The 227,631-nt window shown below is 75.4% G+C and carries 213 protein-coding genes, 4 tRNA genes and 1 riboswitch (2 of these 218 running past the window's edge); of the genes, 99 read left to right on the top strand and 118 right to left on the bottom strand.

The genetic code is table 11. From position 1 onward, the window contains the following. Positions 1-969: the 3' portion of an LLM class F420-dependent oxidoreductase gene (locus CELF_RS07120; protein WP_013770576.1), read on the top strand. The gene continues 96 nt to the left of window position 1, outside the view; the window shows 969 of its 1,065 coding nt (coding positions 97-1,065); the start codon falls outside the window, past its left edge; it ends in the stop codon at positions 967-969. A 2-nt stretch (positions 970-971) separates the two neighbouring features. Further along, positions 972-1,301, top strand: coding sequence for an MGMT family protein (locus CELF_RS07115; RefSeq protein ID WP_013770575.1), 330 nt, complete (start codon positions 972-974; stop codon positions 1,299-1,301). A 43-nt stretch (positions 1,302-1,344) separates the two neighbouring features. On the opposite strand, the gene CELF_RS07110 is transcribed toward CELF_RS07115, so the two are convergent. Beyond that, positions 1,345-2,433 (bottom strand): PP2C family protein-serine/threonine phosphatase, encoded by a 1,089-nt coding sequence (locus CELF_RS07110; protein ID WP_013770574.1) that lies wholly within the window; start codon positions 2,431-2,433, stop codon positions 1,345-1,347. A 108-nt stretch (positions 2,434-2,541) separates the two neighbouring features. Between CELF_RS07110 and CELF_RS07105 the strand changes: the two genes are divergently transcribed. After that, on the top strand, positions 2,542-3,810 hold the full coding sequence (locus CELF_RS07105) for a GNAT family N-acetyltransferase (RefSeq protein ID WP_013770573.1): 1,269 nt from the start codon (positions 2,542-2,544) through the stop codon (positions 3,808-3,810). Positions 3,811-3,816: 6 nt separating this feature from the next. Here the strand turns inward: CELF_RS07105 and CELF_RS07100 are convergent, their stop codons facing one another. The 5 genes from CELF_RS07100 to CELF_RS07080 are packed head-to-tail and all read right to left on the bottom strand — an operon-like array spanning position 3,817 to position 6,481. After that, a complete protein-coding gene (locus tag CELF_RS07100; RefSeq protein WP_013770572.1) occupies positions 3,817-4,566 on the bottom strand; it encodes a copper homeostasis protein CutC in 750 nt (249 codons plus the stop codon). Beyond that, a complete protein-coding gene (locus tag CELF_RS07095; protein WP_013770571.1) occupies positions 4,563-5,021 on the bottom strand; it encodes a PTS sugar transporter subunit IIA in 459 nt (152 codons plus the stop codon). Before CELF_RS07095 ends, CELF_RS07100 begins: the two co-directional genes overlap by 4 nt. After that, positions 5,021-5,251 carry a PTS sugar transporter subunit IIB gene (locus CELF_RS07090; RefSeq protein WP_013770570.1) on the bottom strand — a complete coding sequence of 77 codons (231 nt, stop codon included), beginning with the start codon at positions 5,249-5,251 and terminating at the stop codon, positions 5,021-5,023. Before CELF_RS07090 ends, CELF_RS07095 begins: the two co-directional genes overlap by 1 nt. A gap of 31 nt (positions 5,252-5,282) precedes the next feature. Beyond that, positions 5,283-5,528 carry a glucose PTS transporter subunit EIIB gene (locus tag CELF_RS07085; protein ID WP_013770569.1) on the bottom strand — a complete coding sequence of 82 codons (246 nt, stop codon included), beginning with the start codon at positions 5,526-5,528 and terminating at the stop codon, positions 5,283-5,285. Next, positions 5,525-6,481, bottom strand: a complete 957-nt coding sequence (locus tag CELF_RS07080) for a GntR family transcriptional regulator (RefSeq protein WP_013770568.1) — start codon at positions 6,479-6,481, stop codon at positions 5,525-5,527. The genes CELF_RS07085 and CELF_RS07080 overlap by 4 nt, the downstream gene beginning before the upstream one ends. 199 nt (positions 6,482-6,680) lie before the next feature. On the opposite strand from CELF_RS07080, the gene CELF_RS07075 reads away from it, so the two are divergent. Next, a complete protein-coding gene (locus CELF_RS07075; RefSeq protein ID WP_013770567.1) occupies positions 6,681-8,033 on the top strand; it encodes a PTS transporter subunit EIIC in 1,353 nt (450 codons plus the stop codon). Then, entirely contained in the window at positions 8,030-9,709 is a 1,680-nt protein-coding gene (gene ptsP / locus CELF_RS07070) for a phosphoenolpyruvate--protein phosphotransferase (RefSeq protein ID WP_013770566.1), read from the top strand. The genes CELF_RS07075 and ptsP (CELF_RS07070) overlap by 4 nt, the downstream gene beginning before the upstream one ends. Before the next feature lie 253 nt (positions 9,710-9,962). Here ptsP (CELF_RS07070) and CELF_RS07065 read toward each other — a convergent pair whose 3' ends face one another. Both CELF_RS07065 and CELF_RS07060 read right to left on the bottom strand, forming a co-directional pair. After that, positions 9,963-10,232, bottom strand: a complete 270-nt coding sequence (locus tag CELF_RS07065) for an HPr family phosphocarrier protein (protein ID WP_013770565.1) — start codon at positions 10,230-10,232, stop codon at positions 9,963-9,965. A 76-nt stretch (positions 10,233-10,308) separates the two neighbouring features. After that, positions 10,309-10,761, bottom strand: coding sequence for a ribose-5-phosphate isomerase (locus tag CELF_RS07060; protein ID WP_013770564.1), 453 nt, complete (start codon positions 10,759-10,761; stop codon positions 10,309-10,311). 57 nt (positions 10,762-10,818) lie between these two features. On the opposite strand from CELF_RS07060, the gene CELF_RS07055 reads away from it, so the two are divergent. Next, the gene (locus CELF_RS07055) at positions 10,819-12,804 is read left to right on the top strand and encodes a M13 family metallopeptidase (protein ID WP_013770563.1); all 1,986 of its coding nucleotides are present in this window, start codon (positions 10,819-10,821) and stop codon (positions 12,802-12,804) included. Positions 12,805-12,873: 69 nt separating this feature from the next. Here the strand turns inward: CELF_RS07055 and CELF_RS07050 are convergent, their stop codons facing one another. Beyond that, entirely contained in the window at positions 12,874-13,383 is a 510-nt protein-coding gene (locus CELF_RS07050) for a hypothetical protein (protein ID WP_013770562.1), read from the bottom strand. A 75-nt stretch (positions 13,384-13,458) separates the two neighbouring features. Continuing rightward, complete coding sequence (locus tag CELF_RS07045; protein ID WP_013770561.1) at positions 13,459-14,073, bottom strand: mycothiol-dependent nitroreductase Rv2466c family protein; 615 nt, start codon at positions 14,071-14,073, stop codon at positions 13,459-13,461. Between the two features lie 278 nt (positions 14,074-14,351). On the opposite strand from CELF_RS07045, the gene pepN reads away from it, so the two are divergent. Beyond that, entirely contained in the window at positions 14,352-16,952 is a 2,601-nt protein-coding gene (gene pepN / locus CELF_RS07040; RefSeq protein WP_013770560.1) for an aminopeptidase N, read from the top strand. Between the two features lie 108 nt (positions 16,953-17,060). On the opposite strand, the gene CELF_RS07035 is transcribed toward pepN, so the two are convergent. Together CELF_RS07035 and malQ are read right to left on the bottom strand one after the other, a co-directional pair. Continuing rightward, positions 17,061-17,630, bottom strand: coding sequence for a P-loop NTPase family protein (locus CELF_RS07035; protein ID WP_013770559.1), 570 nt, complete (start codon positions 17,628-17,630; stop codon positions 17,061-17,063). 98 nt (positions 17,631-17,728) lie between these two features. Continuing rightward, on the bottom strand, positions 17,729-19,867 hold the full coding sequence (malQ, locus tag CELF_RS07030; protein ID WP_013770558.1) for a 4-alpha-glucanotransferase: 2,139 nt from the start codon (positions 19,865-19,867) through the stop codon (positions 17,729-17,731). A 184-nt stretch (positions 19,868-20,051) separates the two neighbouring features. Between malQ and CELF_RS07025 the strand changes: the two genes are divergently transcribed. After that, positions 20,052-22,238 (top strand): prolyl oligopeptidase family serine peptidase, encoded by a 2,187-nt coding sequence (locus CELF_RS07025; RefSeq protein ID WP_013770557.1) that lies wholly within the window; start codon positions 20,052-20,054, stop codon positions 22,236-22,238. Further along, entirely contained in the window at positions 22,235-23,437 is a 1,203-nt protein-coding gene (locus CELF_RS07020) for a mechanosensitive ion channel family protein (RefSeq protein ID WP_013770556.1), read from the top strand. The genes CELF_RS07025 and CELF_RS07020 overlap by 4 nt, the downstream gene beginning before the upstream one ends. 58 nt (positions 23,438-23,495) lie before the next feature. Here CELF_RS07020 and CELF_RS07015 read toward each other — a convergent pair whose 3' ends face one another. Beyond that, positions 23,496-23,726, bottom strand: coding sequence for a PTS sugar transporter subunit IIB (locus CELF_RS07015; protein ID WP_041553366.1), 231 nt, complete (start codon positions 23,724-23,726; stop codon positions 23,496-23,498). Between the two features lie 150 nt (positions 23,727-23,876). Between CELF_RS07015 and ptsP (CELF_RS07010) the strand changes: the two genes are divergently transcribed. The 6 genes from ptsP (CELF_RS07010) (at position 23,877) to CELF_RS06985 (ending at position 30,696) form a co-directional block, all read left to right on the top strand. Next, positions 23,877-25,574, top strand: coding sequence for a phosphoenolpyruvate--protein phosphotransferase (gene ptsP, locus CELF_RS07010; protein ID WP_013770554.1), 1,698 nt, complete (start codon positions 23,877-23,879; stop codon positions 25,572-25,574). A gap of 96 nt (positions 25,575-25,670) precedes the next feature. Then, complete coding sequence (locus CELF_RS07005) at positions 25,671-26,054, top strand: globin (RefSeq protein WP_013770553.1); 384 nt, start codon at positions 25,671-25,673, stop codon at positions 26,052-26,054. Between the two features lie 57 nt (positions 26,055-26,111). Beyond that, entirely contained in the window at positions 26,112-26,981 is an 870-nt protein-coding gene (locus CELF_RS07000) for an acyl-CoA thioesterase (RefSeq protein ID WP_013770552.1), read from the top strand. An 89-nt stretch (positions 26,982-27,070) separates the two neighbouring features. Continuing rightward, positions 27,071-28,072: a DNA topoisomerase IB gene (locus CELF_RS06995; RefSeq protein WP_013770551.1), complete on the top strand. Its 1,002-nt coding sequence runs from the start codon at positions 27,071-27,073 to the stop codon at positions 28,070-28,072. Positions 28,073-28,156: 84 nt separating this feature from the next. Then, positions 28,157-29,815, top strand: a complete 1,659-nt coding sequence (locus CELF_RS06990; RefSeq protein WP_013770550.1) for an SDR family oxidoreductase — start codon at positions 28,157-28,159, stop codon at positions 29,813-29,815. Further along, complete coding sequence (locus CELF_RS06985) at positions 29,812-30,696, top strand: glycosyltransferase family 2 protein (protein ID WP_013770549.1); 885 nt, start codon at positions 29,812-29,814, stop codon at positions 30,694-30,696. Before CELF_RS06990 ends, CELF_RS06985 begins: the two co-directional genes overlap by 4 nt. On the opposite strand, the gene CELF_RS06980 is transcribed toward CELF_RS06985, so the two are convergent. From CELF_RS06980 to CELF_RS06950, 7 genes are all read right to left on the bottom strand, one after another. Continuing rightward, the gene (locus CELF_RS06980; RefSeq protein WP_013770548.1) at positions 30,668-31,168 is read right to left on the bottom strand and encodes an acyl-CoA thioesterase; all 501 of its coding nucleotides are present in this window, start codon (positions 31,166-31,168) and stop codon (positions 30,668-30,670) included. The two genes, CELF_RS06985 and CELF_RS06980, sit on opposite strands and share 29 nt — an antisense overlap. A gap of 51 nt (positions 31,169-31,219) precedes the next feature. Beyond that, positions 31,220-33,004 carry a GTPase gene (locus CELF_RS06975; protein WP_013770547.1) on the bottom strand — a complete coding sequence of 595 codons (1,785 nt, stop codon included), beginning with the start codon at positions 33,002-33,004 and terminating at the stop codon, positions 31,220-31,222. After that, the gene (locus CELF_RS20915; protein WP_013770546.1) at positions 33,001-35,148 is read right to left on the bottom strand and encodes a dynamin family protein; all 2,148 of its coding nucleotides are present in this window, start codon (positions 35,146-35,148) and stop codon (positions 33,001-33,003) included. Before CELF_RS20915 ends, CELF_RS06975 begins: the two co-directional genes overlap by 4 nt. 236 nt (positions 35,149-35,384) lie before the next feature. After that, the gene (gene ettA / locus CELF_RS06965; protein WP_013770545.1) at positions 35,385-37,067 is read right to left on the bottom strand and encodes an energy-dependent translational throttle protein EttA; all 1,683 of its coding nucleotides are present in this window, start codon (positions 37,065-37,067) and stop codon (positions 35,385-35,387) included. 115 nt (positions 37,068-37,182) lie between these two features. Continuing rightward, on the bottom strand, positions 37,183-37,722 hold the full coding sequence (locus tag CELF_RS06960; protein ID WP_013770544.1) for a single-stranded DNA-binding protein: 540 nt from the start codon (positions 37,720-37,722) through the stop codon (positions 37,183-37,185). A 176-nt stretch (positions 37,723-37,898) separates the two neighbouring features. Then, positions 37,899-39,389, bottom strand: coding sequence for a GTPase (locus CELF_RS06955; protein ID WP_244851214.1), 1,491 nt, complete (start codon positions 39,387-39,389; stop codon positions 37,899-37,901). Between the two features lie 20 nt (positions 39,390-39,409). Then, the gene (locus CELF_RS06950; protein ID WP_013770542.1) at positions 39,410-41,179 is read right to left on the bottom strand and encodes a GTPase domain-containing protein; all 1,770 of its coding nucleotides are present in this window, start codon (positions 41,177-41,179) and stop codon (positions 39,410-39,412) included. Positions 41,180-41,328: 149 nt separating this feature from the next. Here CELF_RS06950 and CELF_RS06945 point away from each other — a divergent pair. Beyond that, positions 41,329-41,401: transfer RNA gene (locus CELF_RS06945), tRNA-Arg, on the top strand. Here the strand turns inward: CELF_RS06945 and CELF_RS19930 are convergent. Next, positions 41,363-42,649: an APC family permease gene (locus CELF_RS19930; protein WP_232014344.1), complete on the bottom strand. Its 1,287-nt coding sequence runs from the start codon at positions 42,647-42,649 to the stop codon at positions 41,363-41,365. The genes CELF_RS06945 and CELF_RS19930 overlap by 39 nt on opposite strands. 355 nt (positions 42,650-43,004) lie before the next feature. Here CELF_RS19930 and CELF_RS06930 point away from each other — a divergent pair, with 355 nt between their 5' ends. From CELF_RS06930 to orn, 3 genes are all read left to right on the top strand, one after another. Beyond that, complete coding sequence (locus CELF_RS06930) at positions 43,005-43,217, top strand: hypothetical protein (RefSeq protein ID WP_013770540.1); 213 nt, start codon at positions 43,005-43,007, stop codon at positions 43,215-43,217. Positions 43,218-43,349: 132 nt separating this feature from the next. Beyond that, entirely contained in the window at positions 43,350-43,598 is a 249-nt protein-coding gene (locus tag CELF_RS06925) for a hypothetical protein (protein ID WP_013770539.1), read from the top strand. Between the two features lie 9 nt (positions 43,599-43,607). Then, positions 43,608-44,279, top strand: a complete 672-nt coding sequence (gene orn, locus CELF_RS06920; RefSeq protein WP_013770538.1) for an oligoribonuclease — start codon at positions 43,608-43,610, stop codon at positions 44,277-44,279. A 78-nt stretch (positions 44,280-44,357) separates the two neighbouring features. Here the strand turns inward: orn and CELF_RS06915 are convergent. From CELF_RS06915 to CELF_RS06905, 3 genes are all read right to left on the bottom strand, one after another. Beyond that, positions 44,358-44,433 (bottom strand) — tRNA-His (locus CELF_RS06915). A gap of 91 nt (positions 44,434-44,524) precedes the next feature. Beyond that, positions 44,525-45,454, bottom strand: a complete 930-nt coding sequence (locus tag CELF_RS06910) for an ATP-grasp domain-containing protein (RefSeq protein WP_013770537.1) — start codon at positions 45,452-45,454, stop codon at positions 44,525-44,527. Continuing rightward, entirely contained in the window at positions 45,451-46,503 is a 1,053-nt protein-coding gene (locus CELF_RS06905; RefSeq protein WP_013770536.1) for an ABC transporter ATP-binding protein, read from the bottom strand. The genes CELF_RS06910 and CELF_RS06905 overlap by 4 nt, the downstream gene beginning before the upstream one ends. A gap of 98 nt (positions 46,504-46,601) precedes the next feature. Here CELF_RS06905 and CELF_RS06900 point away from each other — a divergent pair, with 98 nt between their 5' ends. From CELF_RS06900 to CELF_RS06890, 3 genes are all read left to right on the top strand, one after another. Further along, positions 46,602-47,276 carry an ABC transporter permease gene (locus CELF_RS06900; RefSeq protein WP_013770535.1) on the top strand — a complete coding sequence of 225 codons (675 nt, stop codon included), beginning with the start codon at positions 46,602-46,604 and terminating at the stop codon, positions 47,274-47,276. Between the two features lie 10 nt (positions 47,277-47,286). Then, a complete protein-coding gene (locus CELF_RS06895) occupies positions 47,287-48,057 on the top strand; it encodes an ABC transporter permease (protein WP_013770534.1) in 771 nt (256 codons plus the stop codon). A gap of 68 nt (positions 48,058-48,125) precedes the next feature. After that, positions 48,126-49,130, top strand: coding sequence for a glycine betaine ABC transporter substrate-binding protein (locus CELF_RS06890; protein ID WP_013770533.1), 1,005 nt, complete (start codon positions 48,126-48,128; stop codon positions 49,128-49,130). 279 nt (positions 49,131-49,409) lie between these two features. Here the strand turns inward: CELF_RS06890 and CELF_RS06885 are convergent, their stop codons facing one another. From CELF_RS06885 to CELF_RS06870, 4 genes are all read right to left on the bottom strand, one after another. Continuing rightward, positions 49,410-50,888, bottom strand: coding sequence for a dihydrolipoyl dehydrogenase family protein (locus CELF_RS06885; protein ID WP_013770532.1), 1,479 nt, complete (start codon positions 50,886-50,888; stop codon positions 49,410-49,412). A gap of 94 nt (positions 50,889-50,982) precedes the next feature. Then, a tRNA-Lys gene (locus tag CELF_RS06880) sits at positions 50,983-51,058 on the bottom strand. A 77-nt stretch (positions 51,059-51,135) separates the two neighbouring features. Then, positions 51,136-51,348: a hypothetical protein gene (locus CELF_RS06875; protein ID WP_013770531.1), complete on the bottom strand. Its 213-nt coding sequence runs from the start codon at positions 51,346-51,348 to the stop codon at positions 51,136-51,138. 90 nt (positions 51,349-51,438) lie between these two features. Next, positions 51,439-51,735, bottom strand: a complete 297-nt coding sequence (locus CELF_RS06870) for a co-chaperone GroES (RefSeq protein WP_049791541.1) — start codon at positions 51,733-51,735, stop codon at positions 51,439-51,441. Between the two features lie 168 nt (positions 51,736-51,903). Between CELF_RS06870 and bcp the strand changes: the two genes are divergently transcribed. Together bcp and CELF_RS06860 are read left to right on the top strand one after the other, a co-directional pair. Beyond that, the gene (gene bcp, locus CELF_RS06865) at positions 51,904-52,371 is read left to right on the top strand and encodes a thioredoxin-dependent thiol peroxidase (protein WP_013770529.1); all 468 of its coding nucleotides are present in this window, start codon (positions 51,904-51,906) and stop codon (positions 52,369-52,371) included. Positions 52,372-52,439: 68 nt separating this feature from the next. Beyond that, a tRNA-Leu gene (locus tag CELF_RS06860) sits at positions 52,440-52,522 on the top strand. Positions 52,523-52,600: 78 nt separating this feature from the next. Here the strand turns inward: CELF_RS06860 and trxA are convergent. Continuing rightward, positions 52,601-52,981 (bottom strand): thioredoxin, encoded by a 381-nt coding sequence (gene trxA, locus CELF_RS06855; protein ID WP_013770528.1) that lies wholly within the window; start codon positions 52,979-52,981, stop codon positions 52,601-52,603. Between the two features lie 156 nt (positions 52,982-53,137). Here trxA and CELF_RS06850 point away from each other — a divergent pair, with 156 nt between their 5' ends. Further along, a complete protein-coding gene (locus CELF_RS06850; protein WP_013770527.1) occupies positions 53,138-53,692 on the top strand; it encodes an NUDIX hydrolase family protein in 555 nt (184 codons plus the stop codon). A 130-nt stretch (positions 53,693-53,822) separates the two neighbouring features. Here the strand turns inward: CELF_RS06850 and CELF_RS06845 are convergent, their stop codons facing one another. Genes CELF_RS06845 through clpS form a run of 8 tightly spaced genes read right to left on the bottom strand, consistent with a single transcriptional unit; the run spans position 53,823 to position 60,096 of the window. Then, positions 53,823-55,517 (bottom strand): ABC-F family ATP-binding cassette domain-containing protein, encoded by a 1,695-nt coding sequence (locus CELF_RS06845; protein ID WP_013770526.1) that lies wholly within the window; start codon positions 55,515-55,517, stop codon positions 53,823-53,825. Further along, positions 55,514-56,140 (bottom strand): RdgB/HAM1 family non-canonical purine NTP pyrophosphatase, encoded by a 627-nt coding sequence (rdgB, locus tag CELF_RS06840; RefSeq protein ID WP_013770525.1) that lies wholly within the window; start codon positions 56,138-56,140, stop codon positions 55,514-55,516. The genes CELF_RS06845 and rdgB overlap by 4 nt, the downstream gene beginning before the upstream one ends. Further along, positions 56,137-56,925, bottom strand: coding sequence for a ribonuclease PH (rph, locus tag CELF_RS06835; RefSeq protein ID WP_013770524.1), 789 nt, complete (start codon positions 56,923-56,925; stop codon positions 56,137-56,139). Before rph ends, rdgB begins: the two co-directional genes overlap by 4 nt. A 10-nt stretch (positions 56,926-56,935) precedes the next feature. Beyond that, the gene (locus CELF_RS06830) at positions 56,936-57,511 is read right to left on the bottom strand and encodes a hypothetical protein (RefSeq protein ID WP_013770523.1); all 576 of its coding nucleotides are present in this window, start codon (positions 57,509-57,511) and stop codon (positions 56,936-56,938) included. A gap of 51 nt (positions 57,512-57,562) precedes the next feature. Further along, complete coding sequence (locus tag CELF_RS06825) at positions 57,563-58,351, bottom strand: MBL fold metallo-hydrolase (protein ID WP_013770522.1); 789 nt, start codon at positions 58,349-58,351, stop codon at positions 57,563-57,565. Next, positions 58,348-59,163 carry a glutamate racemase gene (gene murI / locus CELF_RS06820; RefSeq protein ID WP_013770521.1) on the bottom strand — a complete coding sequence of 272 codons (816 nt, stop codon included), beginning with the start codon at positions 59,161-59,163 and terminating at the stop codon, positions 58,348-58,350. The genes CELF_RS06825 and murI overlap by 4 nt, the downstream gene beginning before the upstream one ends. A gap of 10 nt (positions 59,164-59,173) precedes the next feature. Continuing rightward, positions 59,174-59,803 (bottom strand): DUF2017 domain-containing protein, encoded by a 630-nt coding sequence (locus CELF_RS06815; protein ID WP_013770520.1) that lies wholly within the window; start codon positions 59,801-59,803, stop codon positions 59,174-59,176. Then, entirely contained in the window at positions 59,803-60,096 is a 294-nt protein-coding gene (gene clpS, locus CELF_RS06810; RefSeq protein WP_041553363.1) for an ATP-dependent Clp protease adapter ClpS, read from the bottom strand. The genes CELF_RS06815 and clpS overlap by 1 nt, the downstream gene beginning before the upstream one ends. A 95-nt stretch (positions 60,097-60,191) precedes the next feature. Here clpS and CELF_RS06805 point away from each other — a divergent pair, with 95 nt between their 5' ends. After that, on the top strand, positions 60,192-61,565 hold the full coding sequence (locus CELF_RS06805; protein WP_049791540.1) for a nicotinate phosphoribosyltransferase: 1,374 nt from the start codon (positions 60,192-60,194) through the stop codon (positions 61,563-61,565). Positions 61,566-61,659: 94 nt separating this feature from the next. Here the strand turns inward: CELF_RS06805 and CELF_RS20625 are convergent, their stop codons facing one another. The 3 genes from CELF_RS20625 to CELF_RS06795 form a co-directional block, all read right to left on the bottom strand. Next, positions 61,660-61,815: a hypothetical protein gene (locus CELF_RS20625; protein ID WP_013770517.1), complete on the bottom strand. Its 156-nt coding sequence runs from the start codon at positions 61,813-61,815 to the stop codon at positions 61,660-61,662. Positions 61,816-62,074: 259 nt separating this feature from the next. Continuing rightward, positions 62,075-63,892, bottom strand: coding sequence for a DEAD/DEAH box helicase (locus CELF_RS06800; RefSeq protein WP_013770516.1), 1,818 nt, complete (start codon positions 63,890-63,892; stop codon positions 62,075-62,077). After that, entirely contained in the window at positions 63,889-64,260 is a 372-nt protein-coding gene (locus CELF_RS06795; RefSeq protein ID WP_041553362.1) for a DUF3039 domain-containing protein, read from the bottom strand. The genes CELF_RS06800 and CELF_RS06795 overlap by 4 nt, the downstream gene beginning before the upstream one ends. 97 nt (positions 64,261-64,357) lie before the next feature. Here CELF_RS06795 and CELF_RS06790 point away from each other — a divergent pair, with 97 nt between their 5' ends. Both CELF_RS06790 and CELF_RS06785 read left to right on the top strand, forming a co-directional pair. Continuing rightward, entirely contained in the window at positions 64,358-64,723 is a 366-nt protein-coding gene (locus CELF_RS06790; protein WP_013770514.1) for a PadR family transcriptional regulator, read from the top strand. After that, the gene (locus tag CELF_RS06785) at positions 64,720-65,436 is read left to right on the top strand and encodes a hypothetical protein (RefSeq protein WP_013770513.1); all 717 of its coding nucleotides are present in this window, start codon (positions 64,720-64,722) and stop codon (positions 65,434-65,436) included. The genes CELF_RS06790 and CELF_RS06785 overlap by 4 nt, the downstream gene beginning before the upstream one ends. A 27-nt stretch (positions 65,437-65,463) precedes the next feature. On the opposite strand, the gene nagB is transcribed toward CELF_RS06785, so the two are convergent. From nagB to CELF_RS06755, 6 genes are all read right to left on the bottom strand, one after another. Then, positions 65,464-66,246, bottom strand: coding sequence for a glucosamine-6-phosphate deaminase (gene nagB, locus CELF_RS06780; RefSeq protein ID WP_013770512.1), 783 nt, complete (start codon positions 66,244-66,246; stop codon positions 65,464-65,466). Then, positions 66,246-67,250 carry an ROK family protein gene (locus CELF_RS06775; RefSeq protein WP_013770511.1) on the bottom strand — a complete coding sequence of 335 codons (1,005 nt, stop codon included), beginning with the start codon at positions 67,248-67,250 and terminating at the stop codon, positions 66,246-66,248. The genes nagB and CELF_RS06775 overlap by 1 nt, the downstream gene beginning before the upstream one ends. A 1-nt stretch (position 67,251) precedes the next feature. Then, on the bottom strand, positions 67,252-68,190 hold the full coding sequence (locus tag CELF_RS06770; protein ID WP_013770510.1) for a carbohydrate ABC transporter permease: 939 nt from the start codon (positions 68,188-68,190) through the stop codon (positions 67,252-67,254). Further along, positions 68,187-69,128: a carbohydrate ABC transporter permease gene (locus CELF_RS06765; RefSeq protein ID WP_013770509.1), complete on the bottom strand. Its 942-nt coding sequence runs from the start codon at positions 69,126-69,128 to the stop codon at positions 68,187-68,189. Before CELF_RS06765 ends, CELF_RS06770 begins: the two co-directional genes overlap by 4 nt. Positions 69,129-69,238: 110 nt before the next feature. Next, on the bottom strand, positions 69,239-70,561 hold the full coding sequence (locus CELF_RS06760; RefSeq protein WP_041553948.1) for an extracellular solute-binding protein: 1,323 nt from the start codon (positions 70,559-70,561) through the stop codon (positions 69,239-69,241). A gap of 92 nt (positions 70,562-70,653) precedes the next feature. After that, positions 70,654-71,832, bottom strand: coding sequence for an ROK family transcriptional regulator (locus tag CELF_RS06755; RefSeq protein WP_013770507.1), 1,179 nt, complete (start codon positions 71,830-71,832; stop codon positions 70,654-70,656). A gap of 231 nt (positions 71,833-72,063) precedes the next feature. On the opposite strand from CELF_RS06755, the gene CELF_RS06750 reads away from it, so the two are divergent. After that, complete coding sequence (locus tag CELF_RS06750; RefSeq protein ID WP_013770506.1) at positions 72,064-73,119, top strand: LLM class flavin-dependent oxidoreductase; 1,056 nt, start codon at positions 72,064-72,066, stop codon at positions 73,117-73,119. Positions 73,120-73,154: 35 nt separating this feature from the next. Here the strand turns inward: CELF_RS06750 and CELF_RS06745 are convergent, their stop codons facing one another. The 3 genes from CELF_RS06745 to CELF_RS20370 form a co-directional block, all read right to left on the bottom strand. Then, a complete protein-coding gene (locus CELF_RS06745) occupies positions 73,155-73,478 on the bottom strand; it encodes a hypothetical protein (protein ID WP_013770505.1) in 324 nt (107 codons plus the stop codon). A gap of 76 nt (positions 73,479-73,554) precedes the next feature. Then, on the bottom strand, positions 73,555-74,106 hold the full coding sequence (locus tag CELF_RS20375) for an OmpA family protein (protein WP_013770504.1): 552 nt from the start codon (positions 74,104-74,106) through the stop codon (positions 73,555-73,557). Next, positions 74,103-74,663 carry a hypothetical protein gene (locus CELF_RS20370; RefSeq protein ID WP_013770503.1) on the bottom strand — a complete coding sequence of 187 codons (561 nt, stop codon included), beginning with the start codon at positions 74,661-74,663 and terminating at the stop codon, positions 74,103-74,105. The genes CELF_RS20375 and CELF_RS20370 overlap by 4 nt, the downstream gene beginning before the upstream one ends. A gap of 193 nt (positions 74,664-74,856) precedes the next feature. Here CELF_RS20370 and pgi point away from each other — a divergent pair, with 193 nt between their 5' ends. Next, positions 74,857-76,527 (top strand): glucose-6-phosphate isomerase, encoded by a 1,671-nt coding sequence (gene pgi / locus CELF_RS06730; protein WP_013770502.1) that lies wholly within the window; start codon positions 74,857-74,859, stop codon positions 76,525-76,527. Between the two features lie 211 nt (positions 76,528-76,738). Continuing rightward, positions 76,739-78,058: a pectate lyase gene (locus CELF_RS06725; protein WP_013770501.1), complete on the top strand. Its 1,320-nt coding sequence runs from the start codon at positions 76,739-76,741 to the stop codon at positions 78,056-78,058. Between the two features lie 109 nt (positions 78,059-78,167). Here CELF_RS06725 and CELF_RS06720 read toward each other — a convergent pair whose 3' ends face one another. From CELF_RS06720 to CELF_RS06710, 3 genes are all read right to left on the bottom strand, one after another. After that, positions 78,168-79,424 carry an amidohydrolase gene (locus tag CELF_RS06720; RefSeq protein ID WP_013770500.1) on the bottom strand — a complete coding sequence of 419 codons (1,257 nt, stop codon included), beginning with the start codon at positions 79,422-79,424 and terminating at the stop codon, positions 78,168-78,170. A gap of 82 nt (positions 79,425-79,506) precedes the next feature. Beyond that, positions 79,507-82,173: a multicopper oxidase domain-containing protein gene (locus CELF_RS06715; RefSeq protein ID WP_013770499.1), complete on the bottom strand. Its 2,667-nt coding sequence runs from the start codon at positions 82,171-82,173 to the stop codon at positions 79,507-79,509. Continuing rightward, positions 82,170-83,312 (bottom strand): hypothetical protein, encoded by a 1,143-nt coding sequence (locus tag CELF_RS06710; protein WP_013770498.1) that lies wholly within the window; start codon positions 83,310-83,312, stop codon positions 82,170-82,172. Before CELF_RS06710 ends, CELF_RS06715 begins: the two co-directional genes overlap by 4 nt. Positions 83,313-83,434: 122 nt before the next feature. Here CELF_RS06710 and CELF_RS06705 point away from each other — a divergent pair, with 122 nt between their 5' ends. The 7 genes from CELF_RS06705 to CELF_RS06675 all read left to right on the top strand — a co-directional run bounded on the left by CELF_RS06705 (position 83,435) and on the right by CELF_RS06675 (position 92,969). After that, entirely contained in the window at positions 83,435-84,169 is a 735-nt protein-coding gene (locus CELF_RS06705) for a helix-turn-helix transcriptional regulator (RefSeq protein WP_013770497.1), read from the top strand. Between the two features lie 135 nt (positions 84,170-84,304). Further along, a complete protein-coding gene (locus tag CELF_RS06700) occupies positions 84,305-85,615 on the top strand; it encodes an MFS transporter (protein WP_013770496.1) in 1,311 nt (436 codons plus the stop codon). A gap of 52 nt (positions 85,616-85,667) precedes the next feature. Next, complete coding sequence (locus CELF_RS06695) at positions 85,668-89,429, top strand: nitrate reductase subunit alpha (RefSeq protein WP_013770495.1); 3,762 nt, start codon at positions 85,668-85,670, stop codon at positions 89,427-89,429. Between the two features lie 37 nt (positions 89,430-89,466). After that, positions 89,467-91,143, top strand: a complete 1,677-nt coding sequence (narH, locus tag CELF_RS06690) for a nitrate reductase subunit beta (RefSeq protein ID WP_013770494.1) — start codon at positions 89,467-89,469, stop codon at positions 91,141-91,143. Then, entirely contained in the window at positions 91,140-91,811 is a 672-nt protein-coding gene (narJ, locus tag CELF_RS06685) for a nitrate reductase molybdenum cofactor assembly chaperone (protein WP_013770493.1), read from the top strand. The genes narH and narJ overlap by 4 nt, the downstream gene beginning before the upstream one ends. Further along, positions 91,808-92,566, top strand: coding sequence for a respiratory nitrate reductase subunit gamma (narI, locus tag CELF_RS06680; RefSeq protein ID WP_013770492.1), 759 nt, complete (start codon positions 91,808-91,810; stop codon positions 92,564-92,566). Before narJ ends, narI begins: the two co-directional genes overlap by 4 nt. 91 nt (positions 92,567-92,657) lie before the next feature. Continuing rightward, positions 92,658-92,969, top strand: coding sequence for a DUF2249 domain-containing protein (locus tag CELF_RS06675; RefSeq protein WP_013770491.1), 312 nt, complete (start codon positions 92,658-92,660; stop codon positions 92,967-92,969). Positions 92,970-93,069: 100 nt separating this feature from the next. On the opposite strand, the gene CELF_RS06670 is transcribed toward CELF_RS06675, so the two are convergent. After that, positions 93,070-94,179, bottom strand: a complete 1,110-nt coding sequence (locus CELF_RS06670) for a GDSL-type esterase/lipase family protein (protein WP_013770490.1) — start codon at positions 94,177-94,179, stop codon at positions 93,070-93,072. Positions 94,180-94,327: 148 nt separating this feature from the next. Between CELF_RS06670 and CELF_RS06665 the strand changes: the two genes are divergently transcribed. Further along, positions 94,328-94,699 (top strand): RNA-binding S4 domain-containing protein, encoded by a 372-nt coding sequence (locus CELF_RS06665; RefSeq protein WP_013770489.1) that lies wholly within the window; start codon positions 94,328-94,330, stop codon positions 94,697-94,699. A 25-nt stretch (positions 94,700-94,724) separates the two neighbouring features. On the opposite strand, the gene CELF_RS06660 is transcribed toward CELF_RS06665, so the two are convergent. Beyond that, on the bottom strand, positions 94,725-95,045 hold the full coding sequence (locus CELF_RS06660) for an STAS domain-containing protein (RefSeq protein WP_013770488.1): 321 nt from the start codon (positions 95,043-95,045) through the stop codon (positions 94,725-94,727). Continuing rightward, complete coding sequence (locus CELF_RS06655; RefSeq protein ID WP_013770487.1) at positions 95,042-95,926, bottom strand: DUF72 domain-containing protein; 885 nt, start codon at positions 95,924-95,926, stop codon at positions 95,042-95,044. The genes CELF_RS06660 and CELF_RS06655 overlap by 4 nt, the downstream gene beginning before the upstream one ends. A 51-nt stretch (positions 95,927-95,977) precedes the next feature. On the opposite strand from CELF_RS06655, the gene CELF_RS06650 reads away from it, so the two are divergent. Both CELF_RS06650 and CELF_RS06645 read left to right on the top strand, forming a co-directional pair. Continuing rightward, on the top strand, positions 95,978-96,928 hold the full coding sequence (locus CELF_RS06650; protein WP_049791439.1) for a DNA-3-methyladenine glycosylase family protein: 951 nt from the start codon (positions 95,978-95,980) through the stop codon (positions 96,926-96,928). A 93-nt stretch (positions 96,929-97,021) separates the two neighbouring features. Further along, positions 97,022-97,249: a hypothetical protein gene (locus CELF_RS06645; protein ID WP_013770485.1), complete on the top strand. Its 228-nt coding sequence runs from the start codon at positions 97,022-97,024 to the stop codon at positions 97,247-97,249. Between the two features lie 71 nt (positions 97,250-97,320). Here CELF_RS06645 and CELF_RS06640 read toward each other — a convergent pair whose 3' ends face one another. The 3 genes from CELF_RS06640 to CELF_RS06630 form a co-directional block, all read right to left on the bottom strand. Then, positions 97,321-97,989 carry a response regulator gene (locus CELF_RS06640; protein ID WP_013770484.1) on the bottom strand — a complete coding sequence of 223 codons (669 nt, stop codon included), beginning with the start codon at positions 97,987-97,989 and terminating at the stop codon, positions 97,321-97,323. Further along, positions 97,986-99,242, bottom strand: a complete 1,257-nt coding sequence (locus CELF_RS06635) for a sensor histidine kinase (RefSeq protein ID WP_013770483.1) — start codon at positions 99,240-99,242, stop codon at positions 97,986-97,988. The genes CELF_RS06640 and CELF_RS06635 overlap by 4 nt, the downstream gene beginning before the upstream one ends. A gap of 132 nt (positions 99,243-99,374) precedes the next feature. Next, positions 99,375-99,800, bottom strand: coding sequence for a ChaB family protein (locus tag CELF_RS06630; RefSeq protein ID WP_013770482.1), 426 nt, complete (start codon positions 99,798-99,800; stop codon positions 99,375-99,377). Between the two features lie 182 nt (positions 99,801-99,982). On the opposite strand from CELF_RS06630, the gene CELF_RS06625 reads away from it, so the two are divergent. Beyond that, positions 99,983-100,816 carry a pentapeptide repeat-containing protein gene (locus CELF_RS06625; RefSeq protein WP_013770481.1) on the top strand — a complete coding sequence of 278 codons (834 nt, stop codon included), beginning with the start codon at positions 99,983-99,985 and terminating at the stop codon, positions 100,814-100,816. Between the two features lie 272 nt (positions 100,817-101,088). After that, on the top strand, positions 101,089-103,578 hold the full coding sequence (locus CELF_RS06620) for a sodium-translocating pyrophosphatase (protein ID WP_232014317.1): 2,490 nt from the start codon (positions 101,089-101,091) through the stop codon (positions 103,576-103,578). Positions 103,579-103,695: 117 nt separating this feature from the next. On the opposite strand, the gene CELF_RS06615 is transcribed toward CELF_RS06620, so the two are convergent. Continuing rightward, a complete protein-coding gene (locus CELF_RS06615; protein ID WP_232014316.1) occupies positions 103,696-105,033 on the bottom strand; it encodes a sensor histidine kinase in 1,338 nt (445 codons plus the stop codon). Then, positions 105,030-105,683 (bottom strand): response regulator transcription factor, encoded by a 654-nt coding sequence (locus tag CELF_RS06610; RefSeq protein ID WP_041553361.1) that lies wholly within the window; start codon positions 105,681-105,683, stop codon positions 105,030-105,032. Before CELF_RS06610 ends, CELF_RS06615 begins: the two co-directional genes overlap by 4 nt. Before the next feature lie 83 nt (positions 105,684-105,766). Here CELF_RS06610 and CELF_RS20620 point away from each other — a divergent pair, with 83 nt between their 5' ends. The 5 genes from CELF_RS20620 to CELF_RS06585 all read left to right on the top strand — a co-directional run bounded on the left by CELF_RS20620 (position 105,767) and on the right by CELF_RS06585 (position 110,233). Further along, on the top strand, positions 105,767-107,026 hold the full coding sequence (locus CELF_RS20620; protein ID WP_013770477.1) for a LolA family protein: 1,260 nt from the start codon (positions 105,767-105,769) through the stop codon (positions 107,024-107,026). After that, positions 107,023-108,018, top strand: a complete 996-nt coding sequence (locus CELF_RS06600; protein ID WP_013770476.1) for an ABC transporter ATP-binding protein — start codon at positions 107,023-107,025, stop codon at positions 108,016-108,018. Before CELF_RS20620 ends, CELF_RS06600 begins: the two co-directional genes overlap by 4 nt. Continuing rightward, positions 108,005-108,928, top strand: coding sequence for an ABC transporter permease (locus CELF_RS06595; RefSeq protein ID WP_013770475.1), 924 nt, complete (start codon positions 108,005-108,007; stop codon positions 108,926-108,928). The genes CELF_RS06600 and CELF_RS06595 overlap by 14 nt, the downstream gene beginning before the upstream one ends. Positions 108,929-109,061: 133 nt before the next feature. Beyond that, positions 109,062-109,514: an S-ribosylhomocysteine lyase gene (locus CELF_RS06590; RefSeq protein ID WP_041553360.1), complete on the top strand. Its 453-nt coding sequence runs from the start codon at positions 109,062-109,064 to the stop codon at positions 109,512-109,514. Further along, positions 109,511-110,233, top strand: a complete 723-nt coding sequence (locus tag CELF_RS06585; RefSeq protein ID WP_013770473.1) for a 5'-methylthioadenosine/adenosylhomocysteine nucleosidase — start codon at positions 109,511-109,513, stop codon at positions 110,231-110,233. The genes CELF_RS06590 and CELF_RS06585 overlap by 4 nt, the downstream gene beginning before the upstream one ends. An 82-nt stretch (positions 110,234-110,315) precedes the next feature. Here CELF_RS06585 and CELF_RS06580 read toward each other — a convergent pair whose 3' ends face one another. Continuing rightward, positions 110,316-111,188: an LLM class F420-dependent oxidoreductase gene (locus CELF_RS06580; protein WP_013770472.1), complete on the bottom strand. Its 873-nt coding sequence runs from the start codon at positions 111,186-111,188 to the stop codon at positions 110,316-110,318. A gap of 104 nt (positions 111,189-111,292) precedes the next feature. Then, on the bottom strand, positions 111,293-111,577 hold the full coding sequence (locus CELF_RS06575; protein WP_013770471.1) for an acylphosphatase: 285 nt from the start codon (positions 111,575-111,577) through the stop codon (positions 111,293-111,295). A gap of 216 nt (positions 111,578-111,793) precedes the next feature. Here CELF_RS06575 and CELF_RS06570 point away from each other — a divergent pair, with 216 nt between their 5' ends. The 3 genes from CELF_RS06570 (at position 111,794) to CELF_RS19455 (ending at position 118,104) form a co-directional block, all read left to right on the top strand. After that, complete coding sequence (locus CELF_RS06570; RefSeq protein ID WP_013770470.1) at positions 111,794-112,300, top strand: hypothetical protein; 507 nt, start codon at positions 111,794-111,796, stop codon at positions 112,298-112,300. A 126-nt stretch (positions 112,301-112,426) separates the two neighbouring features. Further along, complete coding sequence (locus CELF_RS06565) at positions 112,427-114,505, top strand: CHAT domain-containing protein (RefSeq protein ID WP_013770469.1); 2,079 nt, start codon at positions 112,427-112,429, stop codon at positions 114,503-114,505. Then, a complete protein-coding gene (locus CELF_RS19455) occupies positions 114,490-118,104 on the top strand; it encodes an nSTAND1 domain-containing NTPase (RefSeq protein ID WP_013770468.1) in 3,615 nt (1,204 codons plus the stop codon). The genes CELF_RS06565 and CELF_RS19455 overlap by 16 nt, the downstream gene beginning before the upstream one ends. A gap of 54 nt (positions 118,105-118,158) precedes the next feature. Here the strand turns inward: CELF_RS19455 and CELF_RS06555 are convergent, their stop codons facing one another. The 3 genes from CELF_RS06555 to CELF_RS06545 all read right to left on the bottom strand — a co-directional run bounded on the left by CELF_RS06555 (position 118,159) and on the right by CELF_RS06545 (position 120,629). Then, entirely contained in the window at positions 118,159-119,604 is a 1,446-nt protein-coding gene (locus tag CELF_RS06555; RefSeq protein WP_013770467.1) for a hypothetical protein, read from the bottom strand. Between the two features lie 30 nt (positions 119,605-119,634). Next, complete coding sequence (locus CELF_RS06550; RefSeq protein WP_013770466.1) at positions 119,635-119,964, bottom strand: hypothetical protein; 330 nt, start codon at positions 119,962-119,964, stop codon at positions 119,635-119,637. A gap of 152 nt (positions 119,965-120,116) precedes the next feature. Continuing rightward, entirely contained in the window at positions 120,117-120,629 is a 513-nt protein-coding gene (locus CELF_RS06545) for a mycothiol transferase (RefSeq protein ID WP_013770465.1), read from the bottom strand. A gap of 192 nt (positions 120,630-120,821) precedes the next feature. Here CELF_RS06545 and CELF_RS06540 point away from each other — a divergent pair, with 192 nt between their 5' ends. Together CELF_RS06540 and CELF_RS06535 are read left to right on the top strand one after the other, a co-directional pair. Next, positions 120,822-123,029: an esterase-like activity of phytase family protein gene (locus CELF_RS06540; protein ID WP_013770464.1), complete on the top strand. Its 2,208-nt coding sequence runs from the start codon at positions 120,822-120,824 to the stop codon at positions 123,027-123,029. A 104-nt stretch (positions 123,030-123,133) separates the two neighbouring features. Then, the gene (locus CELF_RS06535; protein ID WP_013770463.1) at positions 123,134-123,604 is read left to right on the top strand and encodes an Hcp family type VI secretion system effector; all 471 of its coding nucleotides are present in this window, start codon (positions 123,134-123,136) and stop codon (positions 123,602-123,604) included. A 9-nt stretch (positions 123,605-123,613) separates the two neighbouring features. On the opposite strand, the gene CELF_RS06530 is transcribed toward CELF_RS06535, so the two are convergent. Further along, the gene (locus CELF_RS06530) at positions 123,614-123,940 is read right to left on the bottom strand and encodes a DUF1905 domain-containing protein (RefSeq protein ID WP_013770462.1); all 327 of its coding nucleotides are present in this window, start codon (positions 123,938-123,940) and stop codon (positions 123,614-123,616) included. A 47-nt stretch (positions 123,941-123,987) separates the two neighbouring features. After that, on the bottom strand, positions 123,988-125,115 hold the full coding sequence (gene rlmC, locus CELF_RS06525; RefSeq protein WP_013770461.1) for a 23S rRNA (uracil(747)-C(5))-methyltransferase RlmC: 1,128 nt from the start codon (positions 125,113-125,115) through the stop codon (positions 123,988-123,990). A gap of 98 nt (positions 125,116-125,213) precedes the next feature. Here rlmC and CELF_RS06520 point away from each other — a divergent pair, with 98 nt between their 5' ends. From CELF_RS06520 to CELF_RS06490, 7 genes are read left to right on the top strand one after another with little or no spacing between them, the layout of a single operon-like run. Beyond that, entirely contained in the window at positions 125,214-127,658 is a 2,445-nt protein-coding gene (locus CELF_RS06520) for a GMC oxidoreductase (protein ID WP_013770460.1), read from the top strand. Then, a complete protein-coding gene (locus CELF_RS06515; protein WP_013770459.1) occupies positions 127,655-129,490 on the top strand; it encodes a hypothetical protein in 1,836 nt (611 codons plus the stop codon). Before CELF_RS06520 ends, CELF_RS06515 begins: the two co-directional genes overlap by 4 nt. Then, positions 129,487-130,551 carry an alpha/beta hydrolase gene (locus CELF_RS06510; protein ID WP_013770458.1) on the top strand — a complete coding sequence of 355 codons (1,065 nt, stop codon included), beginning with the start codon at positions 129,487-129,489 and terminating at the stop codon, positions 130,549-130,551. The genes CELF_RS06515 and CELF_RS06510 overlap by 4 nt, the downstream gene beginning before the upstream one ends. Further along, positions 130,548-131,534, top strand: a complete 987-nt coding sequence (locus CELF_RS06505) for an acetoacetate decarboxylase family protein (protein WP_013770457.1) — start codon at positions 130,548-130,550, stop codon at positions 131,532-131,534. Before CELF_RS06510 ends, CELF_RS06505 begins: the two co-directional genes overlap by 4 nt. Next, entirely contained in the window at positions 131,534-132,010 is a 477-nt protein-coding gene (locus tag CELF_RS06500; protein WP_013770456.1) for an anthrone oxygenase family protein, read from the top strand. Before CELF_RS06505 ends, CELF_RS06500 begins: the two co-directional genes overlap by 1 nt. Beyond that, positions 132,007-132,426: a hypothetical protein gene (locus tag CELF_RS06495; protein WP_013770455.1), complete on the top strand. Its 420-nt coding sequence runs from the start codon at positions 132,007-132,009 to the stop codon at positions 132,424-132,426. Before CELF_RS06500 ends, CELF_RS06495 begins: the two co-directional genes overlap by 4 nt. Beyond that, positions 132,423-133,784, top strand: coding sequence for a patatin-like phospholipase family protein (locus tag CELF_RS06490; RefSeq protein ID WP_013770454.1), 1,362 nt, complete (start codon positions 132,423-132,425; stop codon positions 133,782-133,784). The genes CELF_RS06495 and CELF_RS06490 overlap by 4 nt, the downstream gene beginning before the upstream one ends. Positions 133,785-133,902: 118 nt before the next feature. On the opposite strand, the gene CELF_RS06485 is transcribed toward CELF_RS06490, so the two are convergent. Then, positions 133,903-135,384 (bottom strand): sensor histidine kinase, encoded by a 1,482-nt coding sequence (locus CELF_RS06485; RefSeq protein ID WP_049791535.1) that lies wholly within the window; start codon positions 135,382-135,384, stop codon positions 133,903-133,905. A gap of 172 nt (positions 135,385-135,556) precedes the next feature. Between CELF_RS06485 and CELF_RS06480 the strand changes: the two genes are divergently transcribed. The 5 genes from CELF_RS06480 to CELF_RS06460 all read left to right on the top strand — a co-directional run bounded on the left by CELF_RS06480 (position 135,557) and on the right by CELF_RS06460 (position 140,860). Continuing rightward, positions 135,557-136,075, top strand: coding sequence for a DUF2505 domain-containing protein (locus CELF_RS06480; RefSeq protein WP_013770452.1), 519 nt, complete (start codon positions 135,557-135,559; stop codon positions 136,073-136,075). Between the two features lie 285 nt (positions 136,076-136,360). Continuing rightward, positions 136,361-137,665 carry an ABC transporter substrate-binding protein gene (locus tag CELF_RS06475; protein ID WP_013770451.1) on the top strand — a complete coding sequence of 435 codons (1,305 nt, stop codon included), beginning with the start codon at positions 136,361-136,363 and terminating at the stop codon, positions 137,663-137,665. A gap of 84 nt (positions 137,666-137,749) precedes the next feature. Beyond that, positions 137,750-138,757, top strand: a complete 1,008-nt coding sequence (locus CELF_RS06470) for a carbohydrate ABC transporter permease (protein WP_013770450.1) — start codon at positions 137,750-137,752, stop codon at positions 138,755-138,757. Further along, the gene (locus tag CELF_RS06465) at positions 138,754-139,668 is read left to right on the top strand and encodes a carbohydrate ABC transporter permease (protein WP_013770449.1); all 915 of its coding nucleotides are present in this window, start codon (positions 138,754-138,756) and stop codon (positions 139,666-139,668) included. The genes CELF_RS06470 and CELF_RS06465 overlap by 4 nt, the downstream gene beginning before the upstream one ends. A 148-nt stretch (positions 139,669-139,816) precedes the next feature. Continuing rightward, positions 139,817-140,860: a LacI family DNA-binding transcriptional regulator gene (locus CELF_RS06460; protein ID WP_013770448.1), complete on the top strand. Its 1,044-nt coding sequence runs from the start codon at positions 139,817-139,819 to the stop codon at positions 140,858-140,860. 381 nt (positions 140,861-141,241) lie between these two features. On the opposite strand, the gene CELF_RS06455 is transcribed toward CELF_RS06460, so the two are convergent. Continuing rightward, positions 141,242-144,700: a proline dehydrogenase family protein gene (locus CELF_RS06455; RefSeq protein WP_013770447.1), complete on the bottom strand. Its 3,459-nt coding sequence runs from the start codon at positions 144,698-144,700 to the stop codon at positions 141,242-141,244. Positions 144,701-144,926: 226 nt separating this feature from the next. Here CELF_RS06455 and CELF_RS06450 point away from each other — a divergent pair, with 226 nt between their 5' ends. From CELF_RS06450 to CELF_RS06440, 3 genes are all read left to right on the top strand, one after another. Continuing rightward, complete coding sequence (locus tag CELF_RS06450; protein ID WP_013770446.1) at positions 144,927-145,352, top strand: hypothetical protein; 426 nt, start codon at positions 144,927-144,929, stop codon at positions 145,350-145,352. Between the two features lie 86 nt (positions 145,353-145,438). Next, on the top strand, positions 145,439-146,710 hold the full coding sequence (locus CELF_RS06445) for a Glu/Leu/Phe/Val family dehydrogenase (protein ID WP_013770445.1): 1,272 nt from the start codon (positions 145,439-145,441) through the stop codon (positions 146,708-146,710). Positions 146,711-146,747: 37 nt separating this feature from the next. Then, on the top strand, positions 146,748-147,785 hold the full coding sequence (locus CELF_RS06440) for an LLM class flavin-dependent oxidoreductase (RefSeq protein ID WP_232014315.1): 1,038 nt from the start codon (positions 146,748-146,750) through the stop codon (positions 147,783-147,785). Between the two features lie 35 nt (positions 147,786-147,820). Here CELF_RS06440 and CELF_RS19450 read toward each other — a convergent pair whose 3' ends face one another. The 8 genes from CELF_RS19450 to CELF_RS06400 all read right to left on the bottom strand — a co-directional run bounded on the left by CELF_RS19450 (position 147,821) and on the right by CELF_RS06400 (position 156,715). Then, positions 147,821-148,180 carry an META domain-containing protein gene (locus tag CELF_RS19450; protein ID WP_013770443.1) on the bottom strand — a complete coding sequence of 120 codons (360 nt, stop codon included), beginning with the start codon at positions 148,178-148,180 and terminating at the stop codon, positions 147,821-147,823. A 63-nt stretch (positions 148,181-148,243) separates the two neighbouring features. Then, the gene (hemQ, locus tag CELF_RS06430; protein ID WP_013770442.1) at positions 148,244-148,945 is read right to left on the bottom strand and encodes a hydrogen peroxide-dependent heme synthase; all 702 of its coding nucleotides are present in this window, start codon (positions 148,943-148,945) and stop codon (positions 148,244-148,246) included. Positions 148,946-148,997: 52 nt separating this feature from the next. Beyond that, positions 148,998-150,224 (bottom strand): ferrochelatase, encoded by a 1,227-nt coding sequence (locus tag CELF_RS06425; RefSeq protein WP_376698490.1) that lies wholly within the window; start codon positions 150,222-150,224, stop codon positions 148,998-149,000. Positions 150,225-150,328: 104 nt separating this feature from the next. Beyond that, positions 150,329-151,312, bottom strand: a complete 984-nt coding sequence (locus CELF_RS06420; protein ID WP_013770440.1) for a carbohydrate ABC transporter permease — start codon at positions 151,310-151,312, stop codon at positions 150,329-150,331. Continuing rightward, the gene (locus CELF_RS06415; protein ID WP_013770439.1) at positions 151,309-152,262 is read right to left on the bottom strand and encodes a carbohydrate ABC transporter permease; all 954 of its coding nucleotides are present in this window, start codon (positions 152,260-152,262) and stop codon (positions 151,309-151,311) included. The genes CELF_RS06420 and CELF_RS06415 overlap by 4 nt, the downstream gene beginning before the upstream one ends. Positions 152,263-152,349: 87 nt before the next feature. After that, positions 152,350-153,726, bottom strand: coding sequence for an ABC transporter substrate-binding protein (locus CELF_RS06410; protein WP_013770438.1), 1,377 nt, complete (start codon positions 153,724-153,726; stop codon positions 152,350-152,352). A gap of 106 nt (positions 153,727-153,832) precedes the next feature. Next, a complete protein-coding gene (locus CELF_RS06405; protein ID WP_013770437.1) occupies positions 153,833-155,482 on the bottom strand; it encodes a glycoside hydrolase family 13 protein in 1,650 nt (549 codons plus the stop codon). Positions 155,483-155,692: 210 nt separating this feature from the next. Next, positions 155,693-156,715, bottom strand: coding sequence for a LacI family DNA-binding transcriptional regulator (locus CELF_RS06400; protein ID WP_013770436.1), 1,023 nt, complete (start codon positions 156,713-156,715; stop codon positions 155,693-155,695). 196 nt (positions 156,716-156,911) lie between these two features. On the opposite strand from CELF_RS06400, the gene CELF_RS06395 reads away from it, so the two are divergent. Beyond that, entirely contained in the window at positions 156,912-157,790 is an 879-nt protein-coding gene (locus CELF_RS06395; protein WP_013770435.1) for a serine/threonine-protein kinase, read from the top strand. A gap of 57 nt (positions 157,791-157,847) precedes the next feature. On the opposite strand, the gene CELF_RS06390 is transcribed toward CELF_RS06395, so the two are convergent. Together CELF_RS06390 and CELF_RS06385 are read right to left on the bottom strand one after the other, a co-directional pair. Then, positions 157,848-158,345 carry a flavodoxin domain-containing protein gene (locus tag CELF_RS06390; RefSeq protein WP_013770434.1) on the bottom strand — a complete coding sequence of 166 codons (498 nt, stop codon included), beginning with the start codon at positions 158,343-158,345 and terminating at the stop codon, positions 157,848-157,850. Between the two features lie 95 nt (positions 158,346-158,440). Beyond that, a complete protein-coding gene (locus CELF_RS06385) occupies positions 158,441-158,932 on the bottom strand; it encodes a MarR family winged helix-turn-helix transcriptional regulator (RefSeq protein ID WP_013770433.1) in 492 nt (163 codons plus the stop codon). Between the two features lie 141 nt (positions 158,933-159,073). Between CELF_RS06385 and CELF_RS06380 the strand changes: the two genes are divergently transcribed. After that, positions 159,074-160,531: a glycoside hydrolase family 10 protein gene (locus CELF_RS06380; protein ID WP_041553359.1), complete on the top strand. Its 1,458-nt coding sequence runs from the start codon at positions 159,074-159,076 to the stop codon at positions 160,529-160,531. A 105-nt stretch (positions 160,532-160,636) separates the two neighbouring features. Next, positions 160,637-161,212 (top strand): NYN domain-containing protein, encoded by a 576-nt coding sequence (locus CELF_RS06375; RefSeq protein ID WP_013770431.1) that lies wholly within the window; start codon positions 160,637-160,639, stop codon positions 161,210-161,212. A gap of 220 nt (positions 161,213-161,432) precedes the next feature. Here the strand turns inward: CELF_RS06375 and CELF_RS06370 are convergent, their stop codons facing one another. The 6 genes from CELF_RS06370 to nirB all read right to left on the bottom strand — a co-directional run bounded on the left by CELF_RS06370 (position 161,433) and on the right by nirB (position 168,475). Then, positions 161,433-162,179 carry an alpha/beta hydrolase gene (locus CELF_RS06370; protein WP_013770430.1) on the bottom strand — a complete coding sequence of 249 codons (747 nt, stop codon included), beginning with the start codon at positions 162,177-162,179 and terminating at the stop codon, positions 161,433-161,435. A 96-nt stretch (positions 162,180-162,275) separates the two neighbouring features. Next, the gene (locus tag CELF_RS06365) at positions 162,276-163,034 is read right to left on the bottom strand and encodes a sirohydrochlorin chelatase (RefSeq protein WP_013770429.1); all 759 of its coding nucleotides are present in this window, start codon (positions 163,032-163,034) and stop codon (positions 162,276-162,278) included. Beyond that, entirely contained in the window at positions 163,031-164,149 is a 1,119-nt protein-coding gene (locus tag CELF_RS06360; RefSeq protein WP_013770428.1) for a uroporphyrinogen-III synthase, read from the bottom strand. The genes CELF_RS06365 and CELF_RS06360 overlap by 4 nt, the downstream gene beginning before the upstream one ends. Next, positions 164,146-165,459, bottom strand: a complete 1,314-nt coding sequence (gene cobA / locus CELF_RS06355) for a uroporphyrinogen-III C-methyltransferase (RefSeq protein ID WP_013770427.1) — start codon at positions 165,457-165,459, stop codon at positions 164,146-164,148. The genes CELF_RS06360 and cobA overlap by 4 nt, the downstream gene beginning before the upstream one ends. A 5-nt stretch (positions 165,460-165,464) precedes the next feature. Continuing rightward, complete coding sequence (gene nirD, locus CELF_RS06350) at positions 165,465-165,884, bottom strand: nitrite reductase small subunit NirD (protein WP_013770426.1); 420 nt, start codon at positions 165,882-165,884, stop codon at positions 165,465-165,467. Beyond that, positions 165,881-168,475 carry a nitrite reductase large subunit NirB gene (gene nirB, locus CELF_RS06345; protein ID WP_013770425.1) on the bottom strand — a complete coding sequence of 865 codons (2,595 nt, stop codon included), beginning with the start codon at positions 168,473-168,475 and terminating at the stop codon, positions 165,881-165,883. The genes nirD and nirB overlap by 4 nt, the downstream gene beginning before the upstream one ends. A gap of 164 nt (positions 168,476-168,639) precedes the next feature. Here nirB and CELF_RS06340 point away from each other — a divergent pair, with 164 nt between their 5' ends. Genes CELF_RS06340 through CELF_RS06320 form a run of 5 tightly spaced genes read left to right on the top strand, consistent with a single transcriptional unit; the run spans position 168,640 to position 173,455 of the window. Further along, on the top strand, positions 168,640-169,191 hold the full coding sequence (locus tag CELF_RS06340; RefSeq protein ID WP_041553357.1) for a DUF1697 domain-containing protein: 552 nt from the start codon (positions 168,640-168,642) through the stop codon (positions 169,189-169,191). A 27-nt stretch (positions 169,192-169,218) separates the two neighbouring features. Then, positions 169,219-170,154, top strand: coding sequence for an ABC transporter ATP-binding protein (locus CELF_RS06335; RefSeq protein WP_013770423.1), 936 nt, complete (start codon positions 169,219-169,221; stop codon positions 170,152-170,154). After that, a complete protein-coding gene (locus CELF_RS06330; protein ID WP_013770422.1) occupies positions 170,151-171,371 on the top strand; it encodes an ABC transporter permease in 1,221 nt (406 codons plus the stop codon). Before CELF_RS06335 ends, CELF_RS06330 begins: the two co-directional genes overlap by 4 nt. Before the next feature lie 9 nt (positions 171,372-171,380). Then, a complete protein-coding gene (locus CELF_RS06325; RefSeq protein ID WP_013770421.1) occupies positions 171,381-171,827 on the top strand; it encodes an HIT family protein in 447 nt (148 codons plus the stop codon). 11 nt (positions 171,828-171,838) lie between these two features. Then, positions 171,839-173,455 (top strand): molybdopterin-dependent oxidoreductase, encoded by a 1,617-nt coding sequence (locus CELF_RS06320; RefSeq protein ID WP_013770420.1) that lies wholly within the window; start codon positions 171,839-171,841, stop codon positions 173,453-173,455. A 70-nt stretch (positions 173,456-173,525) separates the two neighbouring features. On the opposite strand, the gene CELF_RS06315 is transcribed toward CELF_RS06320, so the two are convergent. The 6 genes from CELF_RS06315 to CELF_RS20775 all read right to left on the bottom strand — a co-directional run bounded on the left by CELF_RS06315 (position 173,526) and on the right by CELF_RS20775 (position 182,858). Further along, on the bottom strand, positions 173,526-177,956 hold the full coding sequence (locus tag CELF_RS06315) for a bifunctional nitrate reductase/sulfite reductase flavoprotein subunit alpha (protein ID WP_013770419.1): 4,431 nt from the start codon (positions 177,954-177,956) through the stop codon (positions 173,526-173,528). A 29-nt stretch (positions 177,957-177,985) separates the two neighbouring features. After that, positions 177,986-179,374, bottom strand: a complete 1,389-nt coding sequence (locus tag CELF_RS06310) for an MFS transporter (protein WP_013770418.1) — start codon at positions 179,372-179,374, stop codon at positions 177,986-177,988. Positions 179,375-179,630: 256 nt separating this feature from the next. Beyond that, positions 179,631-180,746, bottom strand: a complete 1,116-nt coding sequence (locus tag CELF_RS06305) for an ABC transporter ATP-binding protein (protein ID WP_013770417.1) — start codon at positions 180,744-180,746, stop codon at positions 179,631-179,633. Beyond that, positions 180,743-181,609 (bottom strand): ABC transporter permease, encoded by an 867-nt coding sequence (locus CELF_RS06300; protein ID WP_013770416.1) that lies wholly within the window; start codon positions 181,607-181,609, stop codon positions 180,743-180,745. The genes CELF_RS06305 and CELF_RS06300 overlap by 4 nt, the downstream gene beginning before the upstream one ends. Next, complete coding sequence (modA, locus tag CELF_RS20780; protein WP_013770415.1) at positions 181,606-182,451, bottom strand: molybdate ABC transporter substrate-binding protein; 846 nt, start codon at positions 182,449-182,451, stop codon at positions 181,606-181,608. The genes CELF_RS06300 and modA overlap by 4 nt, the downstream gene beginning before the upstream one ends. A 2-nt stretch (positions 182,452-182,453) precedes the next feature. Further along, positions 182,454-182,858, bottom strand: a complete 405-nt coding sequence (locus tag CELF_RS20775; protein WP_013770414.1) for a TOBE domain-containing protein — start codon at positions 182,856-182,858, stop codon at positions 182,454-182,456. 110 nt (positions 182,859-182,968) lie between these two features. Here CELF_RS20775 and ppk2 point away from each other — a divergent pair, with 110 nt between their 5' ends. Both ppk2 and nhaA read left to right on the top strand, forming a co-directional pair. Further along, on the top strand, positions 182,969-183,829 hold the full coding sequence (gene ppk2 / locus CELF_RS06285) for a polyphosphate kinase 2 (protein WP_013770413.1): 861 nt from the start codon (positions 182,969-182,971) through the stop codon (positions 183,827-183,829). A 73-nt stretch (positions 183,830-183,902) separates the two neighbouring features. Beyond that, a complete protein-coding gene (nhaA, locus tag CELF_RS06280; RefSeq protein WP_013770412.1) occupies positions 183,903-185,282 on the top strand; it encodes a Na+/H+ antiporter NhaA in 1,380 nt (459 codons plus the stop codon). 24 nt (positions 185,283-185,306) lie between these two features. Here the strand turns inward: nhaA and CELF_RS06275 are convergent, their stop codons facing one another. The 13 genes from CELF_RS06275 to CELF_RS06215 all read right to left on the bottom strand — a co-directional run bounded on the left by CELF_RS06275 (position 185,307) and on the right by CELF_RS06215 (position 194,455). Then, positions 185,307-185,747 (bottom strand): SRPBCC domain-containing protein, encoded by a 441-nt coding sequence (locus CELF_RS06275; protein ID WP_013770411.1) that lies wholly within the window; start codon positions 185,745-185,747, stop codon positions 185,307-185,309. Between the two features lie 39 nt (positions 185,748-185,786). Continuing rightward, positions 185,787-186,620 carry an SDR family NAD(P)-dependent oxidoreductase gene (locus tag CELF_RS06270; RefSeq protein WP_013770410.1) on the bottom strand — a complete coding sequence of 278 codons (834 nt, stop codon included), beginning with the start codon at positions 186,618-186,620 and terminating at the stop codon, positions 185,787-185,789. Between the two features lie 38 nt (positions 186,621-186,658). After that, a complete protein-coding gene (locus CELF_RS06265; RefSeq protein WP_013770409.1) occupies positions 186,659-187,183 on the bottom strand; it encodes a DsbA family protein in 525 nt (174 codons plus the stop codon). Positions 187,184-187,216: 33 nt separating this feature from the next. Further along, positions 187,217-188,272 (bottom strand): NAD-dependent epimerase/dehydratase family protein, encoded by a 1,056-nt coding sequence (locus CELF_RS06260; RefSeq protein ID WP_013770408.1) that lies wholly within the window; start codon positions 188,270-188,272, stop codon positions 187,217-187,219. A gap of 25 nt (positions 188,273-188,297) precedes the next feature. Continuing rightward, positions 188,298-189,491: a zinc-dependent alcohol dehydrogenase gene (locus CELF_RS06255; RefSeq protein WP_013770407.1), complete on the bottom strand. Its 1,194-nt coding sequence runs from the start codon at positions 189,489-189,491 to the stop codon at positions 188,298-188,300. A gap of 2 nt (positions 189,492-189,493) precedes the next feature. Then, complete coding sequence (locus CELF_RS06250; RefSeq protein WP_013770406.1) at positions 189,494-189,718, bottom strand: hypothetical protein; 225 nt, start codon at positions 189,716-189,718, stop codon at positions 189,494-189,496. 267 nt (positions 189,719-189,985) lie between these two features. Continuing rightward, the gene (locus tag CELF_RS06245) at positions 189,986-190,276 is read right to left on the bottom strand and encodes a hypothetical protein (RefSeq protein ID WP_013770405.1); all 291 of its coding nucleotides are present in this window, start codon (positions 190,274-190,276) and stop codon (positions 189,986-189,988) included. Between the two features lie 133 nt (positions 190,277-190,409). After that, positions 190,410-190,784 (bottom strand): type II toxin-antitoxin system death-on-curing family toxin, encoded by a 375-nt coding sequence (locus tag CELF_RS06240; protein ID WP_013770404.1) that lies wholly within the window; start codon positions 190,782-190,784, stop codon positions 190,410-190,412. After that, on the bottom strand, positions 190,781-190,984 hold the full coding sequence (locus tag CELF_RS06235) for a ribbon-helix-helix protein, CopG family (RefSeq protein ID WP_170272028.1): 204 nt from the start codon (positions 190,982-190,984) through the stop codon (positions 190,781-190,783). The genes CELF_RS06240 and CELF_RS06235 overlap by 4 nt, the downstream gene beginning before the upstream one ends. Before the next feature lie 362 nt (positions 190,985-191,346). Then, a complete protein-coding gene (locus CELF_RS06230; RefSeq protein ID WP_013770402.1) occupies positions 191,347-191,817 on the bottom strand; it encodes a DUF5680 domain-containing protein in 471 nt (156 codons plus the stop codon). A 110-nt stretch (positions 191,818-191,927) separates the two neighbouring features. After that, on the bottom strand, positions 191,928-192,479 hold the full coding sequence (locus tag CELF_RS06225; protein ID WP_013770401.1) for a methylated-DNA--[protein]-cysteine S-methyltransferase: 552 nt from the start codon (positions 192,477-192,479) through the stop codon (positions 191,928-191,930). A 111-nt stretch (positions 192,480-192,590) separates the two neighbouring features. Continuing rightward, positions 192,591-193,418, bottom strand: coding sequence for an ABC transporter permease (locus tag CELF_RS06220; protein WP_013770400.1), 828 nt, complete (start codon positions 193,416-193,418; stop codon positions 192,591-192,593). Beyond that, on the bottom strand, positions 193,415-194,455 hold the full coding sequence (locus tag CELF_RS06215; protein ID WP_013770399.1) for an ABC transporter ATP-binding protein: 1,041 nt from the start codon (positions 194,453-194,455) through the stop codon (positions 193,415-193,417). The genes CELF_RS06220 and CELF_RS06215 overlap by 4 nt, the downstream gene beginning before the upstream one ends. A 95-nt stretch (positions 194,456-194,550) precedes the next feature. Here CELF_RS06215 and CELF_RS06210 point away from each other — a divergent pair, with 95 nt between their 5' ends. Then, positions 194,551-195,522, top strand: coding sequence for a helix-turn-helix transcriptional regulator (locus CELF_RS06210; protein WP_013770398.1), 972 nt, complete (start codon positions 194,551-194,553; stop codon positions 195,520-195,522). A gap of 24 nt (positions 195,523-195,546) precedes the next feature. Here CELF_RS06210 and CELF_RS06205 read toward each other — a convergent pair whose 3' ends face one another. Together CELF_RS06205 and CELF_RS21510 are read right to left on the bottom strand one after the other, a co-directional pair. Continuing rightward, positions 195,547-196,191, bottom strand: coding sequence for a nucleoside/nucleotide kinase family protein (locus CELF_RS06205; RefSeq protein WP_013770397.1), 645 nt, complete (start codon positions 196,189-196,191; stop codon positions 195,547-195,549). Beyond that, positions 196,188-197,837 (bottom strand): mechanosensitive ion channel family protein, encoded by a 1,650-nt coding sequence (locus CELF_RS21510; RefSeq protein ID WP_013770396.1) that lies wholly within the window; start codon positions 197,835-197,837, stop codon positions 196,188-196,190. The genes CELF_RS06205 and CELF_RS21510 overlap by 4 nt, the downstream gene beginning before the upstream one ends. A 372-nt stretch (positions 197,838-198,209) precedes the next feature. On the opposite strand from CELF_RS21510, the gene CELF_RS06195 reads away from it, so the two are divergent. Together CELF_RS06195 and CELF_RS06190 are read left to right on the top strand one after the other, a co-directional pair. Then, entirely contained in the window at positions 198,210-199,205 is a 996-nt protein-coding gene (locus tag CELF_RS06195; RefSeq protein WP_244851211.1) for a DNA-3-methyladenine glycosylase family protein, read from the top strand. Positions 199,206-199,371: 166 nt separating this feature from the next. After that, positions 199,372-200,364: a DUF4349 domain-containing protein gene (locus CELF_RS06190; protein WP_013770394.1), complete on the top strand. Its 993-nt coding sequence runs from the start codon at positions 199,372-199,374 to the stop codon at positions 200,362-200,364. Here the strand turns inward: CELF_RS06190 and CELF_RS06185 are convergent. Both CELF_RS06185 and CELF_RS06180 read right to left on the bottom strand, forming a co-directional pair. After that, positions 200,337-200,708, bottom strand: a complete 372-nt coding sequence (locus CELF_RS06185; protein ID WP_013770393.1) for a fluoride efflux transporter FluC — start codon at positions 200,706-200,708, stop codon at positions 200,337-200,339. The genes CELF_RS06190 and CELF_RS06185 overlap by 28 nt on opposite strands. Continuing rightward, positions 200,705-201,109: a fluoride efflux transporter FluC gene (locus CELF_RS06180; RefSeq protein ID WP_013770392.1), complete on the bottom strand. Its 405-nt coding sequence runs from the start codon at positions 201,107-201,109 to the stop codon at positions 200,705-200,707. Before CELF_RS06180 ends, CELF_RS06185 begins: the two co-directional genes overlap by 4 nt. Before the next feature lie 161 nt (positions 201,110-201,270). On the opposite strand from CELF_RS06180, the gene CELF_RS06175 reads away from it, so the two are divergent. From CELF_RS06175 to CELF_RS06165, 3 genes are all read left to right on the top strand, one after another. Continuing rightward, the gene (locus tag CELF_RS06175) at positions 201,271-202,572 is read left to right on the top strand and encodes a glycoside hydrolase family 6 protein (RefSeq protein WP_013770391.1); all 1,302 of its coding nucleotides are present in this window, start codon (positions 201,271-201,273) and stop codon (positions 202,570-202,572) included. Positions 202,573-202,687: 115 nt separating this feature from the next. Then, positions 202,688-203,257 (top strand): DUF6529 family protein, encoded by a 570-nt coding sequence (locus CELF_RS06170; protein WP_013770390.1) that lies wholly within the window; start codon positions 202,688-202,690, stop codon positions 203,255-203,257. 24 nt (positions 203,258-203,281) lie between these two features. Next, positions 203,282-203,851 carry a Rieske (2Fe-2S) protein gene (locus CELF_RS06165; RefSeq protein ID WP_013770389.1) on the top strand — a complete coding sequence of 190 codons (570 nt, stop codon included), beginning with the start codon at positions 203,282-203,284 and terminating at the stop codon, positions 203,849-203,851. A 168-nt stretch (positions 203,852-204,019) separates the two neighbouring features. Here the strand turns inward: CELF_RS06165 and CELF_RS06160 are convergent, their stop codons facing one another. Then, positions 204,020-204,460, bottom strand: a complete 441-nt coding sequence (locus tag CELF_RS06160; RefSeq protein WP_013770387.1) for an Hsp20/alpha crystallin family protein — start codon at positions 204,458-204,460, stop codon at positions 204,020-204,022. A 240-nt stretch (positions 204,461-204,700) separates the two neighbouring features. Here CELF_RS06160 and CELF_RS06155 point away from each other — a divergent pair, with 240 nt between their 5' ends. From CELF_RS06155 to CELF_RS06135, 5 genes are all read left to right on the top strand, one after another. Continuing rightward, entirely contained in the window at positions 204,701-205,120 is a 420-nt protein-coding gene (locus CELF_RS06155; RefSeq protein WP_013770386.1) for a hypothetical protein, read from the top strand. A gap of 118 nt (positions 205,121-205,238) precedes the next feature. Further along, entirely contained in the window at positions 205,239-205,682 is a 444-nt protein-coding gene (locus tag CELF_RS06150; RefSeq protein ID WP_013770385.1) for a DUF4383 domain-containing protein, read from the top strand. Next, positions 205,679-206,401, top strand: coding sequence for a hypothetical protein (locus tag CELF_RS06145; protein WP_013770384.1), 723 nt, complete (start codon positions 205,679-205,681; stop codon positions 206,399-206,401). Before CELF_RS06150 ends, CELF_RS06145 begins: the two co-directional genes overlap by 4 nt. A 37-nt stretch (positions 206,402-206,438) precedes the next feature. Further along, a complete protein-coding gene (locus CELF_RS06140; RefSeq protein ID WP_013770383.1) occupies positions 206,439-207,179 on the top strand; it encodes an MBL fold metallo-hydrolase in 741 nt (246 codons plus the stop codon). 45 nt (positions 207,180-207,224) lie between these two features. Beyond that, entirely contained in the window at positions 207,225-207,809 is a 585-nt protein-coding gene (locus CELF_RS06135; RefSeq protein ID WP_013770382.1) for a DinB family protein, read from the top strand. A gap of 3 nt (positions 207,810-207,812) precedes the next feature. Here the strand turns inward: CELF_RS06135 and CELF_RS06130 are convergent, their stop codons facing one another. Together CELF_RS06130 and CELF_RS06125 are read right to left on the bottom strand one after the other, a co-directional pair. Further along, entirely contained in the window at positions 207,813-208,478 is a 666-nt protein-coding gene (locus CELF_RS06130; RefSeq protein ID WP_013770381.1) for an 8-oxoguanine DNA glycosylase OGG fold protein, read from the bottom strand. 116 nt (positions 208,479-208,594) lie between these two features. Next, entirely contained in the window at positions 208,595-210,853 is a 2,259-nt protein-coding gene (locus CELF_RS06125; RefSeq protein WP_013770380.1) for a beta-L-arabinofuranosidase domain-containing protein, read from the bottom strand. A gap of 121 nt (positions 210,854-210,974) precedes the next feature. On the opposite strand from CELF_RS06125, the gene CELF_RS06120 reads away from it, so the two are divergent. Continuing rightward, positions 210,975-211,823: a LacI family DNA-binding transcriptional regulator gene (locus CELF_RS06120; RefSeq protein ID WP_013770379.1), complete on the top strand. Its 849-nt coding sequence runs from the start codon at positions 210,975-210,977 to the stop codon at positions 211,821-211,823. Between the two features lie 19 nt (positions 211,824-211,842). Here the strand turns inward: CELF_RS06120 and CELF_RS06115 are convergent, their stop codons facing one another. After that, a complete protein-coding gene (locus CELF_RS06115; RefSeq protein WP_013770378.1) occupies positions 211,843-212,793 on the bottom strand; it encodes an AraC family transcriptional regulator in 951 nt (316 codons plus the stop codon). Positions 212,794-212,924: 131 nt separating this feature from the next. Here CELF_RS06115 and CELF_RS06110 point away from each other — a divergent pair, with 131 nt between their 5' ends. From CELF_RS06110 to CELF_RS06095, 4 genes are all read left to right on the top strand, one after another. After that, complete coding sequence (locus CELF_RS06110) at positions 212,925-213,629, top strand: NAD(P)-dependent oxidoreductase (RefSeq protein ID WP_013770377.1); 705 nt, start codon at positions 212,925-212,927, stop codon at positions 213,627-213,629. 143 nt (positions 213,630-213,772) lie between these two features. Further along, positions 213,773-214,396 carry a DUF4956 domain-containing protein gene (locus tag CELF_RS06105; protein ID WP_013770376.1) on the top strand — a complete coding sequence of 208 codons (624 nt, stop codon included), beginning with the start codon at positions 213,773-213,775 and terminating at the stop codon, positions 214,394-214,396. Continuing rightward, entirely contained in the window at positions 214,393-215,163 is a 771-nt protein-coding gene (locus tag CELF_RS06100) for a polyphosphate polymerase domain-containing protein (RefSeq protein WP_013770375.1), read from the top strand. The genes CELF_RS06105 and CELF_RS06100 overlap by 4 nt, the downstream gene beginning before the upstream one ends. Before the next feature lie 18 nt (positions 215,164-215,181). Further along, on the top strand, positions 215,182-217,113 hold the full coding sequence (locus CELF_RS06095; protein ID WP_013770374.1) for a carbohydrate-binding domain-containing protein: 1,932 nt from the start codon (positions 215,182-215,184) through the stop codon (positions 217,111-217,113). 145 nt (positions 217,114-217,258) lie between these two features. Here CELF_RS06095 and CELF_RS06090 read toward each other — a convergent pair whose 3' ends face one another. The 4 genes from CELF_RS06090 to CELF_RS06075 all read right to left on the bottom strand — a co-directional run bounded on the left by CELF_RS06090 (position 217,259) and on the right by CELF_RS06075 (position 221,537). Continuing rightward, entirely contained in the window at positions 217,259-218,002 is a 744-nt protein-coding gene (locus CELF_RS06090) for a methionine ABC transporter permease (RefSeq protein ID WP_013770373.1), read from the bottom strand. After that, positions 217,999-219,018, bottom strand: coding sequence for a methionine ABC transporter ATP-binding protein (locus CELF_RS06085; protein ID WP_013770372.1), 1,020 nt, complete (start codon positions 219,016-219,018; stop codon positions 217,999-218,001). The genes CELF_RS06090 and CELF_RS06085 overlap by 4 nt, the downstream gene beginning before the upstream one ends. A gap of 128 nt (positions 219,019-219,146) precedes the next feature. Then, positions 219,147-220,100 (bottom strand): MetQ/NlpA family ABC transporter substrate-binding protein, encoded by a 954-nt coding sequence (locus tag CELF_RS06080; protein ID WP_013770371.1) that lies wholly within the window; start codon positions 220,098-220,100, stop codon positions 219,147-219,149. Between the two features lie 477 nt (positions 220,101-220,577). Further along, positions 220,578-220,692: riboswitch (SAM riboswitch) on the bottom strand. Positions 220,693-220,817: 125 nt separating this feature from the next. After that, positions 220,818-221,537: a PadR family transcriptional regulator gene (locus CELF_RS06075; RefSeq protein WP_013770369.1), complete on the bottom strand. Its 720-nt coding sequence runs from the start codon at positions 221,535-221,537 to the stop codon at positions 220,818-220,820. A gap of 238 nt (positions 221,538-221,775) precedes the next feature. Between CELF_RS06075 and CELF_RS06070 the strand changes: the two genes are divergently transcribed. The 5 genes from CELF_RS06070 (at position 221,776) to CELF_RS06050 (ending at position 226,650) form a co-directional block, all read left to right on the top strand. Then, positions 221,776-222,738: an ADP-ribosylglycohydrolase family protein gene (locus tag CELF_RS06070; RefSeq protein WP_041553890.1), complete on the top strand. Its 963-nt coding sequence runs from the start codon at positions 221,776-221,778 to the stop codon at positions 222,736-222,738. A 276-nt stretch (positions 222,739-223,014) separates the two neighbouring features. Further along, positions 223,015-224,022 (top strand): hypothetical protein, encoded by a 1,008-nt coding sequence (locus CELF_RS19440; protein ID WP_013770367.1) that lies wholly within the window; start codon positions 223,015-223,017, stop codon positions 224,020-224,022. Continuing rightward, positions 224,019-224,435, top strand: a complete 417-nt coding sequence (locus tag CELF_RS06060) for a phage holin family protein (RefSeq protein WP_013770366.1) — start codon at positions 224,019-224,021, stop codon at positions 224,433-224,435. Before CELF_RS19440 ends, CELF_RS06060 begins: the two co-directional genes overlap by 4 nt. Next, positions 224,432-225,058 carry a DUF3618 domain-containing protein gene (locus tag CELF_RS06055; protein ID WP_013770365.1) on the top strand — a complete coding sequence of 209 codons (627 nt, stop codon included), beginning with the start codon at positions 224,432-224,434 and terminating at the stop codon, positions 225,056-225,058. Before CELF_RS06060 ends, CELF_RS06055 begins: the two co-directional genes overlap by 4 nt. A 92-nt stretch (positions 225,059-225,150) precedes the next feature. Beyond that, positions 225,151-226,650, top strand: a complete 1,500-nt coding sequence (locus CELF_RS06050; protein WP_126297677.1) for an ATP-binding SpoIIE family protein phosphatase — start codon at positions 225,151-225,153, stop codon at positions 226,648-226,650. A 47-nt stretch (positions 226,651-226,697) separates the two neighbouring features. On the opposite strand, the gene CELF_RS06045 is transcribed toward CELF_RS06050, so the two are convergent. Together CELF_RS06045 and CELF_RS19435 are read right to left on the bottom strand one after the other, a co-directional pair. Then, positions 226,698-226,955 (bottom strand): hypothetical protein, encoded by a 258-nt coding sequence (locus CELF_RS06045; RefSeq protein ID WP_013770363.1) that lies wholly within the window; start codon positions 226,953-226,955, stop codon positions 226,698-226,700. Positions 226,956-227,076: 121 nt separating this feature from the next. Further along, a protein-coding gene (locus tag CELF_RS19435; RefSeq protein ID WP_013770362.1) for a GAF and ANTAR domain-containing protein crosses the window boundary here: on the bottom strand, positions 227,077-227,631 show its 3' portion. It continues 414 nt past the right edge of the window; 555 of the gene's 969 nt are visible here — the last part of the coding sequence; its start codon lies beyond the right edge, outside the window; its stop codon occupies positions 227,077-227,079.

Genomic DNA, 227,631 nt, shown 5'->3' with positions numbered 1-227,631 from the left:
GTGTGGACCGCCGAGGCGTACGGCTCCGACGCGCTCACACCGCTCGCATGGTGGGGCGCGCGCACGTCGACCATCCGCCTCGGCACGGCCATCGCCCAGCTGTCCGCACGCACCCCCACGGCCGCCGCGATGGCGGCGCTGACCCTGGACCACCTCTCGGGCGGCCGGTTCGTGCTCGGCCTCGGGGCGAGCGGGCCGCAGGTCGTCGAGGGCTGGTACGGCCAGCCGTACCCACGGCCGCTGGCCCGCACGCGGGAGTACGTCGACATCGTCCGCCAGGTCCTCGCGCGGGAGGCACCCGTCACGTTCGACGGCGCGTTCTACCGCCTGCCGCTGCCCGCCGACCAGGGCGCCGGGCTCGGCAAGGCGCTGCGGTCGACGGTCCACCCGCTGCGGGCCGACCTGCCGATCCACCTCGCGGCCGAAGGCCCGCGCAACACCGCCCTCACGGCGGAGATCGCCGACGGGTGGCTGCCGATGTTCTACTCACCCCGCATGGACGCCGAGCACCGCGCGCTGCTCGCGGAGGGCTTCGCGCAGCGCTCGGCCGCGCGAAGCCCGGCCGAGGAGTTCGAGGTGACGGCCGCCGTGCCCGTGGTCCTCGGCGACGACGTCGAGTCGGCCGCGGACGCGATCCGTCCGCACGTCGCGCTCTACGCGGGCGGCATGGGGGCGAAGGGCGCCAACTTCCACCGCAACGTGCTGGACCGGCTCGGGTACGCCGACGCGTGCGACGAGATCCAGGCGCACTACCTCGCCGGCGACAAGGCGCGCGCCGTCGCGGCCGTCCCGACCGAGCTCGTGCGCGACGTGGCCCTCGTCGGCACCGCTGACGACATCCGTGCCCAGCTCCCCGCGTGGCGCAGCACCGCGATCACCACGATGCTCGTCCAGGCCGACCCCCGGTCGCTGCCGGCGATCGCGCAGGTCCTGCACGACCTCGTCGAGCCCGCCGCGGCGCCCGCCTGACGGTGGACGACGACTACGTCGAGTCCGTGCTCGACCTCGTGGCCGCGATCCCCTCGGGACGCGTCATGACGTACGGCGCCGTCGCGGAGGTGCTGGCCGACCGCGCGCTCGCCGCAGGCGGAGTGCCCCGCGGCGGCCCCCGGCAGGTCGGCCAGGTCATGAGCCGGGCCGGCTCGGGGGTGCCGTGGTGGCGCGTCGTCAACGCGGCGGGGGCACCGCCCGAGCGGCATCGTGTGCGCGCGATGGCCGAGCTCGTCGCCGAGGGCACGCCGCGCACCGCCGACGGGACGCGCGTCGCCGTCCGTCGTGCGATCTGGTTCCCGGACGACTGACGCCGTCCACGGGTGCGCGGCGGCCGGGCACCCGTGGCCGGGCTCAGTCGCGCCGGACGAGGACCAGCGCGCGGTCGTCGGAGTCGTCGGCCCGCACGCCCGCGAGCACCGCGGCCGCCCCGCCCGTCCCAGACGACAGCACACGGTCGGCGACCCCCATGAGGCGGTCGATGCCACGGTCGAGCGTCCGCGCGGGTGAGTCCACGAGCCCGTCGGTGTACAGCAGCAGGACGTCCCCCGGTTCCAGGCGGCCGTCTCGCGGGCGGTACGGCAGGTCCTCGACGACGCCGAGCGCGGGGCTGCCGACGGTGTCGACCACGTCCAGACGCCCGGAGCCGGCGTGGCGCTGCAGCGGAGGCGGGTGCCCGGCCGACGCGACCGTGTAGTCGCCCGTCGCGAGGTCGACCGCGACGTGCACCGCGGTCGCGAACCCCTCGTCCCAGTCCTGGTCCAGCACGTACGCGTTCGCGGCTTGCAGGAACGACTCGCTCGGCAGCGCCCCGAGCAGCCCGCCGAACGCGCCGGACAGCTGCAGCGAGCGCACGCCCGCGTCGATCCCCTTGCCGGAGACGTCGACGAGCACGAGCTCCAGGGCGCTGCCCCGGCGCAGGCGCGCGACCATGAAGTCGCCCGAGAACGCGTCGGCGTGCGCGGGCCGCACCTCGACGTCGACGGACCAGCCGTCGGGCAGCGCCGGGACGCGCCCGTGCGCGGCGAGCCGGTCGCGCAGGTCGACGAGCATGTGGCCGCCCGGCGCGCCCCGCAGGCCCAGCCGGTCGCGCTCGCTCGCGAACACGAGCGCGACGACCCCCCCGAGCCCGACGAGCACCACCACGCCGGGCAGCACGGTCGGCAGCCCCGCCAGCAGGAGCGCCACGATCTGCACCAGGATGAGCACCGCGAGCACCGCGAAGGAGCGGAACCGCAGCAGGAACACCCCGACGAGCAGCAGCACGAGGAACGTCGACGCCGGGATCCACTCCGACCGCGCGAGGATCGCGGCGCTGACCCCGGCCGAGCACAGCACGAGCAGGACCGTCAGGCCCGTCTGCGAGCGCAGCACCCGGCGTCGCAGCGCGAGCGTCAGCCGCGTCAGCGGCCCGACGTCCGGCGCCGGCCGGGAGGTCACCATCGGTCGAGCGTATCCGCAGGTCCGGACCGCGAGAAGGTGCACCGGGGCGGCCGGCGGCGCGCCGTAAACCGTTCGCGCCGGGCAGCACCGCGCGGTCACGATGACGCCATGACCCACCTTCCCGCCGGTTACCGCGTCGTCGAGGTGCCCGAGGCGCGCCAGGACGAGTTCCTCCTCGTCGACCGCCTCGCGTTCGCCTTCGACTCGACCCCCGAGACCGACGCGATCGTCCCCCTCACGCTGTCGTGGGACCGGACGGTCGGCGTCGAGGGCCCCGACGGTGCGCTCGCCGCCGTCCACGGCTCCTTCCCGTTCACCCTGCCCGTCCCGGGCACGTCGGTGCCCTGCGCCGGGCTCACCTGGGTCGGAGCGCGCCCCGACCAGCGACGACGCGGCCTGCTGAGCGCCATGATCGACACCCACTTCCGCCGCTCGCTGGACCGCGGCGAGCCCGTCTCGGCGCTGTTCGCCGCCGAGCACGCGATCTACGGCCGGTTCGGCTACGGGTCCGCCGCCGACGACCTGCGCGTGACGATCCCGCGCCGTGCCGCGCTGCGCGACGTCCCCGGGTCGGCCGACCTGACGGTGCGGTTCGCGACGCTCGACGCGCACGGGCACCGGGACCTCGTCGACGACCTGCACCGCGCCGCCGGCGCCGGCAGGCCCGGCTGGATCACGCGCGACACCGAGGTGCTGCGCCGTCGCCAGCTCGTCGACCCGCCTGCGTGGCGCGACGGTGGCGAGCCGCTGCGCATCGCGACGGTCCACGCGGCGGACGGCACCCCCCGCGGGTACGCCGTGCTGCGCCGCAAGGAGGCGTGGACCGAGGGCGGCCCGAAGCACACCGTCCAGGTCCGCGAGGCGGTCGCGCTCGACGCCGCCGCGACCCACCGGCTCTGGTCGTTCCTGCTCGATCTCGACCTCACCGCCAGCGTCGAGGCGGGGATGCTGCCCGTCGACCACGAGCTGCTGCACCTGCTCGTCGACCCGCGCGGGATCGTGCCGAAGATGGTCGACAACCTGTGGGTGCGCGTCCTCGACGTGCCGACCGCGCTCGCCGGGCGCCGCTACGCCGCGCCCGTGGACGTCGTGCTCGAGGTGCGGGACGCGCGGCTGCCCGCCAACGCCGGCCGCTGGCGCCTCACGACGTCGAGCACGCCGACGGACGGCGCCTGGGACGCCCGTGTCGAGCGCACGCAGGACGCCGCGGACCTCGAGCTCGACGTGCGCGAGCTCGGCGCCGTCTACCTGGGGGGTCGCTCGCTCGCCGCCCAGGCACGGGCCGGGCTCGTCGTGGAGCGGCACGCCGGGGCGGTGCAGGGGGCCGCCTCGGCGTTCGGGTGGCCCGTCGCACCGGTGTGCAGCTGGGTGTTCTGAGGACGGTCAGGCCCGTGCGGCGCCCGACGTGACCACCGCGTCGAGCGCCGCACGGGCGGCCGCGACGAGGGTCGGGTCCGTCGTGGTCCACCCGTCGCCGCCGCCCCCGCCGGGACCACCGTCGCCCGCCACGTGCCGGCTCGCGGACAGGTGGACGGCGTCCACGCCCAGCGCCACGAGAGGTGCGGCGTCGTCCGGTCGCACTCCCCCGCCCGCCATGACCTCGATGCGGCCGGCGGCGTGCGCGACGGTCACGGCGAGCCGGGTCGTGCCGTCCGCGGCCCGGGCGGCGCCGCCCGACGTCAGGACCCGCCGGACCCCGAGCCCGGCCAGCACGTCGAGCACCGGCCGGGGGTCCGGGACCGTGTCGAGCGCGCGGTGGAACGTCACCTCGCGCCCGTCGGCGGCGTCGACGAGGCGGGCCAGGGCCCGCGTGTCCACGCCGCCGTCCGCGTCCAGGGCGCCGACGACGACACCCCTCGCACCGGCCGCGACCGCCGCGCGCACGTCGCGCACCTGCACCTCGACCTCGTCGTCGGCGTAGACGAAGCCGCCGGGGCGGGGACGCACGAGCACGTGGACCCCCACGGGGACGGCCGCGACGACCGCCGCGAGCAGCCCCGCGCTGGGCGTCAGCCCGCCTGTCGCCGCGAGCGCGGCGCACAGCTCCAGCCGGTCCGCGCCGGCGGCGACGGCGGCGACGGCCCCCGAGACGTCCTGGACGGCGATCTCGAGGACGGGCGCGGCCGGGGTCACGCCCACTCGACGAACGCGTCGCCGGCGTCGACCGTGTCGCCGGGCTGCGCGACCCGCACGAGCGTGCCGGGCGCCGCGTCGAGCGCCACGACGGGGCACACGGCGGAACGGCCGCCCGCCTCCACGGCTGCGGGGTCCCACGTGACGAGGACCTGGCACGCGCTCACCGTGTCGCCCTCGGCGACGTGCAGCGTGAAGCCCTCGCCGCCGAGCTGGACGGTGTTGATGCCGAGGTGCACGAGCACCCCGCGCCCGTCGGGCGTCTGCACGACGAAGGCGTGCGCGTGCAGCTTGGCGACGACGCCCGCGACGGGAGCGATCACCCGGGCCGGCGCGTCGTGCGCCGGGTCGACGGCGAGCCCCGGGCCGACGAGCTCGGCCGAGAAGACCGGGTCGTCGACGTCGGCGAGCGCACGGACGCGGCCCGCGACCGGGGCGAGGATCGCGAGCGGCATCAGCGCAGGTCCTCGATGTCCGAGGCCAGCGTGTCGGCCTCGGGGCCGACGACGACCTGCACGGCGGCACCCGAACGCACGACCGCGATGGCGCCGGCCGCCTTGAGCGCCGCCTCGTCGACCTGCGCGGGGTCCTCGACCTCGACGCGCAGCCGCGTGATGCACGGCTCCAGGTCGAGGACGTTGGCGTCACCGCCGAGGGCCGCCAGGATCTTCTCCGCCTTGCTCATTCGCTGCTCCTTCGTGGTGGGCGGCCGGTGGTCACATCAGCTCGTCGAGGTCGCTCGCGATCGTGTCGACGCGGGGGCCGACGACGACCTGGACGACACGACCCGAGATCATCACGCCGAACGCGCCCGCGGCGCGCAGGGCTGCGGCGTCGACGAGCGCGGTGTCGCGCACGAGCGAGCGCAGCCTGGTCGTGCAGGGCTCGATCTCGTCGATGTTGTCGACACCGCCGAGCGCGGCGAGGATCGCCGCCGCCTGCTCCATGCCCTCGGGCCTCATGTCCGGTCTCCTCGTGCGCCGGCCGCGGCGGGGGCGCGTCCGGGGGTGGGGGTGCTGCGGGGGGCCGTGCCGTCGGTCGCCCGTGCGTCGTCGCGGGCGGGCGGGGCGTCGGCCGGACCCGGGCGCGGGTCGGTCGGCGGTGCCGCGTCGGCGGCAGCGGTGCGGCGGCGGGGGACGAGCGAGGGCCGCGGCGCGCGCAGCGGCACCCACACGCTGTACCGGTCGGCGCGGTAGCACGACCGGGAGTACATGACGGCGCCCTGCTCGGCGTAGGTCCGCCGGGCCGCGCGCAGCACGGCACGCGCCTCCCCGAGCCCGAGCAGCGACGCCTCGGTGTCGGTGGCCTCGTCGGCGGACAGCGTGTCCTCGCCCCACTCGGGCTCGAGGTCACGGACGCGCAGCGCGTCGTACATGCTCGGCGGCGCGCCGTCGTCGAGGAGGTCGGGGGCCAGCGCGACGGGCACCCACACCTGCTCGATCGACATCGGAGCCCCGTCGGCGCTGCGCACGCGGTAGACGTAGTGCACGCGGTCGCGCGGCTCGATCTCGAGCGCGGCCGCCACGTCGGGCGTGGCGGAGACGACCTGCGCGGCGAGGACCGCGGTGGTGGGCTCCATGCCCCGCCGGCGCATCTCCTCGCCGAACGTCGTCAGGCGCATCTCGAAGTCCATGCGCTGCGGCGCGACGAACGTGCCCCGACCGTGCTCGCGGACGAGCACCCCCTCGGTCACGAGCGCGTCCACGGCCTGCCGGACCGTCATGCGGGACAGCCCGAACTGCTGGCACAGCGCCCGCTCGGAGGGGATGGCGTCGCCGACCCGCAGCTGCTGGGCGACGAGCGCGACGAGGTGGTCGCGGACGACGAGGTACTTGTGCCCGGCACCGCCCTCGGTCGCGTCGCCTGCGGCGGCGTCCGGCGGCACGGCCGTCGGCCCGTCGTGCGGCTGGTCCACGGGGCGGTCCACTCCTTCGGTTCCGGGCGGCGTCGCGGCGTCGCGAGGCTGTGACCCTTGACACATGATGAGGTCTAGACCACTCTGCTCGCAACTGGTCCAGACCAGAGCAGCTCGACGCTTCCCCGGACGCACGGGGCCTGCCATGGTCCCCCGCTCACCCGCCCCCGCACGTCATCGACACGCAACGAGGAGTGCCATGACCACCGCAGTCGCCGACCCCGTCGACGCGCCCCGCAAGGGCTTCCCCGGTCTCGCCCAGCTCCAGCGCATCGGGCGCTCGCTCATGCTGCCCATCGCGTCCCTCCCCGCCGCCGCGCTGCTGCTGCGGCTCGGCCAGGACGACATGCTCGGCGCCGACGGCGTCGGTGCGAGCGCCGCCTGGATGCTCCCCGTCGCCGACGTCCTCGGCGCCGCCGGCAACGCGCTGTTCGCCCACCTGCCGCTGCTGTTCGCGCTCGGCGTCGCCGTCGGGTACGCGCGCAAGGCCGACGGCTCCACGGGCCTGGCCGCGCTCATCGGCTACCTCGTGTTCACGGGCGTCACCGACGCGCTGTCCCCCTACGTCCTCGGCGAGCCGCCGAAGGGCGAGGAGCAGGAGCTCATCAACTACGGCGTGCTCGGCGGCATCGTCATCGGCCTCGTCGCCGCGCTGCTGTACCAGAAGTACTACCGGATCAAGCTCCCCGCCTACCTGGCCTTCTTCGGCGGGCGACGCTTCGTGCCCATCGTGACCGCAGGCGCGTCGGTCCTCATCGCCGTGGTCGCAGCCCTCGTGTACCCCGCGTTCGACGCGGGCTTCACCGCCGTCGGCGACTGGGTGACCGGCTCGACGATCATCGGCGCCTTCGTCTACGGCACGCTCAACCGCCTGCTCGTGCCGATCGGCCTGCACCACCTGCTCAACTCGCTGCCGTGGTTCCAGTTCGGGGAGTTCACCGACGCCGACGGCGAGGTGTGGAACGGCGACATCGCCCGCTTCCTGCACGGCGACCCGACCGCCGGCACGTTCATGACCGGCTTCTTCCCCATCATGATGTTCGCCCTGCCGGCCGCGGCCCTCGCGATCGTGCACACGGCCAAGCCCGAGCACCGCAAGGTCATCGCCGGGATCATGGGGTCCGCGGCGCTCGTCTCCTTCGTCACGGGCGTCACCGAGCCGCTCGAGTTCTCGTTCGTGTACGTCGCGTACCCGCTGTACGCGATCCACGCGGTCCTCACCGGGACGTCCATGGCGCTCGTCAACGCGCTCGGCATCCGTGACGGGTTCGGGTTCTCCGCGGGAGCCATCGACTACCTGCTCAACTTCCGCATCGCCGAGATGCCGCTGCTGCTCGTCGTCATCGGGCTCGGGTACGCGGTCGTCTACTACTTCCTGTTCCGGTTCGTCATCACGCGCTGGAACCTGCGCACGCCGGGCCGCGAGGACGACGACTCGCTCGTCGGCGCCGACCCGACCGCCGACCGGCCGGAGCGCGACCGTCTCACCAAGGACGCCGCCCGCACGGCCCCGCCCAGCGCGACGGCCGGCGGAACGGCCACCGACCGGTGACGACCACCGTGGTCCTGCGCGGCGTCGGGGTCAGCCCCGGGCGCCGCGCAGGCGTCGTCGCCCGCATGCCCGACCCGCTGCCCGCGCCGTCGACCGAGCCGCTGCCGCCGGGCACCGACCTGCCGGCCGCCGCCGACCGGGTCGACGCCGCCGCGACGCTCGTGCACGACACGCTCGTCGCCGCGGCCGCGACCGCACGCGGCGAGGCCGCCGACGTGCTCGCCGTGACCGCGGAGATGGCGGCCGACCCGACCCTCGTCGACGAGGCACGACGCCGCGTGCTGGAGACGTCGGCCACCCCGCAGCGCGCGGTCTGGGACGCCGCCGCCGTGGTGGTGGACGGGCTCCTCGCCCTCGGCGGGATGTTCGCGGAACGCGCCGGCGACGTGCGCGACGTCCGCGACCGCGTCGTCGCGACGCTCACCGGCGCCCCTCTTCCCGGCGTCCCCGACCCGGGCACGCCGTTCGTGCTCGTCGCCCGCGACCTCGCCCCCGCCGACACCGCCCGGCTCGACCCCGACGCCGTGCTCGCGCTCGTCACGGAGGGCGGCGGACCCACGTCGCACACCGCGATCCTCGCGCGCGCGCTCGGCATCCCGGCCGTCGTGGCGGTCCCGGGCGTCGACGCGCTGCGCGACGGCGACGCCGTGCTGGTCGACGGCTCCGTCGGGGAGGTCGTCCGGGACCCCGACGCCGACGCCGTGGCCCGCGCGGGCCGCCGCCCGGCCCGGCCGACGCGCCTCACCGCGCCCGGGGCCACCGCCGACGGCCTGCCCGTCGCGCTGCTGGCGAACGTCGCCGACCCCGCCGGGGCGCACGTCGCGGCGGCCGCCGGCGCCGAGGGCGTGGGGCTGCTGCGCACCGAGTTCCGGTTCCTCGGCCGCACGGTCGCGCCCGGCGTCGAGGAGCAGGTCGACGCCTACCGGCAGGTCCTCGCGGCGTTCCCCGGGCGCAAGGTCGTCGTGCGCACGCTCGACGCGGGCGCCGACAAGCCGCTGCCGTTCGTCACGGCGCGCGACGAGCCGAACCCGGCGCTCGGCGTGCGCGGGCTGCGCACGTCCTGGGAGCACCCGCAGGTCCTCGACGACCAGCTCGTCGCGATCGCGCGGGCGGCCGCGTCGAGCGACGCCGACGTGCACGTCATGGCGCCGATGGTCGCGACCGTCGACGAGGCGCGCGACTTCGTGGACCGGTGCGCCGTGCACGGGCTGCCCGTCGCGGGCGTCATGGTCGAGGTGCCGTCCGCGGCGCTGCGGGCCGGACGGCTGCTCGCCCACGCGCACTTCGCGAGCATCGGCACCAACGACCTCACGCAGTACGCGATGGCCGCGGACCGAGAGCTCGCGGGTCTCGCGCGCCTGTCCACCTCCTGGCAGCCGGCCGTGCTCGACCTCGTCGCCGCGACGTGCGCCGGTGGCCGCGAGCGCGGGCGGCCCGTGGGCGTCTGCGGGGAGGCCGCCGCCGACCCGGCGCTCGCGCCCGTGCTCGTCGGGCTGGGTGTGACGTCGCTGTCGATGACGCCGCGCGCGCTGCCCGACGTCGCCGCGGTGCTGTCGACCGTGACGGCGCAGCGGTGCCGCGAGCTGGCCGACGTGGCGCTGGACGCGGACGGGGCCGACGAGGCACGGGCCGCGGTCCGCGCGGCGCTGCCGGTGCTTGCCGACCTCGGGCTCTGACCGGCACCGGCCCCGGCGGGGACGCCGAGGGCCGTCGCCGTCCGCTCCAGCAGGGCGGACGGCGACGGCCCTCCCGGTCGGGCGGCGGGCGTGCGTGGACCGTGCGCGACAGCGGGGCGTGACGGCGGTGCGTGACGGCCGTGCGTGACGGCTGGGCGTGACGGCGGTGCGTGACGGCGCGGCGTGCCGGCGGTGCGCGACGGCGGTGCGCGACGGCCGTGCGTGACCGCGGTCCGTGTCGCGGTGCGCGACGTCAGGCGACGTCGGGGCGGCGCAGGAACTCCTCGAGGGCGTCGAGCGAGGCCACCGCGTCGTCGTCGTCCGCCGGCGTCTCGAGGACGACCTCGTCGCCGCTGCCGACGCCCAGCGTCATGACGGCCAGGATCGAGCGCGCGGGCGCGGGCGTCGAGCCGTTCTTCGCGATCGTCACGGGCGCCGGCTGTCGCGCCGCGGCCGCGACGAACAGCGCGGCCGGGCGGGCGTGCAGGCCCTCGGCGAGGGCGACGACGACGGAACGCTGCATGGTCTGCCTCCACGGGTGTCGACGACGACTGTCGCCACCCTAGTGGTCTAGACCACGATCGCGCGAGACGCGCCGGTCAGCCGTGCGAACGCTCGTACTCGGCGAGCAGGTCGATCCGGCGCTGGTGACGCGGGTCGCCGCTGAACGGCTCGCCGACGAACGCGTCGACGAGCTCGAGCGCCTCGTCGACCGAGTGCTGCCGCGCCCCGACGGCGACGACGTTCGCGTCGTTGTGCTGCCGGCCCAGGCGCGCCGTCTCGAGGTTCCACGCGAGCGCGGCCCGCACCCCGGGGACCTTGTTCGCGGCGATCTGCTCGCCGTTGCCCGAGCCGCCGATCACGACGCCGAGGCTCCCCGGCTCCGCGACGACGGCCTCGCCCGCGGCGAAGCAGAACGGCGGGTAGTCGTCGAGCGCGTCGTACTCGTGCGCGCCGTGGTCCACGACGTCGTGGCCCGCGGAACGCAGGTGGTCGACGAGCGCGGCCTTGAGCTCGTACCCGGCATGGTCGGAGGCGACGTGGATCCGCATGGGCTCATCCTGCCGCACCCCCGGCCCGCCGTTGCCACCCGTCCGTAGGCTGTGCCCATGACCCGCAGCGGCATCGACCTCAGCGCCCTCGACCCCGCCACCCGTCCGCAGGACGACCTGTTCTCCCACGTCAACGGGAAGTGGGTCGCCGCCCACCAGATCCCGGCCGACCGGGCCATGGACGGCGCCTTCCGTGCCCTGCACGACCGCGCGGAGGAGCAGGTCCGCGACATCATCGTCGACGCCGGCGCGAGCGCCGCGGCCGGGGACGCCGACGGCGTCGAGGCCAAGGTCGGCGCGGTGTACGCCTCGTTCATGGACACCGCCACGATCGCGGCCCGCGGGCTCGCCCCGCTGCGCGAGGACCTCGACCTCGTCGAGCAGGCCGCCACGCGCGACGAGCTCACCGCCGCGCTCGGCGCGCTGCAGCGGACCGGCGCCGCGTCGGCCGTCGGGTTCTGGGTCGACAACGACGCCAAGGACCCCGAGCGCTACGTCGTCTACCTCATGCAGTCCGGGCTCGGCCTGCCCGACGAGTCCTACTACCGCGACGAGCAGTACGCGTCCGTCCTGGCCGCCTACCGCCCCCACGTCGCGCGCATGCTGCGCCTCGCGGGCGTCGCCGCCGACGACGCCGCGGCGGATGCGCTCGCGGGCGCGGTCGTGGACCTCGAGACCAGGCTCGCCGCGCACCACTGGGACGTCGTGCAGGACCGCGACGCCGACCTCACCTACAACCCCATGACGCTGGCCGCGCTCGCCGAGCGCGCCCCCGGGTTCGACTGGGTCGCCTGGGCGCGGGCCCTCGGCGCGCCGCACGGTGCGCTCGACCACGTCGTCGTGCGTGAGCCGTCCTTCGCCGAGGGTTTCGCGACGCTGTGGGACAAGGAGCCGTTGGAGTCGTGGAAGGCGTGGCTCGCGTACCACGTGGTCAGCGACCGCGCGCCGTACCTCACCGACGACCTCGTCGAGGCGAACTTCGACTTCTACGGCCGCACGCTCACCGGCGCGCAGGAGCTGCGCGAGCGCTGGAAGCGCGGCGTCGGGCTCGTGCAGGGCGCGCTGGGCGAGGCGGTCGGCAAGGTGTACGTCGAGCGGCACTTCCCGCCGAGCCACAAGGAGCGCATGGACCAGCTCGTCGCGCACCTCGTCGAGGCGTACCGGCAGTCGATCGCGCGGCTCGACTGGATGGGCGAGGAGACCCGCGCCAAGGCCCTGGCCAAGCTCGAGGCGTTCACCCCCAAGATCGGCTACCCCGTGCGCTGGCGCGACTACTCGGCCCTCGAGGTCGCGGCCGACGACCTGCTCGGCAACGTCCGCCGCGCCAACGCCTTCGAGCAGGACCGCGAGCTCGCGAAGATCGGCAAGCCGCTCGACCGCGACGAGTGGTTCATGACGCCGCAGACCGTCAACGCCTACTACAACCCCGGCATGAACGAGATCGTGTTCCCCGCCGCGATCCTGCAGCCGCCGTTCTTCGACGCCGACGCCGACGACGCCGTGAACTACGGCGGCATCGGCGCCGTGATCGGGCACGAGATCGGGCACGGCTTCGACGACCAGGGCTCCAAGTACGACGGCACCGGCCGGCTCGAGGACTGGTGGACCGCCGAGGACCGCGCCGAGTTCGACGCGCGCACCCGCGCGCTCGTCGCGCAGTACGACGCGTTCTCCCCCGCGCAGCTCGGCGGCTCGCACCACGTCAACGGCGCGCTCACGATCGGCGAGAACATCGGCGACCTCGGCGGGCTGTCGATCGCGCTGGCCGCCTACGAGATCGCGCTGGGCCGGCCCCTCGCGGAGGCCCCCGTGGTCGACGGGCTGACCGGTGCGCAGCGGGTGTTCCTCGGCTGGGCGCAGGTGTGGCAGTCGAAGGGGCGGGACGAGGAGGTCGTCCGGCGCCTGGCGACGGACCCGCACTCCCCCAACGAGTTCCGCTGCAACGGCGTGGTGCGCAACGTCGACGCGTACTACGACGCGTTCGACGTGCAGCCCGGCGACGCGCTGTACCTCGACCCCGCGGAGCGGGTCCGCATCTGGTGAGCACGTGAGCACCGACGGGCGGGTCGCGTGCCGCGCGACCCGCCCGTCGTCATCGCGGCGCGCGACCGGTCAGGGCACCTCGTCCCACGACGCGCGCGCGAGCCGGAACCCCGTGCCGTCCTGCCCCGTGCACGTCACGCCGTCGGTCGCGCTGCGGCACGTCCAGCCGTCGACGCGTGACTGCGAGCCGTACTCGAGCGTGCGCACGTCGTCGCCCGCGGCGGTCGGCGCCGGACCGTCCTCGCACGGGAACGCGACACCGTCGGGACCGAGCGTGATCACGTGCCCGGTCGTGCCGGTGCAGCCCGGCACCGCGGGCGGCGCGTACGTGAAGTCGGCGATCGTGCAGGTCACACCCTCGCTGGCGACCGTGCAGGCGATGTTGCCGCTCGGCAGCCGGAACGCGTCGGGCGGCGAGGCCTGCGCCGTCGGCGTCGCCGAGGCGGAGGGAGACGCCGCGGCCTGCGTCCCGCCGGGCGACCGGCCCGACGTGAGCCAGGCCGCAGCCAGCACGACGAGCACGGTCACCAGGACGGCGTCGACGACGACGAGCGTCCGGATCGTGCGCGGCGACGTCATGGAGCTCCTGGGACCGGCGGGACTCGGGCGACGAACAGGATCACACGGGACGAACCCGGCAGGCCAACCGGACGCTCAGACCGCCGGTCCGACCGTCCGGGTGCGCTTGAGCTCGTAGAAGCCCGGCACCTGCGTGACGAGCGCGAGCCCGTCGAACAGCCGGCCCGCGTCCTGCCCCGTGGGTGCCGGCGTGATGACGGGGCCGAAGAAGCCCACCCCGTCGATCGCGACGACGGGCGTGCCCACCTCGTCGCCGACGAGCGCGAGGGCCTCGCCGTGCGACGCTCGCAGCAGGTCGTCGACCTCCGCGGTCCCGCCGACCTCCGCGAGCCCGGCTGGCAGCCCGACCTCGGCGAGCGCCTCGGCGACGATCGCGGCCGTGTCGGTGCGCCGGCCGGTGTGGCGGCGCGAGCCCAGGGCGTCGTACAGCGGCTTGAGGACCTCGTCGCCGTGGTCGCGCGCCGCGGCGACGAGCACCCGCACGGGCGCCCAGGAGTCGTCCATGAGCGCGCGGTAGCTCGCCGGCAGGTCCCGGCCCTCGTTGAGGACCGACAGGCTCATGACGTGCCAGCGCACCTCGACGTCGCGCACCGCGGCGACCTCGTCCATCCACCGCGACGTCAGCCAGGCCCACGGGCAGGCGGGGTCGAACCAGAAGTCGACGACGGGGCGCGTGGCGGTGACGGTCATGGTGCTCCTCGTGCTCGGCGGGGTCTCGGGCGGATCTCGGGCGGGTCTCGGGCGGCGTCGCGGGCGCGTCGCGGTGCCCGTGGCGGGGCCGTGGCCGGCTCGGCGCCGTCCGAGTGTCACCCGCCCGGGCCGGCGCGCGCACATCGGTCCGTCCACAGCCCCGCCGTGCCGCGTCACGGTCCACAGCCGGCGCCCGGGCGGCCGCCGGACGCACGGCTCCGCGTGCGATGATCGGGCGCGGCCACGAGCCGTGACCCCTCGCCGAAGGAGCAGCCAGCGTGCCCGCTGAGAACCTCACCCGTGCCGAGGCGCGTCAGCGCGCCGAGGTCGTCAGCCCCCAGTCCTACGACGTCACGCTCGACCTGACCACGGGACCCGCCACGTTCGCGTCGCGGACCGTCGTCCGGTTCACCGCGACGCCGGGCGCGGGCACGTTCATCGACCTGATCGCCCCCACGGTGCACGAGGTGACGCTCAACGGCCGCCCGCTCGACGTCGCCGACGTGGTCGCGGACTCCCGCATCCGCCTCGACGACCTCGCCGCCGACAACGAGCTCGTGGTCGTCGCGGACGCGGCGTACATGAACACGGGCGAGGGCCTGCACCGCTTCGTGGACCCGGTCGACGACGAGGTCTACCTGTACTCGCAGTTCGAGGTCGCCGACTCCCGCCGGGTCTTCGCCGTGTTCGAGCAGCCCGACCTCAAGGCGACCTTCACGTTCACCGTGACCGCGCCCGCGCACTGGACGGTCGTGTCGAACTACCCGCAGGTGGGCGAGCCCGAGCCGGTCGACGGTGGCGTCAACCGCAACGGCGGACCCGACAAGGGCACCGCGACGTGGCGCTTCGAGACCACCCCGCGCATCTCCTCCTACATCACCGCGATCGTCGCCGGGCCGTACCACGGCGAGCACCGCGAGCTGACCAGCAGCGACGGCCGCACCATCCCGCTCGGGGTGTACGTGCGCGGCTCGCTGGCCGAGCACCTGGACACCGACAACATCGTCGACATCACGCGCGCGGGCTTCGCGTTCTTCGAGGAGAAGTTCGGCGTCCCCTACCCGTTCGCCAAGTACGACCAGCTCTTCGTGCCGGAGTTCAACGCCGGCGCGATGGAGAACGCCGGCGCGGTGACGTTCCTCGAGTCCTACGTGTTCCGTTCCAAGGTGCCGGACGCGACGGTCGAGCGGCGTGCCGTGACGATCCTGCACGAGCTGGCCCACATGTGGTTCGGCGACCTCGTGACCATGCGCTGGTGGGACGACCTGTGGCTGAACGAGTCGTTCGCCGAGTACGTCTCGACGCTCGCGACCGCCCAGGCGACCGCGTGGACGAGCGCCTGGACGACGTTCTCCTCGCTGGAGAAGAACTGGGCGTACCGCCAGGACCAGCTCCCGTCGACGCACCCGATCGTCGCCGACATGCGCGACCTGGAGGACGTCGAGGTCAACTTCGACGGCATCACGTACGCCAAGGGCGCGAGCGTCCTCAAGCAGCTCGTCGCCTGGGTCGGGCAGGACCAGTTCTTCGCCGGGGTGCGCGCCTACTTCGCGAAGCACGCGTGGGGCAACACCGAGCTGCGCGACCTGCTCGCGGAGCTCGAGACGACGAGCGGCCGCGACCTGTCGGCGTGGTCCGCCCTGTGGCTCGAGCAGGCCGGGGTGACGCTGCTGCGCCCCGACGTGCAGACCTCCGAGGACGGCACGATCACGTCGTTCGCGGTGCTGCAGGAGGTGCCCGACACCTACCCCGTGCAGCGGCCCCACCGCCTCGCCATCGGCGGCTACGACGTCGACGCGACGACGGGCCGGCTTGCCCGCACCCTGCACCTCGAGCTCGACGTGGACGGGCCGCGCACCGAGGTCCCCGAGCTCGTCGGGACGCGGCGGCCCGCGCTGCTGCTCGTGAACGACGACGACCTCGCCTACGCCAAGATCCGCCTCGACGAGGCCTCGCTCGCCGCGGCGATCGAGCACCTCGGCGCGTTCGACGACTCGCTGCCGCGCACCCTCGTGTGGACGGCCGCGTGGGACGCGACGCGCGACGGCGAGACCCCGGCACGCGACTTCGTGGACCTCGTGCTCGGCAACATCCTCCACGAGACCGACTCGTCGGTCGTCCTCGTGCTGCTCCGGCAGCTCACGACCGCGCTCGACCTCTACGTCGCGCCCGAGCACCGGCAGACCACCGCCGTGGCGGCCGCCGACCGCCTGCTCGCCCTGGCGCGCACCGCCCCGGCCGGGTCGGACACCCAGCTGCAGCTCGTCAAGGCCTTCGCGGCCCGGGCGCAGACCGCCGAGCAGCTCGACGCCGTCGCGGCGCTCCTCGACGGTCGCGAGACGCTCGACGGTCTGACCATCGACACCGACCTGCGCTGGGAGCTGCTCACGTCGCTCGTCACGGGCGGCCGGGCGGCCGAGACCGACATCGCCGTGCAGCTCGCCGCCGACCCGACCGCGACGGGCCAGCGCGCCGCCGCGGCCGCCCGTGCAGCGATCCCGACGCCCGAGGCGAAGGCCGCCGCGTGGTCGGCCGTCGTCGACGGCGACGAGCTGCCGAACGCGATCCAGGCCGCGACGATCGCCGGGTTCGGCCGCGTGCACGACCGCGGCCTGCTCGTCCCGTACGTCGAGCCGTACTTCACGGCCCTCACGAGCGTCTGGGCCGACAAGACGAACGAGATGGCGCAGAACATCGTCCTCGGCCTCTACCCGACCGACCTCGCGGACGACGACCGCGTGGACGTGCTGGGCGCGACGGACGCGTGGCAGTCGGCGAACGCCGACGCGGTGCCCGCGCTGCGCCGCCTCGTCGCCGAGAACCGGGACGGTGTGCGACGCGCGCTCGCCGCCCAGGAGGCGGACCGCCGCCGGGCCTGACCAGCACGGGTGGTCCGGCCGTCTACCGGCCGGACCACCCGCGGCAAACCACCCGGGGGCCGGTTCCCTCCCCACGGGTGGCCCGCACGTCGCCCGTCGCTCCCGACGTCAGCCGCGTCCGGGAGTGCCGGGCTCCAGGCTCTCCAGCCAGGCCCGGGCCTCGCGCGGGTGGCGCAACCGGATCACCGGCACGTCGCCGCTGCTGGCCAGCGCGGCGTAGCGCTCCCGGTAGCTCTCGTGCTGCGTCCAGGACCACAGCACGATGTTCTCGTCCGGCTCGCGGCGCAGCAGGTTGCGCAACCGCTCACGGTTTCCGTGCCACAGCTCCTCGCGCAGCGCCCCGCGGCGCAGGGTGCGGCGCAGTACCCGCGCCATGACGACACGGCGCGGGTAGTCGAGCCACACCACGGCGTCGGCGTCCTCGAGGAGCTCCCCGCGGCGCGAGTTCCAGTTCCCGTCGGTGACCCACCCGTCGCGCGCCCCCGGCGACGCGAGGAAGTCGCGCAGGAGCGCGTGCGCCTCGGCCACGTCGCGCATCGTCCAGTGCTCGGCCCAGAAGACGGCGTCGAGCTCGAGGTGGCCGACGCCGAGACGACGGGCGGCCTCGCGGGCGAGCGTCGTCTTGCCCGCGCCGGAGTTGCCGACGACGCGCAGGCGGCGGGGCGGGTCGGCAGGCACCCGGTGATCCTGTCACGGCCCCCAGCAGCACACGGACCCCCGCGGGGCGGGCGGCGACGGCCACGTCGGCGGAGGGCCGCTGGAGAGTCGCCGGAGGGTCAGCGCCACTCGTTCATGACCGCGGCCAGCGAGTACAGGCGGGCGTTCGTGAACAGGTCGTCCACGAGCACGACCTGTCCGGCGCTGTCCGCGAGCGGCACCTTCCAGTTCGGGTACTCCTGGTCCGTGCCCGGCTGGTTCTGCGCGCGCCGCTCCCCGACCGCGTCCGCGAGCGAGACACCGACGAGCACGGACGGCGTGGCCAGCACGTACCGGTGCAGCGCCTCGACGATCTCCCGCTCGGAGGGGTCGGGACCGAGCAGGTCGCGGGCGCGCAGCGCGTCGAGCATGCGGTCCCGCTCGGCTGCCGCGGCGGCGCGCACGGTGGCGACCGGCTCGGTGAGCAGCCCCAGCCGCTCGCGGATCGCGACGTGCTCCCCCGCGAGGTAGCCGGCGGTCGGCGGCAGGTCGTGCGTCGTCACGGTCGCGAGGACGAGCTCGCGGTAGTGCTGCGGCTCCAGGGGCGCGCCGTGCATGTCGCGCTCGAACCACAGCACCGACGTGCCGAGGATGCCGCGCTCCGACAGGTAGTCGCGGACCCAAGGCTCGACGACGCCCAGGTCCTCGCCGATGACGACCGCGCCCGCGCGGTGCGCCTCGAGCGCGAGGATCCCGACGAGCGCCTCGTGGTCGTAGCGCACGTACGCCCCCTCGGACGGGGACGCACCCTGCGGCACCCACCACAGACGGAACAGCCCGAGCACGTGGTCGATGCGGATCGCGCCCGCGTGCCGCAGGACCGTGCGCAGCATGTCGCGGTAGGGCCGGTACGCGGCGCGCGCGAGCGCGTCGGGCTGCCACGGCGGCTGCGACCAGTCCTGGCCCTGCTGGTTGTACATGTCGGGCGGCGCGCCGACGCTCGCGCCCCGGGCGAGCACGTCGCCGAGCGACCACACGTCCGCGCCCTGCGGGTGCACGCCGACGGCGAGGTCGTGCATGACCCCCAGGAGCATGCCGTTGTCGAGCGCGGTGCGGTGCGCGGCCGCGAGCTGCTCGTCGGCGACCCACTGGAGCCACCGGTGGAACGCGACGCGGTCGGCCAGCTCGGTGCGCGCCTCGGCGACGAACGCGGACCCGGGCTCGAGCGCGTCAGCGGGCCAGGTGCGCGTGTCGGCGCCGTACCGCTCGGCCAGGGCGCACCACAGCGCGAAGGTCTCCAGGCCCGGGCCCTGCTCCTCGACGAACGAGTCGAGGTCGGCCTGGCGGGCGGCGGACAGCGGCACGGCGAACACGACCTCGAGCGCCGAGCGCTTCGCGGTCCACGCGGCGTCGCGGTCGATCGGCCCGGGGTCGGTGTCCAGCGCGAGGGCCTGCTCGCCGGCCCACTCGACGAGCGTGCGGTCGGCGGCCGTGAGGTAGGCGGCCTCGGGGATCTCCTCGACGCGGACGTAGAGCGGGTTGACGAACCGGCGCGTCGTCGGGAGGTACGGCGACGGGGTCATCGGGACCTGCGGCTCGGCCGCGTGCAGGGGGTTGATGAGCAGGAAGTCCGCACCGAGCCGCGCGGTGAGGGCGCCGATGTCCGCGAGGTCCGCGAGGTCCCCGACGCCCCACGACCGCCGCGAGCGGACCGAGTAGAGCTGGGCCATGACGCCCCACGCGCGCCGGCCCTCGAGCACCTCGGGCAGCTCGAGGCGGTCGGGCGTGACCACGACGGGTGTGCGGCCGTGCGCGCTCGGCCCGTCCGCGTGGAGCTCGTGCCAGCCGAGCGGCAGGTCGGCGGGCAGCGTGAAGGTCGCGCGCCCCACGAGACGGCCGTCGACGGTGCGCGGCGCGACGGGCACGTCGGCCTGCGTGAGCTCGCGCCTGCCGCCGCCGACCTCCGGGTCCAGCTCGAGCCAGACCTCGACCGGGTCACCGTGCGTGACGTGGACGGGCACGTGGGCGTGCCGGCCCTCGCGCACGACGACGACGGGGGGCAGCGTGCGCCGCCACGGCATGTCCTCGCGGTGCGCGAGCGCGAGCTCGATGCGCTCGGGCGAGGAGGCGTCGACGCCGAGCGCCGCGAGCACGCCCTGCAGCGTCGCCGCGGACGCGACGTTGTGCTGCCCGTCGAAGCCCCACCAGTCGGGCGTGATGTCGTAGGCCGCCGCGAGGCGCAGCAGCGCGTCGGACGCGGTCTGCGTGTCGTCGGCCACGGACCGATCCTGCCAGAGCCTGCCGCCGGACCGCAGGACGGGCGCGCGGTGCGACCAGCGCAGACGCCGGCGGGCACCGGCCGGACGCGTCGGACGCCCCCGAGCGGAGACGCTCCGACCGGCCCCGACGCGAGGCGCGGCGGTCTGCCGGGACGCCCCGCTCGGCGTCGTAGCCTTGCGCACCATGACGGTCCCCTCGCAGCACCCCACCCCGTCCTCGTACCCGCCCGCCCGCGCGCTCGACCTGGTGGAGGACCTGCACGGTCACCGTGTCGCCGACCCGTACCGCTGGCTCGAGGACGCCGACGACGACGCGACCCGCACGTGGTCCGACGCGCAGGACACGCTGTACGGGGAGTACCGCCACGGGCTCGCGACGCGCCTCGGCGACGGGCCGTGGTCGACGGAGCGGCTGACCGCCCGCCTGCGCGAGCTGCTCGGGGCGGGTGTCGTCGGCGCGCCCGCCTGGCGCGGGGAGCGGTACTTCTTCGTGCGCCGCACGGGCGAGCAGGAGCACGGCGTCCTGCTCGTGTCGGAGCCCGCGCAGGACGGCGGACGCCGCGAGCGCGTGCTCGTCGACCCGGTCGCGCTCGACCCCGCCGGCACCACGACGCTCGACAGTTGGCAGCCCTCGAAGGAAGGCCACCTGCTCGCCTACCAGGTCTCGCACGGCGGCACCGAGGAGAGCGTCCTGCACGTGCTCGACGTGACGACGGGCGAGCTCGTCGACGGGCCGGTCGACCGGGCGCGCTACTCCCCCGTCGCGTGGCTGCCGGGCGGCGAGGCGTTCTTCTACGTGCGTCGGCTCGCGCCCGAGCTCGTGCCGGCCGACGAGCAGCAGTACCACCGGCGCGTGTGGCTGCACCGGGTCGGGACGTCGCCCGACGACGACGTGCTCGTGTTCGGCGAGGGGCTGGACCGGACGAGCTACTACGGCGTCTCGGTGTCGCGCGACGGACGGTGGCTGGTCGTGTCCGCGTCCGCGGGCACCGCGCCGCGCAACGACGTGTGGATCGCGGACCTGTCCGCCGGGCCGCTGACGGCGCCGGTGTTCGAGGAGGTCGCCGTCGGCCTCGACGCGCAGACGGGGGCGTGGGTCGGCCGCGACGGGCGCCTGTACGTGCACACGGACCTCGACGCACCGCGTGGCCGCGTCGCGGTGACCGAGCCGACGTCGCCGGGTGTCGCGCACTGGCGGACGCTCCTCGCGCAGGACCCGACGGCGGTGCTCGAGGACGTCGCGTTCACGGACGGCGGCGGGGACGACCGCACGCCGACCCGCCTGCTCGCGTCGTGGCGCCGGCACACCGTCTCGGAGGTCACGGTGCACGACCCGGCGACGGGCGAGCGCCTCCCCGGCGCCGCGGGTGACGTCGCGCTGCCCGGTCTCGGGTCGGTGTCCGGGCTGGTCACGCGCCCGGACGGCGGCGCGGAGGTCTGGTTCTCGTACACCGACCACACGACGGTCCCGAGCGTGCACCGCTACGACGCCACGACGGGCGAGGTGTCGCTGTGGGCGTCGCCCCCCGGCGCGGTCGCGGACGTACCGCCCGTGACGGCCCGCCAGGTCGAGGTCACGAGCGTCGACGGGACGGTCGTGCGCGCGTTCGTCCTGGCCCGCACCGACGCGCTCGACGCGGACGGGCGGCCCCGCACGCCCGCGCCGACGATCCTGTACGGCTACGGCGGGTTCCAGATCTCGCTCGACCCCGCGTACTCCGCCGCGACGCTCGCCTGGGTCGAGGCCGGAGGCGTGTACGTCGTCGCGAACCTGCGCGGCGGCGGCGAGGAGGGCGAGGACTGGCACCGGGCCGGGATGCGCGCGCACAAGCAGAACGTGTTCGACGACTTCCACGCGGTCGCGGAGCACCTCGTCACGGAGGGCTGGACGACGCCCGACCGGCTGGCGTGCTCGGGCGGGTCCAACGGCGGGCTGCTCGTCGGGGCGGCGCTCACGCAGCGTCCGGACCTGTTCGCCGCGGTCGTGTGCTCGGCACCGCTGCTCGACATGGTCCGCTACCAGCGCTTCGGGCTGGGCGTCACGTGGACGGAGGAGTACGGCGACGCCGACGACCCGGTCGAGCTCGGCTGGCTGCTGGGCTACTCCCCGTACCACCGGGTCCGTCCCGGCACCGCGTACCCCGCGACGCTCTTCACGGTGTTCGAGGGCGACACGCGCGTCGACCCGCTGCACGCACGCAAGCTCGCCGCGGCGCTGCAGGCGGCGACGACGGCCGACCCCGCGCAGGCGCCCGTCCTGGTGCGCCGCGAGACCGGCGTCGGCCACGGCGCCCGCGCGCTGTCGCGGTCCGTCGCCCTGACGGTCGAGCAGCTCCAGTTCGTCGCCGACCGCACCGGGGCCGCCCGATGAGCCGTGCGACGCACCTGCTCGCCGCCGCGACCCCCGCACCCGAGCCGTCGCAGAGCGCGGACCTGCTGCCGGACGACAAGACGTCCCCGAACGCGTGGCTCGAGTGGTTTCTTGGGCTGCCGCTGCGGATCGTCATCATCGTCGCCGTCGGCACCGTCGTCCTGATCCTGCTGCGCCGCGCGATCCGCGGGGTCACCGACCACGTCGCCGACGGCACGCCGTGGTTCCAGCGGGGCGTCATGCGGCCCCTCGGGGAGTCGGACGTCGCACGCACCCTGCTGCGCGCGACGGACCCGCTCGCGACCGCGCGCCGCTCCCAGCGCGCACGCACGCTCGGGTCCGTGCTGCGGTCCACCGCGACGGTGGTCGTCGGCACGATCATGGTGCTGCTCGTGCTCGCCGAGCTCGGCGTCAACATCGCGCCCTTCATCGCCTCGGCCGGCATCGTCGGCGTGGCCCTCGGCTTCGGCGCGCAGAGCCTCGTCAAGGACTTCCTCACGGGCCTGTTCATGCTGCTCGAGGACCAGTACGGCGTCGGCGACGTCGTCGACGTCGGCCCGGCGACGGGCACGGTCGAGGCGGTCACGCTGCGCGTCACCAAGATCCGCGACTCCGACGGGACCCTCTGGTACGTGCCGAACGGCTCGATGCTGCGCGTCGGCAACAAGACGCAGGGCTGGGCCACCGCGGTCGTCGAGATCGACGTCGACTACTTCGCGGACCTCGACCAGGTGCGCGCGCTGCTGCGCGAGGCGGCGGCGCGCGTCGAGGCCGACCCGGTGCTGGGGGCGCACCTGCAGGGCGCGCCCACGATCACAGGCATCGAGCGGCTCAGCGCCGACGCCATCACGCTGCGCCTGAAGGTGCGGACGTCACCGGCGATGCAGTGGGACGTCGCGCGCGCCCTGCGGACCGCCACGCGTGACGTGCTGGAGCGGGCCGACGTGCCGCTCGCGGGTCAGCGCGACCTGCTCCGGGCGCACCGGGACGGGACCGCGCCCGCCGACGAGCCGTCGGGAGACGCCGACGAGACGCCGGACGACGCGCACGAGACCGGCGAGCAGGAGCGCGCGACGACGGCGGAGGACCGCGAGACGCGGGACGGCGCACCTCCCCGGGACCCGCACGACACGCCCGTGCACGACGTCGCCGCCCAGCGCGACGCCCGCCGGGCGGCACCGCCCGGGGACTCCGTCTGACGCGGACCGGGCCGACGGGCCGGCACCCCGGGCGTCCTCGTCCCGGGGGGCCGCCGTCTCAGCGCAGCGACTCGAGCTCGGCCGCGAGGTTGTCCGCCTCGGGGCCGACGATGACCTGGACGATGTGACCCGACCGCACCACGCCGAACGCCCCGCTCGCCTTGAGCGCGGCCTCGTCGACGAGATGGGCGTCGCTGACCTCCACGCGCAGCCGCGTGATGCACGGCTCCAGGTCGACGACGTTCCCGTCGCCTCCCAGCGCGGCGAGGATCTGCTCTGCCTTGCTCAATGGAACTCCCCACGTCACCGGCGCCGGCCGGTCGGCGCGCGTCGTCCAGCCTAGACCCGTCCGCTCGCACCGCACGGCGCGTGTCCGCTGGCGGGCGCGGTCGCCGACGGACCACACTGCCGTGCATCGTCGACGAGGAGGCCGTGCCCCGTGAACGCCCCGGTGAGCCCACCCGTAGTGCTGCGCGGACTCGGCGTGAGCCCCGGACGGGCCGTCGGTCCGGCGGCGTTCCTGCCCGAGCCGGTCGCCGAGCCCCCCGCGGGCCGGCGTCTTCCGCCGGGCACCGACTACGCCGCGCAGGCGTCCCGCGTGGGCGCGGCGTCCGGCCGCGTGCAGGCCGCCCTGGAGGCCGCCGCGCAGCGCGCCGAGGGCGAGAGCGCCGACCTCCTGCACGCGACGGCCGCGATCGCCGCGGACCCCACGCTGGTCGCGGACGCGGAGCAGCGCGTCCTGACCGACCGGCTCGTGCCCGAGCGCGCCGTCTGGGAGGCCGCCGAGGCCGTCGCCGAGCAGTTCGCGGCCCTCGGCGGGCTGTTCGCGGAGCGCGTGCGGGACATCGAGGACGTGCGCGACCGGCTCGTCGCCGACCTCACGGACCGGCCCGCGCCCGGGCTCCCCGACCGTGACGCCCCGTACGTGCTCGTCGCGACGGACATCGCCCCGGCCCTCGTCGCGACGCTCGACCCCGCGCACGTGCTCGGCATCGTCACGGGCGCCGGCGGCCCCACGTCGCACACCGCGATCCTCGCGCGGGCCCGGGGCATCACGGCGGTCGTCGCGGCACGCGGCGTCGAGGACGTCGTGGCGGAGGGCGACGTCGTGCTGGTCGACGGCGGGGCGGGCGCGGTCACCGTGCACCCCGCCGCGCAGGACGTCGCCGCCGCGCGGGCGCTCGCGTCGCAGGTGCGCACGTTCGACGGGGTCGGACGGACCGCCGACGGGCACCGCGTCGAGCTGCTCGCGAACGTGGGCAGCCCGCGCGACGCCGCCGACGCGGCCGCGCAGCACGCGGAGGGCGTCGGGCTGTTCCGCACCGAGTTCGCGTTCCTCGACCACGACGAGGCGCCCGGGATCGACGAGCAGGTCGCCGCCTACCGGCAGGTCCTCGCGGCGTTCGCGGGGCGCAAGGTCGTGGTCCGGACGCTCGACGCGGGTGCCGACAAGCCGCTGCCCTTCCTCGCCGGCGAGCCCGAGGCCAATCCCGCGCTCGGCGTGCGCGGGCTGCGCACCGCGCAGGCGCACCCGAAGGTGCTCGACGACCAGCTCGTCGCGATCGCGCGCGCCGCCGCGGCCGAGAGCGCGACGGTGTGGGTCATGGCGCCCATGGTCGCGACCGTCGACGAGGCGCAGGAGTTCGTCGCGGCGTGCGCGCGCCACGGGCTGGACACGGCGGGGGTCATGGTCGAGGTCCCGAGCGCGGCCCTGCTCGCGGGCCCGATCCTCGCGCACGCCGCGTTCGCGAGCATCGGCACCAACGACCTCACGCAGTACACGATGGCGGCGGACCGGGTGCTCGGCTCCGTCGCGCACCTGTCCTACGCGTGGCAGCCCGCGGTCCTGCACCTCGTCGCGGCGACGTGCCGCGGCGGCGCGCAGCAGGGGCGCCCGGTCGGCGTCTGCGGCGAGGCGGCCGCCGTGCCGGCCCTGGCCGTGGTGCTCGTCGGCCTGGGCGTGACGTCGCTGTCGATGACGCCCCGCGCCCTGCCGGACGTCGCCGCCGTCCTGGCGGCGACCACGCTCGACGAGTGCCGCCGCCTCGCCCAGCTCGCGCTCGCGGCGAGCAGCGCCGCCGACGCCGAGGCCGTGGTCCGCGCGGCGCTCCCGGTGCTCACCACGCTCGGTCTGTGACGCGCCGCGCCCGGGCGTGCGCCGCGCCTGTGACGCGCGTCGCGTGACCCCGTCCCGGGCGCCGAGGCGCAGGCCGCGCGTGTGAGGATGGGCCGCGTGAGACCCGACTCGTTCTACGACGCCGTCGGCGGGCACGACACGTTCGTGCGGCTGGTCGACGAGTTCTACCGCGGCGTGGCCGACGACCCGGTGCTGCGCGCCATGTACCCGGAGGAGGACCTCGGGCCCGCCGCGCAGCGGCTCACGATGTTCCTCGAGCAGTACTGGGGCGGCCCCACCACGTACGGCGAGCAGCGCGGCCACCCCCGGCTGCGGATGCGGCACGCCCCGTACAAGGTCAACCCCGACGCGCGGGACCGCTGGCTGCGGCACATGCGCGCCGCCGTCGACACGCTCGACCTCGCGCCGCTGCACAGGGCCGAGCTGTGGGACTACCTGGAGCGCGCCGCGCACTCCCTGCTCAACACGTTCGAGGACTGACCCCCGCGCGGGCCGCGCACCGGGACCCGCGCCGCAGACGACACGACGGAGCCGCACATGACCGAAGGCGTGATCGACCCGACCGCGACCCTGCTCGAGGCGCTCGACCTCGCGGCCACGGGCGTCGACGAGTTCGAGGGCCGCAGCCTGCCGCAGCCGAACGGGCGCGTGTTCGGCGGGCAGGTCCTCGCGCAGGCGCTGCTCGCCGCCGGCCGGACCGTCGAGGACGGGCGGCTGCCGCACTCGCTGCACGGGTACTTCCTGCGCGCAGGTGTCGTGCCCGAGCCCATCGCGTTCGCCGTCGAGCGCCTGCGCGACGGCCGGTCCTTCACGGCGCGCCGGACGCACGCGCTGCAGGGCGGCGAACCGATCCTGTCGATGATCGCGTCGTTCCAGGTCGAGCAGGCGGGTGTCGACTACGCCGACGAGATGCCGACCGACGTCCCGGGCCCCGACGAGGTGCCGTCCGCGCTCGACCTGCTCGGCACGATCGACCACCCGGCGGCGAAGTTCTGGGCGCACGAGTCGGCGTTCGACGTGCGGCACGTCGGCGGGTCCATCTACCTCGGTCGGGCCGCCGAGGCCACGGGGCGCCAGGAGGTGTGGTTCCGCTCGCGCGGCGCGCTGCCGACGGACCAGCTGCTGCACCGTGCGCTGCTCGCGTACGCGTGCGACCAGGTCATGCTCGAGCCCGTCCTGCGCCGCTCCGGCCGGTCCTGGGTGACGCCGGGCATGTCGATCGCGAGCCTCGACCACGCCATGTGGTGGCACCGGGACGTCCGCGTCGACGACTGGCTGCTGTACGTGCAGACGTCGCCGAGCGCGCAGGGCGGCCGCGGCCTGGGCGCCGCACGCGTCTTCGCGCAGGACGGCACGCTCGTGGCGTCCATCGCGCAGGAGGGCATGGTCCGCTTCCCCGAGGCGTGACGGCGGCCGCCTGCGCGCTGCCGTGACGGGCCCCGCCCGTCCGGGTGCTCGCCGCGCGGCGCGCGGCGCGCCGGGTGACACTTCCGGGCATGGTGCGACTCCGCCGCGTCCGCATCGACGCCCCCGGCTGGACCCGCCGCCGCGCGGGCAAGGGCTTCGTGTACCTGGACGTCGAGCGCGTGCGGATCACCGACGAGGAGCACCTCGAGCGGATCGTCGGGCTCGCGATCCCGCCCGCCTGGCGCGACGTGTGGATCAGCCCCTGGCCCAACGGGCACATCCAGGCGGCGGGACTCGACGACGCGGCGCGCCGCCAGTACCTGTACCACCAGCAGTGGCGGCGGCGCCGCGACCGGCTCAAGCACGACCACGTGCTCGACGTCGCGCGCCGCCTGCCCGCCGCCCGTCGGCACGTCGAGCGGGACCTGGCGCTGCCCGGGATGCCCCGGCAGAAGGTGCTGGCCCTCGCGTTCCGGCTGCTCGACCTCGCGTACCTGCGCGTCGGCGGCGAGGGCTACGCCCAGCGGCACGGGTCGTACGGGCTTGCGACGCTGCGCAAGGACCACGTCCGCGTCCTGCCGCCGGAGTCGCCCGACGACGCCGGCCGCGTGCACCTGCACTTCCCCGCCAAGTCGGGCCAGGTGCGCGACACCGTCGTCGAGGACGACACGGTCGCGGAGCTCGTCCGCGTCCTCGTGCGACGCAGGGACGACATGGACGACCTGCTCGCGTGGCGCGACGACGACGGCGAGTGGCACGACGTCACGAGCGTCGACGTCGGGCAGTACGTCAAGCAGCGGCTCGGTGGGGACGCCTCCGCGAAGGACTTCCGGACGTGGCACGCGACCGTGCTCGCGGCGCGGGCTCTCGCGACGGCCGGTCCGCCGCCCCGCAGCGACCGTGCACGGCGCCGTGTCGTGACGCAGGCGGTCAAGGCGGTCGCGGAGGAGCTCGGCAACACCCCCGCGGTGTGCCGGGCGTCGTACATCGACCCGCGCGTCGTCGACCTCTGGGAGCACGGCACGACGATCCGTCCGACCCGCTCGCAGCGCGTCGCGGAGCGCGAGACGCTCCGCCTGCTGGGCGGCTGACACCGCCCGGGCACGCGCGCGCGGGACCGGGACCCGGCCGGCGCTCGACGTGCGGAGCGGCGTGCCGGAACGGACACTGCACCGATGAGCGACGACCCCGTGCACTCCCCCGCGGCACCCGGCGCCGCCGAGGCCGACCTCGCCCCGGAACCCGTCGCGCACACGCTGCCGGGCCTGGTCCCCGGTGTCGGACCCGACGGTCGACCCCGCGCCGACGCGCCGCTCGCGGCCGTCACGGGCGTCACGGGGTACGTCGGAGGCCGGCTCGTGCCCGAGCTGCTCGCGGCCGGCTACCGGGTGCGCGCCCTCGCGCGCTCGCCGAAGCGGCTGCGCGGGCGCCCCTGGACGCGGGACGTCGAGGCCGTCGAGGCGGACGCGTCGGACCTGGAGCAGATCCGGGCCGCGCTGCAGGGTGTCGACGTCGCGTACTACCTCATCCACTCGCTCGGTTCGGGTCGCACGTTCGAGGCACGTGACCGGCGCACGGCCCTGACGTTCGCGCAGGCCGCGCGCGAGGCCGGCGTGCGGCGGGTCGTCTACCTGGGCGGGCTGTACCCGCAGGGCGAGGAGCTGTCGCCGCACCTCGCGTCGCGCACCGAGGTCGGGGAGATCCTGCTCGCGTCCGGCGTGCCGACGACCGTCCTGCGGGCGGCCGTGATCCTCGGGTCCGGCTCGGCGTCGTTCGAGATGATGCGCTACCTCACCGAGCGGCTGCCCGCGATGACGGTCCCGCGGTGGGTCGACAACCGCATCCAGCCGATCGCGATCCGCGACGTCCTGCGCTACCTCGTCGGCGCCGCGGCCATGCCGCCCGACGTGAGCCGCGGCTTCGACATCGGCGGGCCCGACGTGCTGACGTACCGCGACATGATGCAGCGGTACGCCGCGGCCGCGGGACTGCGCCGCCGCGTCGTCGTGGGCGTCGGGGTCCTCACCCCGCGCCTGTCGAGCCTGTGGGTCTCGCTCGTGACACCCGTGCCCGGCGGCCTCGCGCGCCCGCTCGTCGAGTCGCTCGTGCACGAGGTCGTGTGCGACGAGCACGACATCGCGCGCTGGGTGCCGGACCCGCCCGAGGGGCTCGTGGGCTTCGACCGCGCGGTGCTCCTCGCGCTGCGCCGCGTGCACGACGCCGCCGTCACCACGCGGTGGTCGTCCGCGGCCGCCCCCGGTGCCCCGAGCGACCCCCTGCCGTCCGACCCCGACTGGGCGGGCGGGTCCCTGTACGTCGACGAGCGCCGGATGCCGGTCGACGCGTCGCCCGCGTCGCTGTGGCGCGTCGTGGAGGCCGTGGGCGGCGAGCACGGGTGGTACTCCTGGCCGCTCGCGTGGCGTCTGCGGGGCCTGGGCGACCGGCTCGTCGGCGGGCCGGGGCTGCGGCGCGGCAGGCGTGACCCGCAGCGGCTGCTCGTGGACGACGCCGTCGACTTCTGGCGGGTGGAGGAGGTCGACCCGGGACGTCTGCTGCGCCTGCGCGCGGAGATGCGCGTCCCCGGGCTCGCGTGGCTCGAGCTGCGCGTGGAGACCGATGACGGGCCCGACGAGGCCGCGGACACCTCGCGCCGCCTGCACCCCCCGGCAGTGTTCGCGCAGCGCGCGCTGTTCCACCCGCGCGGCCTGCTCGGGCACGTCTACTGGTGGTCCGTCGCGCCCTTCCACGGCGTCGTCTTCGGCGGCATGCAGCGCAACCTCGCGCGTGCCGCGGAGAGCGCCGAGCGCGCCCGCACCGACCGGAGGGACGCGTGACGGGGCCGGCGCTCACCCGTGGCCTCGGAGGCAGCGACCGCACGCGCCCGCAGACCCGGCGGCCGCGGCCGGGCGCGCGTCCGGCCCGTGGTGACGCGTCGCCGGCGCCGCTCGTCCTGCCGAGCGTCGCCGTCGTCGTGCCCTCGCGCGACGACGCGGTCCTGCTCGACCGCTGCCTCACGGCGCTCGCCGCGCAGACGGTGCCGCCCGCCGAGGTCGTGGTCGTCGACAACGCGAGCCGGGACGCGACCGCCGCGGTCGCGCGACGTCACGGCGCCACGTGCCTGCACCAGGCCACCACCGGCATCTGGGCCGCCGCCGCGACCGGGTACGACGCCGTCACGGCGCAGGTCGTGGCCCGCTGCGACGCCGACAGCGTGCCCCCGCCGGACTGGGTCGAGCGCCTGGCGGTCGCCTTCGCCGCCGACCCCGACCTCGCCGCCCTGAGCGGTCCCGGCCGGTTCGACGGCGCCGGCCGTGTCGTGCGCGCGCTCGGCGACGTCCTCTACATGCGGGCGTACCGGCTGCTCATGGGCGCCGCGCTCGCCCACCCACCGCTGTTCGGGTCCAACCTCGCGATGCGCCGGACCGTGTGGGAGCACGTGGGCCCGGGAGTCCACCGGCACCGCCAGGACCTGCACGACGACGTCGACCTCAGCTACCACGTGGGCGACGTGGGCCGGATCCGGTACGACCCGACGCTCGTCGTCGGCATCTCCGACCGGCCGCTGCGCGACGCGGGCGGGCTGGTCGAGCGCGTGCGCCGCGCGCTGCGGACGATCGCGGTGCACCGTCCTGACGGCTCCCCCGGGCGCCGGCACCTGCGCCGCTGGAGCGCGACGCCCCGCAGGCTCAGGCGTCGTGCCGCCGGCGGTGCCTGACCGGCTCCTCGAGGTACCCCGACCACACCGCACGCTCGGCGTCGCCGAGCCGTCGGGGGCGGCCCGTCGTCGTGTCGACCAGGACGAGCGTGGTCGTGGCCCGCGCGAACACCACGCTGCCCTCGTCGGCCGCGGGCCGGTCCCGCACCTCGTAGCAGACGTCGAGGCTGGCACCGCCCAGGTGACCCAGCCACATCTCGACGACGACGGGCGAGCGCCGGTACCCGAGCGGCACGAGGTACTCGATCTCCTGCCGGGCGACGAGCGTCGACGTCTGCGCCCCGGGGCCTGCGTCGAGGACCGCCGTCGGCCAGGTGCCGTCGGGGCGCGTGCCGTCCTGCGCCTGGGGGTGACGCCAGAACGCCTCGATCCGGGCCTCCTCCAGGAGGCGCAGCATCTCCACGTTGTTGACGTGCGCGTACGCGTCCATGTCGGACCAGCGCAGCTGCACGGGGACCTCGAGCCGAGCCACACGACCTCCTTCGCCGACCGCGATCCTACGAGGCCGCAGCGGGTCGGGCGGTCAGGCGGCCGCGCGTTCGGCGGCGGCGCGGCACGCGGACCACGCGGTCAGCTCCTCGGTCGCCGGCCGTACCACCAGCCGCTCGGCCACGTCACGCACCCCGGAGCGCAGCCGCCGCCGGACCCGACCAGCCCTGCGCCGCGCGCCGATCCCCGCCAGCACGCGGGCGACGAGCGCGAGCAGGACGCCGAGCGCGAGCCCGCCGAGCGCGAGCACCGTCGGCCACGGCACCTCGCCCCAGGTGGGCGTCACCGGCTCGGGCAGCCGCAGGTACGCGAGCGCGGCCAGGACGCCGAGCCACAGCCCGCCGGCCACGGCCACCGACAGCAGCGCCCACTGCACGACGCCGACGGCTCGCCACCAGCGCGGGTCCCGCTCCCCCGCGGGAGCCGAGGCGACCACGGCCTGGTCGAGCGCGTCCGGCAGCGCGGCACGGTCGACCGCCGACCGGGCCGCGAGGGTCCACGCGTCGGGTGCCCCCGTCGTCGCGGCGTCGAGGTAGTCGCGCACCGCGATCGACACGAGCGCGCCCGCCGTCGTCGCCGGGCGCGGCAGGGACGAGCGCCGTGCGGCCTGCTCGTCCGCCGTGACGGACGGCGCGTCGGGACGCCTCGACGAGCCGCGCATCCGGTCGAGCGCCGCGGGCCGCCCGAGCCCGAGCCGGCGCAACGGGTCGGCGCGCAGGCGTCCCACCCACCGCGTGACGGGCCACCCGGTCACGGCGCGCGCCTGGTGCAGGGTCGAGCGTCGCGTCGCGTCGACGACGAGCGGCACGCCGGCAGCCACCTCGAGCGCGTCGACGAGCGCGGGCACGCCCCGCTCGGGCGCGCCGGGAGGCGGAGCAGCCCCGCACGCGTCGCGCAGCGCGGCGCCCGCGGCCCGCACGTCCGCCAGGACACGCGCCGTCGCCGCCTGGCGGCGTCGGGCCGCCTCCGCGAGGTGCGCGCGGAGCGCCCCGACGCCCTCGCCGGTCGCGGCGCTCACCGGCAGGACCGGCACGTCCCGCAGGCCGTCCTGCGCCGCGACCCGTCGCACGTCGGCCACGACGGCCTGCACCTCGCGGGGCGAGAGCCGGTCGACCTGGTTGAGCGCGAGGACGAGCACCGCGGAGTGCCCGGCGAGCGGGCGCAGGTACCGCACGTGCAGCGCCGCGTCGGCGTACTTCTGCGGGTCGACGACCCAGACGAGCAGGTCGGCTCGCGCGTACAGCCGTTCGGCGACGGCCCGGTGCTCGGCCACGACCGAGTCGTGGTCGGGCAGGTCGAGCAGCACGGCACCGGTCGGCAGGTCGGGCGGCCCCCCGACGTCCGCGACCGGAGCGGCAGCCCGCCGGCGGCGGCGGGCGGGGGCAGCGGCCACCCCCGCGACGACGTGGCGGTCGGAGACGTCGAGCCAGTCCAGGAGGTCGCCCGGTCCCGACGTGTCGCGGCCCGCGGGGGCCTCGACGCCGCGCCGTGGTGCCGGCGTGTCGACCGCCTGCGACGCCGGGGCCGGCGGCGGGAGCACGACCGCGAGCGGGCGACCCGTCGTCGGGCGCATCACGCCCGGACGTGCGACCTCGGCGCCGACCAGCGCGTTCATGAGCGACGACTTCCCCGACCCCGTCGCGCCCGCGAGCGCCACGACCGTGTACTCGCCCGACAGCGCCAGCCGCTCCCCGGCCCGCGCGACGACGTCCGCGGCCTGTGCCTCGACGCCGGCGTCGACGCGTCCGGCGGCGAGCCGCACCGCGTCCGCGAGCGCCGCGACGCGGTCCGCAGGCCCGCCGCGTGCTGCGGCGCTCACGCGCGACCGCCCCGGCGCACACGCGCCCACCAGCCGCGCAGGCCGCCCGCCGTCCCGGCGTCCTCGGCCGCGTGCCGTCCGTGCGCGGCGTCCTCGCTCGTGCTCCCGCGGGGCCGGCCGGACGCCCCCGCCCCTCGCAGCCCCGGCCCGGCGGCCGCGTCGTGCGGGGCCTGCGGCGGCCGTCCCGAGCCGGCGACGCCGCTCGCCCCCTCGCCGGCGTCGCCGCCCGCGGGTGCCGCGCCCCCGGGTGCCGTCCCGCCTGCAGGTGCCGTCGCGGCGGCGCGGGCCGCCGACTCGACGAGGGCCGCACGTGACCGCAGCGCCCCGCCGTCGACCACGCGCGCGGCGAGCGGCTCGAGCACCGCCCCGAAGCGAGCGGCCTCGACGTCCAGCAGCGCGCCGACACGGGCGTCGAGGCGCTCGTGCGCCGTGCGGGTGAGCCGGCGCACCGCCTCGTCGCCGAACACCGCCTCGAGCAGCCGCTGCGCGAGCAGCGCGGTCCCGCCGACGATGCCCACCTCGGCGCCCGTCAGCCCTCCCGTCGAGGCGAACACGGCCACCATGAGCGCCGCCCCGAGCCCGTTGACGCCGAACGACAGGGCACGCGCGGTCGCGCGCCGCCCCGACCCCTCGCCGCGCACGAGCTCGAGCACGTCGCCCTGCCACGCCCGCACCTGCTCCTCGGCCCGCACGCGCAGGTCCGCCGACGCCCGCGAGAGGGCGAGCCCGCCCAGCAGCCCCGACCCGGCGGGGTCGTGGTGCCAGTCGGCGTGCGCCCGGGCGGCTGCGTCCTCGGCGGCGTCGACGACGAGTGCCGTGACGCCGTGCCCGACGGCCTGCGCGAGGCCCGGGTCTGCCGCGCGTCGCCCCGTCATCGCCTCGACGATCCGGTCGCGCGCCTTCGACACGCCCTCCTCGAGCCGCCGGAACCACTCCCCGGTGCCGACGACGTCCTGCCAGCGCGCGAGCACCTCGCCCCGCAGCATCGTCCCGTCGGACGTCTGCTCCGCGACCCGCGTGCGGGCCGCCGCGTACGCCGCGGTCACGGCCGCGCGCAGCCGGTCGGCGGCCTCGCGCTGGTCGTCGGCCGCCCGGGCGACGTCCTGGGACCGGACGGTGACGTCGAGCACCGCGCCGTCGCGGGTCGCCTCGACGGCACGCGCACGCTCCGCGGGGTCGAGGGCCAGCGCCGTGAGCCAGTCGGCGACCGGTGCGACGTCCGGCTCCGGCAGCAGCCCGTCCTCGAGCGCCACCTCGCGCACGACGAGCACCGGCGTGCCGGCGAGGCCCCGGTCGGCGAGCATGCGGGCCAGGTCGTCGGCGACGGCCCGCTCGGTGCCGACGTCGACCCGGTCGAGCACGAGCGCGAGGTGCGTGCGACGGCGCTGCGCCTCGGCCAGCAGCTCCCACGGCACCGCGTCGGCGTACCGGGCGGCGGTCGTGACGAAGAGCCACGCGTCGGCCGCTCGCAGGAGCTGCGCGGCGAGGTCGCGGTTGGCCTCCTCGACCGAGTCGACGTCCGGTGCGTCGACGAGCGCGAGACCTCGGGGCATCCTCGGTGAGGCGACGGTCCGGAGCACCCGACCGTGCGTCGCCGCCCCGGCGTCCCTGCCGTGCCGCGTGCTGCCGGGCTCGGGGCGCGTCGCTGCGGCGTCCGGCGCGATCCCGCCGTCCCCGTCCTTCTGCCCAGGCCGCTCGTCCGGGGGGCCGTCCCGCAGGTCCACGGGTGCCGCGTCCTGGCCCGGCCCCCCGGGCGCCGCACCGATGTCGTGCTCGCGGACGCGCGCGAGTCCGGGCAGGACCCGCGCCGGGTCCACGTCGGCGGCGTCGTCGGGGTGGTGCACCAGGACCGGGCTGCGCGTCGTCGGCCGCAGCACGCCCGGTGTGCTCACGTGCTCGCCCAGCAGCGAGTTGAGCAGGGTCGACTTGCCGGCGCCGGTCGAGCCCCCGACGACGACCAGCGTCGCCGCGTCCGGGTCGCGCAGGCGCGGCAGCAGGTGGTCGTCGAGCTGGTCGAGCAGCCGCCGTCGCTCGAGCGCGGCCGGTGCGGCGGACGGGGTCGCGAGCGGGAGCGCGACGGCGTCGAGCGCCTGCCGCAGGTCGACGATCGCGTCGACGAGCCGCGGTGCGTCGCTCGTGCTCACGGGCGCCCCTCCTCGTCGGTTGCCGCCCTAGCCTGCCTCGACGCGGCCCGGAGCGCGCGCGGACCGGCGCGACCCCGGACGCACGCACGTCGAGCGACCACGGCAGCCGCACGTGGATCGGCGTGCGGCCCCGGCCCGGGTGCACGACGCACGACGGGCGCGCGAGGTCGTCCCTCGCGCGCCCGTCGGACGAGCCGTGCCGTGCCGTGGCGACCGGCTGGGTCGCCGCGGCCGGGTCAGTCGCGGCGCAGCTTGCGGTACGTCACCCGGTGCGGGCGCGCCGCGTCGGCACCGAGACGCGCGACCTTGTTCTCCTCGTAGGCCGCGAAGTTGCCCTCGAACCAGTACCAGTTCGCGGGGTCCTCCTCGGTGCCCTCGTAGGCGAGGATGTGCGTCGCGACCCGGTCGAGGAACCACCGGTCGTGCGAGACGACGACCGCGCAGCCGGGGAACTCGAGCAGCGCGTTCTCCAGCGAGCCGAGGGTCTCGACGTCGAGGTCGTTGGTCGGCTCGTCGAGCAGCAGGAGGTTGCCGCCCTGCTTGAGGGTGAGCGCGAGGTTGAGGCGGTTGCGCTCACCACCCGACAGCACGCCCGCGGGCTTCTGCTGGTCCGGCCCCTTGAACCCGAACGCGGCGACGTACGCACGCGACGGCATCTCGACGTTGCCGACCTTGAGGAAGTCGAGCCCGTCGGACACGACCTCCCACAGCGTCTTCTTGGGGTCGATGCCGCCGCGGGACTGGTCGACGTACGAGATCGAGACCGTCTCGCCGATCTTGAGGTCGCCCGCGTCGAGCGGCTCGAGCCCGACGATGGTCTTGAACAGCGTCGTCTTGCCGACACCGTTGGGCCCGATGACGCCGACGATGCCGTTGCGCGGCAGCGTGAACGACAGCCCGTCGATGAGCGTGCGCCCGTCGAAGCCCTTCTGCAGGTCCTTGGCCTCCAGGACGACGTTGCCCAGGCGCGGGCCCGGCGGGATCTGGATCTCCTCGAAGTCCAGCTTCCGCGTGCGCTCCGCCTCGGCCGCCATCTCCTCGTAGCGGGCCAGACGCGCCTTCGACTTGGTCTGCCGGCCCTTGGCGTTCTGCCGGACCCACTCGAGCTCGTCCTTGAGGCGCTTGGCGAGCTTGGCGTCCTTCTTGCCCTGGACCTGCAGGCGCTCCTGCTTCTTCTCCAGGTACGTCGAGTAGTTGCCCTCGTACGGGTAGAGGCGACCGCGGTCGACCTCGCAGATCCACTCCGCGATGTTGTCGAGGAAGTACCGGTCGTGCGTGACGGCGAGGATCGCACCCTGGTAGTCCTTGAGGTGCTGCTCGAGCCAGAGCACGCTCTCGGCGTCGAGGTGGTTGGTGGGCTCGTCGAGCAGGAGCAGGTCGGGCTTCTCGAGCAGCAGCTTGCACAGCGCGACACGGCGGCGCTCACCACCGGACAGGACCTTGACGTCGGCGTCCGGCGGCGGGCAGCGCAGCGCGTCCATCGCCTGCTCGAGCTGGGCGTCGAGGTCCCACGCGTCGGCCGCGTCGATGGCCTCCTGGAGGTGGCCCATCTCGGCGAGCAGCGCGTCGAAGTCCGCGTCGGGCTCCGCCATGAGCGCGGAGATCTCGTTGTAGCGGTCGAGCTTGCCCTTGATCTCGGCGACACCCTCCTCGACGTTGCCGAGGACCGTCTTGTCGTCGTTCAGCGGCGGCTCCTGCTGCAGGATGCCGACCGTGAACCCGGGGCTCAGACGCGCCTCGCCGTTCGACGGCTGGTCGAGGCCCGCCATGATCTTGAGGATCGTGGACTTCCCGGCACCGTTCGGGCCGACGACGCCGATCTTGGCGCCCGGCAGGAAGTTGAGCGAGACGTCGTCGAGGATGACCTTGTCCCCGTGCGCCTTGCGCGCCTTGTACATGGTGTAGATGAACTCAGCCACTGGCTCTTCGTCCGCCTCGGGATGTCGTGGGGTGACGACGGCGGGCCGGACAGGCTGCGCGGGCGCGCCCGTCGGCCCTGCCGCGTCGTCGGTTGCGGTCCCCCAGCCTAGGCGATCAGGCCGCGCCCGCCGCTGCGAGCGCCCGGTCGACGTCGTCCACGGGCCGGCCGGCCTCGTCGACGACGTGCTCGCCGGGCACCATGTCGGCGTCGTCGACCTCCGGAAGCGTGGACACGTCGACGGGCGGGCGTCCGTCGACGTCGCCCGTGCCGGCACCGTCGGCCGCGGTCGTCACGGTCCGCGCGAACCGCGTCGTGCCGAACGTGAGGTCGTGCCCGACCGCCGTCGCCTCGACGACCAGGGAGGTCCGCGCCCCGTCGTCGGCCTGCCACTCCTCCGTGGACAGCCGCCCGTGCACGACGACGGGCTCGCCCTTGCGCAGCGACTGCGCGACGTTGAGCGCGCCGGACCGCCAGATCTTCACGGTGAACCACTCGGTCCGGCCGTCGCGCCAGGCGCCCTCGCGCCGGTCGAACCAGCGCCGCGTGCTCGCCATGCGGAACGACGTGTAGGGCGTCGTACCGGGGGCGTTGAAGTGCCGGACGTCGCTGCCGACCCAGCCGACGAGGGTCAGGTCGAGGGAGTGCGTGCTCATGCGGGCCTCCTGTGCCCCGGCCCCGCTCGGTGCGGGGCGTGTGGACCCAGCGTCGGCGGGCGGCCGCCCCCGGCGGGTGGGGCCGCCCTCGGCCGGTGGACGCACGCGGCGCGCGCAGGTGCTGTGGACGGCTCGCGACCCGCCGACACCACGGAGCGCCCGCGCTCGCGGACCCCTCAGGCCCGCGCGGCGTCCACGAGCTCGCGCGTCTGCCGGTGCTCGCCCAGCGCCACGACGGTCGGGTCGGCGAGCCGCCCCCGCGCGACGCGTTCCAGCGCCGCACGCCCCTCGCGCAGCACGCGCGCCGCCCGCCGGTGCGCCGCCGCACGCCGCGTCGACACGGACGCCAGCAGGGCGACGACCGCACCCGCGAGGAGCAGCAGCGCACCGGCGGGCGCCCACGGGTTGGCCCGGACGCTCGCGAACCCGGAGCCGAGCGCGACCGAGCCGATCGTCACGGCCGCCGCCACGAGCACCACCGCGAGCCCGGTCAGCCACGCCGCGGCGACCGACCGCCGTGCGACGACCGTCACCTGCGCGAGCGCGTCGGTCACCGCGAGCCGCAGCTCCGCGGTCGTCGCGACCCGTTCGGCGACGTCCTGCCGCCACGCACGCGGCAGGCCCGCCGTCGCCGCCGTCAGCCAGTCGGCGCGAGCGAGCGCCACCGAGTCCTCCTGCACGGGCCCGAACGACGGGGTCACCGACGAACCGCCGCGGACGACCGCCGCGACCGCTCCGGCCACCGCCGGCAGCCCGGCCGCGTCGGCCAGCGTGTCCACGACGCCGCCGAGCGCCAGGTCGGCGGGCGCGGGCTCGCGCGGCGCGACCTGCGACGACAGCAGCACCGCGGCGTCGTTGAGCTCCGCACCGGCCCGTCGCGCGGCCAGCGACCGCGCGCTCACGGCATCGGCCAGGCGCTCACGCAGCGCCGGCACGCCCTCGCCCGTGCGAGCGGACGCCTCCAGCACGCTCACGCCCGTCAGGCCGTCCTCCTGCAGCAGCCGGCCGACGTCGGCCACGAGCTCGGGACGCACCTCGGGCGGCACGGTGTCGACCTGGTTGAGCACGACGACCATCGACGCCTCGTGCCCGACGAGCCCGCGCAGGTAGCCGGAGTGCAGCGCGTCGTCGGCGTACTTCTGCGGGTCGACGACCCACACGAGGAGGTCGGCCTGCGGCAGCAGCCGGTCGACGACCTCGCGGTGCTCGGGCGCGATCGAGTCGTGGTCGGGCAGGTCGAGCAGCACCATGCCGCGCAGCGGCGCCTCCGCCTCGCCGTCGAGCAGGCTCTCGCGCACGGTGCGGCGGTCGGGCCGGACGCCGAGCCAGTCGAGCAGCGCACCGCCGTCCGTCGCCCAGACGCACGCGGTGATGTCGGACGTCGTCGGGCGACGCACGCCGACGTCCGCCAGCGGCAGCCCGCACACGGCGTTGAACAGGCTGGACTTGCCCGAGCCGGTGCCCCCGACGAGTGCGACCACCGAGTGGTCGACGCCGAGCTCGAGCCGCTCGCGCACACGGTCGATCACCGCGCCCACGCGCGCGACGACGGGCGGCTCGAGCCGCGACCCGCCGACGACGAGCGCCTGGTCGAGCGCCGTCGCGCGCTCCTCGAGGCGCACCGTCTCGTCGCCGTGCAGCGCCGCCTCGAGCACGTGGCGATGCACCGGGTGGCTCGTCGTCCCGCTCACGTCAGTCCCTTCAGGACGGCGAGCCGCAGCCGCAGCAGCGACGCGGCGTCGTCGGCGAGGTCCGGGTCCGCCAGCACCTTGCCCACCGACGCGCGCTCGAGCGCGACCTGCGCCTCGACCCGCGACTCCAGGTCAGCCCGCAGGTCCTCGACCGCGCGGCGCCCCGCGGCACCGAGCAGGTCCTCGGCCAGGGCGGACGCCTCCTCGACGCCCGCGGCCCCGGCGAGCGCGAGCGCCGCCAGCCCGTCCTCACCGAGCGCACGCTCGGCCTTCTGGCGCCGCCGGCCCTCGTGCGCGACGTCGCGCGAGCGGCGCGGGCGCCCGTCCTCGTCGCTCGTCGGGGGCGGCACCGCGAGCGCGGCCCGCAGCGTGCGCTGCCCCTGCGCCGTCCACGCGCGCGCCGTGAGCTCGGCGCTGCGCTGCCGCACGGGCCGGTCCGCCTGGTCGTCCCACGCGGCGTCGACCGACGGGCCCCCCGCCGGCGCGCCGCGACCGGTCAGCGCCGCACGCAGCGCCTCCTGGGCGTGCGCACCCGCAGCCCCGAGGACCGCGGTCGCCGAGCGCGTGAGGTCCTCGACGAGCGGCCGCACCGCCGCCGCCCGGGCCCGGCCGTCGCGCGCGGAGCCCGCGACGCGGCCCGACGCCCGCACGACCGACGCGAGCGGCGAGCCGTCCGCCGTCAGCTCGGCCCAGCGCGCCCGGACCGCCCCGTCCGCCACGGCGCCCTGCCGCACCGCGGCGACGGCGTGCCGGGTCGGCTCGTCGACCGCGTCGTCGAGCGTGCGGGCGATGCGCGCGGCGGCGTCGGCCTGCGCCTGCACCGCGTCGGCGAGCTCGTCGACCCACGGCCGCAGGGCCGCGAGCGACCCGCGCAGCGTGCGGCCGACGACCGTGCGGGCGCGGTCGGGCCCGGCCAGCATCGTCAGCCAGCGCTTGACGGGCGCGACGATGCCCGCGGCGAGCAGCCCCTCGTGCGGGCCGAGGTCCGGGACGACGAACAGCGGCGAGCCCTCGAGCCCGTGCGAGCGCAGGCGCTCCAGCAGGTCGCCGCGCACCGTCGGCAGCGACGCCCCCGGCACGCGGTTGAGCACCATCGCGATCGAGGTGCCGCGCTCGACCGCCGCCTCCAGGACGCGCCACGGCAGCGCGTCGCCGTACCGGGCGGCGGTCGTCACGAAGAGCCACAGGTCCGCCGCCTCGAGGAGCCGGTGCGCCTGCTCGCGGTTGGAGTCGAGGACCGAGTCGAGGTCGGGCGCGTCGAGCAGCGCGATCCCGCGCGGGACCGCGTCGTCGGCGACGACCTGCACGAGCTCGAGCACCGGGTGGTGCGACAGCAGCTCGTCGTCGAGCGGGTGGTGCACCAGGACGGGTCGGCGCGTCGTCGGCCGCAGCACGCCCGCCTCGCTGACCTCGCGTCCGACGAGCGAGTTCACGAGCGTCGACTTGCCGGCGCCGGTCGACCCCGACACGACGACCACGGCCGGAGCGGACAGCTCGGTGAGCCGCGGCACGAGGTGCTCGGCGAGCTGGTCGACGAGGCGGGCGCGCGAGGCGCGGGCCGAGGCGGTGCCCTCGAGGTCGAGCGGGAAGCCCGTGCGCTCGACGTCGCGGTGCAGGTCCTTGACCGCGTCGAGCAGCGACGTCGCAGCCAGCGGGCGCGCGAGGACGTCGCGCGGGTCGCTCGCGACGTGCCGGGCGGGCCGCTCGGAGGCCGCGTGCGCACCGCGCGCCGACGGCGCGGGGGCGGTGCCGGGCTGCGCGCTCACGACCTCATTGTCATGGCGCGATCTGACCAGGCCAAACGCGCCACGCTGTCGACGCTGACCGGATCGTGCCCCGATCCGGTCCCGAGGACCCCGTCCGACGCCGTCGCGAGCCGCGGACCGGCCCGGGAACACTAGGCTGGCCGGCGTCGGCCCCCGTAGCTCAACGGATAGAGCAACGGCCTTCTAATCCGTCGGTTGCAGGTTCGAGTCCTGCCGGGGGCGCTGCACGCGGGTCGCACGGGGCGGCCCGTCCGGGGCCTGCGGGTGGGTCGCTCCGAGCCGCCGCAGCCTGCTGCGCACCAGCCCGACGACGACGGCGACACCGCCCAGGGCGGCGGGGACCAGCAGGTGCGCGCCCGCGAGGACGAGCAGGCCGACGACGAGCACGCACGCCGCCAGCGCGGCCCACCACCCGGGCGTCCCGCGGCGCAGGAGCCGCAGCGCCGCGACGACGCCCGTGCCGTAGATCGCGACCATGCAGCTCGTGTGCACGAGCACGAACGGCCCGAGATCCCCGCCGGTGGCGACCGCGAGCGCGAGGTACCCGGTCGCGAGCGCGCCGACGACGACCAGCGCCCGCCGCGGCACGCCCCCGGCCTCCCCGCCCGGCTCGAGCCACCGTGGCAGGTCCCCGTCCCGCCCGAGCGACGCACCGAGCTTCGCGAACGCCGCGACGTAGGCGTTGAGGACGCCGAGCGTGACGACCGCCGCGACGACCGCGACCGCGACCCGGGCGGCGGACGGCAGGCGCAGGTCGACGAGGTCGAGGAGCGGGACGGTCGACGAGGCCGCTGCGGGGCCGAGCGCCGTCACCGTGACCCACTGCAGCGCGAGGTAGGCGGCGCCGACGACGACGAGCGCGGCGGCCGTCGCACGCGGGATGGTCCGCCGCGGGTCGCGGAACTCGCCGGCGACGTGCGTCACGGCCTCCCACCCGGCGAACGCCCACACGTACAGCGACACGGCCGCCCCGACGCCGGCCCAGCCGTGCGGGAGGAACGGGGTCAGGTGGGCGGTCTGCGCCGCGGGCGCGGCGGCCGCGGCGACGACCACCACGATGGCGACGAGCCCGCCCGTGAGCGCGAGCTGCACGGGCCCGGCGAGCCGCAGCCCGACGGCGTTCGTGGCGAACGGCGGCACGAGCAGGACGGCGGCGACGACGTAGACCAGCGGGCCGTCCCCGCCGACCATCGCGACGACGTACTCGGCGCCGAGCAGCGCCACGACGGGCGTCCCGACGCACACGCCGAAGAAGAACCAGTACCCGGTCGCGCGGGCCGCCGTCGGGCCGAGGGCACGGCGGACGTAGGTCGCGACACCGCCCGCGTCGGGGTACCGGGTGGCGAGCGCGGCGAACGTGGCGGCGAGCGGCACCGACGCGAGCAGGACGAGCGCGACGGCCACGACCGACGCCGGCCCGGCGACCTCGACCGCGAGCGCGGGCAGCAGCAGGATCCCGGTACCGAGCACCGCGGCGACGTACCAGGCGGACCCGAGCAGCACGCCGACGGCGCCGTGCGGGGCGAGGGGCGTGGGGTCGGCGGGGTCGCGACCGGCGGTCGCGTCGGGGCGCGGCGACGTGGTGGGAGCAGGCACGCGCCGACCCTCTCCTGCCGGACCCGCCCTGGTCGAGCCGCCGTCCGGACGACCGGCGTCGACCTCCTGCCAGCCCGCACGAGACCGGGAAAAAGCGGATGACACCCGTATCTGGGGCGTGGTCTGGTGTTCCTGATCCACCGGCGACCCGGGCCTCCAGGGCCCGGCTCCGCCATTCCCACCACCCACCCACCGGCGACGGTCCCGTCGTCATGCCCAGGAGGCAGCCGTGCACCCGACCATCACCTTCGACCTCGCCCGTCAGGAGAGCGCTCGTCGCCTCGAGGACGCCGAGATCGCCCGCGCCCGCGCGCGGATCCTCACCGCGAGACACGCGGCCGACGCCACGAGGCGTCCTCCGCATAGGGAGCGCGCAGCGCTCCCCCTGCTGCTCGCCGGCCTGCTGTCCGGCAGCTTCTCCGGCACCGTCGCCGCAGGCTGACGACGCCGACCGAGGCCGGTGCCCCACCCGGGGCGCCGGCCTCCGCCGTACCCGGCACGCGCAGCCGTCTCGCCGTGCCACCATGTGCGCCATGCCCGTCCCGTCCCGCCGCCCCGCCGCCGGCGGCGCCTGATGGGCAGGCACGCGAACGGGGGCGACCCCGCCCCGGCGACGCGCGGCGAGCGGCTGCGGGCCGCGGTGGCCCGCTGGCTCGAGCGCCTGCTCGTCGCGGCCGGCGCCGCGGGTGCCGCCGTGGCCGTGCTGCGCTGGTCGGGAGCGTCGTGGACGACCACCTGGTGGTGCGCGGGGGGCGTCGCGCTGCTCGTGCTCGTCGCGGGTGCGCTCGCGGCGACGGTCCCGCCGGGCGACCGTCACCCGTAGGCTGGGCCGGTGACCAGCACGCCGACCCCCGCGCCCGCCCCCAACGGCCACGAGAGCGCCGAGCGCATCGTCTGGATCGACTGCGAGATGACCGGTCTCGACCTGGGCGCTGACGCGCTCGTCGAGGTCGCCGCGGTGGTCACCGACTCGGACCTGCGGGTCCTGGGCGGCGGCGTCGACGTCGTCGTGAAGCCCCCGGCCGCCGCGCTCGAGCAGATGAACGACTTCGTGCGCGCCATGCACACGACGTCCGGCCTGCTCGACGAGCTCGACGCCGGCACGACGCTCGAGGACGCGCAGCAGCAGGTCCTGGACTACGTGCGGACGTGGGTGCCCGAGCCGTCCAAGGCGCCGCTCGCGGGCAACTCCGTCGGGACGGACAAGGCGTTCCTCGACCGCGACATGCCCGAGCTCGTCGGTCACCTGCACTACCGCGTGATCGACGTCTCCTCGATCAAGGAGCTCGCCCGCCGCTGGTACCCGCGGGTCTACTTCGCCTCGCCGCGCAAGAACGGCGGGCACCGCGCGCTCGCGGACATCCTCGAGTCGATCGACGAGCTGCGGTACTACCGCGCCGCGCTGCTGCCCGCGCAGCCCGGCCCGGACTCGGCGACGGCCCGGCAGGTCGCCGCGGAGGTCGTCGCGACGTCGGTCAAGAACGCGGTGGCCGACCCGTCCTGACGGCCCGTCGGACCACGGACGAGGACGGCACCACGGACGACGAAGGCCCCGACGCGCGGAGCGTCGGGGCCTTCGTGCTGGGGTGGCTAACGGGACTTGAACCCGCGACCCCCTGGACCACAACCAGGTGCTCTACCTACTGAGCTATAGCCACCGTGCACCGCCTGCCGGCGGCACGGACCCGACGCGGACGACGGGGCCGACGAGAAGTGTACCGGGTGGCGGCGGGTGCTCCGGAACCCGTTTCAGAGCCGCCGGACGAGCGCGTCGGCGAACCGGTCGACGGACCCGGGCGCGTAGCCGAAGAAGAACGACGGCTCGGTCAGCTCGACCTCGAGCACGACGGGGTTGCCCTGGTCGTCCGGGATGAGGTCGACGCGCGCGTACAGCAGCGGGTCGGCCTGCCCGGGGAAGATCTCCGCGAGCGCCGCGACGACCCGGTCGGCGACCTCGCGCTCGGCGTCGCTCGCGTCGCGCGCGGACATGACCTCCCGCCGGTACAGCACGCCCTCGGTCTCGCCCTCGCGGAAGGGCCCGTCGAGCAGCGCACCCTTGCGGACGGCGTGGCTGAACTGCCCGTCGACGTAGACCAGCGCCGTCTCACCGACCGTGTCGACCTGCTTGAGGTAGCGCTGGATCATGACGTGCCGCCCGACGCCCAGCAGGTTCTTCGCGTGCCGGATCGCGAGCGCGCGCGACGGGGTCTCGTCGGCCTGGTAGCGGCCCGTGTCGCGCGAGCCGGCGCTCACCGTGGGCTTGACGACGAAGTCGCCGAACGCGGGGAAGCGCGTGTGGATCGCCCGGGCGTCGAAGTTGCGCTCGGGGTCGAGCCAGATGGTCGGGACGATCGGCAGGCCGCGCTGCTCGAGGTCGCGCAGGTACGTCTTGTCGATGTTCCACACCACGACCTCGGCGGGGTTGAGCAGCGTGCTCGACCGTCCGACGCGCCGCGCCCAGTCCGCGAACAGGCGCGGGCGCTCGGTGTAGTCCCACGTGGAGCGGACCAGGACGTGGGGGTAGGTGGACCAGTCCACCGTGGGGTCGTCCCACACGGCGGTCTCGGTGGCCACGCCGCGCGCGAGCAGCGCGTCCCGCAGGGGCTGGTCGTCGGGGTCGAGGTCCGGGAGCTCGGCGCAGGTCGCGAGGGCGAGCCGGGCCGTCGTGGGGGTCGTCACGCTGGCAGCGTACCGACGCGGTCCGCGCCCGCCGCAAGGGGTGGGGCGTCGGTCCCGTGCGACGCGTCGGTGAGGCGGCGCAGCGCCCGAAGAACGGTCGCCGACGTCGCGGAACCGACCACGCGGTCGCCGTCGAGGACCTCCACGCGCGCCCCCGCGCCCTCCCCCGGCGCGGCGAGGAACGCGCCGAGCACGTCGCCCAGCTCCGCACCGAGGGCGACGCGGCCGACGACGGGGCCGGTCGCCCCCGTGTCGACGTCCGCCTCGGTGAGCCGGCCCAGCGCCAGCAGACGCGCGAGACGGCCGCGCCCGACGAGGTCCGCGACGGCGTCCGTCGCGGGGCGCGCGACGACCTCCAGAGGCGTCGCGAGCTGCTCGACGTGCGCGCCCGAGCTGAGCACCGCGACACGGTCGCCCATCCGGACCGCCTCGTCGATGTCGTGCGTGACGAGCATCACCGTCGTGCCGACCTCGCGCTGGATGCGCGCGAACTCCGACTGCAGCCGGCGCCGGCCGACCGGGTCGACGGCGCCGAAGGGCTCGTCCATGAGCAGCACGGGCGGGTCGGTCGCGAGGGCGCGGGCGACGCCGACGCGCTGCCGCTCGCCGCCCGAGAGCTCGTGGGGGTAGCGGCGCGCGTACCGCGACGGCTCGAGCCCGACGAGCGCGAGCAGCTCCTCGACGCGCGCCGCCGTGCGGCGCCGGTCCCAGCCGAGCAGACGCGGCACGGTCGCGACGTTCTGGGCGACCGTGCGGTGCGGGAACAGGCCGACGTCCTGGATAACGTAGCCGATGCGCCGGCGCAGCTGCACCGGGTCGACGTGCGTGACGTCGTCGCCCTCCAGCAGGATCCGCCCCGAGGTCGGCTCGACGAGCCGGTTCGCCATGCGCAGCGTGGTCGACTTGCCGCACCCGCTCGGGCCGACGAGCACGAGCACCTCCCCCGGCCGGACGTCGAGGCTCAGGTCGTCGACGGCCGCACCCGACCGGTCCCCCGCGGTCGGGTACTCCTTGCGGACGTGCTCGAACGCGATCGCGGGCTGCACCATGCCCACGACGCTACTGCCGCCCTCCGACGCCCGGCACCCGCACCCCGCGGGCGCCGCCGAGGGGTGCGGGTGTCGGAGGTGCCCGTTACGTTCGGCAGATGCTCCTCGCGGCGCCACCGGCCAACCCCTGGTTCTCCTGGGAGTACCTGCAGCGCAACGGCGCGGACGTGCTCGAGCACCTCACGACGCACGCGACGCTCACCGTGCAGGCCGTGCTGCTCGCGACCGTCGTCGCGCTGCCGCTCGGCGCGTGGGCGCACGTGCGACGGCGCTGGGCGGGCCCGGTGCTGGGGGTCGCGGGCGTGCTCTACACGATCCCCTCGCTCGCGCTGTTCGCGGTGCTCGCGCCGTACACCGGCATCGGCCGGACCACCGTGCTCGTCGGGCTCGTGGCGTACGCGCTGCTGGTGCTGACGCGCAACGTGCTCGTCGGGCTGGAGGGGGTCGACCCCGCGGTCCGGGACGCCGCGCGCGGCATGGGGTACGGCCGGGCACGGCTGCTGCTCACGGTCGAGCTGCCCAACGCGCTGCCCAGCATCGTCGCCGGTCTGCGGCTCGCGACGGTCACGACCGTCGCGCTCGTCACCGTCGGCGTCGTCGTGGGGTACGGCGGGCTGGGGCAGCTCATGTTCCGCGGGTTCCGCAGCAACTACCACGCGGAGATCATGACCGCGACGGTGCTGTGCCTGCTGCTCGCGCTCGTGCTCGACCTGCTGATCGCGGGGCTCGGGCGGCTGGCGACGCCGTGGGCCCGCACCGTGCGGCCGGTGTGAGGGAGGCGCCGTGGACGTCCTGACCGACGCGTTCGCCTGGCTGAACGACCCGCTCAACTGGACGGGTCGCGACGGCGTGCTCGCCCTCACCGCGACGCACGTGCTCGTCTCCGCCCAGGCCGTGCTCCTCGCCGCCGTCGTCGCGCTGCCCGTGGGCCTGTGGCTCGGCCACCGCGGCCGCGGGGCCACCGTGGGCGTCGTGGTCGCGAACACGACACGCGCGCTCCCGACGCTCGCGCTGCTCACCCTGCTCGCCGCGAGCGGGATGTTCGGCAACCCGGCCACGGTGCTCGCGTGCGCCGTCTTCGCGGTGCCGCCGCTGCTGTCCGGCGCCGTGACCGGCCTCGGGGACGTCGACCCGCACGTGCGCGACGCCGCGCGCGGCGTGGGCATGTCGGGCGCGCGCCGCCTGTGGACCGTCGAGGTGCCGCTCGCCGTGCCCTCGCTCGCGGCCGGGCTCCGCACGGGTGCCGTGCAGGTCCTCGCGACCGTGCCGCTGGCGGCGCTCGTGGGCGGGACGAGCCTCGGCACGATCGTCGTCACCGGGTTCGGCACGCAGCGGTTCGGGCAGGCGCTCGCCGGCGGGCTGCTCGTCGCGGCCCTGTGCCTCGTCGCCGAGGGGGCCCTCGCGCTCGTGCAGCGTCTCGTCACGCCCGCTGGCCTGCGGTCCCGCGAGCGTGCGGCACGTCCCGCCGCCGGCAGCCCCCGCCGGCGCCGCCGCCCGTCACCGGTTGCCACCGACGCGGCCGACCGGTCCAATGAACCAGCCGCTCCGCGATGACCGCTCCGCGCCGCCGACCTGCGGGAACCCGTCCCGCGCCGGGCGGCACCCGACCCCAGGAGACACCGATGCGTGCCACCCGATCAGCCCGACTCTCGATCCTCGCCACCGCCGTCCTCGTGCTCGGCGCGTGCGGCGCGCCCGGCTCGGGTGGCGGCGAGGCCGACCCGACGTCGTCCGGCACGTCGGGCAAGCCCGTCTGCGACCCCGTCGCGGGCGAGCAGCTCGTCGTGCTCGAGGACGACGGCGGCCTGCAGAACGCCGACAACATCATCCCGGCGGTCAACGCGGGCGTCGCCCAGCAGAGCCCCGCCGTGGTCGAGCTGCTCGACAGCGTCTCCGCGTCGCTGGACACCGAGAAGCTCATCGGCCTCAACAAGGCCGTCGACATCGACCGTCGCACCTCGAGCGAGGTCGCGAAGGAGTACGTCGAGGAGGAGGGCCTCGCCGCGGACGACGCGTCGGCGGGGGCGGGGACGTCGCTCGTCGTGGGCGCCGCGAACTTCTCGGAGAGCGTCACCCTGGCCGAGATCTACGGCGAGGTGCTGCGCTCGGCCGGCTACCAGGTCGAGGTGCGCACCATCGGCAACCGTGACACCTACCTGCCCGCGCTCGTCGACGGCACGCTGTCGACGGTCCCCGAGTACGCCGCGACGCTCGCCGACTTCCTCAACGCGAGCGTCAACGGCCCGGACGCGCCGTCGGTCTCGACGGACGACGTGGACGAGACCGTCGCCGCGCTCACGCCGCTCGCGGAGCAGTCGGGCCTCGTCGTGGGGGCGCCGTCGGCCGCGCAGGACCAGAACGCGTTCGCGGTCACGCAGGCGTTCGCGGACGAGCACGACGTCACGACGCTGTCGGACCTCGCGGAGGCGTGCGGCGGCCTCGTGCTCGCCGGCCCGCCGGAGTGCCCGGAGCGGCCGTTCTGCCAGCCGGGGCTGGAGGAGACGTACGGCCTGGAGATCGCCGAGTTCAAGTCCTACGACTTCGGCCTGATCGGCGCCGCGGTCCGGCAGGGCGACGCGGCGATCGGGCTCGTGCTGTCGAGCGACGGCTCGCTCGCCACCGAGTGAGCCACGGACGCCGGTCCACCCGCAGCTGAGCGACCGACGGACGACGGCTCGCCCGAGACCGGGCGGCGTGCGGACACCGCGCGCCTGTCCTGCCGACAGGGCGGGCGTGCACCACGGAGGGGCGGACCGCTGGGTCCGCCCCTCCGTCGCGTCCCGCCGCGTCCCACGGCGGCCGGGAGCGCGTGACGACGGGATGGGGCCCGCGACGGAGCGGCGCGGGGCGTCGGCCGCCCGCGGCGGCGTCGGCAGGTCCCGACGCGCTCCTGCGCGGACCGCCCGCTACAGCCCGGCGCTCTCCAGCAGCCGGAGCCACACCTCGGAGACCGTCGGGTAGGACGGCACCGCGTGCCACAGCCGGTCGAGCGGCACCTCGCCGACGACGGCGATCGTCGCCGCGTGCAGCATCTCCGCCGCGTCCGGTCCCACGAACGTGGCCCCCACGACGACGCCACGCGCACGGTCGACGACGAGCTGCGCGGTGCCCGCGTACTCGGGTGAGGCGACGCTCGCCCCCGCCACGTCACCCAGCTCGTAGCTGAGCACCTGGACGTCGAGCCCGTCGCGGCGCGCCTGCTGCTCGGTACGCCCGACCCACGCGACCTCGGGGCGGCTGAAGACGACCTGCGGCACGGCGCCGAGGTCGGCCGTCGCCCGGTACCGGCTCCACGGGGGCGCGCCCCGCTCGACCGCAGGGCCGCCGTCGGCGCCGTCCCCGCCCGGGTGGAAGCGCGCGGCGACGACGTCACCGACCACGCGCGCGTCGTACTTGCCCTGGTGCGTCGTGGCCGTGCGACCGGTGACGTCCCCGGCGGCGAACAGCCAGCCGCCCTCGACCCCCTGGACCGCCAGGGCGTCGTCCACGTGCAGCGGCTCGCCGGGCGTCAGGCCGACGCTCTCGAGCCCCAGCTGGTCGGTGCGGGGACGTCGGCCCGTCGCGACGAGCACCTCGGTGACGTGCAGCGTCGCGACCTCCGGCGGCGCCGCGTCCCGCACCGGGCCGAGGTCGAGGTGGACGCCGCCGTCGTCGCGGCGCGCGCTCACCGCCTGGGCACCGAACAGCACCCGCACACCCGACGCCCGCAGGTCGGCCGCGACGGCCTCCCCCGCGAACGGCTCGGCGTTCCCGAGCAGGTGCTCGCCGCGCACGACGAGCGTCACGTCGCTGCCGAGGTCGGCGTAGGCGCGCGCCATCTCCACGGCCACGACGCCGCCGCCGAGGATCGCGAGCCGCGCGGGTACCTCCTGCACCGCGGTCGCCTCCCGGCTCGTCCACAAGCCCGCGTCGGCGAGCCCGGGCACGTCGGGCACCACGGGCGCCGAGCCGGTCGCGACCACGACGGCCCGACGCGCCCGGACGACGGTCTCCCGGCCGTCGCCCGTGACGAGCAGGGTGCGCGGGCCGGTGAGGCGCGCGTGACCGCGCAGCAGCGTGATCCCCGCCGAGTCGACCCACGCGACCTGCGAGGAGTCGTCCCAGCCGTGCACGACCTCGTCGCGCCGCGCGAGCACGGCGGCCGCGTCGACCCCGCCGTCGACGGCAGCGCGCGCGCCCGGGACGGCACGCGCCTGCTCGAGGACCTGGCCGGCGCGCAGCAGCACCTTGGAGGGCATGCACGCCCAGTACGAGCACTCCCCGCCCACGAGCGCGTGCTCGACGAGCGCCACGCTCAGGCCGGTGCGGCTCGCGCGGTCCGCGACGTTCTCGCCGACCGCGCCCCCGCCGACGACGACGACGTCGAACTCCTCATCGGATGACATCGCCCCATCGTGGCGGCTCTCGCGCCACGATGCACGACCCGTCACGCGCCGGGTACGGCGAAGGCCCCCGGACACGTGGTCCAGGGGCCTTCGGTGGTGCGCCATCAGGGACTCGAACCCCGAACCCGCTGATTAAGAGTCAGCTGCTCTGCCAATTGAGCTAATGGCGCGCGGTTGAGAACGTTAGCAGCCTCGTGGCGGAGGAAGCCAATCGGCGGGGCCGCAGGTGACGAGGGTCACGCGACGGTCAGGGACGCGGCTCGGGCGAGGCCGCGGAACCGCGCTCGTCCCCCTCCCACCAGGCGTCCTGCGGCAGTCCCTCCTTCTCCAGGATCTCCTGCGAGCTGACCGCCTCGTCCGCCGTCAGGTCGGCGATGAGGGCCAGCGGGACGTGGGCGTCGAGCAGGTCACGGACGCGCTCGGCGTCCGGCGCGGTCTCAGGGGACGGGTCGGGTCGCATCGGGCCCTCCGGGGTGGTGGTGCGGTGACGATCCATGGCACACCACGCGTGCGTGCCGCGCAAGATCGGGCCGCTGCTGTCGCAGGACCCTCACAGGTACAGGCCGGTTCCCTCACCCGCGGCGCGCGGCGCGGCGACGGCGTGCACGTCCTTCTCCCGCAGGAGCAGGTACGTCGCGCCCTCGAGCTCCACCTCGGCCCGGTCCTCGGGGTCGAACAGCACGCGGTCGGCCACCTCGACCTGCCGCACGTGCTGGCCCACCGCGACGACGGTCGCCCACGCGAGCCGCTTGCCGACCGCGGCGGTGGCGGGGATGACGATGCCGGCCGACGAGCGACGCTCGGCCGGGTCACCCTCGACGGAGACGAGGAGGCGGTCGTTGAGCATGCGGATCGGGAGGGCGGAGCGGGTCTCGGCGGCGGGAGCGGTCACCCGCCCGACGCTACCGTGCGCCGCGGGCAGGCCGGCCACGCCCGGGCGTCGCGCGCGACGTAGGCTGACGGGCCGTCCCCGCGCGCGTGCCGCAGCGCGCTCCCCGCGACACCAGGAGTCCACGTGCCCCGTCTCGCCGTCGGCGACCTCGCCCCCGACTTCACGCTCCCGACCGCGGACGGCGGCAGCGTGACGCTGTCCGACCTGCGCGGCCGGCACGTCGTCGTGTACTTCTACCCCGCGGCGATGACGCCGGGCTGCACGAAGCAGGCGTGCGACTTCCGCGACTCCCTCGCGTCGCTCCAGGGCGCCGGGTACGCCGTCGTGGGCCTGTCGCCCGACCCGGTGGACAAGCTCGCGCGGTTCGCGGACGCGGAGCAGCTGACGTTCCCGCTCGCGTCCGACCCCGAGCACGCGGTGCTCGAGCAGTGGGGTGCGTGGGGCGAGAAGTCGCTCTACGGCAAGACGGTCACGGGTGTGATCCGCTCGACCGTGGTCGTCGACCCCGACGGCCGGGTGGAGCTCGCGCAGTACAACGTGCGGGCCACGGGGCACGTCGCGAAGCTGCGCCGGGACCTGAGGATCGCGTGACACGCGTCGGCGGTCCGGGTGCGACCGCGCCGCCGACGACGGTGGCCGGGTGTGCCACACTCGGCGACGCGGGAGTGGTGAAACGGCAGCCACGCCAGGTTTAGGTCCTGGTGCCCGAGAGGGCGTGCGGGTTCGACTCCCGTCTCCCGCACCCGGCACGACGACGGCCCGGCGGGTCTCCGCCGGGCCGTCGTGCGTCGCGTGCGGCGGTCACCGACCGCCGCCGCCGTCACGCCTGGGTCGCGTGCTCCTGCTCGTGCTCCGCGATCTTCGCGCGGACCTCGTCCATGTCGAGGTCCTTCACCGCCGACACGACCTGCTCCAGGACGGGCCCGGGCAGCGCGCCCGCCTGCCGGAACACCGGCACGCCGTCCCGGAACGCCATGAGCGTCGGGATCGAGGAGATCTGGAGCTGTGCCGCGAGGAGCTGCTCGGCCTCGGTGTCGACCTTGGCGAACACCACGTCCGGGTGCTCCTCGGACGACTTCTCGAACACCGGTGCGAACCGCTGGCACGGGCCGCACCACTCCGCCCAGAAGTCGACGAGGACGATGTCGTTGTCCTTGATGGTCTGGCCGATCGTCTCGGCCGTCAGCGTGGTCGTGGCCACCTGGCACCTCCTTGGTCGTTCCGGGTGGTAGAGCGCTGCGGGCCCCGCGGGTATTCCCGGGAGGACGGGGGCAAAGGCGGGTACGGACGGGGGACGGTGCCGCCGGCGGGCGCGAGCCTGGCCGCCGCGGCGGCGCGCAGACGGTAGAACTGCACCGTGACCGACACCGCCGAGTTCCCTCCCGGACCCGAACGCCCCGCGGGCTGGCTGAGCGCCGACCGCATCGCCAAGGTCCGTTCGCAGCTGCCGATCCTGTACGTCGACGCCGTGCCCGTGCGCGTCGACGACTCGGGCGACGTGGTCGCCGTCGGGCTGCTGCTGCGCGTGACGCCCGAGGGCGTGATGTCGCGGGCGCTCGTCAGCGGGCGCGTCATGTACCACGAGCGGGTCCGCGACGCGCTGGTCCGCCACGTCGAGAAGGACCTCGGCCCGGTCGCGCTGCCGCAGATCCCCGCGTCGCCGCAGCCGTTCACGGTCGCGGAGTACTTCCCCACCCCGGGCGTCACGCCGTACCACGACCCGCGCCAGCACGCGGTGTCCCTCGCCTACGTCGTGCCCGTGCTGGGTGACTGCCGGCCGCAGCAGGACGCGATCGACCTCGCGTGGCTGACGCCCGAGGAGGCGTGCGCCGAGCAGGTGCAGGTCGAGATGAACGGCGGGCAGGGCCTCCTGCTGCGGCAGGCGATGGCGCACGTCGGCCGGCTCCCCTGAGCCGGGCCGCGCGGGACCCGGCTCGCCCTGCCGGGCCGGGTGCCGCCGCGCCGGGTGCCGCCCCGCCGGACGCCTCGCCGGATGCCCCCGCCGGGTACCGCCGCGCCGGTCGCGGTCCGGTCGCGCGGGCTCAGCCGAGCGTGAGCTCGGGCCAGTCCGCGAGGTCCGCGCGCATCCGGCGGTCGTGCGTCGCGACGACGACCGCGGCGGACGTCGCCCGCAGCGCCTGCGTGAGCTCGTCGACCAGCCCCACGGACAGGTGGTTCGTCGGCTCGTCCAGCACCAGCACGTGCGGCGCCGCGAGCAGCGCGCACGCGAGGTCGAACCGGCGGCGCTGACCCACGGACAGCTCGCGCAGCGGACGGTCCAGGTCCTCCTCGGTGAGCAGGCCGAGCGCCGCGACGGGCACGAGCTGCTCGGGGTCGAGGCGTCCGGCGGCGAGCAGGTCGAGCGCGTGGCGCGCGTAGGCGTCGAACGCGGACGGTGACGGTGTGCCGTCGGGCGGCTCGGCGTGCTCCGTCGGCCCCTCCTGCGCGAGGACGCCGAGCCGCACGCCCGGGGCGACGGTGCGGCTGCCGCGGTCGAGCGCGACGGTCCCGGCGAGCGCCGCGAGCAGCGTCGACTTGCCCGACCCGTTGGGCCCCGTCACGAGCAGGCGGCTGCACGGCGGGATCTCGACGCGCCGGCCCGGCAGGTCGAGCCGTGGACGCCCGCCCGGGCCGCCGTCGACGCGTGGCGCGCGCAGCTCGACGAGCGGGCCACCTCCGCCGCGGTCGCCGGGCACCGCACGGGGCAGCGACGGCAGGTCGGGGAACGCGAGCGCGAGCGGCGGCACGGGCACCTCGACGGCCTGCGCCTCGAGGCGTTCGACGAGCCGGTCGGCCGCCTTCACGTGGATCCGGGCGCGGGTGCCGCGGCGGTGCTTCTGCGAGCCCTTGGGCGGCCGCCACTCGTCGGACAGCCCCTCGTAGGCGGCGTCGAGCCGCTCGGCGAGCTGCGCGGCCCGCTTGCGCTCGGCGCGGTGCCGGGCCCGCCAACGGCGCAGCATCTGGTCCTTGGCGAACCGGTAGTCGGCGTACCGGGTGGCGCCGTAGAGCGCGGGCCGGCCGTCCATCGACGGGTCGAGGTCGAGGATCGCGGTCATGACGTCGTCGAGCAGCTGCCGGTCGTGCGTGACGATGACGACGGCACCGGGCCACTCGCGCAGCCGCGCGGTGAGGTAGTCGATCCCGGCGGCGTCGAGGTGGTTGGTCGGCTCGTCGAGCAGCAGGACGTCGGCCCGCTCGCCGACGCGGCACGCGAGCCGCACCCGGTACCGCTCCCCCACGCTGAGCCGCTCGAGCGGGCGGTCGCGGTCGCGGGGCGCGCCGAACCGGGCGAGCGCCTCGTCGACGCGACGGTCGGCGTCCCACGCGGCGAGCTGCTCGTAGCGGCCCATCGCGGCCGTGAGCCGCGCGAGGTCGCCGGTCGCGTGGTCGAAGCCGGCGATGGCGTCCTCGAGCTCGGTCGACGCCTGGCGGACCGCGGCGAGCGCGCGGTCGACGAGGTCGCCGACCGTGGTGCCCGCGGGCTCGTCGAGCTCCTGCTCCACCACGGCGAGGGTGCCCGCGCGGCGCACGGTCCCCGACAGCGGCACGAGGTCGCCCGCGAGCAGCCGCAGCAGGGTCGTCTTGCCGGCGCCGTTCTCCCCCACGAGCCCCACGCGGTCCCCCGCCGAGACCACCAGGTCGACGGCGTCGAGGACGACCTGCTCGCCGTACGCGAACGTCACCGCGTCGGCGACGACGTGCGCGTGGTCGACGACGGCGTCCGTCGCGGACGTCATCCGCCCAGGACCCGCACCAACGTCGGCACGAGCGCCCGGAACGCCTGCCCGCGGTGGCTGATGGCGTTCTTCTCCTGCGGGTCGAGCTCGGCGCACGTGCGCGAGCCCCCGGCGGGGACCAGGACCGGGTCGTACCCGAAGCCGTTCGTGCCGCGCGGCTCGGTGGCCAGGGTGCCGAACAGCGCGCCCTGCTCGACGTGCTCGAAGCCGTCGGGGGTCACGATCGCCGCGGCGCACACGAACCGCGCGCCGCGGTGCTCGGGCCGCACGTCGCCGAGCTGCGCGAGCAGGAGCGCGAGGTTGGCGGCGTCGTCGCCGTGCCGCCCCGACCAGCGTGCGGAGAAGATCCCCGGTGCGCCGCCGAGCACGTCGACCGCGAGCCCCGAGTCGTCCGCGACGGCGGGCAGCCCCGTGAACGCGGCGAGCGCGCGCGCCTTGAGCAGCGCGTTCTCGGCGAACGTCACGCCGTCCTCGACGGGCTCGGGCGCACCGACGTCACGCGCGCCCACGACCGCCGCGGGGTCGAGGGCGGGCAGCGCGGGCGCCAGGATCGCGCGCAGCTCGCCGACCTTGTGCGCGTTGTGCGTCGCGAGGACGAGGCGCGCCCCGGCGGGGACGCTCACGCGCCCGCCCCGGGCAGGCGCGTGGCGCTGCCGTCGCCGGGCGCGGCGGCGAGCGCCGCCCGCTGCAGGCGCGTGAGCTCGGCGGTGCCCGCGAGGGCCAGGTCGAGCAGCGAGTCGAGCTCGCGGCGGTCGAACGGGGCGTGCTCGGCGGTGCCCTGCACCTCGACGAACGTCCCCGACCCGGTGACGACGACGTTCATGTCCGTCTCCGCCCGGACGTCCTCGACGTAGGGCAGGTCGAGCACGGGGACGCCGTCGACGATGCCCACGCTGACGGCGGCGACGGAGTCGCGCAGCACCTGCCGCCCTGCGGGCACGAGGCGACGCTGCTGGGCCCACGCGACGGCGTCCGCGAGCGCGACGTACGCGCCCGTGATCGCCGCGGTGCGCGTGCCTCCGTCGGCCTGCAGGACGTCGCAGTCGAGCACGATCGTGTTCTCGCCGAGCGCGGACACGTCGACGACGGCGCGCAGCGAGCGGCCGATGAGCCGGGAGATCTCCTGCGTGCGGCCGCCGACGCGACCCTTGACGGACTCCCGGTCGGAGCGCGTCGAGGTCGCGCGCGGAAGCATCGCGTACTCCGCGGTGACCCACCCCTCGCCCGAGCCCTTGCGCCAGCGCGGCACGCCCTCGGTGAGCGACGCGACGCACAGCACCTTCGTCCCGCCGAACTCGACGAGGACGCTGCCCTCGCCGGCGTCGAGGAAGCGTCGGGTGAGCGTGACGGGCCGCAGCTCGTCGGGGCGGCGGCCGTCGGCGCGCAGCGTGGGGGTGGTCGCGGTCATGCCGACGAGCCTAACGGCGCTCCCCGACGCCCCCGTCCGGCGCGGCAGCCGCGGGCGTCGGCGCGGCGACGGTGACCACGACGACACGCGTGTCGGTCCCGGCGGCCGCCCGCACGGCGCCCGACGGCTCCGCCCCGGCCGCGAGGTGCCGGGCGATCGCGTCGCGCACGCCCAGCGCCCGGCGCCAGCCCAGGACGTCGGCGCGCGCCAGGACGGGCTCGTCGTGGTCGGCGGGGGTGACGGCGACGACCCAGGGCCGCCGCAGCAGCGTCCGGGCGACGAGACCGAGGACGAGCACCGCGACGACCACCGCGAGGTCGAGCACGAGCAGCAGGAGCGGGACCACGAGCCACCAGACGAGCAGGATCCCGACGACGAACGCGACCGCGCCGGCGATCCACACGAGGATCCCGACGCCGTCGTCCAGGTCGAGGCTCGTCGCGGCCTCGATCACGTCGGGCGTGTCGCGGTTGCGGCGGCGGTGCCAGCGACGCATCCGCCGGATCACGAGGGCCGAGCGCGGGGCCCACTGCACGGCGACGTCGTAGGCGGGGCCGGCCGGCGGGCGGGCGGTGCGGGTGCGCATGACGGCACAGCATGCCAGCGCGGGTCCGTGCGGGGGGGACGACGCCCGAGGTCAGAGCACGTGCACGTCGCCCGGACGGGCGAGCGCGAGGGGGCCGTCGTAGACCGCGCGCGCCTCGGCGAGCGTCACCTGCGGGTCGTTCCACGGCGGCACGTGGGTCAGGACGAGGCGTCGCGACCCGCCGCGCGCCGCCGCGGCACCGGCGCGCCGGCCCGTGAGGTGCACGCCGCGGACCTCGTCGTCGCGCCCCTCGAGGTACGCCGACTCCGCGAGCAGCAGGTCCGCGCCGTGGGCGAGCGCGTCGAGCCCGGCGCACTCGTCGGTGTCGCCCGTGTACGCGAGCACGACGCGCCGCGCGGGGTCGTCCTGCGCCGGCCCGGTCACGCGGATCCCGAACGCCGGCACCGGGTGCTCGACGGGCACCGGCTCGAGCGTGAGCGGACCGACCGTCACCGGCGCGGCCGGGTCCCACGTGCGGACCGTGAACTGGCCGCCCATGTCCGTCGCCGGGTCCTTGCCCGCGAGCTGGGCGAGCCGCTCCGTGGTGCCCTCCGGGCCGTACAGGTCGACCGGGGGCAGCGCGCCGTCCGGGTGGTACCGGCGCAGGACGTTGAGCACGACGAGGTCCGCCACGTGGTCGGCGTGCAGGTGCGACAGAGCGATCGCGTCGAGCGCCGTCGGGTCGCCGTAGCGCTGCAGCGGCCCCAGCGCGCCGTTGCCCAGGTCCAGCAGGACCGTCCAGGTCCGGCCCTTGGCGTCGTCCGCCTGCACGAGGTACGCCGACGCGGCCGCGTCGGGCCCCGGGAAGGACCCCGCGCAGCCGACGACGACGAGCCTCATCGCAGCGCCATCCGGGACTCGACCGCCTCGACCTCCGGCCCGAGGAACCGCCGCGCGAGCGTCTGGAACGCCACCGGGTCACCCGTCGCGAGGAAGCGGTGGGTCGGCAGGTCGGCGGCGGGGTCACGCTCGATCCCGTGCCCCACGAGCGTGCGGTACACGTCCTTGGCGGTCTCCTCGGAGCTCGAGACCAGCGTGACGTCGTCGCCCATGACGTACGAGATCACGCCGGTGAGCAGCGGGTAGTGCGTGCAGCCGAGGACGAGCGTGTCGACGCCCGCGTCGCGCACGGGGTCGAGGTACTCGTGGGCGACGGCCAGCACCTCGGGGCCCGAGGTGACGCCGGCCTCGACCAGCTCGACGAACCGCGGGCACGCCTGGCTCGTGAGCGTGACGCCGGGTGCCACGGCGAACGCGTCGTCGTAGGCGCGGGAGTCGACCGTCGCGCGCGTGCCGATGACGCCGATGCGGCCCGTGCGGGTCGCGGCGACCGCACGCCGCGCGGCGGGCAGGATCACCTCGACCACGGGGATGCCGCGCCGCAGCGTGTACCGCTCGCGCGCGTCGCGCAGGACCGCCGCCGACGCGGTGTTGCACGCGATGACCAGCAGCTTCACCCCCGCGTCGACGAGGTCGTCCATGACCTCGAGCGCGTGCGCGCGCACGGCGGCCAGCGGCTTGGGACCGTAGGGCGTGTTGAGCGTGTCCCCGATGTACAGGGTCGACTCGTGCGGCAGCTGGTCGAGGACGGATCGCGCCACCGTGAGGCCGCCGACGCCGGAGTCGAAGATGCCGATGGGGGCGTCGTTCACGCGGACGAGCCTAACCCCCGCTGGTCGCGGCCCCGGACGCGTCCCCGCGCCGTGCGTGCGCGAGCAGGAGACCGACCAGCGACTCCTGCAGCCAGCTCAGCGCGCCGTACAGCGCGACGAGGTACCGGCGCACCTCGGCGCCCGGCGCGCCGTCCTCGTCGTCGAGCTCGTCGTACAGCCGCTCGGCGTCCGCGTCGGTGCGCACGTCGAGGCGCTCGGCGAGCACGAGGCGCAGGTCGGTGAGCGCCGCCGCGACGTCGGGGGCGGCCGCGGGCGTCACGGTCAGCAGGTCGTGGCGGCGCCCGTCGCCCGGCGTCGTCAGGAGCGTCCAGAGCCGGCCGAGCCGCGCGACCTTGGCGGCGCGCAGGTCGTCCTCGGTGAGTCGGCGGAACTCGGCGGACAGCTCGGGGTCGTCGCGGGACGCGTCGGGCAGCAGGCGCCGCACCGCCGGGTCCTGCGGCGCGGGCAGCGGCTCGGTGCGCAGCAGCGGGACCTCGGGCGCGCCGGGGACGCCGACCTCGTCGAACCGCGGTGCGCCGAGCAGCTGCGCGACGTCCGCCACGAGAGCCGCGACGACCTCCCGCTCGGACGCGTCGAGCCGCGCGACGAACGCGCCCTGCCGCTCGGTGAAGGCGCGCATCAGGCCCCGCTGCGCTGCAGCGTCGCCCACAGGCCGAACCCGTGCATGGCCTGCACGTCGACCTCCATGCTCTCGAGCGACCCGGTGGACACCACGGCGCGGCCCTCCTCGTGGACCTGGCGCATGAGGCGCTCCGCCTTCTCGTGCGGGTGGCCGAAGTACGTCTCGAACACGTAGGTCACGTAGCTCATGAGGTTGACCGGGTCGTTCCACACGATCGTGACCCAGGGGTCGGCGACGGCGACCTGCTCGGCTTGCTCGACGCGTTCGTCGGGAGCGGTCTGCACGGGCACCCGACCACTGTAGGTGCCGGTGGAGAGCGTGCGCGCCGACCGTCGCACGGCCGTACCTTGTCGCCATGACCGACCCCCTGGCCGAGCCCGGCCGCATGCCCAGCCGCGCGCCTGGCCGCACCGGCACCCCGTCCTCGACCGCGACGTCGCTGCTCACCGACCGCTACGAGCTCACGATGCTGCAGGCCGCGCTGGCCGACGGCACCGCGCACCGCCGCTGCGTGTTCGAGGTGTTCACGCGGCGCCTGCCGGCGGGTCGCCGCTACGGCGTGGTCGCGGGCACCGGGCGGTTCCTCGAGGCCCTGGCCGACTTCCGGTTCACGACCACCGAGCTCGACTGGCTCGCCGACGAGCGGGTCGTCGACGACGCGACCCTCGACTTCCTGGCCGGCTACCGCTTCTCGGGCGACGTGCGCGGCTACGCGGAGGGCGAGGTCTTCTTCCCCCTGTCCCCCGTGCTGGTCGTCGAGGGGACGTTCGCGGAGGCGGTGCTGCTCGAGACGCTCGCGCTGTCGGTCCTCAACCACGACTCCGCGGTCGCGTCCGCGGCGTCGCGCATGACGAGCGCTGCGGTCGACCGTCCCTGCCTCGAGATGGGTGCGCGCCGGGCGCACGAGGAGGCGGCCGTCGCGGCGGCGCGGGCGGCGGTCGTCGCCGGGTTCGCGGCGACGTCGAACCTCGAGGCCGGCCGGCGCTACGGGCTCGAGACGATCGGGACGGCGGCGCACGCGTTCACGCTCCTGCACGACGACGAGGAGGCGGCGTTCGCCTCGCAGGTCGCCGCTCTCGGCCCGGGCACCACGCTCCTCGTCGACACCTACGACGTGCGGCGCGGCGTCGAGCGGGCCCTCGCGGCGGCCGGCACGCGTCTCGGGGCCGTGCGCCTCGACTCGGGCGACCTGGGGGTGCTCGCGCAGGAGGTCCGGGCGCAGCTCGACGCGGCGGGCGCCCGGGAGACGAAGGTCGTGGTGACGTCCGACCTCGACGAGTACGCGATCGCGGCGCTCGCGGCCGCGCCGGTCGACAGCTACGGCGTGGGCACGTCGGTCGTGACCGGCTCGGGCGCGCCGACGTGCGGGATGGTCTACAAGCTCGTCGCGCGCGAGGGGCGCGACGGCGCGCTCGCGCCGGTGGCGAAGGCCTCGACGGCGAAGACGAGCACGGGGGGACGCAAGGCGGCGGCGCGGCGGCGGGGGCCGGACGGGCGGGCCGTCGAGGAGGTGCTGGTCGCCGGGGACGACGCGGCGGTGGCGTCGTGGGTGCCGGACGACGAGGCGCTGCGGACGCTGCACGTGCCGCTCGTGACGGACGGCGAGGTCGACGCGGCGTGGACCGGCCCGGGCGGCGTGGCCCGGGCACGCGATCGGCACCGCGCCTCGCGGGACGAGCTGCCGCGCGGTGCGCGACGGCTGTCGGCCGACGAGGCCGCGGTGCCGACCGTGACGCTGCGGCTGGACGGACGGGACTGAGGGACCGTCCGTCCGGGCCGCGGCGTGGGGACCCGGCCGCGGTCGCCGGTGCGGGGCTCAGGGGGCGTGCCCGCGCACCGGCGCCGCGGCCCGGTCACACCCGGGAGCGGCCGCGCCCGACGAGCCCGAGGATCAGGCTGACGACGAGCAGCGCGACACCGATCCAGATGAGGAACTGGCCGATGCTGGTGGCGACGCCGAGGACGACGAGCACCACACCGACGAGGACGAGGATGAGCCAGCTGGGCATGGGGTGACCCCTTTCTCCGTGGCAACCAGTAGGCGTCCGGGGGAACCCGGCGCCGTGAAGCACGAGGAAGACGCTGCCAGCGGCTCGCGGGGTCGGCACGTCGAGAGGCCGACTTGCGAGCAGGGCCGCCGCTGCTATGTGGTCGCGCGTCCAGCGCTCTGACCTGCGCAAACGCGGCAGGCCGGGCCTGTCCGACATATGAGACGGGGGTTGTTCCGGCTCACGCGCGGTAGTAGTCGAGCGATGCTCATCCGGGCCGTCAGCGTTTGCCGACGAACCAGCCGCGCACCATCTCGACGCGCGCCGCGAGCTGAACCGGGTCCGCCAGCGCGACCTCGGGCCCGCCGCACCGGCGCCGCAGCTCGGCGTGCACCGCGCCGTGCGGCTGCCCGCTGCGCCGCGACCACGCCCCGACGAGCTGCGCGAGCTCCTTGCGCAGCTCCGCCTGCCTGCGGTGGTCCATCTCCGGCGCCGGCTCCGCAGCCGCCGCGGCCCGCCGCCGGCCCTTGAGCTGGTCCGCCTGCCGCTGGCGCAGCAGCGCCGACACCTGGTCGGGGTCGAGCAGGCCCGGGAGCCCGAGGAAGTCGAGCTCCTCCTCCGAGCCGACCTCCGCCTCCGTGCCGAACTCGCCACCGTCGAACAGCACGCGGTCGAACGACGCCTGCGCCTCGAGCGCCTCGAACGACCCCTGCACGCCGTCGGGGCCGACCGCGTCGGGGCCGTTGCGCTCGGAGTTCGCGGCCGCGAGCAGCGCGTCCTCCGGGTTGAAGTCGACGCCCTGCTCCTCGGCCGTCTGCGGCCGGTCCAGCGCGTGGTCCCGCTCGAGCTCCATGCTGTTCGCGAGCGTGAGCAGCTGCGGGACCGACGGCAGGAACACCGACGCCGTCTCGCCGCGCCGGCGCGCACGCACGAACCGACCCACGGCCTGCGCGAAGAACAGCGGCGTCGCGGTGCTCGTCGCGTAAACGCCGACGGCGAGGCGCGGCACGTCGACGCCCTCGGACACCATGCGGACGGCGACCAGCCAGCGGGAGTCGCCCGCGGAGAACTCGTCGATCTTGTCGCTCGCACCGTCGTCGTCCGACAGCACGACCGTGGGCGACTCGCCCGTCAGGCGCGCCAGGTGGCCCGCGTAGGCGCGCGCGTCGGTCTGGTCGGTGGCGATGATCATCGCGCCCGCGTCGGGCACGCTGCGCCGGACCTCGGTGAGCCGCCGGTCGGCGGCCGCGAGCACGCTCGGGATCCACTCCCCGTTCGGGTCGAGCGCGGTGCGCCACGCCTGCGCCGTCATGTCCTTGGTCAGCGGCTCCCCGAGACGCGCGCTGATCTCGTCGCCCGCGCGCGTCCGCCAGCGCATCGAGCCGCTGTAGGACAGGAAGATCACGGGCCGGACGACGTGGTCGCGCAGTGCGTCGCCGTACCCGTAGGTGTAGTCCGCGACGCTGCGGCGGATGCCCTCGTGGTCGCGGTCGTACCGCACGAACGGGATCGCGGCCGTGTCCGAGCGGAACGGCGTGCCGGTGAGCGCGAGCCGGCGCGTGGCGTCCTCGAACGCCTCACGCACCGCGTCGCCCCAGGACAGCGCGTCGCCGCCGTGGTGCACCTCGTCGAGGATGACGAGCGTGCGCTCGGCGGTCGTGCGGGCGGCGTGCAGCGCGGGCTTCGACGCGACCTGGGCGTACGTGACGGCCACGCCGTCGAAGCCGTGCCCGTGCCGGCCCTGCGCGTTCGAGAAGTTCGGGTCGAGCCGGATCCCGACGCGTGCCGCGGCGTCCGCCCACTGCTTCTTCAGGTGCTCCGTCGGCGCGACGACCGTGACGCGGCGCACGACGCGCGCCTCGAGCAGCTCGGTCGCGATGCGCAGCGCGAACGTCGTCTTGCCCGCCCCGGGCGTCGCGACCGCGAGGAAGTCACGCGGCGCGCGCGTCCGGTACGCCTCCAGCGCCTCGGCCTGCCACGCGCGCAGCTTGCCCGCGGTCCCCCACGGCGCACGCGCGGGGAACGCCGGCGGCAGGTGGGAGGCCGCCGACGTGGACGCGTGGGTCGAGGTGGAGGACGGGCGCGCGGCCCCGCTCACTTGCCGCCGCGGCCGAAGCCCCAGCGACGACCCCCGCCCGAGCCCCCGGAGCCGCCGCCCTCGCCGGACGCGCCGTCGCCGTCCTGCGGCTCGCGCAGACCCTCGTAGATCTCCTTGCACACGGGGCAGACCGGGAACTTGTTCGGGTCCCGGCCCGGCACCCAGACCTTGCCGCAGAGCGCGACCACGGGCTTGCCGCTCATCGCGGACTCCATGATCTTCTCCTTGCGCACGTAGTGCGCGAAGCGCTCGTGGTCGCCCGGCTCGACCTGCTCGTGCGTCTCCTGACGCTCCAGCACGCTCGTCGACGTGCCCTGGCCCGGGTCGTTCGGGTCGGCAGGTCCGGTCGGCGGGAGCGGCTCAGTCATGCGCAGGAGTCTACGTCGCGGCGCCCACGCGACCGAGAGCCACACCGCCGTCCACCAGTAGATAGACAGCCTGACTAGATAGTCGTACTGTCTAGCCATGACGACGACACCGTGGCCCGGCGAGTGGCTGCGCGGCGTGCTCGACCTGTGTGTCCTGGCCGTCCTCGCCGAGGGCGAGACCTACGGGTACGCACTCGCCGCCCGCCTCGACGCCCTCGGGCTCGGCACGATCAAGGGCGGGACGCTGTACCCGCTGCTCGCACGTCTCGAGCAGGCCGGGCACGTCACGACCCGCTGGGAGCCGGGCGACGGCGGCCCCGGCCGCAAGTACTTCGCCCTCACCGGCCCCGGCCGCACCGCGCTCGCCGAGCGCGCCCACGCCTGGCGCACGTTCGCCACGCTCACCGTCGATCTCACCGCCGCGGCGACCGGCCGCGCCCCCCGGAAGGAGGCACGCCCATGACCGACCCGTCGGCCACCACGTCCACGCCCGTCCCCGAGTCCTGGCGCACCACGTTCGTCCTCGAGCTGCGGGAGCGCGGCGCCGACGGTCGCGCCGTCGGCGAGGCCCTCGCCGAGGTCGAGCAGTTCTGCCTCGACAGCGGCCAGAGCGCGCCCGACGCCTTCGGCGACGCGCGGACCTACGCGGCGAGCCGCGTCGGCGCGCCGGTCAGCCGGTTCGGCGGCGTCGGACGGGAGCTCGTGCCGACCGCCGTCGGCGTCGTGGGGCTCCTGCTGGTCCTGTGGGCCGTCGCCGCGGACGGTCCCGTCCTCGACGTCACCGTCGGCCGCGCCGTGCTCCCGGCGATGCTGGTCGGCGGAGCGATCCTCGCGGTGCACCTCGCGGTGCGCAGCCGCGCGGCCCTCGCGGGCACCGTGGCCGCCCTGCTCGTCGTCGCGGTCGTGCTCGACCGGGTGCTCACGACGCCGCTGCTCACCACGACGCCCGCCGTCGCCGCCGCCGCCGGCGCCGCGCTGCTGGTCGCCGAGGCGTCCTGGCAGACCTGGACCGCGGTGCGCCGGCCGGACCCCGTGGTGGTGGTCGCACCGGGCACCGACCCGCGCGCGGCCCGACGCCGGGACGTCCGTGCCGGGGTCGCGCTCGCGTGGGTCCTGCCCGCGACGGCCGTCGCCGCGGCCGCGCTCTCCCTGCTGGTCGGTGCGCTCAGCCGGTGAGCCGGCGCGAGGTCCGGGCCGGCAGGGTCACAGGCCCTGCCAGCCCGGCTTCGCCGCGTACGTCTCGCGGTAGTAGTCCGCGAGCTGCAGGCGCGACGCCGCGGCGTCGTCCACCAGGACCGTCACGTGCGGGTGGTGCTGCAGGACCGTCGCGGGCCACATCGCGCTCACCGGCCCCTCCGCGAGCTGGTGCACGGCCTCGGCCTTGCCGCGACCCGTCGCGAGCAGCACGAGGTGCCGCGCCGCCATGATCGTCGCGAGCCCCTGCGTCAGGCAGTGCGTCGGCACCTGGTCCACGTCTCCGCCGAAGAACCGCGCGTTGTCCTCCCGGGTCTGGCGCGTGAGCGTCTTGATCCGCGTGCGCGACGCGAGGGACGAGCCCGGCTCGTTGAACGCCACGTGCCCGTCGGTGCCGATGCCGAGGATCTGCAGGTCGACACCGCCCGCGTCGGCGATCGCGCGCTCGTAGTCGGCGCACGCCCCGGTCACGTCCTGCGCGAGCCCGTCCGGGCCCTGCACGGCGCCGGGGGCGAAGTCGACGCGGGACGCGATCTCCTTCTCGATGACGTTGCGGTACCGCTCGGGGTGGTCCGCCGCGAGCCCCACGTACTCGTCGAGCATGAACGCACGCGCGTGCGCGAACGACAGGCCCTGCTCGGTGTGGCGGCGCACGAGCTCGTCGTACACGGCCAGCGGGCTCGACCCCGTCGCGAGCCCGAGCACCGCCGTCGGGCGGGCGCGCAGCAGGCGCTCCACCGCGTCGGCGGCGATCCGGGCGAGCTCCGGCGCCGGGGCGATGACGACCTCCATCAGCGGGCCTCCTCGACGGCCTCGTACGGACCGACGAGACGGTCCAGGGCGTGCTCGCCGCGCCCGACGAGCGCGGCACCGACCGCCCCCACGGGCACGCCGGCAGGGGCCAGCGTGACACGGTCGGCGAGCCGCATGGACTCCAGGAACGCCGACGTGCGCGCGGCACGGTCGAGCACGCCGCGCACGGCGTCGAGCAGCGGTGCCCCGACGGCGCTCACGCCCCCACCGACGACGACGTGCCGCACGTCGCACGTGAGCACGAGCACGCGCACGGCCGCGGCGACCGCGGACGAGAACTGGTCGCGCAGCGCCACCGCCGCCGGGTCGCCCGCGTCCGCGGCCGCGAACACCTCCGCGGGCGCGGGCGCCCCCGTGCGGCTCGGCCAGGCCGCGTCGAGCGCGGATCCCGACGCGTACTGCTCCAGGCAGCCGAGCTGCCCGCACTTGCACGGCAGCCCGTCCGGCACGAACGTGAGGTGCCCGATCTCCCCCGCCGCGCCCTGCGAGCCGCGTCGCAGCCTGCCGTCGAGCAGCAGACCCGCCGCCAGGCCGGTGCCGAGCGCCAGGAAGGCGAGGTCGTGGTGCGCGTCGTCCGCGTGCGGCTCGACGAACCGGGCCGCGCCGACGACCGCCGCGTTCAGGTCGTTCTCGAGCCGCACGGGCACTCCGCCCAGGCCCTCGCTGACGAGCGCCGCGAGCGCCACGCGGCGCTCGATCCCGAGGTTGACCGCGTGCTCGACGCTGCCCGCGGCGACGTCGACGACGCCCGGCAGGCCCAGCCCCACGCCCGCGAGCGACGCGACCGGCACGCCGGCCTGCGCCGCGAGCGCGCGCACCGCGCCCGCCGCCCCCTGCACGACCCCCTCGATGCCGCGGACCGTGACGGCCCGTACCTGGTGGCGCACCGCGCCCGACGCGTCGAGCGCGACCCCCAGCACCTTGCTGCCCCCGATGTCGAGACCGACGGACCAGCCGTCGGACCCGTGTGCGCGCACGTCCACGTCAGCCCTTCACCGCGCCCGCCACCAGGCCGGACGTCATCTTCCCCTGCACGAACAGGAAGAACACGATCACGGGGATCGCGATCACCGCCGCACCCGCCATGACGACACCCCAGTCCGTCGCCCGGTTGGCCTCGACGAGGCCCTGCAGCCACAGCGGCAGGGTGCGCTGCGCGGGGTCGGTCATCACGACGAGGGCGAGGGTGTACTCGTTCCACGCCTGCAGGAACCCGTAGACGCCGGACGCGACGAGGCCGGGGGCCAGCAGGGGGAACGTGATGCGGAGGAACGCCCCGGTGCGCGAGAGGCCGTCGACCATCGCGGCCTCCTCGAGCTCGATCGGGACGCCCGCGACGAAGCCGCGCAGCATCCAGATGGTGAACGGCAGGATCGCCGCGGTGTAGACGAGCGCGAGCCCGGACACCTTGTTGACGAGGTCCCAGCCGTCGAGCATCTGGTACTGCGAGATGAACAACCCCTCCGCGGGGATCATCTGCACGACCAGGATCGTGAGGATGAACGACTTGCGGCCGCGGAACCGGAAGCGGCTGACCGCGAGCGCCGCGAGGAACGCGAACACGAGCGCGGCGAGCAGCACGAGGACGACGACGGCGAGCGACACCCGCATCGCGGCCCAGAACGTCGGGTCCTGCACGACGCCCCGGAAGTTCGACAGCGTGCCGCCGAGCGGCAGGAACGTCGGTTCGGGCGCCTGGAGCTTGTTGAGCGGCAGGAACGCGCTGTTGATCATCCAGTAGATGGGGAACACCCAGGCGACGGCGACGAGCACGGCGACGAGGCCGAGCAGCCGGCGTGCGAGGGGCGACGCGGTGCGGCCCGACTCGCCCGACGTCCTGCGGCGCGCGGGGCGGGCGGGGGTGGCGGCGACCTCGGGGACGCCGTGCGGCGCCGGGGCGGGGGGCGTGGCGAGCGCGCTCACAGCTCGTCCTCCTTGAGCATCTGCCGGATGTAGAACCCGGTCAGGGCGAGCGTGAGGACGAGCATGATCGTGGCCAGCGCTCCGGCCTTCGAGAACTCGTCCGAGTACGAGTAGATGAGGGTGCCGAGCAGGTTCGTCTCGCGGGTGGGCGCGCCGGCGCGCTGCAGCACGTAGATCTGCGTGAACACCTTGAGGTCCCAGATGACCTGCAGCAGCAGGACGATCGACAGGACCGGTCGCATCATCGGGATCGTGATGCCCCAGAACCGCTGCCAGCCGGACGCGCCGTCGAGCTGGGCGGCCTCCATCGTCTCCTCGGGGACCTGCAGCAGGCCCGCGTACACGGAGAACACGACGAACGGCACCGACATCCACACGACGATGACCGTCGCGACGAGGTAGAACGACAGCGGCTCGATGATCCACGAGTGGCCGGCCATCGACTCGATGCCCAGCACCTGCGACAGCACCCAGTTGATGACGCCGTACTGGGTGTCGAACAGCCACTGCCACACCGTCATCGACGCCAGGACGGGCGTGCCCCAGGCGAGCAGGAGCGAGACCTGCAGGGTCGTGCGGGCGACCCGGCCGACGCGGCTCATGAGGACCGCGAGCGCGACGCCGACGACCATCGTGAGGGCCGCGTTGACGAGGCAGAACAGGACCGACCGGCCGATGACCGTCCACACGTAGGGGTCGGACAGCAGGTCGGTGTAGTTCGCGAGGCCGACCCACTCGGCCGGCTGGCCGAACTGCTGGCGCAGGCCGTACTCCTGGAAGGAGATGACGAACTGCCGGACCAGGGGGTAGCCCAGCGCGACGCCGATGACGACGGCGGCGGGGACGAGCAGGCCGTAGGCGCCGTACGGGGGGCGCCGGCGGCGGGTCGCGAGCGGCGCGGGGCCGGTCGCGTCGACCGCGGGGGCGGTGGCTGCCATGCGTGGAGCTCCTTCGGTGCAGCGGCCGGGGCTGCGGGGTCGCAGCACCCGGCCGCGCCGGACCAGGACCGGCCGGGTGCTGCGCGTGCGAGCGCCCGGCCGGCCGGTGATCAGTTGAGCGTGTCCGTCAGGAGCTGGTCCGCCTCGGCGGCGGCCTCCGTGACGTCGGCGCCCGTGGCGATCTGCTGGAAGAAGTCCTCCAGGATGCGGTCGCCCTCGACGTCCGCCCACCTCTCGGCGGCCGGCGTGAGCTTCGCGTTGAGCGCGGCCGAGATCGCGGCCTGGGCGTACACGTCGTCGCCCATCGAGTCGGCGTACTCGGTGTTGCCCGGGATCAGGCCGTTCTCGCCGAGCATCTGCTGGAACTCGGGCGAGTAGATGATCCGGACGAGGTTCTTCGCGAGCTCCTGGTTCTTCGACTTCGCGGCGACGGCGATGTTCGAGCCGCCCGCGAAGGCCGTGGCGAACTCGCCCTCGGTCGTGCCAGGCATCGCGAAGACGCCGGTGTGCTCCTCGTTGCAGGCCTGCTGCTCGGCGCGCAGCGCCTTGGCCTCCTCGGACGTGTCGTCCGGGTCGACGCCCTTGTTGCACTGCGGCAGGTCGATGCTCCAGCGCGCCCACGTCGGGGCGGAGAACATCGCGGCCTGACCGGCGTTGAACGGGACCCACGGCTCGTTCGAGTCGGCGTCGGCCGGCGCGTTGGTCGCGTTCGCGAACAGGTCGGCGACCTGCTCGAGGCCCTCGATGGACTTCGGCTCGGACAGCGCGCCCTTCCACTCCTCGCCGTCCTGCACCGCGAAGTCACCGCCCGCGGTGTAGAGCCAGGTCGCGCCGTTGTACCAGTCCTGCCCCGGGAACCAGAAGCCCGAGACGGTGTCCGACTGGAGCTTCTTGGCGGCCTCGCCGAACTCGTCGATGGTCGTGGGCACCTCGACGCCGGCGGCGGCGAGCATGTCCTTGTTGTAGAACACCGCACGGGCGCCCGAGTAGTACGGCAGCGCGTAGTTCTTGCCGTCGGCGACGCCCGCGTCGACGAAGCCCTGCAGCAGCTTGGCGCCGCCGACCTCCTCGTACAGGTCGCTGATGTCGGAGAACGCGCCCGCGTAGGTGAACGTCGCCGACTGGGTGTTGCCGATCTCCACGACGTCGGGCGTCTGGTCCTCGGACGCGAGCGCGGTCTGCAGGCGCGGGACGAGGCCGTTCCAGTCCTGCTCCTCGATGACGAGCTTCGAGCCGGGGTTCTCCTTCTCGAAGGTCGTGACCAGGTACTCGCGCAGGGCGTCGCCCGTGTCGGTGCCGTTGAGCCAGAGCTTGATCGTCGCGGGGGCAGGGGTGCCCGCGTCGGTCGCGTCGTCCGAGCCGGTGTCGTCGCCGCTGCTGCACGCCGTGAGCGTGAGCGCGGCGGCCACGCCGACGGCCGCGAAACGTAGCATCTTCACGTTGGGGTTCCTCCCGTGAGCGAGGCGAGCGCCGTACGGCGGCCGCCGGGGTGGTGTTCCGACTGCAAGGGGTCGGCTCGGGGTCGTCACGTGACCCCGAGCTGACCTGACAGGACGAGGACCGTCGCGCCGGCGAGGGTCCCGTCCTCGTCGAGGGAGCCCATCCGCAGAGCCAGCCCGTCGCCGATGACGGGCATGGTCCGGGCGCGGAGGGTGGCGAGCGCCGACTCGCGCAGCGGGCCGTCCAGCAGCTCCGAGGGGCCGGAGAGCAGGACCTCCGCGAGGTCGAGCGCACTGACGACGGGTGCCAGGGCGATGCCCAGCAGCCGTCCGACCGACGCCAGCTCGGCGTCGGAGTCCTGGGGGTCGAGGTCCGCCGTGCGCCGGCGCAGGGCCGGGACCGACAGGACCGTCTCGAGGCAGCCTTCACGGCCGCACGCGCAGGGCGCGGGCCGCTCGCCGGGGCCGTCGCCGTCGAGCACGGTGACGTGGCCGATCTCGCCTGCTGCGTGGTGGCGGCCGAGGACGAGCGCGCCGTCGACGACGATGCCCGCGCCGACGCCCTGGCCGACCGTGACGACGATGGTGCCCTTGCCGCTCGCGTCGCCGTACGTGAACTCGGCGAGCGCGCGGGTGTTCGCGTCGTTCGCGACGTGCACCGGGACGCCGAGCGACGCCGTGAGCCGCGCGGCGAGCGGGACGTCGTACCAGCCGCGGTTCGGGGCCTGCACGACGAGGCCGTTCGGGTCGATGACGCCGGGCGAGGCGATGCCGACGCCGATGACGGGCTGCTCGGCGGCCGCCAGCAGGTCGCGGCACAGGGCGTCGAGCAGCGCGACGGCGGGCTCCCCCGTCCGGCCGTCGAGCGGGACCGAGCGGCGGGCGACGACCGCACCCTCGAGGGTCATGACGGCCCCGTGCAGGCGCAGGTCGTCGGTGAGGTCGACGGCGACGACCTGGTAGGCCTCGGTGCGCATCCCGACGAGCGTGGCGGGCTTGCCGACCTTGCCCTCGGCGCGCACCCCGAGCTCCTCGACGAGGCCCTCCCCCATGAGCTCGGCCACGAGCCCGGAGACGGTCACGCGGGTGAGCCCGGTGCTGCGGGCGAGGTCGGCGCGGGAGGACGGGCCGGCGTGGAAGAGGTGCGCGAGCACCATCGAGCGGTTGTGCGCGCGGCCGTGCTCGGGCAGCGCCTTGGCGGTGGGCCGCAGGGCGCGCCCCACGGTGCGGCCGGAGCCGCTCGTGGGCTGCGTGGTCGTCGTCACGTTTGTTAGTAGAACTTCCTTACTAATCCGCGTCAAGGGTCCGGATGTGACCGTGACCACATCGTGACCGAGCGTTCACACGGCCGACCCACGGCATGCGCGCGCGTGACGCCGCCGACATCTGCGCAGGTCGGCCGGCCGCGGACCACCTCCGCGCCGTCCTCCACGCGCGGGCCGCGCGGCCCGGCACCGGCGCGGAACACCCTCCCCCGGACGGGCGTTGCACGGGCCATGGAGCTCGGCCTCTACACCTTCGGCGACGTCCACCCCGACCCGGCGACCGGCGCGACGGTCTCCCCCGCGCAGCGGCTGCGCGAGGTCCTCGAGCGCATCCGGCTCGCCGAGGACGTGGGCCTCGACTACGTCGGCATCGGCGAGCACCACCGCCCCGACTACGCGATCTCCTCCCCCGCGACCGTCATCGCGGCCGCGCTCGCGCAGACGCAGCGGATCACCGTCGGCTCCGCCGTGACCGTGCTGTCCACCGAGGACCCCGTCCGGGTGCACCAGCAGTTCTCGACGATGGACCTGTACTCCGGCGGCCGCGTCGAGCTGCTCGCCGGGCGCGGCTCGTTCATCGAGTCCTACCCGTTGTTCGGCGCGTCGCTCGACGACTACGACGCGCTGTTCGACGAGAAGATCGCCCTCCTCCTGCGGCTCGACGAGGCCGAGCGGACCACGTGGTCCGGCCGCTTCCGCCCGCCGCTCGACGACGCGCTCGTGCTGCCGCGCCCGCTCGACAAGCCCGGGATCGGCCCGCACCTGCGGATCGCGATCGCGACGGGCGGCAACCCGCGCTCGTCCGCGCGCGCCGGCGCCCTCGGCCTGCCCGTGAGCTACGCGATCATCGGCGGGCAGCCCGCGTCCTTCGCCCCGCTCGTCGACCTCTACCGCGAGTCGTACGCGGCCTCGACCCGCCCCGGCCGGCCGGCCGAGCCGTTCGTGTCGGTCGCCGGCATCGGCTTCGTCGCCGACGACCCGCGCGCCGCGCGCCACTTCTTCTACCCGTACTGGCACGAGTCGATGCGCCGGATCGCGTCCGAGCGCGGCTTCGCGCAGCCCAACCGGATCGCGTTCGAGTCCCAGGCCGCGCGCGGTGGCGCCTACCTGGTCGGCCACCCCGAGGAGGTCGCCGAGCGGGTCGTCGCGCTGCACGGCGTCCTGCAGCACGACCGGCAGGCGTTCCAGATGGACGTGTCCGGCGTGCCGCACGCCGAGTCGATGCGCGCGATCGAGCTGCTCGGCACGCGCGTCGCACCGCTCGTGCGGGACGCGCTGGGCGACTGACGCACACCCCAGGTGGGCGCCTGGCCAGGGGCGGGTCAGGCCCCGGCGGCGCGCCCGCTCGTGCCGCGGTCGACCAGGACCCACGTGACCGCGGCGAGCACGGCGGCGACCAGCACGACCGCCGGCCACGCGCCGAGGTGCGGCGCGAGCACGTGCGACACGGCGAAGCACGCCGCCGCGACCGCGAGCACCGCGGTCGTGCGGGCCGCTCCCGCCGACGGCCACGCGCGCACCGCGCACCACGCGCCGCCCGCGACCAGCACCGCGCCCCCGAGCGCCCGGACGTCGGTCGCCTGCGCGACGGCGAAGCCGACGACGAGGGTCAGGGCGGCGATCAGCGCGGTGGGGATCCGGTGCACCGGGTCACCCTACGGCGACCCCGCCACCGACCGGCGTCGGTCCTGGACCGCGTCCGGGACCCGGGCTCCCGCAGCGTCAGCCCGCCCACCGGAGCTCGACGCGGCGGTTGCGGGCCATCGCCGCGAGATCCGGGGCGCCCGCGACGTACTCGTCCGCGACCGGCTCGGTGGAGCCCGCACCCCCCACGGCCAGCACGAGGTCGGGCCGCGTCGAGCGCAGCACCGCGGCCACGGCCTCGGCGCGTGCGCTCGACAGCGGCAGGTTGACCGCGTCGCCGCCGCGCGAGTCCGTGTGACCCACGACCGCGACCTGGGCACCCGCCGGCACCTGCTCGACGAGCGCGGCGAGCGCCGCGGCGGCCGCGGGGTCGAGGTCGTGGCTCGCGTACGCGAAGAGCACGTCCGAGCCGACCGTGAGGGTCGTCGTGCCGCCGTCGGTCTCGGGCGGCGCCACGGACTCGACCGACCCCTGCGTCGTGTAGGCGTCCACCGAGCCGTCCGTGGCGTAGGAGTCGACCGAGCGCTCGATCGCGTCGGGCGTCGGGACGGGTGCGTCGTCACGGTCGACGTAGGCCGGGACCGCGAGCGGCAGCGCCACGGCGAGGGCGGCGAGCAGCGGGACGGTCACGACGTCACCGGGACGCCGGGGATCTCCACACCCCACTCGTCGATCGTGACCGCGACCTCGTCGACGTCGTCCTCGGGCGCCGCGTAGACGAACCAGGAGTGCAGCGGCTCGCCGTCCGGGGCGGTCGTGTCGTCGTTCGTCAGCCAGTCCTGCGAGCCCTCGCCCTCGACCACCGAGTAGCGCTTGAGGTTCTGCCGGTCCAGCAGCACCGGGTGCAGGAAGAAGAAGTTGTTGATCTCCGAGAGGGTCGCGTCGCCGTCGGGCGTCGTGAGGTGCGCGGTGAAGTCCACCCGCAGCGTCATCGTGGTGCCGTTGTCGTCGAGCGTCAGGGAGCGCACGTCGACGTCGACCGTGCCGCGCTCGTCGGGCAGCGTGGCCACGGCGGACGCGACGGGCGCCGCGTCCGCCTCGTCCGCCGCCGGGGCCGGGGTCGTGCTCGACGTGGGCGCGGGCGCGGGGTCGGCGGTGCAGGCGGCGAGCAGCGCGGCGCAGGCCGTCGCCGCCAGCGCGAGCGCGAGCGTCCGTCGGCGCGGGGAGGTCGCAAGGGTGCGGAGCATCCGACGATGATGCCCGAGTCATCCGTTTTGTCGCGAATCCGGTGGCGCCGCCGACCCGGAGGACGCCCGACGCTACGGGGTCCGGCGGCGCCCCACCTCCGACGGACGTCCCGTGCGGGCCCGTGACGCGGCGCACTAGGTTGGAGCGGCCAGCGCGGTCGCGCACCCATCACCCGCTCCGAGAGGGAGACCCGTGTCCTCGCACCCCATCGACGCCACCAGCACGAGCGCGTGGCAGGACCTGTCCGCGCACGAGGCGACGCTGCACGCCGACCTGCGCGGCTGGTTCGCGGCCGACCCGGCCCGCGCCGAGCGCCTGTCGTTCACGCTCGCCGACCTGCACGTCGACCTGTCGAAGAACCTCGTCACCGACGAGACGCTCGCGCTGCTCGTCCGGCTCGCCGACGAGGTCGGCCTCGCGGACCGCCTCCAGGCGCAGCTGCGCGGCGACCACATCAACGTCACCGAGGACCGCGCCGTCCTGCACACCGCGCTGCGCCGCCCCGCGGGCACCGAGCCCCGACTCGTCGTCGACGGCCAGGACGTGGACGCCGACGTGCAGGCCGAGCTCACCAAGATGTACGCGTTCGCGGACCGCGTGCGCTCGGGCGCGTGGACCGGGGTGACGGGCGAGCGCGTGCGCACGGTCGTCAACATCGGCATCGGCGGCTCCGACCTAGGCCCGGTCATGGCGTACGAGGCGCTCAAGCCGTACGTGCAGGACGGGCTCGAGGTGCGGTTCGTGTCGAACATCGACCCGACCGACCTCGCGGAGAAGGTCAAGGGCCTCGACCCGCGCACCACGCTGTTCGTCGTCGCGTCCAAGACGTTCGGCACGCTCGAGACGCTGACGAACGCGCGCCTCGCCCGCGACTGGCTGTGGCGCGAGCTCGGCACCGAGGACTCCGACGAGGCGCGCAACGCGGCCGTCGCGCAGCACTTCGTCGCGGTGTCCACGGCGCTCGACAAGGTCGCGGCGTTCGGCATCGACCCGGCGAACGCGTTCGGCTTCTGGGACTGGGTCGGCGGCCGCTACTCGGTCGACTCGGTCATCGGCACGTCGCTCGCGATCGCGATCGGCCCCGACGCCTTCCGCGACTTCCTCGCCGGCTTCCACGCGGTCGACGAGCACGTCGCGACGACGCCGTTCGCGCAGAACGTGCCCGTCCTCATGGGCCTGCTCAACGTCTGGTACGTCAACTTCCTCGGCGCGCACACGCACGCCGTCCTGCCCTACGCGCAGTACCTGCACCGGTTCGCGGCCTACCTGCAGCAGCTGACCATGGAGTCGAACGGCAAGTCGGTCCGCTGGGACGGCACGCCCGTGACGACGCAGACGGGCGAGGTGTTCTGGGGCGAGCCCGGCACCAACGGCCAGCACGCGTTCTACCAGCTCATCCACCAGGGCACGCGCCTGATCCCGGCGGACTTCATCGCGGTCGCGAACCCCGCGCACCCGCTCAAGGACGGCGAGACCGACGTGCACGGCCTGTTCCTCGCGAACTACTTCGCGCAGACCAAGGCCCTCGCGTTCGGCAAGACGGCCGACGAGGTCCGCGCCGAGGGCACCGCGGAGGAGATCGTCCCGGCGCGCGTCTTCTCGGGGAACCGGCCGACGACGTCGATCCTCGCGCCGTCGCTCACGCCGTCGGTGCTGGGCCAGCTCATCGCGCTGTACGAGCACATCACGTTCGTGCAGGGCGTGGTCTGGGGCATCGACTCGTTCGACCAGTGGGGCGTCGAGCTGGGCAAGAAGCTCGCGATGGAGATCGCGCCCGCCGTCGAGGGTGACACCGCCGCCCTCGACTCGCAGGACCCGTCGACGAAGGCGCTCATCGCGAAGTACCTGGAGCTGCGCGGCTGACCTCCGCACCGCCCGGCAGGGGCGCCTCCCGGACCTCCGGGCGGCGCCCCTTCGCGCGTCCGGGCGGGTGCGCGGCACGGCCCGTGACGCAGTCGCCAGGTATCGAAAGTCTGGACCGGTAGAGCCATGAGAAACGTCTCATACGGGGGTCGGTGGGCGATTTGCGGTGGTTGGGTGTCCCAGCAATCGCTTTCCTACCCGGAGGTCGTTCATGACATCCCGCCCGACCACGCGCCGCGCCCGGCAGGTCGTCGCACTCGCCGTCACCGGTGTGCTCGCCGCCGCGACCGCGATCGCGGTCGCCCCCGCCGCGTCCGCGGCCACGCCCGACGGTGGCGCGTCCTACGTCCTCGTCAGCCGCAAGAGCGGCAAGGTCGTCGACGTCAAGGGCGCCTCGACGTCCGACGGCGCCGCGGCCGTGACGGCCACGCGCACGGACGCCGCGTCCCAGCAGTGGAGCTTCGTGAGCGTCGGCAGCGGCTGGTACGAGCTGCACAACCGCGCCTCGGGCAAGGTCCTCGGCGTGGCGTCGGCCAGCACGTCCGACGGTGCCGCCCTCGTCCAGCAGACGGACCAGAGCAGCACGGCGCAGCAGTTCTCGATCGCCGCGCAGAGCGACTACGTGCGCCTGGTCAACCGCGGCTCCGGCAAGGCCGTCTCGATCGCCGGCGCGTCGACGTCGGCGGGTGCGGCGGTCGTCCAGCTCACCGACGGCAAGTCGTACCACCAGCAGTGGGAGCTCGTGAAGGTCGGCGCCACCGGCACGCCCGCACCCACGACGTCGTCCACGCCCAGGCCGACGACCAGCGCGACGCCGAAGCCCACGACGCAGCCCACGTCGACCCCCGGCTCCTTCCCCGCCTGGCCGACGGCCAAGGGCGAGAAGAAGGTGTCGAGCACCATCACGGTGACGGGCACGCTCGACGGCGGCATGGTCCGCCACTACGGCATCTCGGCCGGCGGTCAGAGCGAGTCGCAGCCGCCGATGTTCAAGCTCGAGAACGGGGCCGTGCTGAAGAACGTCATCCTCGGGACCGGCGCGGGTGACGGCGTGCACTGCACCGGCACCTGCACGCTCGAGAACGTCTGGTGGGAAGACGTCGAGGAGGACGCGGCGACGTTCAAGGGCACGGCCTCGTCGCAGGTCATGACCGTCAACGGCGGCGGCGCCCGGTCGGCGTCCGACAAGGTCTTCCAGCACAACGGCCCGGGCACGTTCGTCATCACGAACTTCCAGGTCTCGAGCTTCGGCAAGCTCTACCGCTCGTGCGGCAACTGCTCCAAGCAGTACGCCCGCACCGTCGTCGTCGACAACGTCCAGGTCACCGCACCCGGCAAGTCCCTCGTCGGGATCAACCCGAACCTCGGCGACAAGGCGACGATCACCGACGTGACGATCATCGGCGACTCCTCGAAGAAGATCTCCATCTGCGACGCGTACAAGGGCGTCACGTCCGGCGAGCCGTCGAAGACCGGTTCCGGGCCGTCCGCGGCCTGCGGGTACTCGACCTCGTCGATCACCTACAAGTGACGGTCGTCGGGCGGGACCGGGTCACCCCTCCCGCCCGACGACGCACCACCGACGGCACCGCCCCACGCTCCCGGGGCGGTGCCGTCGCCCGTGCGGCGGGCGGGGCGAGTCAGCGGGTGAAGCGCTCCGCGCGCTCGACCACGCGGCCCCGGTGCGCCTCGGTGTCCCACGTGTAGACGGTGCGGCCGGCGACGAGCACGTGCTCGGCGCGCGCGTGCACGTCGAGCGGGTCGCCCGACCACACGACGACGTCGCCGTCGCGCCCCACCTCCAGCGCGCCGATCCGCTCGTCCAGCCCGTAGAACGCAGCCGGGTTCGTCGTGAGCGCCTCGAGCGCCGTCTGGCGCGGCAGGCCCTCCTTGACGGCGAGCGTCGCCTGGTGCACGAGGAAGTTGATCGGCACGACCGGGTGGTCGGTCGTGATCGCGACGCGCACGCCCGCGGCCGCGATCGCCGCGAGGTTCGCGACGGCCCGGTCCCGCAGCTCGACCTTCGAGCGGCTCGTGAGCATCGGGCCGAAGATCACCGGCACGTCGCGCTCCGCGAGCACGTCCGCGATCTTGTGCGCCTCGGTGCCGTGGTTGACGACGAGGCGGTAGCCGAACTCGTCGGCCAGCCGCAGCGCGGTGGCGATGTCGTCGTGCCGGTGCGTGTGCTGGTCCCACAGCAGCTCGCCGTCGAGCACGCGGGCGAGGGTCTCCAGGGCGAGGTCCGTCGCGAACGGCTCGCCCTTGGTCGCCGCGGCCGCGCGTGCCGCGGCGTAGTGCCGGGCCTTCGTGAACGCCTCGCGGATCACCAGCGCCGTGCCGAGACGCGTCGACGGGAGCTGCTTGCGCTCGCCGTACACGCGCTTCGGGTTCTCGCCCAGCGCCGACTTCACGCTCACCGACGCCGAGATCACCTGCTCGTCGACCGTCCGCCCGCCCCACGTCTTCATCGCGACCGACTGCCCGCCGACCGGGTTGCCCGACCCCGGCTTGACGACGACCGCCGTGACCCCGCCCGCGAGCGCGTCACGGAAGCCCTCGTCCTCGATGTTCACGGCGTCGACCGCGCGGACGCCCGCCGTGTTGGGCGTGACCATCTCGTTGGTGTCGTTGCCCGCGGACCCCTCGCCCTCCTCGTGCAGACCCACGTGCGCGTGCCCGTCGACGAACCCCGGCAGCACCCAGCGACCCGTCGCGTCGACGACGCGCGCGCCCGCCGGGACCTCGACCTCCGGGCCGCCCACGGCGGCGATGCGCCCGTCGACCACGAGCACCGTGCCGTCCTCGATCGGCGGGGCGCTCACGGGGACGACGTACCCGCCGCGGATCGCGACGGTCCGGTCGAGGGCAGGCGAGGACGAGGGAGTGGGAGAGGTCATGCGTCCACCGTACGTCCGGCGTCCGGGCCACACCCGGGCCGCACCCGGGCCGCACCCGGGCGGCACGGTGTGGGCCGTCGTGTCAGGGGGCCGTCACGACGAGCCGGCCCGACGCGCCCGCCTCGGCGTCGGACATCGCGTGCGAGACGAACGGGTACGTGCCGGGCTGGGGCACCGTGAGCTCGACGAACCCGCCCTCCGCCGGCGCGAGCGCCAGCACCTGTGCGCCGCCGGTGCCGGTCGAGCCACCGTCGCGCAGCACCCAGTCGCCCTCCCGGTACAGGGTGTCGAACTGCGTGCCGACGACGTGGAACGCCGACGGGCGGTTCGGTCCGGCGTCGAGCACCCAGAACCGCACCCGGTCCCCCGCGGTCACCTCCAGCGGACGGTCGCGGTACTGGTGCGCGTAGCCGTTGAGGACGACGAGGTCGGGCGTGCGCGCCGCGATCTTCTCCGGGTCCGCGACACCGCCCTGCGGGCCCAGGTACAGCTCGGACTGCACGAGCACGTACTCGTGGTCGACCGCGGGCAGGCCCGGCGGGTCGACGATGACGGCCCCGGACATGCCGTTCGCGATGTGCAGGCTCATCGGCATCGTCGAGCAGTGGTACATCCAGATGCCGCTGCGCGTCGCGGTGAACGAGAACGTCAGCGACTCCCCCGGCGGGATGGTGCGCATGGTGTCGTCCGGGACCAGCTCGCCCGCGTGGAAGTCGATCGAGTGGCCGATGCTGCCGTCGTTGACGAGCGTGATCTCGAACGTGTCGCCGACCTGGCCGCGCAGGACCGGCCCGGGGGCCGTGCCGTCGAACGTCCACAGCGTCTGCGTCACGCCCGGCGCGACCTCGCGCTCGACCTCCTGCACCGTGAGCGTGCGCCGGTGGGTCCGCCCGGCGGGCAGCGGGGCGGGGGCGGTCGCGTCGCGGGCGACGAACGCGTCGTCGGGGGCGGCCATGAGGTCGAGGTCCGCGGCTGCGGACGTGCCGGCCGTGCCCGCCGCGCCGTGACCCGCACGGCCTCCCTGAGCCGTCTCGGCACCCGGGTCGGCCGGGTCCGCGCCGTCGTCGGCGGTGACCGTCGCCCCGCCGACGGCGACGACGTCGAGCGTCATCCCCATGTACCGGTGCCCGGCCACCGCGCACCACGCCTCGAGGGACCGCCCCACGACGCCGACGTCGAGGGTCGCGGAGTCCCCCGGCGCGAGACGGCCGGTCGTGGCGCCCGTGGCGAGCGTGAGGTCGTGCACCGTCTGCGGGTCGGTGTTGACGAGCTCGATGACGAGCCGGTCGCCCGCGGTCACCTCGATCCGGTCGGGCGAGAAGCGCATGTCGTGCGCCTCGACGCGGACGGTCCGCGTCTCCCCCGTCGCGGCGACGCCGTCCGCGTCGGCGGCGGAGACCAGGCCGATGCCCGCGGCGGGCGGGTCGAGCGCGACCCCGAGGGCGACGACGAGCGCGAGGACCCCGACGCCGACGGCGGCGGCACCGCTGCGGTGCGGGCGCGGGACCTCGACCGCCGGTACCGCGCCGGCGGGGCGCGGGACGGGGACGGGCGGCCCGGCGCGGCGGGCCAGGACCACGGCCCGCAGCGCGAGGACGAGGAACGTCACGAGCGCGCCGAGCACGACGAGCGAGCACACGACCCGGACGGCCGCCGGGACGGGCGCGACGTAGAGGGCGAGCCCGCCGTTGACGAGCACGAGCCGCACGAGCGCGCCGCGGTCGAGCTCGGCGGCCGTGCGGCGCGCGGTGGCGGGACCGCCCCCCAGGACGACGGACAGCAGGTAGGACAGCGACCCGACGAGCACCTGGGCGGCGAACCCCACGGCGAACGGTGCGACGAGCACCCGCACCCGGTCGACGGCGTCGGCCCAGGACGGCGCCGTCGCGACGATCGCCCCGTAGGCGAGCGTGCACGCGACGAGCCAGGCGACGGCCGCCCCGACCGTCCACGCCGCGTACGTGCGCGGGGCGGCGTCTCGCGCCTGGTCGACCATCGACCGCACGAGCACGCCGCACCCGGCGACCACGACGAGGCACCCGACGCCGACGAGCGGGCGCCACCCGGTCGCGGCGCCCGCTCCGACGACGCCCAGGCCCGCGACGAGGACGGGCAGGGCACGCGGCCCGGCGGCCTCGGCACGCTCGTCGATGCGCGCGTGCAGGACGGTGGGCCACAGCACGACGAGCGTGCCGAGCACGGTGATGCCGACCCACCCGAGCAGGTTGAGCGCGACGTGCGCGACGTAGGCGCGCCCGTGCACCTCGTCGGGCAGGTCGCCGCGCGCCATGAGGACCCCGAGCGTGACCCCGACGGGCAGCAGCGCGCTCGCGACGACGTAGTAGCGGACCATGGGCCCGAACCGCGAGGGCAGCGCGCCGCGTCCCTGCCGGACCAGCACGACGACGTGGGTCACGGCGCCCCCGGCGACCAGGGCCCCGCCCGCGACGACGAGCGCCCACACGGAGGACACGAGGCCCGCCACGACGAGCACCGAGCCGACGGTGTGCACGGCGAGGCGCACCGCGTGCCCGCGCCGACCGCCGGGGGCGGGCCGACGCAGCAGCGTGTCGGCGAAGTGCTGGCTCCAGACGAGGATGGCGGTGCTCACCGCGCCGAGCAGGAGCAGGTGCACCATGAGCCACCCGGCGGCGGGCACGGCACGGTGCACGAGCGTCGCGAGGACGGCGGTGACGAGCCACGCGCCGACGAGGGCGTTGGCGCGCAGGTGGAAGGACGCGCGCGTCACGCCGTCACCTCGGCCGCGGCCGCTTCGGCGACGGGTGGTCCGGTCATGGGCGCTGCACCCACGGGCGCAGCGGCGCGCGCCGGCGCACGCACGGCCGTCGCGCGCGCCGCCGCACGTGCGGACAGGACCGCGACGACCGGGAACGCGAGCAGCGCGAGGATGTTGCCGACGCCACCGACCTGCACCACGACCGGCAGGTCACGGGCGTCGCCGAGCCCGACGCGGACGGCGAGCGTGACGTGCAGCGCGACGAGCGGACCCCACATGGCGGCCCGGTAGGGCAGCGGGCGGCGCAGCACGGCCGGCAGGATCACGGGCGCGTGCGCCATGACCATCGAGATGACGAAGCCGAGGAACACCGCGTGCAGGACGGCGTCGTAGCCCGGACCGGCGAGCAGGGGGCCGCGCAGGAGCCACAGCCCGCCGGCGACCGCGAGCCAGCCGTACCCGGCGAGCATCGCGGCGGCCATGAACCGCGGCAGCCCGGTGGCGCGCACCGTGCGACGCGCGACGTCGTACCGCACGAGGAACCCGACGACGACGAGCAGCGTCGCGCCGAGCAGCGGGTAGCCGGCGTCGGGCGCGAGCAGCGCGACGGCGGCCGCGACGGGGAACGCGAGCGCGGCGCCGACGACGCCGCGCTCGGCGACGGGGGGCGGGGCGGCGACGCGCATGAGCTCGAGGCGCTCCCCTGCGACGGTGAGGACGAGGAACCCGACCCACCACGGCACGAGCCGGGGCACGGGCACGTCGCCGAGCCACAGCACGGCGGACCCGACGGCGAGCAGCGCGGCGAGGCCCTGCACGGCGACCGCGGCGGCCGCCTGCCGCCGCCACACGACGGCGTACAGCCCGACGAGCACGAGCGTGCCGCCGAGCTGGGCGAGCCGACCGGCGGCCAGGGGCAGCGGGCTGAGCAGCAGCAGGCCGCCCCCGCCGAGGAGCGCGGGCGACAGGTAGCCGAGCGGGCGTCCGACGGCGACGGCCCGTTCGAGCGCGACGAGCGCGCCGACGAAGCCGAGCACCATGAGCGCGCCGTGCACGTCCGGCAGGCGCTCGGTCGTCACGGGCGCGGGCAGCCCGAGCAGGACCAGCGCGGCGTCGAGCCCGGCGAGCAGCGCGACGGCGACGGGCACCATCAGGACGACTCGTCCACGCAGGTCACGGGTTTTCACGGCTCGACCGTAGATTTGCTCCCCTGGCCTGCGGATGGGACGGAGGTCCCGAGAAGCGCGCGTCACACCGCCTCGATGATCGGCCCATGTCCCGTCGCACCGCCGCAGCGCGCACCCTCGGCTCGGGCAGCCGCGTCGACCTGCTGCACCTGCTGCAGAGCGGCGGTCCGGCGACGGTCGGCGAGCTGGCCGACCGCACCGGCCTGCACGAGAACACGGCACGCGAGCACCTGCAGCGGCTCGTGGTCGACGGGTTCGTGCACCGCGAGCCGGAGGTCCGCACCACGCGGGGACGGCCGCGCATCGTCTACCGCGCGGTCACGTCGCAGGACGTGCGGACCGACCCGGTCGCGGCCCGGCGCCTCGAGGACGCGATCGCCGGCGCGGCGCTGAGCCGCGTGCTGCTGCAGGGCTACGGCCGGCCCGTCGAGTCGGTCCCCGAGACCGCACGGGCCGCGGGCCGTGCGCTGGCCGCGAGCGCCGTGGCCGCCGTCCGCCCGACGGCGCCCGGCGCGGCGTCCGAGCCCCCGCCGCAGCAGCGCCAGCTCGACGCGCTGTGCGCGCACCTCGACCGGCTCGGCTTCGACCCGGACCTGGAGGAGGCGCCGCTGCGGTTCCACCTGTGGCGCTGCCCGTTCCTCGACCTCGCGCGCGAGCGGCCGGACGTCGTCTGCAGCGTGCACCTCGGGCTCGCGCAGGGCGTGCTCGACGCCGTCGGCGGTCCCGTCGAGGCGGCCGAGCTGCGGCCGTTCGTGGAGCCGCACCACTGCGTCCTCGAGCTGCGCGCGCACGACCGCGAGCCGGTCCCCCAGCCCTGCTGACGCCCGTCGACAGGCGTCCGGTTTTCCACGGCACTCGCGCTGGAGACGGCTCCGGCCCGCCCGGGATGCTCGGCGACGAGGAGGCTGACGACGGCCTCCCCCGACGCCGTACCCGGCGCACCCGAGGAGGACCCGATGACCGCCGCACCGACCGCGCTCGCGCCGGACCTCGCGAACTGGAACCCCGAGGACGACTCCACGTGGGACCGCCGCATCGCGTGGCGCACCCTGTGGATCACGACGTACAACCTCACGCTCGCGTTCTGCGTGTGGTACCTCGTGAGCGCCATCGCGCCGCGTCTCAACGTCATCGGCTACGACCTGAGCAAGGAGCAGCTGTACTGGCTCGTGGCGATCCCCGGGCTGGCCGGCGGCCTGTTCCGGATGGCGTACACGTTCCTGCCGCCCATGCTCGGCACCAAGACGCTGGTCGGCGGCACGGCGACGCTCATGCTGCTGCCCATGGCGGGCTGGACCATGGCGGTCCGGGACCCGTCCACGTCCTACACCGTGCTGCTGCTGCTCGCGGTCGCGGCGGGCCTCGGCGGCGGCGCCTTCGCGGGCTTCATGCCGTCGACGAGCTACTTCTTCCCCAAGCGCATGGCGGGCACGGCCCTGGGCCTGCAGGCCGGGCTCGGCAACTTCGGCGTGAGCCTCATCCAGTTCCTCGTGCCGTGGGTCATCGGCTTCGGGCTGCTCGGCACGGCGGCGCTCACGCCGCAGCAGAAGGCCGACGGCGGCTCGATGTGGCTGCACAACGCGGGCCTCGTCCTCGTGCCGTGGGTGCTGCTCGGCATCGGCCTGTCGGCGATGTACCTCAAGCGCGTCCCGGTCACGGCGAACATCCGCCAGCAGCTCGACATCTTCCGCGACCGGCACACGTGGTACATGACGGCCATCTACACCATGACGTTCGGCGCGTTCTCCGGGTTCGCCGCGCAGCTCGGCCTGCTCACGCTCAACCTGTTCGGCGACTTCGAGGGCGCTCCGGACCCGCTGAAGTTCGCGTTCCTCGGCCCGCTCCTGGGCTCGATCACGCGCGCCGCGTGGGGCCCGCTGTGCGACCGGTTCGGCGGTGCCGTGTGGACGCTCGTCTCCGGGATCGGCATGACGGCCAGCACGGTCTTCACGCTGTTCTTCCTGCGTCCCACGGACGTCACGCAGTTCGGCTGCTTCCTGGGCGGGATGCTCGCGATCTTCACGTTCGCCGGCATCGGCAACGCGGGCACGTTCAAGCAGATGCCGATGATCTTCGACCGGCGTCGGGCGGGCGGCGTCATCGGGTTCACGTCGTCGGTCGCGGCGTTCGGGCCGTTCCTCGTCGGCATGGCGCTGTCCGCGTTCTCCCCGACCGCGTTCTTCGTGGGCTGCACGGTCTTCTTCGCGGCCTGCACCGTCCTGACCTGGGTCCAGTACGCCCGGCCGGGCGCCCCGCGCCCGAGCTGAGCCACCCCGCCCCCGCACCCGCGTCACCGCCGCCGCTCCCTCGGAGGTCCTCGTGCCCGCATCCCGCCAGCCCGGCCCCGCCGGGACCGACAACCCGGCCGTCGACACGCTGCTGCGGGTCGGGGCGCGGCTGCGGCCCGGGACGGTGTCGCCCGACCTGCGCAGCCTCTTCCTGGAGGGGGGCCGCAAGGGCGACGCGTTCTACCGGGACCGCTGGTCGCACGACAAGGTGGTGCGCTCGACGCACGGCGTGAACTGCACGGGCTCGTGCTCGTGGCAGGTGTACGTCAAGGACGGCATCATCACGTGGGAGACGCAGCAGACCGACTACCCGACGGTCGGTCCGGACTCCCCCGAGTACGAGCCGCGGGGCTGCCCGCGGGGCGCGTCGTTCTCCTGGTACACGTACTCCCCGACGCGGGTCCGCTACCCGTACGTGCGCGGCGTGCTGCTGCGGGCGTACCGCGAGGCGAAGGCCCGCACAGGCGACCCGGTGGCGGCATGGGCGCAGGTGACGTCCGACCCCGAGACGGCGCGCGCGTACAAGTCGGCGCGCGGCAAGGGCGGGCTGGTCCGGGCGACGTGGGACGAGGCGTCCGAGATCGTCGCCGCCGCGCACGTGCACACCATCAAGGAGTTCGGGCCGGACCGCGTCGCGGGCTTCTCCCCCATCCCGGCGATGTCGATGGTGTCGCACGGGTCGGGCGCGCGGTTCGTCTCGATGCTCGGCGGCACGATGCTGTCGTTCTACGACTGGTACGCCGACCTCCCGGTCGCGTCCCCGCAGGTGTTCGGCGACCAGACGGACGTGCCGGAGTCGGCGGACTGGTGGAACGCGTCGTACCTCGTCATGTGGGGCTCGAACGTCCCCGTGACGCGCACGCCCGACGCCCACTTCCTCGCCGAGGCGCGCTACCGGGGCCAGAAGGTCGTCGCGGTGTCCCCCGACTACGCGGCCAACACCAAGCTCGCCGACGAGTGGCTGGCCCCGCACCCGGGCACGGACGGCGCGCTGGCGTTCGCCATGGGGCACGTGGTGCTGCGCGAGTTCCTCGTCGAGCGGCGCACGGAGCGGTTCGCGGACTACCTGCGCCGGTTCACCGACGCGTCGCACCTGGTCACGCTCAAGCAGCGCGGCGACGCGTGGGTGCCCGACAAGTTCCTCACCGCGGACACGCTGGGGGCCCTCGCCGGGGCGGACGCCGACGCGCGCGACGCGGCGTTCCTGACCGTGGTCCTCGACGCCGACGGCACGCCGCACGTCCCGAACGGGTCGCTCGGCCGGCGGTTCGACCCCGCGCAGGAAGGGCGCTGGAACCTCGACCTGGGCGACGTCGAGCCCGTGCTGTCGATCCGCGACGTCCGCGGCGCGGCGGCGGGCGACGACGCCGTCGCCGTCGACCTGCCCCGCTTCGACCTGGCCCCCGAGAAGGGCGCGGAGCACCAGGGCGGCGCGGGCGTCGTGCGCCGCGGCGTGCCGGTGACGCGGCTCGGCGGGCGGGTCGTGACCACCGTGTTCGACCTGCTGCTCGCGCAGTACGGCGTGGGCCGCGACGGCCTGCCCGGCACGTGGCCGACCGGCTACGACGACGCGTCGTCGCCCGGCACCCCCGCCTGGCAGGAGGAGATCACGTCCGTCCCCGCCGCGGCCGCCGCGCGGATCGGGCGGGAGATCGCGCAGAACGCCGAGGACTCCGGCGGGCGCTCGATGATCCTGATGGGTGCGGGCACCAACCACTGGTTCCACTCCGACACGATCTACCGCACCTTCCTCGCGCTCATGTCCATGACCGGCTGCCAGGGCGTCAACGGGGGCGGCTGGGCGCACTACGTCGGCCAGGAGAAGTGCCGGCCGGTCACGGGCTGGGCGCAGTACGCGTTCGGCCTGGACTGGGTGCGGCCGCCGCGGCAGATGATCGGCACGGCGTTCTGGTACCTCGCGACGGACCAGTGGCGCTACGACGGCCTGCCCGCCGACGCGCTCGCGTCACCGCTGGCCGAGGGCCGGTTCACGGGCCGCACGACGGCGGACTGCCTGGTCGAGAGCGCCCAGCGCGGCTGGATGCCGTCGTACCCGACGTTCGACCGCAACCCGCTCGACCTCGTGGCCGAGGCGCGCGCGAAGGGCGTCGACCCGGCGCAGCACGTCGTCGACGAGCTCGAGGCCGGACGGCTGCGGTACGCGTGCGAGGACCCGGACGACCCCGCGAACTTCCCTCGCGTGCTGACGGTGTGGCGGGCGAACCTGCTCGGCTCGTCGGGCAAGGGCAACGAGTACTTCCTGCGGCACCTGCTCGGCACCGACTCCGCGGTGCGCGCGCCCGAGTCCGAGCCCGACCGCCGCCCGCAGTCGATGACGTGGCGGGACGAGGCGCCCCGCGGCAAGCTCGACCTGCTCGTCACGAGCGACTTCCGGATGACGTCGACGACGCTGTTCAGCGACGTCGTGCTCCCCGCCGCGACCTGGTACGAGAAGCACGACCTGTCGACCACCGACATGCACCCCTACGTGCACTCGTTCAACCCGGCGATCGCGCCGCCGTGGCAGACCCGGACCGACTTCGACGTCTTCCACACGCTGGCCCGCGCGTTCCAGGACCTCGCGGTCGACCACCTGGGCACGCGCGAGGACCTCGTCGCGGTGCCGCTGCTGCACGACACGCCCGACGAGCTCGCGACGCCGCACGGCGCGGTCCCCGAGGCGATGGGGCGCGTGCCCGGCGTGTCGATGCCGAGGCTCGTCGTGGTCGAGCGGGACTACGCGACGCTCGCCGACCGATGGGCCGCGCTCGGCCCGCTCACCGCGAAGGTCGGCATGGTGACCAAGGGCGTCGCGTTCAGCCCCGACGTCGAGGTCGCCGAGCTCGCCCGGGTGAACGGGACCGTCCGTGACGGCGTCGCCGCCGGGCAGCCGCGCCTCGACGACGCCCGGCACGTGTGCGAGGCGATCCTCGCGCTGTCGGGCACGACCAACGGTCGGCTCGCGGTGCAGGGCTTCGAACGCGTGGAGAGGCGCACGGGCACGGAGCTCGCGTCGCTGGCCCGCGACCACGAGGGCAAGCGCATCACCTTCCCCGACGTGCAGGCGCGGCCCGTGCCCGTCGTCACGTCGCCGGAGTGGTCGGGCTCCGAGCACGGCGGGCGGCGGTACTCGGCGTTCACGATCAACGTCGAGCACCTCAAGCCGTGGCACACGCTCACCGGCCGGCAGCACTTCTTCCTCGACCACGACTGGATGAGCGAGCTCGGCGAGAACCTGCCGGTCTACCGGCCGCCGCTCGACCTGCACCGGCTGTTCGGCGACGCCCGCCCGGGGTCGACCGACGCGTCGGGCGCACCCGGCTCGGACGGCCACGCCGAGGTCGCCGTCCGCTACCTGACGCCGCACTCGAAGTGGTCCATCCACTCCGAGTACCAGGACAACCTCCACATGCTCACGCTGTCCCGCGGCGGCCCGACGATCTGGATGTCCCCGCAGGACGCCGCGACCATCGGCGTCACCGACAACGAGTGGGTCGAGGCGTACAACCGCAACGGCGTCGTCGTCGCGCGGGCCGTCGTCTCGCACCGGATGCCCGCCGGGACGGTGTTCATGTACCACGCCAAGGACCGGACGGTCGACGTGCCGCGGTCCGAGACGTCGGGCCTGCGCGGGGGCATCCACAACTCCCTGACGCGCGTGCTGCTCAAGCCGAGCCACCTCGTCGGCGGGTACGCCCAGCTGTCCTTCGCCTTCAACTACCTCGGCCCGACGGGCAACCAGCGCGACGAGGTCACGACCATCCGTCGGCGTTCCCAGGAGGTGACGTACTGATGTCCCCCACCATCGGCACGGCTGTCGGGAGCGGCTCGTGAAGGTCATGGCGCAGATGGCGATGGTCATGAACCTCGACAAGTGCATCGGGTGCCACACCTGCTCGGTGACGTGCAAGCAGGCGTGGACGAACCGCGCGGGCGTCGAGTACGTGTGGTTCAACAACGTCGAGACCCGGCCTGGTCAGGGCTACCCGCGCACGTACGAGGACCAGGACCGCTGGGGCGGCGGCTGGACCCTGAACAGGCGGGGCCGGCTGCGCCTGCGCTCCGGTGGCCGGTTCACCAAGCTGTCGCACATCTTCGCCAACCCCCGGCTCCCCGAGGTGCGCGACTACTACGAGCCGTGGACGTACGACTACGACGTCCTGCTGTCGGCCCCGCAGGGCGAGCACACGCCCGTGGCCCGCCCCAAGTCCCTGCTCACCGGCGAGGACACGAAGATCACCTGGTCGGCGAACTGGGACGACGACCTCGGCGGCTCCGCGGCGACCATGCAGAAGGACCCCGTCCTGGCGCAGATGAGCGACCGCGTGAAGGCCGAGCTCGAGCAGGCGTTCATGTTCTACCTGCCGCGCATCTGCGAGCACTGCCTCAACCCGTCGTGCGTCGCGTCGTGCCCGTCGGGTGCGATGTACAAGCGCGCGGAGGACGGCATCGTGCTCGTCGACCAGGACGCGTGCCGCGGCTGGCGCATGTGCGTCTCGGGCTGCCCGTACAAGAAGGTCTACTTCAACCACGTCACGGGCAAGGCCGAGAAGTGCACGATGTGCTACCCGCGGCTCGAGGTCGGGCTGCCGACGGTGTGCTCGGAGACGTGCGTCGGGCGCCTGCGCTACCTCGGGCTCGTGCTGTACGACGCCGACCGCGTGCTCGAGGCCGCGACCGTCGAGGACCCGCACGAGCTCCTCGCCGCGCAGCGCTCCGTGCTGCTCGACCCGTCCGACCCCGAGGTCGTCGCCGCGGCGCAGCGCGACGGGATCCCGCACGACTGGGTGCTCGCCGCGCAGCGCTCCCCGGTGTGGGCGCTCATCTCGAGGTTCGAGGTCGCGCTGCCCCTGCACCCCGAGTACCGCACGCTGCCGATGGTCTGGTACGTGCCGCCGCTGTCCCCGGTCGTCGACGTCGTCTCCGGCTCGGGCAACGACGGGGAGGACGCCCGGACGCTGTTCGCCGCGATCGAGCGCCTGCGCATCCCGGTCGAGTACCTCGCGGGCCTGTTCACCGCGGGCGACACCCGGCCGGTCACGGCCGTGCTGCGACGGCTCGCGGCGATGCGCGCGCACATGCGCAACGTCAACCTCGGCACGGAGCAGGACCCGCGCATCGCGGCGTCGGTCGGCATGACGGCCGACGAGGTCGAGGCGATGTACCGGCTGCTGGCGATCGCGAAGTACGAGGACCGGTACGTCGTGCCGCCCGCGCACGCCGAGAGCGCCCGCGCGCTCGACGAGATCGCCGCCGGCTGCTCGCTCGACGGCGAGGGCGGGCCGGGCATGGGCGGACCGCGCACACGCAGGCGGGGCGAGCGCCCGGTCGCGCTGGCCCAGCAGGCCGTGGGCGTCGAGTCGTTCCACCCGGCGACGGAGCGCGCCGACCGGCCCACGCGCGTCAACCTGCTGAGCTGGGGCGGCGACCGGGGCGACGCGGGGCTGTTCCCGCCCGCGCCCGGCCAGCCCGGGTACGGCGACGGACCGACGGGAGCGCACGCATGAGCCGCCGCTCGCTGCCGTTCCTCGAGCCCGTCCGGGTCACGACGGGCGAGCGGTCGCTCGCGCACCTCGCCGCCGCGATGCTGCTCGACTACCCCACCGAGCACGTCCGCGCGCACCACCCGCTCCTGCGCTCCACGGTCGCCGGACTGCCGCGCGGCGTCGCCGAGGCGTTCCTCGCGCACCTCGACGCCGTCGACGCGCTCGACCTCGCCGAGCAGCAGGCGCACTACGTCACGACGTTCGACCTGCGCCGCCGGTGCGCGCTGTACCTCACGTACTACTCCTCGGGCGACACCCGGCGGCGCGGGATGGCGCTCGTGACGTGCCGCGAGGCGTACCGCGCGTGCGGGTTCGAGCCGCACGACGACGAGCTGCCCGACTACCTGCCCGCGGTGCTCGAGCTGTCCGCGCGTGCACCCGGCCCCGTCACGGACGCGCTGCTCGGGACGCACCGCGAGGGGCTCGAGGTGCTGCGCTCGGCGCTGCACGCCGCCGCGAGCCCGTACGCGCACGTCCTCGACGCGGTGTGCCGCACCCTGCCGGCCGTCGACGACGCGACCGCGCAGCGGTTCGCCGACCTCGTCGCGTCCGGGCCGCCCGGCGAGACCGTCGGGCTGTCCGCGCCGCTGCTGCCCTTCCCCACCGTGCGCCAGGAGGTCCCCGCATGACGACCACCACCGCCGTCCTGCTGTGGGTCGTGGTGCCGTACGTCGCCGCCGCGGTGTTCGTCCTCGGGCACGTGTGGCGCTACCGGCACGACCAGTTCGGCTGGACGACACGCTCGTCGCAGGTGCACGAGAGCCGGCTGCTGCGCATCGGCTCGCCGATGTTCCACCTCGGCATCCTCATGGTCGTCGGCGGGCACGTCGTCGGGCTGCTCGTCCCGCGCGCGTGGCTCGAGGCCGTCGGGGTGCACGAGCACACCTACCACCTCGTCGCCACGTGGGCGGGCAGCCTCGCCGCGGCGCTGACGCTCGCCGGGCTCGCGATCCTCGTCTACCGGCGCCGCGTCGTCGGGGCCGTGCGGCGCGCGACGAGCACGTCCGACAAGGTCATGTACGTCGTGCTCGGCACGACCCTGCTCTGCGGCACCGCCGCGACCGTGCTGTTCCAGGTGCTCGGCGGCGGGTACGACTACCGCGGGTCGATCGCGCCGTGGATCCGCGGGCTCGCGTCGCTGCGCCCCGACGCGTCGCTCATGGCCGACGTGCCCGGCATGTTCCAGGCCCACGTGCTGTCCGCGATGCTGCTGTTCGCGATCTGGCCGTTCACCCGGCTCGTGCACGTGCTGTCCGCGCCCGTGGGCTACCTGGTGCGCCCGTACGTCGTCTATCGGACCCGGGACGCCCGGCGTGGGACGCGCGTCACGCGCCCCGGCTGGGAACGGGCCGAACGTCCCGGGGCACCGGCCGAGCACCGGTGACACGCTGACGGCCGGGCCGTCCGGGACCCCGTCCCCCGACCGCACGACCTGCACGACCCGCTCCACCCGCACCGAACCGAAGGAGAGCCCCATGGCTGCCGAGAACGTCGAGATCCTCACCACCGCCCCCGCCACCGAGCCCGCCGGGCACAGCTGCGGCTGCGGCGGCCACGACGACGCCGCCGACCCGGTCCTCGACGTCCGCGCGATCCCGCACGCCATCCGCCACGCGACCGTCTTCGGCGCGTTCGAGGCGATCGCCCCCGGTAAGTCGCTGATCCTCGTCGCGCCGCACCTGCCGCGCCCGCTGCTCGCGCAGCTCGCCGAGCGCGCGACGATCGAGACCGAGGTCCTCGTCGACGGCCCCGAGGCCTGGCAGGTCCGCATCACGCGCGTCGCCTGACGCGCACGCACGCCTGACGACGGCGGCGGCGAGGGACCGGGGAAGGTCTCGCCGCCGCCGTCGTGCGTCCGCCGGGGCGTCCGACGGGCGACCGCCGGCGTCAGCGGGTCGCGGTGCAGGTGACCGCCGAGGCGGTCGGGCTGCCGGTGCCCTGGAAGCCGAGGTCGGCCTGCTGCCCCGCGGCGAGCGTGCCGTTCCAGGCCGCGTTCGCGAACGTCGCGGTCGAGCCGCTGGTCGTCGCCGTCGCGCTCCACGCGTGCTGCACGGCGCCGCCGGGGAGCGTGACGGCGACCGTCCAGGACGACACGGGGCTCGTCGCCGTGACGCGGACGCTCGCCACGAAGCCGCCCTGCCACTGGCTCGACACCGCGTAGGAGGCCGTGCACGTGGCCCCGCCGGGCGTGGGCGTCGGGGTCGGCGTGACGCTGGGCGTCGGGGTGGGCGTCGGGGTGGGCGAGACGGTGGGCGTCGGGGTGGGCGTCGGGGTCGGCGTCGTGCCGTCCAGGACCGCCGCGAGCGCCGGGTACCACCGGTCGGCGAGCTTGACGATGCCGTCCTCGTCGGGGTGCACGCCGTCGGAGGTGTCCGTCGCCGGCACCCAGCCCGTCGCCTGGTCGACGACCACGACGGGCGACTGCGCGGTCGTGATCCCGGCCGCCCACGCGGGGATCGCGGCGTTGAGGGCCGCCGTCCGGGCGGGGCACTGGGCGCACGTCGGCGGGGCGACGGGGATGATCTGCGCGACGAGCACGCGCATCTGCGGGTTGCTGGCCCGCATCTGCTGCACGAGCGTCGTGTACGCGTCGAGGATCTGCTGCGTGGTCCGCGCGCTCCACACGTCGTTGGTGCCGAAGTGCATCACGACGACGTCGGGGTCGGTCGCGGCGAGCCACCCGACGAGCTGTCCCTGCGCGGCGACGTCCGTCACGAGGTAGCCGCCGTGGCCCTCGTTGTCCCCGTCGTGCGCGACGCCGCAGCCCTGCGCGGGCAGCGTGCCGACCATGTCGACGTCGGTGTGGCCGCCCTGCTGGAGCTTCTGCCACAGCAGCGCGCGCCAGCACCCGGGGTTGCCGGTGATCGAGTCGCCGAGCGGCATGATCCGCACCGGGTCCGCGGCCTGCGTCGGCCCGGCCAGCGCGAGCGCACCGGCGAGCGCGAGCAGCAGCGCGGCCAGCGTGCCCGCGAGCCGTCGCGAGAGCGTCGTCGTCATCGTCGAGGTCCTCCCGTGGTCACGGGCACCCGCGGCCCGCCTCGTCGAAGCCTGGGGTCCCGCACCGCGACGCGGCCAGTTCAAGCGCTTCGACGAAGCGTTTCACCGTGCCCGTCCGCGGCGCGTCGCGCCGTGAGAGAGTCGGGGCATGCCCGAGGTGACCCGAGCACGCGTGGACGCGTGGACGTGGGCCGTCCGCCTGTTCCCGACCCGCTCGGCCGCGGGGGCGGCCTGCCGGGCCGGTCACGTGCGCGTCAACGGCGAGCGCGCCAAGCCCGCGACGCAGGTCGTGCCCGGCGACGAGGTGCACGTCCGTGGCGGCGCCCGCGAGCGCGTGGTGGTCGTGCAACGGCTCGTCGTCAAGCGCGTCGGCGCCGAGGTCGCCGTCGGCTGCTACCTCGACCGCTCCCCCGCGGTGCCGCCCAAGGAGCACGTCGCGCTCGTCGCGCAGCGCGACCGCGGCGCGGGCCGCCCGACCAAGCGGGACCGCCGCCTCATCGAGCGTCTGCGCGGGCACTGAGCGCACCGCACGCCGGGCCCGCGGGTCAGATCCCCTCGACGCCGCGCACGCGCATCCAGGTGTCCACCCCGGTCATCTCGAGCAGGTCGGTCACCGCCTGGCTCGCGCCGTCCCAGCGGACCGCCCGGCCCGACTCGGTCGCGTCGCGCACGAGCCGCACGAGCACCGTCAGCCCGGTCGAGTCGAGGAACGTCACGTCCCGGCAGTCCACGACCACGGCACCGGAACCGCTCGCGAGGGCCGCCCACACGGGCGCGGCGGACTCGCGGACGCCGAGGTCGACCGCGCCGTGCAGCGTCACGCGCAGCGTGCCGTCGCCCGACGTGACCGCGATCGACCCGCTCACGCCGCCTCCGCCCGCAGCCCGAGCCGCGCCGCGAGCGCCATCGCGTCGACGGGCGCCCGGACCTTCACGTCGTTGTCGAAGTAGACGTACACGTCGCGGGAGTCGGCGGCGCCGGCCGGCGGGCCGAGCCGGCGCGCGTCGGGCGGCTCACCGCCCGCGGCCCACGCGCGCACGCGCATCGCCCACCGGTCCAGCGCCGCGTCGTCGTACCCGCTGGTGTACAGCTCGGTGTCGCCGTGCAGGCGCACGTAGACGACGTCCGACGTGACGTCCTCGAGCAGCGGCCAGCGCCCGGCGGTGTCCGCCACGACGAGGCCGACGTCGTGCGCGCGCAGCAGGTCGACGAACGCGGGCGTCTCGAACGTCGCGTGCCGGACCTCGAGCACGTGCCGCAGCGGCCGGTCGGCGTCGGTCGTCGTCCACGCGCGCCCGTCGAGCCGCTCGTCGTGACGCTCCGACAGCGCGGCCGCGGCGGCCGTGGAGCGGGGCAGCAGCGCGAAGAACTCCGCGAGCCGGTCGGCGTCGAACCCGAGCGTCGGCGGCAGCTGCCACAGCACGGGGCCGAGGCGAGGGCCGAGCGCGAGCACGCCGCTCGCGAAGAAGTTCGCCACGGGGGTCGCCACGTCGGCGAGCTTCTTCATGTGCGTGACGAAGCGCGGACCCTTGACGGAGAAGACGAAGTCCTCGGGCGTGGCCGCCGCCCACCGCTGGTAGCTCTCGGGCCGCTGCAGCGCGTAGAACGAGCCGTTGACCTCGATCGACGTCATCCGCCGGGCCGCGAACTCGAGCTCGCTGCGCTGCGGGAGGCCGCGCGGGTAGAACACGCCGCGCCACGGCGCGTAGCGCCAGCCGCTGATGCCCACCCGGACCGTCACCGGCACAGCGTGCCTCCCGACGCCCCGACCGGCATCCGGGAGGCGCACACTGGACGGGTGCTCCCGGACACCGCGACCGACGGCGCGCGCCCGCAGGCGCCCGGACGCACCGACGTCTACCGTCCCGCGGAGCGCCTCGACGTCCGCCGCACGCTCGCCCCGCTGCGCCGCGGCACCGGCGACCCCTGCTGGTGGACCGCACCCGACGGTGCGCTGTGGCACGCGCTCGCGACGCCCGACGGTCCCGCGACCCGCCGCCTGGCCGTGGCGCGCGACGGCGTGCACGTCGCCGCCTGGGGACCGGGTGCCGAGCGGGCCGTCGCCGCGGTCCCCGCGCTGCTGGGCGCGCACGACGACCCGTCGGGCTTCGACCCGTCGCTGCACCCCGTGGTGCGCGACGCGCACCGGCGGGTGCCGGGGCTGCGCCTGACCACGGGCGGCGACGTCCTCGCGGCGCTCGTGCCCGCCGTGCTCGAGCAGCGCGTCGTCGGCGCCGACGCCCGCGCGGCGTGGCGCCGGCTCGTGACGCGGCACGGGTCGCCCGCCCCCGGGCCGGTGCCGGCGACGATGCGCGTGCCGCCACCGTGGTCCACGTGGCGCGACCTGCCCGTCTGGGAGTGGCGGCAGGCGGGCGTGGACGACCAGCGGTCGTCCACGGTGCAGCGCGTCGCGACCGTGGGGCGCCGGCTCGACGAGACGGTGACGATGCCCCTGCCGGACGCCCGCCGGCGGCTGCTGGCCGTGCGCGGCGTCGGGCCGTGGACGGTCGCCGAGACGACGTCACGGGCGCTCGGCGACGCCGACGCCGTCTCGGTCGGGGACTTCCACCTCGCGCACCTCGTCGGGTGGGCCCTGACGGGCCGGCGCACGGACGACGACGGGATGCTCGAGCTGCTCGAACCCTGGCGCGGGCACCGGCAGCGCGTCGTCCGGCTCATCGAGACGACGACGGCCGGGCGCGCGCCGCGGTTCGGCCCGCGCTCGCCCCGGGCGATCCCGCTGCGCTGACCCGCGGGCCCGCGCCGCACCGGCGACCGGCCCCCGCCGGTGGCCGGGGAGCGCGGACCCGGGCAGGATCGACGCGGACGAGGAGGTGTCCCCATGAGCTACCCGGTCATCGCACCCCGGGACGAGGACCGGTCGGAGTCGGCCGGTCGTGTCGTCGGCACGTTCTTCGCGTTCCTGTCGTTCGCCGCGGGCATCGCGCTGTTCGCCGTGTCGTTCACCGGCGAGGACTGGACGCGCTGGACGTTCGTCGGCGCGATCCTCGCGGTCACGCTGGCGTTCGCGATCCCGACGACGATCCTGCCGGCGCTCGAGGGCGACTGACGGCGGCGCTCGCCGCGGTCGCCCGACCCCGGGGCGCGGAGCGGACCTGCCCGCGACGCCGCGGGCGTGCGTCAGGCGCGCTCGTCGCCCGCCTCGTGCACCCAGCGGGCGATCTGCACCCGGTTGGTCGCGTCGAGCTTGGCGAGCACGTTGCCGACGTGCGTCTTGACCGTCGCGACGCCCAGGTGCAGCGTGCGCGCGATCTCCGCGTTCGACATCCCCGCGCCCACGGCCTCGGCGACCTCGCGCTCGCGCTCGGTGAGCGTCGCGAGCAGGGCCCGCGCCCGTTCGCGCGGGCGGTCCGGGACGGGCGCCGCCGTGACGGCCGCGATGAGCTGCGACGTCACGCTGGGCGACAGCATCGGCTCGCCCAGGGCGACCCGCCGGACCGCGGCGACGAGGTCGGGCGGCGGGGTGTCCTTGAGCAGGAACCCCGCGGCGCCCTGCCGCAGCGCCGCGAGCACCAGGTCGTCCGCGTCGAAGGTCGTGAGCACCAGGACGCGGGCGCGGGAGCCGAGGTCGCGCAGCCGGCGGTGCGCGGCGAGCCCGTCCATGCGCGGCATCCGGACGTCCATGAGCACGACGTCGGGCGCGGTCCGCACGACGACGTCGACGCCCTGCTGACCGTCGGACGCCTCGCCGACCAGCTCGATCTCGGGTGCGCCGCCGAGGATCATCCGCAGCCCGGTGCGCACGAGGGGGTCGTCGTCGACGACGACGACGCGGACCGGCGCGGTCATGCCGGCCACGGCAGCCGTGCGCGCACGACGAACGTGCCGTCGGACCGGTAGCCGTGCTCGAGCTCGCCCCCGGCGAGCGTGGCGCGCTCGGTCAGCCCGACCAGGCCGACCCCGGGGCGGTGCCCGGCCCCCGCGGTCACGAGCGCGCGGTTGCGCACCTCGATCGCCAGGTCGCCGCCCGGCTCCCCCGCGAGCACGACCTCGACGGGCTGCCGCGGGGCGTGCTTGCGCGCGTTGGTCAGCGCTTCCTGCACGACCCGGAACGCGGTGCGCGAGATCGACGCGCCGAGCTCGCGGGCGGCGTCGGGGTCGAGCCCGTCGGTGTCGAGGCGTACGTCGGTGCCGGCCTCGCGCGCCTCGGCGAGCAGGGCCGGGACCTCCTCGAGCGTGGGCTGCGGTCGTTCCACGGCGCCGGGCTGGGAGGGGTCGCGCAGCACGCCGAGCACGTCGCGCAGCTCCGCGAGCGCGGCGTGCGCGGCGGCCGCGATCGTCCCCGCGGTCTCGACGACCTGCTCGCGCGTGAGGTCGTCGCGGTACGCGAGCGCCCCCGCGTGCAGCGCGACGAGCGAGATGCGGTGCGCGAGGACGTCGTGCATCTCCCGGGCGATGCGCGTGCGCTCCGCCTCGCGCGCGACCTCCGTGGCCAGGGCGCGCTCACGCTCGGCGGCCTGGGCGCGCGCGTGCAGCGACGCGAGGAGCTCCCGGCGCGTCGCGATGCCGTGCCCCGTGCCGACGAGGACCGCGAGCATCGCGACCCCCACGACGATGTCCGTCAGGTGCGTCGACGTGCTGTTCTCGGTGCCCCACACGGTCGGCACGTGCAGGTAGCTCGAGTACAGCGTCGTGCTGATCCAGACGGCCCCGACGACCACCAGCCACCGGCCGCGCCGCCACGTCGCCATCGACACGATCGCGAACGTCGACGCCCCGATCGCGATCGCCGACACGGCGGTCGCCGCCGTCGTCGCGACCGCCACGGCGAGCGGATGACGCCGGCGCAGGGGCAGCAGCGCGAGCGCCACGACGCCCAGGACGAGGTCGAGCAGGATCGCGGCGCCGACGATCTCCTCCGAGGGCGGCGTGACCGCCGCCTCGCCCGCGATCTCCGGGACCGTGAGCGCGGCGACCTGGGCGGTCCACAGCGAGAACCCGAGCCCGGCGGCCAGCAGGTAGCGCCAGACGCGCGACCACCCCCGCCACCGGGGGTGCAGCCAGACGTCGGGCGTCTGCGGCGCGTCGACGGCAAGGACCATGGCGCCGGCGTAGGCGGCGGCGCCCCGCCGCAGGTCAGCCGACCGGACGGTTCGCCTCCACCGTTGTGCGGAGGCCGGCCGGCCGGACCGCGTGCCCAGGGACGCCGCGGGCACGCCGCGGACGCCGGCTGCTCAGCGCAGCGCCGCCCGCGACCGCCGGTCGTTCTCGCGCTGGATCGCCTCCACGAGCTCCGCCTTGGTCATGCGTGAGCGCCCCGCGACGTCGAGCTCGCGCGCGACGTCGTACAGGTGCGCCTTGGAGGCGTTGGCGTCGACGCCGCCCGCCGTGGGCGCGTCCGCGTCACGACCGCCCTGCTCGGCGCGCGCGTCGGAGGGCCCGTACTCCTCCTTGGGCCGCCAGCGGTCGCCGACCTTCTCGTGCGTGTGCTTGAGCGCGGCGAACGCGACCCGGTAGGCCCGCTCCTCGTCGCCGTCGTACTGCTCGAGGGCCGCGTCGTGCGCGTGCGCGAACGTGCGCTGCGCCTTCGCGCCCGAGCGCTGCAGCGTGCTCGGGAGCTCGTCGCGGACCGGCTCGCCGTCACGTCTCGTCTTCGGCACGGTCCCCTCCTTCGTCGGTCCTGGGCACCATCGTGCTCCGGGTCCCGGCCGCCCGCAGCGGGACCGCCCGCGGGCGCGGGTAGGCTCGCGGCCGGTCGGCGGGCACGCGCCGGGCCGACCGCGCGCGGATCGGCTGCTCGCACGTGCGGGTCGGCTGGACGGGGACGGGACGGGAGGTCGCGGTGGAGCAGGCCGGTGCACGCGTCCCGCTGGAGCTGCACGCGGACTGCTCCCGGTGCGCCGCGCTGTGCTGCGTGGTCCTGCCGTTCGCGCGGTCGGCGGACTTCGCCGTCGACAAGCCGGCCGGGACCGCCTGCGGGCACCTGCAGGACGACCTGCGGTGCGGCATCCACGACCGCCTGCGCGAGCGCGGGTTCGCGGGCTGCACCGTGTTCGACTGCTTCGGGGCGGGCCAGCACGTGACGGCCGCCTTCGGAGGTCCCGCCGTGCGCCCCGACGCCGCGGTGGCCGACGCGTTCGCGGTGCAGCGGCGCCTGCACGAGTTCGCGTGGTACCTGGACGACGCGCTGGACCGCGCGGATGCCGCCGCCGTGCACGCCGACGCGCGTCGCGCGCTCGCCGCGGTCGTCGCGCTCGCCGAGACCCCGCCCGCCGTCCGCGACGCCGCGGTCGTCGACGGCCTGCACCGCGAGGTCGACGACGTGCTCGCCCGGACGAGCGCCGCGGTGCGCGCCGCCGCGCGGGCCGGGCTGCCCGGCCGCCGCCGCGACCGCCGGCGCGCGGACCTCGTGGGCGCCCGGCTGGCGGGTGCGGACCTGCGTGCCGTCGACCTGCGCGGCGCGTGGCTCATGGGTGCGGACCTGCGCGGAGCGGACCTGCGCGTCGCCGACCTCGTCGGTGCCGACCTGCGGGGTGCGGACCTGCGGGACGCCGACCTCACGGACGCGCTGTTCGTCACCGGACCCCAGGCTGCGGCCGCTCGGGGGAACCTCGGGACGCGGCTCCCCGGACGCGTCGCGCGTCCCACCCACTGGACGGGCCGCGCCACGCGCTGACCTGCGACGACGGCGAGTCGCCCCCGACACGCCGCGCGGAGGGCCCGCTGCACGCGGGCCCACGCACCCGACCGAGACTTAGGTCACACGTCCGCTCGGGTGCCCAGTCCTACGTTCCAAGAGAGAGCAAAGGGTTTCCGCACGAGCCGAGGAAGACCGTGTCCACATCGCAGTCGCGCAGCCGCGTGACGTCCGCCAGCCCCGCCGCACCCCCCGTCGACCGTCCCGCCGCACGTCCCCGCACGCCCCGTTCCGCCTCCCGGGCCACCGCCGTGGGAGCGCTTGCCACCCTCGCCCTGCTGCTGTCCGGCTGCGCCGCGACCGGTGAGGCCGGCGGCGGCTCCGGCCACGGAGGTGAGGCCGGGCTCGCGCTTCCCGACCTCGGGTCGGTCACGATCGCCGGGGTGCCCGGCCGGGTGTGGCTCGGCCTCGGTCTCGTCGTGTGCGCGCTCGGCCTCGCGTTCGGCGTCACCGTGGTCGCGCAGCTCAAGCGGCTCGAGGTGCACGACTCGATGCGGTCCGTGTCCGAGCTCATCTACACGACCTGCAAGGCGTACCTCGTCCAGCAGGGCCGGTTCCTCGTCGTGCTGTGGGCGTTCATCGCCGCGGTGATCGTCGTCTACTACCGGGTCCTCGTCGGGTTCGACTGGGGCCGCGTCGCGGTCGTCATCGCGTTCAGCCTCGTCGGCATGGCGGGCTCGTACTCGGTCGCGTGGTTCGGCATCCGCGTCAACACCTACGCGAACTCCCGCACGGCGTTCGCCTCGCTGCGGGGCAAGGCCCTGCCGCTGCACCGCATCCCGCTGCGCTCCGGCATGGCGATCGGCATGGTGCTCATCAGCCTCGAGCTCGCGATCATGCTCGTCATCCTGCTGTTCCTGCCCGGCGACCTCGCCGGTGCGTGCTTCATCGGGTTCGCGGTCGGCGAGTCGCTCGGCGCGGCCGCGCTGCGCATCGCGGGCGGCATCTTCACGAAGATCGCCGACATCGGCTCCGACCTCATGAAGATCGCGTTCAAGATCAAGGAGGACGACGCGCGCAACCCGGGCGTCATCGCGGACTGCACCGGCGACAACGCCGGCGACTCCGTCGGCCCGAGCGCGGACGGCTTCGAGACGTACGGCGTGACCGGCGTCGCGCTGGTGACGTTCGTGCTGCTCGGCGTCCCGGACCCGGGCGTGCAGGCCGCGCTGCTCGTGTGGATCTTCGTCGTGCGCACCGTGATGATCGCCGCGTCCGGCATCTCCTACACCGTCAACGACCTCGTCGCGCAGCGCCGGTACGCGGGCGCGGAGGGCATGGACTTCGAGAAGCCGCTCACGTCGCTGGTCTGGCTGACCTCGGCCGTCTGCATCGTCTCGACCTACGCGACCACGTGGCTCGTCCTCGCCGACGGCACGCCCGGCCTGTGGTGGAAGCTCGCCACGATCATCTCGTGCGGCACCCTGGCCGGCGCGCTCATCCCCGAGCTCGTCAAGGTGTTCACCAGCACCGGCAGCCGGCACACGCGCGAGGTCGTCGCGTCCTCCAAGGAGGGCGGGCCGTCGCTCAACATCCTGTCCGGCCTGGTCGCGGGCAACTTCTCCGCGTACTGGCTCGGCATGACGATCGTGGCCCTCATGGGCGGCGCCTACCTGGTGAGCGAGCTGGGCCTCGACGAGGTCATGCACGCACCCGCCGTGTTCGCGTTCGGCCTCGTCGCGTTCGGGTTCCTCGGCATGGGCCCCGTGACCATCGCGGTCGACTCCTACGGCCCGGTCACCGACAACGCGCAGAGCGTCTACGAGCTGTCCGGCGTCGAGGACGTCGACGGGATCGACGAGGACCTGCGCGCCTCGCACGGCTTCGTCCCCGCCTGGGAGCGCGCGAAGCAGATGCTCGAGGAGAACGACGGCGCGGGCAACACGTTCAAGGCCACCGCCAAGCCCGTGCTCATCGGCACCGCCGTCGTCGGCGCCACCACCATGATCTTCTCGATCATCATGGGCCTCACCGACGGCCTCACCACCGGCCTGGAGAACCTGTCGCTGCTGCACCCGCCGTTCCTGCTCGGGCTCGTCGCGGGCGGCTCCGTCATCTACTGGTTCACGGGTGCGTCCATCCAGGCCGTCACGACCGGCGCCTACCGGGCCGTGGAGTTCATCCGCACGCACATCCGCCTCGACGGCAGCGAGAAGGCCAGCGAGGAGGACTCGCGCCGGGTCGTCGAGATCTGCACGCAGTACGCGCAGCGCGGCATGCTCACGATGTTCCTCGGGGTGTTCTTCGCGACGCTCGCGTTCGCGTTCGTCGAGCCGTACTTCTTCGTCGGCTACCTCATCTCCATCGCGCTGTTCGGCCTCTACCAGGCGATCTTCATGGCGAACGCCGGTGGCGCGTGGGACAACGCGAAGAAGATCGTCGAGACGGAGCTGCACGCCAACGGCACGCCGCTGCACGACGCGACCGTCGTGGGCGACACCGTGGGCGACCCGTTCAAGGACACGTCGTCCGTCGCGCTCAACCCGGTCATCAAGTTCACGACGCTGTTCGGCCTGCTCGCGGTCGACCTGGCCGTGCAGCTGTCCGGCCAGGGCCGTCACGCGCTCGTCCTCACGCTCGCCGCGGTGTTCTTCCTCGCGTCGACGTACTTCGTGCACCGCTCGTTCTACGGCATGCGGATCCAGGCCTCGACCGAGACCCCGACCCCCGACGACGAGCCCGCCGAGCTGCTCCCGCAGCCCGGCACCCCGGCCGACGACGCGGTGCCCACCCGCGTCTGACGCCTCACGGACGACCCGGACCGGACGAGGAGCCGACCCCTGTCCGGTCCGGGTCCCGGGACGCCGTCTTCCACGACGGCCACTGCCCGCGTCCTGCCCCCGGCGCCGCCGGGGCGCTCAGGGCGCGGGCAGCGTCACGCGGGCGAGCAGCCCGCCCAGGTCCGACTCCCCCAGCACGACGTCGCCGCCCTGCTCGCGCGCCATCTCGCGCGCGATCGCGAGCCCGAGCCCGCTGCCGCCCGCCTCACGCTCGCGCGCGTCGTCGAGCCGCACGAACCGCTCGAACACGCGCTCGCGGTCGGCCGGGTCGATCCCCGCGCCGTCGTCCTCCACGACGACCGACCCGTCGGCGACGGTCACCCGCACGCGGGCGCTCGCGTGCCGGCACGCGTTGCCGACGAGGTTGCGCACGACGCGCCCCGTGGCGACCGCGTCGCTGAGCGCGCGCCCGGCGCCCGTCACCTCGACGTCGGGACCGGGCGCCGACGTCTCGGCGTCGACGACGTCGCGCGCGACCGCACCCAGGTCGACGTCCTCGCGGGCGAGGGGCGCCGAGCCGACGCGGGCCAGCAGCAGCAGGTCGTCCACGAGGCCCTGCATGCGCAGCGCCTCGCGTTCCGCGTCGGCGACGAGCTCCGTCGTCGGGTACGCGTCGGGGTGCGCCCGCGCGACGTCGAGCGCCGCCCGCAGCGACGCGAGGGGCGAGCGCAGCTCGTGCGCGGCGTCGCCGACGAACGTCCGCTGCCGGGCCGCGCTCGTCTCGAGGCGGTCGAGCATGTCGTTCAGGGTGCGGGCGAGGGCCGCGAGCTCGTCGTCGACGGGCGGCACGGGCAGCGAGCCGCGCCCGCCCGAGCGCGCCACCTCGGCGGCGGCCCGGCGCAGCGCGTCGACAGGTCGCAGCGCGCGGCCGATGACGAGCCAGATCGTCCCGGCGAGCAGCAGCGTGAGCAGCGGGACGACCACGACGAGCGCGACCCGCAGCGCGCGCACGAGCCCGCGCACCTCCCCCAGCGGCAGGGACGCGACCGCGGTCACGGGCTCGCCCCGGTAGGTCGTGGAGCTCAGCGCGACGCGCGCGTCCGGGTCGTAGCCGGACGCGGTCGTGCTCACGACGGTCGTGCGCCCCGACGCCGGGCGCAGCGCCGCGAGCGTCCGCGACGGCAGCACCGGCAGGGTCCGGGTCGCGTTGGCGGAGGTCGCCAGGACCAGCCCGTCCGCGTCGAGGAGCTGGGCGATCTCGCCACCCTCGGCGACGGGCAGCGGGTCCGGCACGCGATCCGCTGCGGCCAGGTCCGCGACGGTCTGCGCGCGCGCCCGCACCGCCTCGTCGAGCGCGGCGACCCGCCCCGCGGAGAGCACGGACGTCAGCACGAGCGCGCCCACCGCGAGCGCGACCATGAGGAGCCCGGCGGTCAGGGCGGTCAGCCGCAGCCGCAGCGACGCGCGCACGCTCACCCCCCTACGCGGTAGCCCGCGCCGCGCACCGTCGCGACGGCGTCCCGGCCGAGCTTGCGGCGCAGGTAGCCGACGTAGACCTCGACGACGTTGACGTCCTCGCCCGTGCCCTCCCACACGTGGTCGCGCAGCTCGACCTTGCCGACGACGCGGTCCGCGTGCCGCATGAGGTACTCGAGCAGCGCGAGCTCGCGGACCGTGAGCACGACGGGCTCGCCCGCCCGCGTGACCGTCCGGGCGGCCGGGTCGAGCACGAGGTCACCCACGGCCAGCACGGCCGGCCGCACCTGCGGGGGGCGGCGCAGCAGCGCCCGCAGCCGGGCGACGAGCACGACGAACGCGAAGGGCTTCGTCAGGTAGTCGTCGGCGCCGACGTCGAGCCCGTCCGCGACGTCGTACTCGCCGTCCTTCGCCGACAGCAGCAGCACGGGCGTGCGCACGTCCTGCGCGCGCAGCGCCGTGACGACGTCGTACCCGTTGCGTCGCGGCAGCATGATGTCGAGCACGATCGCGTCGTAGTCGTGCTCGAGCGCGAGCTGCAGCCCGGCCTCGCCGTCGTGCGCGACGTCGACCGCGAACCCCTCGGCCGACAGCCCGCGGTGCAGCGCGCTCGTCAGGCCCCGCTCGTCGTCCACCACCAGGATCCGCACGTCGGCAGCATGCCACCCGCCCCGGCGGCGGCGCCGCACGCGGTCTCAGCGTCCCCACAGCGGCCGGGGCGCACAGTGGAGCCATGACCGAGACACAGCCCACCCCGCCGCCGGCGACCGCGGTCCGCCGGTCCCTGTCCCCCCGGGCCCGCTGGGCGGTGCCCGGCGTCGCCGCCGTCGCGGTGGCCACCGCCGTGCTGGCGCCCCCGCTGCTCGCGTCCGCGGACTCCGAGGGCCTGCCCCCGGTGACGCCCGCGGAGCTCGTCGCGCAGGTCTCGGCCGCCGAGCCGCCCGCGCTGTCCGGCACCGTCGTCTACACCGCCCGGCTCGGGCTGCCCGCGCTGCCGTTCGGCGCGGCCGGCGGCGCCGACCCCGTGAACCTCATGTCCGGCTCCTCGACGCTGCGGGTCTGGTCCGACGGCGAGATGCGCTCGCGCGTCGCGCTGCTGGGTGCCGCGTCCGAGTACTCGGTGGTGCACGACGGCCTCGAGGCGTGGACGTACTCCAGCCAGGACGACGAGGTCGTCCACTACACGGTCGCGGCCGCCGACGCGGCGCGCCTGCTGCAGCTCGCGCAGGAGGGTCCGCAGGTGCAGGGCGGCCTCCCGACGCCGCAGGCCGCGGCCGAGGAGGCGCTCGCGCACGCGGAGGAGCTGTCGACCGTGTCGATCGACGGTGCGACGACCGTCGCGGGCCGTGACGCCTACCAGCTCGTCGTGACGCCCAAGAGCACGTCGACGCTGGTCGGTCGCGTGGTGCTCGCGGTCGACGCGGAGACGTCGACGCCGCTGCGCGTGCAGGTCTGGAGCGCGCAGGACGACGCCGAGCCCGCGCTCGAGATCGGCTTCACCGACGTCACGTTCGCGACGCCGTCCGACGCGGTGCTGGCGTTCTCGCCGCCCGCCGGGGCCGAGGTCCGCGAGGTCGAGGTGCCGCTGCCGACGGACGCCGAGCTGGCCGACGCGGCCGCGCAGAAGTCCGAGCACGCCCTGCCGCCCGACGTCACGGTGCACGGCGAGGGCTGGGACACGGTCGTCGAGGTCGGCGGCGTGGACGTCGACGGCGTCCTCGCGGGCGACCCGGCCGCGCTCGGCGAGCTCGCGGAGCACGAGCCGACGATGGGCTCCGAGAGCGCGCAGGCGCTGCTCGAGGACTTCGGTCACGACCCGAGCGACACGAGCGGGCCGGGCGAGCTCGACCCGACGGCGCTGCTCGACGCGGTCACGACCGTCGTGCCGCAGGGCCGGCTCATCAGCTCCGACCTGTTCAGCGTCCTCCTCACGGACGACGGCCGCGTCCTGCTCGGGGCGGTCTCGCCCGAGACGCTGCAAGGGCTGGCGTGAGCACGGCGGTGCTCGACCCCGCGCGGGTCGGCCAGGGGTCCGGTGACGCCACCGGGCCCCTGGCCGTGCGCACCGACGGCCTGACGAAGCGGTTCCGGTCGGGGCAGGTCGCGGTCGACGACCTCGACCTGCGGGTGCCGCGCGGGGCGGTGTACGGGTTCCTGGGACCGAACGGGTCGGGCAAGACGACGACGATCCGGATGCTGCTCGGCCTCGTGCGGCCGACCGCCGGTGCGGCCTGGCTGCTCGACGCGCCCGTGCCCGCGGCGTCGGCGGCGGTGCTGCCCCGCGTCGGCGCGCTCGTCGAGGGCCCCGCGTTCCACCCGTACCTGTCCGGACGCGACAACCTGGCACGCCTGGAGGCCGCCGACGCGACCGCCGACCCGCGCACGGCGGACCGGCGCGCGGGCGAGGCCCTCGAGCGCGTCGGGCTCTCGGCCGCCGCGGACAAGCGCTACCGGCAGTACTCGCTCGGCATGAAGCAGCGGCTCGGCCTCGCCGCGGCGCTGCTGCGTCCGCGGGACCTGCTCGTGCTTGACGAGCCGACGAACGGGCTGGACCCGCAGGGCACGCGGGAGGTCCGGCACCTCGTCCGCGAGCTCGCCGACGCCGGCACGACGGTCCTGGTCTCGTCGCACCTGCTCGCGGAGATCGAGCAGGTCTGCACGCACGTCGGCATCATGCGCACGGGCCGGATGGTGCTGCAGGGCGACCGGTCCGCGCTCGTCGCGCACGGCGCCGCGCGGCTGCGCGTGACGACGACCGCGGGGACGGCCGGGGAGGCGGCGCGTGTGCTCACGGGGCTGGGCCTCGACGAGGTCCGCGTCGACGGCGTGCAGGTCGACGCGCTGCTGGGCAGCGTCCGCCCGGAGGACGTGTCCGTGGCGCTCGTGCGTGCCGGTGTCGGGCTCGCCGGGCTCGAGGTGCGCAGCCCGAGCCTGGAGGAGATCTTCGTGGAGCTGACCGGGGAGGGCTTCGATGTCGCACGCTGAACCGGGCGGCCTCGCCACCGCGGGGGCCGCACCGACCACCGCTGCCGCCGCCGCCGCCGTCGTCGCCGTCGCACCGCCCCGGGCCGTGCGCGGCGCGTTCGGCCGGCTGCTGCGCAGCGAGCTGCGGCTCGTGCTGGGCCGGCGCCGCAACGTGGTCCTGCTGGCCGGGCTCGCGGCCGTCCCGCTGCTGCTCGGGCTCGTCGTGTTCCTCACGCGGGACACCGCGGTGGCCGGGCAGGGGCCCGGGTTCATCGGGCGCGTCACCGAGAACGGGCTGTTCCTCGTGGTCGCGTCGGTGTTCGTCTGCCTGCCGTTCCTGCTGCCCCTGACGGTCGGCATCGCCTCGGGCGACGCGGTCGCCGGGGAGGCGTCGGCGGGCACGCTGCGCTACCTGCTCGTCACGCCCGTGGCCCGCACGCGGCTGCTCGTCGTCAAGGCGATCGGTGCGCTCGCCTTCGTCGCGGCAGCGGTGCTCGCGATCGCGGTCGTCGGGCTCGTCGCGGGGGCGGCGTTCTTCGGGCTGCACGACGTCGTCCTGCTGTCGGGCGACACCGTGCCGCTCGCGTCGGGTGCGCTGCGCGTCGCGGGGATCGTCGCCTACGTCGGGCTGTCGATGACCGGGCTCGTCGCCGTCGGGCTGTTCTTCTCGACGCTCACCGAGGTGCCCGTCGGCGCGATGGCCGCCACCGTGGTCGTCGCGATCGTCTCCGGGGTGCTCGACACGCTGCCCGCGCTCGACGCGATCCGTCCCGGGCTCCTCACCCACCACTGGCTGGACTTCGCCGAGCTGCTGCGGATCGAGCCGGACTGGGGCGTCGTGGCGGGCGGGCTCGGCGTGCAGGCCGCGTGGGTCGCGGTGTTCGCGTCGCTCGCGTGGGCGCGCTTCACGTCGGCCGACGTGTCGTCCTGAGCCCGCGCGCGCGACGGGTCGCGGCCGTCCAGCCACCGGGACGGCCGCGACCCGTGGAAGCGCAGGGGCACGGCGACGGTTGACAATGGGTGTCCCGCCCGTCGACAGGAAGCGTGCCGTGAACCAGCCTCGCATGAACGTGGAGTCGTTCAACCTCGACCACCGGACCGTCGCCGCGCCCTACGTCCGCCTCGCGGACCGCAAGGTGCTGCCCGCCGGGGACGTCATCCAGAAGTACGACGTCCGGTTCACGCAGCCGAACGTGGGGCACCTGGAGATGCCGACGGTGCACTCGCTCGAGCACCTGTTCGCGGAGCACTCGCGCAACCACTCCGACCGGGTCCTCGACTTCTCCCCCATGGGCTGCCAGACGGGCTTCTACCTCATGGTGCAGGGCGAGTGGGCGTACGACGACGTGCTCGACCTCGTGCAGCAGACGCTCGAGGACGTCCTGGAGGCGACCGAGGTGCCGGCCGCGAACGAGGTGCAGTGCGGCTGGGGCGCGAACCACACCCTGACCGGCGCCCAGGAGGCCGCCCGCACGTTCCTCGCGGAGCGCGCCGGCTGGGCCACGGTGACCGCGTGATCGCCGTCGACGCGGTCGTCGTCACGGCCATGCCCGACGAGGCCGCGCCGTTCGTCGCGCGCGCCGACTTCGTGGGGCCCGTGACGCGCGTCGGGCACGCGCAGCACCGCATGGTCACGCTCGCCGGCCGGCAGGTGCTGCTCGTCGTCAGCGGCATCGGCCTGGTGAACGCCGCGACGGCCGCCGCGGTCGCGATCAACGCGACGCACCCCCGCGCGCTGATCAGCGCGGGCAGCGCCGGCGGGGTCGGCGTGGACGTGCGGGTCGGGGACGTCGTCGTGGGGTCGCAGTACGTGTACTCGGGCGCCGACGCCCGCGCCTTCGGCTACGAGCTCGGCCAGGTGCCCGGCATGCCCGAGGTGTACGCCGCGGAGCAGGCGCTGCACGACGGGGCGGCCGCCGCGGCCGTGGACCTGCGCGTGCTGTCGGGCACCGTGCTGTCGGGCGACGCGTTCATCGACGCGAGCCGGGTGGACGCGATCCGCGCGTCGTTCCCGGGCGCGCTGGCGACCGACATGGAGTCGGCCGCCCTCGCGCACGCGAGCCACCTCTACGGGGTGCCGTTCCTGTCCGTGCGCGGCATCTCCGACCTGTGCGGCCCCGTCGCGAACGACGACTTCCTCACGCACGTCGACGACGCCGCGGACCGGTCCGCGGCCGTGGTCTGCGCGCTGCTGGGCTCGATGGCCGACGAGCCGGAGCCGCACCTGGTGCCGTGAGCGCGCCCGTTCCCGTCACGCGCGACGCGCCCCCGGCCGCAGGGTCGGGGGCGCGTCGCACGTCGGACCTGGGCGACGCGCCTCAGAGCTCGGCGACCCGCGGGACCGCGGGGGCGACCGCGTCGCGCACCCACGCCGAGAGCGGGGTCGCCGGGGGCCGCAGGATGACCGTCTCGACGCCGAGGGCGGCGTAGGCCTTCATCTCCTCGGTGAAGCCCTCGACGTCGCCCCGCAGCAGCGCGTCACCGCCGTGCAGCATCGTCACCCGGATGTCGGCGACGTCCCGGCCGACGTCGTCGCAGTGCGCGCGCAGCACGTCGAGCTTGTGCGCGACCTCCTCGGGCGTCGACGCGAACAGGTTGCACGCGTCCGCGTACTGCGCCACGAGGCGCAGCGTCTTGCGCTCTCCCCCACCGCCGACCATGACCTCGGGCGCCCGCAGCGGCTGCGGCTGGCACAGCGTCTCCGCGAGCCGGTAGTGGGTGCCCTCGTAGGGGCCGTTCTGCTCGGGGTCCCACATCTGCCGGCAGATCTGCAGCGCCTCCTCGAGACGCTCGAACCGCTCCTTGAGCGGCGGGAACGGCACGCCGAGCGCCGCGTGCTCGCGGTCGTACCAGGCGGCACCGATGCCGAGCGTCGCGCGCCCGCCGGACAGCACGTCGAGCGTCGCGACCGTCTTCGCGAGCAGGCCCGGGTACCGGTAGGTGACGCCCGTGACGAGGACGCCCAGCTGCACCGTCTCGGTGCGCGCCGCGAGGTACCCGAGCGTCGTGTACGCCTCGAGCATGGGGTCCTCGGCGGGGAAGCCCGCCGCGACCATCTGGAACCAGTGGTCCATGACCGAGACCCACGCGACGCCGGCGGCCTCGGCCGCCTCGGCCGTCGTCGCGAGCTCGGTGCGCAGGGCGCTCGGCTCGACCGCGTCGAACCGCATGAGGTGGATGCCGACCCGCACGGGCGCTCCCGTCGTCGTCCCCGGGCGCCGCCCGTCGGGCCGCGCCGGGCCGTGTCACGGCCCACCGGCACACTGCCCGTTCGAGCGCGCTCGAAGTCAAGCGGTCACGGCTCGACCGTGAAGCCGGCGAGGTGCTCGGGCGCCTCCTCGCGCACGTCGACAGAGCCCACCGACGCGCCCCGCGGCCCGTGCGCCGCCCAGGCGACGAAGGCCTCGACGGCGGCCTCGTCGCCCTCCGCGACCGCCTCCACGGAGCCGTCGGCGCGGTTGCGCACCCAGCCCGCGACCCCGAGCCGCTCGGCCTCGCGCGCCGCGCTCCACCGGTACCCGACGCCCTGGACGAACCCGCGCACGAGCACCCGACGCCGCACGCGCGTCCCGTCCGTCATCGTCGCCTCCCCGCGCCGGTCGTCGCCGGTCCTCGCCGGTCCTCGCCGGTCCTCGCCGGTCCTCGCCGGTCCTCGCCGGTCCTCGCCCGATGGTGGCACCCGCGCGCACCCGACGACCACCACGTCGCGGTGCGCCCCGCAGGCCCGGCGCGTCGCGCGTCCCCGGCCGCTAGCGTCGGGGGTGGAGCGACACGCCGGACCGACGACGAGGGAACCATGCCGACCCACGAGCCCGCTCCCGAGCAGGCCGACCCGACCGTGGCGACGGACGCCGAGGCCGGGCAGGAGGCCGCGGACGTCGTCCACGAGGGCGGCCTCCTGCGCCGGCCGCCCGCCGACGGCCGCCCGCTCCGCTACGTGCTCGTCACGCTCGCCGTGACGGCGTTCTTCGCGTACCTCGCCTCGAGCAGCCCGGACATGGCGCTGCCGCCGCGCGAGGCGCTCGCGCTCGGTGCCCTCCTCGGAGCCCCCTACGCGCTGGTCGCGCTCGTGCGGCACGTGCGGTTCAGGTTGTGCAACCCGACCTTCCGGCTCGTGCACCCCACGCGTCTCGACGTGGGCGACTACGTGGCCGACGAGTGGGGCGGGTACTGGCGCGTGACCGGGCACGTCCCGCACGGCGTGGTGGCCGGCGGCCGGGTCGTCGACACCCGCCGGCGGTGGGTCCGGGTGTGGCGCAGCACCGTCCCGCCGCCGCCGCGCACGCGACGCGCGCTGCCCTGAGCGGGCGCCCGTCGGGCACGGCGCGACCACGGCACGCGACGTATCTGCGACGACCTCCCGGGCACCTGAACCGGTGAGAGGGCACCGAGGGGGCGCGGCGCCACGGCACTTCCCCGCGAGGGCGTCATGGGCGACTACGCCGATCTCGAGATCCAGCTCTACCGCAGGGACGACGTGACCTACGGCATCTGGCCCGTGCTGTCGCTCCCCGGCTCCGACGCCGACGTGCGCCTCGACGGCAGCGACGGCCGTTTCACCGCCCACCTCGACCCCGAGGCGTGGCGGGACCTCGACGCCGACGCGTACGGCCGCGCGCTCGGCGCTGGGCTGCTCGGGTCCGGCTTCGGGACGGCGTTCCGGCAGGCCGCCCAGACCGCCGCGAGCCACGGGGTGCGGCTGCGGGTCCGGCTCGTCGTCGACCCGTCCCCCGAGGCGGCGGTGCTGCACGGGGTGCGCTGGGAGACGCTGCGCGACCCGCAGGACGACCGGACGCTCCTGACGGACGAGAACGTGCTGTTCTCGCGGTTCCTCGGCAGCCGCGACTGGCGGCCCGTGCGCCCCCGACCGCGGGGCGACCTGCGCGCGCTCGTCGTGGTCGCGTCGCCGTCCGACGTGGGCGACTACCCGGCGCAGGGGGCCGCGCGCCTCGCGCCGCTCGACGTCGCTGCCGAGCTGGACCGCGCCCGGTCCGCGCTGGTCGGCCTCGACGTGACCGAGCTGCCCGGGTCCGCGTCCCCCACGGCCGAGCACGTGCTCGACGCGCTGCGCACCGGCTTCGACGTCGTCTACGTCGTGTGCCACGGCTACCTGCACCACCGCGAGCCGGTGCTGCTGCTCGAGGACGACGACGGCGCCGCCGCGCCGCTGCTGGGCAGCGACCTCGTGCAGCGCGTCCGGGAGCTGACCCGCACACCCGGCCTGGTGTTCCTCGCGTCGTGCCGCGGCGCGGGCGACGGCGAGGACGCGCGCTCGGCGGACGCGGGCGTGCTCGCGGCGCTCGGCCCCCGGCTCGCCGCGGCCGGCGTGCCCGCGGTCGTCGCGATGCAGGGCGACGTGACGATGGCGACGGCCGCCGCCTTCTCGACGGCGTTCTTCCGCAGCCTCGACGACGACGGCCTCGTCGACCGGGCGTGCGCGGTGGGACGCGCCGCGGTGCGGGACCGGCACGACTGGTGGGTGCCGACGCTGTTCATGCGGCTGCGCAGCGGGCGCATGTGGTACGAGCCGGGCGGGCCGCGCGGGACGGTGTTCGAGAAGTGGCCCTCGCTCGTGCGCGCGATCGAGACGGGCCGCTGCACGCCCGTCATCGGCCCCGGGATCAGCGACGTGCTGCTCGGCTCCCGGCAGGAGATCGCGCGCGCGTGGGCGAGCCGCTACCGGTTCCCGATGGCGCCCCACAACCGGGAGAGCCTCCCGCAGGTCGCGCAGTACCTCGCCATCAACCAGAACCGCTGGTTCCCGCACTCCGAGCTCGAGCACCACGTCCGGCGCACCCTGCTGGAGCGGTTCGGTGACGAGATCCCCGAGCCGCTGCGCGCCCCGACGGCGCCCATCGAGGACGTGCTGTCCGCCGGGTGGAACGCGTTGCGGTCGCGCGGCTCGGTCGAGCCGTACTCGGTGCTCGCGAGCCTCACCGCGCCCGTCTACGTCACGACGCAGCCGACCCGCCTGCTCGCCGACGCGCTGCGCGCCGCGGGCAAGGACCCGCAGATCGAGCTGTGCCAGTGGAACGACGACTTCGTGTGGGAGGAGTCGGTCTACGCCCGCGAGCCCGGGTTCCGGCCGACCGTCGAACGGCCGCTCGTCTACCACCTGCTGGGGCTGCTCGACGTGCCCGAGTCGCTCGTGCTGACCGAGGACAACTACTTCGACTACCTCATCGGCGTCACGCAGAACCGCGAGCTGGTCCCCGAGTGCGTGCGCGGCGCGCTGACCCGGACCGCGCTGATGTTCGTCGGCTTCCGGCTCGACGAGTGGGACTTCCGCGTGCTGTACCGCAGCGTCATGAGCTACGAGGGCAAGGCCGCGAACGGGCACAGCCACGTCGCGGTGCAGATCGACCCCGAGGAGGGCTCGACGAGCGACCCCGTGCGCGCACGCGCCTACCTCGAGGGGTACTTCCGCGAGGGGGCGCCCGTCAGCCTGTACTGGGGCAGCACCGAGGCGTTCGTCAAGGAGCTGCACGACCAGTGGGGGTCGCGGTGACCGACGTCCTGCCCGAGGTGCGCGCGCACCCGTACGTCGGGCCGCAGGCCTACCGGGCCGGCCAGCCGCTCTACGGCCGGGCCGTGGCGCTCGACCGGCTGTTCAACCTCGTCGTCGCCGAACGCGTCGTGCTGCTGCACTCCCCGTCGGGCGCCGGCAAGTCGTCGCTGCTCAACGCCGCCCTCATCCCCGCGCTCGACCGCGAAGGGCTCGAGGTGCTGCCCGTGATCCGCGTGAGCACGCCGCACGTCGCGACGATGCGCCCGGCGCCGCGCAACCGGTACCTCATGAGCACCCTGCTCTCGCTCGAGTCCGACGTGCCCGAGGAGGCGCAGGTCCCGATGGACCGCCTGCGCGACCTCACGCTCGCGCAGTACCTGCGGCAACGCCCGGACCGCGACGGCGTGCCCGGCAACGAGGTGCTCGTCTTCGACCAGTTCGAGGAGGTGCTCAGCCTCGACCCGACCGACGACGACGTGAAGCGGGAGTTCTTCGCGCAGGTCGGCGAGGCGCTGCGCGAGCACCGGCTGTGGGCGGTGTTCGCGATCCGCGAGGACCACCTCGCCGCGCTCGAGCCCTACCTGCGCGTCGTGCCGACGCGCCTGCGCACCCGCTACCGGCTCGACCTGCTCACGGCCGAGGAGGCGTACGAGGCCGTGGTGAGCCCGGCCCGCGACGCGGGCGTGGAGTTCCGGCCCGAGGCCGCGCACGCGCTCGTCGACGACCTGCGCCAGGTCCGTGCGCAGCGGCTCGACGGCGCGGTCGACGTCCTCGGCCGCTACGTCGAGCCCGTGCAGCTGCAGCTCGCGTGCACCACCATCTGGGACCGCCGCGACCCGGCGTCGACGGAGATCACCGCGGCGGACGGGGTGGCGGGCGCGTCCGTCGAGCAGGCGCTCACGGACTACTACGACGCGCGCGTCGGCGCGGCGGCGCGCGTCACCGGGGTGCGCGAGGACGTGATCCGCGACTGGTTCGAGCGCCGCCTGGTGACGCCGCAGGGTCTGCGCGGCCAGGTCCTGGAGGGTCCGCTCGGGTCCACCGAGCGCGACGCGCCCGTGCTGCGCGAGCTCGACCACCTGATCCGGCCCGAGACGCGCCGGCAGGCGACCTGGTACGAGCTGTCGCACGACCGGTTCATCGAGCCCGTGCGGCGCAGCAACGCGCGCTGGCGGGCGCAGCACCTGACGGGGTTCGAGCAGGCCGCGGCGCTGTGGGACGAGAACGGGCGGCAGCGCCGGCTGCTGCTCACGGGCCCGCACCTGGACTCGGCCCGGCAGGACGTCGCAGCCCGCCGCCGCGTGATGCAGCCGCACGAGCAGGCGTTCCTCGAGGCCTCCCTCGCGCTCGACGCGGACCGCCGCCGCGAGCGCCGCCGCCGACGCTGGACGCAGGTCCTCGCCGTGGCGCTCGCGGTGCTGCTCGTCGCCGCGGTCGCGCTGTTCGGCCAGACGCGGCGGCTGCTGGGCCGCGCGCAGCTCGACGAGCGGCAGCAGCGGGAGCTCTTCACGGCCGTCTCGGACCTGGACCAGGACGCGGGCAGCGCCGCCCGCACGGCCGTCGATCTGGCCCGCGCCGACCTCGCTCGTGACGAGGCCCTGCGCGACAACACCCGCGACCTGCTCCACCTCGCCGCGACGACGACACCGGTGACGGCCGTGCTCCCCGCCGACGCGCCGGTGCTCGGCGCGGTGCAGTCGGCGGGCGGGTCCCGCGTACTGACCGTCGGTGCGACGACGGCCGACCTGTGGTCGCGCGGCGAGGACCCGGCGGGCCGGCCGGGCTTCGCGCACGTCGGCACGGTCGTCGCCGGCGAGGGCGAGGTCGTCGCGTTCGACGTGAGCCGCGACGGGCGCACGGCCGCCGTGGTCCTCGACGACGGCACGGTCGTCGTCCGGCACGAGGCCGGCGCCGGTGCCGACGCGCGCGTCACCCGGTGGCCGACGCCGGTCGGGGCCGTCGACCTCGTCGTGTCCGCCGACGGGGCCCGGCTCGCGACGGTGGGCCCGGGCGCTGCCGTGACGGTCTGGGCGGTGGAGGCGGCACGCCGCCCCGACGGCCACCGCGTGCTCGACGCGGACGTCGCCGGGCAGGAGGCCCGCACCGCCGCGTTCCGGCCCGACGGGCGCGTCCTGGCCACCGCGGACGAGGACGGCGTGCTGCGCCTGTGGGACCTCGACGCGGGCCGGCCCGTCGCCGACGTGCCGACGGACGGCTCGGAGCCGGCACTCGTGCGGTTCGGCACGGACGGCACCACGATCGGGACCGCGGGCGCGTCGGGCGCGTCGGTGTGGGACGTCGCGACCGGCACGCTGCTCGGGTCGGTCACGGACGCCGCCGCAGGGTCGTTCGCGCACGGGCCGGACCTGTCCACGGTGGTGGCGGCCACCCGGTGGGGCGAGGTGCGCTCCTACGACGCGCGGACGGGCGCCCGCCTCGGCCGGGCGTACCTGCCCGGCACCGACCTGGGGGTCGCGGCCGTGGACGAGGCGTCGCCCGAGCAGGCGCTCGTGGTGCCCGTCGGCGGGAGGGCCGCGCTCTGGCAGCTCCAGGCGGACGTCGACCCGCAGCAGGTCGACGTCTCGGGCGGCGTCGCGTACCGCGTGCGCGCCGACGGCACGGTCGTGCGCAGCTCGACCGCGGACCTCGCCGACGCGACCGCGGTCGTGGCGCCCGGACCGCTGTGGGCGTTCGACGCCGACGAGGCGGGCGGTGCGGTCGTGACCGTGACGGAGGACGGCGCCGTGCAGGTCTGGGACACCGCGACCGGCGGCCTGCGGCACGCGGAGCCGCCCGCGGCGCTGGTGGACGACGCGAGCGTCGCGGCCGGCCGGCTCGCGCTCGTCGCGGACGACGGCGTGCGCGCGGTCGACGTCGCCTCCGGCACACCGCTCGCCGCCGCCCCGCTGCCGGCGGGCGCGCTCGCCGCGGTCGTCGAGCTCACGCCGGACGGAGGGGCTGCGGTCGTCGGCTACCGCGAGGCCCTGCCCGTGCCCGAGCCACCCGACCCCCGTGACCGCGGCAGCGCCTCGCCCGGCCTCACGGCCGACGACGGTGCGCCGCCCGGCGCCGCTCCGCCGACGGCACCGCCGGCCGCGGTGCCGGGCACGCCGCCGCCCCCGCCCACCTCCGGGCGCGAGCGGGCGGAGGTCGGCGCGCTCGTGCCGCTCGACGGCGGCGACGCCGTGCCCCTGCGGATGCTCGTCCGGGAGGCGGACGCCCCGGCAGCCGTCGCGGTCGCCCCCGACGGCGCGCACGCGACGGTCGCGACCGCGCAGGGCGACCTCGCTGCCTTCGACCTCGCGTCGGGCGACCTGCTGTGGCAGCGCACCCTCCCGCACGGCCGGCCGCTCGCGGTGGCGTTCACGCCGGACGGGCTGCTCGTCGTGACGGGCGACCGGGGCGTCGACGTGCTGGACCTCACCGGCGACGGCGCGCTCGTCGCGGGCATCCCCGCGAACGAGTACCTCGACGTCGCGACGCTCGACGGCCGGGGCGGCACCGTGGTCGTGACGCTGTGGGGCGGAGCCGTCGTGGAGCTGCCGCTGGAGCCGGACGAGCTCGTCGAGCACCTGGACGCGCGGCTGCTCGACGAGTGACCCGGCGCCCACGGCGGGCGTCGCCCGCGGTCGGTGCGCCGCGCGCCGACACCCTCAGCGGGGCAGCAGCCCGCCCGCACCGGGCGGTGCCGCGCGCACCGCCGGGTCGCCGAGGACCACGAAGCCGCGCGCGTCGTGCACGGCGGTCCACAGCGCCACGAGGTCGGCGTCGGGGAACGGCCGACCGAGGCGTTCCGCGTCGGCGATCCGGTCGGTCAGGAGCGTCGCGAGGGCCGCGTAGCGGGAGGTGAGGACCTCGAGCGCGTGGCCGACGCGCAGGCCGTCGAGCAGGCCGAGCAGCGCACCGCTGAACGCGCCGACGTGCGCGACCGTGCTGCGCCACAGGAACGAGCACGACCACGTGCGGTCGACGTGCCCGACGAAGGCGAGCGCGCCGCCGTCCGGGTGGCCCAGCAGCCGGGCCGGCAGCGGTGCGGTGGCGGGCTCCGGGGCGATCTCGAGGGGCGCGGCGCCGGGTGCGTCCGGGTAGTCGCTCCAGCGCGGCGTGCCGGCGCCGAAGCACGCGAACGCGAGCACGACGCGCGGCCGCACGGGCACGCCCGCGACGACGTCGGCAGCCGCGAGGTACTGGGTGGGCGTCAGCGGACCCGCCTGCCGGACCGGGCCCGGCCAGTCCTGGCAGACGAGCGCACCGCCCAGCCCGAGCGCCGTGGCCTGCGGGCCGCCGATGCCGTGGCCCGCGGTGAACAGCACGTCCGGACCGTCGGGCTCGGACAGCACCCGCACGAGCGCGGCCTTGGTCGCCGCGTCGCCGGTGTCGCTGGCGACCGACCAGGCGGACGCCGTGGCCGCGAGCTCGTCCGCGAGCGGAGCGAGCAGGTGCCGCGAGCTGAGGTCGGTCGGCACGTCGTCGTCATGCCGTGGCCCGAACACGCGCACGGTGCGCCGCCGCTCGCCCGGCCCGGCACCGTCGCGGTCCTCCGCGGCGAGGACGGACGCCGCGTACGCGGCGTACGCGTCGGCGCGGGGCAGGTCGAGCCGCCCGACCGCGTGCACGACGCCGAGCTGGTACTGCAGCGCGAACGGCAGCCCGGACGGGCCGCCGACGAGCAGCAGGTAGTACGGGACGAGGCGCGGGTCCACGACGTGCGGGAGGGCGCCGTACCGCAGCAGCAGCTCGTCGGCGCTCTCCCCGGGCAGCACCTCGAGGTGCCGGAACCGGTCGCCGGCCTGCGCGCGCCGCCGCGCGACCAGCGGCTCGAGCGCGGCGAGCACCGCCGGGTCGAGGCCGGGGGCCGTGACGAGCCCCCAGCCGACCGAGGCCAGGTCCTGCGGGTCGAAGCCGACCGCCACGCCGAGGTGCCGCTCGTCGTCACGCGTACGGCGCCGCAGCCGGCGTGCGTCCGGCGGCGGCGCCGCGGTCCCGCGCAGGGCGTCGGCGATCTCGCCGAGGGTGCGCGGAGGCGTCAGGTACGTGCCCGTGGCGACGTCGAGACCGTCCGCCACGAGCAGGTCGGCGCGTCCCGGGCCGGCGTCCATGCCTCCCCCTGTCCCGGTCGCGCGCGTCGGTCAGCTGGAGGTGCCACCGTCCGGCGTGCACGAGATGACGAAGCTGATGTCCTTGTCGAACGAGTGCGTCGTGCCGTACGGGTCGGCGTCGACGACGGAGTAGGTCGTGCCGGTCTTGACGACGACGAACGCGACGCCGTCGGGGACCGTCCAGCTCATGGTGCCGTCACCGAGCTCGACCTTCGTACACGTGTAGACGCCGTTCTCCCAGTTCGCGGGGTTGTTCCACGCCGGGTCGACCGCGCTCCTGGCGGCGGCCGGCGAGGCGAGCAGGGCGAGGGCGGTTCCGGCGACCGCGGTGGCGGCCAGCAGGCGGGCGGTGCGTGACATCGTCGTCTCCTTGGGGGTGCTGCGTTGCGGAGGACCCGACCGGACCGCCCCCTGCCCGTTTCGCCGGACTTGTCCTGCTGCCCACGGTAGGACGGGGTCGCCGGTCGCAGGAACCCCGGCGAGGCGATCTCACCCGCGCGCCGGGCGGACCGTCAGCGACCCCGCCGGTCCCACAGCCCGCGGACGTAGGCCGCCTGCCCCGCGTGCTGGACGTCGTCGTCGACGATGCTGACGAGCCGGACGCCGAGCGTCACGGGCGGGTCCCACGCCTCGTCGACGACCCGGTCGAGGTCGGCGGGCTCCAGCCGGCGCAGGTACGCGACCGTCTGGGCGGCGACGTCGTCGTAGTAGCCGAGCAGGAGGTCGGCGGGCACGTCGACGGCGGCCACGTCCTGCGCGGACTGCCCGTAGCCGGTCGCGCCGTCGCGGAACGGCAGCCCGAACCGCTGCGCCCACCCGCGGGCGGTCCACACCTGCTCGACGCCGGCCAGGTCCGCGACCTGCGCGTCCTGGCCGCGCGACGCGTGCCACACGAGCCAGGCGACGGAGTTCGCCCCCGGGTCCGGCCGGTACGTCAGCCCGCCCCGGTCGAGCCCGTCGACGGCCGCGTGCAGCACGGGCCCGACGCGCCCCAGCGCCTCGACGAGCAGATCGGCGACGTCCATGCCCACCTCCGGGGGTCGGCCGCCGCGGGCCGGCGGCACCGCCTCGACGCTAGCGACGCGGGCGCGGACCCGCCCGGGCAGCGACGCGCCCGGCGCGCACGCTCCTCGGCGCGGCGGTGCGTTACCCGAGCCGACACGCGACGTCGACCATCCGGACATGCGGGGGCCAACCGGGCAGGGTCTGCTGGCCCCATGCGAACTCGTCGCGCGCTCGCGCTCGCCCTCGTCGCCGTCACCGCCGCACTGGGCGGCACCGCCGCCGCCCTGCCTGCCGCGGCGGGCGACCAGCCCTCCCACGGCCCGTCGAACCGCGGGCCCGCCCTCGTCTCGCGGGCCACGCTCTCCGCCGACTTCCTCGCGGACGGGCCGCCGTCGGGCGCCGCCGCGACACCGGCGAACGGCCGCACCGGACCGTTCGCCGGCCAGGTGATCCCGGGTTTCTCGGGCGCGCTCGACAACGGCGACGGCACGTTCTGGGGCCTGCCCGACAACGGCTTCGGCAGCAAGGCGAACTCCGCCGACTTCCTCCTGCGGCTGTACCTCGTGACGCCCGACTGGGCGTCGGGGCAGATCCAGGTGGGCCGGCACGTGCAGCTGCGCGACCCCGACGGGCACGTCGACTTCGCGCTCACGCGCCCCGACCGGCTGCTCACCGGCGCCGACTTCGACGTCGAGTCGGTGCAGCGTGCCGCCGACGGGACGCTGTGGGTCGGCGAGGAGTTCGGGCCGTTCCTGCTGCACTTCTCCGCCGACGGCGTGCTCCTGTCGCCGCCGGTCGCCTTCCCCGACGGCAGGTCGCCCGCGAACCCGTACCTGGCGCCGGGCGAGACGCCCCGCGTCGGCAGCAGCCGCGGCTTCGAGGCGCTCGCGATGTCGTCCGACGGCCGCCGCCTGTACCCCGTGGTCGAGGGTGCGTTCACGGACGACCCGCAGCAGCGCCGCCGCTGGGTGTACGAGTTCGACACGCGGACGCAGACGTACACGGGCCGCACGTGGCAGTACGAGACCGACGCGACCGCGAACGTCGTCGGCGACGCGCAGTGGGTCGGCAAGGACCGGCTGTGGCTCGTCGAGCGGGACGACCACGAGGGGGCCGCGGCCGTCACCAAGCGCGTCTACGAGGTGGACCTGCGCCGCACGGACCGCGACGGCTACGCGCCCAAGACGCTCGTGCTCGACGCCCTGCGCATCGCCGACCCGGACGGCGTGAGCGCAGGCGGCGGCTACGGCACGGGTGAGACGTTCGCCTTCCCGGTGCAGTCGTTCGAGACGATCGTGCCGCTCGGGCGCGACCGCGTGCTGCTCGCGAACGACACCAACTACCCGGGCAACGCCGCCCGGGTGCCGGGGACGCCGGACGCGACCGAGATGGTCGTGGTCGACCTGCGCGGCGCACGGCTCGCGAAGCCGGACGACACGCTCGTCGTCGGCCACCGCGGCGCCTCCGGGTACCGGCCCGAGCACACCCTCGCCGCGTACGAGACGGCGATCCTGCAGTGCGCGGACTACATCGAGCCCGACCTCGTGAGCACCAAGGACGGCGTGCTCGTCGCGCGGCACGAGAACGAGATCGGCGGCACGACCGACGTCGCGGCCCGCCCGGAGTTCGCGGACCGGCGCACCACGAAGAGCGTCGACGGCGTGAGCCTGACCGGCTGGTTCACGGAGGACTTCACGCTCGCCGAGCTGCGGACGCTGCGCGCCAAGGAGCGCATCCCCGCGGTCCGCCCGGCGAACACCGCGTTCGACGGGAAGTACCAGGTGCCCACGTTCGACGAGGTCCTGGACCTCGCGCGGCACTCGCGCACGTGCTCGGGCGAGCCCGTCGGGGTCTACCCCGAGACCAAGCACCCGACGTACTTCGACGGCCTCGGCCTGTCCCTCGAGGAGCCGCTGCTCGCCGACCTCGCCGCGAACGGCTTCGACGGGCGCAAGGCACCCGTCGTCATCCAGAGCTTCGAGACGGCGAACCTGCGCGAGCTGTCCACCCGCACGAGGCTCCCCCTCGCGCAGCTCGTCAACTGCTCCGGGCAGCCGTGGGACCTCGCGGTCGCCGGCGACCCCCGCACCTACGCCGACCTCGTCACGCGGGCCGGTCTGCGTGAGGTCGCCCGGTACGCCGACGGCATCGGCGCCTGTAAGGACGTGCTCATCCCGCGCGACGCCTCGGGGGCGCTGCTCGCGCCGTCGCCGGTGATCCGCGACGCGCACCGCGCGGGCCTCACGGTGCACGGCTGGACGTTCCGGGCCGAGAACCAGTTCCTGCCCACGCAGTTCCGGGTCGGCACCGACCCGGTCGCGCACGGCGACCTCACGGGTGAGATCCGCACGTTCCTGCGCGCGGGGATGGACGGCTTCTTCACGGACTTCCCGGACGTCGGGGCGGCCGCCGCACGCTGACCGGCCACGACGCAGCGAGGCCCCGGGCACGTGTCCCCGGGGCCTCGCTGCGTCGGCGGGCCCGGGTGCAGACTCGGCGGTGACGCCGTCGTCGGGAGGACGCCATGGCCACGCACGCGTACCTGCGGATCGAGTCCGTCGTCGGTGGCTGCACCGACCGGCACCACGAGGGCTGGATCGAGGTCCGGTCGTTCACGTGGTCGGAGACCTCGGGGGCCGGCGCAGGAGGCCACGCGGCGGTGTCCGGCCGGGTCACGGCCAGCCCGCTCGTGGTGACCGCGGACGTGAGCGTCGCCTCGCCCCGGCTCGTCGCCGCGTGCGCGCGCAACGAGCGGTTCGACGTCGCGGAGCTCGAGGTCGTGCAGGCGGGCGAGGACACGGCGCGGCCGTTCGTGCGCTGGCGTCTGGAGGACGTCGTGGTGTCCGGCTACGCGGTGGCCGCCGAGGACTTCCTGCCCGTCGACACGGTCACGCTGCGGTTCGGGACGCTGCGGTTCGAGGTCGTGCCGCTGCGGCCCGACGGCTCCCCCGGCGCGCCCGTCACGGCCGAGGTCGACTTCACGCGCCCGGGCTGAGCGTGCGGGTCAGCCGCCGAGGTCGACGTCGACGAGCTCGAGGCGCAGCCGGACGGTGTCGCCCACGTCCACCGACTCCGCGCGGCGCACCGCCTTCTTCAGGGGCAGCACGAACGTGCGCGCCTCGTCGTCGGGGAACACCGACGTGCGCCACACCGATCCGCCCAGGGTGACCTCGACCCGGACCGAGCCGAACCCGCGCGTCACGCCGCCCGCGACCTCCAGCACGTCGTCCGCGACGTCCGTCGGCAGGCTCGCGAACACCCACGAGTCGGCCTTGCGGGCGTCCCAGCGCCACAGCGGCGCGTCGAACTCGTACGTGGGCCGCTCGCTCATGCGCGCATCGTCCCAGCCCGGTCCGACATCGTCCGTGCCCCGCCGCGTCAGGCGCGCTCGAGCAGCGTGACGACCTCGTAGTGCGTGGTCTGCGGGAACATGTCGAGCACCCGGCCGCGCACGGGGCGCAGCGACGGCATCGCCGCGAGGTCGCGCGCGAGCGACTGCGCGTTGCACGACGAGTACACGACCCGCCCGACGCCCGACCGGTCGAGCCAGCCGGCGAGGTCCGCGCCGATGCCGCGCCGCGGCGGGTTGACGACGACGAGGTCGGGCACGTCCCGCGGCGCGGCGCGCAGCGCGAAGGCCGTCGCGTCGTCGGCGTGGAACGTGGTGCGCGCGAGGCCCGCGTCGCGTGCCGTGAGGGTCGCGCTCGCGACGGCCTCGCCGGACGTCTCGACGCCGACGACGTCGCGGGTCCCGTCGGCGACGTGCAGCGCGAAGCCGCCGACGCCGCAGTACAGGTCCCACACGGACGCCGGCGCGGCGTCGTCGACCCACGTGGCGGCCTGCCGGTACAGCGCGGCGGCGACGTCGGTGTTGGTCTGGAAGAAGCTCTGGGGGCGCAGGTGCAGGTCGAGGCCGTTGACGCGCATCCGCAGCGTCTCGTCGTCGGTCAGCAGGATCTCGCGCGGACCCTCGAGCACGGCCTTGTGCTCGGGCTGCAGGTTGACGGACGCGACGACGAGCCGCGGGAGCTGCGCGCGCAGCCACGGCAGGTGCTTGCGCAGGCGCGCGACGGCCTCCTGCGAGCGCAGCACGAACCGCACCATGAGCTCGCCGTCCGGCGACTGCGTGACGAGCAGGTGCTTGAGCTCGCCGCGGCGGGCGGGCACGTCGTAGGGCTCGAGGCGGGCGCGCGTGACGAACGCGGCGAGCACGGGGAACGTCGCGGCGAGCGACGCCGGGTACAGGCCGCAGTCCTGCAGGTCGACGCCCGCGCCCGCCGCGTCGAGGATGCCGAGCGTGGGGTCGTCGACGGTGCCACCGACGACCATCTTCGCCTTGTTGCGGAAGCCGCTCTCGGGGCTCGCGACGGGGTCGAGCCAGGTGAGGTCGTGCGCCGCGAGCAGCTCGGCGCACAGCGACTGCTTGGCGGCGAGCTGGTGCGCGTAGGGGCGGCCCATCCACGCGCAGGACAGGCATCGCCCTGCGTCGTAGGAGGAGCACTGCACGGTCGTCCAGCCTACGGCGCGTGTATCTGTGGCGTGCGTCACACCTCTTGCGTGTGCAGGGGGCGCAGTCGGTCGTGGCGCACGGGCGGGGAGACGTCATGGGCATCCGGAACGGCGACCTCGAGGTCGTGGACGCGCTGGTCGTGGGTTCGGGCTTCGGCGCCGCCGTCGCGGCGCAGCGGCTCGCGGAGGCGGGCAAGCAGGTCGTCGTCATGGAGCGCGGCCGCCGGTACGGCCCGGGAGACTTCGCCCGCACGCCGGCGCAGATGGGCCGCGCCTTCTGGGACCCGAGCGAGAAGCTCTACGGGCTCTTCGACGCGTGGTCGTTCCGCGGGCTCGAGGGCCTCGTGTCGAGCGGGCTCGGCGGCGGCTCCCTCATCTACGCCAACGTCCTGCTGCGCAAGGACGAGCACTGGTTCGTGCACGACTCCCCCCTGCCCGGCGGCGGCTACGAGCACTGGCCCGTGAGCCGCGCCGACCTCGACCCGCACTACGACGTCGTCGAGCGCGCGCTCGGCGCCACGCCCTACCCGTACGACGACACCCCGAAGACGCGCGCCGTCGAGCAGGCCGCGGTCGCGCTCGGGATGCCGACCGTGCGCCCGCCGCTCGCGGTGACGTTCGCGCGCCCGGGCGAGGACCCCGCGCCGGGCATGGACCTCCCCGAGGCCGCCTTCGGCACGGTGCACCCCGGGACGCGGCGACGCACCTGCTCGCTGTGCGGGGAGTGCGACATCGGCTGCAACACGGGTGCCAAGAACACGCTCGACCACACCTACCTCGCGGCCGCGGCGCACCACGGCGCGGACCTGCGCACGCTGCACGAGGTCCGCGCGGTGCGACCGCTCGACGGCGGCGGCTACCTCGTCCGGTACGTCGTGCACCCCGAGGGCGCCCGTGGCGACGTGGACACCCGCACGCGCTCCCTGCCCGAGCGCGAGATCGTCGCGCGCCGCGTCGTGCTCGGCGCGGGCACGTTCGGCACGACGTTCCTGCTGCTGCGCAGCCGCGCGTCGCTGCCCGACCTCGGCCCCGCGCTCGGCACGCGGTTCTCCGGCAACGGCGACCTGCTCACGCTCCTGCTCGACTGCACGCGCGACGGGCAGCACCTGCCGGTCGACGGCGGCACCGGCCCGGTCATCACGACCGCGATCCGGCGCCCCGACGCGCTCGACGGCGACGGCGCGAGCGGCCGCGGCTACTACGTCGAGGACGCCGGCTTCCCCGGCTTCCTCGGCTGGCTCGTCGAGACCGCGCAGCTGCGGTCCACCGCCCGGCGGGCGGCCGCGTTCGCCTGGCAGGTCGCACGCAACCGGGTCCTCGCCCGCGGGCGCTCGAACGTCTCGGCGGACCTGTCCGCGCTCCTCGGCGACGGGCGCCTGTCCGCGGGGTCGCTGCCCCTGCTCGGCATGGGCCGCGACGTCCCCGACGGCCGCATGTCGCTGCACGGCGGCCGGCTCGCGGTCGACTGGACCACCGCGACGTCGCGCGCCTACTTCGACGACATGCGCGCGACGATGCAGCGCGTCGGCGAGGAGCTGGGCGCCCGCTTCCAGGACAACCCGCTGTGGTGGATGAAGCGCGTCGTGACGGTGCACCCGCTGGGCGGCGCGCCGATGGGCCGGCACGCCGGCGAGGGCGTGTGCGACGCGTTCGGCGAGGTCCACGGCCACCCGGGACTGCACGTCGTCGACGGTGCCGCGCTGCCCGGGCCCGTCGGCGCGAACCCCTCGCTCACGATCGCCGCGCTCGCCGACCGGGCCGCGACCCGCATGCTCGAGCAGGACTGGGCACGGCCGACGACGACGCGGTTCGCGGCGCCGGTGCGCGCCCGCGCGGCCGCCGTCCCGGGTGCCACGTCGGTCGCGTTCACCGAGCGCATGACCGGCCCGTTCACCCTCGGCGTCACCGACCCCGCCCGAGGCGCGCTCGTGGCACGCAGCCTGCGCGACCACCTGACGTTCGTCCTGACGATCACCGCCGCGGACATCGACGCGTTCGTCGCGGACCCGCTGCACCGCGCACAGGCGACGGGCTTCGTCGAGAGCAACGTGCTCGGGGGCCGCCTCGACGTCGAGCAGGGCTGGTTCCAGCTGTTCGTCCACCCGACGGGCACGCCCGGCCGCCGGATGCTCTACCGGCTGTGGCTGCGCGACACCGCGGGCTCCCCGCTCACGCTGCTCGGCAGCAAGCAGGTGGAGGACGACCGCGGGCTCGACGTGTGGGCCGACACCACGACGCTGCACGTCCGCGTCGTGCGCGGCCACCTGCCTCCCCCGACCGCGACGACGCACGCGCAGGCACTCACCGTGCTCGACGACCTGGGCGCGACCGACGACGACGTCCCGGACGGCACGATCGGCGCCGGCGTCCTCGTGATCCGGCCGCTCGACCTCGCCCGGCAGCTCACGACGTTCCGCACGCACGGCGACGACGGCGCGGCGGCGCTCGCACGGTTCGGCCGGCTGTTCCTCGGCGAGCTGTGGGACGTCTACGTCGCCGAGCGGCGGGCCGCGCGCGTGCCCGCGGGGGCCCGGCCGTGAGGCGGCGCGACCTGGCGGCGCACGGCACCGAGCTCGGCTTCGTCCCGAGCGCGCAGGTGCGCTGGCTCGACCCGCCCGAGCTCGCCCGCACGGCGCTCAAGGTCGCGCTGGCCTCGGTGTTCACCGCCTACGGGGACCGGCGGGAGGTGCAGGCGGCCCTGCCCGGCGGGCTCGTCGAGCCCGCCCACCGGCCCACGGGCGACGTGTGGCTCGACTTCGTCGCCGACCTCGGCGACGGCTTCGACGCGACGTACACGGTCGCGACGCTGCTCGCGCAGCCCGAGCTCGAGGTCGCCCGGCCGGGCGGCGGGCCCGACCTCGCGCTGCCGCGCGGGCACGTGCTCGTCATGGGCGGCGACGAGGTGTACCCCGCGGCCTCGGCGCGCGGCTACGAGCACCGCACGCTCGGGCCCTACGGTGCCGCGCTGCCCGCACCGCCGCCCGGCACGCCGCTCGACGCGACCACCGAGCCCACGCTGCTGGCGATCCCGGGCAACCACGACTGGTACGACGGGCTGACGGCGTGGCTGCGCGTCTTCACGTGCGGCGCGAGCGTCGGCGCGTGGCGCACCGTGCAGCGCCGCTCCTACTTCGCGGTGCGGCTCGCGCCCGGCTGGTGGCTGCTCGGGCTGGACTCCCAGCTCGACGAGTACGTCGACGGCCCGCAGCTCGACTACTTCCGCACGCACGTCACCGCGCACCTGCGCCCCGGCGACGCGGTCGTCGTGTGCGCGGCCGAGCCCGCCTGGGCCAAGGCGGGCAGCGACCCCGACGCGTTCAACCAGCTGCACTTCGTCGAGCGCGAGGTGGTCCGTCACCGGCGGGTCCCGGGGCGCCGCGAGCCGGAGGAGACCGGCGCGCGCGTGCGGCTGTGGATCAGCGGCGACTCCCACCACTACAGCCGGTACGCGGAGCGGCCCCCGGCCGGCACGGCGACGACGCCCGGGGACGCGCGCGCGGTGCAGGCCGTCACGTGCGGGCTCGGCGGGGCCTACCTCGGTGACACGCTGCACCTGCCCGCCGCCGTCGAGCTGCCCCCGGCCGCCTCGCGCATGCGGACCAAGGCGTCGCCCGGCACGTGGTTCGACCGCGCCGGGCCGACCTACCCGCCGCAGGACGAGTCCCGTCGCCTGCGCCGGCGCGTCGCCAACCCCGCGAGCCGCTGGTGGGCGGGCCGCCGCAACCCGGGCCTGCTCGCGACCGCGGGCGTCGTGCAGCTCGTGCTCGTCGGCTGCCTCGCCGGGGTGCTGGGCGTGCTGCGCGGTGGGTCCCCGACGCTGCTGCGCGGCCCCGCGGGCGCCGCGACCGAGGCGGCGCTCGGCGTGCTCGCCTGGGTCGTCGGGCTGCTCGTGCTGCACCTCGCCGTCGCGTCCGCCTCGCCCCGCGGCCGGGTCGCGCGGCTCGTGCCCGCCACGACCGGCGTCGGGCTGCAGCTCGTCGCCGCGCTGCTCGTGCTCGTCGCGACCGTCGCCGTGCCGTGGCCGTCGTGGTCGCCCGCGCTCACGGCGGCGCTCGTCGTCCCGTTCGTGCTCGTCCTCGGCGCGCTGCTCGGCACGCAGGCGTTCGCGCTGCTGCTGCTGTCGCGTCGTGACGGCGTCGTCGCCGGATGGCAGATGTCGGGCCAGGCCGTCGGCGACGGCAAGGGCTTCGTCCGGATGTGCGTGCGCGCCGACGGGACGCTCGAGCTGTACCCCGTCGTCGTCGACACCGTGTGCCGCGCGTGGGACGTCGAGCACCGCGCCGGCCGCGCACGTCCCGTCCCCGCCGCGGGCCTGCCGGCCGTGCGGCTCCTGGAGGAACCGGTCGTCGTCGCACGGGAGGGGTTCGCATGAGCGTCGAGGAGACGGGCCGGACCACCGTGACCCGCGCCGACCACCGCACCGACGTCGTCCCGCTCACCGCGCGCGACGGGACCCGCCTCACGCTCGTGCACGTGCGCGGGCCGCGCGAGCCCTGGCGCGGGCCGGTGCTGCTCGTGCACGGGTCGGGCGTGCGGGCCGAGCTGTTCCGCCCGCCGCTGCCCCGCACGCTCGTCGACGTTCTGCTCGAGGACGGCTGGGACGTCTGGATGCTCAACTGGCGGGCGTCGATCGACCTGGCCCCCTCGCCGTGGACGCTCGACGACGCCGCCGTCTTCGACCACCCCGCGGCGGTCGAGCACGTGCTGGCGGCGACGGGCGCGCCGACCCTCAAGGCGGTCGTGCACTGCCAGGGCTCGACGTCGTTCACGATGGCCGCGGTCGCCGGGCTGCTGCCCGCCGTCGACACGGTCGTGAGCAACGCCGTCTCGCTGCACCCCGTCATCCCGTTCTGGTCCCGGCAGAAGATCCGGTACCTCGCGCCGCCCATCGCGCGGTTCACGCCGCACCTGGACCCGTCGTGGGGGTACCGCAGCGACGGCGCGTTCTCGAAGGTCGTGCGCCGCGCGGTCGCCCTCACGCACCCCGAGTGCGACAACCTCGTGTGCCGGATGGTGTCGTTCACGTACGGCTCCGGGTTCCCCGCCCTGTGGTCGCACCGCAACCTCGACGCGGCGACGCACGACTGGGTGAGCGGCGAGTTCGCCGAGGTACCCCTGACGTTCTTCGCGCAGATGGGGCGGTCCGTGGCCGCGGGCCACCTCGTCGCCGCCCGGGAGCACCCCGAGCTCCCCGCCGACCTGGTCGCGGGACCGCCGCGCACCGACGCGCGGTTCGCGTTCCTCGCGGGCGCCGACAACCGCTGCTTCCTGCCCGAGTCGCAGGTCCGGACGCACGCGTTCTTCGCGGCGCACCGGCCGGGCGCGGGCGACACCCTGCACGTCCTGCCGGGCTACGGGCACCTCGACGTGTTCTTCGGCCGGCGGGCGTGGCGGGACACCTACCCGATCATCCTGGAGGAGCTGCACCGATGAGCCTGCTGACCTCGGCCGCGCGGACGGTGCTGTCCCGCGTGCCCTCGCCCGTCCCGCGCCGCCAGCGCCGACTCACCGGCGAGGCCGCGCGCGTCGACACGATCCCGTACGCCATGCCCGTGTCCTCCGAGGACTCGCCGGTCCTCATGGCGGCCTTCCCGATCTCGCTCGCCGCGGCGCGCGCCGTCCTGCCGGGCCGCGAGCTGCACCCCGTCAGCCTCGGGTTCGGCCGCGGCGTGCTGCTCGCGACGGTGGTGAACTACCGGTCGACCGACATCGGGCAGTACATCGAGTACTCGCTCGCGATCGCCGTCACCCACGGCCCGCGGCCCGCACCCCCGCTGCTGCCGATGCTGCTCATGCGCACGCTGCACCTCGGCCAGTACGTCGTCGACCTGCCCGTCTCGACCGAGGTGTCCGTCAAGGGCGGCAAGGGCATCTGGGGCATGCCCAAGCACCAGGCGTCGCTCGACTTCGTGGTGACCGACGAGACCGTCTCCGCGCAGTACGACACGCTCGACGGGCGGTTCGGCGCCCTCGTCGAGATCGAGCGGCCCGCACCCACGGGCCTGCCGCTCAAGCTCGCCGCGGCCAACTACTGCGCGTTCCGCGGCCAGCTCATGAGGTCGACGATCTACTTCGAGGCCACGGGCGACGTCGCCGTCGGGCCGGGCGCCCGGGCGCGCATCGTCCTCGGCGACGCGCCCGGCGTGCAGCCGCTGCACGCGCTCGGCATCGGCGACCGCCCGCTGTTCACCGCCTGGCTGCCGACCGCCCACGGCGTGCTCGACGACCACTACGAGGCGTGGTTCCTCACGGGCCGCACGCTCGCCGACGTCGACGCCGACCACGCGTCGGGCCGCTTCGGCGACCCGCTGGGATCCGTCGTCGGGCTCGGGCGCGGCGAGACCTGGCCGCCTCCCCCGGACCGCACCCGCCCGCAGGTGCAGCCCGTCCCGCGTGCGCGGGCGCAGGTGCCGTGATGCTCACCTTCCTCGCCGCGCTGTGGTTCCTGTTCGGCGCCTCGATGTACATGGGCACGATGTGGGTGCTCAAGTGGTTCCTGTTCCCCACGTGGCGCGGCCTCGCGCGCGACAACGTCGCGACGCACTTCGGCATCCCGACGCGGCGGGCCACGGTGTTCTTCACGGGCGTCGTACCGCTCATGTTCGTCGCGGCGATCGCGCTCGTCGTGGCCGAGCGGGGCACCGGCTACGTCTGGTTCGGCGTGGCCTGCCTCGTGGGGATCTTCGTGCTCACGTTCGTCGGCCAGGGCCTCATCATCCCGATCAACAAGCGCATCCGCGGCGGCGACTTCGCCGATGACGCCGAGCTCCGCCACCTGCTGGGCCGCTGGATGCTGCTCAACGACGTCCGGTTCTACGGCTCGACGCTCACGTGGGGCGCGATCGTCGGGTACGTCGTCGCGCGGCCCGACCTGCTCGGGGCGCTGTCGTGAGCGCGGCCGCCCCGGCGCCCGTGACGCGGCGCGACGCCCGCACGCCGCTGGTCCTCGTGCTCGTCGCGATCGGCTGGGTGACCGTCGCGAGCGGCGCCGCGCAGGTGCTCGCGCCCGGGTTCGTCCTGTCGCTGCTCGGCGCGACCGACGACGCGACGACCCGCCAGCTGTTCGCCACGGTCGGGATGTTCATGGTGGTCGTCGGCGGCCTGCTCCTGACGACCCTGTCGCGGCCGCGGCACGACCCCGACGTCGTGCTGTGGGCCGCGGTGCAGAAGGCGGGCGCCGCGGTCGCCGTCACCGTCGGCGTCGCGCGCGGCGTGCTCGACCCGCTCGCGCTCGCAGTCGCCGCGTTCGACCTCGTGACGGCGCTGCTGCTCGCCCTGCACCTGCGCGGGCTGCGGGGTGCGCGATGAGGTCGCTCGTGCTGGCCGGCGGGGGCATGCGCGTCGCGTGGCAGGCGGGTGTCGTCCGCGCCCTGGAGGAGGACGGGCTCGTCTTCGACCACGTCGACGGGACGTCCGGCGGCATCCTGACGGCCGCGATGCTGTGCTCGGGCGTCGACGGCGCGTCGATGTGCCGCCGCTGGCGCGACGTCGACGTGCGCGACTTCGGCTCGGCGCTCCCGCTGCGCGACTACCTCACCGGTCCGTGGAACCTGCCGGCGGTCGGCGACGCGGACGGGCTCGTCGAGCGGGTCTTCCCGGCGCTCGGCATCGACGTCGACGCGATCCGCCGCTCGCCGCTCGCCGGCTCCTTCACCGTCGTCGACTTCGCGACCAAGCGCGACGTGGCCGTCGACGCGCGCGACGTCGACGCGCCGCTGCTCGCGGCCGGCATGTCGCTGCCGCTGTTCCTCACGCCGCTGCACCGCGACGGGCACGTGTGGACCGACGCGGTCTGGGTGCGCGACGCCAACCTCACGGAGGCGCTGCGCCGCGGCGCCGACGAGGTCTGGCTCGTGTGGTGCATCGGCGACACGGACCGCTGGGGCGACGGGCCGCTCGAGCAGTACGTGCACATGATCGAGATGAGCGCCGCGGGCGCACTGGCCGCCGACCTCGCGCTGGCCCGCGCGCAGGGCCGCGAGTTCGTGCTGCACGTCGTCGTCCCCGCGCACCCGCTGCCGCTCGACCCGGAGTTCTACCTCGGCCGCGTGTCCGCCGACTCGCTCGTGCAGATGGGCTACCGCGACGCACGCCGCTACCTGGCGACCCGCTCCCCCGTGGGCGTCCCGCACGACCCGGCGTGCACCCGCATGACCGAGCCGCCCCCGTCCGCGCGCTACGTCGAGCACCTCACGGGCCGCGCGGGGGTGCACGACGTCGTCCTGGACCTCACCGTGGTCCTCCCGCTGGACGGGCCGGTGGAGGCGGCGCAGGTCGCGGGCGCGCTGGCGTACGGCCCGTGGGGCGAGCGCGCGCTGCTCGCGCACGGCCGCGCCGAGGCCGACGACGACGCGCTCACCTACCGGGGGCTCGTGCGCGTCGGGGGCCGCGACCTGCACGTGCAGGCCGTCCGCTCGCTCGTCGACGACCCCGGCCCGGACGCGTGGGGCGACCTGTCGCACGTCGCGCTCACCGTGCGGGAGGAGACCGGCGACGTCGTGCTCGCGGCGGACCTCGAGCTCGGCGCCGACGGGCTGCGCCGCCTCGTGACGTCGGTGGAGCCCGTGGGCGTCAGCGGCGTGCTGCGGCGCGTCGACGCGGTCCGGCGGCTGCTGCTGCGTGGCGCGGGCGCGCGCCGCGACCGCTCCGCGACCGTGGAGCCCTGACCCGCGCAGGGGCGGCCACCGCGCAGGGGCGGCCGCCTCGTGCGGGCTGCTGCCTCGTGCGGGCGGCCGCCTCGTGCGGGCGCCTGCCTCGTGCGGGTGGCCGCCAGGTGTGCCGGCGTCAGCCGATGACGGCCGCGTCGCGCCCGTGGCGCAGCCGCGCCTCGATGACGACGGACGTGCCACCGCCCTCGCGCGGCCCCCATGCGATCGTGCCGCCCATCTCGTTGGTGACGAGCGTCGAGACGATCTGCGTGCCGAGCCCCGACCCGGCCCCGCGGTCCGCCGGCAGGCCCGCGCCGTCGTCCGCGACCTCGACGCGCAGGTCGTCGCCCTCGCGGTCCACGACGATCTCCACGGTCCCCGACTCCCGCCCCTCGAACCCGTGCTCGACGGCGTTCGTCACGAGCTCGGTCAGCACGAGCGCGAGCGCCGTCGCGTCCTCCGCCGGGACCGACCCGAACGAGCCGGTCACCACGGTCCGCACGTGCGCGCCCGCGGTCGCGACGTCCGCCGCGAGGCGCAGGCTGCGCCCGACGAGGTCGTCGAACGGGACGCTCTCGTCGAGCGTCTGCGACAGCGTCTCGTGCACGAGCGCGATGGTCGCGACCCGCCGCATGGCCTCCCCGAGCGCCTCGCGCGCCTCGGGCGAGCTCATCCGGCGCGACTGCAGGCGCAGCAGCGCGGCGACCGTCTGCAGGTTGTTCTTCACGCGGTGGTGGATCTCGCGGATCGTCGCGTCCTTGGTGATGAGCTCGCGCTCGCGCCGCCGCAGCTCGGACACGTCGCGGCACAGCAGCACCGCCCCCGTCCGCTGCCCGTGCTCGGTGAGCGGGACGGCGCGCAGCGACAGCGCCACGCCGCGCGACTCGACGTCGGTCCGCCACGGCGCGCGCCCCATGAGCACGAGCGGCATCGACTCGTCGACGGTCGCGCTCTGCTCGACGAGGTCGGCCGTGACCTCCACGAGCGAGCGGCCGACCAGGTCCCCGAGCGCGCCGAGCCGGTGGAAGCAGGACAGCGCGTTCGGGCTGGCGTAGAGCACCTCGCCCTCGGAGTTGAGCCGGACCAGGCCGTCGCCCACGCGCGGCGCGCCACGGCGCGGACCGGTGGGCGCGTCGGTCGCGGGGAACTCGCCGCGCGCGATCATGCCGAACACCTCGTCGGCGGCCTCGACGTAGTTGAGCTCGAGCCGGCTGGGCGTGCGCGCGCCGCCCAGGTTCGTCTGGCGCGCGATGACTGCGATCGTGCGGCCGCGACGGACCACGGGCACCGCCTCCTCGCGCACCGCGTACGACCCGAACCACCGCGGCTCGCGCGACCGCTGGGGCGCCCGCTCGACGAGCGCCTTGCGCAGCTGCGGGCGCTGCCCCTCGGGTGCGCGCGACCCGACCACGTCGTCGTAGTGGACCGTGGCGCCCGTCGACGGGCGGCACTGCGCGATGGCGACGAAGTCCTCGTCGTCCGTGGGCAGCCACAGCACGAGGTCGGCGAACGCCAGGTCGGAGACGACCTGCCAGTCGCCCACCAGCAGGTGCAGCCACTCCAGGTCGGCGGCCTCGAGCGAGGCGTGGCGGGCGACGAGCGTGCTCAGCGTGGACACGGGTCCAGGGTAGGTGGCCGGGAGCCGGTGCCGGCACGACGCCCACGGCACGACCACGGCACGTCGCAGGTGCACGCGGCCGCGCGACGACTAGCCTCGGAGCACGGTCCGCCGCCGCCGCGAGGACCACCCGCCGCGGGCCCCGCCCCGGCCACGACCCTGGAGGACCACGGTGCACCTGAGCGTGACGCTCGACCTGCCGACCGACGCGGCCACCGCGGGCCGCATGCTGGCCGACCCGCGCTACGTCGAGCAGAAGGTCGTCGCGAGCGGCGCGATCGACCACCAGGTCGACGTGACCGGCAGCGCCGACGAGGCCTTCACGGTGACGACGCGCCGCGCCCTGCCCTCGGACCAGATCCCCGCCCAGGTGCGGGGGTTCGTCGGCAACCGGATCGACGTGCGCCTCGTCGAGGCGTGGGACGCGGCCGGGCCTGACGGCGCCCGAGCCGGCACCGTCGTCGTGGAGATCGCGGGCGCTCCCGTGCGGCTCACGGGCCGCTGCCTCCTCGAGCCCTCCGGACCCGCCGCGACGCGCCTCGTCTACGACGGCGACCTGCACGCCGGCATCCCGTTGTTCGGGGCCGCCGTGGAGGAGGCCGCGGCCCGGGCGATCCGTGGCGCTCTGGGCGTCGAGCAGGCCGTCGCGGAGCGCTGGCTCGCAGATCACGGCCGGGCCGAGCAGCCGTAACGATTCGGTAACACGGTCGGCCGCGATCACGCCCCTGACCTGCACAAACGCTGGTGTGGTAGCGATCCCACGGCGAATCGGACACCCCTCGTCCTTGACACTCGACCAAGCGCGGACGACAGTTCATGCAGCGCGTGGGAACGCTCCTACATTCTGCGGAAGGACGTACCTGCGCGGGGTCCATCAGGCCCACGTCCGACGCCCGTCCGCGGCCCCTGCGGCAGACGGGTGGCGGATGCCCCAGGGGTACGGCGAGGACGCCGTCCGACTGACAAGGGAGTCATAGTGCGCAAGACCACACGCAAGATGTGGGCGGCTGCGGCCGGGGTCACGGGCATCGCCCTCCTCGCCACGGCCTGCTCCTCCGACGCGGGCGACACCGAGGGTGAGGACACCGACGAGGGCGGCAACATCACCCTGACCGTCGCGACGTTCAACGAGTTCGGCTACACGGACGAGATGTTCGAGGAGTACGAGTCCTCGCACCCCGGCATCACGATCGAGCACAAGAAGGCGGCGACCTCCAACGAGGCCCGCGAGAACCTCAACACGCGTCTCGCCGCGGGCTCCGGCCTGTCGGACATCGAGGCCATCGAGGTCGACTGGCTCCCCGAGCTGCTCCAGTACCCGGACAAGTTCGTCGACCTGACGGACCCCGAGCTCGACGGCCGCTGGCTCGACTGGAAGGTCGCGCAGGCGACGGCCCCGTCGGGTGAGCTCATCGGCTACGGCACCGACATCGGCCCCGAGGCCATCGCGTACCGCTCCGACCTGTTCGCGGCGGCGGGCCTCCCGACCGACCGTGCCGAGGTCGCGGCGCTCCTGTCGGAGAACGGCGGCGGCTGGGACCAGTACTTCAAGGTCGGCAAGCAGTACACCGACGCCACCGGCAAGCCGTGGTTCGACTCGGCCGGCGCGATCTGGCAGGGCATGATCAACCAGATCGAGGAGCCCTACGAGAACCCGGACGACAACTCGATCATCGCGGTCGACAACCCGGACGTGAAGGCCGCCTACGACGCCGTCGTGCAGGCCTCGGTCGGCGACAACCTCTCGGCGCACCTGCAGCAGTGGAGCGACGACTGGAACGCCAAGTTCCAGGCCGAGGACGCGTTCGCGACGATGCTGGCGCCGGGCTGGATGCTCGGTGTCATCGAGGGCAACTCGGCCGGCGTGACCGGCTGGGACATCGCCGACGTGTTCCCCGGCGGTGCCGGCAACTGGGGTGGCTCGTTCCTGACGGTCCCCGCCCAGGGCGCGCACACCGAGGAGGCGAAGGAGCTGGCCGCGTGGCTGACCGCTCCGGAGCAGCAGCTCAAGGCCTACGCGAGCAAGGGCACGTTCCCGAGCCAGGTCGAGGCGCAGGAGTCGCCTGACCTGCTCGGCTCCACGAACGCCTTCTTCAACAACGCCCCGGCCGGCGAGATCCTCGTCAACCGCTCGAAGGGCATCACGACGGTCTACAAGGGCCCGAACTTCTTCGCCGTGAACGACGCGTTCAACAACGCGCTCGTCGAGGTGGACGTCAACGGCGGTGACCCCGCCGCGCAGTGGGACGCCGCCGTCCAGGCGATCAACGCCCTGGGCTGACGCTGACGGGGCCGGGTCGATGGGAGACCATCGGCCCGGCCCCCGCCGCGTAGGCACCGCCCCAACAGTTCCGAAGGACAATCGATGGCCACCTCCACCAAGCCGCCGAGAACCGACCGGCGCGTCTCCGGCTCCACGCCGCGGGCACCCCGCCGGGTCGGCTTCAGCCAGACCCTGGGGCGATGGGACGTCAAGGTCTCGCCCTACCTCTACATCTCCCCGTTCTTCCTCCTCTTCGCGCTCACGGGTCTGTTCCCGCTGCTGTACACGGCCTACGTGTCGATGCACCAGTGGCACCTGATCGGTGGCCAGGGCGAGTTCGTCGGTTTCGAGAACTACGCCTACGTGCTGCAGGAGCCCAACTTCTGGAAGGGCATCCGCAACACCTTCTCGATCTTCCTGATCTCGACGATCCCCCAGCTGCTCATCGCGATCGTGCTCGCGGCGCTGCTGGACGCGAACCTGCGGGCCAAGACGTTCTGGCGGATGGGTGTCCTGCTGCCCTACGTCGTCGCCCCGGTGGCCGTCTCCCTGATCTTCGGCCGGCTCTTCTCCGACCAGTACGGCATCATCAACACGCTGCTCGGGAACATCGGGATCGACCCGATCGGCTGGCACTCCGACATCCTGCCGAGCCACGTCGCGATCGCCTCGATGGTGAACTTCCGCTGGACCGGCTACAACACGCTGATCCTGCTGGCCGCCATGCAGGCGATCCCGCGTGACCTCTACGAGGCCGCGGTCATCGACGGCGCCTCCCGGGTCCGCCAGTTCTTCTCCATCACCGTCCCGATGCTGCGGCCGACGATCATCTTCGTCGTCATCACGTCGACCATCGGCGGGCTCCAGATCTTCGACGAGCCGCGTCTGTTCGACCAGCTCGGTCAGGGCGGCCCGAGCCGCCAGTGGATGACCGCGACGATGTACATCTACGAGGTGGGCTGGGGCAACCAGAAGAGCTTCGGCCGTGCTGCCGCCGTCGCGTGGATCCTGTTCCTCATCATCATCGTCGTCGGTCTCATCAACTTCTCGCTGACCCGACGCATCGCGTCCGAGACGTCGACGAAGTCCCGAAAGAAGGTCCGGCGATGAGCGCCCCCTCCGTTCCCGTCATCGCGCAGACCGCCGGCCGCGGCGCTGCCCGTGCGGCGGCGCGCAAGCGTGGCGGACCCCAGGGGTCCGACCGTCGGCCGGGCTGGGTGACCTACGTCATCCTCGGGCTCGCGATCGTCGCGTCGATCCTGCCGCTGTACTACGCATTCCTGCTCGCCTCCTCGACGAGCCAGTACATCGCGCAGAACCCGATCCCGTCGCTCATCCCGCAGGGTCACTTCTTCGAGAACGTCAGCCGCGTCCTGAACTCGGACATCAAGTTCTGGCAGGCCGTCGGCAACTCCGTCATCGTCGCGGTCGTCACGTCCCTGTCGGTCGTGCTGTTCTCGACGCTCGCCGGCTTCTCGTTCTCGAAGCTGCGCTTCCGCGGCCGCAACGGCCTGCTCGTGTTCGTCATCGCGACGACCGCCGTCCCGACGCAGCTGGGCATCGTCCCGCTGTTCATCGTGATGTCGGAGCTCGGCTGGACCGGCAAGCTCATCGCCGTCATCGTCCCGGGCCTCGTCACCGCGTTCGGCGTGTTCTGGATGACCCAGTACCTCGAGTCCGCGCTCCCCTACGAGCTCATCGAGGCCGCCCGGGTCGACGGCGCGTCCATGATCCGCACGTTCTGGCACGTCGCCCTCCCGGCGGCGCGTCCCGCGGCGTTCATGCTCGGTCTGTTCACGTTCGTCGGTTCCTGGACGAGCTTCTTCTGGCCGTTCATCGTCCTGGGCTCCTCGAACCCGACCCTGCCGGTCGCCGTGCAGCTCCTGCAGGCGACCTACTTCAAGGACATGGCGCTGATCATGGCCGGCGTGACCGTCTCGGTCATCCCGCTGATCATCCTGTTCTTCGTCGCCGGCCGGCAGCTGGTGGCGGGCATCATGCAGGGTGCCGTCAAGGGCTGAGAGACTGCCCGAGCTCCACGCGGACCGCGTTCCCCGCGCACCGGGGCGCGTGATCCGGTAGGACAGGAGGGCGGGGTGGGCCCCACCCCGCCCTCCTGCCGTCAGCACGTCATCGCTGCCACGGCAGCCACAGGAGGGAAGACCAACGGTGGTCGACAACATCCCCGCCCGCACCGAGCCGGCGCGTCCCCCGGCTCCCACGCTCGAGCAGGTCGCCGAGCGTGCCGGTGTCTCCCGCTCGACCGCGTCGCGCGCCATCAACGGCGGCCTGCGCGTGTCCCCCGAGGCGCTCGCGTCCGTCGAGGCGGCCGTCGCGGACCTCGGCTACACCCCGAACCGTGCTGCACGGTCGCTGGTGACCAAGCGCACCGACTCGATCGCGCTGGTCGTCCCCGAGCCTGACGAGCGCGTCCTGTCGGACCCGTTCTTCGCGGGCACCCTCAACGGCTTGAGCAGCTCGCTCGCCGACTCCGACATCCAGGTCGTGCTCGTCATCGCCCGCCCGGGCGAGAGCGAGCGCACCATCCGCTACCTGCGCAACGGGCACGTGGACGGCGCAATCGTGGTCTCGCACCACCGCGACGACGAGCTCGACCGCACCCTCCTCGCCTCGCGCGTGCCCAACGTGTTCGTCGGTCGCCCCCTGTCGGCGGACGAGAACGACGTGCAGTACGTCGACACGGACAACCACGAGGGCGGGCGTCTCGCGACGCAGCACCTCATCGACCTCGGTCGCCGCCGCATCGGGACCATCGCCGGGCCCGAGGACATGTCGGCCGGCATCGACCGGCTCGCGGGCTGGCGCGACGCCATGGCGAGCGCGGGGCTGCCCGACGACGCCGTCGTGCACGGCGACTTCACGATCGCGTCGGGCGCCATCGCGGCCCGCGAGCTGCTCGCGAAGCACCCCGACCTCGACGCGATCTTCATCGCCTCCGACCTCATGGCGGCCGGCGCGATCGGCGTCCTGGCCGAGCACGGCAAGGAGGTCCCCGGGGACGTCGCCGTCGTCGGGTACGACAACCTCGGCGTCGCGGCGTCCACGACTCCCCCGCTGACCACGGTCGTGCAGCCCGTCGTCGCGATGGCGCGTGCCGCGGGCGCCCGGCTGCTCGACCAGCTGCAGGGCGCCCCGACACCGACCGAGCCGCTGATCTTCGCGCCCGAGCTGGTCATCCGCGCCTCCGCCTGACGGCGCCCCTGCCTGGCCCCGCGCCGGCGTCCGACCGCGCACCTGCCTGACCGCGCGCCTGCCTGCCCGCCGCGCCTGCCTGCCCACGCGCCTGCTTGCCCACGCGTCGGCCTGACCGCGCTTCGGTCTGACCGCGCACCTGCCTGACCGCGCACCTGCCTGACCGCGCTTCGGTCTGACCGCGCACCTGCCTGACCGCGCACCTGCCTGACCGCGCGTCGGTCTGACCGCGCACCTGCCTGACTGCGCGTTGGCCTGACCGGGGTCTCCCTGTCCGTGCGTCGTGACCGCGCGTCGGGCTGATCGCGCGTCGGGCGAACCTGTTCGTGCGTGGCCCCGTTCGTGCGTGGCCGCGTGCTCGCGGGGACGGGCCGTCGCCGGTCAGGGCGTGGCGCGGCGGACCGGGTCGGTGACGTGGCCGAAACGGTGCCGGGTGCGGCTGACGGCCTGCTCGCGCACGACCGTCAGCAGCTCGCGGGACGCCGAGGCGAGCACCGGGGCGTCGAGGACCGTCACCGCACCGACCTGCTCCGCGGCCGCCGCGCGCAGACCCGGAGCGTCGCCGACGACGCGCACGCGCCCGGTGACGGCCCCGGCCCGCACGCGAGCCGCGAAGTCCGCGTGGCCCTCGACGGCCACGTCGCTCACGGTCGTGGGCACCCCGGCGGTCCGGGCGGCGTGCACGACGCGCGCGACCGCCGCGGGCCGCGCACCGTCACCGGCGCGGACGGTCAGGTGCGGGACGGGCCGGTACCGCAGGACGTTCTCCTCGACGTGCAGACCGCTCGGGTCGTGCTCGGCACCGAGGTCCTGCGCCCACACGCGTGCGTCGTCGTCCCGCGCCCACGCGAGCCAGGCGTCGTCGTCCTGCGGCACGTCGGGCGCGTCGGACCAGTCGCCGAGCTGCGCGACGTAGTGCGGACCGCCCGCCTTGGCACCGGGTCCCACGACGGACGCCTTCCAGCCGCCGAACGGCTGCCGGCGCACGACCGCGCCGGTCGTGTGGCGGTTCACGTAGGCGTTGCCGACCTCGACGCGCTCGAGCCAGGTCGCGATCTCGGCCTCGTCGAGCGAGTGCAGGCCGCCGGTCAGGCCGAACGCGACGGCGTTCTGCCACGCGATCGCCTCCTCCAGGTCACGCGCGCGCATGATGCCCAGCACGGGCCCGAAGCACTCGGTCCGGTGGAACCACGAGCCCGGTGCGACGCCGTGCTTGACCCCGGGCGTCCACAGGCGACCGGCGGTGTCGACCTGCCGTGGCGCGACGAGCCACTCCTCCCCCGGGTCGAGCGTCGTCAGGGCTCGCAGCAGCTTGCCCTGCGCCGGCTCCACGACCGGCCCCATGACGGTCCCCAGGTCCTGGCCGTGCCCGACGCGCAGCGACGAGACCGCGTCGGCGAGCTGGTGCCGCAGCCGCTCGTCCGTCCCCGCCGAGCCGACGAGGATCGCGAGCGAGGCCGCCGAGCACTTCTGCCCGGCGTGCCCGAACGCGGAGCGCACGAGGTCCGCGACCGCGAGGTCGACGTCGGCGGACGGCGTGATGACCAGGGCGTTCTTGCCCGACGTCTCGGCCAGCACGTCGAGGTCCTCACGCCACGACGCGAACGCGCGCGCGGTCTCGATCGACCCCGTGAGCAGGACGCGCGCGACGGCCGGGTGGGTGACGAGGCGGCGGCCCACGTCGCCCTCGGGGCACAGCACGACCGTGAGGACGTCGGCCGGCGCACCGACGGCGTCGAGCCCGGCCCGCACGGCCGCCATCGCCACGCGCGCGCACAGCGGCGTGGCCGGCGCGGGCTTGACGAGGACGGGGCTGCCCGCGGCGAGCGCGGCGAGCACGGAGCCGACGGGGATCGCGACGGGGAAGTTCCACGGGGGCGTGACGACGGTGACCCCCCGCGGCCGGAAGCGCGCACCGGGCACGTGCCCGTCCGCGAGCTCCTGCGCGCGCTCGGCGTAGTAGCGCGCGAAGTCGACGGCCTCGCTGACCTCGGGATCGGCCTCGGCGACCGTCTTGCCGGCCTCGTGCACCATCACCGCGACGAGGTCGGTGCGCGCCTCCTCGAGCGCCCGGGCGACGGCGCGCAGAGCGGTGGCGCGCACCGACGGGTCCGTGCTCGCCCACGCGTCCGCCGCACCGCGCGCGCGCTCGACGAGCGCGTCCACGTCCGCGGCGGCACCCGCGACGACCGCCCCGGGCGCCGGCGCCACGTCGCGGGCGACGACCTCGCGTGCCCACCGGCGCCCCTCGGGCGTCGCGGGGTCGGTGTCGGGCACGTTCGCGAAGGCCTCACCCGGCCGGGCCGGTGTCGCGGGGTCGGTGCCGGCCGCGTCCGCGACGGCCTCACCCGGTCGGGCAGGCGGCACGGGTGCGGCGGTCCCACGCCGCGGGGTCGTGCTCACGCGGTCGCGCGCCTCCCACGCGTCCCGGAAGGCACGCTCCTGCCCGTCCATCGCGTCGCCACCTGCGTCGGCGAACGCCGCGTGCAGGAAGTTCTCCCCCGCCGCGTTCTCCTCCAGGCGGCGCACGAGGTAGGACACCGCGACGTCGAACTCGTCGGGCGCGACGACGGGCGTGTAGAGCAGGACGCTCCCGACGTCGTCGCGCACGGCCCGGGCCTGCGCGGGGGCCATGCCCTGCAGCATCTCGACGTCGAGGGCCTCGCTCACGCCCCGCTGCTGCGCGAGCAGGTGCGCGGCGGCGACGTGGAAGACGTTGTGGCTCGCGACGCCGACGCGCAGCGCCGCGGTCCGCTCGGGTCGCAGGGACCGGTCGACGAGCCGCAGGTACGCCGCGTCGACGTCGGCCTTGGTCGGGTACGGCGCCTGCGGCCAGCCGTGCAGCTCGGCCTCGACGCGCTCCATCGCGAGGTTCGCGCCCTTGACGAGGCGCACCTTGAGGGGGGCGCCGCCCGCGGTGACGCGCCGGCGGGCGACCTCGGCGATCTCGTCGTAGGCGGCGGCCGCGTCGGGCAGGTAGGCCTGCAGCGCGATCCCGGCCGCTGCCTGCGCGAGCGGCGGGTGCGACGCGAGCCGCTCGAAGACCCGCACCGTGAGCGCCAGGTCGCGGTACTCCTCCATGTCGAGGTTGACGAACGTGCCGTGCCGCGCGGCGGCCTCGTACAGCGGCAGCAGCCGCTCGACGACCCGGTCGACGCTCCCGTCGAAGTCCCACGGGGACAGCTGGCTCGCGACGGCGGACACCTTCACGGACACGTAGTCGACGTCGGGGCGTTCGACGAGAGCCCGGACGCGCGCGAGCCGCGCGGTCGCCTCGTGCTCGCCGAGGACCGCCTCGCCCAGCAGGTTGAGGTTGAGCCGGTAGCCGTCGGCGCGCGTGGCGGCGAGGTGCCGCGCGAGCGCAGGCCCGTCGTCCACGACGAGGTGCCCGACGAGGGCGCGCAGCCGCCGTCGCGCGGCGGGCACGACGACGCCGGGCAGCGCCGGGGCGACACGCGCGCCGGCCGCGAGCAGGACCCGGTCCGCGGGTCCGAGGAACGCCGCCGCGCCGGGCGTGCCCGTGAGGCGGGCGAGCTCGCGGGCGGCGACCCGGACGTCCCGCGGCCGCGCGACGCGGTCGACGAACCGCACGGCGAGCTCGAGTCCCTCCGGGGAGCCGACGAGCGCGGCGAGCCGGCGCGTCGTGGACCGCTCGCGCCGCGTCTCCCCGCCGGACGTGCGCTCGAGCCAGCGCCGGGCGAGCCGCACGGCCTCGTCGGGCAGCGCGGGGTGCGCTGGGTGCGCACCGTCCGTGCCCGTCCCGGCCGTTCCGTCGCCGGCTGCCCGGTCCACGGGTCCGGGGGCTGCAGGCGAACGGTCCTCGTGGGGTCGAGCGCTCATCGCACCTCCTCGTCGTGCCAGGGGGTCACCCCGGTCGTCTCACAGTCTGGACCACGGTCGGGGACCGTGCCGCGCGGCGCGGGCACGAGGCGGCCCGATCGCGCACTCCTCGGCCGACCCGCCGGGCGACGCGCGCGGCCGGTTGACGCGGCCTGCGACCGCCACCATCCTGGGCGGGCCCGCCGCCCGGCGGCGGGCCCGACATCGCCGTCGACCAGGGGGAACCATGCCCGTCCGCCGTCTCGTCCGCACGCCCGCGCTCCGTGTCCTCGCGACGCTGTCCGTCCTCGTGGGCGGTGTCGTCGCCGCCGTCCCGGCCGCCGCGTCGCCGGTCCCGGCGTCGGCCGCCGCGACGGCCACGGCGGACGACCCCGGCGGCCTCGTCCTCGTGCCTCGGCCGCGCACGGGTGAGGTCGGCGTCCAGGCGACGATCGAGAACGAGGAGGCGTTCTGCGGCGTGCTGAGCGGCGTCTACGTCAGCAAGCCCACGTGGTACACGGTGCGCACGATCAACTGCCGGCACACCGACGTCTTCGTCAAGGGCCGCTACGCGAACGGCACCTTCGGCACGTGCGTCCTCGTCCCGGCCCGGCACTCGCGGCACCTCGGCGGCTCGCTGCTCAAGCCGATGGAGGACTCCCAGATCTGCTGACGCCGGGCCCGCGCGCCCCGGGTGAGGTCTGCGGCGCGCGGGTCGGCTCGGCAGCGCGGGACGCCGAGCGGTGGCAAGGTGAGGGCGTGACCGACCTGGCAGCGCAGCCCCGTCCGCAGTCCTCCCCGCTCGTCACCGCGCAGGCGCAGCTCGCCGACGCCGTCGCCATCCTCGGCTACGACCACGGCCTGCACCGCATGCTCGCGACACCACGTCGCGAGATGAACGTCGCCGTCCCGCTGCGGCGGGACACGGGCGAGATCGTGCTGTTCACGGGGTACCGCGTGCAGCACAACATCTCGCGCGGGCCGGGCAAGGGCGGGCTGCGGTACTCGTCGTCCGTCGACATCGACGAGGTCCGCGCGCTGGCGATGTGGATGACGTGGAAGTGCGCCGTGGTCGACGTGCCGTACGGCGGCGCGAAGGGCGGTGTCACGATCGACCCGCGCCTGTACTCCCCGGCGGAGCTCGAGCGCGTGACCCGCCGCTACACGAGCGAGATCATGCCGATCATCGGCCCCGAGCGGGACATCATGGCCCCGGACATCGGCACCAACGAGCAGACGATGGCCTGGGTCATGGACACCTACTCGGTGAACCTCGGCTACACGATCCCCGCGGTGACCACGGGCAAGCCGCTCACCGTCGGCGGCTCGCTGGGGCGTCCGACGGCGACGTCGCGCGGCGTGGTGCACGCGGCCGAGGCGGCGCTCGGCGACGCGGGCGTGCGGCTCGACGAGGTGTCCGTCGCGGTGCAGGGGTTCGGCAAGGTCGGTGCGCCGGCCGCGCGGATCTTCGCCGAGTCCGGCGCGCGCGTGGTCGCGGTGAGCGACGAGCACGGCGGCGTGCACAACCCCGACGGTCTCGACGTGTCGGCCCTGCTGCGGCACGTGCACGCGGGCGGCCCGGTCCACGAGTTCCCCGGCGGTGCGGCCGTCGACAACGTCGCGCTGCTCGGCCTCGACGTCGACGTGCTCGTCCCGGCGGCGGTCGAGGGCGTGCTCGACGCCGACACGGCGCGGCAGGTCAAGGCACGCTGGGTCGTCGAGGCGGCGAACGGCCCGACGACGCCCGAGGGCGACGAGGTCCTCGCGGAGCGTGGCGTCGTCGTGGTGCCGGACATCCTCGCCAACGCGGGCGGGGTCGTCGTGTCGTACTTCGAGTGGGTGCAGGCGAACCAGGCGTACTGGTGGACGGAGCACGAGATCGCGGAGCGTCTCGAGCACCGGATGCTCGCGTCCTACCGCTCGGTCGCGGCGGTCGCGCAGGCCGAGGGCATCTCGATGCGCGACGCGGCCCTGACGATCGGCGTCCGCCGCGTCGCGGAGGCGCACCTGATCCGCGGGCTGTACCCCTGACGGGATGACCTGGGCGGCACGGCGCGTTGCCCCCGACGTGACCGTCTCCCTCTCCGTCCTCGACACCGCACCCCTGAGCGCGGGCCAGACCAGCGGCGACGCGCTCGCCGCCACGACCCGGCTGGCCCGCGCCGCCGACGACCTGGGCTACCGCCGGTTCTGGGTCGCCGAGCACCACGCGATGCCGATGGTCGCGTCGACGGCCCCCGGGGTGTTCGCGGCGCACCTGCTCGCGGCGACGCGCCGCATCCGGGTCGGGTCCGGCGGCGTCATGCTGCCCAACCACCCGGCGCTCGTCGTCGCGGAGCAGTTCGCGATGCTCGAGGCCCTGCACCCCGGACGCGTCGACCTGGGCCTCGGCCGGGCGCCCGGTGCCGACCCCGCGACCGCCGCGGCGCTGCGCCGCACGGTGGACGGCCTCGGCGCCGACGACTTCCCGACCGAGCTGGTCGACGTGCTCGCGCTGCTGGGCGTGCGGCTCGCGGCGGCGCCGTCCGCGGGGGCCCGCCGGCTCACGGCGACACCGGTCGCGACGTCGAGCCCCGAGCCGTGGCTGCTCGGGTCGAGCCTGTTCTCCGCGCAGCTCGCAGGCGAGCTCGGGCTGCCCTACTCCTACGCGCACCACTTCTCGACGGGCCGCACGACGCAGGCCGCCGAGACCTACCGCCGCGCGTTCCGCCCCTCCCCCGTCCTCGACGCGCCGCGGCTCATGGTGTCCGCGTCGGTGCTCGTCGCCGACACCGAGCAGGAGGCTCGGCACCTCGCCGGACCCAGCCGGGTCATGACGCTCGCGCTGCGCACGGGACGGCCGCTCGCCCCCGTCCTGACGCCCGACGACGCGGCCCGTGCGCTCGCGGACCTCGACCCGCGGGCCGCGGAGGACTTCTTCGCGCAGTCGCCGGGCACGCAGGTCGCGACCACGCCGGACCGCGCCGTGGCCGAGCTGTCGGCGCTCGTGGAGCGCACGGGGGCAGACGAGCTCATGGTCACCGGCACGGCGTTCGACGTCGCCGACCGCGTCCGCACGCTGCACGCGCTGGCCGACCGCTGGCCGGGCACGACCGCGGCCGCCTGACACGAGGGCGGCGGGTGCCGCGACGACCGGAGGTGTCAGGTCGCAGGCTCTCCTGCCGCCGGGTCGGCGACCAGGGTCGCGGCCACGGTGCCGCCGTCGGCGAGCTCCAGCCGGTCGCCGTCGACGCGCACGCGCAGCCGGCGCCCCAGGAGGTCGAGGACCTGCCGCTCGCACGCCATGGCGTCGTCCGGCCCGGCCATGAGCGTGGAGACGACGGGCCCGAAGCCGAGCTCGTCGCCGTCGAGCTCCCACGTGCCGCGCACGCGGTTGACGCCCGCGAGCCCGTACACCTGGCCGTCGCCGTCGAACGTGAGCCAGGGCGCGTACCGGACCTGCGCCGGCAGCCCGGCGCCGCCGAGCGTCTCGAACCGCCACGTGCCCGTGAGGTGGACCATGCCCCGATCATGGCACCGGCGCCCCCGCCGCAGGCAGGGGGCGCCGGTGGGGTGCGGGCTGCGTCAGCCGCGCGGCTGCTTGTCCGCCCACGCCTCGAGCGTGGTGCGCGGGCCGGTGTAGAACGGCACCTCCTCGCGCACGTGCAGGCGGGCGTCGGTGGCGCGCAGGTCGCGCATGAGGTCGACGATGCGGTGCAGCTCGCCCGCCTCGAACGCGAGGATCCACTCGTAGTCGCCGAGCGCGAACGCCGACACCGTGTTCGCGCGCACGTCGGCGTAGTCGCGTGCCGCCTGCCCGTGCTCGACGAGCATGCGACGACGGTCGTCCTCGGGGAGCACGTACCAGTCGTACGAGCGGACGAACGGGTAGACGCACACGTAGTCGCCCGGGTCCTCGCCCGCGAGGAAGGCGGGGACGTGCCCGCGGTTGAACTCGGCGGGACGGTGCAGGCCCACGACGGACCACACCGGCAGCAGGTGCCGCCCGAGGTCGCTCGCCCGCAGTCGCTGGTAGGCGCCCTGCACCTCCTCGACCGTCTCGGCGTGCCACCAGACCATGAGGTCGGCGTCGGCGCGCAGGCCGGCCACGTCGTACCAGCCGCGCACGACGAGGCCGTCGGCGCGCACGGCGTCCTGGGCCGCGGCGACGAGCTGCGCCCGCTCGCCGTCGTCCTCGGGGAGCACCTCCTCGAGGGCGAAGACCGTCCACATCGTGTAGCGGACGGTGGCGTTGATCGCCTCGGTGTCGGGCGTGGGGTGGCTCACGTGCGTCCTTCCGGAGGGGTGCGCTGCGGGGTGGGTGCCGGCGACGACCGGCTCAGGACCAGGGGTCGGTGGAACAGGCGGCGGGGATGCCGGACGCGACGCCGGCGCGCTGCCGGCAGCAGCCGGGGCGGCAGACGTCCCGCCACGGCGGGAGGTCCCCGACGGCCGCGCCCTCGGCGGTGCTCGCGTCGGCGGTGCCCGCGTCCAGCGCCCGGGCCAGCGCGGCCCGCTCGAGCACGAGGTCGACGAGCCCGCGGACGAACGGCTCCCGCGTGCCGACGCTGTCGGCCCGCACGGCGGTCAGGCCCAGCTCGGCGGCGGTCTCGAGCGCCTCGGTGTCGAGGTCGAACGCGACCTCCATGTGGTCGGAGATGAACCCGATGGGCGACAGGACGACCGACGTCACGCCCTGCTCCGCGAGCGCGCGCAGGTGGTCGTTGACGTCCGGCTCGAGCCACGGCTGGCTCGGGGGGCCCGACCGCGAGCAGTACGCGAGGTCCCACGCCACGTCGCGCCCGAGACGCTCCGAGACGGCGGCGGCGACGGTCGCGGCGACGTCGAGGTGCTGCGCGCTGTAGGCGGCGCCGCTCACCGCGGACGCCTCCTCCATGGTGTCGGGGATCGAGTGCGTGACGAACACGAGCCGCGCCTGCGCGGCGGCGTCGGCGGCGAGCCCGGCGTAGGCCTCGGCGACCGCGTCGACGTTGGCCTGAACGAACCCCGGGTGGTTGAAGTAGGGCCGCACCTTGTCGGCGGCCAGCGGGTGCGTGCCCTCCGCGAGCCCGAGGTCGCCGCCCAGCTCGTCGAGCGAGGCCCAGAGGTTCTCGCGGTACTGCCGGCAGCCGGAGTACGACGCGTAGGCGCTGGTCACGAGCGCGACGATCCGGCGGGCGCCGTCGGCGTGGGCGGCCGCGAGCGCGTCGCGCGTGTACGGCTCCCAGTTGCGGTTGCCCCACAGCACGGGCAGGTCGAGGCCGCGGCGGGCCAGCTCGTCCTGCAGCGCCTTCTGCAGCGCGAGGTTCTGGGCGTTGATCGGGCTGGCGCCGCCGAAGTGGTGGTAGTGCTCGGCGACCTCGGCGAGCCGCTCGTCGGGGATCCCCTTGCCCGCGGTGACGTTCCGCAGGAACGGCATCACGTCGTCGGGGCCGTTGGGCCCGCCGAACGAGAACAGCAGCAGCGCGTCGTACGGCGCGACGGGGTTCTCGGCGTCGGCGGGGCGGGGGCTGTCGGCGGGACCGGCAGCGGGCGCGGGGGTGCTCAGCGGGGTGTCGGGGGCCACCGTCCGATCATCGCACCGCACGCACGGACGGTCCCTCCCGAGTCGAGCCGCCCTCGCCGTGACGTTGACCCGACACGTTGTCAGAAACCTGCGGGCGCCGGGGCTCAGCCCTTGACCGCCCCGCCGAGGCCCGCGCCGCGCAGGAACATGCGCTGGAACACGAGGAACATCGCGACCGGGATGAGCGTCGAGATCGCGAGCGCCGCCATGAGCGTGCCCTTGTCCACGTTCGCCATCGACTGCAGGTAGACCGACAGCGGCTTGACGGCGTCGGACTTCAGGACGAGGAAGGGCCACAGGAAGTCCTTCCACGACGCGATCACCGCGAACACCGACACGACGCCGACGATCGGCCTGCTCATCGGCAGGACGATGCTGCGGAACAGCCGGAACGGTCCGGCGCCGTCCATGCGCGCGGCCTCGAAGATCTCGCGCGGCAGCGAGTCGAAGAACCGGGCGACGAGCACGACGTTGAACGCGCTCGCACCGGCGGGCAGCCACACCGCGAGGTAGCTGTTGATGAGGCTCGGCCCGATCGGCGGGTCGACGACGATCTTGTACAGCGGAACGAGCAGCACGACGGCCGGGACGAACAGCGTGGCCAGCACCGCCCAGTGGAGCGCCCGAGCCCACGCGGGCCGCAGCACCGACAGCACGTACCCGCCGGTCGTCGCGACGAGCACCTGCACGAACCACGACCCCACGGCGACCCACACGGTGTTCAGGAAGAACTGGCCGATGTGGTACCTCGTCCACGCCATCTCGACGTTGTGCGTCGTCGCGCCGTTCGGGAAGAACGCGAGCGGCGTGCTCTGGATGTCCTGCGTCGGCGTGAACGCGAACTTGCCGAGCAGCAGGAGCGGGCCGAGGCACCACACGACGAGCAGCACGAGCAGCACCAGGTGCATCGAGCGCCAGGTGTGCTTGACGAGCGGGCGGCGCCAGTCCGCGGTGGACAGGGCGCCGCGCTCGCCGGAGTCGATCACGAGCCGCCGGCGACGGCGCCGCACGCGCGCGTCGACGTCGCCCGGCACGGCGGGCGCGGGCTGCGTCGTGCGCAGCGAGGACGGGGTCTGCACGGTGGTCACGACTGGCTCCAGCTGCGGGTCAGGCGGAAGTAGACGAGCGACATCACGGCGAGGAACGCGGCGAGGAGCAGGCTGAGCGCCGTCGCCTCGCCGAAGCTGTTGCCGATGGACGTGAACGCGAGCTGGTAGACCCACAACATCACGGTGAGCGTCGCGTGGTTCGGGCCGCCGTTGGTGAACAGGAACGGTTCGAGGAACACCTGCGCGGTGCCGATGACCTGCAGGATCAGCGTGATGAACAGGACTCCGCGCAGGTGCGGCATCGTCACGTGCCACACCTTGCGCCACACCGACGCGCCGTCGACCTCGGCCGCGTCGTAGAGCTCCGACGGCACCCCGATCAGCGCGGCGAGGTAGATGATCACCGTCCCGCCGGCCGCGGCCCACGTGGCCTCGAGCACGAGCGCCGGCATCGCCATCGCCTGGTCGTTGAGCCACGAGTACGGGCCCAGCCCCACGGCCCCGAGGATCGTGTTGAACACGCCCTCCGGCCGCGGGTCGTAGAAGAACTTCCACAGCAGCACCGCGACGACGGGCGGCACGACGACCGGCAGGTACGCGAGCACGGAGTACAGGCCCTTGCGCCGTCGCAGCTCGCTCATGAGCACGGCGCCCACCAGCGGGACCGGGTAGCCGAAGACGAGCGCCAGCAGCGCGAACCATGCGGTGTTCCGGACGACCGTGGGCAGCAGCGGGTCGGCGAAGATCGTCAGGAAGTTCTCGAGCCCGACGAAGGTCGGCGGGTCGATGAGGTTCGTCTCCTGGACGCTCATGACGACGGCCTGCACGATCGGCCACCACGAGAAGATGCCGAACACCAGCAGCAGCGGCAGGGCGAGGACGAGCGAGGACAGGCCGCCGCGGCGCACCCACGTCGCGGGCGTGCGGGCTCGCTCACGGCGCGCGAGGGCGGGGGGTCGGTCGGTGCGGACGGCGTCGGCCGTGGTCATGGGGTGCTTCCTGTCGGTCCGAGGGCCAGGGCAGGGGCGGACGCCGGGCGGGCGGGCAGGGGGGGCCGCCCGTCCGGCGTCCGCGGCTCAGCCGTCGATGGCCTGCTGCGCGGCCTCGTTCGCGGTGGCGAGCAGCGCGTCGACGTCCGCGTCCTCGTCGGAGATCACGGCCTGCACGACCGGGAACAGCTGCGCGTACAGGTCCTGCACCGCCGCCGACGCCTCGGGCACGAGCTCCTGGTCGAACATGACGTCCGTGTAGCCGGTCATGTCCTCGAGCGGGACGTTGACGTAGTCCGCGACCCACTCGAGCGACTGCTCGTAGTTCTCCTTCGAGAAGATCGGCAGCACGGGCGTGCCCACGGCCTGCGCCGGGTCGGCCTCGGCCCGCGTCCTCGCGTCGGCGACCGCCTGGTCCTGGTCCTGCAGCTTGCTCAGGTACCACCAGTCGATCCACTTCACGGCGGCGTCCTTCTGCTCGTCCGTCGACTGCTTCGTGACGGCGGCCATGGTGCCGCCGGTGAGCGCGCCGCCGTCGCCCGACGTCGGGATCGCGGTCAGGCCGTAGCCCCAGTCGGCCGTGACGCCGTTGGCCTCGACGAGCGAGTTGTAGACGTCGGAGCCCGAGGTGTACATCGCGAGGTTGCCCGCCGCGAACTCGGTGTTGATGTCGCCCCAGCCGAGGTCGGTGCGGTCGAGCAGCGAGCCGTCCTCCCACTTGAGGTCGTGCAGCCACTGCAGGTGCTCCGCGACCGCGGGGTCGTCGAGCGTCGCGGTGTACTGCTCGCCGTCGAACGTCTCGATGACGCCCCCGCGCGAGTTCGCGCCCGCGGCGAGCTGCCAGCCGCCCGCGTTGTCGAGCGCCATGGTCGCGTAGCCCGCGACGCCCGTGGCGTCGTGGATCTGCTTGGCGTACTCGCGGACCTCGTCCCACGTGGTCGGGGGCTGGTCGGGGTCCAGGCCCGCCTGCTCGAAGAGGTTGCGGTTGTAGTGCAGCGCGACCGCGTAGATCGACTTGGCCGGGACGGCGTAGACCTTGCCGTCGTCACCCGTGCCGTTCGCGAGCAGCGCCTCGTTGAAGTCGTCGCCGTAGGGCAGCGCCCGGACCTGCGCGTCGATGTCGGCGAGCTGGCCGTTCTCGATGAGCGTCTTGCCGTCGGTCAGCGGGATCTCGAAGACGTTGGGCAGCGTGCCGCCCGCGAGCTGCGTCGTGAACGTCGACGCCTTCCACTCGTAGTCCTCGGTCTCGACGTCGATGTCGGGGTGCTCCTCCTCGAACGCGGCGACCCGCTCGGCGAGCTGTTCCTTGGCCGCGTCGTCGGCGGTGGGCAGCAGGCCGGCGACGGTGATCTTCACCTTGCCGCCCTCGCCCGTGCCGTCGGCGTCGTCGCTGCTGCACGAGGCGAGCAGCCCGATCGAGAGCACACCGGCCACGGCCAGTGCGGTGGTGCGCGAGGACCTCATCGTCACTCCTTCGGGAAGCGGTCGCCGGTGCGGCCGCGGGCGGGGACTGCGGTGTGCGGTCGGGCGGTTCCGGGGTGGACCCGCCCGGGTGGTGGGGAGGTGCAGGTCAGGTGCGCAGCCACGCGGCGGTGTCGCGCGGCAGGAGGCCGTCCTCGAGCGGGTCGCTCGTCAGCAGGACGTCGGTGTGGGCGGGCAGCCGTACGGGGTCGGCGCCGAGGTTCACGACGCACGTGACGTCGCCGCGGGCGAACGCGAGCACCTCGGGCGCCGTGTCGACCCAGGTGAGCGTCCCGTCGCCGAGCGCGGGCTCCGCGCGGCGCAGGGCGAGCGCGGCGCGGTAGAGGCGGAGCGTCGACGACGGGTCGGCCTCCTGCGCCGCGACCGTCAGGCCGGCCCAGTCCGCGGGCTGCGGCAGCCACGTCGGCCGCGCCGGCGCTCCGTCGGCGCGGGGGTCGCTGAACCCGTACGGGGCGGCGGTGCCCGACCACGGCAGCGGCACCCGGCACCCGTCCCGGCCGGGGTCCGTGCCCCCGGACCGGACGTGCATGGGGTCCTGCAGGACGTCGAGCGGCAGGTCCTCGACCTCGGGCAGGCCGAGCTCGTCGCCCTGGTAGACGTACAACGACCCGGGCAGCGCGGCCGTGAGCAGCGCGGCGGCACGTGCGCGGCGCCGGCCGACGGCGAGGTCCGTGGGCGTCCCGAACCGCTTGGCGGCGAACGAGAAGCGGGTGTCGGCGCGGCCGTACCGCGTGACGGGGCGCGTGACGTCGTGGTTGGACAGCACCCACGTCGCGGGGGCGCCGACCGGCTCGTGCGCGGCGAGCGTCGCGTCGACGGACGCCCGCAGCTCCCGCGCGTCCCAGGGGCGGGCCATGAAGTCGAAGTTGAAGGCCGTGTGCATCTCGTCGGGCCTCAGGTACCGGGCGAACCGCGCCGTGTCCTCGAGCCACACCTCACCGACGAGCACGCGCGTGCCCGGGTAGGAGTCCGCGACCGCGCGCCACGACCGGTAGACGTCGTGGATCTCGTCGCGGTCCAGGTGGGGGTGCTCCCCCGGCCCCGGCCGCTCGGGCACCTCGGGCAGGTCGTGGTCCTTGACGAGCAGCGCGGCGGAGTCGATGCGGATGCCCCCGACGCCGCGGTCGAACCAGAACCGCAGGACGTCCTCGAGCTCGGCGCGCACGTCGGGGTGCGACCAGTTGAGGTCGGGCTGCTGCGGCGCGAACAGGTGCAGGTACCACTCGCCGGGCGTCCCGTCGGCGTCGGTCGTCCGGGTCCACGTGCTGCCCTGGAACGACGAGACCCACTGCGTCGGCATGACCTCGCCGTGCTCGCCCTTGCCGGGGTGGAACCAGAACCGGGCACGCTCCGGGCTGCCCGGCCCGGCCGCGAGCGCGGCACGGAACCACGCGTGCTCCTGCGACACGTGGTTCGGGACGACGTCGACGATCGTGCGGATCCCGAGCGCGAGCGCCTCGGCGATCGTCTCCTCGGCCTCGGCGAGCGTGCCGAACGCGGGGTCGATCGCGCGGTAGTCGGCGACGTCGTAGCCGCCGTCGGCGAGCGGCGAGCGGTACCAGGGCGTGACCCAGATCGCGTCGACGCCCAGGTCGCGCAGGTACGGCAGGCGCTGCCGGAGGCCCGCGAGGTCGCCCGTGCCGTCGCCGTCGCCGTCGGCGAAGCTGCGCGGGTACACCTGGTAGATGACCGCGTCCCGCCACCAGGTCGGGTCGGTCGGCGGCTGCGCCTGCGTCACGGGGTCTCGTCTCTCGCGCTCCGCTCCCGGCAGCGTCGCCGGGAGGTGCGGGCGCCGAGGCGCTCGCGATGGACGGGACACTAAAGCGCCGAGCAGGATCGACGCAAGAACTCGACAGCCGCGTTACCGAAACGTGATCGCAGCGCGCGTGAAACGACCCCACCCCTCGGTGGGGCGGGGTCGTCGGCGGACCGGGTGGTGCGGCGCGGGTCAGGTCCTCCGCGCAGCGGCGGGCGCGGGCGCCGTCGACCCGCGCACCACGAGCTCGGGCTCGAACAGCAGCTCGTCCTGCGGCACGGCCGCGCCGTTGATCTGGCTCACCAGGAGGTCGATCGCCGCGCGTCCCATCGGCTCGATGGGCTGGCGCACGGTCGTCAGCGGCGGCTCCGTGCAGTTCATGAACGCCGAGTCGTCATAGCCGACGACGGACACGTCGTCGGGGACGCGCAGGCCGGCGCGGCGCGCCGCGCGGATCGCCCCGAGCGCCAGCGGGTCGCTCGCGCACACGATGCCCGTGACCCCCTCCCGCAGCAGCCGTCTCGCGGCGGCCTGGCCGCTCTCGAGCGAGTACGCCGAGCGCACGACCTGATGCGCACCGAGCTCGATCCCGAGCCGCCCCGCGACCGCGCGCGCCGCCTGCAGCTTGCGCTCGGACGGCACGTGGTCCACCGGACCCAGGACGAGCCCGACGCGCGTGTGGCCGAGCGCCACCAGGTGCCCGACGGCCTGCTCGATCGCGACCTCGTCGTCGCAGGACACGCGCGGGAAGGGCAGCTCGTCGATCGAGGCGTTGATGAGCACGACCGGCAGCTGGCGGCTCGTCAGACGCGCGTAGTGCCCGTGGGTCGCGTCGCGCTGGGCGTAGTGCCCGCCCGCGAACACGATGCCCGAGACCTGCTGGCCGAGCAGCAGCTCGACGTAGTCGGCCTCCGAGACGCCGCCGGCGGTCTGCGTGCACAGCACCGGGGTGAACCCCTGCTGCGCGAGGGCGCCGCCGACGACCTCGGCGAACGCGGGGAAGATCGGGTTCTGCAGCTCGGGCAGCACGAGCCCGACGAGCCGGGCGCGCTCGCCGCGCAGCTTGGTCGGCCGCTCGTAGCCGAGGACGTCGAGCGCCGTGAGCACGGCCTCGCGCGTCTGCTCGGACACGCCCGGCTTCCCGTTGAGCACGCGGCTCACGGTCGCCTCCGAGACGCCGACCTTGCGTGCCACCTCTGCGAGCCGTCGCGACATGACTGCATGCTACGTCGACTCGACGCAAGCGGCTTGCACGATCGCGCAAGCGATCGACGCACGTGGGGATCACGATCCGGTGAAGACGCCCGCTCCGCGTGCGACGACCCGCGCGGGCTCCTACCGTCGATCGAGCGGTCATCCGCACCGCCGTCCCGCGCCACACCCCGACGACGCCGACCGAAGGACCCGCCCCGTGCCCCTGACCGACCTCAGCGCCCCCGCCGGCGCCGTGCTCGGGCGGCGCTACCGGCTGGACGACGCGCTCGGCTCGGGCGGCTCGGGCGCCGTGTACCGCGCCACGGACCTGCGGCTGGACCGCCGCGTCGCGGTCAAGGTCTTCGACCTGGGCGCGGCGGACGGCGAGGAGATCCGCCGCTACGCCGCCGAGGCGCGGGTCCTCGCGGGCCTCGCGCACCCGCACCTCGTCGCGCTGCTCGACGTCGGCGCCGACCAGCTCACGGGCGTGGGCCCCGTCGCGTTCCTCGTCATGGAGCTCGTCGAGGGGCGCACCCTGCGCGACGTCGTCGCCGACGGCCCCCTGCCGCGCGGGCTCGTCGCGGACGTCGGACGCCAGCTCGCGCTCGGGCTCGGCCACGCGCACGGCGCGGGCGTGGTGCACCGGGACGTCAAGCCGTCGAACGTGCTCGTCGCCGAGCGCCCGTCCTCCCCCGGCGGCCGGTTCGACTCGCCGTGGCTGCCGGTCGTGCTCGCGGACTTCGGCATCGCGGTGAGCACGTCGTCGACCGCGTCGCGGACGCAGCCGTCGTCGGGCACCGCGAGCTACCAGAGCCCGGAGCAGGCCCTGGGCCGCGAGGTGGGCCCGGCCACGGACGTGTACTCGCTCGGACTCGTGCTGCTCGAGTGCCTGACGGGGCACCGCGTCTACCCCGGGGACCCGCTCACGGCCTCCCTCGCACGACTGCTGCGGCCCGTCGAGGTGCCGTCCGACCTCGGCCGCGACTGGGAGCTCCTGCTCGCCGCGATGACCGCGGGCGACCCTGCCGACCGGCCGACGCCCGCCGCGGTCGCCGCCGAGCTGCGCGCGCTGCGCGCCCTCGACCCGCCCTCCTGACCGGCCCGGACCGACCGGCACCGGAGGGTGCCGACCGGAACGGCCACGGCGGGGCCGTCAGGCGGGTACGGGCGCCAGCGCGTCCGCGATCTGCTCCGCCCAGCGGGCGACCGCGGTCATGTCGCGGTGGTCGCCCTCGCGGGCCCGCGCGGCCGAGATCGTCGCGCGCTCCGTGAAGGACAGGACCGACCGGTCGAGCCGGCCGTGGAAGCTGCGGTGCCCGCGGGCACCGATGCGCTCGACCAGGTCACGGATCTCGTGCGGCGAGTTCGCCGACGCCGCCGGCTGCGTGGCCAGCCCGGACGACAGGAGCCACACCGGGCGCTCCGCGAGCTGTGCGCCGAGCCGGTCCGCGAGGTCGCGTGCCGCCGGCATCCAGTGCGCGACGTACACCGCCGAGCCGAGCACGACGGCGTCGAACCCGGTCAGGTCCGTCACGTCCTCCGGGGCCCGCAGCTCCGCGTCGTGGCCGCGCTCGCGCAGGGTGCTCGCGACGACCTCGCCGATGCCCCAGGTGCCCCCGTGCCGCGAGGCGATCGTCACCAGGATCCGCATGCCCGCTCCTCCCTGTCGCCGCCCGCCCCTCGGACGACTTGTCCATCGTGTCCCGTGGGAGGCTCCGACGGATGGGCCCGAGGTCCCGCGGCCGTTCAGGAGGGGTCGGGGATGTCCGCCTGGGCGGCGCGGAGCTTGTCCGTGAGCAGGCGCAACGCGGCCAGCTCCTCGGCGTCGAGGGCCCCGCCGACGAGCCGGCGGATCGAGCGGACGTGCCGGCGCCCGATGTCGCGTTGGACACGTTGCCCCTCGGGCGTGAGGGTCACCGCGACGCCCCGCGCGTCGCCCACGACGGGACCGCGCGAGACCAGGCCGGCGGCCTCGAGGCGCTCTACCATGCGCGACAGGCTGGGCTGCGTCAGGAGGCTGCCCTCGCCGAGCTCCTTGATCCGCGCGGTCAGGCCGGGGCAGCGGGACAGCGTGAACAGCACGTCGTACTCGCGGATGGTCAGCGGGTCCCACACGTCGTCGCGCTGGAACCGTCGCATGAGCGCGACCTGGGCACGGAACAGCGACTCCCACGCCTCGGCAGCCTCGCGCGTGGTGGCCTCGCGGGTGCCCGTGGCGCCCGCCGTGCCCTCGACCATCGGCTCCCCCTCGGTTGGCTGTCGAAACAGCGACGGTATCGAAACTGCAGGCCAGGGCGGGCCGAAATGATTCAGCACCTCCCGCGGACGGGCCCCCACGTCACAGGGTGCACCCGGCACTGGCTCGACGAGGAGGACATCATGCCTAGGACCACGCCCGCACCCGGCCACCCGGCCCGCGGCGCCCGCACCGCTCTGCGCACGACGCTCGCCGCCGCGGCGGCGACGCTCGTCGTCGGCGCCACGGTCGTGCTGCCCGCCCAGGCCGCGACCACGCTCAAGGAGGCCGCCGACGGCGCCGGCCGGGACTTCGGCTTCGCGCTCGACCCCAACCGGCTCTCGGAGGCGCAGTACAAGGCGATCGCCGACAGCGAGTTCAACCTCGTCGTCGCCGAGAACGCGATGAAGTGGGACGCCACCGAGCCCTCGCAGAACAGCTTCTCCTTCGGCGCGGGCGACCGCGTCGCGAGCTACGCCGCCGACACCGGCAAGGAGCTGTACGGCCACACGCTCGTCTGGCACTCGCAGCTGCCCGACTGGGCGAAGAACCTCAACGGCTCCGCGTTCGAGAGCGCGATGGTCAACCACGTGACGAAGGTCGCCGACCACTTCGAGGGCAAGGTCGCGTCGTGGGACGTCGTCAACGAGGCGTTCGCCGACGGCGGCGGCCGCCGGCAGGACTCGGCGTTCCAGCAGAAGCTCGGCAACGGCTACATCGAGACCGCGTTCCGGGCGGCACGTGCGGCGGACCCGACCGCCAAGCTGTGCATCAACGACTACAACGTCGAGGGCATCAACGCGAAGAGCAACTCGCTCTACGACCTCGTCAAGGACTTCAAGGCGCGCGGCGTCCCGCTCGACTGCGTCGGGTTCCAGTCGCACCTCATCGTCGGCCAGGTGCCGGGCGACTTCCGGCAGAACCTGCAGCGGTTCGCGGACCTGGGCGTGGACGTGCGCATCACCGAGCTCGACATCCGCATGCGGACGCCCTCCGACGCGACCAAGCTCGCGACCCAGGCGGCCGACTACAAGAAGGTCGTGCAGGCCTGCATGCAGGTGACCCGCTGCCAGGGCGTGACCGTCTGGGGCATCACCGACAAGTACTCGTGGGTGCCGGACGTCTTCCCGGGCGAGGGGGCCGCGCTGGTGTGGGACGCGAGCTACGCCAAGAAGCCGGCCTACGCCGCCGTGATGGAGGCCTTCGGCGCGAGCCCGACGCCGACGCCCACCACGCCGACCCCGACGCCCACGACGCCGACGCCGACCCCGACGTCCGGTCCGGCCGGGTGCCAGGTGCTGTGGGGCGTCAACCAGTGGAACACCGGCTTCACCGCGAACGTCACCGTGAAGAACACGTCCTCCGCTCCGGTCGACGGCTGGACGCTCACGTTCAGCTTCCCGTCCGGCCAGCAGGTCACCCAGGCGTGGAGCTCGACGGTCACGCAGTCCGGCTCGGCCGTGACGGTCCGCAACGCCCCGTGGAACGGCTCGATCCCGGCGGGCGGCACCGCGCAGTTCGGCTTCAACGGCTCGCACACGGGCACCAACGCCGCGCCGACGGCGTTCTCGCTCAACGGCACGCCCTGCACGGTCGGCTGACGGGCCGTCGGTCGTCGGGTCCCGACGGGCCCGGGCACCGGGCCGGTGGTCGCGCACGCCGCGCGGTCACCGGCCCGGCGCCGTCTGCGTCGATACGCTGGGCCGATGAGCACCGACGCGGGCGACCGGACCACCTACCTGCTCGTCGACGGCGAGAACATCGACGCGACGCTGGGCTCGTCGATCCTCGGCGGCCGGCCGACTCCCGAGCAGCGCCCGCGCTGGGAGCGGGTGCTGGGTTTCGCGCAGCAGGCGTGGGGGCAGCCGGTCAAGGCGCTGTTCTTCCTCAACGCGTCGAACGGGTCCCTGCCGATGTCGTTCGTGCAGGCGCTGCTCGCGATCGGGTTCACGCCCATCCCCCTGTCGGGCGAGTCGTACGAGAAGGTCGTCGACGTCGGCATCAAGCGCACGCTCGAGGCCATCGCCGCGCGCGGCGGCGACGTGCTCCTCGCGAGCCACGACGGCGACTTCGCCCCCGAGGTCGAGACGCTCGTCGACGCGGGCGACCGCCGTGTGGGGCTGCTGGCCTTCCGCGAGTTCACCAGCACGGCGCTGGCCGGGCTCTCGTCGCGCGGGCTGCAGGTGTTCGACCTGGAGTCCGACGTCGCCGCGTTCAACGTGCAGCTGCCGCGCCTGCGGATCATCCCGCTCGAGGAGTTCGACCCGCTGCGCTACCTCTGACCTGCGGCCTCCTCGGCCGGCGGTCGGGGGTCCTGAGGGTGACCCGGGTCACAGACCCATAACGGTTCGGGCGCGTGTCCGGTTCGTCCCGTCCTGCCGCTCGTGCGGGTGTCGCGTACCTGGTAGACAGTGCCCCGCGCGCCCTTCCGGCAGGGGCCGCCGTGCTGCACGTCAACGGCGACGTGGGGCGCGGCGGCCTCCCGGGAGGGCCTCGCTCGTGTCAGCCCTCGAAGCCCTCGGCCAGCAGCTCGTCGATGGCCTCCTCGACCGCCGCACGGTGCTCACCCGAGAACAGCGCGACGCCGTGCGCGCTGCCGTCGAGCTCGACGAACGTGTCCGGGTCGTCCGCGCGTGCCACCTCGCGCGACGAGCCCGCGCTCACGCTGCTGTCGTCGGTCGAGGCGATCACGAGCAGCGGACCCTCGTAGGAGCTCGCCTCGGAGGCCGCGTCGATGCCGTCGAAGGTCGCGGGCGGGCCGAGCGCGACGACCGCGACCGCGTCGGCCTCGTCGGCCAGCGCCGCCGAGAACGTGCCGCCCTTCGACGCGCCGACGAGCGCGACCTCCTCGGCCCCGACCGACCGCAGCACGTCGACCGCCCCCAGCAGCGAGCCGGCGCTGTCGTCGGCCCACGTGAACGACGCGACGAGGTAGCCCTCCCCCGCCAGGCGCGTCATCTGCTCCGACCACTGGCACACGTCGGACTGGTTCTGCGGCGCGAGCAGCACCCCCTGGGTGCCGCTCCCGGTCCACGCGACGACCGTCGGGTCCTCCTCGGGGCCCGTCGCCGCGGCCGCCGTGCCCTCGGGCAGGCACGTCGGGGTGTCGATCGTGCGCATCGCGGGCGACGGGCCGACCGACACGGTGGGCTCCGCGTCGGGCGCAGGGTCGTCGGCACCGCAGCCGGCGAGTAGGAGCGCTCCCACAGCGGCGACGACGACGGCGGACCTCTTCACGACAGTGTGCATGGCGGCATTCCTAGGTGCCGCTCCTGCCGGGCGCAAGCCCCTGTCCACCTGCTGGCTCCCCTGCGTCCACGGCCGCAGCGCGGCCTCCGTCGCAGGTCAGACGCTCGCGACGTCCGGGGCGTCGAGGTCGGCGGCGACCGCGTCGTAGCGGTCGAGCACGATCTCCGCGAGCCGCGGGTCGGGCGCCAGCGGGCGGCTCACGACGTCCGCACCGGCGGCCAGGACACGGTCGTAGAAGAAGCCGGGGGCGAGCAGGTAGGAGGCCACCACGACCCGCCCCCCGGGACGCAGGTCCGCACGCGCCGCTGCGATCGCCGCGGGGACCCGCGGCTCGGCACCCGCGCCGTACCCGATCGTAACCGGCTGCGACAGGCGGTCCGCGAGGCCTGCGGCGACCGACTCCACCGCGAGCGCGGCCGCGGAGTCCGTCGAGCCGGCGGCGGCCAGCACGACCGAGTCGTCCGGGCGCAGGCCGACGTCGTGCAGGCGCTCGACGAGGACGTCGACGAGCCGCGGGTCCGGCCCCAGCGGGCCCGTCGCCGCGGCGCCCGGACGGTCCACCGCGGCCGCGATGTCGACCTTCACGTGGAAGCCCACCGACAGCAGGAGCGGCACGACCACGACTCCCCCGCGCTGCTCCGCGAGCGCGTCGGCGACCACCGCGCCGACCTCCGGCACCTGCACGTCGACGAACGCCTCACGGACGCGCAGGTCCGTGCGGGTCGCGGCGACGTCGGCGAGGATCGAGCGGATCGCCTCGCGCCCCTGCAGGTTGTCCGTGCCGTGCGAGCAGCCGACGAGCACCGGCCCCGTCGCGACGGCAGCCCCGCCCTCGGCGTGCAGCGCGCTGGTCATGCGGTCTCCTCGAGCTCGAGCCGGTAGCCACGCTTGACGACCGTGCGGATCAGGGCCCGGCTCCCGGTCGCCTCCCGCAGCCGGGCGATCGCGACCTCCGCCGCGTGGGGGTCCTTCGACTCGCCGGGCAGCACGGCCAGCACCTGGTCCCGCGGGACGACCGAGCCGCGCGCCCCGGCGAGCAGGCGGAGCACCTCGAGCCCGCTCGGCGTGAGCGGCAGCACGTGACCGTCCAGCACGGCCGCGCCGCGGTAGACGCGCAACGGCCCCGCGACCGTGGCGAGCGCCTGGATGCCGCCGTAGTGGCTCACGAGCGTGCGGACCAGCGAGCCGAGCCGGCCACGGTCCGGGACGAGGGGCTCGACCCCGCGGTCGAGCAGCGGCCGCGCGGTCACGGGGCCGACGGCGGCCATGACGACCCGCTCGGCACGGCAGTGGTGGACGATGTCGTCGGCCACGCCCTCCGCGTCGGCGGCCTCCCACCACGCGGCGGCGCCCGGCGCGGACGTGAACACGACCGCGTCGACCTCGCCCCCGGCGACCGCGCGCACCGACGACGTGACGACCGCCGGGTCGGGCGGCGGCCCCCACCGGTACACGACCAGGCTGCGCACGCGCGCGCCCGCGGCCGCGAACGCCTCGTCGAGACCGTCGGCTCCCGCACCGTGGTGCTGCACGGCGATGTCGTGCCCGGCCACGCCCTCGTCGAGCAGGACCTGCGCGATCTCCGCGCTCGTCTCCGACTCGGCGACCCAGTCGGCGGTCAGGCCCGCGGCCTGGATCGCGCCGCGCGCCTTGGGGCCGCGCGCCACGATCCGGGTCCCCCGCAGCATCTCGACCAGCGGCTCGGCGAGACCCGCCGCGTCGGCGGCCTCGATCCAGCCGCGGAAGCCGATGCCCGTCGTCACGACGACCGTGTCCGGCGGGTCGGCGAGCAGCGACCGCGTGCCCGAGAGCAGCGCGGCGTCGTCGATGTGCGGCACCATCCCGAGCGCCGGCGCGTGCCGCACGGTGGCACCGCGGCGGCCGAGGGCGGCAGCGAGCTCCGCCGACCGACGGTCGGCGGTGATCAGGACGACGCACCCGGCGAGGGTCTGGTCGATCGGCTCGCTCACGAGGCCATTGTGTCGTGCGGGACGACCGGGGCGGTGCCGCTGCCCGCCGACGCGGTGCGCGGCGGGACCTCCGCGGCGGCCGCGGCCGGCCCGTCGTGGGCGGTCGGGGCGTCCTCGGGCTCGGCGTCGAGCAGCCCCTGCGCCGCGACGGCGCCGATGACGACGACGGCGGGGGCGCGGACGCCGACGGCGGCCGCCCGGGCCGCGGCGTCGCCGAGCGTCGCGCGCGTCACGCGCTGCGTCGGCAGGGTGCCGTCCTCGACGACCGCGACCGGCGTCGCCGGGTCCACGCCCTCGGCGACCGCCTGCGCGGTCAGGTCCGCCAGCACCGTGACGCCCATGAGCACGACGACCGTGCACGACGCGTCGCGCAGGCCGGTGAGCGCCGCGGACGACCAGCCGTCGTGCCCGTTCATCACGTGCACGGCTCCGACGGTGCCCCGGTGCGTGAGCGGGATGCCGGCCGCCGCGGGCGCGGCGAGCGCGCTCGAGACACCGGGCACGACCTCCACGGCCACGCCGGCCTCACGGCACGCGCGGACCTCCTCGCCGCCGCGGCCGTACAGGAACGGGTCGCCGCCCTTGAGCCGCACGACCACCCGGCCGCGGCGGGCCTGCTCGACGAGGATCCGGTTGATCTCGTGCTGCGGGACCGGGTGGTGGCCCGGGGACTTGCCCACGTCCACGACCTCGACGCCGGGCGCGAGCTCGTCGAGCACCCCGACCGGACCGAGGCGGTCGGTCACGACGACGTCGGCCTGCGCGATCGCGCGGCGGGCGCCGAGCGTCAGCAGGTCCAGGGCCCCCGGACCGCCGCCCACCAGGACGACCCGGCCCGGGCCCGGGCGGTGCCGGCGCAGGTCCACGCGGCCCTCGCGCAGGTGCGCGTCGACCGCGTCGCGCACGGCGGCGGTGCGCCGCGGGTCAGGTGCGCCCGTCGAGACGACGCCGACGAGGACCTCGTCGTGCCGCGTCGTGGCCGGGGTGCGCGCGGTGCCCTGCGTGCCCGTGCCCGCGTCGACGCAGAACGTGTGCCGCTGCGACGCCCACGCCACGACGGCGTCGTCGGTCGCGCGGTCGCCCGTCGCGGTGTGCACGAGCCACGCGCCGTCGAGGTCGCTCGGCTCGACCTCGCGGGAGCGCCACTCGACGAGGCCCCAGCGGTGCATGTCCGCGAGCACCTCGCACAGCGCGGGCGCCACGACGACGACCTGCGCGGCGTCGGCGAGCAGGCCCTGCACCCGGCGGGCCGCGACCGGGCCGCCCCCGACCACCACGACGCGCCGGCCCCGCAGGTCGACGCCGAGCATGGTGGTCACGGCTCCACCGGCCCGTCGGGCAGCTCGACCTCCACCACGCCGTCCACCACGCGCACCGGGAAGGCGCGCAGGTCCGCGGGCAGGCCCCGTGCGGGCACCTTGCCGGCCGGGTCGAGGCAGCGGCCCGTCGTCAGGTCGAACACCTGCTTGTACATGGGCGACGCGACGGTCGGGACCTCGACCCCGTCGACCGCTCGCGAGCCCACGATGCCGCGCGACATGACGTACGCGTCGCTGAACGGGTCGTGCTGGTCGACCGCGAGGACGCGGTCGTCGACGAGCCGGAACAGGGCGACCTGGTGCTCGCCGAAGATGGCCGCCGCCCCGCGCTCCGGGGCGAGGTGCCGCAGCGCGCACACCGGCTGCCAGCCGGTCTGCCGCAGCTCGGGCAGCGTGGGGGTCTCCGAGACGGTCATGCGCGCACCTCCAGGGTCGTGCCGGCGACGAGGACGGGTTCGCCGCGCAGCGCGGCGTCGCGCTCGTCGGCGGTGGCGGGTCGGGCCTGGCCGCGCTCGGGGACGTACGCGAGCGACGGGTCGGCCGTCTGCGGGGCGTTCACGAAGGACGCGAACCGGCGCAGCTTCTCCGGGTCCTCGAGCGTCGCGCGCCACTCGTCCTCGTACTCGGTGACGTGGCGGGCCATCTGCTCGTCGAGGTCCGCGGCGATGCCGAGCGTGTCCTCGAGGACCACGCCGCGCAGCGCGTCGACGCCGCCCTCGAGCTCCTCCAGCCACGGCGCGGTGCGCTGCAGGCGGTCGGCGGTGCGGATGTAGTACAGGAGGAACCGGTCGATGGTGCGGATGAGGTCCTCGGTGGACAGGTCCTCGGCGAGCAGCACCGCGTGCTTCGGGGTGAAGCCGCCGTTGCCGCCGACGTAGACGTTCCAGCCCTTGTCGGTCGCGATCACGCCGACGTCCTTGCCGCGGGCCTCCGCGCACTCGCGTGCGCAGCCGGAGACGCCCATCTTGAGCTTGTGCGGCGAGCGCAGGCCGCGGTACCGCAGCTCGAGGAGCACCGCGAGCGCCACCGAGTCCTGCACGCCGAACCGGCACCACGTCGAGCCGACGCACGACTTCACGGTCCGCAGCGACTTGCCGTACGCGTGCCCCGACTCGAACCCGGCGTCGACGAGCCGCTGCCAGATGAGCGGGAGCTGGTCGATGCGGGCGCCGAACATGTCGATCCGCTGGCCGCCCGTGATCTTCGTGTAGAGCCCGAAGTCCTTGGCGACCTCGCCGATCGCGATGAGCCCCTCGGGCGTGACCTCCCCGCCGGGGATGCGCGGCACGACCGAGTACGAGCCGTCCTTCTGGAGGTTCGCCATGACGTGGTCGTTGGTGTCCTGCAGCGCCGCGCGCTCGCCCTCCAGGACGTGCGCCGGGGCGGTCGTGGCGAGGATCGACGCGACGGCCGGCTTGCAGATGTCGCAGCCGCGCCCCTCGGCCCGGGTGCCGAACCGCTCGACGACCTCGGTGAACGAGCGCACGCCCGAGACCAGGACGGCGTCGTAGAGCTGCGCGCGGGACAGCGCGAAGTGCTCGCACAGCGCGCTGCTCACGGTGATGCCCTGCTTGGACAGCTCGGTCGTGACGAGCTTCTTGACCAGCGGGAGGCACGAGCCGCAGGACGTGCCGGCCCTGGTGCACGCCTTGACGGCACCCACGTCGGTGCAGCCGTGCTCCGTGACGGCCGCCCGGATGGTGCCCGCGGAGACGTTGTTGCACGAGCAGACGCCCGCGTCGTCGGGCAGCTCGAGGTCGGGCGCACCGGACCCGCCGCCCTCGGGCAGCAGGAACGCGGCCGGGTCGCCCGGCAGCTCGCGGCCCAGCATCGGGCGCAGGCTCGCGTACGCGGACGCGTCGCCCACGAGGACGCCGCCGAGCAGCGTGCGCGCGTCGTCCGACATGACGAGCTTCTTGTAGACGCCCGCGACCGGGTCGGCCCAGACGAGCTCGAGCGCACCCTCGGTGCGGCCGAACGCGTCGCCGAAGCTCGCGACGTCCACGCCGGCGAGCTTGAGCTTGGTCGCGGTGTCCGCCCCGGGGAACTCCGCCGCCCCGCCCAGCAGACGGTCCGCGGTGACCTCGGCCATCGCGTACCCCGGGGCGACGAGCCCGATGCAGGCGCCCTGGATGCACGCCACCTCGCCGACCGCCGAGACCGCCGGGTCCGACGACAGGCACGTGTCGTCGACCACGACACCGCCGCGGGGGCCGACCTCCAGCCCGGCCGCGCGCGCGAGCTCGTCGCGCGGCCGCACGCCCGCGGCGACGACCACGACGTCCGCGTCGACGCGACCGCCGTCGGCGAGGTCGAGGCGCCCCACGCCGCCCCGCCGGTGCGGGCGGATGCGGACCGTCATGGCGTTGACCCGGACGCCGATGCCGATGGCGTTGATGAGCCGACGCAGCGCCTCGCCGCCGCCCAGGTCGAGCTGCGTGTCCATGAGGTGCGAGCCGACCTGCAGCACCGTGGCCTGCGCGCCGAGCGCGTGCAGCGCGCCCGCGGCCTCCAGGCCGAGCAGGCCGCCGCCCAGGACCGCGCCGCGCACGGGTCGCCGCAGGTCCTCCTGGAGCTTCTCGACGTACCCGCGCAGCGCTGCGACGTCGTCGATCGTGCGGTAGACGAAGACCCCCGGCAGGTCGGCGCCCTCCGTGGGCGGGACCCACGCGTACGACCCCGTGGCGAGCACCAGGTGGTCGTAGGCGTACGTGCGGCCCGACGCCGCCGTGACCGTGCGGGCGTCGCGGTCCACGGCCGTGACCGCGTCGTCGCGCACCAGCGTCACGAGCGGGTCGTCCCACAGCGCGGCGTCGCCGAGCTCGAGCTCCTCGGGCTTGCGGCCCGAGAAGTAGCTCGTGAGGGCCACGCGGTCGTACGGGCGGCGCGGCTCCTCGGCGAGGACCGTGATGCGCCAGGTGCCGGCCGCGTCGCGGTCGCGGAGCGCCTCGACGAGCCGCTGGGCGACCATGCCGCCGCCGACGACGACGAGATGACGTGAGTTCATGGGGGGCTCCGTCGGGTAGGGACGAGGGCGTGCTCCGACGGTAGGAACCACGTGTTTCGGCCACGGGTGCGGACGCGTTACCTCGGCGGAACGGTTCTCGCACAGCCCGGCCCCCGCCGGTGTGAGTCGCGCGGGTGTGGGCGGCTGCTGCCACGCTGGTGCGCATGAGTGCCGTCGTCGCCCTGCTGCGGGCCGTCAACGTCGGGGGTCGCACCGTGAAGGCCGCGCAGCTGCGCGCCGCCGCCGAGGGCCTCGGGCACACCGACGTCGCGACGTACGCGAACAGCGGGAACGTCGTGCTCGTGCCGGGCGGCGGCGCATCCGCGGCCGACGTCGCGACCGGCCTGTCGCGCGCGCTGCACGAGGAGCTCGGGTTCGACGTACCCGTCGTCACGCGCACCGCGGCCGAGTGGGACCGGCTCGTCGGCGTCCTGCCGTTCGCCGCGCAGGCGCGCGAGGACCCGACGCACGTCGTCGTGTGCTGCTGGGACGGCGTGCCCGACGTCGCGTCGGTGCGCTCGTTCGACGCGTCCCGCTACGGCGAGGAGGTCGTCGTCTGGCACGGCACGGAGGCGTACGTGCACTACCCGACCGGGCAGGGCCGCTCGCGGCTCACGCTCGACGTGCTGTCCCGCGCGGCCGGGCGGGTCGGGACGGCGCGCAACTGGCGGACCGTCCTCGCGCTGCAGGAGATGGCCCGCGAACGCTCCCGCTGACCGGCCCGGTCTGGTTGGATCGCAAGGGTGTCCAGCCTCGCGTTCGACGCACTCACCAAGTCGTACGGCACCGTCCAGGCGCTGCGCGGCCTGACGTTCGAGGTCCGCGCCGGGGAGATCTTCGGCTTCGTCGGCTCCAACGGCGCGGGCAAGTCGACCGCCATGCGGATCGCGCTCGGCGTCCTCGCCGCGGACTCCGGCACGGTGTCCTGGGACGGACGGCCCGTGGACCACGCGGTCCGTCGTCGCATCGGGTACATGCCCGAGGAACGCGGCCTCTACCCGCGCATGAAGGTCGGCGAGCAGCTCGTCTACCTCGCGCGGCTGCACGGCCTCGACCCCGCCGCGGCCCGCACGTCGATGGAGCGCTGGACCGACGTGCTGGGCGTCGCGGCGCGGCGCGACGACGAGGTGCTCAAGCTCTCGCTCGGCAACCAGCAGCGTGTGCAGCTCGCCGCGGCACTCGTGCACCGGCCCGACATCCTCGTGCTCGACGAGCCGTTCTCGGGTCTCGACCCCGTCGCCGTCGACGTCATGAGCGGGGTGCTGCGCGAGCAGGCCGCCGCGGGCGTCCCCGTCATCTTCTCCTCGCACCAGCTCGAGCTCGTCGAGCGGCTGTCCGACCGGGTCGGCATCGTCCGCGCCGGGTCGATGGTGGCGGTCGGGGGCATCGACGAGCTGCGGACCACCGGGTCGCGGCGGTGGGTCGTCGACGGGCCGCCGCCCGACCGGTGGCTCGCGCACGTGCCGACCGTCCGCCACGTGGGCGACGCGAGCAGCGACGGCCGCACGGTCGTCGAGGCGGCACCCGGAGCACCGGCCGACGTCGACCAGGACGTCCTGCGCGCCGCGCTCGCCGCCGGCGCCGTGCGCGAGTTCGCGGTGCAGCGGCCCACCCTGACCGAGCTGTACCGGCACGTCGTCACGAGCGACGCCACCGCGCAGGCGGGAGACCGCGCATGAGCACGAGCACAAGCGACCTCGGCACGTGGCACGCGATCCGGCTCGTCGCCGGCCGCGAGATCCGCACGCGGCTCACGTCCAAGGCGTTCCTGTGGACGACGGTCGCGCTCGTCGCCGCCGTCGTGGTCGGCGGTGTGGTCATCGGGCTCGTGAGCAACCGCACGCCCGAGCCGCAGGCCGTCGGGCTCGTCCCCGCCGCGTCGTCCGCCGCCGCGCCGCTGACCGCGACCGCCGACGCCGCGGGGGTCCCCGTCGAGACGCACGACGTGGCCGACGCGGCCGCGGGCGAGGACCTCGTCGCGGACGGCGAGCTCGACCTCGTCGTGACCGGGACGAGCCCGCTCACGGTCGTCGTGCAGGAGAGCGTCCCCGAGCCGCTCGAAGCGGTCCTCGCCTCGCTCGCGCAGCAGCTCGCGCTCGCCGACGCCGTCACCGACCTCGGGGGCGACCCCGCCGAGGTCGCCGTGCAGGTCGCGGGCGCCGCGCCCGAGGTCACCTCGCTGCAGCAGACGCCCGAGGTCGACGGCGCGCAGGTCGCCGCGGGCTACCTCGCCGGGATCCTGCTGTTCATCGGTCTCATGACCGCCGGGCAGATCGTCGCGCAGGGCGTCGTCGAGGAGAAGACGAGCCGCGTCGTCGAGCTGCTGCTCGCCACGCTGCGCCCGACGCACCTCATGGCCGGCAAGGTCCTCGGCATCGGCGTCATCGGGCTCGGGCAGGTGGCGCTCGTCGTGCTCGCCGGCGGGGGGACGGCGCTCGCGTTCGGGCTGCTCGACTCCAGCACGCTCGACCTGGGCGCGACCGCGGCGTGGGCGCTGATCTGGTTCGTCATCGGGTTCGCGATGTACGCGCTGCTGCTCGGCGCGCTGTCCGCGCTCGTCTCCCGCCAGGAGGACGTCGGCGCCGTGATCGGGCCCGTCATCTGGCTCATGATCGTGCCGTACATGATCGCGATCAGCATCACGCCCTGGGACCCCGACAACCCGCTCGTGCGGTGGCTGTCGTTCGTGCCGTTCTGCGCGCCCATGATCATGCCGGTGCGCGTCGCGCTCGGCGCGGTCGAGACGTGGGAGATCCTCGTCGCCGTCGCCCTGTCGCTCGCGCTCGTGCCCGTGCTCGTGTGGTTCGCGGGGCGCGTCTACGCCAACGCGGTGCTGCACTCGGGCGGCCGCATGAAGCTGCGGGACGCGCTGCGCGGCACGACGACCGCGGCCTAGCGTGGGCGCATGACCACCCTGTTCACGCGCATCATCGACGGCGAGATCCCCGGACGCTTCGTGTGGGCCGACGACGTCGCCGTCGCGTTCACGACCATCGCCCCCATCACCGACGGGCACACCCTCGTCGTGCCGCGCGCGGAGATCGTCGAGCTGACCCAGGCGCCCGACGACGTCCTCGCGCACCTCACGCGCGTGGCCCGGACGATCGGTCAGGCGCAGCAGGCTGCGTGGTCCGCGCCGCGCGTCGCGCTGCTCGTCGCCGGGTTCGAGGTGCCGCACCTGCACCTGCACGTGCTGCCCGCGTGGGACGAGTCGAGCCTGACCTTCGCGAACGCGCGCCACGACGTGCCCGCCGAGGACCTCGACGCGGCAGCCGGGCGCGTGCGCTCCGCGCTCCGCGACGCCGGCCACGGCGCGCACGTCCCCGCCGCCCTCGACTCCCCCGCGATCTGACGGGCCGCACCGTGGCCCTGCGGCGGTCCGACGCGGACGCGGCCCTCGCCGGCGTCGCCGCCGGTGCGGTCACCGTCGGGACCGGTGCGCTCGTCGCCGCGCTCACCGGCGCGTCCTCGGACCCGCTCGTCGCCGTCGGCGCCGCGTTCGTCGACGCCACGCCCGCGTGGCTCAAGGACTGGGCGGCCGGCACCTTCGGCACCGCGGACAAGGCCGTCCTCGGCGGCGGCGAGGTGCTCGTGCTCGCGCTGCTCGCCGCGCTGGCGGGCGTCCTGGCGCACCGCCGCTGGGCGTGGGGCGCCACGCTCGTCGTCGCGCTCGGCGCCGTCGCCGGGCTCGCCGCGATGGCCCGTCCCGACGCGGGGGTGCTGGCCCCGCTGCCCGCCGTCGCGGGGGCAGCGGCCGGGCTGCTGACCCTGCGCGCCCTCGTGCGGCGCATCCCCGACGACGCATCGACGGCCGCCGACGTCGACCGGCCCGCGCGCGCGAGGGCCGGGCTGCCCGACGGAGCCGGTCCCACGGACGGCGACCGCGTGCGGGCTCCCGCCGACGAGGGGTCCGCGTCCGGTCCGAGCCGGCGCGCGCTGCTCGTCGGCGTGGGCGTCGCGGGCGCGGCCGGGCTGCTCGGGGTCGCGCTCGGGCGGGTCGCGGGCGCGTCGCGGCGGGGCGTCCAGGCGGTGCGCGACGCGATCCGGCTGCCCGCGCCCGCACGCACCGCCGCGCCCGTGCCCGCCGACGTGCAGGTCGAGGGTGTCGGGCCGTGGGCCACGCCGACCGACGCGTTCTACCGGATCGACACCGCGCTCGTGGTGCCGCAGGTCGACCCCGCGACGTGGCGGCTGCGCGTGCACGGGCTCGTCGAGCGTGAGGTCGAGCTGACCTGGGACGAGCTGCTGGGGTCCGACCTCGTCGAGGCGTGGGTGACGCTCGCCTGCGTGTCCAACCCCGTGGGCGGCGACCTCGTCGGGAACCAGCGCTGGCTCGGGCTGCCGATCCGGGACGTGCTCGCACGCGCCCGGCCGACCGCCGAGGCCGACATGGTGCTCTCGCGCAGCGTCGACGGGTTCACCGCGTCCACCCCGCTGGAGGTGCTGACCGACGACAGGGACGCGCTGCTGGCCGTCGCGATGGACGGCGCTCCCCTCCCACCGGAGCACGGGTTCCCCGTCCGGATGGTCGTCCCCGGTCTGTACGGGTACGTGTCGGCGACGAAGTGGGTCGTCGACCTCGAGGTCACGCGGTTCGACGCCGCGAGCGCGTACTGGACCGAGCGCGGCTGGTCCGAGCGCGGGCCGGTGAAGACGCAGTCGCGGTTCGAGGTCCCGCGCGCGGGCGCACGGGTCGCGGCGGGCGACGTCGTGGTGGCCGGGACGGCGTGGGCGCAGCACCGGGGCGTCACGCGCGTGCAGGTGCGGGTCGACGACGGCGCCTGGCAGGACGCGGAGCTCGCGGGCGACGGCGGCGTCGACACGTGGCGGCACTGGCGGTGGACGTGGCGGGCCGAGCCCGGTGAGCACCGGCTGCTCGTCCGCGCGTTCGACCCCGACGGCCCGCAGACCGGCGAGCAGCAGGACGTCGTGCCCGACGGCGCGACGGGCTACGACACGCTCACGCTGACGGTCGACTGACCGACGCTCGCCCCGTCGCGCCGCCCGGGCGACGCCCGCCCGTCAGGTCGAACGAGCGGCCCGCGCCCGGTCAGTAGACGTCGCGCGCGTAGCGGCGGTCCGTCGTCAGGCGCTTGACGTACGCGGACGCCCCGTCGGCGTCGAGGCCGCCGTGCACCGCGACGACCTCCCGGAGCGTCGCGTCGACGTCCTTCGCCATGCGGGACGCGTCGCCGCACACGTACAGGTGCGCACCGCGCTCGAGCCACGACCACAGCTGCGGGCCGTGCTCGCGCATCCGGTCCTGCACGTACACCTTCGAGCGCTGGTCCCGGGAGAACGCGGTGTCGAGGCGCGTGAGCAGGCCGTCGTCGCGCAGGCCGTCGAGCTCGTCGCGGTAGTAGAAGTCCGTCGCCGCGTGCTGCTCGCCGAAGAACAGCCAGTTGTCGCCCGAGTGCCCGAGCGCGCGGCGCTCCGCGAGGAAGCCCAGGAACGGGGCCACGCCCGTGCCCGGACCCACCATGACCATCGGCACCGTCGGGTCCTGCGGCGGGTGGAAGTGCGCCGACGGCTGCACGAACGCGGCGACCTCGACGTCCGTCCCCGCGTCCGCGAGGAACGACGAGCACACCCCGCCGCGCGCCGCGCCCGTCGGGCCGTCGTAGCGCACCACCGAGACGGTCAGCCGGATGCGGTGCGGGTCGACGAGCGGGCTCGACGAGATCGAGTACTGCCGCGGCTGCAGCCGGCGCAGCACCGTCGCCCACTCCTGCGCGCTCGCCTGGACGCCGAACTCCGCGACGACGTCCACCGCCTGCCGCCCCCACAGCCACTTGGCGAGGTCGTTGCGGTTGTCGGCGCGCAGCAGCCGCCGCAGGCGCTCGCTCCCGGACCGGTCGGCGACGAACCGCAGCAGGTCCTGCGACGCGCGCGTGACGTCGAGCTCGGTGCGCAGCGCGTCCGCGAACGCGCGTGTCCCGACGCCGTCCACCTCGACCGGAGCGCCCGCGTCGACGCCCGTGGCAGCGAGCCACTCCTCGACGAGCGTCGCCGAGTTGACGGGCCGGATCGCGAGCGCGTCACCCGCGGCGTACTCCAGCAGCGCCGGGCTGTCGGAGGTGTCGAACCACAGCTCGCGGACCTCCTTGGCCGAGCCCGGCAGGTTGAGCAGCCGGTTGCCGACGAGGCGCGCACGGCCGGGCGCGGAGCGCGTCGCCCGGACGACAGCGGCCTCGCCGCCCGGCTCCCGTGCGGAGGCAGGGTGCGGCACGCTCAGGTCGCCCGCGGCCGCGGGCGCTGCGGCCGTCGCACGACGGCCGTCCGCTCCGGCGACCACCGGCCCCTCGACCACCGGGCCGTCGAGCACCGTGCGGTCGAGCACCGGGCCGTCGAGCACCGGGCCGCCTGGCGCCGTGCCGTCGAGCACCGGGCCGCCCGGCGCCGTGACGCCTGCGGCGGGCGACGTCCCGTCCGGTGCCGTCAGGGCCGCCACCGCGCTCTCGATCCACGCCCGCGCGGTGTCGTCGTCGCCCGGCTCGCAGTCGGCACGCTCGACGAGTCTCTCGGCACCGAGCTCCGCGAGGCGGCGGTCGACCCGGCGGCCGTGCCCGCAGAACTGGTCGTACGAGGAGTCCCCCAGAGCGAGGACCGCGAAGCGTGCGCCGTCGAGGCGTTGCGCCTCGGGGTCCGCGAGCGCCTCCCAGAACGCGGCACCGTTGTCGGGCGCGTCACCGTCGCTGAACGTGCTGGTCACGACCACGAGATCGGCACGCCGCGGCAGCGCACCGACGGCCTCGTCCATCGCGAGGACCTGCGGGGCGCGGCCCGCGTCGGACAGCCGGGCGGCGACCTGGGCTGCGAGCTCCTCCGCGTTGCCGGTCTGCGAGGCCCAGAGCACCACGAGGGGACGCGGGGGCGCGACGACGGGCGCGGGCGGCGCGACCGCCCCGGGCCGCGACGCCTGCTCCGGCGCGCGGGAGAACATGCCGGCGAGCAGGCCGTCGACCCACAGCGCGGCGGTGCCGTCGAGCGGTGCCGTCGGCGGCAGCACGGGCGTGCCGGGCGTGCCGCCGCCGAGGCCCGCGAGGAAGCCCGCGAGGTAGCGCCGCTCGTCGTCGCCGAGGACCGGCGGTCCGAAGTCGTCGAGGCCGAGCGCCGCGGCGAGCGCGCGCATCGCGCTCGCACCGTCGGAGGCCGGGGCGGTGTCGGGCAGGGCGTCCACGAGGCCCGCCCCGGTGGCCCGGTCCTCCGAGGTCGCGCGGGCCAGGGCGGGCTCCCCGCGGTCCGCGTCCACCGCGGAGGGCGTCCCCGCCGGCTCCTCGGGCGGCGGCGCGACGAGGGTGAGCGAGACCGCGCACACCTTGAGCTCGGGCTGGAACGACAGCGGGTCGACGGCGTCGTTCGTCACGGCGTTGACCGACAGGTACTCGCCGAACAGGTCGTTCCAGTGGAACGGCGCGAACAGGGCCCCCGGGCGGACACGCTCGGTGACGACCGCGGGCAGGACGGCGCGGCCGCGGCGCGAGGCGACCTCGACGCTCGCGCCGTCGCGCACGCCGAGCCGGGTGGCGTCGTCGGGGTGGAGCTCGACGAACGGGCCGGGGTTGAGCCTCGTCAGGCGCGGGACCTTGCCCGTCTTGGTCAGGGTGTGCCACTGGTGCTGCACGCGCCCGGTGTTGAGCAGGAACGGGTAGTCGTCGTCGGGCAGCTCGGCCGCGGGCAGGTGCGGGCGCGGGTGGAAGACGGCACGGCCGGACGGCGTGGGGAAGACCAGGCGCGGGCGGGTGCCGTCGGGGCGCACGTGCAGCGGCTGGCTCACCCCGTCGTTGAGGTAGCGCAGCGGGTTGCGCGCGGGGCCGTCCGGCGCGGCGGGCCACTGCACGGGGCCGTCGAGCAGTCGGTCGTAGGAGACGCCGCGCAGGTCGTAGCCCGTGCGCGGGTTGGTGGTGCGGCGGATCTCGTCGAACACCTCGCGCGACGAGGTGTGGCCGAACCCGTCGAAGCCCATCGCGGTCGCGACGCGCGCGATCAGCAGCCAGTCGGGCAGCGCCTCGCCGGGCGGGTCGAGCGCGCGGCGGGCGAGCGTCATGGTCCGCTCGCTGTTCACCATGACACCGTCGGCCTCGGACCACATCGCGGCGGGCAGGACCACGTCGGCGTACGCGTTGGTCTCGGTGTCCGCGAAGACGTCCTGCGTGACGACGAGCTCGGCGCGCTCGAGGCCCTCGATGACCGTGCGCCGGTTGGCGACCGACGCGACGGGGTTGGTGCAGATCACCCAGCACGCCTTGATCTCGCCCGCGGCCATGCGCTCGAACATCTCGACGGTCCCCCGGCCGACGCCGTCCGCGCGGATGGTCCCCTCGGGCAGGTCCCACAGGTCCTCGACGAACGCGCGGTCCGCGGGGTCGAGCACCGACCGCTGACCGGGCAGTCCCGGGCCCATGTAGCCCATCTCGCGGCCACCCATGGCGTTGGGCTGGCCCGTGAGCGAGAAGGGCCCCGCGCCGCGCCGGCCGATGGCGCCCGTCGCGAGGTGCAGGTTGACCAGGGCGTTCGTGTTCCAGGTGCCGTGCGTCGACTGGTTGAGGCCCATCGTCCAGCAGGACACCCAGTCCTTCGTGCCCGCGAGCATCGCGGCCGCGGCCCGCAGGTCCGCCTCCGGTACGCCCGTGACCTGCGCGACGAGGTCCGGCGGGTAGTCCGCGAGGAAGGCGGGCATCGCGTCCCAGCCCTCGGTGTGCTCGGCGACGAACTCCTCGTCGACGGCCCCCGCCTCGACGAGCAGGTGCAGCAGGCCGTTGAGCAGCGCGATGTCGCTCCCCGGCCTCACCTGCAGGAACAGGTCCGCCTTGTCCGCGGTGGCCGTGCGACGCGGGTCGACGACGATGAGCTTCGCGCCCGCCTTCACGCGGTCGAGCAGCCGCAGGAACAGGATCGGGTGGCAGTCGGCCATGTTGGCGCCGATGACGAGGAACACGTCCGCGTGGTCGAGGTCCTCGTACGACCCGGGCGGCCCGTCCGCCCCGAGCGAGAGCTTGTACCCCGTGCCCGCGCTCGCCATGCACAGCCGCGAGTTCGACTCGATCTGGTTGGTCCGCAGGTAGCCCTTCGCGAGCTTGTTCGCCAGGTACTGCGCCTCGATGCTCATCTGCCCCGAGACGTACAGCGCGACCGCGTCGGCCCCGTGCTCGTCGACGATCGCCCGCAGCCGCGCCGCGACCGTCGCGATCGCGTCGTCGACGCCGACCGGCGCGGGCTCGGCCCCGCGCTCCGCGCGCACGAGCGCCGTCGACAGCCGCCCGCCGGCCGTGAACAGGTCGGCGCTCGTCGCCCCCTTCGTGCACAGGCGCCCCGCGTTCGACGGGTGCGCGCGGTCCCCGCTCGCCTTGCGGACGGTGCGGCCCGACGCGTCGTCGACGACGTCGAGCAGCACCCCGCACCCCACACCGCAGTACGAGCACACGGTCGCGACCTGCGTCGTCGACGTGTGCTCGTGCTGCGCGGTCGTGATGGCCGTCACGCTGCGATGTCCTCCGGTAGCGCCGAGGGTCAGATGACGGTGGAGCCGAACGCCGAGCCGCGGCGCTGGTACACGGCCCACGTGACGAGGGCCATGACCGCGTACGTCCCGACGATCACCCACAGTGCCGCCTGGATGTTTCCGGTGAGTGACGTCGACACGGCGAACCCGCGGGGCACGAGGAACCCGCCGATCGCGCCGACCGCGCCCGCGATGCCGATGCAGCCTGCGGCCGCCTTGGCGCGCCGCGCCCGGGTCTCGTCGTCCGTGGCCCCGAACCGGAAGACCGCCGGGATCATCCGGTAGACCGAGCCGTTGCCCGCGCCCGTCGCGACGAACAGCAGCAGGAACGAGACGAAGAACGCGCCGAAGTGGTGCGCCCGCAGCGCGAGGATCGCGCCGACCGTACCGAGCGCCATGACCGCGAACGCGGCGATCGTCACGCGCGCACCGCCGAGCTTGTCGGCGAGCGTGCCGCCGAGCGGCCGCGCGATCGAGCCGACGAGCGCGCCCGCGAACGCGATCGACAGCGTCACCTCGGGGAACTGCGCCTTGAGCAGCGTGGGGAACACCCCGGAGAACCCGATGAACGAGCCGAACGTGCCGATGTAGATGAACGAGATGATCCACGTGTGCTTCTCGCGCGTCGCGACGCCGTAGGAGCGCGGGTCGGCCTTGGCGTTCGACAGGTTGTCCATGAACCGCCACGCCAGGAACGCCGCGACCAGCGCGAGCGGGATGAACATGAGCCCCGCGCGCTCGAGCTGCAGACCGGCACCCGCGACGATGACGAGCGGCACCGCGAACTGCACCGCGGCCGTGCCGATGTTGCCGCCCGCCGCGTTGAGGCCGAGCGCCTTGCCCTTCTCCGCCTCCGGGTAGAAGAACGAGATGTTCGCCATGGACGACGCGAAGTTGCCGCCGCCGACGCCCGCGAGCGCCGCGATCGCCAGCAGCGCACCGAACGGCGTCTGCGGGTTCTGCACCGCGACCGCGAGCGCGCTCGTCGGGACCAGCAGCAGGAGCGCGGACACGATCGTCCAGTTCCGCCCGCCGAACAGCGGCACCGCGAACGTGTACGGGATGCGCAGCGACGCGCCGACGAGGCTCGGCACGGCGATGAGCCAGAACATCTGGTCGACCGTCAGCGCGAACCCCGCGGCGGGCAGCTGCGGGACGACGATGCTCCACAGCGCCCACACGGCGAAGCCGAGGAACTCGGCGAACACCGACAGGCCCAGGTTCCGCGACGCGATCGCCTTGCCGACGGAGCGCCACTGCCCGGCGTCCTCCGGGTTCCAGCCGTCGATCCAGCGGCCGGGGCGGACGGTCAGCGGGGCGCCGGTCGCGACTGCGGGGGTCGCGGTGGTCGTGGGCGTCGACGCCTCGGCGTCGGTGGTCGCGAGCGGTGTGGCCATGGGGACCTCCGGGAGGGGGTGGGGGCTCGGACGCAGGCGACGCTACGAATCCCGTGTTTCCCCCGACGCACCGCCCGCGTTGCGCGGCGGGAACCTTTCCCGCACCGCCACCCGCCGCCCCCTGTGAGTTCTCGCCCCCACCCCCGCCGTCCGAGGGGCTCGAGACGGCGGCACCACCACGCGCGCGACACCGGCGCGTCGCGTCCTCGCGCCGATGGCGCGCGCCCGAGGACGAGGTGGGGTCGGGGGTAGGACGTCAGGGGTGGGCGCGGAGGCGTTGGGCCTCCCGGGGGACCGTGAGCGTGAGGGGGGCGCCGACGCGCAGGTCCAGGTCCTGCAGGGACGCGGGTGGCACGTCGACGAGCACGTCACCCGTCGTGCGCACGCGCACCCCGGTCGTGCCCGGCTCCAGGTCCACGACGCACGCCTGCCAGGCGACCGCGCCGCCGGGCGCGCGGTGCGGGACGGCGGGTGCCGGGTCGGGCCGGGCACCCGGGGTCGCGGTGACGGCGTTCGGGGGGAACGTGAGCTGCGCACGGGTGCCCGCGGCGAGCCCGGGCGGGCAGGGGACGCGCAGGCCGTCGGCCGTGGCCAGGACCGTGCGGTCCCCCGCCCCGGCCACCGTGCCCACGAGCAGGTTGGTGCCCGCGAGCGCGGCGGTGAACGCGTGCGCGGGGTCGGCCAGGACCTGCGCGGGCACGCCGCGCTCGACGACGGTTCCGTCGACGAGCACGAGCAGGTCGTCGGCGAGCGTGAGCGCGTCGAGCGCGTCGTGCGTGACCAGGACGACCGCGGTGGCCGTCGCGCGCACCTGCTGCCGGACGACGTCCCGCAGCGCGGCGGCGGTCCGGACGTCGAGCTGCGCGAAGGGCTCGTCGAGCAGCAGGGCGCAGGGTCGGGCCGCGAGCGCCCGCGCGAGGGCGACCCGTTGCCGCTGACCGCCCGACAGGTCCGCGGGCCGCCGGTCGCCGAGCCCGTCGAGCCCGACGCGCGCGAGCCAGTCGTCGGCGTCCGCCCGGGCCGCGCGTGCGCCGAGCCCGTGCGCACGCCCGGCGAAGGCCACGTTGTCGCGCGCCGACAGGTGCGGGAAGACCAGCGGGTCCTGCCCGAGCAGCCCGACGGACCGGCGCTCGGGCGGCACGAGGAGGTCGCCCGCCCCGCGGTGCCGCCGGCTCAGGACGCGTCCGCCGGTGCGGACCTCGCCGTCGTCGGGGGCGAGCAGGCCCGCGAGGACGTCGAGCAGCGTGGACTTGCCGGCGCCGTTGGGGCCCAGCACGGCGAGCACGCGGCCCGGCTCCACGGCCAGGGCGGCGTCCAGCGTCAGGGCCCCCCGCCGGAGGCGGACGTCCGCGACGAGCGCGTCGCGGGTCATGCGGCCCGACCCGGGCGCCAGGCGCGCGCGGCGAGCAGCACCGCGACGGCGGCGGCGACGAGCAGCAGCGAGAGGGCGACCGCGGTGCCCTGCGAGACGCCCGCGCCGTTGAACGCGGCGTAGATCGCGAGCGGCATGGTGCGCGTGACGCCCGCGGTGCTGCCCGCGAACAGCGCGGTCGCGCCGAACTCGCCGAGCGCCCGCGCGAAGCACAGGACGGTGCCGCTGACCAGGCCGGGCGCCACGAGCGGCAGCGTCACGCGGCGCAGCACGGTCCACCGGCCGGCGCCCAGGGTCGCGGCGACGGTCTCGTACCGGGTCCCGACGGTGCGCAGCGCACCCTCGACCCCCAGCACGAGGAACGGCATGGCGACGAACGTCTGCGCGACGACGACCGCCAGGGTCGTGAACGGGATGGTCAGCCCGAACCACGTGTCGAGCGCCTGCCCGACCAGGCCGCGGCGGCCCAGGAGGAACAGCAGCGCGATGCCGCCGACCGTGGGGGGCAGCACGAGCGGCAGCGTGACGAGCGCCCGCAGCACGTCGGCGGTCCAGCCGCGCGACCGGGCGAGCACGACGGCCAGCGGCACACCGAGGACGAGGCACGCGAGCGTCGACGCGGTCGACGTCGCGAGCGACAGGCCGAGGGCGGAGAGCGCCTCGGGCGACGAGACGTCGGCGGGCAGGGAGCGCCAGTCGGCCCGCACGACGAGCGCCACCACGGGCAGGACGAGCAGCCCGAGGGCGAGCGCGGCCGGCACGCGCAGCAGCAGCGGGGTGCTGCCGACCTGCCGGGCGTCGGCACGCGCCCCCGCCGCTGGCTCGGCGGTCGCGGTCGCGGTCCCGGTCACGGTCACGGTCACGGAGCGACGAACCCGCGCGCGGCGAGGACCCGCTGACCGGCGTCCGACAGGACGAGGTCGACGAACGCCCGCTCGACGGCCTGGTCGGCGCTCGTGCGGGTCCCGGCCGCGAGCACGCCGATCGGGTACCGGTTCACCACGTCGGCGGCCTCGTCGACGTCGACGCCCTCGACCTCGTCCCCGGCCGCGCGCACGTCGGTGCGGTACACGAGCCCGGCATCGGCCTCCCCCGCGGCGACCTTGGTGAGGACCGCGGTGACGTTCTGCTCCTCGCTCGCCGCCGCGAGGCTCACCCCGGCGGCGGTCAGCACCGTGCGCGCCGCGGCGCCGCACGGCACCTGCGGGGCGCACAGCACGACGTGGCCGCCGGACGACGCGAGGTCGGCCAGGTCCGCGACGGAACGGACGTCCTGCGGGTTCCCGGCGGGCACCACGACCTGCAGCGTGTTCGTCGTGAAGACCTCCGGCGCGCCGTCGACGAGCCCTGCGTCGACGACGGTCGCCATGGTCGACTCGTCGGCGGTCGCGAGCACGTCGCCGCGGGCGCCCTCGAGGAGCTGCGTCGCGAGCGTCGCCGAGCCGTCGTAGACGGGCCGCACGTCGACGCCCGGGTGCGCGGCCTCGAAGTCCGCGGCGAGCTCGTCGAACGCGGCCTGGAGCGACGCGGCGGCCAGGACGGTGACCGTGCCGGCGAGCCCCCCGCCGTCCCCGCTCGTGGCGGCGCCGGAGGTCGACGCCGGCCCGGGCGCCGGGGCCGAGCACCCCGCGAGGAGGACCAGCGCGACGGCGACGGCCCCGCGCGACGCCCGCGGCCACCCCGGCCCGCGGGACGCCCGACGCACCGTCACCGGCTCCCGCCCGACGTCTCGACGACGACCGTCGTCGCCTTCACGACCGCGACCGCGAGCGACCCGACCTCCAGCCCGAGCTCGCGCACGGCCTCGCTGGACATGAGCGACACGACGCGGAACGGTCCGCACTGCATCTCGACCTGCGCCATGACCGTGTCGGTCACGACGCGGGTCACGAGCCCGGGCAGCCGGTTGCGGGCGGACGTGCCACGCGTCGTCGGGTCCGCGGGTGCGTGGGCACGCTCGACGGCGACGGCCGCGAGCGCCGCGCCGTCGACCGTCGCCCGCCCCGCCTCGTCGGGAGCGGCGTCGAGGGTCCCCGCGTCGACCCAGCGCCGGACGGTGTCGTCGCTGACGCCGAGCAGCGCGGCGGCGTCGCTGATCCGGAAGCGCGTCACGAGGCCGAGCGTAGCGCCGCAGATGCGGATCGCAGAGCCCCGTCGAGACGCAGCCGCGGATCATCCGCTGTCGAGCCGCGCCGCGGCCCGGCCCGCAGTAGCGTCCGGACATGGCGAAGAAGCCGAAGGGCGACAAGCCCTCGAAGGACAAGGGCAAGAACAAGATCCCCGACGAGGTCTACGAGGCCGAGCTGTTCCGGCTCCAGGCCGAGCTGGTCAAGGTGCAGCAGTGGGTGCGGCACACCGGGGCGCGCGTCGTGGTCGTCTTCGAGGGCCGCGACGCGGCCGGCAAGGGCGGCACGATCAAGCGCATCACGGAGTACCTGTCCCCCCGCGTCGTGCGCATCGCCGCCCTGCCGACACCCACGGAGCGGGAGAAGGGGCAGTGGTACTACCAGCGGTACGTCTCGCACCTGCCCGCCGCGGGCGAGATCGTGCTGTTCGACCGTTCCTGGTACAACCGCGCGGGCGTCGAGAAGGTCATGGGCTTCTGCACGCCGCAGGAGTACACGCGGTTCATGCGTCAGACGCCGATCTTCGAGCAGATGCTCGTCGAGGACGGGATCCTGCTGCGCAAGTACTGGTTCTCGGTGTCCGACGCCGAGCAGCTGCGCCGGTTCCGGTCCCGGCTCAACGACCCCGTGCGGCAGTGGAAGCTGAGCCCCATGGACCTGGAGTCGATCTCTCGATGGGAGGAGTACTCCCGGGCGAAGGACGAGATGCTCGTGCACACCGACGTGCCCGGCAGCCCGTGGTTCATCGTCGAGTCCGACGTCAAGAAGCACGCGCGGCTCAACATGATGGCGCACCTGCTCTCGACGATCCCGTACACCGACGTGCCGCACGAGGAGGTGCACCTGCCCGACCGGCCCGCGGCGTCGAACGGCTACCAGCGACCCCCGCGCGAGCTCTCGACGTACGTGCCCGACCACGTCGCGCAGCTGCGCGGCGACCCGGAGAAGCACCTCTGACGCCGACGCGCCGCGTGTTCGTCCTGCGCGGACGGGCGTTGCGTCGACGCGTGCCACCTGCGACGTTGGGGCCGTGGCCGCCCCTCCCACCACACCCGGTCCCCCGCTGCGCGTCCGGGTCCCCGCCCTCAGCCCGCCCGTGCGCCGCTACCTCGCCACCGAGGGTGGCAGCGCACTCGTCCTGCTCGCCGCGACGGTCCTCGCGCTCGTCTGGGCCAACTCCCCCTGGTCGCACGCCTACGAGGCGTTGTGGCACACCACGGCCGGCTTCCACGTCGGCCCGATGTCGCTCGACCTGGACCTGCACCACTGGGTGAACGACGCCGCGATGGCGGTGTTCTTCGCCGTCGTCGGCCTGGAGATCGCGCGCGAGGCGACGACCGGGGAGCTGCGCGACAGGCGGACCGTCGCGGTTCCCGCGCTCGGCGCCGTCGGCGGGCTGCTCGTGCCCGTGCTCATCTACGTCGCGTTCACCGCCGGCACCGACGCGGTGCACGGCTGGGGCGTCGTCATGTCGACCGACACCGCGTTCCTCGTCGGCGTGCTCGCGCTGTTCGGGCCCGCGTGCCCCGACCGGCTCCGGCTGTTCCTGCTGACGCTCGCGATCGTCGACGACATCGGGGCGATCACCGTCATGGCGGTCTTCTACACCGACGACGTCGACCTCGTGGCGCTCGGCACGGCGGCGGTGGTCGTCGGGGCGATGGTCGTCATGCGGTGGCTGCGCGTCTGGCAGCTCACGCCCTACGTGCTCGCGGGGGTGGCGCTGTGGCTCGCGGTGCAGGCGTCGGGGGTGCACGCGACCCTCGCGGGCGTCCTCGTCGGGCTGCTCGTCCCGGCGACCGTGCCGCAGCGCGAGCACGTCGAGGCGGTCGCGGGCTACGCGGGCGACCTCGTCGACGACACGACGGCCGAGCGTGAGCACCTCGCGGAGCTCGCGGCACGTGCGGCCGTCCCGACGAGCGACCGGCTCCAGCGGATCCTGCACCCGTGGTCCGCCTACGTCGTGGTCCCGCTGTTCGGGCTCGCCAACGCGGGGGTCGTCCTCGACGCGGACGCCCTGTCGGACGCGGCCCGCTCGCGCGTGACGATCGGCGTCGCGGTCGCGCTCGTCGTCGGCAACGCGGTGGGCATCACCGGCGCGGCGACGCTCGCGATCCGGCTGGGCCTCGGCGACCTGCCCGGACGCGTGCGGTACGGGCACCTGCTCGGCGGCGCGGTGCTCGCCGGGATCGGGTTCACGATCTCGCTGTTCATCGCGCAGCTCGCGTTCGGCGACGACCCGGCCCTGCTGTCCGAGGCGAAGATCGGCATCCTCGCAGGGTCGCTCGTCGCGGCCGTCGCGGGCTCGGTGCTGCTGCGCTGGCTGGGCGAGCGGCTGCCGCTGTGCTCGCCGGGCGGGGACGGCCCGCCGCCCGCCCTGCCGCCGCTGCCGTGGCGCGCGCCCGACTGACGCGACCCCCTCCGTCCGGCCGGGTCAGCCGTGCCGCTCCGTCGCGAGAGCCGCGTACCGGTCGAGGATCCGCGGCCACTCGGCGAACTTCTCGCGTGACGACACGTTCTGCGGCGTCCAGCCGCCGTGCTCGAACGCGACGAGCGTCCCGCCGTCGGGGAGCGGCGCGAACGACACGGTCACCGTCGTCGGGTGCTGCTCGTCGACGCCGAGCACGGACGTGTGCACGAGCCGGTGCGGCGGGTCGACCTCGGTGACCGTCCCCACCGGGACCGCGCCGAGGCGCTCGTCCTGGAGCAGCACCTGGCCTCCGATCCACGGCTCGATCGTCGCCCCGCGGAACCCGTGCGGGTCCGGCGAGTAGTCCGGGTGCCACCAGCGCCCGATCTCCTGCACCCACAGGTCGAACGCCACCCCGGGCGGGCACGGGACGGTGTACTCGAGGCGCAGCGGCGAGGTGTCCATCGCCTGATCCTCACCGAGTGCGCGCGGGTGCGCGACCGGTCACGCGAGCGGGTCGTCCGGCCCCCACGTGCTCAGCCGCAGCCGCCGCGCGTCGGTCCGCAGCGCGTCCGCCGTCGCCGCGCGCAGCGACGCGACGGTGTCGGCCCCGGCGCGCACGAACCGGCCGCTCCACGCGTCGAGCTCGCCGTCGCCGAAGGCCCGCACGAGCTCCGCGACGTCCTCGACGGGCGTCCACTCGGTGCGGTCGTCGTGCACGGGCATCGCGCCCGTCATGTCCGTGGCGACGACCCCGGGGGCCAGGTCGAGCACGCGCAGCCCGCGCTCGCGGTACTGCGCGTCGAGGAGCGTGGTCAGCCGCGCCAGCGCGCCCTTGCTGATGCCGTACCCGGTGTACGCCCGGCTCGCGTTGACCCCGGCGCCCGAGTTCACGTTGAGCACGCGCCCGCCGCCGCGCGCCAGCATGGCCGGCAGCACCGCGTGCGTGACGAGCATCGGGCCGCGCACGTTGGTCTCGACCACGCGCCACGCGTCCTCGACGTCGTCCTCGTCGAACGGGACCTCCGCGCGCTCGATGACGCCCGCGTTGTTGACGAGCAGACCCACGCCGCCGAGGTCCTCGAACGCCGTCTCGACGCGCGCGACGACGTCCTCGACCGCGGTGGGGTCGACCAGGTCGCCGGCGGCGACGGTCACGCGGGCGCCGGTCGCGCGGGCCTCGTCGGCGACGTCGTCCAGGTGCGCGCGCGTGCGGCCGACGAGCGCGACCGCCCACCCGGCCCGGGCCAGGCCGAGCGCGACTCCCCGGCCGATGCCGCGTCCGGCACCGGTGACGAGCGCGGCGCGCGGGACGGGGATCGGCGTGTCCGTGGTCATCCGGCCATGGTGCCGCACGCCCCGCGTGCGCGCCCGGGTCACCCGCCGGCGCGCGCTCCCGCTGCTCGCACGGCCGCGAGAAGGGTGTCGACGCGGGCCCGGCCAGGCTGCACGACGCCGTCGACCAGGATCGTCGGCGTCCCCCGCACGCCGCGCTCGACGGCCGCGGCGTAGTCCGCCTGGATCGCCGGCGCGTACGCCTGCACCGCGTCGCCCGCGACCGTGCCCGGGTCGAGGCCGAGGTCGCGGGCGTAGCGGCGCAGGTCCGGCTCGGTCAGGCGGTCCTGGTGCTCCAGCAGCACCGCGTGCAGGTCCCAGAACCGGCCGACCGCCGCCGCGGCCTCGGTCGCGAGCGCGGCGGTCAGCGCGTAGGGGTGCAGCTCGAACAGCGGGAAGTGCCGCCAGACGAGCCGCGCGAGCCCGCCGGAGGAGTCGACGACCTCGCGCAGCACCGGGCCCGCGGCCCGGCAGTACGGGCACTCCAGGTCGCCGAACTCCAGGATCGTGACGGGAGCGTCGACGGGTCCGTACACGTGCCGCTCGGGTGAGACGTCAGGCGTCATGGGCCGATCCTGCCCGATCGCCCGCGCGTCGCGTCAGCGGCGGCGGGGCAGGTCCCGCGGGAGCAGCGGCGGGCTCGCGGTGCCGGCGCCGTCGACCATGCCCTCGACGACGTCGCGCACGGCGTCGACGGCCGACCAGGACGCGCGCCACCCGAGCTCACGCTCCGCGCGCGTCGTGTCGAGCACGGGCGCGTTCACCGCCATGTCGAGCCAGCCCGGTCCGACGGGCAGGGCGCGCGCGTGCCACGCGGTCGCCATGGCCGCGCGCACGACCGGCACGGGCACCTCGCGCACCGGTGTGCCCTCGCCCCCGACGACCCGCGCCACGTCCTCGCCGCGCAGCACCTGCGGCGCCGCGACGTTGAACGCGCCGCGCACCTGACGCACGACCGCCTCCCGGTACGCCTCGGCGACGTCGTCCGCGTGCACGGCCTGCAGCCGCACGCCCGCGGGCCACGGCAGCACAGGCACCTTCCCGCCGAGCACCCGCTCGGGCACGAACGGCCCGAGGAACAGCCGCGTGATCTCGTACCCGGCGGCGCGCTGGAAGATGAGCGCGGGGCGCAGCCGGGCGACGGCGAGGTCCGGGTGCGACTCGTCGTACTCGTCGAGCAGCCGCTCCTGCGCGGCCTTGTCGACGCTGTACTGCGAGCTGCGGATCCCGTCCGTCGCCCACCCCTCCGCGCGCGGCACGTCGTCCGGCGCGGGCGAGTACGCGCCCACGGACGACGCCGCGACGACGTGCGGGACGCCCGCACGGACGGCCGCCTCGAGGACACGGCGCGTGCCGGTGACGTTCACGTCGGCCAGGCGCTGCCGGTCGTGGCTGGGCTGGATCGCCCACGCGAGGTGGACGACCGCGTCGGCGCCCGCGAACGCCCGGGCGAGCGCGGCGACGACCTCGTCGTCCGGGCCGCGCGCCCCCACGTCGACCGACACCCACGACGCGACGTCGTACGGCGGCGGCGGTGTCGTGCGCGGCGTGCGCCGGGCCACCCCGACGACGGACGTCACCGTCGGGTCGCCGTGCAGCCGGCGCAGCAGCGCCGTGCCCGCGTTGCCGCTCGCGCCCACCACGACGACCTTCATGCGTCCGCCTCCGTCCGCGTCACCGTCAGGCTCCGGGGTCCAGGACGACCTTGATGCAGCCGTCCTCCTTCTTCTGGAACATCGCGTAGGCCGCAGGCGCGTCCTCGAGCGGGACCCGGTGCGTGCGCAGGTCGAGCACCCCGAGCGGGTCCGCCGGGTCGGAGGCGAGCGGCAGCAGCGTGTCCGTCCACCGCCGCACGTTCGCCTGGCCGAACCGGAACGTGAGCTGGCGGTCGAAGATGTCCATGAGCGGGAACGGGTCGACCGCGCCGCCGTACACGCCCGACACGGACACCGTCCCCCCGCGCCGCACGGTCTCGATCGCGGTCCGCAGCGCCGCCAGCCGGTCGATGCCGGCCTTCTCCATGAACGGCCGCGCCACGGCGTCGGGCAGCACGACCGCGGCCCGCTGCGCACCCGCCGCGAGCGGCGAGCCGTGCGCCTCCATGCCGACCGCGTCGATCGCGGAGTCCGCACCGCGCCCGTCGGTGAGGTCCCGGACCGCACCGAGCACGTCGTCCGTGCTGCCGACGTCGATCACGTCGATCCCGTGCCGCTGCGCCATCGCGAGCCGCTCGGGCACCAGGTCGAGCCCGATCACCCGAGCCGCGCCGCGGTGCCGCGCGATCCGCGCCGACATCTGGCCGATCGGCCCCAGGCCCACGACGACCACCGTTCCGCCGGCCGGGACGTCGGCGTACTCGACCGCCTGCCACGCCGTCGGCAGCACGTCCGACAGGTACAGGTACCGCTCGTCAGGCTCGCCGTCGTCCGGCACGACCACCGGCCCGTAGTGCGCCTGCGGGACGCGCAGGTACTGCGCCTGCCCGCCCGGCACGCTGCCGTACAGCGACGTGTACCCGAACAGCGCGGCACCCTTGTCCTGCTCGTGCACCTGCGTCGTCTCGCACTGCGACTGCAGGCCGCGCCGGCACATGAAGCACGTGCCGCACGCGATCCCGAACGGCACCACGACCCGGTCGCCGACGCGCAGGTTCTGCACGCCCGCACCGACCGCCTCGACCACACCCATGGCCTCGTGCCCGAGGATGTCGCCGCGCTCCAGGTAGGCGCCGAGGAAGCCGTACAGGTGCAGGTCCGAGCCGCAGATCGCCGTCGACGTGACGCGCACGACCGCGTCCGTCGGGTCCTGGATCGTCGGGTCGGCCACCGTCTCGACCGACACCTTCTCGCGGCCCTGCCAGGTGAGGGCCCGCACCGTCAGCCCTCCCGCGGGTTGAGGTTCGCGGGGTCCGCATCGGGGTCGTCGTAGCCCGTGCCCTCCTCGCCGGACGCCTGCGCACCCGTGCGCGGGTTGAGCATCCCGGGGTCGGCGTCGGGGTCGGGCGTCTCGCCCTCGACCGAGCGGGCCGTTGGCGTCGACGTGTCGTCCGGGGGCAGCGTGCCGTCGTCGGGGGTGGTGGGGGTGTCGTCGGGGGTCGTCATCGCTCCACGCTGACACCGCACCGCGCCGTGCGCATCCCGAGCCGGCCCGCGCCGGGCGCGACGCCCGACGTGCAGCGCGGCAACCACGGGGTCACCGTGCGCCCATGCAGGTCACGCGTCGTGGCGCGCTCGCGGTGCTGCCCTCCGTCGTCCTCGTGGGCGGGTGCGCCGTGGGCTCGACGCAGCCCTCCCGCCGACCCGCACCGCTTCGCGCCGGGGTGTCCACCACCCGGGCGGCCCAGCAGCTCGATGCGCCGGTCGCTGGTGTCAGCCAAGACCTCCGTGCGCGGCCCATCGCTCTGCCGCCCGGTCCGCCGCCGCTGCGACGAGCGCTGCGAGCTCCGGCCGGTCCGGCACGCGGAACGACACGTACGCTCCCCGCCCGCCCGCGACCGGTCGCCCGTACGCCTTCGCGGCCAGCGTCCCGTCCGGGAGCAGCCGCACGTTGAGCGTCTGCAGCTCGAACGCCTCGCCGCGCCGCTCGTCCGTCCACCTCAGGTCCGCAGGGATCGTCACGTTGATCGCGAGCGCACTGACGACGACATCCGCACCGGTCACCCGCCGATCCTCACATGCCGCGCCGTGCCGAGGCGTCCTCGACGACGAGGTGATCGCACGGGGTAGCAGGCCGTGGGCGGGTGCGTCAGGAGAGGGACAAGGGTGGCCTTGCCCGCTCACGTCGCGCTCCGGCTCACCAGGCTCCGGTGAGCCGGAGGAGGCGGGCGCGAATGCTCTCGACGTCGTCCACGCGGCCGGCCGCGACGTCCATGATGAGGTCGTACGCCTCGTCGTTCGTCGCGGTCAGCCGTGTTCCGTTGACGCCGAGGAACACGATGGTGCCGGCAAGCGCCAGTCGCGTGTTCCCGTCCACCAGGGCGCGGTTGCGAGTCAGCGAGTGCAGGAGTGCCGCTGCCTTGGCGAGGAGGTCCGGATACGCGTCGGCACCGCCGATCTGAGTCCGGGGACGGGCTGCGGCGGACTCGATCAGACCGACGTCTCGGACCACGAGGTCGCCGACGACCCGTCGCGCGACAGCAAGGAGCTCCTCGGCGGTGAGGTAGATCATCGACCGAGACGCTCGAGCGCCTCGGCGTAGCGGGGGAGCTCGCTCTCCATGACGGCATTGATGAGATCGTCACGTGATGTTCGCTCGATGTAGTCGCGAACGGCTTGGCGCGCCACGTCCTGCATCGAGCGGTGCTCGACCTCGGCGCGGCGCCGCAGGGCCTCGGTCTCGGCCATGTCGAGCCGGAGAGTCATCGCCATGGCTCGACGGTTTCATTCTCGGTATCAGGCCGTCCTGGCAGGAGTCGACGGGGCGCATCGGCGACTCGCCGCTCTGCGTGCCGTAGGTCGAGGCCGAGGCTCGGACGCTCTGTGCGGCGTGACGGCCTGTTCGTCGCCGAGATGATCGAGGCTGCCGAACGGATCGTGACCCTGGCCGACGGGCTCGATGCCACGGCGGTCGATCGCGGTCTCACGGTGCGCGACGCGCTGCAGTGGAACATCGCCGTGTTGGCAAAGCGGCGACCCAGGCCTCGGAGGCGACGCCGTCCCGCCACACGGAGACCTGCACGATCGGGGCGTCGAGCGTTCCACCCTCGGCGTCCGCCGGCGTCGGGGGCGTCTCACCAGCGGACCAGGCCGCCGTGGTAGAGGAGCTCGTAGCTGGGGACCCCGTCGGTCTCGATCCACTCGCGACCCTCGAAGTGTGTGACGTCGCCGGTGTTCGTGTCGCGGTAGAGATGCTCCTCGTGACGGTGCTCCCACCCACCGAGGAACCGTCCCTGCGCGTAGAGACGGGTGAGGGCGGCCTTGAGCACTGCGCCTGAGGACTCGGCAGTGATGAGGTCCGGACGGAGCAGGTAGCCGTAGTAGTTCATGGCCCACACGGGCGTCCCGTCGTGGGACACGAGCTCCTGACCGAGGAAGTCGGCACCCCCGGCGTAGCTGTCCAGGTAGGAGAGGTCCCCCTCGGCGTACGGCAGGTCCACGGTGCCGGGGCGGCAGGAGGGGCCGTGCGCTCCGTCACCGATGTAGGTCTGGCGCTTCGCGCGCACGACGAAGGCTGCGAGCCGGGGCGTGTCGATCATGGGCATGGTCGGACGGTAGGGCCGGCCACCGACACGTCCGCGGAGGTGCGGACGAGTCCGACCCGGTCGGGCGACAGGCCGGTACCGGCACGCTGCGCTGCGGTGCTCGTCCTGCCTCAGAGGAGGGTCGGCTCCGGCGCGACCGGCGGGCTCTCGAGGTCCAGCAGGTAGCGCTTGCGCTCGACGCCCGCGGCGAATCCGGTGAGGGTGCCGTTCGCCCCGATGACGCGGTGGCACGGGACGACGACGGCGATGCGGTTGGCACCGTTCGCGGCACCGACCGCACGCGACGAGGTGCGGGGGTCGTGGCCGATGTCGGCGGCGAGCTCGCCGTAGGTCCACGTGGTGCCGTACGGGATGCGGAGCAGCCCTTCCCAGACACGCACCTGGAACGCCGAGCCGACGAGGTGCACGTCGAGGTCGAACTCGGTGCGGTCGCCGGCGAGGTACTCGGTGACCTGGGTCGCGGCGGCGCGCAGGGCGGTGCCGGTGCGCGGGCCGTACGCACCGGCCGCGACGACGTTGCGCTCGCGCGTCGAGGGCAGCAGCAGGCCGGTGAGGACCTCGTCGACGCCGATCAGGGTCACCGGCCCCATGCCCGACTCGACGACGGCGTGCACCGTCGGCCCGTCGGGTCGCTCGACCACCCGCACACCCATGCCGCTCATCCTGCCCGCTCCTCCCGACAACCCCGCCGCTCCCCCGCGACCGACGACCGGCCGCGCGCCCTCCACGAGGAAGACGCGCGGCCGATCCGTCCTGTGAGGTCCGGACGCGGGTCAGTCGGTCGAGCGCACGATCGTCCGGACCCCGACGACGAGCCCCACGACCGCGGTCGCGGCGGCGGCGACCCAGCCCCAGCCGACGGCGGCCGCGCCCAGGTCGCCCGCGAACAGCGCGCGCTCGGCGTCGACCACCCACCGCAGCGGGTCGAACGCGGACGCGACGCGCATCCACTGCGGCCCGGACTCGAGCGGCAGGAGCATGCCGGACAGGATGAGCAGCGGGAACAGGAACGTCTGCTGCACGACCCAGAACATCCACTCCTGCTTGCGGACGGCGATCGCGAGCGCGTAGGACAGCGACCCGATCCCGATGCCGAGCACGGCGAGCATCGCGATGCCGAGCACCCCGCCGACGGGGTCGGCGCGGAAGCCGAACGGCAGCATGACGAGGACGACGATCACGGCCTGCGCCGTCAGCGGCACCATCTCCTTCAGGGAGCGGCCGACGAGCTGCGACGAGCGGGACAGCGGGGTCACGAGCATCCGTTCGTGCGCGCCGGTCTGCATCTCGTACTGCAGGTTCGAGCCGGTCGTCGAGGTCCCGAACAGGGTGGTCATGACGAGGATCGACGGCACGAACCACTGCCAGACGTCGGCGCCGGACAGCCCGGACTCGCCGACCGAGCCGACCAGGAGCGGCCCGAACAGCGCGAGGAACACGAGCGGCTGGACGAGCCCGAAGACGACGGAGAACGGCTCGCGGACGACGGGCCGCAGCTCGCGGGTCATGACGAGCCAGACGTCGCCGAACCAGGACCGGTGGACGGCGGGCGCGGCCGCCGGGGTCGTGACGGGCGGGGTGGTGAGGGTCGCGGTGCTCATGCGGCGTCCTTCCGGGTGCTGTCGGTGGTGGCGTCGGCGGGGTCGTCGGTCGGTGCGGCGGGGGCGCCCTCGTCGCGCAGGCTGCGGCCGGTGAGGGCGAGGAAGACGTCGTCGAGCGTGGGCCGGACCGCCTGCGCCGACGCGACGGTCAGGCCGGCGGACGCGGCGGCGACGACGACCTGCGGGACGGCGGCGGCCGCGTCGGCGACGCGCGCCTCGACGACGGGTCCGTCGACGGTGACGTCGCGCGCCCCGGGCAGGCGCGTGACGAGCGCGGCCAGCGCGGCGGCAGCGGACCGTCCGTCGGGAGCGCCGGGGGCCCCGGCGCGCAGGACGAGCCGGTCGCCCGCGAGGTCCCGCTTGAGGGCGTCGGCGGTGTCGTCGGCGATCACCCGGCCGTGGTCCACGACGACGACGCGCTCGGCCATGGTGTCGGCCTCGTCGAGGTAGTGCGTCGTGAGCACGATCGTCATGCCGTGCTCGGCGCGCAGCCGCAGGATGTGCTCCCACAGGTTGGCGCGCGTGTGCGGGTCGAGGCCCGTGCTCGGCTCGTCGAGGAACAGCAGCTGCGGCGCGTGCACGAGGCCCAGCGCGACGTCGAGCCGTCGACGCTGGCCCCCGGACAGGTCGGACACCTTGCGCCGGGCGAGCGGCCGCAGGTCGAGCGCGTCGAGGAGCTCGTCGGTGCGCCGGCGCGCGGTGCGGGCGTCGAGGCCGTAGACGCGACCCTGCACGGTGAGCTCGTCGGCGGCGCGCTGCACGTGCCCGGCGCCGTTGCCCTGCCCGACGTAGCCGATGTTGCGGCGGACCGTGCCGGGGTCGGTGCTGACGTCGGCCCCGGCGACGACGGCGCTGCCCGCCGTCGGGCGGATGAGCGTGGTGAGCATGCGCATCGTGGTCGTCTTGCCGGCGCCGTTCGGGCCGAGGACGGCGACGAGCTCGCCGGGGGCGACGTCGAGGTCGATGCCGCGCACGGCGTGCACGGTCTCGGTGCGGCTCACCACGAAGTCCTTCGTGAGCCCTCGGGTGCGGATCATGGGCGGTCTCCTGTCCGGATGGTCGGCGGTACGTCACCCACTGTCCCGGCAGTAGCGGTCAGATCCTGTCCGCTACCTCGTGGCAGTCTGGGCAGATGTCGACGCCGTCCGCCCGCCTGCTGTCCCTGCTGTCCCTGCTGCAGGCGCGTCGCGACTGGCCCGGCGACCTGCTCGCCGACCGGCTCGGCGTCAGCCCGCGCACCGTCCGGCGCGACGTGGACCGCCTGCGCGACCTCGGCTACCCCGTGCGCGCGACGAAGGGGCCCGACGGCGGCTACCGCCTCGACGCCGGCTCCCACATGCCGCCGCTGCTGCTCGACGACGAGCAGGTCGTCGCGCTCGTCGTCGCGCTGCGCACCGCCTCCACGGGCATCGCGGGTGTCGACGAGGCCGCCGTGCGTGCGCTCACGACCGTCCGCCAGGTGATGCCCGCGCGGCTGCGGGCGGCGGCCGACGCGCTCCAGGTCACCGCCGTCGCGCGCGGCCCGCGGCCCGACCACCCCGAGGTCTCCCCCGACACGCTGCTGGCCGTCGGCACCGCGGTACGCGCCCGCGAGGTGCTGCGGTTCGACTACGACGGCGGGTCCGCACCGGCCGCGGGCGAGGTCGCCCCGCCGCGTCGCGCCGAGCCGCACCACCTCGTCACGTGGGGCGGGCGCTGGTACCTCGTCGGCTGGGACCTCGACCGCGCCGACTGGCGCACGTTCCGCGTCGACCGGATGACGCCGCGCACCCCGACGGGTCCCCGGTTCACCCCGCGTGAGCTGCCCGGCGGCGACGTCGCGGGGTTCGTCGCGGCGAAGTTCGGGCAGTCCGTCGACTGGCCGTGCGTCGGCGAGGTCGTGCTCGACATGCCCGCCGACGCCGTGCGCCGCTGGGCCGGTCGCGGCGCGCTCGTCGAGGACCTGGGCGACGGCCGGACGCGCCTCGTGCAGGGCGCGTGGTCGTGGGACGGGCTCGCCGCGGTCGTCGCGCTCTTCGGAGCGGACCTGCGCGTCGTCGGCCCGGACGACCTGCGCGCGGCGGTCGCCCGCCTCACGACGCGGCTCACGGCCGCCCTGGGCTGACGTCGGCGCGGTGCTCCGGACGCGTCAGGCGTGGACGACGAGGGCCGGGTGGGACGCGTCGTCGACGCGGACCACCACGTCGGCGGTGTGCTCGGGGTCGGTCTCGGCGGCGTAGCGCGCGTAGGCGGGCAGGAGCCAGCGCTCGTCCTCGGGCAGCCGGCGGGCGAGCGTCGCGGGCCGGACCGCGAGGTGGACCGTGAGGTCGGCGGGCAGGCCGCGCCCGAGGAGCAGGTCGCCGTCGAGCACCAGCACGGCACCGTCCGGAGCCGTCGCGTAGGGCGCCCGGGTGGCGCGGTCCCGTGCCGCGTCCCACAGGGTCGGCAGGTAGCGGCCCGTCGTCCGGAACGGGTCGAGCGTCTCGCGCAGCAGGCCGCCGACGTCGAGCCGGTCCTCCAGGTACGCGTCGGGGTCGTGCCGGCCGTGCTCGAGCCGCACGGACGCGGGCCGCAGGAAGTCGTCGGCGCAGACCCGCACCGCGTCGCGGCCGGCGGCGCGCAGGGGCTCCACGAGCGCGTCGGCGAGCTCCGCCGGCTTCGTCACCCCCGCCCCGTCGACCACGACGACGCGCCGGCCGCCGACGGGGATGCGCTCGACCACGTGCTCGACGAGCCGCGCACGGCTCACGGGCCGCACGACGAGCCCGCCCGCGGGTTCCGCGTGCCGTGTCACGGGCGCGGCTCCGGGCGCGGGTCCCCCTCGCCCGCCTGCTGCTCGCGCTCGTCGAACGCCTGCTGGCCCGGACCCTGGAAGGACCGCGACCGCTCCAGCGCGTCGATGCTGCCGGTGAACAGCCGCGCGTCCTGGGCCGCGGGTGGCAGCAGCATCGTGTCGTCGGCCTGGCGCTCGTCGCGCTGCCGCTCGCGCCGGCTGCGGCGCACGGGCGCCCGCGTGCCGGCGCCGTCCGCGGGGCCCCCGTCCGCTGGGGCCGTGTTCGCGGGGGCCGTGTCCGCGGGAGCCGTGCCCGCTGGGGCCGTGTCCGCCACGATGCTGCCCGTCGACGTGGGGCCGCCGTCGCCGGTGCCCGCGCCGACGTGGTCGTCGGCGGTGCGCCCGGCCACGCCCCCCGGAGCGACCGCGCGCCGGTCCGCGTCACGCCCGTCGGGCTCCCGGTCGACCGCGCCGCGACGAGCGCTCGCCTCCTCGACGGGCCCCCGTCCCTCCCAGCGCGTGCGCGGCAGACCCTCCGGCGCCTCGCGCTGCAGCCAGCCGACGAGCCCTTCGCGCACGTAGCAGCGCAGGTCGAACAGCGTCGGCGCGTCCTTGGCGCTCGCGAGGACCCGCACCCGCACGGACCCGCCCACGGCGTCGGTGACCTGGAGGATCCCGACGCGGCCGTCCCACAGGTCGGTGGCCTCCAGCAGCCGGCTGAGCTCGGCGCGCATCGCGTCGACGGGGACCTCCCAGTCGAGGTCGAGCTCGACCGTGCCGAGCAGCTCGGCCTGCCGGCGGGTCCAGTTCTCGAACGGCGTGGTCGTGAAGTGCGTCGAGGGCAGGATGAGGCGCCGGTCGTCCCAGACGTGCACGACGACGTAGGTGAGGGTGATCTCCTCGATGCGCCCCCACTCGCCGTCCACGACGACCACGTCGTCGACGCGGATCGCATCGGTGAACGCGAGCTGCAGACCCGCGAACACGTTGGCGAGCGAGCTCTGCGCGGCGAGGCCCGCGACGATCGAGAGCAGACCCGCGGACGCGAGCAGGCTCGCCCCGAACGCGCGCGCCGACGGGAACGTGAGCAGGATCGCCGCGACCGCGCACAGGACGAGGACGGCCACGGTGATCCGCCGCAGGAGCTGCACCTGCGTCCGCACCCGCCGCGCGCGGCGGTTGTCCTCGACGTCGATGCGGTAGCGCGCGAGCGCGGCGTCCTCGAGCACGAACGCGAGGCTCCCGACCAGCCACGCGACGGCGACGATGAGCAGGATCAGCAGCACGTGCTCGACCGTGACCCGCCACGGCGACGGCTCGGTGCTCAGCCGCAGCGCGACCCAGACACCCACGACGAGCAGGACCGCGCGCGTGGGGCGGCGCGAGCGCCGGGTGAGGTCCGCGGCGACCGCGGACCGACGGGCGAGGCGGCGCACGAGCACGCCGACCAGCGTGGCGACGACGTACGCGACGACGATCCCCGCCGCGACGGCGACGACGGGGCCGACGACCCCGCCGACCTCGTCGACGACCGACTCGTCGGGGGCGGGCGTCGCCGCGGGCAGCGCGGCGAACGACGCGACGGGCGGCGGGGCGGAGGCGAGCGCGGGCGGGAGGGGGGACGGGAGCGCGGGCGGGGCGGCCGCGAGGAGCGCGAACGGCGGCATCCCGCCAGCGTAGGCAGCACGCCCGTCGACGCACCTCCGGGCCGGGGTCGCACTCCGCGACGCGACGGCGCCGGATGTCCGGCCGCGGCCGCGCGGGCCGGCCGGACATGCAGGCGCCCCGCCCCCGGCGACGGGGGCGGGGCGCTCGAGAGGCGTCTCGCCGGCACGAGGCGTGGCGCACTCCCTGAACCCTGACGGGCGGCCCGACTCTCGTCGGACCCTCGGCATGCGCGGTGACCCGCAACTGGCCGATCCGGGCTGCTGACGGGATCGGCTTGCACCATTTGACCACTGCTTGGCGCGCAGCGCACCTCGAACGGACGTCCAGGAGGTGCGGGCGATGCGTGGGCGGCCGGACCTACAGTCGGCGGGGTGACCGCTTTGCCGCCGCCGGGCCGCACCCCGGGGTCCGTCCCCCGCCCACGTCCTGCGCCCGCCGCCACCACGCCGGACCTGCCCGGTCCGGGAGCCGGCACGTCGCCCCGTGGCGGCCCGAACCTCCCGCCGGGCACGCCGTCCGGCCCGCGCCGCGTGGCCACGCCCGTCCGGCTCGACGTGCCGCTCGACCCCGCCCCCCTGCTGGCGTCCCTCACGGCGCACGCGGTCCCCGGCGTCGAGACCGTGGACGGTGCCGAGGTGACGCGCGCGGTCGTGCTCGGCGGCCGCGCGACCCTCGTCACGGCGCGGCTGACGGACGACCGCGTCGAGGTGCGGGGCGACGCACCGGACCCGGCCCTCCGAGCCGTCGCCACGCGCTGGTTCGGCCTCGACGACGACCTGGCCGCGGTCGTCGACGCGCTCGGGCCCGACCGCGTGGTCGGACCGCTCGTGCGCCGCCGGCCGCACCTGCGGGTGCTCGGGCACCTCGACGGGTTCGAGGCGACGCTGACGACCGTGCTGGGCCAGCAGGTGTCGCTCGCCGCGGCGCGCACCTTCTCCGGGCGGCTCGCCGCGGCGTGGGGAGAGCCCGGCCCGGACGGGTTCCTGCTGTTCCCCCGGCCGGAGACGATCGCCGCGCTCGACCCCGACGAGGTGCAGCGCACCGTGCGGGTCACGGGCGCCCGGGCGCGGGCGCTGCATGCCGTGGCGACGGCGTTCGCCGAAGGGCTGGACCTGGGTCCCGACGTGGACCGCGTCGAGGCGCGGCGCCGGCTGCACGCGCTGTCGGGGGTCGGGCCCTGGACGGTCGAGTACCTCGCGCTGCGGGTCCTGGCCGACCGCGACGCCCTGCCCGGTGGCGACGTGGTGCTCCGGCGGGCCCTGGGCGCCGACGGGACGCGTGCGGTCGAGGCGGCCGCGCAGGCGTGGCGCCCGTGGCGCGCCTACGCCGCGGTGCACCTGTGGACGGCCCACGCGTTCGCCCTGTGACCTGCACGCGCGGACGCGGCGCTGTGCCGACGGCCGCCGTCCTTGCGCTGGTCGCGGGCCCGATCGGGCGACGGTGACGTCACGATCCGGCCACATCCGCGGCGCCGCGTCACGATCCGGCCAACCTGGCCCCGGCCACCCCCCGCGCACCCCTAGCGTCGCGACCATGACATCGACGACGCGCTCCCGACTCCCCCGTCGCCGCTGGGCGACGCTCGCCGCCACGCTCGTGTGCGCGGCCGGCCTCCTCGCGGGCTGCTCGGCGGGCGGCGAGTCGGGTGCCGACATGTCCGCGGCCGACGAGGCTGGCGCGGTCGCCCCCGACGTGGCCGCCGACGGCGGGGCGGAGGCGGGCGTCGTGGGGAGCGCGGTCGAGAGCGCGACGCAGGAGGCGGACCGCCAGGTCGTCCAGACGGGGTCGCTGCGGGTCACGGTGGACGATCCGCAGGCGGCGGCGGATGCCGTGGTCGCGCTCGCGGAGCGGACCGGGGGGCGCGTCGACTCCCGGACCGAGCACGCGGCGACCGACGCCGAGGCGGGCACCGCGTCGCTCACCATCCGGGTGCCGTCGGACGAGGTGACGGCCACCGTGGACGCGGTGCGCGAGCTCGGCCGGGTCGACAGCATCGACCTCGACGCGCAGGACGTGACGGCGGCCGCGCAGGACCTGGACGCCCGGATCCGCGGCCTGGAGCTCTCGGTCGCGCGGATGGAGGACCTGCTGGCGCGGACGACCACGACGAAGGACGTCGTCGACGCGGAGAACGCCCTCACGGAGCGCCAGACCCGCCTGGAGGAGCTGCAGGCGCAGCGCGCCCGGCTCGCCGACGCCGTCGCGCTGTCGACGCTCACCGTCGAGCTGTACGGGCCCGGCATCGTCCCTGCGGCGGCGGACCCCGGCCCGCGCAGCTTCCTCGACGGTCTCGCGGTGGGCTGGCAGTCGTTCGTCGTCGCGCTGCGCGCGGTCGTCGTCGTGGTCGGCGTGCTGCTGCCGTGGCTCGCGTTCGTCGGGGCGGTCGTCGCCGCGTGGGTCGCCGCCGTGCGCTGGTGGCGGCGTCGGCACCCGGTCACCGGGACCGACGACGCCGTCGTCACGGGTGCGGGCGGTCCGGGCCTGCCGCCCGCGGCGGCTCAGGCCAGCGCCGACACGACCGCGTAGCCGGCCGAGGCGGCGCCGACGGCGAGCACCAGCGTCCCGACGGTCGCGACGGCGGCACGCCCGTAGGCGCCCGCCTGCAGAAGGCGGACGGACTCGATCATCGCGGTGGAGAACGTCGTGTAGCCGCCGCAGAACCCCGTGCCGGCGGCGACGAGCAGGACGTCCGGGACCAGCCCGTGCACGTGCGCGGCGACGAGGGCGCCCAGCAGCAGCGACCCGCTGACGTTGACGACCATCGTCGACAGCGGCAGACGCTGCGGCACGCGTGCGCGGATCTCGCCGTCGACGACGAACCGCGTCGCGGCTCCCAGGCCGCCGAGGAGCGCGACGAGCAGGACCGTCACGGCGCCGCCCGCCGTGCCCCGACCACGACGCCGAGCGCGCACGCGGCGAGCCCGAGCGCGATGCTGCCCGCGGCGTAGCCGAGCGCGAGCAGCGCGTGCCCGTCCCGCAGGCGCGCGTCGAGCTCGACGGCGAAGGCCGAGTACGTCGTGAACCCGCCGAGGACACCGGTGCCGAGACCGAGCCGCGCGAGGCGCCGACGGCCGACGTCCGGGCCCGACCGTGCGAGGGCCTCGAGCAGCAGCCCGAGCAGGAAGGCCCCCACGACGTTGGCGGTCAGCGTCGCCCAGGGCACCCCGTCGCCGGGCGGCAGGAGCTGCGCGAGCCCGTACCGGGCGACCGTGCCGACGGCGCCGCCGGCCGCGACGGCCACGACGAGGCGGGGGTCGCGGTGGAGGCGCACGCGGTCACCCTACGGCGCGCCGGGCGGGCCACGACGGGCCCTGCGGGGCGTCCCGTCCCTCTTGCCCTCGTCCGTCCGGGTCGTCATGCTCACCCTTGCGGCGCACCACCCGTGGCGCCGTGCACGGCACCGGTCATCCGACAACGACGTAGGAGCCTCCCGTGGCCCGACCCTTCCGCACCCCTCTCGCCGCGCTCACCGCGACCGCCGTGGTAGCGCTCTCACTCCTCGCGGGGTCACCCGCGGCCGCGCACGGCGGCCCCCCGCACGGGTACCCGTCCGGCACGACCCGTCTCTACACGCCACCGCCGAACCCCGGCGCGACCGAGCAGATCGCCCAGCTCCTGCGCGACCGGCAGTACGCCGACGCCAAGGCCCTGAAGAAGATGGTCGCGACCCCGCAGGCCGTCTGGTTCACGAAGGGCACCCCGCAGGAGGTGCGCAAGGCGGTCGACTCGACGGTCCGGCAGGCCAAGAAGCAGCGCGCGGTCCCCGTGATCGTCGCCTACAACCTGCCGTTCCGGGACTGCGCCCAGTACTCCGCGGGCGGCGCTCTCGACACCGCGTCCTACCTCGCGTGGGTCGACGGCCTGGCCAAGGGCATCGGCAAGAGCGAGGCGATCGTCCTGCTCGAGCCCGACGGCCTCGGCATCATCCCCTGGTACACGACCATCAACGGCGACCAGGAGTGGTGCCAGCCGGCCGAGGCCGACCCGGCGACCGCGGCGGCGGACCGGTTCGCGCAGCTCAGCGGCGCGGTCGACCGCCTGTCCGCGCTGCCGAACGTGTCGCTGTACCTCGACGGCACGCACAGCGGGTGGCTCGGTGCCGGCGACGCCGCCGACCGGCTGCACAAGGCCGGGGTCGCGAAGACCGACGGCTTCTTCCTCAACGTCTCGAACTACCAGCTCACCGAGCGCCAGGTGAAGTACGCGAGCTGGGTGTCGCAGTGCCTCTGGTACGGCACGAACGACGCCGAGGGCGGCTGGCGGCTCGGCCACTTCGAGCATTGCGGGAGCCAGTACTACCCGGCCGACCCGAACGACTTCTCGACGTGGGGCCTGACCGACCAGTGGTACCTCGACAACGTCACGAACGCGGCCAACCCGCCGAGCGGCCCCGAGGTGCTCGCGCACGCGGTCATCGACACGAGCCGCAACGGGCAGGGCCCGTGGACCGCGCCCGCCGACCGCCCGGCCGGCGACGCGCAGGAGTGGTGCAACCCGCCGGACCGCGGCCTCGGCCCGCGCCCCACGACCAGCACCGGCGACCCCTACGTCGACGCGTACCTGTGGGTGAAGATCCCCGGCGAGTCCGACGGCCAGTGCTTCCGCTGGGCGCCCGAGAGCGGGATCGACCCGGTCCGCGGCTACCCGGGCCCGGCCGCGGGCGCGTGGTTCCCGCAGATGGCGCTCGAGCTCGTGCACAACGCGGTCCCGCCGATCGGGGGCCCGCGCAGCTGACGCCGGTCCGCAGCACGGCGGCGGCCGTCCCGGGTGCACCGGGGCGGCCGCCGCCGTCCTCGCCGGCCCCCGGCCCGTGTGGACACGCACCCCCGGCACCGCGAGGGTGGGGCGCATGGGGGTGGCGCAGGCGCCGGCCACGGCGCGGTGGCAGTGGGCGCTCGCGGGCGTGACGGGCCTCGGCCTGGCGGTCGCGGCGACCCTCGCCGCCTACGCCGACGCGCACCCCGGCGACGGGCAGGCGCTGCTGACCCTGTGGTTCAGCGGGATGCTGCAGATGAAGTCGTGGTTCACGACCGCGGCCGCCCTGCTGGTCCTGGTGCAGGTGTCCTCCGCCCTGGCGATGTGGGGGCGGCTGCCCGGCGTGCGCCGCGACGCACCCGCGTGGGTCGCGCTCGCGCACCGGTGGAGCGGCGTCGTCGCGTTCCTGCTGACCCTGCCCGTCGCGTTCCAGTGCGTCTGGTCGCTCGGCTTCGAGGACGACAGCCCGCGCGTCGTGCTCCACGGCGCCGCGGGGTGCCTGTTCTACGGGGCGTTCGCCGCCAAGATGCTCGCCCTGCGCCTGCCGCGGCTGCCGTCCGCGGTCCTGCCCGTGCTGGGTGCGCTCGTCGCGGCGCTGCTCGTCGTCGTGTGGTTCACGTCGGCGGCCTGGTTCTTCACCCAGCCCGGGTTTGCCCGGGTCTAGCGGCGGGCGCGGGAGGTGGTGGACGTGAGCGGCGACAGCCAGGACCGTGCGGGCGGCGAGGTCGGCGACGGCGGGCCCGGGCGCCGGGCGGTGCTCGAGGCGGCGGGCGTGACGCTCGTCGCCGGCGTCGTCGGGTACGTGGGGATGACCGCGCTCGCGCCACGGGGCGACGGGGACGGCGGCTACGGGGGCACCGGGGACGGGGACCGGGTCGACGACGAGAGCGACGAGGACGACGGTGACCGGGGTGACGACGGCCGGGAAAAGGGCGGAGACGACGACCGGGGCGACGCCGCTGGAGACGGCGACGGGCAGACGCTCCTCGCCGTGACCGACGTGCCGGACGGGGGCGGCGTCGTGCTCGACGGCCGCCGGCTGGTGCTCGTGCGCGACGGGGACGACGTGCACGCGTTCACGGCGGTGTGCACCCACCAGGGCTGCCTCGTCGGCGGCGTGACGGGCGGCGAGATCCGCTGCCCGTGCCACGGCAGCGCGTTCGACGCGCGCACGGGCGCGGTGGTCCGGGGCCCGGCGACGGCCGACCTCGACGAGGTCGACGTCCAGGTCCGGGACGGACGGGTGGTGCTGCGGTGAGGCGGACGTTCTGGCAGCGCCTGCCGACGCTCGTGTGGCTGGCGGGTGTGGGTCTGGTGCTCGGCGCGGCGCTCGCGTCGCTGGCGCTGGACTGAGCGCACGGGACAGCCCCGCGACGGGGGGTCCGTGCGGGGCCGTCCGGGTGCGGCGCGCGGCGCTGGCCGCGCGTCAGGCGGTGGTGTCGGCGGAGGAGCCGATCTGGGCGGTCTGCTCGCCGTGCTGCACCTCGATGCGCCGCGGCTTGGCCTCCTCGGCGACCGGGATGGAGAGCGTGAGCACACCGTCGGTGTAGGTCGCGCTGATCGCGTCGAGCGCGAGACCGCGACCGACCGTCAGCTGGCGGGCGTAGGTGCCCACCGGGCGCTCCTTGGCGAGCCACTGCACGTCCTGCTCGGTGCGCGAGGTGCGCTGCGCGCGGATCGTCAGGGTGCGGTCCTCGACGTTCACGTCGATCGTCCCGGGGTCGACGCCCGGGAGGTCCACGTGCAGGACGTAGTGGTCGCCGGACCGGTACAGGTCCATCGGCATCGTGGCCGAGGCACGGTCCGCGGCGAACATCTGGCCGAGCAGCCGGTCCATCTCCTGGAACGGGTCGAAACGGGTAGCCACGCCCCTCACCTCCTCGCTGTCGAGGCACGGACCGCCCGTGCCCCGGGGTCCTGCCCGGCGGTCCGCCGCCGGGCTCGGCTACATCTCCTGTGTTAGCACTCTCGACCGGCGAGTGCCAAGCCCCGCGAGGGCCCCGTTCGCCGAGGGAGAACGCCGGCCCGCGGTTGCGCCAGGCCCCCACGCGCCGCACGGTGGGAGGGCGTCAGGCCGCGGCGTCCCCCGCTCCCGGAAGGCACCGCCGTGCCCGCTCCCACCCCCGCCCGCCCGACGCGCCGCCGCAGCGCCGACCACCCGGCGACGCGCCTGCGGGCCGTGCTCGTCGCCCTGCTCACCGTCACGCTCGGGGCCGTGCTGCTCACCGCCGCGGGCGGTGCCGGTCCCGCGAGCGCCGCGACCGACGACCCGGTCGTGGAGCAGCCGGGCACGAGCCCGTCCGTCGACGAGACCCCGAGCACGAGCGACCCGAGCCCGCGCTCCACGGCGACCTACGGCGAGGGCGGCGCGGGCCCGCACCAGGAGTCGGGAGAGGACCAGCTCGGCCCGCTCACGCCCGGCCGCACGCTCGCGATCGTGGCGATCCTCGTCGTCACGGCGGGCATCATCACGGCGCTGGCCGTCCGCGCGCGCCGGCAGGCGAAGGGCACAGGTCACCGGTCCTGACGCCCCGGCGTGCGTGCGGCCCGGCGCGCCGCCATGCTGGGAGGACGCGTCGAGCCCGCGGCGTTCCAGGCCCCGGCGGTGCGTCCGCGAGCGCCGGGCCGTCCGGAGGAGCACTCGCATGACGGACACCACCCGCTCAGCCGCGACCACGCGGCAGCGTCACCCCGCGCAGTACCTCGCCCTCGTCATCGGCGTGGTCTACCTGCTCGTCGGCCTCGTCGGCTTCGCCGTCACGGGCTTCGACGGGTTCACCGAGCACGACCACTCGCAGACGCTGCTCGGCTTCGCGATCAACCCGCTGCACAACATCGTGCACATCCTCATCGGCGTGCTCGGCGTCGTCCTGTGGTCGACGCTGGCGCGCGCCCGCACCTACGGCTGGATCCTCGCGGTCGGCTACGGCGCCACCTTCGTCTACGGGCTCGTGGTGGCGAACGACCCGGACGCGAACATCCTCAACATCAACGGCGCCGACAACGGCCTGCACCTGGTCAGCGCGCTCGCGGGTCTCGCGATCGCGCTCTGGCCGGCCCGCGACCGGACCGCGACCCGGACGCGGTGACCACCGCGCGGGGAGAGCGCCCGCTCCCCGTCGGGCGCGCCGGCGGCGCCGCGCACCAGCTCCTCGCCGGGCCGGCGCGCGCCGTCGGCGTCGCCCTCGGCGGGCTCCTGGGCGCCGCCGCGCGCGTCACCGGGCGTCGTCCGCTGCACCCGCGCGGCGTGGTGCTGCGCGGGACGGTCCAGGTCGGCCTCGACCCGGGCGCACCCGGCGCGGTCGAGCCGTGCACGGCACCCGCGGTGGTGCGCGTGTCCCGCGCGGCGGGGCTGCCGCGACCGTGGCCCGACGTGCACGGGCTCGCGGTGCGGTGGGAGCGCGCGGGCCGTCCGCAGGCGCTGCTGCTGTCCTCGGCCGGGCTCGGGACGGTGTCCCGTTTCGTCCTGGCGCTGCGCCGGGACGTGACGTCGGGGCCGCTCACGACGCTCATGCCGTTCCGCACGCCGGCCGGCCCGGTCGTCCTCGGTGCCGTGGTGACGCGTCGGGTGGACGGCGGCCTGGACGTGGAGCTGCGGTCCGCGCACGCGCGGGGACGGTGGCACCGCTGGGGTGCCGTGCAGCTCGACCCCCCGCACGGCCCGTCCGTCGACTCCGACGTCCGCGTCGACCCCGTCGTGCACTGCCCCGACGGCCTGGCGACCTACCCGTGGGCCGCCGCCGTGCGCCGGCCCGCGTACCGCGCGGCACGCGTCGGCGCCCCGCACCCTGCCCCGCTCCCCTGGTGACGCCCCACGCGTCCCGGACGACCCGAGAGGAACGCTCGTGATCGTGGACCTCGTCGCGGACGGTGTCGCCCGCGTCTACGCCGGACGCACCGCGTGCTACGTCGTCGCGGCCGACGACGGCGTCACGCTCGTCGACGCGGGGCTGCCCGCGATGTGGCGCGCGACCGGCGAGGCGGTGCGGCTGCTCGGTGCGACCCCGCGCGAGGTGCGCGCGCTCGTCGTGACGCACGGCCACTTCGACCACGTCGGCTTCGCTCGCCGCGCCGTGGAGACGCTCGGCGTGCGCGTCTGGGCGCACGAGGCCGACGCGGCGCTGCTGGAGCACCCCTACCGGTACGACCACGGCCGGCCGCGTTCCCGCTACCTCGTGCGCCACCCGCGCGCACTGCCGGGGCTCCTGGCGATGGCTGCCCGCGGTGCGCTCGCCGTGCCGGGGGTGTCGCCGACGGACCTCGTCTGCGAGGACGCCGTGCTGGACGTGCCCGGCAGACCCCGCGCGGTGCACTGCCCGGGGCACACCGACGGCCACCTCGCGCTGCACCTGCCGGACCGTGGCGTCCTGCTCACGGGTGACGCGCTCGTCACCCTCGACCCGTACACCGGTCGCACGGGTCCCCGCGTCGTGGCCCGCGCGGGCACGAAGGACGCGCAGGTCGCGCTCGACTCGCTCGGCAGGCTGCCGACCGGGCGGCACACCGTCCTGCCGGGGCACGGCGAGCCGTGGACGGGGGAGGTCGCGGACGCCGTCCGTGCGGCCCGGGAGGCCGGCGTCGCCTGAGGCCGCAGGCTTGCCCCACCGTGCGCGCCGCGCCAGCCTGTCGGGGTGGACGACGCGAGGACCGTGCTGCACCGCTACCTGCAGAGCGCGCGCGACGCGCTCCTGTGGAAGCTCGAGGGGCTCGACGAGCGCGCGCTGCGCCGGCCACGCACCCCGACGGGCACGAACCTGCTCGGGCTGGTGAAGCACGCCGCGGGCGTCGAGATCGGGTACTTCGGCGAGACGTTCGGTCGCGAGTTCCCCGGGCTCGACGCGCTGGCCTGGTACCGGGAGGACGCGCCGCCCAACGCCGACATGTTCGCGTCGGCCGACGAGTCCGTCGAGGACGTCGTCGCGCTGTACCGGCGCGTGTGGGCGTTCGCGGACGAGCTGATCCTCACGGCGCCCCTCGACACGCCCGGGCAGGTCGCCTGGTGGCGGGCGCAGGACAACCCCGTCCCGCTGCACCTCGTCCTCGTGCACGTCATCTCCGACCTGACGCGCCACGCGGGGCACGCCGACATCCTGCGCGAGCTCGCGGACGGCACGGTCGGCCTGCGCGCGGGCAACGGCAACCTGCCCGGCCTCACGCCCGCCGAGTGGGCCGCGCACGTGGCCGAGCTGGAGCGGATCGCCCAGGGCGGCGCCTGAGGGTCAGTGCAGGTCGCCGAGAGCCCGGACCGCGGCCTCGACCTGCACGGGCGTGCGCCCGAACGGGCGGCCCCAGGTGGCGAGCCGCTCGACGTAGCGGGTGTAGTCGAGCGTGCGGTCGTCGCGGACGGCGAGGCCCGCGTGGGTCGCCAGGCGGCGCCGGACCGGCGCGTCGAGGACGGGCGCCGCGTGCGGGCCGTAGGGGTCGCGTCGCGCCGAGACGAAGTGCAGCCACGCCGTCAGGGCGGGGCCGGCCAGCCCGTGCAGGCGACGCGCGAGCACGGTCCGGTGCGCGGCGACCGGACCGTCGTGCCGGGCGACCTCGGCGGCGTCGTGGAGCGCTCCCACCACCCGGTCGTCGGCACGCGTGGGCCGGCGCGTCCCGGCGAGCACCGTCGCCGCGCGGTACGCGGCGTCGCCCGCGTCGCCGTGCACCCAGGCGGCGGCCGCGACGAACGCCGCGACGGTGCGCCCGCGTGCGAGCTCGTCGTCGACGACGGCCGCGACCTCGGCGCGGTCGAGGGTGTCGCCGAGCCCGTCGACCACGGCGAACCCGTCGCCCATCCGCTCCGCCCACTCCTGCCACCGGTCGCGGCGCCACGCGACGGGCGGGGTGGGCGCGAAGGGCTCCGTGAGCAGGGCGTGCAGGGACACCGGGACGGTGGTCATACGGGCATCGTGGCACCGTCACCGGCCTGCGTGACGGGCATTTCGTCCGTGTCCCGCCGATCGGGCTACCCGAGCCCTCGCGCGCGTCGCGCCGGCCGGGCCGCCCGCGCCGCCGGTCAGTCGCGCAGCAGCCGCAGCCCGACGACGGCGGGCGTCGGCCCGTCGACCGCACGCACCCGGACGACCGTCCGCCCGCCACGCGGCACGCCGCGCACGTCGAGGTCGACCTGCCGCACGCCCGCGCCCGCGGGCGCCCCGACCCGCCCGACCACCGCGTCGCCGACCTCGACCCGCGCCGCACCGTCCGCCGGGCCACCGCGGTAGGTCACCCGCAGCGTCGTCCCCTCGCCCCCGGGGTCGACGAGCGTGCACGCGAACCAGCGGTCCGCGGCACGCCACCGCCCGCCGTCGGTCACGCCCGTCCAGGTGCCCTCCCCGACGAGGCCGTGCTCGACCTCGGGCTGCTGCTGCCCGCACGCCACGGCGTCGACCGTGCGCGCGGCCAGCGCCAGGTCGTCCGCCTCCCGCGCGGCGATCACGGCACGCCGCTGCGCCGCCGCCCCGGGCGCGGCGATCGGGAAGTAGAGCGTGTACCGCGCGTCGTGCAGCGCGTGGAAGGGCTCGAGCGCGACCGGGCCGGCGTCGGTGTCGAGCACCACCTCCCGGCCGGCGGTGCGGACGCGCGACGCCGCGGCCGTGGCGTCCACGGCCTCGACCACGGGCGTCCCCGCGAGCGCGTGCAGCGGGCCGGCGGCGACGTGCCCCATGCGGGAGGCGTCGGCGCGCAGCCCGGGCAGGTCGTCGGTCCCGCCCCGCGCGGCCAGCACGACGGGTCCGCGCCGGAACGCGACCCAGTCGGAGCCGTCCGGGAGCCGCTCCGCGACCACGCGCGCCGGGTGCTCCCAGGTCAGGACGTCGCCGTCGTGCCACGTGCGCGTGACCGACAGGTACGTGCCGTCGTCGGTGGCGTCGGCCGGGGCGCCGCCGACGGTCAGCGCGAGGTCGCCGCCGACCCACGCCGGGCGCCGGACGCGGACCGCGAACCGGCGGGGTCCGGGCAGGTCGAGCGTGAGCGTGGTGGGCGCGGCAGCGGACAGGTCGGGGTACGGGCTGCGCAGCGTGACGACGGCGTCCCCCCACGTCGCGCGGACGGGGACGGGCAGGTGCACGATCAGGTCGTCGCCCTGCGTCGCGAGCGCGAGCTCACCGAGGCGCGCGTACGTCTCCAGGCCCGTGCCGACGCAGCACCAGAACCCGTCCTCGGGCTGGGAGTAGACGCGGTAGTGGTCGGGGCGGGCGGGCGTGAAGTACACGAAGCCGCCGTCGGGGTGCTGCGCCGACAGCACGTGGTTGACCAGGGCGCGCTCGGCGAAGTCCAGCAGCGTCGGGTCGGGGCGGCGCAGCAGCAGACGGCGCGTGAGCTCGAGCATGTTGGCGGTGTTGCACGACTCGGGTCCCTCGGGCGACGTGAGCGCACCGGAGAAGTCGTCCACCGGGTGGAAGTGCTCACCGACCGAGTCGCCGCCGAAGACGAGCGACCGGTGCGTCGTGACGGCGTCCCAGAACGTGCGCGCGGCCCGCTCCCAGCCGCCGTCGCCGTCCTGCTCGGCCAGGGCCGCCCAGCCCACGACCTTGGCGATCTGGGTGTTGGCGTGCAGGCCGTCGAGCGCGTCCCGCCCGTCCAGCAGCGGGTCGAGGAGCGTCCGGTCGGCGAACCGGACCGCCATGGCCCGCAGGTCGTCGCGGCCCGTGAGCGCCGCGAGGTCCGCGAACGCCTCGCACATGCCGCCGAACTCGGTGCGCAGCATCGCCGCGAACTGCGCGTCGTCGAGGCCGGCGGCGACGCCGAGCCACCACTCCGCGAACCGCAGGACGACGCGGCGGGCACGCTCCGCGGTGCCGGCGGGCGCGTACCGGACGGCGTCGACGAGCCCCGCCACGGTCTTGTGCAGGTTGTACCAGGGCACCCACGCGCCGTTGAGCCCGAAGGAGTCGGCGGACACCTCGCCCGCGGCGATGCGCTCGAACAGGGCGACGCCGTGCGGCACGCCCCCGACGTAGCCGGTGCCGAGGGCCTCCTGGCACGCGTCCAGCCCGTCGACGAGCGCGGCGGCGAGCTCGGCGGTGCGCGGGTCGCCCGTCGCCGCCCACAGCAGGCTCGCGGCCGACAGCGCGTGCCCGCCCGTGTGCCCGTCGAGGCCCATGGACTCCCAGTTGCCGTAGGGCTCCGCGAGGGGCGGCAGGCCCGCCTCGCGCCGGAACGGGGCGAGCAGCCGCTGCGGGTCGAGCCGCAGCAGGTACGCGAGGTCGGTGCGCTGCGCGTCCCGGAAGGGGCCGTCGAGCAGGCGGACGTCGGACAGCGGGAACAGGTCCACGGGGTCGTCCTCGGGTGGGCGGGATGGTCCGGCCGACAGCGTATTCCAACGTTGTATCCCGACGCGGAGCGGTCCGCTCCCCACATCCCGCGCGGGCACCCACGCCGTTACGCTCGTCCGCGTGACTCCCGGGATCCACGCCGTCGGCCTGGTGATCCGCCAGCCCACCCGGCTGCTCGGACTCGAGGCCTTCTCGATGCAGCTCATCGCCGGGATCGAGGAGGCCCTGTCGGCGGAGGGCCGCTCGCTCCTGCTGCACATCGTCGGGACGCTCGACGCCGAGCTCGCGACCTACCGGCGCTGGGCCGAGCAGGAGCAGGTCGAGGCGGTGGTCGTGCACAACCTCGCCGTGGACGACCCGCGCCTCGACCTCCTCGCCGAGCTCGCCGTCCCCGCCGTCGTCGTCGGCGGGCCGTCGCGGGACCTGCCCGTGGCGCACGTGTTCGTCGACAACGCCGCCGAGGCGCACGAGGCGGTCGACCACCTCGTCGCCCTCGGGCACGCGCGACTCGCGCGCGTCTCGGGTCCCGTCGACCTCGCGCACACCCGCACGCGCACCGACGCGTTCCTCGCGCGCTGCGCGCACCACGGCGTCACCGGGACCGTCGTCGAGGGCGACTACGGCGAGGCATCCGGCGCGCGGGCGACCCGGGAGGTGCTGGCGGCAGACCCGCGGCCGACCGCCGTCGTGTTCGACAACGACGTCATGGCGGTCGCCGCGCTCGACGTCGCCCGCGAGGCCGGGCTGCGCGTCCCGACCGACCTCTCGCTGCTCGCGTGGGACGACTCACCGCTCGCCCGGCACGCGTCGCCGCCGCTGTCCGCGATGTCGTTCGACGTGCACGCCCTGGGCGTCCAGGTCGGCGACTGCGTGCTCAACGTCGTCGCCTCCGGGCCCGTGCGCTCCTACGCCGTCCCGCCCGCGCACCTCGTCACCCGCGGCTCGACCGCTCCCGCACCGCGCGCCTGAGCCGGCGCCGGCCCGGGCGTCACCGGCCGCGGCGGACAGCCCCCGGGGGCGCACCCGTCTCGCGCCGGTACGCGCGGCTGAACGCCGCCTCCGACTCGTAGCCCGTCGCCGCAGCGACGCGCGCGACGGGCTCCCCCGCGGCGAGCAGGTCGGTGGCGACGTGCATGCGCCACGAGGTGACGTACTGCATCGCCGGCACGCCGACGACCTCGGTGAAGCGCGCCGCGAAGGCCGACCGGGACATCGTCGCCTCGCGCGCCATCGCCTCGACCGTCCACGGCCGCGCCGGGTCGCGGTGCACGGCGGCCACGGCAACGCCCACGTGCGGGTCGCGCAGACCGCCGAGCCAGCCGGTCGTCGCCGTCTGGGCGTCGATCCACGTGCGGACCGCCTGGATGACGAGGATGTCGGCGAGCCGGGTCGTCACCGCCTCGCCGCCCGGGCGGCGGCGCGTGAGCTCGTCCGCCATGAGGGCGAGCGTGCCGGCGATCCACGGGGCCGCGCCCTCGCCGTCGGCGGGCACGTGCAGCACGGGCGGCAGCAGCTCGAGGAGCAGGCGGGCGGCCGGGCCGTCGACGCCGAGCACGCCGCACACGAGGTCGACGCGGGGCCCGTCCCCGGGGTGCCGGAGCACCGAGTAGTGCTCGGTGACGTACTCCTGCGGCAGCTCGTCGACGCGCCCCGACGACGGCACGCCGGGCGCGCTGCGCAGCACGTGCCCGCGGCCGTGCGGGACGAGCGCGAGGTCCCCGGCGCGCAGGCGCACGGGCGGCGCTCCGTCGACCTCGACCCAGCACTCCCCCGCGGCGACGACGTGGAAGCTCACGCACTCGCCGAACGCGGGCATGTCGACGGCCCAGGGACCGCTCGCCTCGGTGTGGCAGTAGAAGAACCCGGTGACGCGCAGCCGGTGCAGCGCCTCGCCGACGGGGTCGACCGCGACCCACGGGGCCTCGACCAGGGTCGTCATCGTCGCCTCCACCGCTCTGGACGATCTGTCATATTCGCGCGACTTCTGAGCATAGACCGTCCACGGCTGCGGGCGTTGGACTAGAGGTGCACGGACGGCCACCGGCGCCGTCCCCACCCGAGGAGCCCACCATGAAGGTCCTGGTCGTCGGAGCCACCGGAGGCTCCGGCCGCGCCACCGTCGCCGAGCTCGTCCGCCGCGGGCACGACGTCACCGCCCTGTCCCGGCACGCCGCCGCCCTCACCGGCCCCAACGTGCGCGGCGTCGACGGGGACGCCACCGACCCCGCCACCGTCGACGCCCTCGTCGCCGGGCAGGACGCGGTCGTCGTCACGCTCGGCATCAGCGAGGACCCCGTGCGCGTCCGCCTGCGCGGGCCTGCCGGGACGCCGATCGACGTGCGGTCGCGCGGCACGCGCACCGTCACCGACGCGATGCGCCGGCACGGCGTCCGGCGCATCGTCGTGCAGTCCTCCTACGGCGTCGGGTCGACGCGAGGGCAGCTCCCGCTCGGCACGCGGCTCGTGTTCGCGCTGCTGCTCAAGCCCCAGATCGCCGACGAGGAGCGGCGGACCGCCGAGCTGCGGGCGACCGACCTCGACTGGGTCGAGGTGCAGCCCGTCTACCTCACCGACGACGACGTGCCGCAGCCCGCGTTCACGTCCCTCGACGGCGACATCCGCTCGATGAAGGTCTCCCGCGCACAGGTCGCACGCGTGCACGCCGACGCGATCGAGCGCACCGACGTCGTCCGCCGCACGGTCGCCGTCTCGCACGACCCCGCCACGGCCGGCACCACCGCCCCGCGCCGCTCCACCGCGCCGGCGCGCCGCTGACGTGCACCTCACGGGGCGGCCCGCCGGCACCACGGGCCGCCCCGCACGGCGAACGCATCCCGCCGCCTCAGGCCCCGCACAGCGCGCGTCCAGGAGCGCCCGGCTGACTGGTCACCACCGCCCGACCAGTCAGGAGCCGCCGCATGTCCCCCCTCGCGCTGTACGCCGTCGACCTCGTCGCGATCCTCGTCCTCACGTTCGCCCTCTACCTGCCGCGGCACCGCCGCCGGGACCTGGCCGTCGCCTACCTCGGCGTGAACGTGGGGGTCCTCGCGGTCGCGGCGACGCTCGCGACGAGCACCGTCGGCGCGGGCGTCGGCCTCGGCCTGTTCGGGGTGCTGTCCATCATCCGGCTGCGCTCGGCCGAGCTCAGCCAGACCGAGGTCGCGTACTACTTCGCGGCCCTCGCGCTCGGCCTCGTCGGCGGCCTGGGCGCGACCACCGTCGCCGTCGGCACCGCCCTCATGGCGCTCGTCGTCGTGGTCCTCGCGGTCGCCGACTCCCCGCGCCTGCTGCCCCGCCACCGCCAGCAGACGATCGTGCTCGACCGCGCCGTCGCGGACGAGGTCGCGCTCGTCGCGCACCTCGAGCAGCTGCTCGGCGGTCGCGTGCGCCGCGTGAGCGTGCAGCGGCTCGACGTCGTCAACGACACGACGCTCGTCGACGTGCGGTACGAGGCCGCCGACCCGCGCAGCCGCCCGGCCCCGCCCGCCGCCCCCGGACCCGCGCAGGACGCGGCGCTGCCGTGGGCGGTGGGCGCCCGATGACCTCGCCCCTGCACCGCCTGCCCGCCGTGTCCCTCGCCGAGCTCCAGGCCGTCGCGGAGCTGCAGACCCGGGTCGACCGCAAGTACGTCGTCCCGCTGCCGACGCTCGGCACGCTCCTGGAGCAGCTCGACCCCGGCACGCGCGTGCTCGACGTCGACGGCAGGCGGACGTTCACCTACCGCTCGGTGTACTTCGACAGCCCGACGCTCACCAGCTACCTCGGCGCGGCCCGACGGCGGCGGGACCGGTTCAAGGTCCGCACGCGCACCTACGTCGACGACGGCGCGTGCTGGGTCGAGGTGAAGACGCGCGGCCCGCGCGGCACGACCGTCAAGGAGCGCGCACCGCACGCCCCTGAGGCGTCCGCGACGCTCACCGAGCCGGCGTGGTCGTTCGCGTCGACGGTGCTCGGCGACGACCGCGCGGCCCGCCTCGACGGGCCCCTGCGGCCCACGCTCGTCACGACCTACGACCGCGTGACGCTGCACGTCGCCGCCCCGGACGGGACGTCGTCCCGCACGACGGTCGACACGGGGCTGCTCTGGACGGACCCCGCCACCGGCCGGGACCGCCCGCTGCCCGGCCTCGCGGTCGTCGAGACCAAGACGGGCTCGACCCCGTCCCCCACCGACCGGCTGCTGTGGCGGCACGGCCTGCGCCCCGTGCGCATCTCCAAGTACGGCACGGGCATGGCCGTGCTGCACCCCGACCTCCCCGCCACCCCGTGGCGGCGCGTGCTGAACCGGCACGTCGACCCGCACCACTGACCCCGAAGGAGCACCCCCGTGCGACGTCCCACCCGACGCCCCGCCCGACCCGACGCCCGACGCGGCACCCCGCGCCCGACCCGACGCCGTGCGGCGCCCGCCGCCCTCGTCACCGCCCTCACCGCCGCCCTGGTCGGCTGCTCGTCGGCCGCGACCCCCGCCACGGGCGAGGCGTCCGCGGGCTCCGCGGCCACCGCGACCGACGCCGACGTGACCGTCGAGTCGACGATGGCGGCGAACACCGCCGCGCACGCGACCACCGCGACCGACGACACCTCGGGCGCGACGACGATCGCCCTCGACGGCACGACCGCCACGGTCGACGGCGCCGGTGCGAGCGCCGACGGGTCCACCGTGACCATCACCGCGGCCGGCACCTACGCCCTGTCGGGGACGCTCACCGACGGTTCCGTCGTCGTCGACAGCCCCGACGACGGCACGGTCGTCCTCGTGCTCGACGGCGCCGACCTCACGAGCTCGACGACGTCGCCGCTGCAGGTCGCGGACGCAGGAGGCGTCGTCGTCATGCTGGCGAGCGGCTCGACCAACCACCTCGCCGACGCCTCCGAGTACGTGTACCCGGACGCCGAGACCGACGAGCCGAACGCGGCGCTGTTCACCACCGCCGACCTCACGATCACGGGCGACGGGGCGCTCGACGTCGAGGGCCGCTCGAACGACGGCATCGCGAGCACGGACGGGCTGGTCGTCGAGTCCGGCACGATCACGGTCGACGCGGTCGACGACGGCGTGCGCGGCAAGGACTACCTGGTGGTGCAGGGCGGCACGCTCGACGTGACCGCGGGCGGCGACGCGCTGAAGTCCGACGAGGCCGACGACACGGCGCTCGGGTACGTCGCGGTGCTGGGCGGCGACCACACGCTGACCGCGGGCGACGACGGCGTGACGGCGACGACCGACGTCGTGGTCGCCGAGGGCGCCCTGACCGTCGTCGCGGGCGGCGGGCACGGCACCGCGGTCGCCGCGGAAGCCTCGGCGAAGGGCCTGGCCGGGGGCGTCACCGTCGTCGTCGGCGGCGGCACCGTCGAGGTGGACGCGGCCGACGACGCCGTGCACTCCGACGGCGTCGCCGCGGTCACGGGCGGCGACGTGACGCTCGCGACGGGCGACGACGGTGTGCACGCCGAGGGCGCGCTGCTGGTCGCGGGCGGGACGCTCGACGTGGCGACCGCGGTCGAAGGGCTCGAGGCGCCGGTCGTCACGGTCGCGGGCGGGGACACGACGCTCACGACGAGCGACGACGGCGTCAACGCGACGGCGGGCTCGACCACCGGCGCCGCGGCGGACGGGAGCACCGGCACGGGCACCGACCCGGCCGCGGGCGGGTCAGTCGGCGGGGGCGGCGAGATGTCGGCCCAGGACGGCGTGCTCGTCGAGATCACGGGCGGGACGCTCGTCGTCGACGCCGACGGGGACGGGCTCGACTCGAACGGCTCGATGACGATGAGCGGCGGCACGGTCGTCGTGTCCGGCCCGACGGATGCGGGCAACGGCGCGCTCGACTACAACGGCACGTTCGAGGTCAGCGGCGGCGAGCTGCTCGCGCTGGGGGCGGCCGGCATGGCGCAGACGCCGTCGGCCGCGTCCGCGCAGTCGTTCGTGGGGCTCACGCTCGACGGCACGCAGGACGCCGGCTCGGTGGTCCACGTCGTCGACGCGGACGGGACCGCCCTCGTGTCGTTCACCGCGACGACGTCGTTCTCGTCGGTCGTCTACACGGCGGCCGGTGTCACCTCCGGCGCGACGTACACCGCGGCGGTGGGCGGGTCGGTCGGCGTGACCGACGCGACGGGCCTGTCCCACGACGGCGACGCCGCAGCGGCGTCCACGGTCGCGACCGGCACTGCGGGCGAGGCGCAGGAGGGCATGGGCCCGGGCGGCGGCGCTCGTGGCGGCTTCGGCGACGGCGCCCGCCCGGCCCGTCCCTGACCGGACAGCCCGGTCCCCCGCCCCGTCCCCTCGGCCGCTCACCCGCGGGCCCCCAGACCCACCTGACGCACGCCGCGCACCGCGGGACCGGGCGTCAGGTGGGTCTGGTGCGCGTCGGCGCACCGGCCGGCGGACCCGGGTGGGGTCAGCGGCGCAGGATGCGGCGCGACAGGCGGTTGCCGAGGGCCTGCGCGAGCTGCACGAGGACGATGATGACGAGCACCGTGATCCACACGACGGCGAAGTTCCACCGCTTGTACCCGTAGTCCAGCGCGAACGCGCCGAGCCCGCCGCCGTCGAGCGTGCCCGCGAGCGCGGACATGTCGACCAGGGCGACGAACACGAACGTGTACCCGAGCACGAGCGGGCCGAGCGCCTCGGGCACGAGCAGCGTCGTGACGATCCGCCACCGCGACGCACCCGTCGCCCGGGCCGCCTCGATGACACCGGGCTGGATCGCGACGAGGTTCTGCTCGACGATCCGCGAGACCCCGAAGGTCGCGGCGAACGACAGCGGCACGATCATCGCGGTGCTGCCCAGCCGGGTGCCGATCAGGGTCACCGTGACGGGCGCGATGATCATGAGCAGGATGAGGAACGGGATCGGCCGGAACACGTTGACGAGCAGGTTGAGCACGGCGAAGACGCCACGGTTCGCCAGCAGCCCCCCGCGGCGCGTCGTGTAGAGGCCGAGGCCCAGCACGAGCCCGAGGATCCCGCCGATGAGCAGCGTGGCCGAGACCATGTAGAGCGTCTCGCCCGTGGCCTGCAGGAGCTTGGGGCCGTGGAACGCCCAGTCGAACTCCCCCGCCGCGGGCAGGGGTGCGGCGGGCAGCGGTGCGGCGGGCAGCACCGCCGGGACGGCTGCCGGCAGGAGCAGGGCGGTCATCGTGCCTCCTCGATCGGGGTGACCGCGCGGAGCCGCTCGACGAGCGCGTCGACGTCCTCGTCGCGGCCGTCGAGGGCGAGGGTGAGCGAGCCGAAGGACTGGTCCTGCAGCGTGCCGATGCCGCCGTAGACGATCTCGAAGGTCACGCCCAGGCCGCCAGCGGACGCGAGCACGGCGCCGAGGCGCGACCCGTCGGTCACGGTCGCGGTGACGATGCGGCCGGTGTGCGTGCGCTGCAGCCGCTCCAGCACCGCGCCACGCGGCCGGTCGTGCACGACTGTCGAGACGAACCGCTGCGTGACGTCAGCCTGCGGGTTGGTGAAGACGTCGAACACGGTCCCCTGCTCGGCGACCTTCCCGTCCTCCAGCACGGCGACGCGGTCCGCGATCGCGCGTACGACCTCGAGCTCGTGCGTGATGACGACGATCGTCACGCCGAGCTCGCGGTTGACCTTCTGCAGCAGCCGCAGGACGTCCTGCGTCGTCTGCGGGTCGAGCGCGCTGGTCGACTCGTCGGCCAGCAGGATCTTCGGCTGCGCGGCGAGAGCGCGCGCGATGCCGACGCGCTGCTTCTGGCCGCCGGAGAGCTGGTCCGGGTAGGAGTGCGCGCGGTCGAGGAGGCCGACGAAGTCGAGCAGCTCGGCGATGCGCCGGTCGCGGTCCGCCTTGGGCCAGCCCGCGACCTTGAGCGGGAACGCCACGTTCCCGGCGACGGTGCGCGACGAGAAGAGGTTGAACTGCTGGAAGATCATGCCGATGTCGCGGCGCTTGCGCTCGAGCTGGCGCTCGCTCAGCGCGGCGACGTCGTCGCCGTCGACGAGGAGCTGCCCGGACGTCACGCGCTCGAGGCCGTTGATGAGCCGCACGAGCGTGCTCTTGCCGGCGCCGGAGTAGCCGATGACACCGAAGATCTCGCCCTTCTCGACGGCGAGGTCGACGCCGTCGACGGCGTGGATCGGCCCGTTCGGGCCGTCGAACACCTTGCGGACGTCGCGGAACTCGATGATGGGGGTCACGTGGGGGACCTTTCGCAAGGCCGGTCGGGCCTCGTCGGGTGGACCGGGGCGGCGGGCTGGGGTGGCGCCCGGGGGAACGGCTGCGCGGCCCGGCGCCTCGCGGTGAGGTGCCGGGCCGCGCGGGGGGGTCAGCCCGCGGCCTTGAGGTTCTCCTGCGTCTCGGCGAGGACGTCCTTCAGCTTCGCCGCGTCGTAGCCCTCGACGATGACGGCGGTGCCGCCGGAGGACTCGACGACCGACTCGAGCACCTTCGGGTCGTGGTAGAGCTCGACGATCTTCTGGTACGCCGGGTTGTCCACGTCGTCCGGGCGGGCCGCGATGACGTTGATGTACGGCTGCGCGCCCTGCGAGCTCGGGTCGTCCGCGAAGACGTAGCCGTCGAGGTCGAAGCCCGCGTCGGTCGCGAAGTTGTTGTTGACGATCACGCCCGCGATGTCGGGGTCGCTGATGAGGCCGGCGGTCTGCGAGGCCTCCACCGGGCGCACGACGACCGTGGACTTCTCGGTGTCGACGTCGTCCGGCGTCGGGACCTTGGGCTCGCCGGTGAACGTGATGAGCCCGGCCTCCTCGAGCACGAACAGCGCGCGCGCCTGGTTGGTCGCGTCGTTGGGGATCGCGACCTGCTCGCCCTTCGTGAACTCGCTGACGTCCTCGTGCTTCTCGGAGTACAGCGGCAGCGGGACGATCAGCGTGGAGCCGATGGGCTGCAGGTCGTCGCCGGTGTTGTTGTTGTGGTCGGCCAGATACAGGATGTGCTGGAACGCGTTGAGGTCGATCTCGTCCTCGGTGAGCGCCGGGTTCGGCTGCGTGTACTCCGAGAAGCCGACGATCTCGAGGTCGATCCCCTCCTCCGCGGCCAGCTCGGTGAGGATCTCCCAGTGCGGCTGGGCGACGTCGGTCGTCCCGAGGCGCACGACGGTCGCACCCTCCTCCGCGGCGGCGGCGTCGTCCGTGCCGGGACGTGTGAGCGCGAACACGAGCGCGGCGACGAGGACCACCACGGCGACGACGGCACCGACGACGAGGCCGGTGCGGCGTCCGCCTCCGTTCTTGGCCGGCAGGACGGGGACGTTCTCGGACATGCGTGTCTCCTAGGGGTGCACCCGGCGACTGCCGGGAAGGCGGGGCGTCGGGCGGCGACGCAGGGAGGTGCCGGGCCCGGGCGGGCCGGCGGGGGACGGAGGACGGCGCGACGCCGTCCGGCGAGGCACCCGGCGCGGGCGCCGGGTGCCTCAGGTGCGACGGGGGACGGCTCGGTGCCGGCTCAGGCCAGCGGGCCGCGGGTCGCCGGACACGCGGGCATGCGACACATGACGGCCGTGGTGGCGGTCAGGGTGCGGGCCTCGCGGGTGTCCATCGATCGACCTCTTCCTCGGGCCGGGGCGCGGTGGCTCCCGGCGGTACCGTCAGTGAAGCGGTGCTGCTGGACACGTGTCAAATTCCGATCATTCGTATCGGGATTTGAGACGGCCAGCAGGTGGGCACGCGGTCGCGGGGCGGTCGCACGGGCGTGCGACGCGGGAGCGGTGCGCATGGTCCTCCTCGGGCGCCGGGGCGCCGGCCGACTTGTGGGCGCCACCGTGACGCACCACCGGTTCTCGCCCCGGGGCACCCCGCTCGATCAGGAGGGTTGCCGTGCAGCCAGCCGGGTACTTGACGCTGCAGCTCGTGAACCGCGGCCAGGATAGTCGATCGGTGACCACCCGGTCAGCGAGACGCTCGTCACGGCGGGCAGCACGACGACCCCTCCGGCGCGGCATGCGTCGGAGGGGTCGTCGTCGTGCGGACGGACCGGCCCGTCAGGCCGTGGCACCCTCCGCAGGTGCGTCGCCGCCCTGACCTGCGACGGCGTGGAGGTCGGCCGGGGCGACCGGCTCGCCCGCGAGCAGCAGGTACAGGTCGCGCCGGGCGCGGTCGAGGACCGCCACGGCGGCCGTCGCCTGCTCCGGGGTACCCGTGCGCGCCACCTGGACGGCGGCGGCGGACAGCGCCTCGAGGGCCGGGCGCAGCGCCCGGTGCGGCTGCTCGGGACGCTCTGCGGCGTCGAGCCACGGCGCTCCGAGGGCGTCGCGGTGCTCCTCGACGTGCGCGCGGCCCGCGTCGGTGAGGCTGGCCAGGCGCCGGCCGCCCTGGGCGACGAGGGTCACGAGACCCTCGTCCTCCAGGAGTGCGAGCGCCGGGTAGACGGCGCCGGGGCTGGGCCGCCAGCGCCCCTGCGAGCGCTCGGCGACCTCCTGGATGAGCTGGTAGCCGTGCATCGGCTGCTCGGCGAGCAGGAGCAGGACCGCGGCGCGGATGTCGCCCCGCCCCGCCCTCCCCCGTCCGCCGCGGCCGTGCGGGCCGCCGTGCCGAGGACCGAAGCCGCCACGCGGGCCGGGTCCGAACCCCGCGCCGAAGCCGGGACCGGGTCCAGGACGGAAGCCGGGGCCGGGTCCGAAGCCCCCGCCGCGGCCGCGGCGGTCGCCCTCGCCGGGGACGTCGTGCAGGTCGGGGTCGTGGTGGAAGTGGTGGTGTCGCATGGTCGTCCTCCTGAGGTCTGGGGTGGGTCGTCGGGAGGGTGCTTCCTGGCGCGGGCAGGTCTCGACCGGTGGTCCGGGAGGTGCGGGCCTCGCGTCCCGACGTCTCGAACGATATATCGTTGATAGATCGTTGACAAGACCGCGGGATCCGCGCCCGCACGCCCGTGGCATGCTGCGCCCGGTCGGCCCGTGGCCCGGCCACCGCCACACCCCCCCCGCGACCGACGGAGACCCGCCCGTGGACGACGCCCAGACCGCCCTGCTCGACCGCGCCGCGGGCGTGCTGCTGGCCCAGGCGGTCGGCGACGCGCTCGGCGTCCCGTACGAGTTCGCACCGCCGTTCGACGGGCCGGCGCGGATGGTCGGCGGCGGGCTCGGGCCCTACGCACCCGGCGAGTGGTCCGACGACACCCAGATGAGCGTCTGCGTCGCGCGCGTCGCCGCCACGGGCACCGACCTGACGTCCGACGCGGCGCTCGACGCGGTCGCCGACGGCTTCCTCGCCTGGCTCACGGGTGGCGCGTCCGACGTCGGCGCGCAGACCCGTCAGGTCCTCACGACCGAGACCCCCGGGCCGGGCAGCGCGGCAAACCTGCGCGCGCGGTCCGCGCAGCTGCACGACCTGACCGGACGCACCGCCGGCAACGGCGCCCTCATGCGGACGGGCGTCGTCGGGCTCACGGCTCTGCACGACCGCGAGCGCACCGCCGCCGCCGCGCGCGCGGTCGCGCTGCTCACGCACGCCGACGACCTCGCGGGCGACTCGTGCGTGCTGTGGTCCGAGGCGGTGCGCGTCGCGGTCCTCGACGCGCGCCTCGACCTGCTCGGCGGCCTCGACCTCCTGCCGCCCGACCGGCGCGACGCATGGCAGACCCGCATCGAGGACGCCACGGGAGCGGACCCGGCGCTCTTCGCGCCGAACGGGTTCACGGTCACCGCGCTGCAGGCCGCGTGGGCCGCGATCACGACCACGACGGCCCATGACGGCACGCGTCACCTGCCCGACGCGCTGCAGGCCGCGGTGCACGCGGGCGACGACACCGACACCGTGGCCGCGATCGCCGGTGCGCTCCTCGGCGCCCGCTGGGGCGCGTCCGCGGTGCCGTCGGACTGGCGCACCGCCGTGCACGGCTGGCCCGGCCTCACGGGCGAGGACCTCGTCGACCTGGGACGCCGCGCGGCCCGCGCCGGGTGCGCCTGACCGCACCGGGCAGGCACCACCCCCGCCGGGCGACCGGACGGCCCCGGGCCGTTCCGGTGGCCGGTCCGGGAGTGCCGACCTAGCCTGGCAGGAGCCGGCCCCCACGAGGGCCGCCCCGCCGACGTAGCAGACCGCCGGCCCCCTCGAGGACGCGGGACACCCGCTGGTCCTCCCGACCCCGTGTGGAGCACCGGGGCCCCGGTGTCCCCCCACCACGCGGCTCTCCCTCTCGACGGCACGCGTCGTCGCGTCGTCGACCGACCACGAGGACGTCTCATGACCACCAGCACGCCTGACCCGTTCGGGACCCGCAACGACCCCGACACCCCGCTCGGCACGAGCGGCACCAGCAGCACGGGCAGCACCGGCACGAGCGGCACGCTCGGCACCGGCGGCACGCTCGGCGGCGGCACGACCGGCACCACCGGCTCGGGCGGCACGTCGGCCGGCGCGGGCGAGCGCACGCAGCAGGCGGCGAGCACCGCCAAGGAGCAGGCGTCCGACGTGGCGCACAGCGCTGCGCAGGCCGGTCAGCACGTGGCCCAGGAGGCGAAGGCCGAGGCCGGCGCCGTCGTCCGCGAGGCACGTCGGCAGACGCGACGCCTCCTGGAGGACGCACGCGGCGAGCTCACGACGCAGGCCTCGGGCCAGCAGCGGCGCTTCGCCGGGACGGCCCGCACGTTCGGCTCCCAGCTGTCCTCCATGGCCGACTCCTCGCCCGACCAGGGCGCGGCCGTCGACGTGGTCGCCGAGGTCGGGTCGCGCGTGCAGGCGCTCGCCGACTGGCTCGAGCAGCGCGAGCCCGGCGACGTGCTCGACGAGGTACGGGCGTTCGCACGCCGTCGGCCGGGCGTGTTCCTGCTGGCAGCGGCCGGTGCGGGGCTGGTCGTCGGGCGGCTCGCGCGCGGGCTCAAGGACGCGCCGTCGAGCTCCGACAGCGCGCGTCCGCTCGGCACGGTCGGCACCGCCGGGACGATCGGCGCGCCCACGACGACCACGTACCCGCCGACGTACCCCGCGACCGGCGGCGCCTGGGCGGAGCCCACGACCTCCGGGTACACCGGCACGAGCAGCACGGGCACCACTGCCGGCACGCCGACGTGGAGCAGCACGTCGGGCACCGACCCGCTGAGCACGTCGGGCGGCGCCAGCCCGGTCGGCGCATCGGGTGAGGACGCCGAGGGCGACCAGCGCGGCACCGGCAGCACGGGCTCCGTCGGCGCGGGCGGCACCTCCGCACCCGGCTCCACGGACCCGTGGACGTCGGAGGGGGGCCGGCGATGACCGAGCAGGGCTGGGACCCCGGCCCGTCGGAGGATCGCTCGATCGGCACGATCCTCGGCGACGTGACCGAGAACCTGTCGCGCCTCATGCGCCAGGAGCTCGAGCTCGCCAAGGCCGAGCTGCAGGAGTCCGCGGCGCACGCGGGACGCGCGGGCGGGATGGTCGCGGTCGCGGCCGTGGCCGCGCAGCTCACGCTGCTGTTCCTGTCGCTCGCGCTGTGGTGGGCCCTCGGCGACCTCATCGGGCTCGGCTGGTCCGCGCTCGTCGTCGGGATCCTCTGGGGGATCGTCGCCGCCGTGCTCGCCCTGCGCGCCCGTGACCAGGTGCGCCAGATCCGTGGACTGCCGCAGACCACGCAGACCGTCAAGAAGATCCCGAACGCCCTGCAGGGGCACGAGGAGCAGAACCGATGAGCACCCAGGACCCGGACCAGATCCGTGCGGACATCGCCCGCACCCGAGCCGAGCTGAGCGACGACGTCGACGCGCTGACCGACCGGGTCAGCCCGGGACGCGTCGTGCACCGGCAGACCGACCGCGTGCGCACCGGCGTGCGCGGCCTGCGCGACCGTGTGATGGGCACGGCCTCCGACCTCACGTCGAGCGGGACGTCGGCCGTCCAGGGGGCGGCGCAGTCCGTCGGCGACCGCGCGAGCGGGGTCGGCCACGCCGTGACCGACCTGCCCGAGCGGGCCCGCTCCGGCACGCAGGGCAGCCCGCTCGCGGCGGGTCTCGTCGCCTTCGGCGCGGGCCTCGTCGTCGCGGCGCTCATGCCGAGCACCGAGCAGGAGCAGCGGGCGGCGACCGCGCTCAAGGAGTCCGCGCAGCCGCTCGCCGAGGAGGTCAAGAGCGTGGCGTCGGAGGCCGCGCAGAACCTCAAGGAGGGCGCGCAGGACGCCGCCACCTCCGTCAAGGAGCGCGCGACGCAGGCCGCGTCGAACGTCAAGGAGGAGGGCGCCTCGGCCGCCCAGGAGGTGCGCGGCGACGCGCAGGGCGCGGCGCACGCCGTCCGCGACTCGGCGAGCGGAAGCAGCTGACCGCTCCGGTGGGCCCGGTCCGGCGCGTGCGCCGAGCCGGGCCCACCGCGAGGTGCCAGGCTGTGCACCTGGACGCACGCGGGGACGGGGAGATGGCTGACGACCACGACGCACCTCCGCTGTCGCGCGACGTCCTCGTCCGCCTGCACGGCGCGCTGCTGCCGGCGACGGTCCCCCTGCTCGCGCACGCGGACGTGGCGGCCACCTACCTCGTCAGCAACCGCGACCAGACCGTGGGCGGCGACTGGTTCGACGCGTGCGTGACCGTCGACGGCCGCCTCGCGCTCGCCGTGGGCGACGTGGTCGGCACCGGGATCCAGAGCTCGGTGACCATGAGTGACCTGCGCTCGGTGCTCGGCTCGCACCTGCAGGACGGCACGAGCGTCGCGGAGAGCCTGGCGGTCCTCGACCGGATCGCGCTGCGCGCTCCCCACGCGTTCGCCTCGTCGGTGTGCGTCGCGGTCCTCGACCCGCGCACCGGCGAGCTCGAGTACGCGACCCGGGGGCACCCGCCACCCCTCGTGGTCACCGCGACGGGAGCGACGACCCTGCCCGCCACCGCGGGCGGCACGCTCGGGGGCTCCGACCCGGGCACGACCGCGCACGCCGTCCTCCCGCTGGGAGCGGCGCTGGTGCTCTGCACGGACGGCCTGGTGGACCACCCCGGCGCGAGCATCGACGCGTCCTGGCAGGCGTTGTCACGGGCCGCGGCGGCCGCGCTCGGCGACGACGGGGACCGGCACGAGTCCGCCGCCGTGCGGCTGTGCCGTCGGGTGCCGGCGGAGCTCGGCGCGGACGGGTTCGACGACGACGTGACGCTCCTGGTCGCCCACCGCCGCCCCGCACCCGCGCCGCTCGACGTCCGCACGACGGCGCAGGCCGCGTCGCTCGGCCCGCTGCGCGGCGCGATCGGACGCTGGGGCGCGTCCGTGGGGCTCACTCCGCGGGACGCCGCGCTGCTCGAGCTGGCCGTCAGCGAGACGGCGGCCAACAGCGTCGAGCACGCGTACCGGGGAGTCGCCCCCGGCCCGGTCTCGGTGCACGCCGAGCTCGACGACACCGCGACGGTGACGGTGACGGTGACCGACGCGGGTACGTGGCAGGAGCCGTCGTCGATGCCCTCGGACCGCGGCCGCGGCCTGGCGATGGCGCGCATGGGCGGGGTCGACGTCCAGGTGGACACCGGCGCGTCCGGCACCTGCGTGACCCTCAGGCTGCCCGCGCGTCGCCGTGTCCCGCTCGACGTCGGGCCCGCCCGCGCCAGCACCCGCTCGGACGTCTCCATCGACACCGCGCAGGTCGGGGTCGTGCGGGTCGGTGGCGTGGTCGACCGCCCGGAGGCGGCGTCGCGCGTGTCGTCCGAGGTCAACCGGCAGTCGCGCGGCGGGCTCCTGCCCGTCACGGTCGAGCTCGGCGACCTCACGTTCCTGGGCAGCATCGGGGTCCGGGCCCTGCAGACGCTCACCGACGCGGGAGCGCCGGGGGGCGCACCCGTCACCCTCGTCGCCGCGGCGGGATCGCGCGCCGCGGGGACGCTCCGGCTGGCGGGGCTGCCGTTCGAGACGACCTTGCTCGCCGCGCCCGCCGAGTGAGACGCCGGCTCGGGCGCCGGTGAGACGGGCGCGCGGGAGCCGCCGACTCAGGCGAGCGAGTCGGCGCGCGGCGGATGCCGTGGGCCGACCTCGGCGTGGAGCTCCCGACCGCCGGGCCGGGGGACGCCCGGCGTGCGGTGCACCGGGCACGGGTCACCGTTCGAGCACGCGGCGGCGAGGAACTGCAGGAGCGCCGCACCCGCGGCGTCGCGCTCGGAGCGCGTGCCGGCGTGGAGACGTGCGGCGACGAGCCGCACGAGCGTGCGGTCGATCTCGTCGGGGGTCAGGTCGTGAGGGTCGAGCATGAAGGGCCGTCCCGGCCGCGACCCGGGCGGTGGTCTCCACACGGGCCGAACCCCGATCATCCCACGCACGGGTGCGCGTGTCAGGGCCGGGCCTGCGCTCGTGCCGCCCGTCCCCCCGTCGTCACGCCCGCCGGCGCGGTGCGCGGACGGGCCCGGCGGCGGCGTCCACGATCTCGCGGGCGACCTCGCGCAGCTTGACGTTGCGCTGCTGGCTCAGCGCGGCGAGGTGCGCGAACGCCTCGTCGGCGGTGCCGCCGGTCTGCGCGATGACCACACCCTTCGCCTCGTCGATGACGGAGCGGGAGGTGAGCGCGCGCGCGAGCTGCTCGGACTCGTCGCGGAGCCGCACCTGCTCCGTGGCGGCGGTGAGCAGCGCGCTGCACGTCCCGCCGAGGTGCACGGCACGCTCGATCTGCGCGGTCGTGAGCCGCACCGGGGTCCGCCCGTAGCAGGTCAGCACGCCCGCCACGTCCCCCTGGCACTCGACGGGCACGGCGACGACCCCCGAGACTCCGGCGACACGCTCGGCGAACCGCGGCCACCGGCCGTCCTGACCGAGGTCCGCGGACACGACCGGGAGCCGGGTCGCGTACGCGTCGACGGACGGCCCCTCGCCGGTCCACACCTGCTGGCCGTCGGCGGCCGAGGCGGTCTCGCCCGTGCTGGCGACCGCCGT

This window comes from Cellulomonas fimi ATCC 484 (assembly GCF_000212695.1).
GTDB classification, from domain to species: Bacteria; Actinomycetota; Actinomycetes; order Actinomycetales; family Cellulomonadaceae; genus Cellulomonas; species Cellulomonas fimi.
Note: the sequence above shows the minus strand (reverse complement) of the source record. Positions and strands in the feature narration are given on the sequence as shown.

Bases quoted from the DNA above. Each gene is read 5' to 3' on its own strand.
- CELF_RS07110 (WP_013770574.1), bottom strand. From the start codon at position 2,433: ATGGTGACCTCCCGGCCGGCGCCGGACGTCGGGCCGCTGACGCGGCTG.
- CELF_RS07105 (WP_013770573.1), top strand. From the start codon at position 2,542: ATGACCCACCTTCCCGCCGGTTACCGCGTCGTCGAGGTGCCCGAGGCG.
- CELF_RS07095 (WP_013770571.1), bottom strand. From the start codon at position 5,021: ATGCCGCTCGCGATCCTCGCCCCGGTCGCGGGCCGCGTCCGTGCGCTC.
- CELF_RS07090 (WP_013770570.1), bottom strand. From the start codon at position 5,251: ATGAGCAAGGCGGAGAAGATCCTGGCGGCCCTCGGCGGTGACGCCAAC.
- CELF_RS07085 (WP_013770569.1), bottom strand. From the start codon at position 5,528: ATGAGGCCCGAGGGCATGGAGCAGGCGGCGGCGATCCTCGCCGCGCTC.
- CELF_RS07075 (WP_013770567.1), top strand. From the start codon at position 6,681: ATGACCACCGCAGTCGCCGACCCCGTCGACGCGCCCCGCAAGGGCTTC.
- CELF_RS07065 (WP_013770565.1), bottom strand. From the start codon at position 10,232: ATGCAGCGTTCCGTCGTCGTCGCCCTCGCCGAGGGCCTGCACGCCCGC.
- CELF_RS07060 (WP_013770564.1), bottom strand. From the start codon at position 10,761: ATGCGGATCCACGTCGCCTCCGACCATGCCGGGTACGAGCTCAAGGCC.
- CELF_RS07055 (WP_013770563.1), top strand. From the start codon at position 10,819: ATGACCCGCAGCGGCATCGACCTCAGCGCCCTCGACCCCGCCACCCGT.
- CELF_RS07050 (WP_013770562.1), bottom strand. From the start codon at position 13,383: ATGACGTCGCCGCGCACGATCCGGACGCTCGTCGTCGTCGACGCCGTC.
- CELF_RS07045 (WP_013770561.1), bottom strand. From the start codon at position 14,073: ATGACCGTCACCGCCACGCGCCCCGTCGTCGACTTCTGGTTCGACCCC.
- CELF_RS07025 (WP_013770557.1), top strand. From the start codon at position 20,052: ATGACGGTCCCCTCGCAGCACCCCACCCCGTCCTCGTACCCGCCCGCC.
- CELF_RS07020 (WP_013770556.1), top strand. From the start codon at position 22,235: ATGAGCCGTGCGACGCACCTGCTCGCCGCCGCGACCCCCGCACCCGAG.
- CELF_RS07000 (WP_013770552.1), top strand. From the start codon at position 26,112: ATGACCGAAGGCGTGATCGACCCGACCGCGACCCTGCTCGAGGCGCTC.
- CELF_RS06995 (WP_013770551.1), top strand. From the start codon at position 27,071: ATGGTGCGACTCCGCCGCGTCCGCATCGACGCCCCCGGCTGGACCCGC.
- CELF_RS06990 (WP_013770550.1), top strand. From the start codon at position 28,157: ATGAGCGACGACCCCGTGCACTCCCCCGCGGCACCCGGCGCCGCCGAG.
- CELF_RS06960 (WP_013770544.1), bottom strand. From the start codon at position 37,722: ATGAGCACGCACTCCCTCGACCTGACCCTCGTCGGCTGGGTCGGCAGC.
- CELF_RS06925 (WP_013770539.1), top strand. From the start codon at position 43,350: ATGGGCAGGCACGCGAACGGGGGCGACCCCGCCCCGGCGACGCGCGGC.
- CELF_RS06905 (WP_013770536.1), bottom strand. From the start codon at position 46,503: ATGGTGCAGCCCGCGATCGCGTTCGAGCACGTCCGCAAGGAGTACCCG.
- CELF_RS06900 (WP_013770535.1), top strand. From the start codon at position 46,602: ATGCTCCTCGCGGCGCCACCGGCCAACCCCTGGTTCTCCTGGGAGTAC.
- CELF_RS06890 (WP_013770533.1), top strand. From the start codon at position 48,126: ATGCGTGCCACCCGATCAGCCCGACTCTCGATCCTCGCCACCGCCGTC.
- CELF_RS06885 (WP_013770532.1), bottom strand. From the start codon at position 50,888: ATGTCATCCGATGAGGAGTTCGACGTCGTCGTCGTCGGCGGGGGCGCG.
- CELF_RS06875 (WP_013770531.1), bottom strand. From the start codon at position 51,348: ATGCGACCCGACCCGTCCCCTGAGACCGCGCCGGACGCCGAGCGCGTC.
- CELF_RS06870 (WP_049791541.1), bottom strand. From the start codon at position 51,735: ATGCTCAACGACCGCCTCCTCGTCTCCGTCGAGGGTGACCCGGCCGAG.
- CELF_RS06845 (WP_013770526.1), bottom strand. From the start codon at position 55,517: ATGACGTCCGCGACGGACGCCGTCGTCGACCACGCGCACGTCGTCGCC.
- rph (WP_013770524.1), bottom strand. From the start codon at position 56,925: ATGACCGCGACCACCCCCACGCTGCGCGCCGACGGCCGCCGCCCCGAC.
- CELF_RS06830 (WP_013770523.1), bottom strand. From the start codon at position 57,511: ATGCGCACCCGCACCGCCCGCCCGCCGGCCGGCCCCGCCTACGACGTC.
- CELF_RS06825 (WP_013770522.1), bottom strand. From the start codon at position 58,351: ATGAGGCTCGTCGTCGTCGGCTGCGCGGGGTCCTTCCCGGGGCCCGAC.
- CELF_RS06815 (WP_013770520.1), bottom strand. From the start codon at position 59,803: ATGCGCGCCTTCACCGAGCGGCAGGGCGCGTTCGTCGCGCGGCTCGAC.
- CELF_RS06805 (WP_049791540.1), top strand. From the start codon at position 60,192: ATGCCCAGCCGCGCGCCTGGCCGCACCGGCACCCCGTCCTCGACCGCG.
- CELF_RS20625 (WP_013770517.1), bottom strand. From the start codon at position 61,815: ATGCCCAGCTGGCTCATCCTCGTCCTCGTCGGTGTGGTGCTCGTCGTC.
- CELF_RS06795 (WP_041553362.1), bottom strand. From the start codon at position 64,260: ATGACTGAGCCGCTCCCGCCGACCGGACCTGCCGACCCGAACGACCCG.
- CELF_RS06790 (WP_013770514.1), top strand. From the start codon at position 64,358: ATGACGACGACACCGTGGCCCGGCGAGTGGCTGCGCGGCGTGCTCGAC.
- CELF_RS06785 (WP_013770513.1), top strand. From the start codon at position 64,720: ATGACCGACCCGTCGGCCACCACGTCCACGCCCGTCCCCGAGTCCTGG.
- nagB (WP_013770512.1), bottom strand. From the start codon at position 66,246: ATGGAGGTCGTCATCGCCCCGGCGCCGGAGCTCGCCCGGATCGCCGCC.
- CELF_RS06765 (WP_013770509.1), bottom strand. From the start codon at position 69,128: ATGGCAGCCACCGCCCCCGCGGTCGACGCGACCGGCCCCGCGCCGCTC.
- CELF_RS06760 (WP_041553948.1), bottom strand. From the start codon at position 70,561: ATGCTACGTTTCGCGGCCGTCGGCGTGGCCGCCGCGCTCACGCTCACG.
- CELF_RS06750 (WP_013770506.1), top strand. From the start codon at position 72,064: ATGGAGCTCGGCCTCTACACCTTCGGCGACGTCCACCCCGACCCGGCG.
- CELF_RS20370 (WP_013770503.1), bottom strand. From the start codon at position 74,663: ATGCTCCGCACCCTTGCGACCTCCCCGCGCCGACGGACGCTCGCGCTC.
- CELF_RS06725 (WP_013770501.1), top strand. From the start codon at position 76,739: ATGACATCCCGCCCGACCACGCGCCGCGCCCGGCAGGTCGTCGCACTC.
- CELF_RS06720 (WP_013770500.1), bottom strand. From the start codon at position 79,424: ATGACCTCTCCCACTCCCTCGTCCTCGCCTGCCCTCGACCGGACCGTC.
- CELF_RS06710 (WP_013770498.1), bottom strand. From the start codon at position 83,312: ATGGTGCCCGTCGCCGTCGCGCTGCTCGCCGGGCTCGACGCCGCGCTG.
- CELF_RS06705 (WP_013770497.1), top strand. From the start codon at position 83,435: ATGTCCCGTCGCACCGCCGCAGCGCGCACCCTCGGCTCGGGCAGCCGC.
- CELF_RS06700 (WP_013770496.1), top strand. From the start codon at position 84,305: ATGACCGCCGCACCGACCGCGCTCGCGCCGGACCTCGCGAACTGGAAC.
- narJ (WP_013770493.1), top strand. From the start codon at position 91,140: ATGAGCCGCCGCTCGCTGCCGTTCCTCGAGCCCGTCCGGGTCACGACG.
- narI (WP_013770492.1), top strand. From the start codon at position 91,808: ATGACGACCACCACCGCCGTCCTGCTGTGGGTCGTGGTGCCGTACGTC.
- CELF_RS06675 (WP_013770491.1), top strand. From the start codon at position 92,658: ATGGCTGCCGAGAACGTCGAGATCCTCACCACCGCCCCCGCCACCGAG.
- CELF_RS06670 (WP_013770490.1), bottom strand. From the start codon at position 94,179: ATGACGACGACGCTCTCGCGACGGCTCGCGGGCACGCTGGCCGCGCTG.
- CELF_RS06665 (WP_013770489.1), top strand. From the start codon at position 94,328: ATGCCCGAGGTGACCCGAGCACGCGTGGACGCGTGGACGTGGGCCGTC.
- CELF_RS06645 (WP_013770485.1), top strand. From the start codon at position 97,022: ATGAGCTACCCGGTCATCGCACCCCGGGACGAGGACCGGTCGGAGTCG.
- CELF_RS06640 (WP_013770484.1), bottom strand. From the start codon at position 97,989: ATGACCGCGCCGGTCCGCGTCGTCGTCGTCGACGACGACCCCCTCGTG.
- CELF_RS06635 (WP_013770483.1), bottom strand. From the start codon at position 99,242: ATGGTCCTTGCCGTCGACGCGCCGCAGACGCCCGACGTCTGGCTGCAC.
- CELF_RS20620 (WP_013770477.1), top strand. From the start codon at position 105,767: ATGACCGAGACACAGCCCACCCCGCCGCCGGCGACCGCGGTCCGCCGG.
- CELF_RS06595 (WP_013770475.1), top strand. From the start codon at position 108,005: ATGTCGCACGCTGAACCGGGCGGCCTCGCCACCGCGGGGGCCGCACCG.
- CELF_RS06590 (WP_041553360.1), top strand. From the start codon at position 109,062: ATGAACGTGGAGTCGTTCAACCTCGACCACCGGACCGTCGCCGCGCCC.
- CELF_RS06575 (WP_013770471.1), bottom strand. From the start codon at position 111,577: ATGACGGACGGGACGCGCGTGCGGCGTCGGGTGCTCGTGCGCGGGTTC.
- CELF_RS06570 (WP_013770470.1), top strand. From the start codon at position 111,794: ATGCCGACCCACGAGCCCGCTCCCGAGCAGGCCGACCCGACCGTGGCG.
- CELF_RS06565 (WP_013770469.1), top strand. From the start codon at position 112,427: ATGGGCGACTACGCCGATCTCGAGATCCAGCTCTACCGCAGGGACGAC.
- CELF_RS06555 (WP_013770467.1), bottom strand. From the start codon at position 119,604: ATGGACGCCGGCCCGGGACGCGCCGACCTGCTCGTGGCGGACGGTCTC.
- CELF_RS06550 (WP_013770466.1), bottom strand. From the start codon at position 119,964: ATGTCACGCACCGCCCGCCTGCTGGCCGCCACCGCGGTCGCCGGAACC.
- CELF_RS06545 (WP_013770465.1), bottom strand. From the start codon at position 120,629: ATGGACGTCGCCGATCTGCTCGTCGAGGCGCTGGGGCGCGTCGGGCCC.
- CELF_RS06540 (WP_013770464.1), top strand. From the start codon at position 120,822: ATGCGAACTCGTCGCGCGCTCGCGCTCGCCCTCGTCGCCGTCACCGCC.
- CELF_RS06535 (WP_013770463.1), top strand. From the start codon at position 123,134: ATGGCCACGCACGCGTACCTGCGGATCGAGTCCGTCGTCGGTGGCTGC.
- CELF_RS06530 (WP_013770462.1), bottom strand. From the start codon at position 123,940: ATGAGCGAGCGGCCCACGTACGAGTTCGACGCGCCGCTGTGGCGCTGG.
- CELF_RS06520 (WP_013770460.1), top strand. From the start codon at position 125,214: ATGGGCATCCGGAACGGCGACCTCGAGGTCGTGGACGCGCTGGTCGTG.
- CELF_RS06510 (WP_013770458.1), top strand. From the start codon at position 129,487: ATGAGCGTCGAGGAGACGGGCCGGACCACCGTGACCCGCGCCGACCAC.
- CELF_RS06505 (WP_013770457.1), top strand. From the start codon at position 130,548: ATGAGCCTGCTGACCTCGGCCGCGCGGACGGTGCTGTCCCGCGTGCCC.
- CELF_RS06500 (WP_013770456.1), top strand. From the start codon at position 131,534: ATGCTCACCTTCCTCGCCGCGCTGTGGTTCCTGTTCGGCGCCTCGATG.
- CELF_RS06490 (WP_013770454.1), top strand. From the start codon at position 132,423: ATGAGGTCGCTCGTGCTGGCCGGCGGGGGCATGCGCGTCGCGTGGCAG.
- CELF_RS06470 (WP_013770450.1), top strand. From the start codon at position 137,750: ATGGCCACCTCCACCAAGCCGCCGAGAACCGACCGGCGCGTCTCCGGC.
- CELF_RS06465 (WP_013770449.1), top strand. From the start codon at position 138,754: ATGAGCGCCCCCTCCGTTCCCGTCATCGCGCAGACCGCCGGCCGCGGC.
- CELF_RS06455 (WP_013770447.1), bottom strand. From the start codon at position 144,700: ATGAGCGCTCGACCCCACGAGGACCGTTCGCCTGCAGCCCCCGGACCC.
- CELF_RS06450 (WP_013770446.1), top strand. From the start codon at position 144,927: ATGCCCGTCCGCCGTCTCGTCCGCACGCCCGCGCTCCGTGTCCTCGCG.
- CELF_RS19450 (WP_013770443.1), bottom strand. From the start codon at position 148,180: ATGGTCCACCTCACGGGCACGTGGCGGTTCGAGACGCTCGGCGGCGCC.
- CELF_RS06415 (WP_013770439.1), bottom strand. From the start codon at position 152,262: ATGACCACGGCCGACGCCGTCCGCACCGACCGACCCCCCGCCCTCGCG.
- CELF_RS06410 (WP_013770438.1), bottom strand. From the start codon at position 153,726: ATGAGGTCCTCGCGCACCACCGCACTGGCCGTGGCCGGTGTGCTCTCG.
- CELF_RS06400 (WP_013770436.1), bottom strand. From the start codon at position 156,715: ATGTCGCGACGGCTCGCAGAGGTGGCACGCAAGGTCGGCGTCTCGGAG.
- CELF_RS06390 (WP_013770434.1), bottom strand. From the start codon at position 158,345: ATGCGGATCCTGGTGACGATCGCCTCGCGGCACGGGGGCACCTGGGGC.
- CELF_RS06385 (WP_013770433.1), bottom strand. From the start codon at position 158,932: ATGGTCGAGGGCACGGCGGGCGCCACGGGCACCCGCGAGGCCACCACG.
- CELF_RS06380 (WP_041553359.1), top strand. From the start codon at position 159,074: ATGCCTAGGACCACGCCCGCACCCGGCCACCCGGCCCGCGGCGCCCGC.
- CELF_RS06375 (WP_013770431.1), top strand. From the start codon at position 160,637: ATGAGCACCGACGCGGGCGACCGGACCACCTACCTGCTCGTCGACGGC.
- CELF_RS06370 (WP_013770430.1), bottom strand. From the start codon at position 162,179: ATGCACACTGTCGTGAAGAGGTCCGCCGTCGTCGTCGCCGCTGTGGGA.
- CELF_RS06365 (WP_013770429.1), bottom strand. From the start codon at position 163,034: ATGACCAGCGCGCTGCACGCCGAGGGCGGGGCTGCCGTCGCGACGGGG.
- cobA (WP_013770427.1), bottom strand. From the start codon at position 165,459: ATGCTCGGCGTCGACCTGCGGGGCCGGCGCGTCGTGGTGGTCGGGGGC.
- nirD (WP_013770426.1), bottom strand. From the start codon at position 165,884: ATGACCGTCTCGGAGACCCCCACGCTGCCCGAGCTGCGGCAGACCGGC.
- nirB (WP_013770425.1), bottom strand. From the start codon at position 168,475: ATGAACTCACGTCATCTCGTCGTCGTCGGCGGCGGCATGGTCGCCCAG.
- CELF_RS06340 (WP_041553357.1), top strand. From the start codon at position 168,640: ATGAGTGCCGTCGTCGCCCTGCTGCGGGCCGTCAACGTCGGGGGTCGC.
- CELF_RS06330 (WP_013770422.1), top strand. From the start codon at position 170,151: ATGAGCACGAGCACAAGCGACCTCGGCACGTGGCACGCGATCCGGCTC.
- CELF_RS06325 (WP_013770421.1), top strand. From the start codon at position 171,381: ATGACCACCCTGTTCACGCGCATCATCGACGGCGAGATCCCCGGACGC.
- CELF_RS06310 (WP_013770418.1), bottom strand. From the start codon at position 179,374: ATGGCCACACCGCTCGCGACCACCGACGCCGAGGCGTCGACGCCCACG.
- CELF_RS06305 (WP_013770417.1), bottom strand. From the start codon at position 180,746: ATGACCCGCGACGCGCTCGTCGCGGACGTCCGCCTCCGGCGGGGGGCC.
- ppk2 (WP_013770413.1), top strand. From the start codon at position 182,969: ATGGCGAAGAAGCCGAAGGGCGACAAGCCCTCGAAGGACAAGGGCAAG.
- CELF_RS06275 (WP_013770411.1), bottom strand. From the start codon at position 185,747: ATGGACACCTCGCCGCTGCGCCTCGAGTACACCGTCCCGTGCCCGCCC.
- CELF_RS06270 (WP_013770410.1), bottom strand. From the start codon at position 186,620: ATGACCACGGACACGCCGATCCCCGTCCCGCGCGCCGCGCTCGTCACC.
- CELF_RS06265 (WP_013770409.1), bottom strand. From the start codon at position 187,183: ATGACGCCTGACGTCTCACCCGAGCGGCACGTGTACGGACCCGTCGAC.
- CELF_RS06260 (WP_013770408.1), bottom strand. From the start codon at position 188,272: ATGAAGGTCGTCGTGGTGGGCGCGAGCGGCAACGCGGGCACGGCGCTG.
- CELF_RS06250 (WP_013770406.1), bottom strand. From the start codon at position 189,718: ATGACGACCCCCGACGACACCCCCACCACCCCCGACGACGGCACGCTG.
- CELF_RS06240 (WP_013770404.1), bottom strand. From the start codon at position 190,784: ATGATCTACCTCACCGCCGAGGAGCTCCTTGCTGTCGCGCGACGGGTC.
- CELF_RS06235 (WP_170272028.1), bottom strand. From the start codon at position 190,984: ATGGCGATGACTCTCCGGCTCGACATGGCCGAGACCGAGGCCCTGCGG.
- CELF_RS06230 (WP_013770402.1), bottom strand. From the start codon at position 191,817: ATGCCCATGATCGACACGCCCCGGCTCGCAGCCTTCGTCGTGCGCGCG.
- CELF_RS06225 (WP_013770401.1), bottom strand. From the start codon at position 192,479: ATGAGCGGCATGGGTGTGCGGGTGGTCGAGCGACCCGACGGGCCGACG.
- CELF_RS06220 (WP_013770400.1), bottom strand. From the start codon at position 193,418: ATGAGCACCGCGACCCTCACCACCCCGCCCGTCACGACCCCGGCGGCC.
- CELF_RS06215 (WP_013770399.1), bottom strand. From the start codon at position 194,455: ATGATCCGCACCCGAGGGCTCACGAAGGACTTCGTGGTGAGCCGCACC.
- CELF_RS06210 (WP_013770398.1), top strand. From the start codon at position 194,551: ATGTCGACGCCGTCCGCCCGCCTGCTGTCCCTGCTGTCCCTGCTGCAG.
- CELF_RS21510 (WP_013770396.1), bottom strand. From the start codon at position 197,837: ATGCCGCCGTTCGCGCTCCTCGCGGCCGCCCCGCCCGCGCTCCCGTCC.
- CELF_RS06190 (WP_013770394.1), top strand. From the start codon at position 199,372: ATGACATCGACGACGCGCTCCCGACTCCCCCGTCGCCGCTGGGCGACG.
- CELF_RS06170 (WP_013770390.1), top strand. From the start codon at position 202,688: ATGGGGGTGGCGCAGGCGCCGGCCACGGCGCGGTGGCAGTGGGCGCTC.
- CELF_RS06150 (WP_013770385.1), top strand. From the start codon at position 205,239: ATGACGGACACCACCCGCTCAGCCGCGACCACGCGGCAGCGTCACCCC.
- CELF_RS06130 (WP_013770381.1), bottom strand. From the start codon at position 208,478: ATGACCACCGTCCCGGTGTCCCTGCACGCCCTGCTCACGGAGCCCTTC.
- CELF_RS06115 (WP_013770378.1), bottom strand. From the start codon at position 212,793: ATGACGACCCTGGTCGAGGCCCCGTGGGTCGCGGTCGACCCCGTCGGC.
- CELF_RS06110 (WP_013770377.1), top strand. From the start codon at position 212,925: ATGAAGGTCCTGGTCGTCGGAGCCACCGGAGGCTCCGGCCGCGCCACC.
- CELF_RS06105 (WP_013770376.1), top strand. From the start codon at position 213,773: ATGTCCCCCCTCGCGCTGTACGCCGTCGACCTCGTCGCGATCCTCGTC.
- CELF_RS06100 (WP_013770375.1), top strand. From the start codon at position 214,393: ATGACCTCGCCCCTGCACCGCCTGCCCGCCGTGTCCCTCGCCGAGCTC.
- CELF_RS06090 (WP_013770373.1), bottom strand. From the start codon at position 218,002: ATGACCGCCCTGCTCCTGCCGGCAGCCGTCCCGGCGGTGCTGCCCGCC.
- CELF_RS06080 (WP_013770371.1), bottom strand. From the start codon at position 220,100: ATGTCCGAGAACGTCCCCGTCCTGCCGGCCAAGAACGGAGGCGGACGC.
- CELF_RS06075 (WP_013770369.1), bottom strand. From the start codon at position 221,537: ATGCGACACCACCACTTCCACCACGACCCCGACCTGCACGACGTCCCC.
- CELF_RS19440 (WP_013770367.1), top strand. From the start codon at position 223,015: ATGACCACCAGCACGCCTGACCCGTTCGGGACCCGCAACGACCCCGAC.
- CELF_RS06060 (WP_013770366.1), top strand. From the start codon at position 224,019: ATGACCGAGCAGGGCTGGGACCCCGGCCCGTCGGAGGATCGCTCGATC.
- CELF_RS06055 (WP_013770365.1), top strand. From the start codon at position 224,432: ATGAGCACCCAGGACCCGGACCAGATCCGTGCGGACATCGCCCGCACC.
- CELF_RS06050 (WP_126297677.1), top strand. From the start codon at position 225,151: ATGGCTGACGACCACGACGCACCTCCGCTGTCGCGCGACGTCCTCGTC.
- CELF_RS06045 (WP_013770363.1), bottom strand. From the start codon at position 226,955: ATGCTCGACCCTCACGACCTGACCCCCGACGAGATCGACCGCACGCTC.